At 67.1% G+C, this 230686-nt stretch carries 171 protein-coding genes, 1 tRNA gene and 9 pseudogenes; 107 read left to right on the top strand and 74 right to left on the bottom strand.

Annotated elements, in window-relative coordinates; genetic code table 11:
• The first annotated feature begins 696 nt into the window (after positions 1-696).
• Together ACWPXK_RS28930 and ACWPXK_RS28925 are read left to right on the top strand one after the other, a co-directional pair.
• Complete coding sequence (locus ACWPXK_RS28930) at positions 697-1053, top strand: hypothetical protein (protein ID WP_454199327.1); 357 nt, start codon at positions 697-699, stop codon at positions 1051-1053.
• A gap of 185 nt (positions 1054-1238) precedes the next feature.
• The gene (locus ACWPXK_RS28925; protein WP_454199326.1) at positions 1239-2123 is read left to right on the top strand and encodes a hypothetical protein; all 885 of its coding nucleotides are present in this window, start codon (positions 1239-1241) and stop codon (positions 2121-2123) included.
• Positions 2124-2646: 523 nt separating this feature from the next.
• On the opposite strand, the gene ACWPXK_RS28920 is transcribed toward ACWPXK_RS28925, so the two are convergent.
• Together ACWPXK_RS28920 and ACWPXK_RS28915 are read right to left on the bottom strand one after the other, a co-directional pair.
• Positions 2647-4047 carry a DEAD/DEAH box helicase gene (locus ACWPXK_RS28920; protein ID WP_454199325.1) on the bottom strand — a complete coding sequence of 467 codons (1401 nt, stop codon included), beginning with the start codon at positions 4045-4047 and terminating at the stop codon, positions 2647-2649.
• A gap of 585 nt (positions 4048-4632) precedes the next feature.
• A complete protein-coding gene (locus ACWPXK_RS28915) occupies positions 4633-5274 on the bottom strand; it encodes a TetR/AcrR family transcriptional regulator (protein WP_454199324.1) in 642 nt (213 codons plus the stop codon).
• A gap of 235 nt (positions 5275-5509) precedes the next feature.
• Between ACWPXK_RS28915 and ACWPXK_RS28910 the strand changes: the two genes are divergently transcribed.
• On the top strand, positions 5510-6019 hold the full coding sequence (locus tag ACWPXK_RS28910; RefSeq protein WP_454199323.1) for a hypothetical protein: 510 nt from the start codon (positions 5510-5512) through the stop codon (positions 6017-6019).
• A 152-nt stretch (positions 6020-6171) separates the two neighbouring features.
• On the opposite strand, the gene ACWPXK_RS28905 is transcribed toward ACWPXK_RS28910, so the two are convergent.
• Both ACWPXK_RS28905 and ACWPXK_RS28900 read right to left on the bottom strand, forming a co-directional pair.
• Positions 6172-6384 (bottom strand): hypothetical protein, encoded by a 213-nt coding sequence (locus ACWPXK_RS28905; RefSeq protein ID WP_454199322.1) that lies wholly within the window; start codon positions 6382-6384, stop codon positions 6172-6174.
• A gap of 951 nt (positions 6385-7335) precedes the next feature.
• Positions 7336-7671: a hypothetical protein gene (locus ACWPXK_RS28900; protein ID WP_454199321.1), complete on the bottom strand. Its 336-nt coding sequence runs from the start codon at positions 7669-7671 to the stop codon at positions 7336-7338.
• A 314-nt stretch (positions 7672-7985) separates the two neighbouring features.
• Between ACWPXK_RS28900 and ACWPXK_RS28895 the strand changes: the two genes are divergently transcribed.
• The 8 genes and pseudogenes from ACWPXK_RS28895 to ACWPXK_RS28860 all read left to right on the top strand — a co-directional run bounded on the left by ACWPXK_RS28895 (position 7986) and on the right by ACWPXK_RS28860 (position 13308).
• Complete coding sequence (locus ACWPXK_RS28895; RefSeq protein WP_454199320.1) at positions 7986-8603, top strand: hypothetical protein; 618 nt, start codon at positions 7986-7988, stop codon at positions 8601-8603.
• A gap of 350 nt (positions 8604-8953) precedes the next feature.
• A pseudogene (locus tag ACWPXK_RS28890) lies at positions 8954-9098 on the top strand (translation initiation factor IF-2 N-terminal domain-containing protein); the annotation flags it as partial.
• The gene (locus tag ACWPXK_RS28885) at positions 9092-9625 is read left to right on the top strand and encodes a helix-turn-helix domain-containing protein (protein WP_454199352.1); all 534 of its coding nucleotides are present in this window, start codon (positions 9092-9094) and stop codon (positions 9623-9625) included. The pseudogene ACWPXK_RS28890 and the gene ACWPXK_RS28885, both read left to right, overlap by 7 nt.
• A 264-nt stretch (positions 9626-9889) precedes the next feature.
• Positions 9890-10084 (top strand): hypothetical protein, encoded by a 195-nt coding sequence (locus ACWPXK_RS28880; protein ID WP_454199319.1) that lies wholly within the window; start codon positions 9890-9892, stop codon positions 10082-10084.
• Between the two features lie 893 nt (positions 10085-10977).
• Positions 10978-11322 (top strand): WXG100 family type VII secretion target, encoded by a 345-nt coding sequence (locus ACWPXK_RS28875; protein WP_454199318.1) that lies wholly within the window; start codon positions 10978-10980, stop codon positions 11320-11322.
• Complete coding sequence (locus ACWPXK_RS28870; protein ID WP_454199317.1) at positions 11322-11627, top strand: WXG100 family type VII secretion target; 306 nt, start codon at positions 11322-11324, stop codon at positions 11625-11627. Before ACWPXK_RS28875 ends, ACWPXK_RS28870 begins: the two co-directional genes overlap by 1 nt.
• Positions 11628-11642: 15 nt before the next feature.
• Entirely contained in the window at positions 11643-12914 is a 1272-nt protein-coding gene (locus ACWPXK_RS28865; RefSeq protein WP_454199316.1) for a hypothetical protein, read from the top strand.
• Between the two features lie 25 nt (positions 12915-12939).
• Positions 12940-13308 carry a hypothetical protein gene (locus tag ACWPXK_RS28860; protein ID WP_454199315.1) on the top strand — a complete coding sequence of 123 codons (369 nt, stop codon included), beginning with the start codon at positions 12940-12942 and terminating at the stop codon, positions 13306-13308.
• Here the strand turns inward: ACWPXK_RS28860 and ACWPXK_RS28855 are convergent.
• The gene (locus ACWPXK_RS28855) at positions 13207-13686 is read right to left on the bottom strand and encodes a DUF2510 domain-containing protein (RefSeq protein WP_454199314.1); all 480 of its coding nucleotides are present in this window, start codon (positions 13684-13686) and stop codon (positions 13207-13209) included. The two genes, ACWPXK_RS28860 and ACWPXK_RS28855, sit on opposite strands and share 102 nt — an antisense overlap.
• Positions 13687-13840: 154 nt before the next feature.
• Positions 13841-15835 carry a UvrD-helicase domain-containing protein gene (locus ACWPXK_RS28850; protein WP_454199313.1) on the bottom strand — a complete coding sequence of 665 codons (1995 nt, stop codon included), beginning with the start codon at positions 15833-15835 and terminating at the stop codon, positions 13841-13843.
• An 817-nt stretch (positions 15836-16652) separates the two neighbouring features.
• Between ACWPXK_RS28850 and ACWPXK_RS28845 the strand changes: the two genes are divergently transcribed.
• From ACWPXK_RS28845 to ACWPXK_RS28830, 4 genes and pseudogenes are all read left to right on the top strand, one after another.
• The gene (locus ACWPXK_RS28845) at positions 16653-17579 is read left to right on the top strand and encodes a restriction endonuclease (protein WP_454199312.1); all 927 of its coding nucleotides are present in this window, start codon (positions 16653-16655) and stop codon (positions 17577-17579) included.
• Positions 17580-17723: 144 nt separating this feature from the next.
• A complete protein-coding gene (locus ACWPXK_RS28840) occupies positions 17724-18197 on the top strand; it encodes a hypothetical protein (RefSeq protein WP_454199311.1) in 474 nt (157 codons plus the stop codon).
• 149 nt (positions 18198-18346) lie between these two features.
• Positions 18347-19247, top strand: a pseudogene (locus tag ACWPXK_RS28835) (IS5 family transposase).
• A 36-nt stretch (positions 19248-19283) separates the two neighbouring features.
• Positions 19284-20417, top strand: coding sequence for an IS701 family transposase (locus ACWPXK_RS28830; RefSeq protein WP_454199310.1), 1134 nt, complete (start codon positions 19284-19286; stop codon positions 20415-20417).
• A 1749-nt stretch (positions 20418-22166) separates the two neighbouring features.
• Here the strand turns inward: ACWPXK_RS28830 and ACWPXK_RS28825 are convergent.
• From ACWPXK_RS28825 to ACWPXK_RS28810, 4 genes and pseudogenes are all read right to left on the bottom strand, one after another.
• Entirely contained in the window at positions 22167-22562 is a 396-nt protein-coding gene (locus ACWPXK_RS28825; protein WP_454199309.1) for an integrase core domain-containing protein, read from the bottom strand.
• Positions 22563-22983: 421 nt separating this feature from the next.
• Positions 22984-23181, bottom strand: a complete 198-nt coding sequence (locus ACWPXK_RS28820) for a hypothetical protein (RefSeq protein ID WP_454199308.1) — start codon at positions 23179-23181, stop codon at positions 22984-22986.
• A gap of 126 nt (positions 23182-23307) precedes the next feature.
• A pseudogene (locus ACWPXK_RS28815) lies at positions 23308-24099 on the bottom strand (IS5 family transposase).
• Between the two features lie 99 nt (positions 24100-24198).
• A pseudogene (locus tag ACWPXK_RS28810) lies at positions 24199-24555 on the bottom strand (transposase); the annotation flags it as partial.
• A 43-nt stretch (positions 24556-24598) separates the two neighbouring features.
• Here ACWPXK_RS28810 and ACWPXK_RS28805 point away from each other — a divergent pair.
• The 6 genes and pseudogenes from ACWPXK_RS28805 to ACWPXK_RS28780 all read left to right on the top strand — a co-directional run.
• Positions 24599-24889 (top strand): annotated as a pseudogene (locus ACWPXK_RS28805) (transposase); the annotation flags it as partial.
• Between the two features lie 189 nt (positions 24890-25078).
• Positions 25079-26175, top strand: a pseudogene (locus tag ACWPXK_RS28800) (IS110 family transposase).
• A gap of 35 nt (positions 26176-26210) precedes the next feature.
• Positions 26211-27131: an IS3 family transposase gene (locus tag ACWPXK_RS28795; protein ID WP_454199307.1), complete on the top strand. Its 921-nt coding sequence runs from the start codon at positions 26211-26213 to the stop codon at positions 27129-27131.
• Positions 27132-27591: 460 nt separating this feature from the next.
• A complete protein-coding gene (locus ACWPXK_RS28790) occupies positions 27592-28386 on the top strand; it encodes a class I SAM-dependent methyltransferase (protein ID WP_454199306.1) in 795 nt (264 codons plus the stop codon).
• Positions 28387-29251: 865 nt separating this feature from the next.
• Positions 29252-29779, top strand: coding sequence for a transposase family protein (locus tag ACWPXK_RS28785; RefSeq protein WP_454199305.1), 528 nt, complete (start codon positions 29252-29254; stop codon positions 29777-29779).
• Positions 29780-29877: 98 nt separating this feature from the next.
• Positions 29878-30078 carry a hypothetical protein gene (locus tag ACWPXK_RS28780; protein ID WP_454199304.1) on the top strand — a complete coding sequence of 67 codons (201 nt, stop codon included), beginning with the start codon at positions 29878-29880 and terminating at the stop codon, positions 30076-30078.
• A gap of 381 nt (positions 30079-30459) precedes the next feature.
• Here ACWPXK_RS28780 and ACWPXK_RS28775 read toward each other — a convergent pair.
• A protein-coding gene (locus ACWPXK_RS28775) for an IS5 family transposase (protein ID WP_454199285.1) occupies positions 30460-31283 on the bottom strand; the annotation gives its coding sequence in 2 pieces (ribosomal slippage) (positions 30460-30941 and positions 30941-31283; 825 coding nt in all).
• A 538-nt stretch (positions 31284-31821) separates the two neighbouring features.
• Here ACWPXK_RS28775 and ACWPXK_RS28770 point away from each other — a divergent pair.
• From ACWPXK_RS28770 to ACWPXK_RS28710, 13 genes are all read left to right on the top strand, one after another.
• On the top strand, positions 31822-32271 hold the full coding sequence (locus ACWPXK_RS28770; RefSeq protein WP_454199303.1) for a limonene-1,2-epoxide hydrolase family protein: 450 nt from the start codon (positions 31822-31824) through the stop codon (positions 32269-32271).
• 128 nt (positions 32272-32399) lie between these two features.
• Entirely contained in the window at positions 32400-38789 is a 6390-nt protein-coding gene (locus ACWPXK_RS28765; RefSeq protein ID WP_454199302.1) for a type I polyketide synthase, read from the top strand.
• A gap of 17 nt (positions 38790-38806) precedes the next feature.
• Entirely contained in the window at positions 38807-39037 is a 231-nt protein-coding gene (locus tag ACWPXK_RS28760) for a hypothetical protein (RefSeq protein WP_454199301.1), read from the top strand.
• Positions 39034-39573 carry a hypothetical protein gene (locus ACWPXK_RS28755; RefSeq protein ID WP_454199300.1) on the top strand — a complete coding sequence of 180 codons (540 nt, stop codon included), beginning with the start codon at positions 39034-39036 and terminating at the stop codon, positions 39571-39573. Before ACWPXK_RS28760 ends, ACWPXK_RS28755 begins: the two co-directional genes overlap by 4 nt.
• Entirely contained in the window at positions 39574-40044 is a 471-nt protein-coding gene (locus tag ACWPXK_RS28750) for a hypothetical protein (RefSeq protein ID WP_454199299.1), read from the top strand.
• Positions 40045-40074: 30 nt separating this feature from the next.
• A complete protein-coding gene (locus ACWPXK_RS28745; protein ID WP_454199298.1) occupies positions 40075-40929 on the top strand; it encodes an NRDE family protein in 855 nt (284 codons plus the stop codon).
• Positions 40926-42593, top strand: coding sequence for a long-chain-fatty-acid--CoA ligase (locus tag ACWPXK_RS28740; RefSeq protein ID WP_454199297.1), 1668 nt, complete (start codon positions 40926-40928; stop codon positions 42591-42593). The genes ACWPXK_RS28745 and ACWPXK_RS28740 overlap by 4 nt, the downstream gene beginning before the upstream one ends.
• Positions 42590-43513 carry a metallophosphoesterase family protein gene (locus ACWPXK_RS28735; protein ID WP_454199296.1) on the top strand — a complete coding sequence of 308 codons (924 nt, stop codon included), beginning with the start codon at positions 42590-42592 and terminating at the stop codon, positions 43511-43513. The genes ACWPXK_RS28740 and ACWPXK_RS28735 overlap by 4 nt, the downstream gene beginning before the upstream one ends.
• Positions 43510-46062, top strand: a complete 2553-nt coding sequence (locus ACWPXK_RS28730) for an FtsX-like permease family protein (protein WP_454199295.1) — start codon at positions 43510-43512, stop codon at positions 46060-46062. The genes ACWPXK_RS28735 and ACWPXK_RS28730 overlap by 4 nt, the downstream gene beginning before the upstream one ends.
• Before the next feature lie 14 nt (positions 46063-46076).
• Positions 46077-46745: an ABC transporter ATP-binding protein gene (locus ACWPXK_RS28725; RefSeq protein WP_454199294.1), complete on the top strand. Its 669-nt coding sequence runs from the start codon at positions 46077-46079 to the stop codon at positions 46743-46745.
• A 38-nt stretch (positions 46746-46783) separates the two neighbouring features.
• Positions 46784-48169 (top strand): cytochrome P450, encoded by a 1386-nt coding sequence (locus ACWPXK_RS28720; RefSeq protein ID WP_454199293.1) that lies wholly within the window; start codon positions 46784-46786, stop codon positions 48167-48169.
• Positions 48166-49734: a flavin-containing monooxygenase gene (locus ACWPXK_RS28715; protein WP_454199292.1), complete on the top strand. Its 1569-nt coding sequence runs from the start codon at positions 48166-48168 to the stop codon at positions 49732-49734. Before ACWPXK_RS28720 ends, ACWPXK_RS28715 begins: the two co-directional genes overlap by 4 nt.
• A complete protein-coding gene (locus ACWPXK_RS28710) occupies positions 49731-50771 on the top strand; it encodes a TIGR03617 family F420-dependent LLM class oxidoreductase (protein ID WP_454199291.1) in 1041 nt (346 codons plus the stop codon). The genes ACWPXK_RS28715 and ACWPXK_RS28710 overlap by 4 nt, the downstream gene beginning before the upstream one ends.
• A 151-nt stretch (positions 50772-50922) precedes the next feature.
• On the opposite strand, the gene ACWPXK_RS28705 is transcribed toward ACWPXK_RS28710, so the two are convergent.
• Positions 50923-51126 (bottom strand): hypothetical protein, encoded by a 204-nt coding sequence (locus ACWPXK_RS28705; RefSeq protein WP_454199290.1) that lies wholly within the window; start codon positions 51124-51126, stop codon positions 50923-50925.
• Positions 51127-51177: 51 nt separating this feature from the next.
• Between ACWPXK_RS28705 and ACWPXK_RS28700 the strand changes: the two genes are divergently transcribed.
• Both ACWPXK_RS28700 and ACWPXK_RS28695 read left to right on the top strand, forming a co-directional pair.
• Positions 51178-52008, top strand: a complete 831-nt coding sequence (locus ACWPXK_RS28700) for a hypothetical protein (protein WP_454199289.1) — start codon at positions 51178-51180, stop codon at positions 52006-52008.
• A 451-nt stretch (positions 52009-52459) separates the two neighbouring features.
• The gene (locus tag ACWPXK_RS28695) at positions 52460-53089 is read left to right on the top strand and encodes a maleylpyruvate isomerase family mycothiol-dependent enzyme (protein ID WP_454199288.1); all 630 of its coding nucleotides are present in this window, start codon (positions 52460-52462) and stop codon (positions 53087-53089) included.
• On the opposite strand, the gene ACWPXK_RS28690 is transcribed toward ACWPXK_RS28695, so the two are convergent.
• The 3 genes and pseudogenes from ACWPXK_RS28690 to ACWPXK_RS28680 form a co-directional block, all read right to left on the bottom strand.
• Positions 52985-53323, bottom strand: a complete 339-nt coding sequence (locus ACWPXK_RS28690) for a hypothetical protein (RefSeq protein ID WP_454199287.1) — start codon at positions 53321-53323, stop codon at positions 52985-52987. The two genes, ACWPXK_RS28695 and ACWPXK_RS28690, sit on opposite strands and share 105 nt — an antisense overlap.
• A 155-nt stretch (positions 53324-53478) precedes the next feature.
• Positions 53479-54379 (bottom strand): annotated as a pseudogene (locus ACWPXK_RS28685) (IS5 family transposase).
• Between the two features lie 509 nt (positions 54380-54888).
• Positions 54889-55017 (bottom strand): hypothetical protein, encoded by a 129-nt coding sequence (locus tag ACWPXK_RS28680; RefSeq protein WP_454199286.1) that lies wholly within the window; start codon positions 55015-55017, stop codon positions 54889-54891.
• Between the two features lie 828 nt (positions 55018-55845).
• Between ACWPXK_RS28680 and ACWPXK_RS28675 the strand changes: the two genes are divergently transcribed.
• A protein-coding gene (locus ACWPXK_RS28675; protein ID WP_454199285.1) for an IS5 family transposase occupies positions 55846-56669 on the top strand; the annotation gives its coding sequence in 2 pieces (ribosomal slippage) (positions 55846-56188 and positions 56188-56669; 825 coding nt in all).
• A 700-nt stretch (positions 56670-57369) separates the two neighbouring features.
• Here the strand turns inward: ACWPXK_RS28675 and ACWPXK_RS28670 are convergent.
• Together ACWPXK_RS28670 and ACWPXK_RS28665 are read right to left on the bottom strand one after the other, a co-directional pair.
• Positions 57370-57454: transfer RNA gene (locus tag ACWPXK_RS28670), tRNA-Leu, on the bottom strand.
• Between the two features lie 137 nt (positions 57455-57591).
• The gene (locus ACWPXK_RS28665; protein ID WP_454199284.1) at positions 57592-58464 is read right to left on the bottom strand and encodes an NAD(P)-dependent oxidoreductase; all 873 of its coding nucleotides are present in this window, start codon (positions 58462-58464) and stop codon (positions 57592-57594) included.
• A 143-nt stretch (positions 58465-58607) separates the two neighbouring features.
• On the opposite strand from ACWPXK_RS28665, the gene ACWPXK_RS28660 reads away from it, so the two are divergent.
• The 6 genes from ACWPXK_RS28660 to ACWPXK_RS28635 all read left to right on the top strand — a co-directional run bounded on the left by ACWPXK_RS28660 (position 58608) and on the right by ACWPXK_RS28635 (position 96980).
• Entirely contained in the window at positions 58608-58964 is a 357-nt protein-coding gene (locus tag ACWPXK_RS28660) for a winged helix-turn-helix transcriptional regulator (RefSeq protein ID WP_364336127.1), read from the top strand.
• A 172-nt stretch (positions 58965-59136) separates the two neighbouring features.
• On the top strand, positions 59137-80940 hold the full coding sequence (locus ACWPXK_RS28655; protein WP_454199283.1) for an SDR family NAD(P)-dependent oxidoreductase: 21804 nt from the start codon (positions 59137-59139) through the stop codon (positions 80938-80940).
• Positions 80937-93770 (top strand): thioester reductase domain-containing protein, encoded by a 12834-nt coding sequence (locus ACWPXK_RS28650; protein WP_454199282.1) that lies wholly within the window; start codon positions 80937-80939, stop codon positions 93768-93770. Before ACWPXK_RS28655 ends, ACWPXK_RS28650 begins: the two co-directional genes overlap by 4 nt.
• The gene (locus tag ACWPXK_RS28645; RefSeq protein ID WP_454199281.1) at positions 93767-95716 is read left to right on the top strand and encodes a thioesterase domain-containing protein; all 1950 of its coding nucleotides are present in this window, start codon (positions 93767-93769) and stop codon (positions 95714-95716) included. Before ACWPXK_RS28650 ends, ACWPXK_RS28645 begins: the two co-directional genes overlap by 4 nt.
• A 15-nt stretch (positions 95717-95731) precedes the next feature.
• Positions 95732-96148 (top strand): cupin domain-containing protein, encoded by a 417-nt coding sequence (locus ACWPXK_RS28640; RefSeq protein WP_040786623.1) that lies wholly within the window; start codon positions 95732-95734, stop codon positions 96146-96148.
• A 112-nt stretch (positions 96149-96260) separates the two neighbouring features.
• Positions 96261-96980 carry a hypothetical protein gene (locus tag ACWPXK_RS28635; RefSeq protein ID WP_454199280.1) on the top strand — a complete coding sequence of 240 codons (720 nt, stop codon included), beginning with the start codon at positions 96261-96263 and terminating at the stop codon, positions 96978-96980.
• Here ACWPXK_RS28635 and ACWPXK_RS28630 read toward each other — a convergent pair.
• Positions 96958-97767 carry a polyprenol monophosphomannose synthase gene (locus ACWPXK_RS28630; protein ID WP_454199279.1) on the bottom strand — a complete coding sequence of 270 codons (810 nt, stop codon included), beginning with the start codon at positions 97765-97767 and terminating at the stop codon, positions 96958-96960. The two genes, ACWPXK_RS28635 and ACWPXK_RS28630, sit on opposite strands and share 23 nt — an antisense overlap.
• A gap of 35 nt (positions 97768-97802) precedes the next feature.
• Between ACWPXK_RS28630 and gmd the strand changes: the two genes are divergently transcribed.
• From gmd to ACWPXK_RS28590, 8 genes are read left to right on the top strand one after another with little or no spacing between them, the layout of a single operon-like run.
• Positions 97803-98825, top strand: a complete 1023-nt coding sequence (gene gmd, locus ACWPXK_RS28625) for a GDP-mannose 4,6-dehydratase (RefSeq protein WP_195131699.1) — start codon at positions 97803-97805, stop codon at positions 98823-98825.
• Positions 98822-100075: a class I SAM-dependent methyltransferase gene (locus ACWPXK_RS28620; protein ID WP_454199278.1), complete on the top strand. Its 1254-nt coding sequence runs from the start codon at positions 98822-98824 to the stop codon at positions 100073-100075. Before gmd ends, ACWPXK_RS28620 begins: the two co-directional genes overlap by 4 nt.
• 1 nt (position 100076) lies before the next feature.
• A complete protein-coding gene (locus tag ACWPXK_RS28615) occupies positions 100077-101024 on the top strand; it encodes a GDP-mannose 4,6-dehydratase (RefSeq protein ID WP_454199277.1) in 948 nt (315 codons plus the stop codon).
• A gap of 1 nt (position 101025) precedes the next feature.
• Complete coding sequence (locus tag ACWPXK_RS28610; protein WP_454199276.1) at positions 101026-102210, top strand: class I SAM-dependent methyltransferase; 1185 nt, start codon at positions 101026-101028, stop codon at positions 102208-102210.
• A gap of 5 nt (positions 102211-102215) precedes the next feature.
• On the top strand, positions 102216-103388 hold the full coding sequence (locus ACWPXK_RS28605) for a nucleotide disphospho-sugar-binding domain-containing protein (protein WP_454199275.1): 1173 nt from the start codon (positions 102216-102218) through the stop codon (positions 103386-103388).
• A 57-nt stretch (positions 103389-103445) separates the two neighbouring features.
• Positions 103446-105011: a glycosyltransferase family 87 protein gene (locus tag ACWPXK_RS28600; protein WP_454199274.1), complete on the top strand. Its 1566-nt coding sequence runs from the start codon at positions 103446-103448 to the stop codon at positions 105009-105011.
• Complete coding sequence (locus ACWPXK_RS28595) at positions 105008-106285, top strand: flavin-containing monooxygenase (protein ID WP_454199273.1); 1278 nt, start codon at positions 105008-105010, stop codon at positions 106283-106285. Before ACWPXK_RS28600 ends, ACWPXK_RS28595 begins: the two co-directional genes overlap by 4 nt.
• An 11-nt stretch (positions 106286-106296) precedes the next feature.
• A complete protein-coding gene (locus ACWPXK_RS28590; protein WP_454199272.1) occupies positions 106297-107646 on the top strand; it encodes a cytochrome P450 in 1350 nt (449 codons plus the stop codon).
• A 173-nt stretch (positions 107647-107819) separates the two neighbouring features.
• Here ACWPXK_RS28590 and ACWPXK_RS28585 read toward each other — a convergent pair whose 3' ends face one another.
• Positions 107820-108137 carry an ArsR/SmtB family transcription factor gene (locus tag ACWPXK_RS28585; RefSeq protein WP_454199271.1) on the bottom strand — a complete coding sequence of 106 codons (318 nt, stop codon included), beginning with the start codon at positions 108135-108137 and terminating at the stop codon, positions 107820-107822.
• Between the two features lie 86 nt (positions 108138-108223).
• Between ACWPXK_RS28585 and ACWPXK_RS28580 the strand changes: the two genes are divergently transcribed.
• Positions 108224-109135 carry an NAD(P)-dependent oxidoreductase gene (locus tag ACWPXK_RS28580; RefSeq protein ID WP_454199270.1) on the top strand — a complete coding sequence of 304 codons (912 nt, stop codon included), beginning with the start codon at positions 108224-108226 and terminating at the stop codon, positions 109133-109135.
• Positions 109136-109233: 98 nt separating this feature from the next.
• Here ACWPXK_RS28580 and ACWPXK_RS28575 read toward each other — a convergent pair whose 3' ends face one another.
• Positions 109234-111759, bottom strand: a complete 2526-nt coding sequence (locus tag ACWPXK_RS28575; RefSeq protein ID WP_454199269.1) for a beta-ketoacyl synthase N-terminal-like domain-containing protein — start codon at positions 111757-111759, stop codon at positions 109234-109236.
• A gap of 102 nt (positions 111760-111861) precedes the next feature.
• Here ACWPXK_RS28575 and ACWPXK_RS28570 point away from each other — a divergent pair, with 102 nt between their 5' ends.
• The 5 genes from ACWPXK_RS28570 (at position 111862) to ACWPXK_RS28550 (ending at position 116371) form a co-directional block, all read left to right on the top strand.
• Positions 111862-112362: a GtrA family protein gene (locus ACWPXK_RS28570; protein WP_454199268.1), complete on the top strand. Its 501-nt coding sequence runs from the start codon at positions 111862-111864 to the stop codon at positions 112360-112362.
• Between the two features lie 120 nt (positions 112363-112482).
• A complete protein-coding gene (locus ACWPXK_RS28565; protein ID WP_454199267.1) occupies positions 112483-113844 on the top strand; it encodes a M20/M25/M40 family metallo-hydrolase in 1362 nt (453 codons plus the stop codon).
• Positions 113845-113865: 21 nt separating this feature from the next.
• Positions 113866-114399, top strand: coding sequence for a YbhB/YbcL family Raf kinase inhibitor-like protein (locus ACWPXK_RS28560; protein ID WP_454199266.1), 534 nt, complete (start codon positions 113866-113868; stop codon positions 114397-114399).
• A gap of 302 nt (positions 114400-114701) precedes the next feature.
• Positions 114702-115166: an NUDIX hydrolase gene (locus tag ACWPXK_RS28555; RefSeq protein ID WP_454199265.1), complete on the top strand. Its 465-nt coding sequence runs from the start codon at positions 114702-114704 to the stop codon at positions 115164-115166.
• Between the two features lie 332 nt (positions 115167-115498).
• Positions 115499-116371 carry a DUF7019 family protein gene (locus tag ACWPXK_RS28550; RefSeq protein WP_454199264.1) on the top strand — a complete coding sequence of 291 codons (873 nt, stop codon included), beginning with the start codon at positions 115499-115501 and terminating at the stop codon, positions 116369-116371.
• A 162-nt stretch (positions 116372-116533) separates the two neighbouring features.
• Here the strand turns inward: ACWPXK_RS28550 and ACWPXK_RS28545 are convergent, their stop codons facing one another.
• Positions 116534-117016: a hypothetical protein gene (locus ACWPXK_RS28545; protein ID WP_454199263.1), complete on the bottom strand. Its 483-nt coding sequence runs from the start codon at positions 117014-117016 to the stop codon at positions 116534-116536.
• 590 nt (positions 117017-117606) lie between these two features.
• Between ACWPXK_RS28545 and ACWPXK_RS28540 the strand changes: the two genes are divergently transcribed.
• Positions 117607-119028 (top strand): helix-turn-helix domain-containing protein, encoded by a 1422-nt coding sequence (locus tag ACWPXK_RS28540; RefSeq protein WP_454199262.1) that lies wholly within the window; start codon positions 117607-117609, stop codon positions 119026-119028.
• Here the strand turns inward: ACWPXK_RS28540 and ACWPXK_RS28535 are convergent.
• A complete protein-coding gene (locus ACWPXK_RS28535; RefSeq protein ID WP_454199260.1) occupies positions 119017-119853 on the bottom strand; it encodes an alpha/beta hydrolase in 837 nt (278 codons plus the stop codon). The genes ACWPXK_RS28540 and ACWPXK_RS28535 overlap by 12 nt on opposite strands.
• Before the next feature lie 194 nt (positions 119854-120047).
• Between ACWPXK_RS28535 and ACWPXK_RS28530 the strand changes: the two genes are divergently transcribed.
• A complete protein-coding gene (locus ACWPXK_RS28530) occupies positions 120048-120464 on the top strand; it encodes a hypothetical protein (RefSeq protein WP_454199351.1) in 417 nt (138 codons plus the stop codon).
• Positions 120465-120595: 131 nt separating this feature from the next.
• Here the strand turns inward: ACWPXK_RS28530 and ACWPXK_RS28525 are convergent, their stop codons facing one another.
• Positions 120596-121423: a class I SAM-dependent methyltransferase gene (locus ACWPXK_RS28525; RefSeq protein WP_454199350.1), complete on the bottom strand. Its 828-nt coding sequence runs from the start codon at positions 121421-121423 to the stop codon at positions 120596-120598.
• A 182-nt stretch (positions 121424-121605) separates the two neighbouring features.
• Entirely contained in the window at positions 121606-122025 is a 420-nt protein-coding gene (locus ACWPXK_RS28520; RefSeq protein WP_454199259.1) for a recombinase family protein, read from the bottom strand.
• Between the two features lie 114 nt (positions 122026-122139).
• Between ACWPXK_RS28520 and ACWPXK_RS28515 the strand changes: the two genes are divergently transcribed.
• The 3 genes from ACWPXK_RS28515 to ACWPXK_RS28505 all read left to right on the top strand — a co-directional run bounded on the left by ACWPXK_RS28515 (position 122140) and on the right by ACWPXK_RS28505 (position 125433).
• The gene (locus ACWPXK_RS28515) at positions 122140-123699 is read left to right on the top strand and encodes a serine hydrolase domain-containing protein (protein WP_454199258.1); all 1560 of its coding nucleotides are present in this window, start codon (positions 122140-122142) and stop codon (positions 123697-123699) included.
• A 136-nt stretch (positions 123700-123835) separates the two neighbouring features.
• The gene (locus ACWPXK_RS28510) at positions 123836-124630 is read left to right on the top strand and encodes a CPBP family intramembrane glutamic endopeptidase (RefSeq protein WP_454199257.1); all 795 of its coding nucleotides are present in this window, start codon (positions 123836-123838) and stop codon (positions 124628-124630) included.
• 17 nt (positions 124631-124647) lie between these two features.
• On the top strand, positions 124648-125433 hold the full coding sequence (locus ACWPXK_RS28505; RefSeq protein ID WP_454199256.1) for a MerR family transcriptional regulator: 786 nt from the start codon (positions 124648-124650) through the stop codon (positions 125431-125433).
• Between the two features lie 8 nt (positions 125434-125441).
• On the opposite strand, the pseudogene ACWPXK_RS28500 reads toward ACWPXK_RS28505, so the two are convergent.
• Positions 125442-125630 (bottom strand): annotated as a pseudogene (locus tag ACWPXK_RS28500) (Tn3 family transposase); the annotation flags it as partial.
• Between the two features lie 392 nt (positions 125631-126022).
• Positions 126023-126610 carry a TetR/AcrR family transcriptional regulator gene (locus ACWPXK_RS28495; RefSeq protein ID WP_454199255.1) on the bottom strand — a complete coding sequence of 196 codons (588 nt, stop codon included), beginning with the start codon at positions 126608-126610 and terminating at the stop codon, positions 126023-126025.
• A 163-nt stretch (positions 126611-126773) separates the two neighbouring features.
• Between ACWPXK_RS28495 and ACWPXK_RS28490 the strand changes: the two genes are divergently transcribed.
• Positions 126774-127793, top strand: a complete 1020-nt coding sequence (locus ACWPXK_RS28490) for an aldo/keto reductase (RefSeq protein WP_454199254.1) — start codon at positions 126774-126776, stop codon at positions 127791-127793.
• 42 nt (positions 127794-127835) lie between these two features.
• Here the strand turns inward: ACWPXK_RS28490 and ACWPXK_RS28485 are convergent, their stop codons facing one another.
• The 4 genes from ACWPXK_RS28485 to ACWPXK_RS28470 form a co-directional block, all read right to left on the bottom strand.
• The gene (locus ACWPXK_RS28485; protein ID WP_454199253.1) at positions 127836-128411 is read right to left on the bottom strand and encodes a ferredoxin; all 576 of its coding nucleotides are present in this window, start codon (positions 128409-128411) and stop codon (positions 127836-127838) included.
• 139 nt (positions 128412-128550) lie between these two features.
• A complete protein-coding gene (locus tag ACWPXK_RS28480; protein WP_454199252.1) occupies positions 128551-130383 on the bottom strand; it encodes an AMP-dependent synthetase/ligase in 1833 nt (610 codons plus the stop codon).
• Between the two features lie 190 nt (positions 130384-130573).
• The gene (locus tag ACWPXK_RS28475; RefSeq protein ID WP_454199251.1) at positions 130574-131314 is read right to left on the bottom strand and encodes a GTP cyclohydrolase II; all 741 of its coding nucleotides are present in this window, start codon (positions 131312-131314) and stop codon (positions 130574-130576) included.
• A complete protein-coding gene (locus ACWPXK_RS28470) occupies positions 131311-132795 on the bottom strand; it encodes a PfkB family carbohydrate kinase (protein ID WP_454199250.1) in 1485 nt (494 codons plus the stop codon). The genes ACWPXK_RS28475 and ACWPXK_RS28470 overlap by 4 nt, the downstream gene beginning before the upstream one ends.
• Before the next feature lie 775 nt (positions 132796-133570).
• Here ACWPXK_RS28470 and ACWPXK_RS28465 point away from each other — a divergent pair.
• Positions 133571-133960, top strand: a complete 390-nt coding sequence (locus tag ACWPXK_RS28465; RefSeq protein WP_454199249.1) for a hypothetical protein — start codon at positions 133571-133573, stop codon at positions 133958-133960.
• Positions 133961-133973: 13 nt separating this feature from the next.
• On the opposite strand, the gene ACWPXK_RS28460 is transcribed toward ACWPXK_RS28465, so the two are convergent.
• From ACWPXK_RS28460 to ACWPXK_RS28450, 3 genes are read right to left on the bottom strand one after another with little or no spacing between them, the layout of a single operon-like run.
• Positions 133974-135050 (bottom strand): quinone-dependent dihydroorotate dehydrogenase, encoded by a 1077-nt coding sequence (locus ACWPXK_RS28460; protein WP_454199248.1) that lies wholly within the window; start codon positions 135048-135050, stop codon positions 133974-133976.
• 4 nt (positions 135051-135054) lie between these two features.
• Positions 135055-135354, bottom strand: coding sequence for a DUF5703 family protein (locus ACWPXK_RS28455; RefSeq protein ID WP_454199247.1), 300 nt, complete (start codon positions 135352-135354; stop codon positions 135055-135057).
• Positions 135354-136367 (bottom strand): YncE family protein, encoded by a 1014-nt coding sequence (locus ACWPXK_RS28450; protein ID WP_454199246.1) that lies wholly within the window; start codon positions 136365-136367, stop codon positions 135354-135356. The genes ACWPXK_RS28455 and ACWPXK_RS28450 overlap by 1 nt, the downstream gene beginning before the upstream one ends.
• Before the next feature lie 155 nt (positions 136368-136522).
• Between ACWPXK_RS28450 and ACWPXK_RS28445 the strand changes: the two genes are divergently transcribed.
• Genes ACWPXK_RS28445 through ACWPXK_RS28435 form a run of 3 tightly spaced genes read left to right on the top strand, consistent with a single transcriptional unit; the run spans position 136523 to position 139529 of the window.
• The gene (locus ACWPXK_RS28445) at positions 136523-136879 is read left to right on the top strand and encodes a hypothetical protein (RefSeq protein WP_454199245.1); all 357 of its coding nucleotides are present in this window, start codon (positions 136523-136525) and stop codon (positions 136877-136879) included.
• Positions 136880-136885: 6 nt separating this feature from the next.
• Positions 136886-137419: a hypothetical protein gene (locus tag ACWPXK_RS28440; RefSeq protein ID WP_454199244.1), complete on the top strand. Its 534-nt coding sequence runs from the start codon at positions 136886-136888 to the stop codon at positions 137417-137419.
• A 16-nt stretch (positions 137420-137435) separates the two neighbouring features.
• A complete protein-coding gene (locus ACWPXK_RS28435; protein WP_454199243.1) occupies positions 137436-139529 on the top strand; it encodes an MMPL family transporter in 2094 nt (697 codons plus the stop codon).
• Positions 139530-139553: 24 nt separating this feature from the next.
• Here the strand turns inward: ACWPXK_RS28435 and ACWPXK_RS28430 are convergent, their stop codons facing one another.
• The 4 genes from ACWPXK_RS28430 to ACWPXK_RS28415 all read right to left on the bottom strand — a co-directional run bounded on the left by ACWPXK_RS28430 (position 139554) and on the right by ACWPXK_RS28415 (position 143825).
• Positions 139554-140399, bottom strand: a complete 846-nt coding sequence (locus tag ACWPXK_RS28430; RefSeq protein ID WP_454199242.1) for a heme ABC transporter ATP-binding protein — start codon at positions 140397-140399, stop codon at positions 139554-139556.
• Between the two features lie 55 nt (positions 140400-140454).
• Entirely contained in the window at positions 140455-141540 is a 1086-nt protein-coding gene (locus ACWPXK_RS28425; RefSeq protein ID WP_454199241.1) for a FecCD family ABC transporter permease, read from the bottom strand.
• A gap of 156 nt (positions 141541-141696) precedes the next feature.
• On the bottom strand, positions 141697-142752 hold the full coding sequence (locus tag ACWPXK_RS28420; RefSeq protein WP_454199349.1) for a heme/hemin ABC transporter substrate-binding protein: 1056 nt from the start codon (positions 142750-142752) through the stop codon (positions 141697-141699).
• A 98-nt stretch (positions 142753-142850) separates the two neighbouring features.
• Positions 142851-143825 (bottom strand): aldo/keto reductase, encoded by a 975-nt coding sequence (locus ACWPXK_RS28415; RefSeq protein ID WP_454199240.1) that lies wholly within the window; start codon positions 143823-143825, stop codon positions 142851-142853.
• 358 nt (positions 143826-144183) lie between these two features.
• On the opposite strand from ACWPXK_RS28415, the gene ACWPXK_RS28410 reads away from it, so the two are divergent.
• The 7 genes from ACWPXK_RS28410 to ACWPXK_RS28380 all read left to right on the top strand — a co-directional run bounded on the left by ACWPXK_RS28410 (position 144184) and on the right by ACWPXK_RS28380 (position 150402).
• The gene (locus tag ACWPXK_RS28410) at positions 144184-145113 is read left to right on the top strand and encodes an undecaprenyl-diphosphate phosphatase (protein WP_454199239.1); all 930 of its coding nucleotides are present in this window, start codon (positions 144184-144186) and stop codon (positions 145111-145113) included.
• Between the two features lie 16 nt (positions 145114-145129).
• Positions 145130-145888: a histidine phosphatase family protein gene (locus tag ACWPXK_RS28405; RefSeq protein ID WP_454199238.1), complete on the top strand. Its 759-nt coding sequence runs from the start codon at positions 145130-145132 to the stop codon at positions 145886-145888.
• 73 nt (positions 145889-145961) lie between these two features.
• Positions 145962-146546 carry a DUF3090 domain-containing protein gene (locus ACWPXK_RS28400; RefSeq protein WP_195131737.1) on the top strand — a complete coding sequence of 195 codons (585 nt, stop codon included), beginning with the start codon at positions 145962-145964 and terminating at the stop codon, positions 146544-146546.
• 4 nt (positions 146547-146550) lie between these two features.
• On the top strand, positions 146551-147360 hold the full coding sequence (locus tag ACWPXK_RS28395; RefSeq protein WP_454199237.1) for an SCO1664 family protein: 810 nt from the start codon (positions 146551-146553) through the stop codon (positions 147358-147360).
• Between the two features lie 96 nt (positions 147361-147456).
• On the top strand, positions 147457-147876 hold the full coding sequence (locus ACWPXK_RS28390; protein ID WP_454199236.1) for a hypothetical protein: 420 nt from the start codon (positions 147457-147459) through the stop codon (positions 147874-147876).
• A 136-nt stretch (positions 147877-148012) separates the two neighbouring features.
• Positions 148013-149251, top strand: coding sequence for a cysteine--1-D-myo-inosityl 2-amino-2-deoxy-alpha-D-glucopyranoside ligase (mshC, locus tag ACWPXK_RS28385; protein WP_454199235.1), 1239 nt, complete (start codon positions 148013-148015; stop codon positions 149249-149251).
• Between the two features lie 71 nt (positions 149252-149322).
• Positions 149323-150402, top strand: coding sequence for an MBL fold metallo-hydrolase (locus ACWPXK_RS28380; RefSeq protein WP_454199234.1), 1080 nt, complete (start codon positions 149323-149325; stop codon positions 150400-150402).
• A 34-nt stretch (positions 150403-150436) separates the two neighbouring features.
• Here the strand turns inward: ACWPXK_RS28380 and fadD11 are convergent, their stop codons facing one another.
• From fadD11 to ACWPXK_RS28365, 3 genes are all read right to left on the bottom strand, one after another.
• Positions 150437-152248: a fatty acid--CoA ligase FadD11 gene (gene fadD11 / locus ACWPXK_RS28375; RefSeq protein WP_454199233.1), complete on the bottom strand. Its 1812-nt coding sequence runs from the start codon at positions 152246-152248 to the stop codon at positions 150437-150439.
• A gap of 190 nt (positions 152249-152438) precedes the next feature.
• A complete protein-coding gene (locus tag ACWPXK_RS28370; protein WP_454199232.1) occupies positions 152439-153089 on the bottom strand; it encodes an enoyl-CoA hydratase-related protein in 651 nt (216 codons plus the stop codon).
• A 40-nt stretch (positions 153090-153129) separates the two neighbouring features.
• Positions 153130-153729 carry a TetR family transcriptional regulator gene (locus ACWPXK_RS28365; protein WP_454199231.1) on the bottom strand — a complete coding sequence of 200 codons (600 nt, stop codon included), beginning with the start codon at positions 153727-153729 and terminating at the stop codon, positions 153130-153132.
• 215 nt (positions 153730-153944) lie between these two features.
• Between ACWPXK_RS28365 and ACWPXK_RS28360 the strand changes: the two genes are divergently transcribed.
• The gene (locus ACWPXK_RS28360) at positions 153945-154493 is read left to right on the top strand and encodes a TetR/AcrR family transcriptional regulator (protein ID WP_454199230.1); all 549 of its coding nucleotides are present in this window, start codon (positions 153945-153947) and stop codon (positions 154491-154493) included.
• A gap of 10 nt (positions 154494-154503) precedes the next feature.
• Here the strand turns inward: ACWPXK_RS28360 and ACWPXK_RS28355 are convergent, their stop codons facing one another.
• Entirely contained in the window at positions 154504-156360 is a 1857-nt protein-coding gene (locus tag ACWPXK_RS28355; RefSeq protein WP_454199229.1) for a Na+/H+ antiporter, read from the bottom strand.
• Between the two features lie 127 nt (positions 156361-156487).
• Here ACWPXK_RS28355 and ACWPXK_RS28350 point away from each other — a divergent pair, with 127 nt between their 5' ends.
• The 5 genes from ACWPXK_RS28350 (at position 156488) to ACWPXK_RS28330 (ending at position 161956) form a co-directional block, all read left to right on the top strand.
• Complete coding sequence (locus tag ACWPXK_RS28350) at positions 156488-157390, top strand: alpha/beta fold hydrolase (protein WP_454199228.1); 903 nt, start codon at positions 156488-156490, stop codon at positions 157388-157390.
• A gap of 144 nt (positions 157391-157534) precedes the next feature.
• Complete coding sequence (locus tag ACWPXK_RS28345; RefSeq protein WP_454199227.1) at positions 157535-158077, top strand: TetR/AcrR family transcriptional regulator; 543 nt, start codon at positions 157535-157537, stop codon at positions 158075-158077.
• Between the two features lie 175 nt (positions 158078-158252).
• Positions 158253-159224 carry an enoyl-CoA hydratase/isomerase family protein gene (locus tag ACWPXK_RS28340; protein WP_454199226.1) on the top strand — a complete coding sequence of 324 codons (972 nt, stop codon included), beginning with the start codon at positions 158253-158255 and terminating at the stop codon, positions 159222-159224.
• Entirely contained in the window at positions 159221-161470 is a 2250-nt protein-coding gene (locus ACWPXK_RS28335; RefSeq protein WP_454199225.1) for a molybdopterin-dependent oxidoreductase, read from the top strand. Before ACWPXK_RS28340 ends, ACWPXK_RS28335 begins: the two co-directional genes overlap by 4 nt.
• Before the next feature lie 99 nt (positions 161471-161569).
• Positions 161570-161956, top strand: coding sequence for a hypothetical protein (locus ACWPXK_RS28330; RefSeq protein WP_454199224.1), 387 nt, complete (start codon positions 161570-161572; stop codon positions 161954-161956).
• 17 nt (positions 161957-161973) lie between these two features.
• Here the strand turns inward: ACWPXK_RS28330 and ACWPXK_RS28325 are convergent, their stop codons facing one another.
• The 3 genes from ACWPXK_RS28325 to ACWPXK_RS28315 all read right to left on the bottom strand — a co-directional run bounded on the left by ACWPXK_RS28325 (position 161974) and on the right by ACWPXK_RS28315 (position 165823).
• Positions 161974-164187, bottom strand: coding sequence for a molybdopterin oxidoreductase family protein (locus ACWPXK_RS28325; RefSeq protein ID WP_454199223.1), 2214 nt, complete (start codon positions 164185-164187; stop codon positions 161974-161976).
• A 218-nt stretch (positions 164188-164405) separates the two neighbouring features.
• Positions 164406-165050, bottom strand: a complete 645-nt coding sequence (gene yczE / locus ACWPXK_RS28320) for a membrane protein YczE (protein ID WP_454199222.1) — start codon at positions 165048-165050, stop codon at positions 164406-164408.
• A gap of 245 nt (positions 165051-165295) precedes the next feature.
• A complete protein-coding gene (locus tag ACWPXK_RS28315) occupies positions 165296-165823 on the bottom strand; it encodes a CGNR zinc finger domain-containing protein (RefSeq protein WP_454199221.1) in 528 nt (175 codons plus the stop codon).
• Between ACWPXK_RS28315 and ACWPXK_RS28310 the strand changes: the two genes are divergently transcribed.
• A complete protein-coding gene (locus ACWPXK_RS28310) occupies positions 165822-166001 on the top strand; it encodes a hypothetical protein (RefSeq protein ID WP_454199220.1) in 180 nt (59 codons plus the stop codon). The two genes, ACWPXK_RS28315 and ACWPXK_RS28310, sit on opposite strands and share 2 nt — an antisense overlap.
• Before the next feature lie 340 nt (positions 166002-166341).
• Here the strand turns inward: ACWPXK_RS28310 and ACWPXK_RS28305 are convergent, their stop codons facing one another.
• Positions 166342-167376 (bottom strand): hypothetical protein, encoded by a 1035-nt coding sequence (locus ACWPXK_RS28305; RefSeq protein WP_454199219.1) that lies wholly within the window; start codon positions 167374-167376, stop codon positions 166342-166344.
• A gap of 704 nt (positions 167377-168080) precedes the next feature.
• On the opposite strand from ACWPXK_RS28305, the gene ACWPXK_RS28300 reads away from it, so the two are divergent.
• Both ACWPXK_RS28300 and ACWPXK_RS28295 read left to right on the top strand, forming a co-directional pair.
• Entirely contained in the window at positions 168081-168797 is a 717-nt protein-coding gene (locus ACWPXK_RS28300) for a metal-dependent hydrolase (protein ID WP_454199218.1), read from the top strand.
• A 346-nt stretch (positions 168798-169143) separates the two neighbouring features.
• The gene (locus tag ACWPXK_RS28295) at positions 169144-170142 is read left to right on the top strand and encodes an SMP-30/gluconolactonase/LRE family protein (RefSeq protein ID WP_454199217.1); all 999 of its coding nucleotides are present in this window, start codon (positions 169144-169146) and stop codon (positions 170140-170142) included.
• An 89-nt stretch (positions 170143-170231) separates the two neighbouring features.
• Here the strand turns inward: ACWPXK_RS28295 and ACWPXK_RS28290 are convergent, their stop codons facing one another.
• A complete protein-coding gene (locus ACWPXK_RS28290) occupies positions 170232-171341 on the bottom strand; it encodes a hypothetical protein (protein ID WP_454199216.1) in 1110 nt (369 codons plus the stop codon).
• Between the two features lie 185 nt (positions 171342-171526).
• Between ACWPXK_RS28290 and ACWPXK_RS28285 the strand changes: the two genes are divergently transcribed.
• From ACWPXK_RS28285 to ACWPXK_RS28275, 3 genes are all read left to right on the top strand, one after another.
• Positions 171527-172852 (top strand): family 1 glycosylhydrolase, encoded by a 1326-nt coding sequence (locus tag ACWPXK_RS28285; RefSeq protein WP_454199215.1) that lies wholly within the window; start codon positions 171527-171529, stop codon positions 172850-172852.
• A 138-nt stretch (positions 172853-172990) separates the two neighbouring features.
• On the top strand, positions 172991-173815 hold the full coding sequence (prcB, locus tag ACWPXK_RS28280; protein ID WP_454199214.1) for a proteasome subunit beta: 825 nt from the start codon (positions 172991-172993) through the stop codon (positions 173813-173815).
• 467 nt (positions 173816-174282) lie between these two features.
• Complete coding sequence (locus tag ACWPXK_RS28275; RefSeq protein ID WP_454199213.1) at positions 174283-175200, top strand: hypothetical protein; 918 nt, start codon at positions 174283-174285, stop codon at positions 175198-175200.
• Between the two features lie 69 nt (positions 175201-175269).
• On the opposite strand, the pseudogene ACWPXK_RS28270 reads toward ACWPXK_RS28275, so the two are convergent.
• Positions 175270-175929 (bottom strand): annotated as a pseudogene (locus ACWPXK_RS28270) (LLM class flavin-dependent oxidoreductase); the annotation flags it as partial.
• A 27-nt stretch (positions 175930-175956) separates the two neighbouring features.
• Positions 175957-176139, bottom strand: coding sequence for a hypothetical protein (locus ACWPXK_RS28265; RefSeq protein ID WP_454199212.1), 183 nt, complete (start codon positions 176137-176139; stop codon positions 175957-175959).
• Between the two features lie 500 nt (positions 176140-176639).
• Between ACWPXK_RS28265 and ACWPXK_RS28260 the strand changes: the two genes are divergently transcribed.
• The gene (locus tag ACWPXK_RS28260) at positions 176640-176903 is read left to right on the top strand and encodes a hypothetical protein (RefSeq protein WP_454199211.1); all 264 of its coding nucleotides are present in this window, start codon (positions 176640-176642) and stop codon (positions 176901-176903) included.
• A 130-nt stretch (positions 176904-177033) separates the two neighbouring features.
• Here the strand turns inward: ACWPXK_RS28260 and ACWPXK_RS28255 are convergent, their stop codons facing one another.
• Entirely contained in the window at positions 177034-177672 is a 639-nt protein-coding gene (locus ACWPXK_RS28255; RefSeq protein WP_454199210.1) for a TetR family transcriptional regulator, read from the bottom strand.
• Positions 177673-177733: 61 nt separating this feature from the next.
• Between ACWPXK_RS28255 and ACWPXK_RS28250 the strand changes: the two genes are divergently transcribed.
• The 3 genes from ACWPXK_RS28250 to ACWPXK_RS28240 all read left to right on the top strand — a co-directional run bounded on the left by ACWPXK_RS28250 (position 177734) and on the right by ACWPXK_RS28240 (position 180018).
• Positions 177734-178498: an SDR family NAD(P)-dependent oxidoreductase gene (locus ACWPXK_RS28250; protein WP_454199209.1), complete on the top strand. Its 765-nt coding sequence runs from the start codon at positions 177734-177736 to the stop codon at positions 178496-178498.
• Positions 178495-178998 (top strand): VOC family protein, encoded by a 504-nt coding sequence (locus tag ACWPXK_RS28245; protein WP_454199208.1) that lies wholly within the window; start codon positions 178495-178497, stop codon positions 178996-178998. Before ACWPXK_RS28250 ends, ACWPXK_RS28245 begins: the two co-directional genes overlap by 4 nt.
• Positions 178999-179142: 144 nt before the next feature.
• Complete coding sequence (locus tag ACWPXK_RS28240; protein WP_454199207.1) at positions 179143-180018, top strand: TIGR03619 family F420-dependent LLM class oxidoreductase; 876 nt, start codon at positions 179143-179145, stop codon at positions 180016-180018.
• A 4-nt stretch (positions 180019-180022) separates the two neighbouring features.
• Here the strand turns inward: ACWPXK_RS28240 and ACWPXK_RS28235 are convergent, their stop codons facing one another.
• The 3 genes from ACWPXK_RS28235 to ACWPXK_RS28225 form a co-directional block, all read right to left on the bottom strand.
• Entirely contained in the window at positions 180023-180871 is an 849-nt protein-coding gene (locus ACWPXK_RS28235; protein ID WP_454199206.1) for a fructosamine kinase family protein, read from the bottom strand.
• Complete coding sequence (locus tag ACWPXK_RS28230) at positions 180868-181647, bottom strand: helix-turn-helix domain-containing protein (RefSeq protein WP_454199205.1); 780 nt, start codon at positions 181645-181647, stop codon at positions 180868-180870. The genes ACWPXK_RS28235 and ACWPXK_RS28230 overlap by 4 nt, the downstream gene beginning before the upstream one ends.
• 176 nt (positions 181648-181823) lie before the next feature.
• A complete protein-coding gene (locus ACWPXK_RS28225; protein ID WP_454199204.1) occupies positions 181824-182447 on the bottom strand; it encodes a hypothetical protein in 624 nt (207 codons plus the stop codon).
• Between the two features lie 455 nt (positions 182448-182902).
• Here ACWPXK_RS28225 and ACWPXK_RS28220 point away from each other — a divergent pair, with 455 nt between their 5' ends.
• Positions 182903-183691, top strand: coding sequence for an ABC transporter permease (locus ACWPXK_RS28220; RefSeq protein WP_454199203.1), 789 nt, complete (start codon positions 182903-182905; stop codon positions 183689-183691).
• Between the two features lie 13 nt (positions 183692-183704).
• Here the strand turns inward: ACWPXK_RS28220 and ACWPXK_RS28215 are convergent, their stop codons facing one another.
• On the bottom strand, positions 183705-184160 hold the full coding sequence (locus tag ACWPXK_RS28215; protein ID WP_454199202.1) for a response regulator transcription factor: 456 nt from the start codon (positions 184158-184160) through the stop codon (positions 183705-183707).
• A 372-nt stretch (positions 184161-184532) separates the two neighbouring features.
• On the opposite strand from ACWPXK_RS28215, the gene ACWPXK_RS28210 reads away from it, so the two are divergent.
• From ACWPXK_RS28210 to ACWPXK_RS28175, 8 genes are all read left to right on the top strand, one after another.
• Complete coding sequence (locus tag ACWPXK_RS28210) at positions 184533-185489, top strand: hypothetical protein (RefSeq protein WP_454199201.1); 957 nt, start codon at positions 184533-184535, stop codon at positions 185487-185489.
• A 113-nt stretch (positions 185490-185602) separates the two neighbouring features.
• Positions 185603-186973: a hypothetical protein gene (locus ACWPXK_RS28205; protein ID WP_454199200.1), complete on the top strand. Its 1371-nt coding sequence runs from the start codon at positions 185603-185605 to the stop codon at positions 186971-186973.
• 3 nt (positions 186974-186976) lie between these two features.
• Positions 186977-187894 carry a hypothetical protein gene (locus tag ACWPXK_RS28200; RefSeq protein WP_454199199.1) on the top strand — a complete coding sequence of 306 codons (918 nt, stop codon included), beginning with the start codon at positions 186977-186979 and terminating at the stop codon, positions 187892-187894.
• Positions 187891-189081 carry a hypothetical protein gene (locus ACWPXK_RS28195; protein WP_454199198.1) on the top strand — a complete coding sequence of 397 codons (1191 nt, stop codon included), beginning with the start codon at positions 187891-187893 and terminating at the stop codon, positions 189079-189081. The genes ACWPXK_RS28200 and ACWPXK_RS28195 overlap by 4 nt, the downstream gene beginning before the upstream one ends.
• 31 nt (positions 189082-189112) lie before the next feature.
• Entirely contained in the window at positions 189113-190237 is a 1125-nt protein-coding gene (locus tag ACWPXK_RS28190; RefSeq protein WP_454199197.1) for a hypothetical protein, read from the top strand.
• On the top strand, positions 190234-191106 hold the full coding sequence (locus tag ACWPXK_RS28185) for a trypsin-like serine peptidase (protein ID WP_454199196.1): 873 nt from the start codon (positions 190234-190236) through the stop codon (positions 191104-191106). The genes ACWPXK_RS28190 and ACWPXK_RS28185 overlap by 4 nt, the downstream gene beginning before the upstream one ends.
• Complete coding sequence (locus ACWPXK_RS28180) at positions 191103-192503, top strand: M20/M25/M40 family metallo-hydrolase (RefSeq protein WP_454199195.1); 1401 nt, start codon at positions 191103-191105, stop codon at positions 192501-192503. The genes ACWPXK_RS28185 and ACWPXK_RS28180 overlap by 4 nt, the downstream gene beginning before the upstream one ends.
• A gap of 924 nt (positions 192504-193427) precedes the next feature.
• Entirely contained in the window at positions 193428-193658 is a 231-nt protein-coding gene (locus ACWPXK_RS28175; protein ID WP_454199194.1) for a DUF6480 family protein, read from the top strand.
• Positions 193659-193730: 72 nt separating this feature from the next.
• Here ACWPXK_RS28175 and ACWPXK_RS28170 read toward each other — a convergent pair whose 3' ends face one another.
• From ACWPXK_RS28170 to ACWPXK_RS28150, 5 genes are all read right to left on the bottom strand, one after another.
• The gene (locus ACWPXK_RS28170; RefSeq protein ID WP_454199193.1) at positions 193731-194570 is read right to left on the bottom strand and encodes an SDR family oxidoreductase; all 840 of its coding nucleotides are present in this window, start codon (positions 194568-194570) and stop codon (positions 193731-193733) included.
• A gap of 44 nt (positions 194571-194614) precedes the next feature.
• A complete protein-coding gene (locus tag ACWPXK_RS28165; RefSeq protein ID WP_454199192.1) occupies positions 194615-195175 on the bottom strand; it encodes a hemerythrin domain-containing protein in 561 nt (186 codons plus the stop codon).
• Between the two features lie 20 nt (positions 195176-195195).
• Entirely contained in the window at positions 195196-196977 is a 1782-nt protein-coding gene (locus ACWPXK_RS28160; RefSeq protein ID WP_454199191.1) for a thiamine pyrophosphate-requiring protein, read from the bottom strand.
• Positions 196978-197091: 114 nt separating this feature from the next.
• The gene (locus ACWPXK_RS28155; protein WP_454199190.1) at positions 197092-201699 is read right to left on the bottom strand and encodes an HAD-IC family P-type ATPase; all 4608 of its coding nucleotides are present in this window, start codon (positions 201697-201699) and stop codon (positions 197092-197094) included.
• 90 nt (positions 201700-201789) lie between these two features.
• Complete coding sequence (locus ACWPXK_RS28150) at positions 201790-202983, bottom strand: zinc-dependent alcohol dehydrogenase (protein ID WP_454199189.1); 1194 nt, start codon at positions 202981-202983, stop codon at positions 201790-201792.
• A 230-nt stretch (positions 202984-203213) separates the two neighbouring features.
• Between ACWPXK_RS28150 and ACWPXK_RS28145 the strand changes: the two genes are divergently transcribed.
• Positions 203214-204677: an aminotransferase class I/II-fold pyridoxal phosphate-dependent enzyme gene (locus ACWPXK_RS28145; protein ID WP_454199188.1), complete on the top strand. Its 1464-nt coding sequence runs from the start codon at positions 203214-203216 to the stop codon at positions 204675-204677.
• A 33-nt stretch (positions 204678-204710) separates the two neighbouring features.
• Entirely contained in the window at positions 204711-205322 is a 612-nt protein-coding gene (locus ACWPXK_RS28140; RefSeq protein WP_454199187.1) for a flavodoxin family protein, read from the top strand.
• A 90-nt stretch (positions 205323-205412) separates the two neighbouring features.
• On the opposite strand, the gene ACWPXK_RS28135 is transcribed toward ACWPXK_RS28140, so the two are convergent.
• The gene (locus ACWPXK_RS28135; protein WP_454199186.1) at positions 205413-205907 is read right to left on the bottom strand and encodes a hemerythrin domain-containing protein; all 495 of its coding nucleotides are present in this window, start codon (positions 205905-205907) and stop codon (positions 205413-205415) included.
• A gap of 146 nt (positions 205908-206053) precedes the next feature.
• Between ACWPXK_RS28135 and ACWPXK_RS28130 the strand changes: the two genes are divergently transcribed.
• Positions 206054-206539: a CinA family protein gene (locus ACWPXK_RS28130; RefSeq protein ID WP_454199185.1), complete on the top strand. Its 486-nt coding sequence runs from the start codon at positions 206054-206056 to the stop codon at positions 206537-206539.
• A gap of 7 nt (positions 206540-206546) precedes the next feature.
• On the opposite strand, the gene ACWPXK_RS28125 is transcribed toward ACWPXK_RS28130, so the two are convergent.
• From ACWPXK_RS28125 to ACWPXK_RS28105, 5 genes are all read right to left on the bottom strand, one after another.
• Complete coding sequence (locus ACWPXK_RS28125; RefSeq protein WP_454199184.1) at positions 206547-206753, bottom strand: CDGSH iron-sulfur domain-containing protein; 207 nt, start codon at positions 206751-206753, stop codon at positions 206547-206549.
• Entirely contained in the window at positions 206731-207384 is a 654-nt protein-coding gene (locus ACWPXK_RS28120; protein ID WP_454199348.1) for a HemK2/MTQ2 family protein methyltransferase, read from the bottom strand. The genes ACWPXK_RS28125 and ACWPXK_RS28120 overlap by 23 nt, the downstream gene beginning before the upstream one ends.
• Positions 207385-207415: 31 nt before the next feature.
• Positions 207416-208432, bottom strand: coding sequence for an iron-containing redox enzyme family protein (locus tag ACWPXK_RS28115; RefSeq protein WP_454199183.1), 1017 nt, complete (start codon positions 208430-208432; stop codon positions 207416-207418).
• Positions 208433-208460: 28 nt separating this feature from the next.
• Positions 208461-208796: a histone-like nucleoid-structuring protein Lsr2 gene (locus ACWPXK_RS28110; protein ID WP_454199182.1), complete on the bottom strand. Its 336-nt coding sequence runs from the start codon at positions 208794-208796 to the stop codon at positions 208461-208463.
• Between the two features lie 137 nt (positions 208797-208933).
• A complete protein-coding gene (locus ACWPXK_RS28105; protein ID WP_454199181.1) occupies positions 208934-209515 on the bottom strand; it encodes a hypothetical protein in 582 nt (193 codons plus the stop codon).
• A 244-nt stretch (positions 209516-209759) separates the two neighbouring features.
• Between ACWPXK_RS28105 and ACWPXK_RS28100 the strand changes: the two genes are divergently transcribed.
• From ACWPXK_RS28100 to ACWPXK_RS28090, 3 genes are all read left to right on the top strand, one after another.
• A complete protein-coding gene (locus tag ACWPXK_RS28100; RefSeq protein ID WP_454199180.1) occupies positions 209760-210350 on the top strand; it encodes a hypothetical protein in 591 nt (196 codons plus the stop codon).
• 1018 nt (positions 210351-211368) lie between these two features.
• On the top strand, positions 211369-212520 hold the full coding sequence (locus ACWPXK_RS28095; RefSeq protein WP_454199179.1) for an FIST signal transduction protein: 1152 nt from the start codon (positions 211369-211371) through the stop codon (positions 212518-212520).
• Entirely contained in the window at positions 212517-213266 is a 750-nt protein-coding gene (locus ACWPXK_RS28090; RefSeq protein ID WP_454199178.1) for a Mut7-C RNAse domain-containing protein, read from the top strand. Before ACWPXK_RS28095 ends, ACWPXK_RS28090 begins: the two co-directional genes overlap by 4 nt.
• A gap of 320 nt (positions 213267-213586) precedes the next feature.
• Here ACWPXK_RS28090 and ACWPXK_RS28085 read toward each other — a convergent pair whose 3' ends face one another.
• The 4 genes from ACWPXK_RS28085 to ACWPXK_RS28070 form a co-directional block, all read right to left on the bottom strand.
• The gene (locus ACWPXK_RS28085) at positions 213587-214924 is read right to left on the bottom strand and encodes an alkane 1-monooxygenase (protein ID WP_454199177.1); all 1338 of its coding nucleotides are present in this window, start codon (positions 214922-214924) and stop codon (positions 213587-213589) included.
• A 174-nt stretch (positions 214925-215098) separates the two neighbouring features.
• Positions 215099-215878, bottom strand: coding sequence for an alpha/beta fold hydrolase (locus ACWPXK_RS28080; protein WP_454199176.1), 780 nt, complete (start codon positions 215876-215878; stop codon positions 215099-215101).
• 88 nt (positions 215879-215966) lie between these two features.
• On the bottom strand, positions 215967-216362 hold the full coding sequence (locus ACWPXK_RS28075) for a low affinity iron permease family protein (protein ID WP_454199175.1): 396 nt from the start codon (positions 216360-216362) through the stop codon (positions 215967-215969).
• Between the two features lie 292 nt (positions 216363-216654).
• On the bottom strand, positions 216655-217131 hold the full coding sequence (locus tag ACWPXK_RS28070; protein WP_454199174.1) for a DUF7144 family membrane protein: 477 nt from the start codon (positions 217129-217131) through the stop codon (positions 216655-216657).
• 219 nt (positions 217132-217350) lie between these two features.
• On the opposite strand from ACWPXK_RS28070, the gene ACWPXK_RS28065 reads away from it, so the two are divergent.
• Together ACWPXK_RS28065 and ACWPXK_RS28060 are read left to right on the top strand one after the other, a co-directional pair.
• Positions 217351-219969: a LuxR C-terminal-related transcriptional regulator gene (locus ACWPXK_RS28065; protein WP_454199173.1), complete on the top strand. Its 2619-nt coding sequence runs from the start codon at positions 217351-217353 to the stop codon at positions 219967-219969.
• Between the two features lie 53 nt (positions 219970-220022).
• Complete coding sequence (locus ACWPXK_RS28060) at positions 220023-221678, top strand: alkaline phosphatase D family protein (RefSeq protein WP_454199172.1); 1656 nt, start codon at positions 220023-220025, stop codon at positions 221676-221678.
• 38 nt (positions 221679-221716) lie between these two features.
• Here ACWPXK_RS28060 and ACWPXK_RS28055 read toward each other — a convergent pair whose 3' ends face one another.
• The 6 genes from ACWPXK_RS28055 to ACWPXK_RS28030 form a co-directional block, all read right to left on the bottom strand.
• Positions 221717-222844, bottom strand: a complete 1128-nt coding sequence (locus ACWPXK_RS28055) for a metallophosphoesterase (RefSeq protein ID WP_454199171.1) — start codon at positions 222842-222844, stop codon at positions 221717-221719.
• Between the two features lie 76 nt (positions 222845-222920).
• Entirely contained in the window at positions 222921-224162 is a 1242-nt protein-coding gene (gene trpB / locus ACWPXK_RS28050; RefSeq protein ID WP_454199170.1) for a tryptophan synthase subunit beta, read from the bottom strand.
• Between the two features lie 167 nt (positions 224163-224329).
• A complete protein-coding gene (locus ACWPXK_RS28045; protein ID WP_454199169.1) occupies positions 224330-225553 on the bottom strand; it encodes a serine hydrolase in 1224 nt (407 codons plus the stop codon).
• Between the two features lie 47 nt (positions 225554-225600).
• Entirely contained in the window at positions 225601-227085 is a 1485-nt protein-coding gene (locus ACWPXK_RS28040) for a protein kinase domain-containing protein (protein ID WP_454199168.1), read from the bottom strand.
• A gap of 19 nt (positions 227086-227104) precedes the next feature.
• Positions 227105-228583: a serine/threonine-protein kinase gene (locus ACWPXK_RS28035; RefSeq protein WP_454199167.1), complete on the bottom strand. Its 1479-nt coding sequence runs from the start codon at positions 228581-228583 to the stop codon at positions 227105-227107.
• A 184-nt stretch (positions 228584-228767) separates the two neighbouring features.
• Positions 228768-230006 (bottom strand): hypothetical protein, encoded by a 1239-nt coding sequence (locus ACWPXK_RS28030; RefSeq protein ID WP_454199166.1) that lies wholly within the window; start codon positions 230004-230006, stop codon positions 228768-228770.
• Between the last annotated feature and the right edge of the window lie 680 nt (positions 230007-230686).

Raw genomic sequence — 230686 nt, 5'->3', positions numbered from 1 at the left:
GCCCGCGCGACAGTGCGGACGCAGACAGACGCCAGCCGGTGTTCAACCTGTTGGCGGCCATGCAGGTGACGACACTGTTCCTGGAGTCGTGGCTAGGTGACACCAACCCAGCGGCGACTACCGCCGGGCTGGTGTCACACGTACTGAGCGTGATCCTAGCTGTGCAAGGCTGACCCGGATCACACAGCTCAGATGGGGAATGACCTCCGTCTCGCCCGTTAGGGCGGGCCGGAGCCCCTTCTTGTGAAGGTTCGTATCGACGGCGGGAGCCGTGCGTTGCGAACCTTCGTGTGCTTCGTCGTACGCGAAGCACACCATCATTCTAAGTCTTCACATCCGTCCTGTTGCACTGTGGTGGTTGTGATTTTCGCTTTCTGATGCGTTCTGAGCCGTATCAGTCATTCGATCCGCGTCAGTCTATTGGCGTTGCGCTTCTGTATTCACGCTACTTGTGAACTTCAGAAGCAGTGTACTTCAAGACCCTCATATCGATCTCTATTCGTGTTCTCAATTTTCTAATCGTGAATATGCTGCACATACACGTTGGCGAACCGGTCACTTGTGAAATTTCGTACTAAGCGTCAGCGCACTCTTACTTATCGGAACTGCCCACGACGTCATGGAGCAGCTCGATGCGGGGCATCTATCCAGGTCAAGAACCGGGCAGCGCTCGAGGCGGGCACCGACCCGGCTCTTGTGGCGGGCTGGACCCAACAGGTCCAACGCGAACGCCAGGCCACCGCGGCACAGCTCACCGCGCTGGAAGCCGAGCAACGCGCGGATCACCACATGAACAAGGAGGAGATCCACCAACTTGTGACATCACTGGGCGGGCTGATCCACATACTGAAGGCGGCTGACCCCACCGACAAACTCGAGGTCTACCGGCAACTCGGCCTGAAGCTCACCTACGACCATGAAAAACGGGTGGTCGTGGCAGTAACTGCTCCACAACCACCCGTGTGCGTAGTGTCTGTGTCCGGAGGGGGAGTCGACCACTACGCACACGCGCTTCATCGACGACAGGTACTGGCCGTGGGTGTGAGTGCCTGACTGCCGTGTCCGTCCGGTCGGGTTGGTGCGCCATCGATAGCCGCCCCGGCACCGAAGATATTCAGAGCCGACGACCGGATCGAAGTGTCCTACCCAAAGACTATCCTCGAACGGCTACAGCAGCCCGACGGAGTTGACGCCAGAGACAGAGCTGCCCGACAGGCGTGGCTCACTAGGCTGGCTGGGTGGAGTTCACAACGGATTTCGAGCGTGGTGGGTGGCTGCTGGCGCGCGTCGGCGAACACGGGGTCGGCGGCGTCGCTGGTACCGGCTTCGAGGCTTATGCGCGGATCCTGCACCCGGTCGAGGCGACCCGCCGCGACGTCACGGTCACCGATGAGTGGGGCAATCCCGAGATCGTGGAGGAGGCGATGTGGCCGTGGGCCGAGGTCGCCGTGCGCAACGGCAGAGTGATGCATCCGCTGGTGCAGTGGCGCAACCTCACCGACGGTGAGGACGAAGCGGCGATGTCGTTCGACGACGGCTGGGAAGTCGGCCAGACCGTCGAGGGGTGGTTCGACCCGAGCCTGCTGGCCGCGCTCACTGTCCACCTTCGCGCAGCCACCGAGGCACCGGAAGAGGTGACGGCTGGAGTTTGGAATGGATTCGGCGAGCTGAACACATCCTCGGGTGCGGTGTTCGTCGCGTCCACCGACGGCGATCCGCAGAACCTCGAGCGCGACCGAGCTCGAATCGACGCTGAGCTGGCTGCCTCTGTCGCGCCGCAGGTCAGACGGGCGGTCGAGGCAGGGCCTTTCCTGCGGTGGCCGGGACGCGACTTCATGCTGTTCGACACCAGTCTCTCCGAACTGGCCGACCCCAGCTGGGTGCATGCGGCGGGCCTGGGCTGGACGACCGACTTCCCCGGAGTGATGCCCCAGCTGCTCTGGCCCGCCGACCACGCATGGGTCGTGGCCAGCGAGATCGACTTCGACTCCACGATCGTCGCGGGCTCACGGGCTCTGATCGACGCGGTTGTGGCCGACGATCGTTTCGAGGCCTTCGAGATCGCCGAGGAATCGGATCTGAGCTGGTACGGCGACACAATCAACCCCGCGCCGAAGGACTGAGAGGTCGGCGAGAGCTCGACCAGGGCGTGCAAGCGAGGTCCACGACGATCTCACGAACAGGGCGGCAGTACTCATGGAGTCGGCGGCCGCACGCCCCGAGCCGGCTCAGTAATCCGCGCGAGGAGCAGTGGTCGGACGGCGACCGATGATTGCACCCACGCCGACACCCGCGGTCCGGCCTTGGTCACGTCGAAAACCCCGGCGTACACACTGTGCCGCCATATCCTGTTTTTCCGAGCCGGAGCCAATTCCCCATGCTCCCAGGGCAACGGGCGTCCGTGGTAGATCGCACGAATCCCCTTCTTGGGATCGACCGGATCGACCTTCGGCGGGCTGAAGTACTCTACTGCCCGCCAGTACCGCACGATTCGCGCCTGCCGCTCGCACTCTTCGCTTCTGCGCTCCATCAAGCCCCGCCAGATTAAATCGGCTGTCGCACTTGATAGAAAGGATTCGCCGGCGATGCTCAGCGCCTCGGCGATCTCGGCATAGGCTGGTCTGGGGGAGCGACCGAAAACGGGCCCTATGCGGCCGTTCCGCGCGCGGAGTGAGCGCGCGGCTTGGCGCGCGGCTGCCGTTGCGCCGCACTGCCGTTGCGACGGCCGCTGCCTTGGCGCGGTCCGTCATTGCCCCTGCGCGGTCCGCCATTGCCTTGGCTCGGTCCGCCACTGCTACGGTACGGTCCGCCGCTGCTGCGGCGGTCGTCGTCACGTGCCGCCCGCTCGCTGTAGGAGGGCGCGACGAATGGGGCGATCGTGCCGGCGAGCTCGGCCACCACGGGCGAATCGGCGGTGACCCGTTGCGGGGTCACAGTGATCTTGGCCTTGCGCATGAGGTCGGCCAGGTCGCGTCGTTCGCCGGGCAGCACCAGGGTGATCACTTCACCGGAGTTGCCCGCCCGCGCGGTACGGCCCGAACGGTGCAGGTACGCCTTGTGTTCGGCGGGCGGATCAACGTGCACGACCAGCTCGACACCGTCGACATGCACCCCGCGCGCGGCCACATCGGTCGCCACCAGCACCAGGGCATCGCCGGCGGCGAAGACAGCGAGGTTGCGGTCGCGGGCGCCCTGCGAGAGGTTGCCGTGCAGATCGACGGCCGGGATTCCGGCGAGGGTCAGCTGCTTGGCCAGTTTGCGAGCCTGATGCTTCGTACGCATGAACAGGATTCGCCGACCAGAGCCCGAGGCGAGCCGGTGTACGACCTCACGCTTGGCTTCGACGCTCGCGGTTTCGAAAACGTGATGGGTCATGGCGGCGACCGGAGAGTTCGCCTCATCGACGGAATGCAGCTTGGCATTCGGCAGGAAGCGGCTGACCAGCTTGTTGACGCCGTTATCCAGGGTGGCCGAGAACAGCAGGCGCTGACCGTCATTCGGGGTAGCCGCGAGAATGCGGGTCACGCCTGGCAGGAACCCGAGGTCGGCCATGTGGTCGGCCTCGTCGATAACGGTGACCTCGACGGCATCCAGGCAGATCAGACGTTGGTTCATCAGATCCTCGAGCCGGCCGGGGCAGGCGACGACAATGTCGACACCGCCGCGCAGCGCCCGGACCTGCCTGTTCTGCGGGACCCCACCGAAAATCGTGGTGACGGTCATGCGATAGGCCGCGGCGAGGGGTTCCAGCGCGGCCGCGATCTGGGTGGCCAATTCCCGAGTCGGCGCCAGCACCAGGCCGGTCGGGCGGCTCGGTGCGCGCCTACCGGCCAGACCGCCGCCGAGACGGTTGACCATCGGAATGGCGAAGGCGAGCGTCTTGCCGCTGCCGGTCCGGCCACGGCCCAGCACGTCGCGTCCGGCCAGCGAATCGGGCAGGGTGTCGGTCTGGATCGGAAAAGGTTCGGTGATCCCGGCGCGAGTCAACGCCTTCACCAGCGGTGCGCTCACGCCGAGCGCGGTAAAAGAGATGTCAGCAGAACTCATAGGTGTTGCGGTGCCTTTCGGGCATCAGGTGGTGCCCGAGCAGTCTGCGGACCTTCCGGGTCCGCGCCGGGGCACGAAATGGCGAGATTGCCGATGGGCAAAATCGATCGCCGTAAGAAGAGCGGATGCGGCAAGCGCTGATTTGCGAAGCGAATGCGATCTACGACGCTTGGCGTGACAGGTCACGCACTTGATCGACAATAGCCTGTGATGGGCGGTTCGTACTCATCGGGTGAGATTTCTCGCCTCTGCCAGGGCTGGACCGCCAGGCTCGTGTTCGTCCGCCCTGCGACAGCGGATCCTCGGACACGCCGTCGCCCAGCTGCGTACGGCGCCCGACCTCGCTGCCGTCCCGGTGGCGGTCGAACTCCGCATCGCAGGCCGGGCCCGCACGCAGCGAACAAGACGACGCGATCGACACCTACGTCCGCTGGAGCAACCAGCACGCCGGACCCATCCGCGACTTCGCCGTTGGATCCGAGATACGCACCCGGATTACCTACTGAACGTTGCGTGACGCAGCACTATCGATATCGTAGGCGAAGTCATGGCTGAAGGGGCCGGTCCTCGGTAACGTCCATGAGGTCATGGTGTCTTCGTGTCGGGATACCCGGTGATGCCGCTGAACATCAACTCGACTGCCGCTGTGATCGTGCGATTGCGTGTGTCCTGATCGAACGCCGGGTTCATTCCTGTCAGAGCGGTCCCGAAGATCATGCCGACGACGGCGCGGGCGGTGGCGGCGGTATCCAAATCGGTTCGCAGGTAGCCCTGTTCGCAGCCGTGGTCGAAGTAGGCGGCGGTGAGCGTGGCGGCGAGGTCGAAGATGCCGAAGATTCGCAGTTCGAGTTCCACGTCCACGCTAAGGCTTTCGATGAGCAGCAAGCGCACGACGCGCAGGTCAGCGGTGATATCCCCGAGCGCGGCGGCAATGCGGTCCACCTGAGCTCGGTATTCGACGAGCGTTCGGGCGGCCTCGGGGGCGTTCTTGGCGACCACTACCGCCTTCGATCGCTCGATCACGCTGTCGATGACGGCGTCGAGTATTTGACGTTTGGACTGGAACTGTCGGTAGAAGGTCGAGTGACCGATACCGACCCGTTCGGCGATCTCGGCGACCCCAGCGTCGTGGTAGCCGCGTTCGGCGAACACCTCGAAGGCCGCCTCGAGGATCTCTTCTCTCAGCGCTTGTCTGCGGCGGTCGGCCCACGCTTTGGGTCTGGTCATACCAGAAAGGATACTTGATTCTAAACCGGAATGATGATTCCCTAGTGGGTGTAGGAGTCCAATATTTTGGAAAGGGCAGGTCATGACCACATCGACGATGTCGTCCGCGGTAGCCGAGCGAGTCGCTCGACTGCGCACGCTAGCCGAAACCGATCCTCAGGCCGCTCAGGACGCGGCGTGGGCGTGGTTCACACGCATTGGCGCCCAGTTGCCGGATCATGCGGCCGAGCTGGAATTGGCGCAGCTGTTCGCGGCCGGAGATGTCGCTGACATCGACGGGCAGACCGAGGGCAAGCTGGTCGGTTTTCTGAATCCGACCGATGATCTGCAACGAACCGGCCGGGTGATCATCACGCTGGGCAAGGTCGTCACCGGCACCCTCGGGCTGATGCCGTGGCTGGGTAAAAAGTTCGACAAGTCCGCCCGGCGCGGCACCAACACCCTCTCCGGGCTGGCGTTCATTCTCGCGGCGGTCTTGGCCCCGAAGTACCGGCTGCGCCGCAACGGCAGCCATTGGGAGGGGTTCGAGATGCTCAACCGCGTCGAACCCAGCGTCGTGTCCCCGCAGACTCAGGTGCTGGTCCTCGATTACGAAACCATTGGCACCAACCCATGGCCGATCAACCAGATTCGTGATGAGGCCGTGCAGATCGTTGCCGGTACGTATCTGGGCGCGAAACTGCTGCACCAGGAAAGCGGTTACCGCCAGCTCGCCTACTGGGCTGCCAGAGTTCCGGTCGCCTGACGAGCGCGCACGAGATCGGCCGCCGTCTGCTGCCGGATTACCAGCGCAATAACGATCAACGCCAACCCGAGCACCGACACACCTGTATGTTCGATCGCAGGTGCAGAATTGCCGCCTCGGCGGGTGATTGTCTCCATCCGCCGATGACGCATTCACCAACTTCCCGGTCGTAGTGCACCTCGGCCCGCCAGAATCGCCTCCCGGACCATAGTGGTCACCACGGCCGACGGCTCCAGGCATGTGCCCAGGCGCCAGTCCAGGACGGTGACGATGATCTTGTCCAGGACGCGGCTGCCGTCACCCACGGTGCAGATCCCGTAGACGACATCACCGTCGGCGGGCCGCACCGTCGGGGTGGTCAGCAAGGACCGTGGATGAGTTCCTGCAACCGCGACTGCGGCGGAACCACAGCGGTGATCATCGGCGATCACACCCGCCAGCAAACTTTTCCGAGGGGCGCAACTGTCGTGATTGGCAAGATACGACACGAATCGGCGCAGGTCAGATAGTGTCTCCACTGGTCGGCTCCCGTGTGTGCGAGGGCCCTCGCACACAGTGCGCGGAAAAGTGTCACGTTTGACGGGAATCTGTGCGCGAGAGGGGAGTCGCACACCCGAATTGTGGCAGATTTGCACACTTTTCGTGTCCATGGCGTCACCATACACATCTTTCGTGCCCGTGGCGGTCATCAGACACCTGCGTGAGATAGACATACTCCGCTACGGGTTTGCTGAAATATCCTGCATTGCAATGCCGTTGGTTGGCGCCGCCGGTGTGTACAGATACGTGCAAACCCTTCCGGATCCGAGGTCCGGTGCGGACCACATTCTTCCGATCGGGCGTCGATGTGGGAGAGTCCGCGCCCATCTGCCGGACGCAATCATGTGTAATTGCCACGCATTTGAGCATTCCGCCCTGTCGGTCTGTCGTCAATGGTTGGAAGACACCCATTTTGGGTGCCTTTTGGGTCCTCACAGGCCGAGGCCATGACGCATGGATCCGTTCCAACGACATCGACTGGGACGTTTTCGAATCGTGAGTTCGAACCAGGGGTGCAGGAGCCGGGCCCCAGCACACGTAGCAGGTGATCTCAGTGAGGTAGCTGATTCTGCGCCTCGCCGGCAACGAGTGCCTGCGCCCGGACACCCCGGTTCCATCGAACTGGCGGCGCGCCCAGTCTGATTCGCACGGCTGGTGCGCGCTGGCACTGGGGTGACTCGTATCCGGGATCCCAGCCGCCCCGGTTCCTGCGAGTCGGCGGGTCGACTCGTCGACGTCGTTGCTGGCGCGGCCGAGAGGCGGCTTCGGATCTCGGTTCAGGACGCCTTACGGTTGTCGTCGTTCTCGTGCTGCGCGATCACGGCGAGGAGTTCGCGAACCCACGCTGGGCGCTGCTCACCAGCCCCGGCCGTGGCGATGTCGCGTTCGATCAGTGAGCGGATGTAGGCCGACTGCGACATGCCGAGGTTCGCGGCGCGGCGCTTGCACGCCTGATCGAGGTCACGGGTCAACTTCACCGATCGGGGGATGAGGACCGGTTCGGTGTCCGGACCGGTCTCGATCGGCGGGGTGACCGGCTCATCGGTGAACTCGAGGCGCTCGGTCATCGCCGCCACCTCGGCGAGGCTCATGTTCAAGAACGGATCAGTCATTGCGGGTCGCCTCCCACTTCTCGAAGTCCGCGGCTTGGTCGGCGGTTCTCACCGGCCGCAATCACCAGCAACTCGAATGGAGCCACTTCCCTGACCGCGGACCTGTCACACTGATAGCAGCACGAACCGCGTCGGGCAGCACCCAGATCGGGCCGCCCGTCGACGGACGCGGCCACCGTCGGCGTGCCGTGAGCACCTGGTCGACTTCCTCGCGGATCACACCCCGCAAATGCGATTCTGCCCAGTCAGGCAGCCAGTAGGGCATGGTGGGGCACCATACGCCCAACCCCCGACACGTCGGAAGGATGGTCCGCATGGCCGAATCCTCCAGCAGCACAAGTGGCTACATCACCCGCAGTCGCCAGCACGTTCACGTGCACGAGGTGCCTGAGCGGATCACGATCCGCGACGCAGTACGCGCGATGCAGAAATCGTTGCAACAGGACGAGGACAAGATCACCGCAGCGATCGACAGCGGCCGGTCCTACTACGTCGGCAAGAAGATCCACGCTGCAGACTGCCTGACCTTGAAGGGTGTGCTGTCGCCGACAGCTTCTTCGTTCTGGGTCACCGAGACCGACGACCCAAAGGTGATCGAGGCGAACTACGCAGAGGTCATCGACGGCATTGGTAGCGGCGGGTGGTACCTATCGGGTCGCCTTGTCACGCGCGAGGAAGCCTCCCGAACGGCTCTGAAGCGTTGCCGAACCTGTGCGCCCGACGTGGACCCCCGCGTGGCGGGCCAGCGCCCCAAGAAGGTCGCCGGTCCCGGCGCCAGCGACCTGGGCCGCCTGCTCGACGGGCACCCCATCCAGTCCATCATCTACGAGCCCGGCGTCGTGATCGTCCGCACGAGCGGAACCTCTGCACCGGTTCGACCCGGCCGCGACTGTGCTTCTCGAACCCGCACCCAGCCACCCGGCAAAGGATGAGAGCCGGGCCGATCAAGACCAGCAACCGGCCGATTCAGACCTCCGGTAGGTGTGAAGCGGTCGAGCCTCGATGAGTCGGGCAGTAGCGAGGGGAAGGATCGCCAGGACGAGTTGACAACTCGTCACACGCAATGCACAATAGTCCTTGTGGCATTTTTTTGCGCCCAAAATCAGATTTGCCCCGGACTCTTCCGGGGTTTTTTTATGCCCTGAACAGGGCATATATCGAATCAACCGGGGGTTCAAGCATCGCCCTGCAGTGGTTATTTGACGCACTGTCACACTCGTTTGACGCAGAATGTCACACTTAGAACGCTGGGCGTCATCCGCGCGCGAAGCAAAGGAGAGCAGTGGCAGGCAAGGTCCGCGTCTATGAGTTAGCCAAACAACTCGGTCTCACGACCCAAGACTTGCTCGCAACGCTCAAGGAGCAAGGCGAATTCGTGAAGTCGGCCTCATCGATAGTCGAGGCACCCGTCGCACGCCGCATGCGCGACTTAGTCGCCAGCGGAACCTACACCAGTCGGCGGAATCGGCTGTCGATGCCCGGCTACGCCGCCGCCGCTCCTCGGCCACATCCTGTGCCGGTGGCGGACCTGTCGACGCTGGAGGATGAGCCGCAGTTGGTCACGGCACGGCAGGCCTGGGCCATCATCGGAGTAAGGCCAGCGACTCTCCGCAAGTGGGTCTCTCGCGGCTATCTGCAAAATGTCGGCCATCGCGGCCGAGCAGCGCTCTACGACAGGGACGATCTCGAAAGAGTCCGGCTTCGGACACAGCGGAGGACGAACGCATCACCGTTCTGGCCGCAGCTCAGGGTGCCGACGCATTATTTCAGCCGATTGATCACCACCGCCGAAGCCGCCAAGCTTCTCGACGTTGCTCCATCGACTGTGCGTAGCTGGGTCACGCGGGGTCATCTCGTACCTGTCCGCCGCAGTCGTCGTGGCCACCTTTTTACAACCGGGAGCGTGCTCATGGCTGGGCGACGCACTGCGTCCGCGGACGAACTCACTACCTGATCTTCTCAACCGACCGCGACACATCAGGGCCCGCTCGACGAGCGGGCCCTTGTCAGGTCCGGCCACAAACTCCGCAGCGAACCCGCTGCGGTCCATGGCCCAGCGGCCCGCGAGGGCATCTGTGTTCACTACCCGGTCCGGCAATACCAGATCGGGTTTTTCATGCCTGTAGATCGGGCCCCCGAGCTCCGTGGCGAGTTTTCGCCGCGGTCAACTGCCTGTCCATCGCGTGGCAGGCCTCACCCCCGAAGCGGAGGTGGCGTCTTGGGTGATTCAACCCTGAACGCTATTGCTTCGCTTCTCCACCTTGGCGGCTGGCCAGCCGTTCTCGGAGTTGGGCTCTGGCGCCTGCCAGAGATCACGGACTTCGTTGAGCGGATCGTCCTGCCGTTGCTGCCCGAGTCGGTCTGTGACCGCAAGATTCGGCTGGCCAAGGTGGAGAAGCGGAAGAGCAAATAGCGCTTTAAAAACGCCTCACTTTCTTCGGGGGTCTACCTATAGGACTAAATATGCATAATTGCGCATATATCTATGCCAAAAGGGAATGCATCCTCTGCAAATTTGCAGAGGATGCATGTCAAACGGTGTCCGGAGGGGGAGTTGACCACTACGCACACGTGCTTCGTCGACGAGAGGTACTGGCCCTGGCGTAAGTGCCCTGACTGCCGTGTCCGACCGGTCGAACGGGTGCGGTATCGATAACCACCCCAAACCCGAAGGTGATCCGAGACGACGACCGGGTCGGTCTGCGGCGCCGGCGCGGCGCTCGGCGAGGGGGCCTGACCCGGTGCTGCCGAGTATCCGGCGAACGCCACCTCGGGTCTCGGTGCCCATGATCAACCGGAGGCAGTCGACGACACCAGCTACGACCCAAGGCGTTGAAACTCAAGCTAATACGACACTCCCATTCCGGGTGAGTCTGCCGACCGTGCGTCAAGCGCTGAGCGTTCTCCGCTTAGGAGGGCTGATTGAGTTCTGGCGTGGCATCGGCTCATTCGCCAAGTAGACCGGTCGCATCCAGCGCTCCGGATGGCGGCACTACGACCGAGCCCGAACCGATCAGCAGCTGCTCGCACCGCACCCGCGGGATGAAACCCTCTACGCTGGAATAGGGTTCGCTTCTTCGCATCTCGCCGAACTCTTCCCCGAGGGCACAACCCAGGTCGTGACCCGACGCGAGCACCTATTCGACAAGGAGACAGGGCGGCATGAGAGTATCGCGAACACCGTTGACCGAACCTATGCCGGTCCGCCCCCCAGACTGTGACTGACGGCACAATCTCACCGAGGAACCAGATAGAACCCACCTGCGTACAACCGCGTGATCCGCACCGACGTTCAAGGATTGCTGCATGACTGGCCAACCTGGCTCGACCACCAACGACTTCGCACTGGTGCCCGATGAAGTCACCGATGCAGGTCGGTACGTTCAGCAGGTCGCCAAGTCCCTCATCAACGGCCTGACTTCGCTCGACACGGACATCGCAGCGCTGCTCTCCAATTGGCGTGGCACCTCCGCCGACTCGTTCAGCGCGGGGTGGACCGAAACCAAGCAAGGCGCGGATACCATTCTCGACGCCTTGGCCGACCTGGCCGAACTGCTCGGTGTCACGAGCAAGACCCTCGACGATCAGGACCGGGCGCGGGCGGGTAGCACCGTCACGCTCACCGGTTCGCTGGACCTTCCGGAGTTGTGATGGTCGATAACGCTCAGCCCTATCGCGTCGACCTCGACGAGCTGCAACAGATTGTCGCCCGAATCTCGGGTTTCATCGGATTCCTCAACGACAGCCTCGACGGACTGCAGCAACGCATCTCAGCCGTCCAGCAGAACTGGAACGGTGCCGCCGCAGACGCCCAGGCCCAGGCTTTCCGGGAATGGCACACCGGGGCAACCGATGTCGCCGAAGGCATCGACACCATGCGTCAGGCCGTCCGCGACGCCCACGATCGATACACAGCCGCGATCTCCGCGAACCTTTCGATGCTGGGCAGGTCGTAACACCTGATGACGACCTTGGTAGTCGATCCCGCGGTGTATTCCTCGGCTGGCGCGTCACTGTATTCGTACGCAACCGCGTTCCAGCGGGCATTCTCCGCACAGATCGCCGCGCTGAGCGAGACCGCCAATATGGGCGGAAATGTGGGCGAATCCAAGGCATGGGCCACGTCCTACGATTCGACCGTCACCACGGCGATGAGTATGACCGAGCTGCTCGTCACCGCCATGGGCAACTACGCCGGGATCCTGAACCAGCTCGGCTACAACCACGCGCTCGCGGATTACGTTGCCGGCACCGGCCGACCGGAACCGGGACAACCAGCACAGTTGTCGCCAGCCTGGTCAGTCTGTCTCGTGCCGCCGCCCTCGGCAGGCGGGCCTGGTAGTGGCCTGTTCGACGATGTCGGGTTCGCGGTGTCGGCTCTCGAGGATTTCGGCGTTTCGATGCCCGACGGGGAACCGCACAATCTGCAGACTGCCGCTGAGGCGTGGGACAAGCTCGCCTCCGAATCGGGCGTGGGCAACCTGCCGGCCCTGCTGGACCAGCTGGCGAAGACATTCGAGAACGAGACCGCTCCCGACGCCGCATATGTCGACGAGGACATCCGGGAACTGAAGAAGTCCGCCGAGGGTGTGCTCACCCTCTACAAAGACCTCGCGCAATCCTGTCGCGCCCACCGCTCCGCGATCCTGGAGTTCCGTACGCAACTGGGCCAGCTGCTGGTCGATCTCGCCAAGGACCTCGCTCAGGAGGTCGCCGAGACCGTTGTCATCGGTGTGATCGCCGGCGCGTTGACGGCGGGATTCGGCGCGGCCGCAATCGCCGCTGCCAAAGCGGGCAAGCTCGCGGTGAAGATGAAAAAGTATGTCGACCGCGTGCTGGCCGCCAAACGCGCGGCCAAATTCGTCGACAAAGTCACCGAAACCGGCGACGACCTCGCAGCCAGGCGCGCCGAGCTCCAGCGCATCGCCGACCTCCTCGCACAGCGCACCGCCGATATCGCCAGGATCGCGCGCGACAAGCTGAAGAGCTCGCTGGATTACGCGCTCGACAAAGAGGCAATGGAGCATGTCTTCGTGCGGAAGCACAAACTAGATGGACTGGTGAAGTCACTGGGTGGCGAAGAAGCCACGATGACGAAGATCATCGAGAGCGTTCAAGGCGTTCCGGACGGCGTATATAATGGCTCGAATCCTTTGGTGCGCACAATCAATGGCCAAACCGTCCATATTCGCGGCGCAATGATCGACGGTGTCTTCAAAATCGGCACCGCATACATTCCATGATGTAGCGCGAGAACCGAGGAGATTGATGAGTAGTACACCGATTCCGCCGCGAGCGTTGACCGACCTCGAAACCAGCGTCGTCACCAAGCTGCTATCGTCGAACGCCCCCGGCGCATCCGAGTATCTGGCGCAGGTGCCGTATTCGCAGGTCGTCGCAACGTGGGGTGTCGGTTCACCTAGTGTCGACCTGGAGGTGCGGCCCGGTGCGGTGCAAGCATCCGGTTCGACGGACGGGATCTTCGCCAGCGGAGCGGTCACCGACCGCAACGGATCACCGATCGGCGAGGTCATTTTATGGGTCGAGAACGGCTGGCTCAGTGGAATCGAGTACGCCTGGTATACAGACGAACGCCCACACACGCTGCCCGAGCCTGGTCAGATCGAACTGCTTTAACGCAAGATGATGATTGGGCGAATTGCTAGGTTGGCTGGCATCGAAACCGGGGCAGGTGGATAGTCCCGGGGAGGAGCCCCGAGGGTGCACGCTTGCCGGCCAGCTGGCCCGGCATCGAGACGACGTGAGCGTCGGCCAGCTCCTGCGATTGTCGTTTCGCATAAGCACGGGTGCCGAACAGCGGGACCTTTGGGCCCGCGCGATACGCTGCTGGATCCGTCCGGTGATATCGACGGCAGAGACAGGCTTGCGGTCGCCGGTCCAGTCCGTGCCGTTCCAATACCTCAGAAGGCCCTCGTCCTCAGGGTCGGGATACCAGTTCGGTGGTGCGGTAGTCCCCCTTGCCGCAGTCGCTGTTTCGATGATGTCAGCACGCACCAACGTTCGGAGGGCCAACGCAGGGCTGCGTTCGGGCCGACTGGTGTCGAACCGGGGCGATCCGGAGGGTGCGGGTGCAGCGGCGAGTCAGGGACATCCGGCACTGCTACGACATCTGGATACGGACTCGCGTAGTAGACGCCGATGGTCGGCATCACCGTTCACTGTTGTCGGCTATTACGGGCAGTGCTCCGTCGACGATTCCGAGCCAGAGGTAGTCTCGGGCGCGGGTGACGGCGACCAGTTGACGGCGGGCGGCGAGTTCGTCGGTGTCCTGCTGTGAGGCGGTCCGGCGGCGGGGCCGTTCGCCTGGCAGGACCGGGCGGAAGACCGCCGGAAATTCCAGTCCTTTGGCGCGTTGGACGGTGCCGACCTTGACCGCGTCAATATAGCTGCCGTTGTAGTCTTCGAGCAGTTGGATCGGGATGCCCGCCGCTTTCAGCACCCGCAGGAAGCGATTTGCCTCGGTGTTGGTGCGGGTGATCACGGCGACGTGGCCGTTGGGTGCGCCGAGTGCGCGGATCGCGGTGATGAATGCGGCATCGAGCTGGTTGTCGGGTCCCTCCCATTCATCGACGTGCCCGCCATCGAGGACGCTGCGTGCGTCGCGCAGCGTCACACCGGTGCCGCCATCAAGGTCGTCCACCGTGTTGCGGGCGTCGATTCCCTTGGCGTAAGCGAGAATTGCGGCCCGATTGCGGTAATTGACGGCCAAGAGTTCACTACGGTTGCGAACGTCGAACCCGGCGTGCGACAGCCGCCAGCCACCGGGATATACCTGCTGTTGACCGTCGCCGACGAACAGCAGGGAATTGGGGGTATTGGCGGCAATCTCTCCGACCAGTCGCAAGCCCATCAACGTTACGTCTTGCACCTCATCGACGACTACCATCGAATACGGTGGGTCGAGCGGTCGTTGGCGGAGTTCCGCCAACGCTGCGGCGATCAGGTCGTTGGCGTCGAAGACTTCGCGCTCGCAGCGGATTCGCTCGTACTCCTCGAAGAGATTCCACACCAAGGGGCGCTGATCTTCACGACGCAGTGCCAAGCCCTCACGCCCGGTGCGTACCAGCGCTGCATAATCGTCGTAGTCAGTGATACCACGGCCTTTGATCAAGCGGTCGATCTCGTCTGCCCAGTATTCGAGGTTGGGCTCGATGTCGGCGAGTGGCCCGTTCTCCGCGCCCACATGCGCCCATGCCAGTGAAAGTGCTGTGCGCGCCCGCGCAGGTTCCATGCGCACCGGCTTGCCTCGCAGCCGCAGGAACTGGCTCGCCCACGCGTGCAGTCCGATGAACTCGACGCGATCAACGACTTCGGGGGCGAGCCGGGTGAATGGAGTTCTGTGGCAAGCAGGGAGTGAGCGCACGAAGCTGGTCAACAGCAGTTTGCCGGTGCTCTCTCGTGCGATGCGCGCCAGTCGATGCAGCGCCACCACCGTCTTTCCCGTTCCGGCCGGTCCGATGATGCGTGCGGGGCCGTTGTAGTTGCGCCGCACGAGACTCAGCTGATCCGGATCCAGGAACGACAGCCAGGTCAGCAGCGGTTCAGATAGGGCACGCTCGCGCTGATCGGCGATGGCATCGTTTTCCTCGAACAGTCCCTCCGCTTCGGGTTCGGAATCTGTGCCGGTCTCCGCGATGTGTACGGGACGATATTCGGATCTGTCGGCGACCGCTTTGGCGACCTGTTCGGCGTCACGCTGTTCGAGTACACGTCCGGTGAAGCACGCGCGGCGCAGCGTTCGTTCGTCGGCGACGACCACTCGATTGTCGACATGGCCCAGATCGGTGCCCACCGGCACGACCAATGCCACTCGAACCGTGTTCGCCACGAACACATTCGACCCGACCGTCAGCTTGTCGAACAGCCGTTGCGTGCGGGCACGAACAGCGTCGACCGTCTGGCTGGTCGGTGCGGTGGTCGTGAATATCAGTGCGAACACCCCGCCCCGGCCGACCAGCAGCGCATGCGCTCGGCCGGTCGGAACGTCGACGATGGGATCGCGCACCAGCAGATACGCCCCCCGCTCCATGAGCATGCCCGCGAACACACTCCGGTAACCCGGCGGAAGCCCTGGCACCGCATTGAGCGCGTCGTACACCTGTTGACGAAGAACCTCTTGCGAACGGTCCGAGCTGCGACTCACTTCTCCCACCCTTCCGCCCGCCGACCCCTGACAGGCACATCGCAAGAAGGCTACAGCCGCGCTCCAGGAGACGTTCGCCAATTGCATATGATGGCAACAGCTTTCGAGAAGGACGGCGCGCTATGCTCGCTTATTCCACACGTGTATGCAGGAGAACGATCGTGGTTCGTGAGACTATGTAACCTCGGCCGGTCCGCACTCGAAATACCATCTCACCGACCCACGATCAAGCGTATTGCGCCATACGGCTATGGCGGTGCTGCGAGAGGCTGTGGGTCCGGTGTTGTTGGGTCTGCTGATGCCGGTGCAGCCAACGCCGAGCTGGCACGGATGTACAACCGAGATTCACGGCTAGCTATCGGCCAAGATACGGTCTATCGCGGCGTTCCAGGCATCGCGGAGAAGTCCCCCCGGCTTGAAGTAGGAGGCCTGCTCGTTGGGGAAGGCCACGGCATCGCCCACGAGATCGGGAAAGTAGCCGTATGGGACGGATCAATCCCGGAGGTTACGCATCAGAACCACTTGATTCGTGTTCGGTGCCATGACGTGATCCATCAGCAGTTTGCCGCCTACTATCTGGATCCGCTGGAGAGCGTAGGCACCTTCTTCGCTCGGCGAAGACAACGTCGGGACTGAACATGATCAGTGCAGCGCAGGTGAAGTCGGCGCCGATTGTAGTGCCACCAACAGAAGTCTAGGGTCAGTTCGTGCAAACTGCGGAAAGCGTCATGTCGATGGGTGCGTGTCACCGCACCACCCTCGCTGAACTCGACCCCTTCTTCGCATCCTTCCAATCCCGCGCCTTCCGAGGCGAGCTGTGACCGCGCCGGTGTCGGCGATGCCGGTGTGGTCGGGCTTTCTCACGCCGGTGCTGGAAGTCCTTGCCGACGGCCACATCTGGCGTAAGCGCGACCTGCACACGGCGGTGGAGGACCATGTCGGGCTGACAGCTGAGCAGCGGGCCGAGGTGCTGCCGTCGGGGCAGGGGCGCGCTGACAACCGGATCGGGTGGGCGCTCAGCGGGCTGTACCGCGCGAAGCTCGTCGACAAGCCGGCCCGCGCTACCTTCGTCATCACCGATGCGGGCCGAGCTCTGCTCGCCGCTCACCCTGCAGGGATCACCGAGAAGATTCTGAAAGCGCTACCCGAGTATCAGGACTACACACCGGCGCGGACAGGCTCCTCGAATGGCGACGCCGTAGCCGACGCACATGTCGCCGACGAAGTAGTCGACCCACTCGAGCAGATCGAGCGTGGTGTCGAACGCCTCCATGCCGAGGTCGCCGCCGATCTGCTGGCACGGCTGCGCGGTCAGGATCCGGCGTTCCTCGAACACTCGGTACTCGACGTTCTCGTCGCCATGGGATACGGCGGCACCGAAGGCCGGGCCGCCCGGATCGGCGGGTCCGGTGACGGGGGAGTGGACGGCGTCATCGATCAGGACCCTCTCGGCCTCGAACGCATCTACGTGCAGGCCAAGCGCTACGCCGCGGACAACACCGTCGGTCGGCCGGAGATCCAGGCGTTCGTCGGCGCGTTGCACGGCGTCGGAGCTGCCCGCGGCGTCTTCATTACCACGAGCGCCTTTACGTCGGGTGCACGCGAGTACGCGCAGAACATCGGCACCCGCATCATCCTCATCGACGGCAGGCGCCTCGCTGAGCTGATGATCCGCTACGGCGTCGGCGTCCAGACGCGACAGACCTTCACGGTCGTCGAGGTCGACGAGGACTACTTCGAGTGACCCCAGGACTCCCATGCACACGCCACCCCTCCGCCAGCGACGAGAACTTTCGCCGAGCTACAGCAGGACCCGTTCTTCGACCCCCCAGTCGACCTCATCGCCGACTACCTCGCCGACGCGTTCGACGACCCCGCCGACGGGGAGGTGGACTGGTGGACGCTGAGTGCGCTACCCGCCACGAACAGGACCGCCGCGCGTCAGCGCCTGTTCACGCTGAATGTCGGGCCGATGGAAGTGCTGTATGTCGAGCGGTTCCTGGAGAGCAACGACATCGTGGACTACCGCATCACGATGTACATGTCGGAGTACGCGCCCACCGGAGAGACCCTTCGCACACTGGATCAGTTGGAAAACACCTTTCCACTGTTGCATTTTCAGCGCACCGGACTGGCCTCTGCGGGCGGCGACGGGATCGTCGTCGACTGGTTCGTCTCCGACGAAGGCGCCGCCGAGCAGTTCTTCGGCCTGCCCCTCGCCGCAGCGATCCGACGCCTCGCTGAGCTCCTTGTAACAAGGGGCGTGGACCGTACGCGCCGTATCACAACCGCGCCTTCGCCGCCGACGTCCTCGGGCGCATCAGCGGCGCCTGAGGATCAGTATCTACCGGATTCGACATGATCACTCAGCGGCCGCCCTCATGCCTCCGACCAACTGGTCGAAATCATTGGCTCCCTGCAGCATCGGTCACGAAGTCCTGTTGGAGTACTAGGTTCTGTCTCCCAATGAGGTGGATCGATCGGCCCCGTGGTCGGGGCCGATCGTGCATCATGTCGTCCGTGGCGACCGCGATCGGTGATCGATACCAGGTTCTGACCGACAAGCAGTGGGAACTGCTGGAGTTGCTGCTACCGAAGTCCGAGGGCCACGTGGGCCGTAATTTCGCCAACAATCGCCTGGTGGTGGAGGGGATGCTGTATCGGCTGCGCACCAGTCTGCCGTGGCGGGATCTGCCGGAACATTTCGGGCCGTGGCAGACGGTGTGGAAACGCCACCGCCGCTATGCCGCCGATGGCACCTGGGACCGGGTGCTGACCGCTCTGGTCGCCCTGGCCGACACCACCGGCGACCTGGACTGGGTTGTCTCGGTCGACTCGACAATCGTGCGGGCACATCAACACGCCGCCGGCGCGGCTGCCGACTCGGTGACCGGGCTATGAACCGGCCGACCATGCCATCGGGCGCTCCCGTGGTGGGCTGACCACCAAGATCCATCTCGCCGCCGACGGCGCCGGTCGCGGCCTCGCCGTGCTGCTCACGCCCGGTCAAACCAACGACTCGCCGCTGCTGCCGCCGCTGCTCGACGCGGTGGTGGTGCCGCGACTGGCCGGTGGGGCGCCGCGGCGCAATCCGGAGGTCGTGATCGCCGACCGCGCCTACTCGGCGGCGTCGAACCGAACTCTATTGCGCCGCAATCGTATCCAGACCGTGATTCCCGAACGCCGGGACCAGGTCGCCAACCGCAAACGCAAGGGCCGCGCAGGTGGGCGGGCACCGTGCTTCGATGCCGAGATCTACAAACGCCGCAATGTCATCGAACGTGCTTTCAACAGGGCCAAGCACTGGCGGGCGGTGGCCACTCGCTACGACAAGCTCGCGATCACCTATCGGGCCGGATTCGTCCTGGCCCTCGTCGTCGAATGGCTCAAATTATTGGGAGACACGACCTAGTACTGCAACGGCACTCGGTTGGAGTATTTTGCCTGTGTGGTTGTGGATGTCGTTGCAGCGGAGTTGGATTCGTTGCATGCCCGGATCGGCGGTCGGTTCACCCGGTCGGAGCCGCGGGCCAGGGCTCGGGATTATGTGACCGGTTTGGTAGCGGGGCTGGAGCGTAAGAATGGGTGGACGCTGGCGGAGCGTGCCGGTGAGGTGAGCCCGGACGGGATGCAGCGGTTGCTGCGGCGGGCGGACTGGGACGTCGATGGTGTTCGTGACGATGTGCGCAGCTATGTGGCCGATAGGCTCGCTGACCGGGATGGGGTGCTGATCGCTGATGACACCGGGTTCCTGAAGAAAGGGTTGCGCTCGGCTGGGGTGCAGCGCCAGTACTCCGGCACGGCCGGGCGGACGGAGAACTGCCAGATCGGGGTGTTTCTGGCCTATGCCTCCCGTCATGGCCATGCTCTGGTGGACCGGGAGTTGTATCTGCCGGAGTCCTGGACCGGTGACCGTGAGCGTTGCCGTAGCGCCGGAATTCCCGACGAGGTCGAGTTCGCGACCAAGCCGCGGTTGGTGATGGGCATGCTGGAACGGGCGCTGGCCGCGAGGGTGCCGTTTCGGTGGTTCACCGCCGACGAAGCCTATGGTCAGGTGAAATATCTGCGGTTCTGGCTCGAACAGCGCGACATCGCCCACGTGCTGGCCACCCGCCGCAACGACACCCTGATCACCACCAGGTGGGGCCAAGCCCGCGCCGACGAGCTCGTCGCCGCGCTGCCGGCTCGATCGTGGCAGCGGATATCAGCTGGCGCCGGCGCTCACGGGCCCCGTGACTACGACTGGGCGCGCGTTCCGATCCGGGTGTTGTTGGCACCCGGGCGCGGGCACTGGCTGCTCGCTCGGCGCAGCGTGTCCAACCCGGCCGAGATCGCCTATTACCTCTGCTACGGACCCCGTCGTTGCACCATTGCGGATCTGGCCTGGATCGCGGGCACCCGCTGGCGCATCGAGGAATGCTTCCAACAGGCCAAGAACGAAACCGGCCTGGACCACTACCAGGCGCGCAGCTGGCGGGCCTGGTATGCCCACATCACCCTGTCGATGCTCGCCCTGGCATGGCTCGCTGGATCCAAAGCTGTTGCGGCAAAAGGGGAACCAGCGACCGCGACCACAGCATGATCGCGCTCACATTACCGGAGATCCGCCGCCTGACCGTCGGCCTGGTCCTGAACACCGCCCGCAGCACCCGACAGCTCTGGGCCTGGTCGAACTGGCGCCGCCGACGCCAACACCAAGCCCGCCTATCTCACTACCGGCGACGAGGACATCTCCTCGAATAAGTGCCGTTGCAGTACTAGAGTCCTGCCCTGGGAGACAGAGCGCCCCTAGGCTGTGCAGAAATGCCTCCTGGACCGAGCCGGAAATCCGAAATTGCCACGTAAACGTGCCGGCCGGTGCTCAGCCACCCGTAAGATCCGAGGCTTCCATCAGCAGTGGTGACGTGGAATCCGGGCCAGCTGCTACTGGCACCTCGCGCAGCATCGAAATAATCTCCCGCCCGCTCACGGTACGACGACGTCCGTGTTGATCTGGGAAACGGGTATTCATCACAGTGCCAGACAGGAAGTGACAAAGCCTCTCCGCCCCGTATTTACTCGCTACCTCCGTGAAGTATGTGTCGGTGACACAGAGCTTCCGCGGTCGGCCGCGTGGCGAGAACAACTTGTCGTCCATCAGGCGGTGCAGGTCGACTGCGTCGATAGTCCAGGCCCAGTGGCAGAACCACGGTTGGAGCCTTTGAGTGGCGTGAGCGGTTCTCACATGGTGAAGGTTATTGCTAAAGAATCGCACATCGTAGCAGCACGCTTCACAGTGGCCGCCCCGGCATTCACCCAACGAGCACGGCCTGTTGAAGGGACGCTCGTCGTCATGTGGTTGTGTCAGAAACACGTATACAGCGGGTACTCCCTCGCGAAGATATGCATCCAGTTGCGTGCGATCTACCTCCGTGTACCAGCCATCGCTCGCCTCATCGATGACGGCTTTGCATTCGATAACCCATACCTCGCCTGCGGACGCCGCGATCTCGTGGTCCCAGGAGTCTCTGTACTGGGTAGGTGACCAGATCAAAGCGTGGGGGTGATGCCTGACGGTCTCGACTGCAAACAAGGAGTCGACTGTTCGCTCCGGAACCAAGCGTGATTTCACAACTGCTGGTTTCACCACCGCTTCAATCTCCTGCATATTCAACCATCACGGGTTTGCGGCCGCTTCGGTTCCGAGCCTGTGACAGTTGAACTGTCTTGACGATACCGATCCAGTCAGTCAGCCCTGGGTGGACCACTCCAACACTTAGACTATGTCTCACGTCGCTGATTTCGCCTTCGCGAGTTTCTTGTAGTCGGTCAGTGCTGCGGCGAGGGTGAGGAGCCCAGGAAGTGGGTGGCCTTGCGGTCGTAGCGGATGTTGAGCCGGTGGTAGCCGGTGTCTTGAGTCAAGATCTTGGCAGGATCTGGCCGGTCACATGGTTGATGCCATGGCTGTCGAGGACACCTGACTGCGTCCGGTATAGCCGATTACCGCGTCCTCTACGGCTGCTGGCCGTACCGCCGCCAGACCGTAGCTTCGAAAAGTTATGCCCGGCTCTCACCGCGACGGCGGTAACCACCGTTACGCCGATCAGCCCTGACGGCCCATGCCAGTGCAGCGCAGAGGCCGCCGAACATTATGCCTCCAGCCAGCAAGATTCCCACGCCGACAATGGCGGTAGCGAGCACAGGAGTGCCGAAGCCGAAGTACACGGCGAACGGACTCGACAGCATTGCGCCGATGAAGCCCCCGATCAGGGCCACGACGAGGACAGGTCGGTCTTTCATGAATCCGACTCTAGTCTTCGAGCAGTCATTCACTCCGTCCAAGACACCAGCATCACAGACATCCGCACATGCCGCTTATCGAGTTTTTCCGCTGGTCGCAGCAGGTGAAGGCCGCGCTGGGCACTCGGTCGCCGAGCGCCTGGTGCGGCCTGACCGTGTTGTAGATGATCCGGAATCGGTGGACCTCCATGTCCAGGGCATCACCGTCGGCGATGACGCCGCGGAACAGGTGCTCGTATTTCAAGGTGCCGAAGAACCGCTCGATCACACCGTTGGTCTGTGGTGACCGGACCCGGGTGCGGACGTGCCGCAGCAGCGGGTCCGGCCCGGCGAACGCGGACTTGAACGCCTCCCCGCGGAAACAGGGACCGTTGTCCGATACCACCGCGATCGGTGCCGGTGCCATGCCGAGCAACTCCCCGGCCGGACCGATAACCTCGGCCACCACCGCCAGATGCCACCACCAGTGGTTTCGAATTCGCTGAAGTCGGTCTGCCAGACCCGGTCGCGCCTGGTCGGTGGATCGTGGAACACCTTGCGCCGCAGCATCGCCCACGACTTACGATCCGCACGAAATCCCTGTGGCAACAGCAGTCCGCGCCGCCGCCGCCGCAGGGCTCGCTGCACGGTCGAGGTGTAGACCTCGTAGCCGTCGGCACGCATCAACGCCGCGATCTTGCGATGCCCCCACGCCGGCCATTCCTCGGCGTGCTTGGACGCGATCGGTTCGAACCGCTCCACCTTCGGCGACGGCCACGGGCCATACGGTGGGTCACCAGCACGGAGCCGCGCCAGCCGTCGCCGGTAGGTGCGTTCCGGGGTGCCGGTCAGACGAGCGAACCTCGAAACCGGCAGTCCCTCTGCCGCTCTCAGGGCTTCGAGGTCAGCGAAGGGGCCTGATCCACCAAGGCAGCACCGTGCTGCCACACCCGCAACTGCACCGTCGCCTCCGCCAGGGCCAGCTTCAGCTGCTCGTTCTCCATCCGCAGCCGCCGCTGCTCCGGCGTGCCCTGCGCCCCGGCCGGACCGGACGGCACCTCGTCCAGCGCCTTCGTCCCGGCCTCCAAGGAACGCCTGCTTCCACTTCCCGACCGATGCCGTGCTCACCCCGCGCCGCCGCGCTGCCTCCGCGGCGCTCATTTCTCCGGACAGCACCGACAACACGACTCGCACCTTGTCCTCGAGCGGGATCTTCAACCGCCGTGACCTCGCCACAGACCGGCTCCTTCCTGGCTCGATGTGCTCGGAGCGTAAACCGAGCAACCCTGCCAGAAAGTTTGACGCGCCAGAGCGGCCAGCCAGGAGATCGTGCGTTCGATGACCCACCTGTGGCGTCCGAGTCGGTTGCTGGGTTCGATGCCTTTGCGGGCGATCCGGACGCCGATTCCCCGACCTCGGACCCATCGGCGTAGTTCGGTGTGGTCGTATGCCTTGTCGGCGTGCAGCTTCGCCGGTCGCCGCCTGCGCGGCCCGCGCCGCCGGGATGGCTGCCAATAGCGGGCGCAGCGATTCGGCGTCGTTGGTATTGGCCGCCGAAATGGCTACGGACAAGGGTTATCCCGGCGCGGTCGCAGAGCACGTGCAGTTTCGAGCCTGACTTGCCGCGGTCGACCGGGCTCGGCCCGGTCATAGCGCCCCTTTTTCGCTCGCACCGATGCCGCGTCGATCACCGCCCGCGACCAATCGATGAAGCCTTCGCTGCCCAGTTCGTCGAGTACAGCGCGATGTAGTCACCGCCACAGGCCGGCCTCGGTCCAGACGGTGAACCGGCGATGCGCTGTCGGAACAGTGACCCCGAACGACGGCGGCAGCATCCGCCACGCACAACCGCTGGTCAGCGCGAACACCACCGCGGTGAACACCGCCCGCTCATCGACCGGCGCGGTCCCGCCACCTTGGGCGCGGGGCTCGAACTTCGGCAACGAAGGCTCGACCAGTGCCCACAGCCCGTCCGGCACCAGGCACTGCGACAACACATCGACCACGACCAGACATCATGCAGCACAGCCGGTTCCGGCATACCACCAACGAATGACGACGACGTGGGAGTGTCCGATTAACGGCGGATCCGATCCCGGTGTTGGCTAGTTACCGGTCGGGGTGATCCGGCCTTCGAAGGTGATCGCGAAGGCGTTGAGGGCGGGTTTCCACCTCGCGGCTTGTTCGCTGGGGTAGTGACCTCGAGCGCGGATCGCGCGTCGATAGCGGGCATTGATAGACTCGATCGCATTGGTCGAGCAGATCACCCGCCGAATCTCCACGTCGTAATCGAGGAACGGCACGAACTCGCTCCAGGCGTTGTCCCACAACCGCACGATCGCCGGATACTGCCCGCCCCATTTCGCGGCGAACTCACCGAACCGTTCCTTCGCCGCGGCCTCGGTCGACGCGGTGTACACCGGCCGCAGGTCCTTGCTCATCTGATCCCAATACCTGCGGGTGAATCCTCCCGGCGTGTCCGGAGACTTCATCTGTTGAGGAAGGATGAAGTTCGTGAGATCGAAGAAGTACCCGCTGGAGTTGCGTGAGCGGATGGTCGCGGAGGTCCGTGACCAGTACGAGTCGGAGTGGGCTGCGATCGGGGTGGTCGCCGAGTTGCTGGGTGTCGGGACGGCCGAGACGGTCCGGAAGTGGGTTCGCCAGGAGCAGGTCGATGCTGGCGCGCGGGCCGGGGTGACCAGTGAAGAGTCCTCGGAGTTGAAGCGGCTTCGTCGGGAGAACGCAGAACTGAAGCGCGCCAACGCAATTTTGAAAATCTGCGTCGGCTTTCTTCGCGTCAATGTCAAGATCATGAGTGCCTGGCGGGGTTCGCTCTCTTCTTCGCTGCCCCAGCTGTGAATGCTGGTGGCTTGTCACGATGTGCGGCCTCGCCGGGCCCGACCGGCGAGGTGCGTGGCCTGATAGGAGCGCGCCGCACATGCCCGATTGACGCGTGCCCGTCCTCATCTGGTCGCATGAATCCAGTTGCGCGTCGAGAGGACCAAATCGTTGAGCCGTGTCGTGATCGGTGTTGACGCCCACAAACGCACTCATACCCTGGTCGCCGTCGATCCCGTGGGCCGCCGGTTGGCCGAGAAGACGATCGGAACGACCAGCGAGGATCATTTGAAGGCGGTCGAGTGGGCTGCCCAGTGGCCGGGTGCCCGCTTCGCGGTGGAGGACTGCCGACACGTCACACGCCGACTGGAACGGGACCTGCTGGCCGCAGCGTTCCAGGTGGTGAGGGTGCCGACCCATCTCATGGCTGCCGCCAGGCGCGGTAGCCGGGAGAAGGGCAAATCCGATCCGATCGATGCCCTGGCGGTGGCTCATGCTGCCCTGCGCGAACCCGACCTGCCGACCGCGCGTCTCGACGGCCCGGCGCGGGAGGTGAAACTCTTGTCGGACTATCGCCATACCTTGGTTGTCCAGCGAACCGAGCTGATCAACCGATTGCGTTGGCACCTGCACGAACTCGACCCCAGCCTGGAACTGCCCGCCCGCGGCCTGCGCCGCTACTGCGTGATCGACGACCTCGCCGAGCGATTGACCGCTTTCGACGGCCTGGTCGCGCGGATCGCTCGCGATATGACCGCGCAGTGCCGTGCGCTGACCGAACAGATCAACGATCTCGAACGTCAGCTCCGGGATCGGGTCCGGGTGCTGGCGCCGACTCTGCTCGCAGTCCCCGGCTGCGGGGTTCTCTCGGCCGCGGTGATCGTGGCGAAACCGCTGGAGCGCGACGCTTTCGCTCCAAGGACGCGTATGCGCGGTTCACCGGGACCGCACCCATTCCGGTGTGGTCGGGTCCCACCTCAGGCAAGGTGCGACTCAACCGCGGCGGTAACCGGTGGATCAACTGCGCCTTGCATATGATCGCGCTCACCCAGACCCGTGGCTTCGGGCCCGGCAAGACCTACGTCGACAAGCTCAAATCCAGCGGCAAGACCCGCACCGAAGCGATGCGGCTGCTGCGTCGGCGCTTGTCCGACGTCGTCTACCGAGCCCTGCTCGCCGACGAACAAGCAGCCGTGACGCCGCCCGCCGAATCAACGAAACCGGTTGCGCTGCAGGCGGCTTGACATAGGAGCATCCGGGAACTCGACCCGCGACACCGGTGATCGTCGGGTTCATCGATGAATACCGTCGGGTCTACGGTGTCGAGTCGATCTGTCGTGCGTTGCGCGCGCACGGAGTGCAGATCGCGCCGAGGACCTACCGCAAGGCCCGCCGTCGGCCGCCCTCGGCCCGCGATATCGCCGACGCTCACGTGGAGAACGCGTTACGAGATCTCGAGGGCAGGCCCGAGCAGATGTACGGGCGCCGCAAGATGACCCGCTATCTGCGTCGCCAGGGCCATGACGTGGCGTTCTGCACCGTCGACCGGATCATGCGTGAACTCGGGCTCCACGGTGTCGTGCGGGGCCGCAAGCATCGCACCACCATCCCGGCCAAGGATGGCGTGCGCGCCACCGACAAGCTAAACCGCGACTTCACCGCCGCAGCTCCGAACCTGGTGTGGGTCGCGGACTTCACCTATGTCTCGACGTGGTCCGGATGGGCCTACGTGGCGTTCGTGTTCGATGCCTACTCCCGCGCGATCGTCGGCTGGACCGCCGCGGCCACGAAGACGACCGCGTTGGTGTCCAAAGCGCTCAACATGGCCGTGTGGCGGCGTGAGTGCTACGGGCACCCGGTCGAGCCCGGCCTAATATTTCATACCGACGCAGGCGGTCAATACGTATCGGTGAAGTTCACCGAATCGCTTGCCTTGCATTGCTTGTCGGCTTTGATCGGATCGGTCGGCGATGCCTACGACAACGCTCTGGCAGAGTCGATCATCGGCCTGTTCAAGACCGAGGTGATCAACCGGCACGGCCCGTTCAAGACCCTCACCGAGGTCGAGTTCGCGCTCATGGAATGGTGCGACTGGTACAACAACGCCCGCCTGCATTCCCGCCTGGACTACCTGACGCCAGCCGAATACGAAGCTGCCCACTACTCTCAACAACCACCACGCCGACCGGCGCTGGTCTGAAACCGAAGCCGGTCTCTTACCCGTGACGGTTCACGGTCAGTCACTAGACAACAGTTCGAAGGTCAAAACTTGAGCTCGCTGTATGTCTTCCTAGCCATCGGGTAGATCATCTCGCTTCCCTGGTCTGAGACCAAGATCAAGCGCGTCCACGACCTGGGGTCAAGTCCCGTCAGGGCTGGAAGGGGCACTGACGTGGGGATCGATGGCTGCCGACCACGGGAACCGCTCATCCTGCTCCGGTGGCGGAAGCCTCGGATCGCCGATACCGATATCGGCGCGACGCGGCAGAGGGTCAAACAGCTCCCTGGTTGCAAGTAGTTGCGGGCCGCGTTGCGTGAACCCAGCGTCGACGGTCGCAAGCGGGTGCTGGTGACGTGGTCGTCGTCGCGAGCGAATCGTCAACCTCTGGATTTCGCGATTCTGCGGGAGATGCCGCCACCGTACGTTACGATCTTGGCCCGTGGTAGACAATCGGATTGAATGTGACACGCTGAGTGGGGTTTCCGAAACAACCTTGTGGACCCTGCATAATCGTGCAAGTGAGGCCAAGCGATCCGACGGTGTCATCCATGATCCGATGGCGGTGAAGCTGTTCCAATCGATCGAGTACGATTATCTGAAGTTCGGCCCACCGACGATGTATCACCCCTTACGGGCGGTGGCATTCGACAATCAGGTGCGTTCATATCTGTCCGAGCATCCGCGAGCGGCGGTCGTGGCGATAGCGGAAGGGTTGCAGACCAGTTTCTGGCGGGTGGACAACGGCGAATTGACGTGGTATTCGATAGATTTGCCACCCGTCATCGACTTGCGTGACAACCTGCTTCCCCGGAACGAACGCATCGTTCCGATTGCGATGTCCGGGTTCGATCCAGGTTGGATGGACATGGTCGATGCGACGGACGGTATATTCATCACCGTCGAGGGCCTCTTCATGTATCTGGAGCCCGAGGAAGTGCTCGGATTGATCGCGGCCTGCGCCAAGCGATTTCCCGGCGGGCGAATGATGTTCGACAATCACCCGCCGTGGGTCAGCCGCCGCACAATGCACGGCCTGCGCCTGTCGAACCGATACATAACACCGCCGATGCCGTTCGCGCTGAGTGCCGAGGAATGTGCGGCGTTGACGTCGATCGATGGCGTCGCCGTATCGCGCGATGTCGACATCCCGCCCGGGCGTGGAATCTGGAGTCTATTCGAAACGGGTAGATCCGGCCACACGAGGCCCTCCATTACCCTGCTGGAATTTGAGTAGGCCCGGCGGTCAGTTGCGCGATTTTGAACGCGTCGGAGTGGACGGTCTGCGATGTTGGTGAACGGGACGGCCAGGTCGGTTGCGAATCGCAGGATCATGTCCTCGTAGCGGGGGAACCGGTTGATCAGGATCCGTGCGGAGGTGGCGAGTTCGCCGGTGTGGCCGCGGCTCTCGTCGGTGCCGTGGCTGAGTGCGCCGAGGAAGTCGTTGCGGGGGGTCGCCAAAGTCTTTGGGGGCCAGGGACTGTTCGCCCGCGCTCGCGGGTGATTGTGGTGGCGTGGCGGGCAGCGAGCAGGATCCCGGTCATGGCCAGGGCTCATTGCTGCCCGTCAGTACGGCGTCGCTGATCGCGCGCAGGTCCCGCAAAGAATTGCGCCCCGCACCAGGCGTGGACGCCAGCCAGGTGTGCGTATCCGGCGTAGCCGTCGCGCACGGGGGTGCCGGTGAACGCGGGCAGCACGCCGCCGGCGTCGATGTCGTCGCTCTCACGGCCTCCACGTGCAGGTGGGCGAGATATTCAGTGCACGCCACGCTTTGAGCTCGGCGTTCTCCGTCCGCCACGCCTCGTCCCGGCCCGCAACACCGGGTTCTCAGTGGCCAGCTGCTCACAGGGCAACGGCGTGGAAAGCCCATGCACCTTGCACGCTAACACCGCTCGATCGAACCGAAAGACCGCGCAGTACACCGGCACCACTTGCGGGCCCGGACCGAAAAACGCCGCCGGACAGCTGAATAGCTACGCCGGACCTGCAGGGCAACGGCGTTCTCGGCTGACCCCTGCTGGCCTGCACTGACGATACCCAGCGCCACGCGACCCCAGATCTGGGCAGCCACAGGCCCTTTCAGATACCGATGAAGGTTCTCGTTGCCGTCTCGATCCCGGAGTGCCCGTGCCCGCAGCAACACTGCCGCCCATCTCGGTTCCCGACACCCTCGAACGCCACCACTTGCCCGCGATGCCGGACGCCTCGACCACCCCGATCTCGGTTTGCTGGAGGTTTTCGCCTCGGTTCCCGACCCCTGCGATCCCCGTGGATTGCTCTACCCGATGCCGCTGCTGTTGGCCATCGCGATCCTGGCCGCCGTCGGCATGCGCGGGTTCACCGGCTACGCCAACTGGGCGCGCACCACACCCGCGGATCTGCTCGCCGACCTCGGCCTGACCAAGAAATACCGGCCCAGCGACAAGTCCTACCGGCAGGTACTCGCGTTGATCGACCCCCGCCGACCTCGACCGGCTCCTCGGCGGCTACGTGACCACCATCGCGCTGACCGCCACCGACTCACCGCTGGTCGCGGTCGCCATCGACGGCGAAACCCTGCGCTGGCACGCCGCGTGGGCGCGGCTGCCGCGCACCTGGTGTCCGCGTTCATCCACCACAGCAGCCTTTGATCGCTCAACTCGCCGTCGCGGGCAAAACCAACGAGATACCCACAGTCCGATCACTTCTCACATCGGTGTGAGCAGCTGTCCGCGCGTGCGAAGTGAAGGTGAAACTGCTGATCACCTTCGACGCGATGTACACCCAAACCGGCACCGCCGGCTTGATTCGACGCTACCTCGGCTGGCGCTACCTGCTGGTTTGCAAGGAAAATCAGCCGAAAACCCTGGCACGGCTGCTCGCGCTGCCTGTTCACACACCTGTCGTGGCCGAAGACTCCAGGGACAGACCCCGTCACTGCCCCATCTAGACCCGAACATTTCAAATACTCACCACACCAACCGAAATCGGGTTCCCTACGCCTGCCAAGCCATCCGTGTCGTGCGGGCCCGCCTGGTCGTGGCGACCGGCGAACGGTCCCGCGAGCTCGTCTACGCGATCTGCTTGGCACTGTTCGAACTCGCCAAGCTCCACCAGATGGCTCAGTGGCGAAATCTTCGGGGGATCTAGAGTTTGGGTGCACCATGTCCGTGATGTGACCTTCGACGAGGACCGGTCTGCAGTCAGAAAGGGAACCACCCCGCAGCTCATGGCAACATTGCGCAACTCAGCACTGAACCTGCACCGGCTCGACGGGGCCACCATCGCCGGCTCCAGAAATCCGCAGCTCACAAGCCGCTTAGACCGTGTCTCATGTCGCTGGACTCGCTTTCGCGAGGTTCTTGTAGCAGGTGAGTGCGGCGGCGAGGGTGAGGAAGGCGAGGAAGTGCGTGGCTTTGCGGTCGTATCGCATGTTGAGCCGGTGGTAGCCGGTCAGCCACGAAATCGTCCGCTCGATCACCCACCGGTGGCGGCCGAGGCGGTCGCTGGGCTCGATGCCCTTGCGGGCGATGCGGACGCCGATGTCGCGGTGGCGCACCCATCGGCGCAGTTCGGCGGTGTCGTACGCCTTGTCAGCGTGCAATTTTGCGGACTTGCATCGACGCGGCCCGCGTCGCGACCGCACCGCCGGGACCGCCTTGACCAGCGGTCGCAGCGCCTCGGCGTCGTTGGTGTTGGCAGCCGAAATGGCCACGGCCAGTGGCAGGCAGGCGCGGTCGGAGAGCACGTGCATCTTCGAGCCGGATTTACCCCGGTCGACCGGGCTGGGCCCGGTCATAGATCCCCCTTTTTCGCTCGCACCGACGCCGCGTCGATAACCGCACGCGACCAGTCGATCAAGCCATCGCTGCCCGGCTCGTCGAGCACCGCGCGATGTAGGTGCCGCCACAGACCGGCCTCGGTCCACACGGTGAACCGGCGGTGCGCGGTGGGCACGGTGACCCCGAACGATGGCGGCAACATCCGCCACGCACAGCCGCTGGTCAGCACGAACACCACCGCGGTGAACACCGCACGCTCGTCTGTCGGCGCGGTACCGCCACCCTGCGGACGCGGGGTGAACCTGGGCAGCAACGGCTCGACCAACGCCCACAGCTCATCTGGCACCAGCCGCTGCGACAACTCATCGACCACGGCTGAACATCATGCGGCACAAGCGATTCCGACACACCGCAAACGAACTACAACGACGTGAGACACCGTCTTAACGAGAACGCCGCCACCCTGGCCCGACCTGGATCCCCGCCTGAGTTGACCACAGGCACTTCGGTTGTTATGTTGACCACATACACTACGGAGTGTTTGGGGGATCACATGCAGTTCGATTGTTAGCGTCATAACGACGCCTGCGGGAGATCATCCCAAGACAGATCCACAAGGGGGCACGAGCGTTTGCTGATCGGAAAATCGCAGGGTTATCGGCAACCGGAAACCGGACATCCCGGCGCGCTTTTTGCCAGGATCCACACTGTCAGCGGCACAACGGATTCCATGGATTCCGGCCAAGAACGCGCCGGAACAACGGGGGCGGACCATCACGTCATGACGACATCCTCAGCATTGACTAGTTGAAGAAATAGCGACTCCCTCTAATTCGATCCAGATCTGCGGAGGCGATCGACGCTGGGCTTCTCGCAATGTTTGTTGGTTTTCAGTTCAAGGAGTTATCTGTATGGAGCCGGGCGGGATTGTTTCCGCTATGCTTGAGAACTGGTCCTCTCCGGATCGGAAGTCGACCGCATTAGCCTCTCACTTCGCGGAGGATGCGACGTACAAGCCAGCACCGGGTCTGGCGCCAATTGTAGGACGATTCGCAATTCAGCGGTTCACCGGAGTTGCGCTGGCGAGCTTCGACAAGGTCGAGATCGAGGTTCTTCATCAGACCGTCGATGGCATGACGGTGATGAATGAACGTATGGATACCCTGCGCCGGGGTCATCGTGTAATAAATGTTCCGGCGATGGGTATCTTCGAGATCAAGGGCGGCCTGATAGCCGTCTGGCGAGACTACTCCGACCTGGGTTCGTTCTTCGACGGTATTGATGTCGGCTCACAGCAGTCGAATCCGCGGCCGCGCCGATTCGGCCTGCTGAGGAGGTCGGCGCAGCCCGATATCCGCTGACTCGACGGTGACAACGAGAAGGTGAGCCGGAAAACTTCTCGAACATCTGTATCCGGAGTTGCTCACTGATTTCCGGCGGGGGGCTGCCCTCGGGTGAGATTTGCGCATTTTATGATTGGGGATTGACTATGATGCGACGCGACAGTTGCGATGATATCGCAATCGTAGGTGTAAGCTGCCGACTTCCGGGTGGCATAGATTCTGCGGAAAGCCTATGGGATTTCGTTGCAGCGGGTAGTCATGTATCGAGCGATTTTCCGCCGGACCGGCCACTGCCCGACCTGATCGGATTCGCGGTACCCGAGGGTGCGGAATCGTTCGCCCCGAAGGGCGGATTCATCGAGGATCCGGGGATGTTCGATGCCGAGTTCTTCGGTATCAGTCCGCGTGAGGCCAAGGCCATGGATCCGCAGCAACGGATCGCACTAGAGCTGTGCTGGAACTCACTCGAAAACGCGAGCCTGAATCCGCAACAGTTGCGCGGATCGCGTACCGGTGTGTACATCGGGGCCATGGCGGGCGACTATGCCTACCTGGCTGTCGGGCGGCAGGACCTGGACCCCGGATATATCGCCACGGGATCGGCGCAGAGTGTGCTCTCCGGCCGGGTTTCGTACCTGTTCGGGTTCGAAGGGCCGTCGATGACGATCGACACCGCATGCTCATCCTCTCTCGTCTCGGTCCACGTCGCCTCGCAGGCGCTGCGCTCGGGAGAATGCTCGCTGGCGCTGGCGGGCGGTGTAACCATCATGTCCACCCTCGCCAGCTTCTTCGCCCTCGGCCAGCACGGAGCGGTCTCGCGGGACGGTCGCAGCAAGGCATACTCCTGCGACGCGGACGGATTCTGTGTTGCGGAAGGCGGTGCCGTTCTCGTTCTTGAGCGGCTGTCCGATGCGCTGGAGAACCGCCATCGGATTCTCGGAATCCTGCGTGGATCCGCGGTCAACCAGGACGGTGCGTCGAACGGGCTCACCGCGCCCAGCGCTACCGCCCAGCGCAAGGTCATCGATGCCGCACTCATGAGTGCCGGCCTGACCGCGGCCGAGGTCGATGTCGTCGAAGGGCACGGAACCGGCACTCCGGTGGGAGATCCGCTCGAGCTGGAAGCGTTGTTCGCTTCCTATGGCCAGGAACGGCCCGAGAATTCGCCCCTGCTGCTGGGTTCGCTCAAGTCGAACCTCGGGCACACCCAGGCGGCCGCTGGCGTGGCGGGCATCATCAAGATGATTGAGGCGATGCGGCGCGGCATCGTGCCGGCCAGCCTGCATGTGACCGAGCCGACCTCGAGCGTCGACTGGTCGGCCGGTGCTGTCGAGGTGGTCACCGAATCACGCCAGTGGCCGGGCAATGCGCGGCCGCGGCGGTGCGGTGTTTCCTCGTTTGGTATCGGCGGAACCAATGCGCATGTGATTCTCGAACAAGCACCGCCGGTGGCCACGGACACCGGCGCCGTGCCGCCGAAAACGCCGGACGACGCGATCTGGGTAGTGTCCGGCCGGACGGCGGCCGCACGCTCGCGGCGAGCCGCGAACCTGCTCGCTCATCTGAAAGACCATCCGGAACTCGGTATTCACGAGGTGGCGTACACACTCGCCACCGCACGCGCCACCTTCGACTTCCGGGCCGCGGTGGTCGGTGCCGATCCGGCCGAGATGCTGGACGGTCTGGCGAAGATTGCCGACAACCAGCCGTACCGCTCGATCCGCGGGATTGCCATGGATCACAAGGTGGTCTTTGTATTCCCCGGCCAGGGCAGCCATTATCTCGGGATGGGCGCGCGGCTCATGGCCGAATCGCGCGTTTTCGCCGAACATATTCGCGCCTGCGACGCCGCGCTCGGGGAATTCGTCGACTGGTCGCTGGTCGACACTATATCGGCGGCCCCGGGCGGCGCGGACATCAATCGCTCGGATGTCGTCCAGCCACTGGTGTTCGCCATCATGACCGGACTGGCAACCCTGTGGCAATCGGTTGGGGTGCAACCCGATGCCGTGATCGGACATTCGCAGGGCGAGGTAGCCGCTGCATGCGTTGCCGGTGCGCTGTCACTGCGCGACGCGACGCGCATCATCGCATTGCGGAGCCGCATCGTGAACAAGCTGTCCGGCACGGGCGCGATGGCTTCGGTGAATGCGTCCGCCGACGCCGTCGAGGAGCTGCTTGCCGGACTGGACGATATCGGGATCGCCGCCGTCAACGCGGCACGTACGACAGTGGTGTCGGGTGCTCCCGCCGCCGTAGATGCGCTGTCCGCACGGTGCCAGGACGCCGGCATTCGATTTCGCATGATCGAAGTGGACTACGCCAGCCATTCCAGCCACTTTGATTCTTTTCGGGCGGAGCTGGAAACCGCCGTAGCGGGGATCACGCCCCGAGAAACCGATATCAAGATCTTCTCCACGGTTTCCGGTGACACCATTTCGCCGCTCGACCTCGATGCCGAATACTGGTTCCGTAACGTGCGCGAAACCGTGCTGTTCAGTGACGCGGTGGAGAGCGCCTACCTTTCCGGTTACAGCGCGTTCCTCGAGATGCGCCTGCATCCGGTATTGACCGCAGCGATGCACGAGGCGTTCGAGGATATGGGTGCGGACACTGATCTCGTGTTCGCCACCGGTACCGCGACACGCGAAGACGATGGCATGCACGGGTTCCTGACTGCGGTGGCCAATGCCTACGTCCGGGGTGTCGTGCCTGACTGGGCGAAGTTGTACGGCGATACCGCGATGTCCGCAGTTGAGCTGCCGGGATATGCGTTCGAACGAGAGGTGTACTGGCTCGCCAGCGGGGGCAAGATACACGGCGGAAGTCCTTCCGCGTACGGGCTGGCCGATCCGGATCATCCGCTGCTGAGCGCGATCAGCGAGGTTCCCGGCACCGATCAGCGACTTTTCAGCACCCGTATCGCATTGTCGGATCACCCCTGGCTGGCCGATCACGCATTGCACGGCAATGTGCTGGTGCCCGGAGCGATGCTGCTGGAAATGGCGCTGCATGCCGGTCATCGTGTGGGCAGCGCTGCCGTCGAGAAGCTGACGATGCACACTCCGATCGTTGTTCCCCAGACCGGCGCCGTGCAAATCCAGCTGCTGGTGGGCGAGTCCGTCAAACAGGGTCAGCGGGCGATCTCCGTCTACTCACGTCCAGAGGCGGAGAAGTCGGCGTCCTCGGCGCCGCTCTACACTTTGCATGCCGACGGACTCCTTTCCTCGAAGGCCGACGGCTCGGCTGACAACTCTGCGATGGAATTCTGGCCGCCTGCGGGCGCCGGCCAGGGGCTCGATATAGCGGAGTACTACCAAGTATTTACTGCGTTGGGCTACCAGTACGGTCCCACATTCCAGGGTATGAAGAATGTGTGGCGGCGCGGCGAGGAAATTCTCGCGGAAATCATGCTGCCCGATTCGGTCGGCGATGCGGACAAATATGGACTGCATCCGGCGCTACTGGATGCCGCCATGCAGACGATGATCGCCGCGGTGGAACTGACGGGTGTCAATGGTGGCTTGGCCCTGCCGTACCGCTGGGAGAATGTGTCTCTGTTCGCGGTGGGTGCCCGGGCGCTGCGTGTCCGGATGACCCCGGGCGGTCCGGGTCGTATGCGCTGGCTGCTATGCGACAACAACGGACGCACCGTGGCCACCGGAGCATTGGTGGTCCGCGCGTTCGCCTCCAGGAAGCTCGTCGAGCAGCACATGTCCGATTCGGGCGAGTCGCTGTTCCGGATGGACTGGACGCGTCTTTCAGTGGCGCCGGTGCGGCATACCACTGGAACCTGGGCGGTGATCGGCGGGGAGGCCGCGGCGGATACGCTCGCCAAGCGGCACGCAATTCCCGTCTACACCGATATCGAGGCTCTTCGAACCACGCTGGAACAGGGAGGGCCGGCTCCGTCCGCCGCGATCTGGCCGGTCGGCGCTTGCGTTGCGGCCACCGTCCGCGACCGCCTGGTGGCGGTGTTGCGGCAGCTGCAGGAATGGCTCGCGACGGAAGCGCTCGCGAACACGAAGCTGATCTTGCTGACATCGGGTACACACGCATTCGGAAATACGAGGGTAGAAGTCGACCCGGCCGGTGCCGCGATCTGGGGTCTGGTCCGCAGCGCGCAGTCGGAGAACCCCGGCCGAATTGTCCAGATCGATGCCGACGCTACGCCGTCCCTCGATATGATTGCCGCCGCTGTCCAGTCCGACGAACCGGAACTGGTCATTCGTGATGGACAATTCCACGGCCGCCGGATCCTGGCCGACGTCGCCGACAGCGTGCGGTCCGGACAGCGTTTGATGTCACCGTGGTCGCTGCGGATTCCCTCGACCGGAAACCTAGACGACGCGGCGATCGTGGAGGACCACAGTGAGCGCGACGGGGCGCTGACACCCGGGTCCGTCGTCGTTGACCTGCGCGCAGCCGGAATTACGTTCCCAATGGTGCTGGCCGGACTCGATCGGTCCGAGGGGATGTTCTCTCGGGTACTGCATGAGGCCGCCGGAGTTGTCCGGGCGGTGGCGCCCGATGTCACCAGTCTTGTGGTCGGCGACCATGTTTTCGGCCTGTTCGAAGATATCCGTTCGACCGCGACCACCGACCATAGGCTGTTGGCCAAGAAGCCGGTGTCGTTGTCGTTCGCCGAGGCGGCAACAGCGCCGATATCGTTCCTGACCGCGGCCTACGCCCTGCGTGCCGCCGAACCCACAGTTGGCGAAACGATCCTGGTGCACTGCGCTGCCGGCGGCGTGGGTATGGCCGCCGTCCAACTCGCTCGCCGGCTCGGCCTGACGATATTGGCCACCGCGAGCCCGCAGAAGTGGCAGACCCTGCGCGATATGGGCATCGGCGCGGACCGTATCGCTTCGTCCCGGTCACACGAGTTCGCGCAGCAGCTCGATCGAGGGCACGCAGGTATAGACATCGTCTTGAACATGCTGCCAGCGGAATTCACGCAGGATTCGCTAGAGCTGTTGAGCGCGCAGGGCCGGTTCATCGAGATCGGGCGTGCCCAGGTTCTCGATCCGAGCGCAGTCACCCGGGACGGGCGCACTATCGAGTACACCAGCTTCGAACTCGGCCTGCTCGACCCCGCCGACATCCAGGATTTGCTGTCGGAATTGTCGGCGGCATTCGACGCGGGCGAGCTCGCCGCGCTCCCGCTGAAATGCTTCGACATTCGCCAGGCCGGGACCGCCCTGCGTTACTGCGCCGAACCGTATCGTGTCGGAAAGGTCGCGTTGACATGGCCCAGAGCCTTCGATCCGGAGCAGACTGTCCTGATCACTGGCGGAACTGGTGCGATCGGCAAATTGGTCGCAACGCATCTGGTCAAACGGTACGGCGCACGACACCTCGTGATAACCAGCCGCAGTGGTGCCGCTGCGCCGGATGTGGCCGCGTTCGCCGAGGAAATGACCGCCGTGGGCGTCGAGATCACCATCGAGGCCTGCGATGTCACCGACAGGTCGGCGCTGGAATCGGTACTCGGGAGGATTCCCGATCAGCACCGGCTGGGAGCGGTCATCCATCTCGCGGCGGCGCTCGCGGATGCGACGATTCCCAGTCTGACCCCTGGCCATATCGATGCGGTGCTGCCGCCCAAGGCATTCGGTGCGGACCACCTGCATGAACTGACCACGGGCAGCGATCTGTCCATGTTCGTCCTGTTCTCGTCTGCAGCGGGCAGTTTCGGGGCACCCGGTCAGGCGAACTATGCGGCCGCGAATACCTACGTCGATGCCCTCGCGCAGCGCCGCTATCACCGTGGACTCCCGGCGACATCAATGGCATGGGGGTGGTGGGCCGAAGTATCCGGGAATACCAGTGCACTCGACGAACAAGACCGGTCCCGCCTGACGCGTCTCGGCATCGTGCCGATGACATCGGCGGCCGCGATGCGGATGTTCGACTCGGCGATCGAGACTGGCTTGCCGTATCTGGTCCCCATCGGGATGAACCTGGGCCTGCTGCGCGCCGCCGCAGCGGTTACCGAGCTGCCACCGCTATTCCGGTCACTACTGAATTTGCGGCCCCGCGCCACCCAGCACGTCAACGGGCCCGGGGACCTGGCGAAGCGGCTGGCGGGACTAACTCCCGAACAGCAGCATGTGACGCTGGTCGATCTCCTGATGCCGGCGGTGTCGATGGTTCTCGGGTACTCGTCGGCCAGCGAAATGACGCCCGATCACGAGTTGCTCGAAATGGGCATCGATTCGCTGAGTTCTATCGAATTGGGTACTCATCTGCGGGCGATCACCGGATTGAAGCTGTCGAACTCGGTGATCTTCGAGTATCCGACCGTCAATCTTCTGGCGCGGCACATTCTGGCTCAGTTGGCACCCAGTGATATCGAGCTCGCTGAGCCGCTGGTGGCGCAGATCGAAGCGCTCGTCAGCAGGCTGGCCGCCATACATGGCGAAGCTCCGCTACCGCCCGAGGTGATTGATCGGTTGAGTGTGTCGCTCGGCGCTATTCGTATCGGGGAGTTGGAGGAAATTGCAAGGAACGCGACCGAAACAGTGGGCTCCTGAAAAGAAGGGTGGTTTACGTGTTGGAGACAATCAACAAAAAGACCGAGCTCGAGGGGATTTTGGGTATCGATCTTCCAGCTATCAGAAAGCTCCCGGCGGAGCGCCGAGCGGATTTTGTGGAGTTGTTGAATTCAGCCTTGGATAGAGAGCGCTCCATGGCCCGCGTTGATCTCGATGAAAAGCTCGCGAAGCGTTCTCGGATCATGCGGTACGCTGTCGGCATATTTGTCCTGGGGAGACGGCGATGAACGATGCACATATTCGCCATGAGCTGGAAGAAATCGCTCATGTAATGCAGGTTCCGGTCGAATCTCTGGAATATCTTTCCGGGCTGGATGTCGACGACCTCCACGTCTTCCGTAAGGCAGTCGTCGCATATTTGCACGAGCGGTACTCGGCCGACTATCGGCGCCTCGGAATAGCGGTCCGCTTCCTCCCGAAGCGTATGGCTACGCGCATGGGCATCGAGTACCTGCCACCTCGCATCATGGGGAGATCTGCCGGGGTAGCGTTCAAGCGGCGCCCGGGGCGCATTATGTCCAAGATGAGCAGCCTGCCGCCCGCGACTATCGCCGAGGCGGCCCCGTTCATGGACCCACGGACACTCGGGAATGTTGCGCTGGTGATTCCGACGGAATCTCGCCAGCTGGTGAACGGGATCATGGACGAGCTCATTCGCCGTGACGATCTGGGTACCCTGGACCGCGTGCTGCTCTATATCGGCGCCGAGCAGGAGCGCGCCGATATCGTCGAGGCCTCGGCGGACGGAGAGGGTGGCAAATAGTTGTCGGCGATCGAGGTATCCCGCACGTTCCCGGTATCGGGTGCGCGGTTGTACGCGGCAATCTGTGACATTCGGTCGTGGGGAGAATGGTTCACGCTGCACGGTGAGTTCGTGGGCGAGCCGCCGAGCAAACTATTCACGAATTCGCGCTACTCACAGGTGATAACGGTCATGGGTATGGCCTTCACCCTGGAATTCGTTGTCGCGGAATTTCGGCCGCCACTCGCGGTTGTCGTAGTCGGGCGTGGCCCTGGGGGGTTGACATGCCGATTCGTATTTGACGCCAAGCGTGCCGACGGGGGGCGCAGCACGATCTTGTCCCTCGCTGGCGAATTCGAGACGCCGATGATGAAGGATAATGCCGAGCTGGAGAAGGTCTTGATCGACAGCTGTACACGGCAGCTGACCATTTCACTTGAGCGGTTGCAGGCGGTGGCGGAGTCGCGCGCCGTGAGCAGATCCGCATCGTGAACACCGAAAGGCTAGGAGGTAGATCGCGCAATGTGCTTGGTATTGGTCGGCTGGCAGGCACACGCGGAATACCCTCTGATCGTCGCAGCCAATCGGGATGAGTACTACTGGCGGCGGTCGACCGCGCTGGTGAGCTGGCCCGAGGTGCCTGGACTGATGGCCGGTCGTGATCTGGAGTCGGGTACGGACGCTGCGGGAGTGTGGATCGGAGTGCGACATTGGGGTGCACGTCCGAGGTTCGCGGCAGTGACGAATCTGTTGGGATTCGAGTCTTCCGGCTCGCCCGCTCGGTCTCGCGGCGAACTGCCTCGCAACTTCCTCGCCGACAAGAGTCAGCCACCCGGGGAATATGCGAACCGGGCTCGGTGCGCCGGGCATGGAAGCTATAACGGATTCAGTTTGCTGGTGTCGGACCTGAAGGAACTGTGGTGGTGCAGTTCAGTTGGGGCAGTGGATGCCCAGCCCGTACCACCGGGGTTTCACGGGGTTGCCAACGATGAGCGACTGCATTCGCTGGCGAACACCGCGGGTGATCCGGTTCCCGAAACGCTGATGTCGATAAAGACCAAGCGCGCACTGACGGCATTCCACGAGGTGGTATCGGCCGATGCGACCGATGTCGATCGGTATTTCGAGGTGCTCGCCGACCGTTCCCGGCCAGCGGGAAACCAGGGTACGGCCGGCGCGACGCTCCCCGGACTGCAGCGTATGGCGTCGGCGAATTTCATCGCCACTAGTTTGTACGGCACGCGCAGCAGCACCGTGATCATGGTACATGAAAGCGGTTCGTGCACGGTGACAGAACGCACGTTCGGCCGCAATGGGAAGCCGATCGGTACAACGACATTGGATGGCCGGGTTGGCTCGAACGAGAGAACAAAATGAGTAGATTCACCGAGTCGATCGTGCAGGCCGCGTGCAGCCGAAAAGGTATTCGCGTACGTACACCCGACGGCGGGACATCCAGCTGTGGTTGGGCCGAGATTCGGGATCGTGCCGACGCGCTGGCCGGGGGCCTGGCTGCCGACGGCGTGCGGGCCGGCGATCGGATCGCCGTGCTGGTCGGCGATCCCGCCCAGGTGGCGCCCCTGTTGCAGGCGGTCTGGCTGAGTGGGGCCGCGGTGACCTTGCTGCAGCAACCCACATTCAGGACCGATTCGGACGCCTGGCTGCACGGTACGGATCGCATGCTCCGCATGTTGTCGCCGCGACTATGTGTCGTCGGTGAGCCGTTTCTCGGCGTGGTGCCAGCGCTCAACGACCTCGGTGTGCCGACGGTCGCGATGGGCGAACTGGTGTCCGGCCGCTCGATCCGACCGGCGGAGTGCGCGGAGGACGACCTGGCCGTGCTCCAGCTGAGTTCCGGCTCCACGGGCACTCCGAAAGCGGTGGCGGTGAGCCACGGTGCGGTGTATTCGCATTGGTCCGCACTGACCCGGAGTTGTGCCTTCGATGCGGAGACCGACACATTTGTCAGTTGGCTTCCACTGTTTCACGACCTCGGACTCTTCGGTTTCATGGCCGGTCCGATGCAATCGGGCATCGACGTAGTGTGTACTTCACCCGATCAGTTCGCAGCCGCTCCCGCTATCTGGCCAGAATTGCTCACCGAGGTCGGCGGAACGGTTACTGCGGCACCCAATTTCGCATACTCGATACTGGCGCGGACGCTGGCGGCGGCACCGCCGGGAACCTACGATCTGTCGCGACTTCGCCTCGCCGTCAATGGCGGCGAACCTATCGATCCGCGCACGATACGACACCTGATCGACGCCGGTTCCCGGTCGAGGTTGTCACCGGCAGCGGTCGTCGGCGGATACGGGATGGCCGAGGCAACCCTGGGCGTTGCGGGTATCCAGCCGGGGGCGGCGGTCCAGACGGAGAGCGTCGATGCCGATCAGCTCGAAAAGGGCCGGGCAGCGCTGGCTCCGCCCCTGGGGGACTGCCGCCGCCAGGAACTGGTGGTGCTGGGACGGCCGGTTCCCGGCGTCGGAGTGCGGGTGGTGGACGAACGTGGCGGGCGGATCCCCACCTGTGCGGTCGGGGAAATACAGATACGGGGCAGCTCTGTGACGCGGCAATATCGTACGGTGGATGGCTGGCAAATGGCGTGCGACGAATCTGGGTGGTTGAATACCGGCGACCTCGGATACCTCACCGACAGCGGCGAAGTGGTCCTGTGCGGGCGCAAGAAAGACACCATAATCATCGCGGGCCGCAACCTTTTCCCATCGAATATCGAGTGGTCGGCCGACCGAGTATCCGGCGTGCGCGCGGGCAACTCGGTTGCGGTCGGACTCACGGTCGACGGCCGCGAACAATATTCCATGATCGTCGAATCCAAATTGTTCGAAAATGATGCCGAGGTGGAGAGAATTCGCGCCGAGGTTTCCCGGCGAGTGTTCGACGATGTGGGAATCGGGCCCAGGTGCGTGCTGGTCGTAGCACCTGGACAGCTCCCCAAGACGTCGTCGGGCAAGATCCGGCGGCAGGCCGCAGTGTCAATGTTCCGCGCGGCACTGGTCGAATCCGGAGGCGAGTCACTGTGACAGGCGCATTACTGGCGGTTTCGGACCTCCACCTCGGTCATTCGGGTAACCGCGCCGTCGTCGAGGAGATCGAACCCACATCGCCCGATGACTGGCTGATCGTGGCGGGGGATGTGGGCGAGAAGATCCGGGATATTCGATGGGCGTTGTCGCACTTGCGCAGCCGCTTCGAGCGGGTGATCTGGGTTCCGGGAAACCACGAATTATGGACCGTGGCAAACGATGACGTGCAACTCCGCGGTGAGAGCCGCTACCAGTACCTGGTCGAGATGTGCCGCGATATCGACGTGGTGACACCGGAGGACGAATATCCGATCTGGCCGGGTTGCCTGGAGGATCACGATTGCGAAGCCCGGCCGATGATGGTCGCGCCCTTGTTCACGCTGTACGACTACTCGTTCCTGCCGCGCGGGGCGAAGGATCGTGCCGAAGGTCTGGCGGCCGCCGAACGCGCCAACGCGGTGGCCACGGACGAGCATCTCCTGAAGACCGAGCCGTACCGTGACGCGGCGGATTGGTGCGACGCGCGTATCGACTACACGGGCCGGCGATTGGCGGCAGTCCGGCCAGACATGCCATTGATCCTGGTCAACCATTTTCCGCTGCGGCGCGAGCCCACGCGGGTATTGCTGCGGTCGGAATTCGCCCTGTGGTGCGGTACGGAGCGGACCGCCTGCTGGCACCGCGAGTACAACGTGGCGTGTGTTGTCTATGGTCACCTGCACATCAGGCGAACGGACTACTTCGACGGGGTCCGGTTCGAGGAGGTTTCCCTCGGCTATCCCCGCGAGTGGAAATATGCCGGACCTCCCGATCCGCTGCTCACACAGATAATTCCGCGCCCACACGAAGGCGTGACGCGCGGCGGCCGTGGTCGCGCTGTGCGACTTCGCACTCGCCGGGAAGGATCGAGGCCATGAATCACAGTGAACGAGGAGTTCATGGACGTCGGGGAGTGAACCTGTCGCTGCTGGCTCGTGCCGACCGGCTGAGGGTATTCAGCCTGCGGGAGCTCTGGGTCCGTCCGGGCCGAACCGCTGCACTGGTGACGGTCATGGCGATCGCGACCACGTTCCTCGTCGCGATGATCGGCATCTCGGGGTCGGTTACCGGCACCGTTCGCCAGGTCGCCGAAGCTGTGGCCGGCGATGCCGACCTAGAGATATCGGGAATCACGAATTCCGGATTCGACCAGGACCTCCACAAGACAATCGCCGCGGTGCCGGGGGTCCGCGTCGCCGCACCACTGGTACGTACGCAAGCGAACACCTCGGTCGGCAAGGTGATGGTGGTCGGTGCCGATCTATCCGGGTACAAACTGGAAAGCCCGCTGATGACGGCGGCGCAGGGACAGCTCAGCGCGCTGATCGGTACCCCCGGCGGTGTACTTGTCGGCCCTGCGGTGGCTCGGGACCCGGGATCGAAGATCCAGCTGGGAGACCGTACCGTCACCGTGGCAGGGGTGCTGAACGGTAAGGCTGCGACCCGCGTCAATCAGGGCTATTTCGTTCTGGCGCCACTGGCCGTTGCCCAGCAGGTGTCCGGGCAGGGCGAGCGCCTGGACTCCGTGCTGGTCGCGCTCGAGCCGGGAGCGGACCTGGAATCGATACGCGCCGACCTCACTACCGCGGTGGCCGGGCGCGCAGTGGTCGGAGATTCCCTGCAGCGGGCGGCTCAGCACGGTCCGGGTATCCAAATCCTGCAATACCTGACGCTGATGAGTGCCGCCGTGGCATTCGTGGTCGCGGCATTCCTAATCTACACGGTGATGGCGATTTCCATTAGCCAGCGGCGGCCGACCCTGTCCGTGCTGCGTGCTGTAGGCGGTCAGCCGGAAAGCCTGATCGTCGACCTTCTCGGGGAATCGGCCGCGCTGGGTCTGCTCGGCGGCGCGGTGGGATCGGCGGTGGGCGTGGGTATCGGCCGGGTGGCGGTATCCAGCGTTCCGACGGCGTTCGTGCAGTCAACGAACTTGCGGTTGGAATACGCGCTGCCCTGGTATGCGGTGCCGCTCGCGGTCGCCGTTTCGATCGCGATGACTGTTGCCGCGGCGGCAGTCGCGGCTGTCCAGATCTATCGGGTCTCGCCGCTCGAGGCTCTCGTCCCTGCTGAGGTGGCGCAGAGTGGCGGACATCCGCGCTGGCTGCGGAGCGTGGCATTCGCCGTGTGTATCGGCCTGCTCGGTGCGGTAGCCGGTATCCATATATCGGAATCGTCGCTGCCGTTTCTCTCGGCGTTGACGATCGTCTTGTTCTTCGCCGCTGGCGTAACGCTCTGCGCCGCATTGCAGCCGCAGCTCGTGGCGGTGACGGCGGCATTGTGCCGGACGTGGGGAGGAAGCGGCCGGCTCGCCGCTGCGGCCGTTGAACGTTCGTCGATCCGGGTGTGGGCGACGCTGATGACCGTGGTCATCGCCGTCGGAATGGCAGTGACGATCACGGGTGCGAACCGAGATACAGTCACGGCGGCAACCAAGGCGTTGTCCTCCTACGCCGATACGACGTTGTTCATATCGACGAATCCACCCGACGAACTCCCCGTTGGCGCTGCGCTACCACAGGACTTGGCGGCGCAGGTCGAGCAACTGCCTGGGGTGGTGCGGGTCGTCCAGGTCCAGATCGCGTTCGCGAGTCTGGATGGGACCAAGATTGCCCTGAACGGTGTGTCGGAGGGATCGTCGAATCCGATTTACCGGGCCATCGGCAGCGACGCTGTCCGATCGGACCTGCTGGCGGGTCGCGGTGTGGTGCTGTCGAAGAGTCTCGGTAAATCCCTCGGCGTCGGTGCTGGGGATACGGTGAACCTGCAGACCCCCCATGGTGTGCGGGCCGTTCGGGTACTAGACCTTGTCGCTCACCTGTCGCCGGTCAACGACATTGTCGGAATGAGCCTCGAGCAACTGCACACGCTGTTCGAGCTACCGGGCGCGACCCTGCTGGAGATCTACGCGCATCCGGGTACGGACGTGGATACGCTCCGCCGTTCGGTACGCGAGCTAAAGCCACCCGGCACGTATGATTTCACCGGCCCAGAGGAGATGGAGCTGGGGGTCGAAAGCACCCTACGGCAGATCACCGCCGTCGCCAATGCGATGTGGATAATCGTGGTCCTGATCGCGGCCCTGGCGCTCTTGAACACCTTGACCATGTCGGTGCTGCAGCGCCGCCGCGAACACGGCGTACTGCGCGCGATCGGCGCCACGCCCTACCAGATCGTGCGGATGATCGTCATCGAGACGGTGTCCATCGGAGTGGTGGGCGGACTTGTCGGGTTGCTGCTGGGCCTTGCCGGGCAGTACCTCTACGATTTGGCGTCGCCCTCGATTCTGAATTTCTCCGTCGCGTATCGGCCGGATATCGATTCCTTGGTATTCGCGGTTGTCGCCGCCATATTGTGCGTCGTCGGTTGCATATCTCCTGCGATACGTGCAGGGAACGTCAACATCTTGCAAGCGATCAACACCGATTAGAAGGGAGGGAAACGATGATTGAATTCGAGAACGTCGGCAAGCACTACAAGGTCGGCAACTACCAGGTCAACGCGGTGCAGGACGTTTCATTGAAGATAACCGCCGGTGAGTTCGTCGCTATCGTCGGCCCATCGGGCTCGGGCAAGAGCACCCTACTGCACCTCGCGGGCGCGCTCGAATCCCCCGATCAGGGGACGGTCAGGTTCGAGTCGCGCGATATCGGTGCCCTGAACAGCCGACAGAGGTCCACCTTCCGGCGCCACCAAGTGGGCTTCGTGTTCCAGTTTTTCAACCTGGTTCCGACGATGTCGGCCTGGGAGAACGTCGCCGTTCCCAGGCTGCTCGACGGGCAGAGTCTGCGGTCTGCCAAGGTGAAGGCCCTGGAACTGCTCGAACGCGTCGGACTGGCCGAGCGGGCAAATCATCGACCCGCCGAACTGTCGGGTGGTCAGCGGCAGCGGGTGGCGATCGCGCGGGCACTGGTCATGGATCCCCCCCTCATCCTTGCCGACGAACCGACCGGCAATCTGGATACCGCGACGGGCGCCGCGGTGCTGGAGTTGCTATCGAGTTTCCCGGCCTCGGCCGAACGTCGGCAGGCAGTGGTGATGGTTACTCATGACCTCACCGCGGCGGCGATGGCATACAGGGTGATCACGATGCAGGACGGCACGCTCCTATGACCGATCGCCGGACAGCGGGAACGCCGGCCCAGTGCCCGATGAGGCACGGTGCCCGGAAGATTCCACCCACCGCGCAGGGCGTGCCGTGGCTCGGTGTCGCGCACCGGATCTCGATGAACAAGTTCGAATTCGCTGGGCAATTCGCCGAAAGGTACGGCGATGTGGTGCGCCTGCCGACGCCCCGCAAGCGGCATGTCTACCTCATCAGCAGCCCCGAGCTCGTGGCGGACGTATTCGTCCACAACGCCCGGAGTCGCTGCAAGGGGGTGATGCTGAACGCTGCGCTGCAACCGGTCCCGGGTACCCCGTTCCCGGTGATGGAGGGCGATGAGTGGCGGAAGATGCGCAGGCTGGTCACGCCGTTCTTCAGTGTGCCCGGGCTCAAGGCCATCCTGCCGGCGGTGGACGAGATTCTCGAAACGCATGTCGATCGGCTCGAGCAATACGCGGACCGCCCGGATCCGGTCGACGTGACAGAGCTGCTCGAGTTGACATCGTTCGACGTCATGATGCGCACGGTGCTCAATCTGGACCTGAGCCCCAAACGTTCCCGGCGCATCGTCAGATACTGGCGCTACGCCTCCGAGGGTGCCGCTATCAGGTGGGCATGGTTTTGGTTGCCGATGCCGTTGCGGTTCCTGTGGTCCGCACGCAAAGATATTCCAGCCAGTCCGCTGGTATTCGAGACGTATCGACTGGTCAGGGAGAAGCGGTCATCGTTCGTCGAGGGCAAAGACCTGTTCAGCGCGATGCGCGACGCGGAATTTGACGACGGCACCACGTGGAGCGAACGGCAGTTGTTCGCAGAGATGTTTAATTACGTGTTCGCCGGTTTCGAAACGACAGCCGCCGCAATGGCATGGACCCTGGGCATGCTCACCAAACACCCGGAGGCGATGGCCGCGGTGCAACGCGAGGCGGCGTCGCTCGGCCGTGCACCCACGCATGCGGACCTGGACCGTTTTCCGTATATTCGGGCGTGCTGGGACGAGGCGCAGAGGATTCAGGGCCTGCCGTACTATTCGCGTGATTCCAGGGAGGACCAGGTGCTGGGCGGGTACTTCATCCCGTCGGGCTCCGTGCTGCTGTCCAGTCCCTACGCGATGCAGAACGACTCCCGGTTCTGGTCCGAGCCCGAGCTGTTCCAGCCCGAACGCTGGCTCGACAACACGTACGAGCGCAATGCGTACCTACCCGTCGGGGTCGGTGAACGCAGGTGTATCGGGGCCCATATGGCGAATGTCGAAGGGGTGCTGTATCTCGCGAAGATCCTGCGCCGATTCGACTTCTCCACCGATTCGGAATGGATCCCCCGTCGGCACTTCCGCATGGCGACCGCGCTGCGGGGTGGTCTGCCTATTAGGATCCGCCGCCGTGCGCTGCAAGATCAATCGCCATCGGAGAATATGGGGGGCGAGCTGTGATTTCGAAGGAATGGTCGGCGGCAGGAACACCCGACGTCGAGATCGCGATTGTAGGCGCTGGCCTGGCCGGTGTGGGTATTTCGGTAGCTTTGCAGCGCGCGGGACTGACCGACTTCCAGATACTCGATCGTGAGTCCGACTTCGGCGGTACCTGGCATGTTAATCGATATCCGGATGTCGGCGCCGACATCCCGGGCTTCGTGTATCAGTTCTCGTTCGCAAAGTTCGGGTGGTCGCGGTTCTTCCCCAAAGGGGAGGAGATCAGGACGTATATCGCGACGCTCGTCGAAAGATACGACCTGCGTGCGCACGCGCGACTGAATACCGATGTGCTGACCAGGACGTGGGATGAAGACGTTCACCTGTGGCGCCTGGAACTCGGCGATGGTAGCGTGCTGACCAGTCGCTTCCTGATCTCCGCCGACGGTATGTTCATCGAGCCGAAAACTCCGGATTTCGCGGGAATGGACGGATTCGCGGGAGATGTCATTCACTCGCAGGGCTGGGTGGCCGATTACGATTTCGGTGACAAGCGTGTAGGTGTGATCGGAACCGGTGCGTCCGCGGTGCAACTGGTCCCCGAGGTCGCGGCCGCGGCTGGCCACCTGACCGTATTTCAGCGCCGGGGCGTGTGGGTCTTCCCGAAGCCGGACTTCCGCATTCCGGCAGGAATGCGCTGGCTGCTGCAACGTTCACCACAGCTGTACGGTATGCTATACAGCTTGCTCAATTGGGTGGGGGGAAATTTCCTGGGCTGGCTGGCAGGTCACGGCGTGCGGCTCGAACGGTTCATGTCGATCCCCCAAGCCCTCGTCAGGGCATTCATCTGGACGCAGGTGCGTGACGCCGAGGTCCGGCGAAAGCTTCTACCGGGATACGCCATCATGTGTAAGCGGCCAACGATCTCTAACCGCTACTATGCGACCTTCGCCAAGGACAATGTCAAGCTAGTCACCGAGGCGATCGAGAGCATGGACGCCACAGGCATCGTGACCGCGGACGGCGCCCACCATGCGATCGACACGCTGGTGCTGGCGACGGGATTCGAGATGGCGGCCAGTTCCACGGGACGGCGATCCCGGCCGGTGCGCGGGCGTGGGGGGTTCGACCTCGCCGACCATTATGCGAACGACTCCGCCGGTGCGGAGTTCGAAGGTTTGCTGCTCCCGGAACTGCCGAACAGTTTCATCGTCTGCGGCCGGTACAGTTGGTCGGGGCTGTCGCATATTTCCATTATCGAACGTGCGGCCATACTGATCGTGCGGCTGATCAATGAGGCCGGACAGAACGGTGCCAGTTCATTCAACGTGACACCCGAGGCGGCCGGCCGATTCAGCGCAGAGATGTTTGCGGGGCAGCATGGGTCTTTCGCCCATGTGGAAGGTTGCCGAGGGTCGCAAACCTACTTCCTCGACGAGCATGGCGTGTCCTCGGTCTATCGCCCCACCTCGATGACGAACGCGATGCGGCAGGCTCGAAACCCCTCGATGAGTGACTTCGAATTTCGAACACTGGATACGAACGCGACTCCCACAGCCGGTTCGAGGGCCGAGGCGAACCAGTGAAACTCGATCTGGTACTCAAGGGCGAACCGGGGGATTGGGATCGTGCTGCCGAAGCCGAGGAATCTGGGTACGACGGTATTTGGGTTCCCGAAGTGACGCGCGACCCGTTCCCGATGCTGGCATTGATGGGCGATCGCACCCGTGACATTGCAGTCGGGTCCTCGGTCGCGGTGGCGTTCGCACGCAACCCCATGTCGATGGCGATCTCGGCGAACGACCTGCAGCTCTACACGAATGGCCGCTTTCATCTGGGTATCGGTTCACAGGTCAAGACGCATATCACCGAGCGCTTCGCCATGCCGTGGTCGAAGCCGTCGGCCCGGATGCGGGAGTACATTGCCGCGATCAGGACTATTTGGCGCAGCTGGGAGACGGGCACACCCCTGGAGTTCCACGGGGAGTTTTACACCCATACCGAGTTGCCCTCGTTCTTCAATCCGGGACCCAATCCGTACGGTAACCCGCCGATCCTGCTGGGCGGGGTCGGCCCGAGAATGGTCGAGGTCGCGGGTGAGGTCGCGGACGGACTCGTGGTCCATGGTTTCACCACCGAGCGGTATCTGCGGGAAGTGACGCTGCCGGCCATGCGTAAGGGACGGGCGGCCAGGTCGAAGCCGGGGCTCGACGACTTCCAGATCTGCGGGTTCCCGTTCGTCGTGACCGGTGAGAACGTATTCCAGGAATTTGTGGCCAAGGCGGCGGTCCGCGCGCAGATCGCGTTCTACGCCTCGACGCCCGCGTATCGTCCGGTCCTGGAACTCCATGGCTGGGGGACTGTCGGTGACGAACTCCATAATCTGTCGAAGCAGCTGAAGAAGGGTGAGTACTGGCAGGGTGTGGCCGCGATGTCCACCCTCATCACCGATGAGATGCTCGACGAGTTCGCCGTTGTTGCGCCACCCGATCTAGTCGCAGAAAAATTACTGAAAAGGTATGGCGATATTTTCACGCGAGCGGCAGTGTATGCACCGTACGCCCTGCCGAACGGATTCTGGAGTCCGATCGTTCGCGAATTGCAATGCGCCGACGCCGGTTGAACCGCTAGTGAGATCAGGGGGGCTTTGAACGCCGGTATCCGCGACGACGAGAGTTTTACTGAGCGGGTCCTCCTTGTGGCAACGACTGTCGGAACCGATCCGGTCCGTCGTCGTGCCATCGGAAGATATCGATGCCGATGACATCGACGCCTTAGATCATGTCGGCGACCGCCTCGCGGAGAAACTTCTCGAGTCGGTCGCGGCAGCGGGGCTGAAGGGTGCCGACGATGTCGAGGCGCTCCATATTCTGCGGGCACGGGGTGACGCCGCGGCGGAGAACTTTTGGACGGCGATCAATCATGTTCCGTCGTTCTTCGACTTCGATCGAATGCGGCCGGTGGGCAGATTCGTACACCGGAACTCTTTCGCCGGTCTCTATTTCGCCGCGGTGCTTTACCTTTCGCGTATGCGGATCCCAACGGCGCAGGTCTTCGAATTCGGACGCGCCGCATCCGCCCTGGGGAATCAGGTCAAGCGCTTCGGGGAAACGCTGCGTGCGGTCGAGTCCGTCAACGACACGCAGGAGTTGCGTCCGGGCGGACGTTCCTGGGAGCACTGGGTGCGAGTCCCGCTGATCCATACCCGGGTGCGCAACGGAATCTCCCGGGTGGGTACATGGGACAACAGTTACGGCATCTTGGTCAGTGCCCGGCGAATCGCCGGTGGGTCGTACGTTTTCGCGATGTTCGTGCAGCAGATCTACGTGGGTCTCGGTGCGCCGGCCAGTGCGGATGAGGTCGAGGCGATCACCAGGGCCTGGCAATGGGTCACATATCTGCTGGGTGGGCGGCTGGACCTGATCCCGGCGGATTTCACCAAGCAACAAGTGGTCGATCGGATGCTGATCGATCGGTCGATCGAGTTGCGGGAGTCCGGTCCGGCGGGTGCGCGGCTCACCCATGAATGGTTCGAATCCTGCGCACGGCAAGGCGTCCTCGGCGTACCCGTGCCCGTCTGGTTCGTCCATGCCCTGGGGCGGCGGGCGATTCTGACCGGTCTGACGGAGCACCCGGAGTTCGCCGCCACCATTCTGGAGTGCTCGAATATCCGTCTGCGCGTACTGCCCGATAGTTTTGTCCGACTCGTCGGTTTTCTGAAGTTCATACTCGCGCAATTCACCCGAATAGGTCCGATTGGAAAGAGTTTCGAACGTGTCGGCGCGGCGATCACGGCCAACCTCATCGAACAACTGCAATCGGGCCGACGGATCACACTACGAGTTCGGTCACATTCGTAGTCTCCGGTGAGGTGGAATCGAGCTGCCTTGGGCAGAATCGTGGACCGCCCCGCGTTTGGATGAGACCCAACTTTCAGTTTCCTACGCCGCTGCGGTGTCCCGTGAGCTCCCGCCGCTCCAGACGAGTTCCTCGAACTCCAGCGGTGGGTTGGCGAGCTACCGGTAGTACACTTGACGCGCGATCTTCAGGATTTCGGTGCCAGGCTAGTCCGGATTATATTCCGCACAGCAGCCAGTTGAAACTCCCCACCGGCGGCCATTTAGCGGGGAGCGAACTTGGCCGCCATAGCAACCTGATGTGCGCCTAGCCACAGGAGGTATCCGGCATGTGGGCGCAGTCCGTGATAGGCATCTGTCGCTCAGTTAGAGCGTTTGCTTCCCCGGGAGGGCAACCGGCCGCAACATGGGATGCTCAGGACGGTTCCTAGACGCATCGCAGGAAGGCACACTGATGGTCACCGTCAACACCCACGCCCGCCAGGAACGAATGGAGTTCGCGGAACTGCTGGACGGGCTGGCGCCGGAGCAGTGGGACATGCCCAGTCTGTGCGATCGGTGGACCGTACGAGATGTGGCAGCCCATACGATCGCCTATCTCGGGCAGAGCCGCGCCCGGTTGTCCATCAACATGATCCGGACACGGTTCGACATCGACCGACTCAATGCGAGAGGACTCCGGGACTATGCTGCGTTGGAACCCGAACAGCTCATCGGGCTTATGCGTCAAGGAGTCGAACCCTCCGGCGCGGCTGCGCTCTACGGTGGCCGGGTGGCACTGATCGAGTGCCTTATCCACCAGCAGGACATACGCCGACCACTTGGACAACTCAGGACCATCCCCGAAGAACGGCTACAAGTTTCGCTCAGTTATGCCCGCATCAGCCCGGTCATCGGGGGCGCGCACCGCACACGCGGTGTGCGGTTGCGGGCCACCGACATGAACTGGTCGGCTGGCCATGGCCCCGAGGTGCGCGGATCAGGTGAGGCGCTGCTGCTGGCGATGACAGGAAGGGTCGCAACGGTTATCGGCGAACTCGATGGTGAAGGGGTGGCGCATCTCGACTCGTCGGCGACCGACTGATCGAGTTCTTCGCCGCCCGGCGGCAGCACTCGCTCCACTAACTTGCGTGGCGCGGTGCGGCGTGGAAATGATGGGGCCGCCGATCGAGGCGTCTGACCGCAAAGCCGCTACCAGCTCTTTCTGCTGCCGGACCGTGGCGATGCCCAAATAGATCAGGTACACGGCCCCGACGATCTTCACCAGGGTGAACTGTGTCGCCAAGGCCGTCAGCGCCGCGCCCAGCCCGACAAGCAACCGCGACCAGCGGAACTAGGGAGCCCGCCACCGCTCCGGACGCGGCCACCGGTAAGCGGCGCCTCAGGGTCGCCGCTCGTCTGATCGCGAACAGCACGTTGGGCCGGGAATGACGATGATGATGAACGCGGCAACAGCGAATGCGACAGCATGGGCTAGGTCGTGTCTCCCAATAATTTGAGCCATTCGACGACGAGGGCCAGGACGAATCCGGCCCGATAGGTGATCGCGAGCTTGTCGTAGCGAGTGGCCACCGCCCGCCAGTGCTTGGCCCTGTTGAAAGCACGTTCGATGACATTGCGGCGTTTGTAGATCTCGGCATCGAAGCACGGTGCCCGCCCACCTGCGCGGCCCTTGCGTTTGCGGTTGGCGACCTGGTCCCGGCGTTCGGGAATCACGGTCTGGATACGATTGCGGCGCAATAGAGTTCGGTTCGACGCCGCCGAGTAGGCGCGGTCGGCGATCACGACCTCCGGATTGCGCCGCGGCGCCCCACCGGCCAGTCGCGGCACCACCACCGCGTCGAGCAGCGGCGGCAGCAGCGGCGAGTCGTTGGTTTGACCGGGCGTGAGCAGCACGGCGAGGCCGCGACCGGCGCCGTCGGCGGCGAGATGGATCTTGGTGGTCAGCCCACCACGGGAGCGCCCGATGGCATGGTCGGCCGGTTCATAGCCCGGTCACCGAGTCGGCAGCCGCGCCGGCGGCGTGTTGATGTGCCCGCACGATTGTCGAGTCGACCGAGACAACCCAGTCCAGGTCGCCGGTGGTGTCGGCCAGGGCGACCAGAGCGGTCAGCACCCGGTCCCAGGTGCCATCGGCGGCATAGCGGCGGTGGCGTTTCCACACCGTCTGCCACGGCCCGAAATGTTCCGGCAGATCCCGCCACGGCAGACTGGTGCGCAGCCGATACAGCATCCCCTCCACCACCAGGCGATTGTTGGCGAAATTACGGCCCACGTGGCCCTCGGACTTCGGTAGCAGCAACTCCAGCAGTTCCCACTGCTTGTCGGTCAGAACCTGGTATCGATCACCGATCGCGGTCGCCACGGACGACATGATGCACGATCGGCCCCGACCACGGGGCCGATCGATCCCCCTCATTGGGAGACAGAACCTAGGGGGACCATAGGGCGAGCCAAATCATCGCCGCCCGACCGGAGCACGAGAATCCCTACCGGCGAGCGATGTTGACGTGCTGGTGTTTCATCCGTAGGTCGCGATTCGCTTGGTTCGGCAGTCGCGTCCGTCTCACGGCACTGCGCACCGCCGGAATCGAGCAGCTACACAGGCTCGTCGGACCACCAGTACACGCGCACATTCGCATGAGCGTGCATACACGTGGGGTGCTGACTGTGTGCTGGGTGCCCACAACTGGCCGCCCGTGGGGGAATCGCAACTGGCCGTATGCGGGGGACTTCGAGTCGCCACTGACGGCCCGATTTCATTCGACCGAGCAAGGTCTGCTGCTCCCCGGTCCGCTGGTGGCGCGCTCCGGTGATGGCTGCGTACTACCGACCAGGCTCGAGTCAACATCTCGACGGTGGCTACTACGATCGTGTTGGTCATTACTGTGTGGTGTGGATGCGGTAGTTGCCCCGATCAACCCCGGTGACAAGGTCATTCCAGGCTTCGACGAGTACGGCGAGCTCGGTCCAGGCGTCGTGGACTTCCGGGTCGTCACCTGTGCGGGTCATCAGGAGTCGGTACGCGCGTACCTGCGCAGCAGCGATTCGGTCCACGAGCTCGCCAACGGGTTCGGGGCAGGGCGCGCTGCGGGGTGTGGTACGGGCGCGTGTGCGCGTAGCCAGCGGTTGATCTGGCCGATTGTCTCTACGCGCTCGCTCTGGATGCTTTCGGTACTCGGGTAATCGAGGAGTTGGGCGTGCTTAACGCCGAGTCGGTGCGCCCATCGGGTGATCGGGTGTCGCCCGACGTGATCGCCCCGAATAGCCGACAACAACGACTCATACGCAGGCCACGCCAAGTCTGGGAGCGTAGTGGCAACCACGTCAGCCTCGGGCCGGTTGGATGAACGCCAGGGTGTTGAACACCAACCTTGGCTGCTCGAAGGAGCTGGCCACGGGTCGGGGCGTGTATCCGGTCCGCTGATGTTGCTCGTGCCGGTGGGGGCTACCCAATACCAGCTGTACTGGGAATTCGAGGTCGCCAGCCACAGTCGTGTGCCGGGTTCGAAGATAGTCACTTCCGGCACCTGGGGGAGTGGGGGCTTGATCATTGCTTCCGGGCGAAGCATGAACACCCAGCGGTCTTTGCCGGGCCGGTCATGGCTGATCACCGGGACGGAGTCGACTCCGCGGGTGCAGAGTGTGTCTCGGACCGGCGCGGCGATCTGCTTCGCAATCGCGACAGCGTCTACCCATCCCCAACCACGAGAAATGGTCGGTCTCCGACTATTTCGACCGGAAGTCCGAACCTCCTGCTGTACAGATAAGACGGTGTCTCACGTCGTTGTAGTTCGTTTGCGGTGTGTCGGAATCGCTTGTGCCGCATGATGTTCAGCCGTGGTCGATGAGTTGTCGCAGCGGCTGGTGCCAGATGAGCTGTGGGCGTTGGTCGAGCCGTTGCTGCCCAGGTTCACCCCGCGTCCGCAGGGTGGCGGTACCGCGCCGACAGACGAGCGTGCGGTGTTCACCGCGGTGGTGTTCGTGCTGACCAGCGGCTGTGCGTGGCGGATGTTGCCGCCATCGTTCGGGGTCACCGTGCCCACCGCGCACCGCCGGTTCACCGTGTGGACCGAGGCCGGTCTGTGGCGGCACCTACATCGCGCGGTGCTCGACGAGCCGGGCAGCGATGGCTTGATCGACTGGTCGCGTGCGGTTATCGACGCGGCGTCGGTGCGAGCGAAAAAGGGGGATCTATGACCGGGCCCAGCCCGGTCGACCGGGGTAAATCCGGCTCGAAGATGCACGTGCTCTCCGACCGCGCCTGCCTGCCACTGGCCGTGGCCATTTCGGCTGCCAACACCAACGACGCCGAGGCGCTGCGACCGCTGGTCAAGGCGGTCCCGGCGGTGCGGTCGCGACGCGGGCCGCGTCGATGCAAGTCCGCAAAATTGCACGCTGACAAGGCGTACGACACCGCCGAACTGCGCCGATGGGTGCGCCACCGCGACATCGGCGTCCGCATCGCCCGCAAGGGCATCGAGCCCAGCGACCGCCTCGGCCGCCACCGGTGGGTGATCGAGCGGACGATTTCGTGGCTGACCGGCTACCACCGGCTCAACATGCGATACGACCGCAAAGCCACGCACTTCCTCGCCTTCCTCACCCTCGCCGCCGCACTCACCTGCTACAAGAACCTCGCGAAAGCGAGTCCAGCGACATGAGACACGGTCTTAGTCACCTGCGTCTCCTCTCACGTACCGGCGACGCCCACCTCTGAGGCCCACCCATCCGAGGTTCAAAGCGTCTGCCGCACAACGCCTTACAACGTGCCACGGGGCTGCCGGACAATACTTGCGGTGTACCAATCGATTCGGCGTCGTCGTACTTCAAGCATTCAAAAGGAACACCCACCACGTCAATATCAAAAGGGCACCCACGTTGGGTGACTTTTTCAGCCGAAAAGGTACCTGCGCTGGGATAGCTATTCGGCTTCAGCAGACGACGTCGGCGAGCAGGGCTGCCGAAAGACTGCCACGACGGAAACGAGCAGACGGAACATCGCCCCGCAGCTATACACCGACAGCCCCACCCCGGACCACGCCTCCCGCCGGGACAGCAGCGCCCTCCCGTCGACCATCCAACTCGACCCATGAACGCACACCGACACCTCGCCGGACACCTCGCCCGAAGCGCGCACAGACACCACCGCGAGGCACCCCGCAGCGAAGGGCACTAACTGTCGGCCGGAATGATCCACGCTTCGACTCACGACCACCCAACAACTCACTCACCGGTGTCGCCGTCTACGCCTTTTGACCGGTTGCCTGCGCAAATTTGCAGATCGATGGTGTCCGGACACCATCCGGACCCAAAAAAAAGAACGCATCCTCTGCAAATTTGCAGAGGATGCATGACAAAACGTGTCCGGAGGGGGACTTGAACCCCCACGCCCGATAAAGGGCACTAGCACCTCAAGCTAGCGCGTCTGCCATTCCGCCACCCGGACTGGTGTGCTCAGCAAGATTATCGGATCGCCGGGCGTGGACCAAATCGCGATCTGACCTGGGGATTGTCGAAGGGTTGCCGAGGGGTGGATCGGCGCGGACCGAGCCAGGTTCTGCCTGGCTCGGCCCGCGCGATGGGTCAGTGGAGTTCTTCGAACGTGCGTTCGAAGGCGAGGGAGCCGTGGCCGTCGGCTACCTGGCGGTCGAGGAGGTTCTTGAGGGGGGCGACGAAGTCGAGGGTGACGCCTGCGTCGCGGCTGGCGCGGTTGATCGCGTCGAGTGCCGCCTTGTGGAAGGTGATGGGCTGGATGGACTGGCCGGTGTAGTCGGCGGCATCGATGGCGTGGCCCAGCAGTGGGAGTGGGTGGGTCATCGCGGTGACCCATGCGGCGGCCCGTTGGGCGAATTCGGCGGCGGGCACGCCGACCGAACGCATCATGGCCGCGCCGTGCAGGAAGCCGCCGAACATGGCGTACATGGTGGCGAGCAGGGCGAAGTCGTAGGTCGATGCGAAGCCGGCGTCGTCACCGAAATATTCTGCGGCGGCGAGCAATTCGAGCGTCTCGCGGTGGGTGTCGAAGACGGTCCGCGAGCCGCTGTAGAGGATCGAGGCGCCGGGCTGGCCGATCATGGACGGCACCGCCATGATTCCGCCGTCGAGGTAGGCGATGTCGTGCCCGGCCGCCCAGCCGGCGAGTTCGCGGGACTCGGCCGGTGCGGTGGTGGTCAGGTTGATCAGCTGCCGTCCCGCCAATCGGTCGGCCACCGGGTCGAGGGTGGCGTGCACCGAAGCGTGGTCGAGCAGGACGGTAATGATCGGGCCGCCTGCGCCGATCGCCTCCTCGACGCTCGCGACGCCGACAGCTCCGGCCGCGACGAGTTCGGCGTCCTTGCCGGGGGTGCGGTTCCAGACCGTGGTCGGCAGGCCCGCCTTCAGCAAGGTCGCGGCCAGGGCCTGGCCCATCGCACCCAGTCCCAGGATGGTTACCGGGGTATTCGTGGTTTCCGCCATTGCGGGTTCAACTCCTTGGGGTCGAGAACGTCCTGGTCAGCGCGCCGCAACCAAGACTGCTCGACACCCGGCGAGTGGACAAGTACCTACTATTTTGTCTGGTACTTACTAATTGGTATGCGAACAGGTAGAGAGGATGCAGGATGGGTGCGAAGCGATCGGGACCATACTTCTGCGGCATCGACGCCGCGATGGACGTCATCGGCGGCAAGTGGAAGGCGCTGATCCTGTGGGAGCTGGAGAATTTCGGTGTCCGGCGTTTCGGCGAACTGCGCAAGGGGTTGCCGGGGGTCTCGGAGAAGATGCTGATCCAGCAGCTGCGTGAGCTGGAGGAAGACGGCATCGTCGAAAGGACCGTGTACCGCGAGGTCCCGCCGCGTGTCGAGTACCGGCTGACCGACCGCGGTGTCGCGCTGAACGCCGCGCTCGAGCCGTTGGGCGCGTGGGGCCGCGAGCGGATCGATCGGATCGGCGCGGAAAGGGTGCATCAGCAGGCCTGAAGTGAATCCTTCAAAAGTGAATGTTTCATTCTGGCAACATCATCGAGCGAAAGATCAAGCTACTAGTTGGTAACTTTAGTTAATTTTGTGCATACAGCCCGTAATTGACGCCTAACCGGGGCCGTCGTATGTTCCACGTCACAACTTTGCACGATGTGGGTGGCGTGGCTAGATGGCGGATGATGGGTACGACCTTCGGGTCTTGCTGACACGGGCACTTCGCCGGATTCAGGAGTTGGAGACGCGGCCGCGGCAGGAACCGATCGCCGTCATCGGTATGGGCTGCCGCTTCCCGGGCGGCGCCGAAAGCCCACAGCAGTACTGGGAACTGCTCTCCTCGGGCCGCGGCGCGATCGTCGAGGCGCCGGAAAACCGTTGGCCGGTAGCGGATTCGGCGCCTCGGCGGGCGCGGCGGCGGGCCGGTCTGCTCGCCGGGCCGATCGATGCCATGGACACCGAGTTCCTCGGCATCGCGCCGCGGGAAGCGGCTTCGATGGATCCGCAGCAGCGTCTGGTGCTCGAAGTGGCCTGGGAGGCAATGGAAGACGCCGCGCTGGTGCCGGACGGGCCGGCCGCGGCACGCGCCGGCGTGTTCCTCGGCGTCAGCTGGCAGGAGTACCAGCGCACGATCACGCCGGACTGGGTGAGTTCGGTGGACGCGCATACGCTCACCGGAACGATGTCGAGCATCGTGGCCGGGCGGGTGTCCTACGTGCTCGGATTGCGTGGACCCGCGGTGGCGATCGACACGGCGTGTTCGTCGTCGCTGGTGGCCGTGCACCAGGCGTGTCGCAGTCTGCGCGCGGGGGAGTGCGAGGTGGCGCTGGCGGGTGGGGTGAATCTGCTGCAGTCCGAACTCACTTCCGAGGCGCTGGCCCGGATGGGCGCGCTCTCACCGGACGGACACTGTCGTCCCTTCGACGCGCGGGCGAACGGGTATGTGCGTGGTGAAGGCGCGGGTGTCGTTGTCCTGAAACCGCTGTCCAGGGCCCTCGCCGACGGCGACCCCATCCGGGCGCTCATCCGAGGCTCGAGCGTGAACCACGACGGTCGTTCCATGGGACTGACCGCGCCGAACCCGACCGCGCAACGCGAGCTGCTGCATGACGCGCTGGCCGACGCGGGGGTCGCCGCCGATCAGGTCGGCTACGTCGAAACGCACGGCACCGGTACGCCACTGGGCGATCCGATCGAGATCGAGGCGTTGTCCCAGGTCCTCGGCGCGCCGCGCGCGGACGGGTCGGTCTGCCTGCTGGGTTCGGTCAAATCCCGGATCGGTCACCTCGAAGCGGCGGCGGGCATCGCCGGGCTGATCAAGGTGGTGCTGCAACTGGAGCACGAACGCATCCCGCGGCAGCACGATTTCGCCACGATGAACCCCAAGATCGCGCTCGACGGCACGGCGCTGGCGGTGCCGACCGACGATGTCGCATGGCCACGCACCGACCGGCCACGGCTGGCGGGAGTGAGCTCGTTCGGGTTCGCGGGCACCAATGCGCACGTGCTCCTGGAGCAGGCGCCCGAACCGGCGCCGACCGTGGACCCGCAAGAACCTGCACTGCTCGCTCTTTCGGCGCGGACCGCCTCCGCGCTCGACGCGCTCTCGCGGCGCTACGTCCAGCATTTGGACCGGACGCAGTTGCCGCTCGCCGACATCGCCGCCACCGCGACGCTCGGACGCTCGCAGTTTGTGCACCGGCGCGCAATCGTTGCGCGGACGGCCGCGGAGGCGGCGCGAAAACTCGCAGGTCCTTCTGGTCGGTCGACCGACCTGGAGTCGGGGAAACCGCTGGTCGCGATGCTGTTCACGGGCCAAGGAGCGCAGTACGCGGGGATGGGCGCGGCGCTCGACCGCAGGTATCCGGCTTTCCGCGCGGCGCTGGACCGCTGTGACGACATCCTGGGACCGCTTCCCGGCGGAATGCGTTTGCGGTCGGTGCTGTTCGACGCGAACGACGAGGTGCTGACCCGTACCGAGTACGCGCAACCTGCCCTGTTCGCGATCGAATGGGCGTGTGCCGAACTGTGGGCGGCGTGTGGCGTTCGTCCCGATATCGTGCTCGGACACAGCCTCGGTGAGCTGGTGGCGGCGACCGTGGCGGGAGTTCTCGACCTGGAGGCCGGGCTGCGTCTGGCGGCTGAGCGCGGTCGGCTGATGCAGGCGGTTGCGCAGCAGGGGGCGATGGCGGCGGTTTTCGGCACACCCGACGAGTTCGAAGCGCTGCTGGACGAACTGGCGGCGGAGGTGGCCGTTGCGGCGGTCAACGGCCCGGGACAGTTCGTCGTCTCCGGAACGGCGGAGGCGGTGCGCCGGATCCTGGCGGATGCTGACCAGCGGTCGATTCGCTCGGTGATGTTGCCCGGCAGCACGGCATTCCACTCGCCGCTGCTGGATCCGATGCTGGACGAGTTCGAAGCCCGGGTCGCCGAGCTGGTCCCCGCGCCGCGAGCAGCGGCGATTCCGCTGGTGTCGAACGTGACCGGCGCGCGGATCGAGGACAGGTTGGACGCCGCGTACTGGCGTGCGCATGCCCGCGGCACGGTGCGGTTCGCCGACGGCGTGCGGTCGGTGGCCGACTTCGGCGTGGACGCGTATCTCGAGGTGGGACCGCATCCGGTGCTGCTGGAGTTCGGCCGCCAGGCCGACCCGGACGCTCTGTGGGTGCCGAGTATGCGCCGGAGGTCCACCGACGACGAGGTGCTGCTCACCGGGCTCGGCGAGATGTATTGCGCGGGTGCGGATATCGATTGGACGTCGGTGATTCCGCCACAAGCGCGGCGGCGCAACGGGCTGCCCACCTACCCCTTCGAACGAGAGCGGATCACTGTGCCGATCGCGGGCGCGACCTCGAACACCGGCTATCTCGCCGAGCATCGGTTCCAGGACCGGGCCGTGGTGCCCGCCGCTTACCTCGCGCTGCGGGCGTTGCGGGCGGCCGGGGGCACGAACCGTGAACTCGTCGACTTCGTCGCGGCTCGGCCGGTGCCACTGGAGGAATTGGCCGACCCGGTCGTGTCCGATGCGGATGGTCGCGTCGATGTTCGATTCCAGGTCGACAACGGCGCGCTCACAGCGGCTTCCGGATCGGTGCAAGCCGCCACGTCGAATCGACCGCGTGACTCCAACGCACTGGCCGCGGCACGGCACACGCCGTCCACCGAGTGGGAGGTCGCGGATTTCTATCGCAGCTGCGCGGAGGCGGGGTTGAGCTTCGGTCCGCGGTTCCGCTGGATCACCCGGCTGCAAGTCACCGACAACAGCGTGCTCGCCGAACTGACCAGCCCAGCGGAGCTGGCCGACGAACCGGACGCCGCGCTGGCGTGCCTGCTGGACGCCGCGGTGCAGACCGGTCTCGCGCTGACCGCCCGGCATAGTCATGCGGCGCAGTTGCCGGTCGGCATCGGCCGATTGCGTTTGTCCGGCCAGGAAGCGGCGGCGAAGGCGTGGGCGCTGGCCGAACGCACCGGCCGCACGGTCCGCATCACCGTTTTCGATGCCGCGGGCGCGGTGGTTTGTGAGATCGACGACGTGTGGTTCGCCGAGTCCGGCGCGGCCGGGCGGTCGCAGGATCGAAACCTCACCTCCGGCCTGATACACCGTCCGGTCTGGGAGCCTGCCGCGACCTCGGCGAGCGGCCGCGGCCCCGGTGCGGCGCTGGTGATCGGCGTCGGGCAGCAGGCGGACCGGCTCGCCGCCGCGTTGCGCGCCGCGGGCACCGACGCGGTGGCGGTGGAGCGCACGACTGATCCCGCCGCCTGGCCCGACGGCGACCGGGCGGTGGTCTACCTCGCCGACACCGAGGCCGACGACAGCGCGGACACCGCACGCACGGAGACCGAGTTCGTCCTCGGCGTGGTCCAAGCGATGGCGCGGGCGACCTCCGCCGGGCCGCTGTACCTGGTGACGATGGGGGCCACCGGCGCGCTGCCCGGCGAACGTGTGCGGCCCGCCGCGGCCACGCTGTGGGGGCTGGGCGCGGTGGTGCGCACCGAGCTGCCCGAGCTGCGCTGCCGCCTGATCGATCTGCCGGTCGGCGCACGCTGCGAGGACCGCCGTCTGGTCGACGAACTCTGTTCCGCTGCACCGGATTCCGCGGTCGTGCTGCGCGGACGCCACCGCTACGTGACGCGGACGGAGTCGTTCGACGGCGGCGGGGGAGTGCCGCGGCTCGAGCGCGATGCGGCGTATCTGATCACCGGCGGGCGCGGAGCGCTGGGGTTGACGGCCGCGCGGACGCTGGCCGAGTCCGGTGCGGGCACCGTGGTGCTGGTCGGTCGCAGTGCCCCGGACGCGCGGGCCGAGAGAGAGATGGCGCGGATCGCCGCCCTTGGTACCCGCGTCGAGACCGCGACGGTCGACGTCGCAGACCGAAATGCGCTGTCCGGGTTGCTCGCTCGCTTCGGTGGCGAGCTTCCCCGGCTGGCCGGAGTGGTGCACTGCGCGGGCGTTCTGGACGACGCGATGCTGATCGACCAGTCCGCGGCGCATGTCGACCGCGTGTTCGCTGGAAAAGTCGCGGGGGCCTGGCACTTGCATGAGCTGACCGCGGAACGCTCGCTCGAGCTGTTCGTGTTGTTCTCGTCGGTCAGCGCCACGGTGGGCACGGCCGGACAGGGCAATTACGCCGCGGCGAACGCGTATCTCGATGCCCTCGCGCGCCTGCGGCTCGCCGAGGGGCTGCCTGCCGTCAGTATCGCGTGGGGCCCGTGGGCGGGCACCGGCATGGCCGGGGGACTGAGTGACGCGGCCCGCCGGGCCTGGGCACGCCACGGCGTCGCCGAACTCGCCGCCGAGGATGGCGCTCGGGCGCTGCGCTCGCTGCTGTCTGCCGAGGGGGTCGTCGCGGTATTCCCCGCTGCGGCGGACACTCCTGCGCAGCAGGAGGCGGTTGCCGACGACGACCAGGACATGGAGACCCCGCGCGAGGCGGCGGATCTGCTCGAGCTGGTCCGCGCCCACGCCATGACCGCGCTCGGCCGCAGCGCGGCTGTTTCCGATCGCACGCCGCTGCGTGAGCTCGGGCTGGATTCGATGATGGCCGTCGAGCTGCGCAACGCGCTCTCCGCCGACCTGGGGGTGCGGCTTCCGGCCACCCTGCTGTTCGATCATCCGACCGTGGCCGCGGTGTCCGAGGAAATCGCCCGGCTGAGTGCGCGGTCCGCGCGCGACGGCGCCGTCCCGCGCCGCACGGCACGGGAGCAGGCCGAACAGCGACCGACGCGCACCTCCGAGCAGCTCACGCCCTCCGTATACCCAACTGAACTGCCAGTTACACCTAGTACATCCAACGTGTCGCAGCTCACAGATCCTGAATCCGATGCAGCCGCGGACGATTACGCCGACGCGATCGCGATCATCGGCATGGGCTGCCGTTATCCCGGTGGTGTTCGCGGACCGGCGGACCTGTGGCATCTGCTCACCACCGAGACCGACGCGGTGACGGAGGTGCCCGCGCACCGCTGGGACGTGGACGCCGTTTTCGATCCCGACCCGGACGCCGAAGGCAAGACCTACACGCGCTGGGGTGGTTTCGTCGACGGTGTCGAGGAGTTCGACGCCGGATTCTTCGACATCTCCGTCGGCGAGGCACGCATGCTGGATCCTCAGCAACGGCTGCTGCTGGAAACATCCTGGGAAGCGTTGGAACACGCCGGGTATCCGGCGAGCCGATTGGAGGGCAGCCGGACCGGGGTCTTCGTCGGTTTGATGTCCAATGACTACGCCGAGCGGATGGCGCGGGCGGATGTGGCGCCCAATGCCTGGTTCGGTACGGGCAATCTGGCCAGTGTCGCCTCCGGACGGCTCTCGTACTTCTTCGGGGCCAACGGGCCGAGTCTGACCGTCGATACCGCGTGCTCGTCGTCGCTGGTGACGGTGCATACCGCGGTGCGTAGCCTGCGCAGCGGCGAATGCGACCTCGCACTGGCCGGCGGCGCCACCGTGGTGCTCACTCCATCGCTCGACATCTACTTCGCCCGGGCGCGTGGACTGGCCGCCGACGGGCGATGCAAGAGCTTCGACGCGCGTGCCGATGGTGTGGTCTGGAGCGACGGCGCGGGGGTGCTCGTGCTCAAGCGGCTGGCGGATGCCCGGCGGGACGGCGATCGGGTGCTCGGGCTGGTGCGCGGGTCGGCGGTGAACTCCGACGGTCGCAGCCAGGGGCTGAGCGCGCCGAATGGTCCGGCGCAGGAGCGCGTCATCCGAGCGGCGCTCGCGGACGCGGCGGTCGAGGCCGCGGAGATCGACTACGTCGAGACCCACGGCACCGGCACCGCTCTCGGCGACCCGATCGAGGTGAACGCGCTCGCCTCCGTGCTGGGCGACGGCCGCACCGAGGCCGCTCCGCTGTGGATCGGTTCGGTGAAGTCCAATCTCGGGCACACCCAGGCCGCCGCCGGTATCGCCAACATCATCAAAGTGATCGAGTCGATGCGGCACGAGCGCATCCCCGCCTCGCTGCACTTCCGGTCGGGTAATCCGCATATCGACTGGGATTCCGTCGCCGTCCGCGTGGTTGCCGAGGAGCGGCCGTGGCGGCGTTCACGGCGGCCGCGCCGGGCGGGTGTGAGCGCGTTCGGGATCAGCGGAACCAACGCGCACGTGGTGATCGAGGAGGCGCCGCCCGCGCCGGAAGCGGGTCCGGTCGACGATGCCGGACCGCACCTGCTGGTCCTGTCGGCCAAGAGCGCCGACGCGCTGCGCGAGCTGGCCGGCCGGTACCGGGATTTCCTGGCTGCGCATCCCGAGATGGGGCCGGCGGATGTGTGCGCCTCGGCCGCGCTGGGCCGGTCGCATTTCGGCGAGCGGGTGGCGATCACGTTCGATACGGCGGCACAGCTGCGCGCGGCGCTCGACAATGTCGCCTCCGGGATCGCCGCGAGCGGATCGGTCGCCGATCTGGCCGAGTCGAGCGATGCGGGCGACCTCGCCCGCCGGTATGTGGGTGGAGCCGAGATCGACTGGGGAAAGGTCTATTCCGATCGCCCGTGGCGCCATGTGGACTTGCCGACCTACCCGTTCCAACGCAAGAGGCACTGGCTCGAACTCGCGTCACGGCCGGATGCCACGCCGTCGTCGCGAGCCCTGCCGGTCACTCCGGAGATGTTCGCGGGGCACCGGCTACGCGGCGTGCCCACCGTGCCCGCGGCATGGCTGTGCACCCAGTTGAGCGGCATTGCCGCCCAGCTGCCCGGGGCATGGGTGGTCACGGGGCTGCGGCTGCGGACGCCGTTGGAAGTCACCACCGAAGCAACGGTGCGGGTGACGCTCGAGCCCGGCTCGGACGGATACGACGTGCGAATCGTCCGTGCCGACGGAACTTCGATCGCGGACGCGAAACTCACTCTCGCGGAATCGGATTCGTCCGAGGAAACAGCGGAGGGCGCGGCACCGGCCGAAGCGGATGCGCGGGTATGGCTCGCCTACTACGAGAAGCTGGCGCGGCTGGGGCTGCACTTGGGCGCCGACTACCGCTGCGCCACCGAGTTCCGGCGCATCAGCGACACCGAGGCCGAGGCAGTGTTCCGGTTGCCCGAGCACGAGGCGGCGACGCTCGATCCGATCCTGCTCGACGCCTGCCTGCACACCGTCGTGCTGACCGGCGCGTCGGCGGATGCGCTGTTCTTACCATCCGCTATAAATCGTGCTCAATTGTTCGGCAGGCCGACTGTCGGGGATACGACCGTCAAGTGCCGAGTGCGGGTGACCGAACGCGGCGGGCGGGTCATCGTCGGTGACGCCACACTCCGGAGCGCGTCCGGGCGACTGCTCGCACGCCTGACCGGGGTGTGCCTGCTCGCCGCGCAAACACCGAAAGCCGACGCCGCCGAAGGGGACTCGTCCAGGCTTGCGCGGCTGCTGCATCACGTCGACTGGGTGCCCGCGGAGAACGACGCACCGGTTCGGGGCGAGAGCCCGGCTCGCTGGTTGATCTTCAGTGACGGAGCGGTCGGCGACACCCTCGCCGCCGGACTGGCCGCGCGCGCTGCCCAGACCGTGGTCGTCCGCCCCGAGGACATCGACGACCCGGCAGCTGCGATCGGTTCGGGCACAGTCGACACGAGTTCGGCGCACGGCGTCGTTTTCGCCTGGACCGCCGCCGCCTCGCGGACGCGCGTCGACGCCGCCCTGCGGCTGGCCCGTGCGCTGGACGCGTCCGGGCGTGCGCCCGCGGCACTGTGGCTGGCCACCGTGAACGCCCAGCGGGTCGTCCCCGCCGACCGGCCTGACCCCGATCAGGCTTTGTTGTGGGGGTTCGGGCGCACGCTGGCGACGGAACACCCTGAGTTCGGCTGCCGGTTGCTCGACCTGCCGGAGGAATCCGCGGACGGCGCGCTGATCGCCGACGGGATACTCGGCGGACGCGAGGGCGAGTTCGCGATCCGCGACGGCCGTTGGCTGGTCGCGCGCCTCGCGGAAGGCCCCGCGCCCGCCGACGACTACCGTTTGGTCGCACACCGTTCCGGCGAGTTCGACAAGCTGCGATTGGCTTCCGCCGCCCGACGCGCACCCGGAACCGGCGAGGTCGAGATCGCCGTCGCCGCCACCGGTGTCAACGCGCACGACATCTGGGTCGCCTCCGGCTTGCATCCGGACGCCGCCGCGGCGTTGGGCGCTGAATGCGCGGGACGCGTCGTGGCCGTCGGTGCGGATGTCGTGGACTTCGCGGTCGGCGACCGCGTTGTCGCGCTGGCAGGAGGGAGTTTCGCCCGCCACGTGACGGTGGATCATCGTCTGGTCGCTGCGCTGCCGGATCAGCTGTCCTTCGCCGAAGGCGCGACGGTGCCGTTCGCTTTCACCAGTGCCTGGCACGCGCTGTTCGACGTCGGTGAGCTGCGGGCCGGTGACCGGGTTCTCGTGCACGCGCCCGCCGACGGGATCGGCATGGCCGCGGTTGCGCTGGCCACGCACGCGGGCGCGCAGGTGTTCACGACGGCGGCGCTGCGGCGCTGGGCCGGCGACGCGGGTCTGCCGGTCACCCAGATCGATGTGTGGCGCGACCATGAGCTGGCCGAACGCGTCCGGGCGGCGACCGCAGGGCGGGGGCTGGATGTCGTCGTGCATGCTCTCGCCGGGGAACTCGTCACGCGAGGTGCCGAAATCCTCGGTCCGGGTGGGCGATTCGTGGATGTCATCGATCCGGTGCAGACCCGTGTGAGCGGGCGTCACGATATCGATCACCGCGAATTCGATCCGGCCGCCATCGACCCGCAGCGTCTCGGCGTGATCCTGCGGACCGTGATGGCGCTGTTCGAGCAGGGCGCGTTGCATGCGCTGCCACACGCGGTGCACGGCATCGATGACGCCGCCAAGGCATTTCGTGCCATGTCGCAGCGCGATCACCCTGGTCGCGTCGTGCTGCTCGGCAGGGACGCCACGCCGGTGGCTGCTGGGCGCGGCGACCGGCTCGCCGACGGCACCTACCTGGTGACGGGCGGATTCGGTGGCCTCGGCGCGGCGGCGGCTCGCTGGCTGGCGGACCGCGGGGCAGGTCATCTGGTGCTGGTCGGCAGACGAGCGCCGGATGCGGCCGGTTCGCAGCTGATGGAATCGTTGCGCGCGAGCGGTGTTCGCGTGGCGGCGCGCCAGACGGACGTGAGCGACCGTGCGGCCGTCGCGGCGCTGCTGCGGAGCATCGAGGAGGCCGGGTTCCCGCCGCTGCGCGGTGTGGTCCACTGCGCGGGCGTGCTCGACGACGGCGTGGTGACCGAACAGTCGTGGGCGAGATTCGAGACCGTGCTCGGGCCCAAATATCACGCGGCGCGGCACCTCGACGAGCTCACTCGCGACCAACCGCTCGACCTGTTCATCACCTATTCGTCCGTGGCGGGCGTGCTCGGCACTCCAGGTCAAGCGAACTACGCGGCGGCCAACGCGGCGTTGGACGCGCTGGCTTGGCGGCGGCGTGCCGAGGGACTGCCCGCGTTGAGCATCGCGTGGGGGCCGTTCGCCGACGTGGGCATGGCCGCCGACCGATCGGATATCACCGCCCGGCTCACCCGGCGCGGGCTGCCGCCGCTGCATGCGACCGACGCGGACACGGCGCTGGATCACCTCGTTCGGCTGGACAACGCCACACCCGGCGTCTTCGAGTTCGTGCCGCAGCGGTGGTACGCGAGCTCGAGTCGGCTCGTGGCGGTCCCGACAGCGGTCCCGGCGGCCGCTACAGCGACAGCCATTGCCCGCAAGGTTTCAACGACGCCGACGGCAGTGCCGCAATCACAAGCGCCAAATGATTCCGCCCCGTGGGAGACGATCGTGCAGCGCGTCGCAATGCGAGTCCTCGATCGTGCGAGCGAGCTCGATCCCGATCTGCCGCTGCACGACACGGGCGTCGACTCGCTCACCGGGATGGAGCTGCGGGCCGCGCTATCCGCCGAAATCGGGATGCCCCTGCCCGCCGGACTCGTTTTCGATTATCCGACCGTGCGCGACATCGCTCGTTTCTTGCAGCGCAAAGGTGCACCGGCGCCGACCGGGGGCGACGAGGCGACTGGACCGGGCGATGTTCGGGTGGTCGAGCCGGGCGCGCTGGAACCGGTATCAGCCCTGCTGGAGCCACCGGTATCAGCCCTGCTGGAGCCGCCGGTGTCGGTCACGCCGGAACACAGGCTGTCGGTCACGCTGGAGCCGCCGGTGTCGGCCACGCCGGAATCGCTGATCTCAGCCGCGTCGGAACGACAGGCGTCGGCTGCGGCGGAAGCGCCGATCTCAGCTACGGCACCGCCGATGGCAGCTGGCGCGCAAACCCCGCTGCGGACCACGCCGGAGCCATCGATCGCCGCTGCTCGGGAACGACGAGCGTCGACCGCCATGGAACGACCGATGTCGGCCACCACGGAAAAGCCGATGTCGGCCACGGCGGAAGGATCCGTCTCGGCGATGGCGACACCATCAGCGTGGTACGGAGCGGAAAATTCAGCGCCGCAACGCGACTACGCGTCTGACACGACCGGCCGCGCGGTCCACACCGAGGTCACGTCCGACGATGGCGACCGGCTCGGGACTGACGATGACCCGATCGTGATCGTCGGCATGAGCTGCCGGTTCCCCGGCGGCGTCCGTACACCGGAGGAATTCTGGGATCTGCTGTGGCAAGGCCGCGACGCGATCACCGAAGTGCCGCCGCAGCGCTGGGACATCGACGCTTATTACGATCCGGACCCTGCTGCGCTCGGCACGATGTACACCCGCTGGGGCGGGTTCATCGACGGCGCCGACGAGTTCGATCCGGCTTTCTTCGGTATCGGCGCGGCCGAGGCGCGGGCGATGGATCCGCAGCAACGCCTGCTGCTGGAGACCAGCTGGGAGGCGCTGGAGCGCTCCGGCCGCGCACCGGGCGGCCTGGCGGGCAGCCGCACCGGCGTGTTCGTCGGCCTGTGCTTCAGCGAGTATCCGGGAACACCCACCCAAGCCCCGAATCCGGCCGCGATCGGCGCGTACTCGGTGATCGGTTCGGCGCCGAGCGTCGCGGCCGGGCGGCTGGCCTACGCGCTCGGGCTGCAGGGCCCGGCGGTGACGCTGGATACGGCGTGTTCCTCGTCGCTGGTGGCGCTGCAGTCCGCCTGGGACGGATTGCGCACGGGTCGTTGCGATCTGGCGCTGGTGGGCGGCGTCAACCTGCAATTGGCACCGGAGACCACCATCGGTTTCTGCCGCCTCGCATCGCTGTCGCCCGATGGCCGGTCACGGGCGTTCGACGCCGACGCCAACGGGTACGTTCGCGCCGACGGCTGTGGCGTGCTGGTGGTGACCCGGCTGTCGGAGGCCCGCCGCAATGGTGACCGGGTGCTCGCGGTGGTCCGCGGGGTCGCGGTGAATCACGACGGACGATCCAATGGTTTGACCGCGCCCAACGGTCCGGCCCAGCAACGTGTTATCGCCGACGCGCTGGCCCGGGCGGGCGTCCAGCCGGACGCGGTGGACTACGTCGAGACGCACGGCACCGGCACGCCGCTCGGCGACCCGATCGAGGCGACCGCGTTGGCCGAGGTGTACGGCGCGGGCCGCACGCAGCCGCTGCTGATCGGGTCGGTCAAGACCAACATCGGGCACACCGAAGGGGCCGCGGGTGTCGCGGGCGTCATCAAGGCCGTGCTCATGTTGCAGCACGGCCGGATCCCGCCGAGCCTGCACTTCCACACGCCGAACCCGCTGATCGATTGGGCGGACGTGCCGCTCGAGGTGGTGCGCGAGGCCCGGGAGTGGCCGCACAGCGGAAACGCCCCCACGATAGGTGTCAGCTCGTTCGGCATGAGTGGCACGAACGCGCACGTCATCCTGGAGCAGGGTGATCCGGCGCCCCTGCGGCAACCCGGTACGCCGAATGCGCAGGTGCTCGTGCTCTCCGCCCGCAACGAAGCCGCGCTGACCGCCGCGGCGCGACAGTGGGCGGACGAAATCGAATCGCAGAGCACCGATTTCGGCGACGTCGCCTACACCGCCGCCACCGCACGCACGCATTTCGAAGAGCGGCTGGCGGTGGTCGCCGACACCGGTTCGGACGCGGCGCAGCGTCTGCGGGACGCGAAGACGATCCGCGGGCGGATGGAGCGGGCGGCGACCGCGAAGGTGGGGTTGCTGTTCACCGGGCAGGGGTCGCAGTACCCGGGTATGGCGCGGGAGTTGTTCGAGTCCGAACCGGTCTTCCGTGACGCGCTGCGACAGTGCGACGCGGTGCTGGGACCGATCGAGGACGGCGTCGGCCTCTTGGACGCGTTGTACGGCGACCACGATGCAGACCTGTTGCGGCGCACGGTGTTCACCCAGCCCGCGCTGTTCGCCGTCGAGTGGGCGCTATGGGAACTGTGGCGAGCGTGGGGGGTCACCCCGGCCGCGGTGCTCGGGCACAGCGTCGGTGAGTATGTCGCCGCCTGCGCGGCGGGCGCCATGACGATGGACGACGCGCTGCGGCTGATCGCCGTGCGCGGCAGGCTGATGCAGCGCCTTCCGGACGGTGGCGGAATGCTGGCCGTCGACGCCTCCGCCGACCAGATCGCGCCGCTGGTGGCGCGGTATGAGCCCGCGGTATCGATCGCCGGATACAACGGACCGGCCCAGCTGGTCGTCGCGGGACCGCGTTCCGCGCTCGATCTTCTCCGGGACGACTTGTCCGCTAATGGAATTCGCGCAACACCGCTCACGGTCTCGCATGCGTTCCATTCCTCGGCGATGGACCCGATCCTTGATGACCTCGCCGCGGCGGCGGCGCGTGCGGCTTTCACCGACCCGGCGATCCCACTGGTCTCGAACCTCACCGGTGCGCCGCTCCGGGCGGGCGAGTTGTCTCCGGACTACTGGGCTCGCCACGCGCGCCAGCCGGTGCGTTTCGCCCAGGGCATGCAAGCCATGGCCGAACTGGGGATCGACACGTTCCTCGAAATCGGTCCGCAGCCGACCTTGTCCACGCTCGGTGGTCGTGTGCTGGGCGACTCGGCGCGGTTCGTCGCGTCGCTACGCCGCGGCCGCGGTGACCGCGAGACGATGATGACGGCGCTCGCACATCTGTATGTCGGTGGCGTGCCGGTGAACTGGGAGCAGGTCCACCGGCCGCACGACCGCCGGAGGGTGCCTGCGCCGACGTATCCCTTCCAGCGGCAGCGGTATTGGGTCGAGTCCCGGTCCGATGCCGTGGCGCGTCCGGCGGCGAGCGCTCCCGCACGACCGGGCGTTCCCGTCCGGACCGGTGTGCCGGGCGCGGCAGTAGATTTCGATCTGACGCTCGGACCGGATGCCCCGCGCTACCTGGCCGATCATGTCGTCGATCGGGATGTCGTCGTGCCGGGCGCCTGGTTCGTTTCCACCATCGCCGCCACCGCGCGCGAGGTGGGCGCCGGTGCAGTCGTGGCGATCGACGATCTCGTGATCACCAGCGGCCTCACGCTGACCGGACCCCAACCGGTGCGGGTGCGGTTCGAACCGGGCACCGACGGTTTCGCCGTACTGGTGACGGCCGAGACCGCGGAGGGACCGCGCATCCACGCACGCGCCCGCGTGCTCGCCGGGCAGCACCGGCTTCCGGCCGGTGCGAGCCGGGCGGACATTCTCCGACGCTGTCCGGATCACCTTGCCGGAGCGGACTTCTACGCGCTGCTGGCCACCGCGGGCCTGCCCTACGGCCCGGCGTTCCGCCGCGTCGTGGATGTTCGCGTGGGTGCGCGGGAAGCGCTGGTGACGCTGTCGGATCCCGACACCGACGCCGGTCCCGGCATGGTGCACCCCGTCCTGCTGGACGCGGCGTTCCAAGCCACATACGCGGCGATGTCGCCGCGGGCCGGGGACCACACCTGGGTGCCGTTCGCCGTGGACCGGGTGCTCGTCCCGGCCGGTGCGGGCACCGTTCGATTCGGCCATGTGCGCGTCGTCGAGCAGACGCCACAGCTGTGTGTCGCCGATGTTCGACTGCTCGATGAGGAGGGCTATCCGGTGCTGGTCGCGGAGGGATTGCGAGTGATGCGGACATCCACGCCGGACCCGGCCCGGCGGCCGTCCGGTCACACCGCGCACGATCGGTCCGCCTCGGACACCTATCGAATCGACTGGCGGGACGCCGAATCGACGCTGCCCGGCGCGGCGACCGGACGCTGGTTGGTCATCGGGACGGGTGACTTCGCCGACGGCCTCGCCGAGACGCTGCGGGCGCGCGGCGCGGACTGCGTGCTGGCCCGGCCGGGGCGCGGTTTCGCGTTCCGCGCCGAGGACGAGTTCGAGGTCGATCTCGGTGTGCCCGCGGCGGTGCGTGCGCTGCTCGGCGCCGTGAGCGACGGCCGCACACCGTTGCGCGGGATCGTCTCCGCGGTCGCATTGCCGACTGCTGACGCACCCGCGCCTGCCCATGCGGAAACTCTGGTGGTGGGCGCGCTGCACCTCGTGCAAGCCGCCGCGCTCGCGGGGGAGCCCGCGGTGTGGCTGCTCACGCGTGACGGTCAGCGGGTCGATCCGTCCGATCGGGTGGCGCCGGAGCAGTCCGCGCTGTGGGGCTTCGCTCGCAGCGCGCAGCTCGAGCAACGCGAAATGGGCTGTCGGGTCATTGATCTGGATCGGCAGGCCGCGGCGGACGCGGTGGTCGACGCCTTCGTCGCGCCCTCTGGCCCACGGCAGTTGGCGCTGCGCGGGGGACGCTGGCGTGTGCCGCGACTCGTTCCGCTGGATGCGCTGCCCGGCGGGGTCGCGTCGATGCCGAGCGCCGGTGGGACGGTGCTGATCACCGGCGGTCTGGGTGGTGTGGGGCTACTGGTGGCCCGCTGGTTGGTCGACCGAGGCTGGCGCGAGCTTGTGCTCGCGGGACGTTCGGCACCCGACGAGCAGGCGGAGTCGGTCATCGCCGAACTGCGCGGGTGCGGAGCTCGGATCAGCGTGCGGTCGCTCGACGTTTCCGATCGTGACGCCGTGGCCGCCACGCTGGATTGGATCGACCGCGACCTGCCGCCGCTGGCCGGGGTGGCGCATCTGGCCGGTGTGCTCGATGACGGGGTGATCGCCGAGCAGACGGCGGCGCGCGTCGGGCGGGTGCTCGCGCCGAAGACGTTCGGCGCTTGGCACCTGCACGAGCTGACCGCGTCCCGCTCGTTGCGGTTCTTCCTGCTGTTCTCCTCGGCCGCGGGCGTGGTCGGCTTGCCCGGTCAGTCCAGCTACGGCGCCGCCAACGCCTTCCTCGACGGCCTGGCCGAGCTGCGGCGAGCGGTGGGAGCGCCCGCGCTGTCGATCGCGTGGGGTCCGTGGGCGGGCGCCGGGATGATGGAGCGGCTGACCAGCGGCGCGGTGGAGCGGCTGGCCCAGCGCGGCTATGGCTTGTTGCACCCCGATCAGGCCCTCGAAACGCTGTCTCGCGTCTTCGATGCCGCGGTGGCGGGCGCGGTCACCACCCTCCCGCTCTTACCGCCCGCGGCTGGTGCGGACGCGCCGGACGTGCTGTTGGACACGGTCGCGCTCGCCCCGGCGGCCGCTATCGAAAGCCTTTCGACCGCAGCAGATTTCCCCGGACTCGCGGCCGAGATGGAGGCGCTGGTGCGGCGCTGCCTCGGACTGGGTCCGGACGCCGATCTCGATCGCCCGCTGCACGAACTCGGGTTGGACTCGGTCGCGGCCCTCGAGATCCGCGACGAGCTGTCGCGCTCGAGCGGGCATCGCCTGCCCGCGACGCTGGCCTTCGAGTACCCGACACCGCGGGCGGTCCTCGATCTGCTGGTGCAGTTGGGGACGACACGGGCGTCCGCTCCGCCGTCGACCGAGGTGCATGGCGATTCGCCTCTGCGCACGGCGGCGCGGACGCCCGCTCCCGCGGTGCACGGCGCCGGAACCTCGGCGAACGGCGCCGACCACGCACTCGGTGACCGGACGAATACGACATCCAACGAGTCGACCACACCTGCGCACCAGCCAGCGACGAACGGTGCATCGAACCATCGCGGGAACGAACTCGCGACGAACGGCGGGCCCGATCATCGCCGAGACGCGCCCACGACGAATGGAGCGACCGGTCACCGCGGACTAGTTGACGACGCAAGCCAGCAGCGAATGCCGGAGCCACCGAACCAGCAGCGCCCTGTGGCCGCCGAACGCGCATCGGCCGACTCGCCGACGGCCCACATGGCACCGAGTGCGTTGGCCGGTTCGAGCTCCGGACACCGCGCCGAAGCGGTAGGGGATATCGCGATCGTGGGTGTCAGCGGCCGCTACCCCGGTGCGGACGGACTCGACGAGTACTGGCGAGTGCTGGTCGAAGGACGCGACTGCATCACCGAGATCCCCTTGGAGCGCTGGGATCATTCCCGGTACTTCGTCCCGGATCGGCACAACCCGTTCACCTCCTACACCAAGTGGGGCGGGTTCCTCGACGACGTCGACTGTTTCGATCCGCTGTTCTTCGCCATCTCGCCGCGCGAGGCGGAAGTGCTGGACCCGCAGGAACGGCTGTTCCTGCAAACCGCGTGGGCGGCATTGGAAGACGCCGGGCACACCCGCGCCGACCTGGCCCGCGGCGGTCTGCGGCCCGAGGAAGCCGGTGTGTTCGTCGGCGTCATGTGGGGCACCTACCAGATGTTCGGTGCCGAGGAGTCGCGGCTCGGGCGCGGCACGCTGCCCGGGTCGACGTTCTGGAGCATCCCGAACCGGGTGTCGCACGCGCTCGATTTCCAGGGGCCGAGCATCGCGGTGGACACGGCGTGCTCGTCCTCGCTCACCGCCTTGCATCTGGCCTGCCAGAGCTTGCGCACCGGCGAATGCCGGCTGGCCGTGGTCGGCGGGGTCAACCTGTCGCTGCATCCGTACAAGTTCGTCGCCCTGAGTCAGGGCCAGTTCGCCTCCACCGATGGCCGCTGCCGTTCCTTCGGCGCGGGCGGGGACGGATACGTGGCCGGTGAGGGTGTCGGGGCGATGGTGCTACGGCCGCTGGCCGACGCCGAAGCCGATGGCGACACCATCTACGGCGTCATCAAAGGCACCGCGGTGAACCACGGCGGCCGGGTCAACGGATTCACGGTGCCGAACCCGGCCGTGCAGGCGGCGGTGATCCGCTCCGCGCTGCGCGTCGGCGGCGTCGACCCGGCTTCGGTGTCCTACATCGAGGCGCACGGCACCGGCACGGCGCTGGGTGACCCCATCGAAATCGCGGGTCTGGCCAAGGTTTTCGGCGATGCCGGGGTGGCCGAGTTGCCGATCGGTTCGGTGAAGTCCAATGTCGGCCATCTCGAGGCCGCGGCCGGTGTCGCGGCGTTGACCAAGGTGCTGTTGCAGCTACGCCACGAGACCATCGTGCCGTCGCTGCACGCCACGCCGCCCAATCCGAATATCGACTTCGCGGCCACACCGTTCCTGATCCCGACCAGCCCGCGGCCGTGGCCGTCCGGTGATCCGTCCCGGCCGCGGCGGGCGACGGTCAGCTCGTTCGGCGCGGGCGGCGCCAACGCCAACGTGGTGATCGAAGAGTATGTGGATCGGCGACCGGAGACCCGGTTCAGCGGCGGTCAGGTAATTCCGGTGTCGGCGCGAGACTCCGATCGGCTCGTGGATTACGTTGCCGCACTGGATCGTTTCCTTGCCGGGCAACAGCCGAACCTCGCGGATCTGGCCTACACCATGCAGGTCGGCAGGCAGCCGGGCCGTGCGCGCGCCGCGTTCGTCGCCCGTGACATCGACCAGTTGCGCGCCGCCGTTCGCGCCTGGATCGATGACGCGCCCGGCGCGCGGGATTGCCGGGACGCGGCCGAAGACTCGCGGATCGCGCGCTGGCTCGGCGGCGGCGATATCGACTGGACCACCGTGCGCGATCCCGGGTCGCGCCAGCGCATTCCCGCGCCGACCTACCCGTTCGCCCGTGAGCGGTACTGGATTCCGGATGTCGTGCCCGCGCCGGAATCCACTCCGGCGCAGCTCACGCACGCCGCGCCGACTACGCCAGTGCAGGCGCAACCTGCGCACTCCACACCAGTGCACTGGTCTGCACCCGCGGGGCAGTCCACATCGGTGCGGCAGTCTGCGCAGCCCGCGTCAGTGCACCAGCCTGCGTCGGTGCACCAGCCCACGCCGATCCCACAGCCCACGCCGACCGCGCAGTCCGCTCGGGAACAGCAGCCCACACCCACGGCGCAGCCCACACCCACGGCGCAGCCTGCTCGCACAGGGCAGCCCGCGGCAGTGCAGCAGCCTGTGCCCGCCGAGCGGCCCGGACCTGCGCGGCAGCTCGCTCGGGCGGACCGGCGGCTACTGGTTCCGGTTTGGCGGGAACTCCCGCTGCCTGCCGGTGATCTGCGTTCTCGGCGCACCCTCGTCGTCTACGACGCGAGAACCCCGCACCCGCTGGTCGAGGCGCTGACTGCCGCGGCCGGTGATCCGGGACGCCTGGTCCGGGTCGTTCAGGCGCCGGGTGGGTTGGACCGCGACGACTTCGATGCGGGCGCACGGCTCGGCCGGGAATTGATGGCACGCTACCCCGATACCGATTCCGTGATCGATCTGTGCGACCTCGCCCGAGCCCCGGGCGGCCGACCGACCGGCGACCTCGGACGGATGGGCATCTACCAGGGCATTATCGAGGCACGGACGGGCTCCCTCGCGCTCATTCACCTCGCCGCGGGGCACGCTGGCGCCGACGGTCCGGAATCGGCGCCGCTGGGTGGCCTGGCCGCCGCGCTGGCCGAGGAGATCCGCGGCGTGCGGACGCGCGGCGTCCATCTCGTCGCCGAGCGCGAGGCGGTGTGCGCGGACCCGGCTCGGATACTGGAGATCCTCGGCGCGGAATGCGCGGCCGATGACGGCGCACCGCGCGTGCGGTACCGCGGCGGGGTGCGCGAGGCGGTCGAATTCGCGGACGCGACCCCGCGCGACGGTCTCGTCGTCGATCCCGCGCGCACCTATGTGGTGACCGGCGGCACGCGCGGTTTGGGTGCGGAGTTCGCGGCGGCGCTGGTCGAGCGCGGCGCGCGCCGCCTGGCCATCCTCGGACGGGAACCGCTTCCGCCCGAGACGGAATGGGAGTGGGCAGCAGGCGGTTCTGGTTCGGATGCGGACAAGGTGCGGCGGCTGGTTGCGCTGCGTGATCGCGGCGTCGCGGTGCGGACCTACTTCGGCGGTCTCGCCGACGAGGCGGCCTTGACCGGATTCTTCGACCAGGTGCGGCGCGAGCTGGGTCCGATCGGCGGCGTGCTGCACTGCGCGGGAAGCGTATCGACCGAAAGTCCGGCGTTCGTCCGGAAAACCGGCCCCGCCGTCGCGACGGTGCTCGCGCCCAAGCTGGCGGGCACCGCGGTTCTCGCTGACGTACTCGCCGCCGACCGTCCGGACTTCTTCGTGTTGTTCTCGTCGGTGTCGGCGGTGCTGCCCGGTCTCGCGGTGGGCCTGTCGGACTACGCGATGGCGAACGCGCACCTGGACCGGTTCGCCGAGGCCCAGCATGCCGCGGGACGGACCTGGTTCCGGTCGATCAACTGGCCGTCGTTCCGCGACACCGGGTTCGGTGAGGTGACGAGCGCGGCTTACCGAGCCACCGGCCTTCCAGCGCTGACCGCCGCGGAAGGATTCGACCTGCTCGACGCCGTGCTGGGACTACCGGGGACTCCGGTGGTGCTGCCGTATCACGGTGCGGCGCTGCATCTTTCGACCAGGGCGAGCCAATCCACCGTAGAGGTCCGGCCCGTGGCGCCGACACCTGCTGCCCACCCCGTCCCGAACGGCTCCGGGCAGGCGTATCAGGAACTGCTGCGGATCTTCTCCGACGAGTTGAAGCTCGAACCGGCACGGTTCGAGGGTGACAAGCGGTTCGAGGAGTACGGCGCGGACTCGGTGCTCATCGCCTCGGCCGTGCGGCGGATCGAGCAGGTCGTGGGTCAGCCCTTCGACCCTGCGCTGGTGCTTGAATTCCCGACCTTGGACGCGCTGGCGGGATTGTTGACCGAGCAGTTCCCGGAACGATTCGCCGCTGGCCCGCAACCGGATTCCCCGCAGCCGCCGAGCGCCGCGACCACGCAAGGACACGACCCGGTGGCGCCGCGTGGCGCGACGACCACCTGGTCCGCCGACGCCCGGCGGGGCAGGGCAGCCGAACCCATCGCCGTGGTCGGCATCGGCTGCCGCCTGCCGGGCGGCGACGATCCGGACTCGTTCTGGCGCATGCTCGCCGCGGGACGATCCGGTATTCGCGAGGTCGATCCGGCGCGCTGGGATCCCGCGCGGTTCTATCGCCCGACCGGTGGCCCCGGGCGCACCAACAGCAAGTGGGGCGGGTTCGTCGACGGTGTGGATCTGTTCGACCCGCAGTACTTCGGGGTCAGCGACGAACAGGCGTGGCAGATGGATCCGTTGCAGCGGCTGCTGCTCGAGACGTCCGTGCTGGCCACCTCCGACGCCGGATACCGCCGCGAGGAGTTGGCGGGCAAACGCGTCGGCGTCTACGCGGGCAGCCGCGCGGCCAACTACTTCAACCGGATTCCGGTCGCCGACCGGCACACCATCATCGGCATCGGCCAGAATTTCATCGCGGCCCGGATCTCCGACTACTTCGACTGGCACGCGGGCAATGTCGTGCTCGACAGCGCGTGCTCGTCGTCGCTGCTGTCGGTGCATCTGGCCTGCCAGGCGCTGCGCGCCGGCGAGGTGGACGCCGCGCTGGCTGGTGGCGTGGAGGTGCTGCTCGACGAGATGCCGTTCGTGACGCTCTCGGCGGCGGGTGTGCTCTCGCCGAACGGCAGGTGCGCGACCTTCTCCGAGGACGCCGACGGTTTCGTGCCGGGCGAGGGTGCGGCGCTGCTACTGCTCAAGCGGCTCGACGACGCGCTCGCCGACGGTGATCGGATCTACGCGGTGCTGCGCGGCTCGGCCATCGGCAACGACGGCCACACCATGGGCATCACGACACCCAACATGCGGGCGCAGATCGAGGTGGTCACCGCGGCGCTCGAGGTGGCGGGGATGTCGCCGGACGCACTGTCCTACCTGGAGGCGCACGGCACCGGCACCATGATCGGCGACCCCATCGAATTGAAGGGGCTGGCCACCGTGCTTGGCGACCGGTCGGGCCGCTTGGAGCCGTGCGCGGTCGGCAGCGTGAAAACCAATATCGGCCACCTGCTTTCCGCAGCGGGCATCGCCGGGGCCGTCAAGACGATCCTGGCCGTGCACCATGCGGCGCTGCCGCCGTCGCTGCACTGCGACAACCTCAATCCGCGCTTCCAGTTCGCCGGTTCGCCGCTACAGGTCAACCGGGAACTGCGCCCGTGGCTGCCCGCCGACGGCAGGCCCCGCGCCGCGGGCGTCAGCTCGTTCGGGTTCGGCGGCACCAATGCCCACCTCGTCGTCGAGCAGGCGCCCGATGGGCATCGGCCGGCACGTCGTCCCCTGGATCCACCTGTCTTCCGCAAGAGGAGCTTCATGCTGCCGAAAACGGTTCCGAGCACACCCACGGAGCCCGCGCCACGGTTCGTGGTCCCGATGACGCCGAGCGCCCCGGCGCCGTCGTTCCTGCGCGTGGAGCCGCTGCGATGAGGGGGATCGATCTGGACAGCTTCGCCACCACCCTGCACGCCGACGACCCGGTGGTGCGCGACCATCGCGTGCACGGCGTGCGGATCCTGCCCGGCGTGGTGTATCTCGACATGATCCTGCGCGCGGCGATGGCGGCCGGTTATCGGCCCGCCGACCTGACCATCCGGGAGGCGCTGTTCCAGCGTCCGGTCGCCCTTCCCGACGACGGCGCGGTGCGCATCGCGTTCCGGGTGGATCGCCCGACCGGGCGGATCGCCATCGACGTGCAGCGACTCGACCGAGCGGGCGCGCCGTACGGGCCGGTCGATGCGGTCGCGGAATGTGTTCTGGTGCGGTCCGATTCGCTGGTCGCGCCGCCGGCATCGGATACCGCGGTCGGGTCGGCGCAGGCGCGCGGCATGGCCGATTTGTACGCGCAGAGCGGTAGCCGTGGCATCGAGCATCGCGAGTTCATGCGCGCGACCGGGCATTTCACGCGCACCGGCGACCTCGTCACCGCGACGATGGGACTGAGCCCCGAGGCGGCCGCGTACCTGCCCGGCTTTCTGCTGCATCCCACGTTCCTGGACGCCTCGACGATCGTGCCGTTCGTCGATCCGCAACGGTTGGGTGCCGACGACGACAGCGCGTTCATCCCGATCTACTTCGGCGACGTGCACGCCTGGCGGGCAACGCCGGAGGAGGTCTTCGTGCGGGCGTCGGTTCGCGGCGGCGGGCACGGCGGCGACCTGCTAGAAGCCGACGTGGCACTTTACGCCCCGGATGGGTCGCCGGTGGTGCGCTATCGGCTGACCTCCAAGCGTGTGCGCGGCAGCGCGGATATCCACCGGTTGCTGACACCGACGGAGGTGGCTGCGCCGCAACAGCCGGAATCGCACGGTCCCGCGTCTGCCAGCCCAACGACCGCGCAATACGATCCGAAGGCCACCAACCCGGCACCCGCTGCGCAATACGATCCGGCGGTTACCAGCCCGGCAGCCGCCGCCCAATATGGTCCGTCGGCTACCAGTCCGGCACTGGCCGCGTCGGTGGACGACCCACGGGCACTGATCACCGCCGACCTGGCTGCTCTGGTCGCGGCCGAACTGGGTGCCGATGCTTCCGGTGTCGCCACCGACGTGGGGTTCTATGAACTCGGCCTGGATTCCGGGCGCCTGCTGCGTCTGACCGCCGAACTGGAAGGGCGGGTCGGCGAGCCGCTGTATCCGACGCTGCTGTTCGAGTACCAGACCATCGAGGCGCTCGCCGGTCACCTCGCCGACACGGTCGGCGCGAAGTATCGGCCCTCCGCGGCCACGGCAACGCCCGCGCCCCCATCCGGCCCAGGTACTGCCGCGCCTGAATCAGCCACGGCATCAATGGAACTCGGTTCGACTCCGCAAGCGGCCGTTCGGACGACAGTGTCAACGGAACTCGGTATCACGCCGCAGGCGGCCGCCCCGGCCGCAGGATCGACCGGCCCGGGTCTCGCGCCGCAGGCGGCCGCGCCGACAGCAGGGTCAACCGGCACCGGTCCCGTACCACAGGCAGCCACCCCGACGACCGGATCAGCTGAATTCCGTTCGGCGTCGCGAGCGACCGCGCCGATTGCGAAACCACGCACGCCATTCGCATCGTCGGGAACAGGCGGCCCCGCGGCATCCGCCGCAGCGGCGCAATACCCGACCGCGCCCGGGGACGAACTGGTCACCTTCGGTTTCGACTGGGAAACCGACACCACCGCACATTCTCGCCGCGAACCCACCAGCCTGCTCGTCTTCGACACGCCCGACCACCCCTACCGCCACGCCGGGTCCGCCACCGTGATCAGGGTGCGACCCGGTAGCGAATTCGAGACCGGTGCAAGCGATTTCGTTGTCGATCCGGCAGACGCACGGCATATGGGCCTGCTGGTCGAGCAGCTGACAGCCCGGGGGCTGCGCTTCGACGCCGCGCTGTATCTATGGCCCGAGTCGATCGGCGACGGTGACCCGCGGGGATTGATCGAGCGGGTGTACTTGCCTCTGCGCGATCTCGTGCGTGCGACAGCCGGGGTATCGGAACCGCCGGTGCGGCTGGTGCTCGCTGTCACGCGCGCGACACCCGCGGGTGAGCTGAGCTGTGCTCTTCTGGGTGGTTTCGCGCGCACGCTGCGGCTGGAGCAGCCGCAGCCGATCCTGCGCGCCGTGCAGTGCGAGCCGACGGCGGCGATCGATGACATCGTGGCCGCCGAACTGGGTGTGGCGGAACGCGACCCGGGCACCGAGATCCGCTATCGCGGCGGACGACGCGAGATCCGGCTGCCCAGCCTGCGTGCGGACTCCGCGGGCACTGCTGGCGATGCGGTGCTGCGGGCCGGATCGGTCGTCGTGGTGACCGGCGGGTTCGGCGGCATCGCCCGGCATCTGGCGCGCCGACTCGCCACCGACTACGGCGCGCGTCTGGTGCTCGTGTCGCGGCGCCCGCTCGACGCGGCAGGCGCTGGTCTGCTCGCCGAACTCAACGACCTCGGCGCCGAAGCGGTGCATGTGCGAGCCGACGTGTCGATCGCCGAGGACGCCGAGCGCGTCGCCGCGATCGCCCATGCCACGTTCGGGCCGGTCGACGTGCTCTACCACGGTGCGGGACAGCTGCGCGACGGGCTGGTGTCCGGCACCGGCCGCGACGAAGCGGCTTCGGTCCTGGCGCCGAAGGTGCACGGCGTGCGGCACCTGACCCGCGCGCTGCCGGAGGCCCGGCTGACGGTGTTGTTCTCCTCAGTGTCCGCGGTTCTCGGGAATCCGGGGCAGGCGGACTACGCGGCGGCAAACCGCTATCTCGACGTCTTCGCCGAACAGCGTGACCAGGCCGGAACCAGGACGGTCAGCATCAATTGGCCGCTGTGGGCCGAGGGCGGCATGCATCCGCCCGCCGAGCAGATCGCCGCGCTGCGGCGGGCCGGGATCGGACTGCTGCCCACCACGACCGGGCTCGACCTGCTGCTGTCGTGCGGCGCACTGGACCGCGCCCAACTCGCCGCGGTCTGGGGCGACCCCGAAGTCGTGCGTGCCCGGCTGCGTCCAGCCGGCTCGCAGGCAAGCACCGCCGAGCCGGTGACCGTCGGCGAGCGACTTGCTCCGGCCAGGCCGGTCGGCGTCGAGGAGCCGATCGCGATCGTCGGTGTCAGCGGACGCTACCCGGACGCCGACGACCTCGACGAGTTCTGGCGCAATTTGCGCGACGGCCACGACGCGGTCGGTCCTGTCCCCGCGGAACGCTGGTGGCTCACCGCCGCACGAGACACCCCTGGCGCGCCGCCGATGACCGGCGGCTTCCTGCACGACGTAGGCGGTTTCGACCCCCAGTTCTTCCGCATTCCCCCCGTGCAGGCGCCACTGATGGATCCGCAGGAGCGGTTGTTCCTGCAACAGGCGTATGCCGCGCTGGAGCATGCGGGCTACCACCACACCGATCCCACCGTGCGGGATCGGCGCGTCGGTGTATTCGTCGGCGCCACCTGGAGCGACTACCGACTGCTGGGGGTGGCGGCCACCCGTGACGGCGATCCGGTCGCGGTGGCCTCGATTCCGTCATCGATCGCCAACCGCACCTCCTACACCCTCGGCCTGCGCGGACCGAGTCTCACCGTGGACACCGCCTGCTCGGCCTCGCTGACCGCCCTGCACTTGGCGCGGCGCAGCATGCTGGATGGCGAATGCGACGCCGCGATCGTCGGCGGAGTGAATCTGCTGCTGCACGAGGACAAGTTCCTGCTGCTGAGCAGCCTCGGCATGATGTCCGACAGCGGCCGGTGCAGGCCGTTCGCCGCGAGCGCCGACGGCTACGTCCCGGGTGAAGGCGTCGGCGCGCTGTATCTGAAGCCGCTGTCCGCCGCTCGCGCGGACGGCGACACCATCCACGGACTGATCCTGGGCAGCGCCGTCAATCACGGCGGCCAGACTTCCGGTTACAGCGTGCCGCACCCCGGCGCGCAGGCCGAGGTGATCACCGAGGCGCTGCGTGCGGCGGGAGTCGATCCGGCGGTGATCGACTACCTGGAGGCGCACGGCACCGGAACTCCGCTCGGCGATCCGATCGAAATCGCCGGTCTGGCCGCGGCATTCGGCCGGTCCGATGGAACCGGTCGCTCCCGCGCGCTCGGCTCGACCAAATCGAACATCGGCCACCTGGAAGCGGCCGCTGGGGTCGCGGGGCTGACCCGCGTGCTACTGCAGATGCGGCACGGCCGGATCGCGCCGACACTGCATGCGGCACAAGTCAATCCGGTCATCGCGTTCAACTCTGTGCCGTTCCGTCTGCCGCGCGAGCTGGAGGACTGGCCGCGGCGCACGGTCGACGGCGTGACCGTACCGCGGCATGCCGGCGTCAGCGCGTTCGGTGCGGGCGGCGCCAACGCACATGTGGTGCTCGCCGAATTCGTCGATGACCGAGCACGGTCCAGGGCGCCGGGTGGGCCGGAGATCTTCGTGCTGTCGGCACGCACCGCAGCCCAGCTGCGCCGCTACGCCGAGATCATGGCCCGGCACTTCCGCGCCCTCGACCCCGCCGATTTCGCCGACGCGGTGCGCACTTTGCAGGTGGGCAGGCCCGCGCTCGCGCACCGGATGGCGGTGGTCGCGTCGTCGCCGGTCGCGGTGGCCGACGCGCTCGACCAGTTCCGCACCGATCAGCTGGGTCCGGTGGTGACCGGCACAGTGGACGCGCAGACCCGTCCGCTGTTCGGTCCACCGGCGAGCGATCAGGACGTGGCCCGCCAGTGGGTCGCGGGCGCCGACATCGACTGGCGTGAACGCGGCGGCCCGGAACGGCGAATCCCGTTGCCCGGCTATCCGTTCGACCGCACGGAGTACTGGATCATCACGCCGTCGCGCTCCGGGTTCGACGCCGCGGTGGCACAGTTCGAGACGGCGACCCGGCCCGCGGGCATCGTGGAGCCCGGCAAGCCCGAGCTCGGCCGCTACGCGGCGATGCTGCTGTTCGCCACGCTCGCCGGGATGGGTCTCACGCCAGGGGAGTGGACCGCCGAGGCGCTGGACGCGGCGCTGGGCGTGCGACCCGAATTCGCGCGGTTGCGCACCAGCTGTGTGGACATCCTGGTGCGGCACGGGCTCGTCCGGTCGCAGCAGGGCACCATCGTCGTGCCCGGCCCGCCGCCCGGCACGAGCGGCATGCGCGCCGACCTGCTCGCGCGCTTCCCGGAAACCGAGGCGTATGTGACGCTGCTCGACGCCTGCCTGGCCGCGTATCCCCGCGTGCTGCGCGGGGAGCTGTCCGCCACGGAGGTGTTGTTCCCCGGTGGCGACTTGGAGCTGGTCGGCGCGATCTATCGCGGCAACGCCGCCTACGATTTCACCAACGGCCTGCTCGCCGAGCTGGTGTCGGCCCTCGCGCAGCAGCGCGGGGCCGCGCGTCCCTTGCGGATTGTCGAGATCGGCGCGGGCACAGGTGGATCCACGCACGCGGTGCTCGCCGCGCTGGCCGACCGTGGGATCGCCTACGAGTACCACTACACCGATGTCTCGCACAGTTTCGTCGCGCACGGACGACGCACCTTCGGCACCCACCCGAACCTGCGTTTCGCCGTGGTGGATATCGAGACCGACCCGGTCGCGCAAGGATTCCCCGCGGGCGACGCCGACCTGGTGCTGTGCGCCAACGTCCTGCACGCCACGCGGTCGATCGACGCGGCACTGCGGAACGCGCGACGGCTGCTGGCACCAGGCGGCGTCCTGGCGTTCACCGAGGCGACCACCGATCTGGAGGTACTCGCACTGACCTTCGGCCTGCTGGAAGGCTGGCACGCCTACCGCGATCCCGCAGCGCGAATCCCGCACTCCCCGTTGCTGTCCGAACAGCAGTGGCGCGCCGCCCTGAGCGCCGCGGGATTCTCCGGAGTCCGAGCATGGGGTCCCGGCCTGTCCGAGGACCCGGAACCGAGCTTCCGGCTGCTGGCCGCCGTCAGCGCCACCGCGCCCGCCGACGTTCGGCCCGAACCCGATGTCGTCCCGGAACCGGCGCAAACCTCCTCGGTCAGCGCATCCACGCAGACCCCCCACACCCCGGCACCGGGAGCCCCACGCATCGGCCTGGAATCGGAACGGACCGCCGCGGTCAGCGCGTCCATGCAGTTCGCCGACAACTCGTCGCTCGAGGTAGAGCGCATCGGCTCGGAACCCGCGCGGACGGCGGCAGCGACCGCATCGTCTGCTGCTGTCTCGGCGCTGGAAGCCGAGCTCATCGGCCTCGTCGCCGACGGACTCGGCGTCGCGCGCTCCGAGGTGCGCGCCGAGCTGCCGCTGTCGGAGTACGGCGTCGATTCGATCCTGGCGGTGAAGATCATCGACCGCGTCAACGCCCGATACGGCTTGGCGCTGCGCCCGACAGTGGTGTTCGACCATCCCTCCGTGCGGCTGCTCAGTAGGCGTATGGCCGAAATCGGCGCGACGGCGACCAGCACACCGACGACTCAACCGACCGACAGTGCCCGCAGCCGAATGTCTTCGGCATCCAGCGCCCAGACCGTCGGCGCGCCGACCGAGGGGCCGAGCGAAAGGTCAGCATCCATGGACATTGCCATCATCGGCATGTCCGGCAAGTTCCCGGGCGCAGCGAATCTCGCCGAGTTCTGGCGCAACCTCGCCGCCGGACACGACTCCGTGACCGAAGTACCGGCTTCTCGCTGGCCCGTCGCCGACTACTTCCGGCCGGGACCGGCGACACCGGGCAAGACCTACTCCAAGTGGGGCGGGTTCCTCGACGGCGTCGAGCAGTTCGATCCGGCGTTCTTCGACCTGGTGCCTGCCGAGGCCGACTACATGGACCCGCAGCAGCGATTATTCCTCGAACACAGCTGGCTCGCGCTGGAGGACGCCGCCATCGACCCGAAGTCGTTGCGGCGCAAACGATGCGGCGTGTTCGCCGGGTCGCCCGGATCGGACTACGCGACCCTGCTGCGCAACCGCGGCACGGTCGGCTCGCATCACATGTTCACCGGCAACAGCCCGGCTATCCTGCCTGCCCGGGTGGCCTACCATCTGGATCTCACCGGTCCGTGCCTCGGGCTGGACACCGCGTGCTCCTCGGCGCTGGTCGCGCTGCACCAAGCCTGCCGCAGCCTCGCCTCGGGCGAATCCGAGCTCGCGCTCGCCGGTGGTGTCGCGGTGTTCGTGACACCCGAATACCACCTGCTGGCCTCCTCGATGGGCATGCTGTCGGCGCACGGCCGGTGCGCGAGCTTCGATGCCGACGCCGACGGTTTCGTCATCGCCGAGGGTGCCGGGGTGGTGGTGCTCAAACCGCTGGCCGCCGCCGAACGCGACGGCGACCCGATTCACGGCGTGATCCGCGGCATCGGAGTGAACCACGACGGCCGCACCAACGGCATCACCGCGCCGAGTATGCGCTCGCAGACCGAACTCGAACTCGCGGTCTATCGCGAGGGCGGTATCGACCCCTCCACCATCGGGTATGTCGAAACCCACGGCACGGGAACACGATTGGGCGACCCGATCGAGATCGAAGCGCTCACCGCGGCCTTCCGCCACTACACCGACGCGGTCGCCGCCATACCGGTGGGCTCGGTGAAATCGAACATCGGGCACGCCTCGCACGCGGCCGGGATGGCGAGCCTGTTCAAGGTGCTGCTGGCCATGCGCGCCGGACAGATGCCGCCCTCGCTGCACGTCGCCTCGGTGAACCCGCTGCTCGGCCTGGACGAGTCACCGTTCTTCGTCAACACCGCACTGCGTGAGTGGAGCGGGCCGCGCCGCGCCGCGATCAGTTCCTTCGGTTTCAGCGGCACCAATGCGCACCTGGTGGTCGATGCCGCCCCGATCGCCGACGCAATCCGGCCGCACGTGCCAGGCGGTCCACAGCTGATCGTGCTCTCCGCACGCAGCGCGACGAGCCTGACCCGGATGGCGCGGACACTGCGCAGGCATCTGGCCGCGAATCCGGACCTGGTGCCCGCGGACATCGCGCGGACGCTCGCGCAGGGGCGCACCGGATTCGAGCATCGGCTCGCGATCGTCGCGGACTCCGTGGACGCCATCGCCGCCCGGCTTGCCGCGTTCGCCGAAGGCGACCGTCCCGCAGGCGTTTTCACCGGCGTTACCGACGGCGTGACCGATCGCGGCGGCGCGGCGGTGCTGGATGATCCGGTGGCGGCGGCACGGCAGTGGGTCGAGGGCGCGCACGTCGAATACGCGGGCTGGAGCGACCCGGCGGCGCGTCGTATCCACCTGCCCGGCTACGAGTTCGACCGTGAACGGTGCTGGGTGCCGGACGAGAGCAGTGCGCCTTCGTCCACACAGGCAACCAGCCTCCCGCAAGCGTCTTCAACAGTGCAGGTAGCGCCCCGAACAGTTACGGCAGCAGAGGAAGTCGCAGTGTCCAACACCGCCGACGCGCCGACTGTCCCCGCGCCTGCGACTCCCCCCATAGCAAGCCAGGATGCAGCCGTTCCCGATCGTGCCCCGAACCGAGCAACACTCGCGGCTCGAGTCGTCGCTGCACCTGACGGTGTCGTCACGCCACCAGACGCCCAGTCCGCACCGCCCCTGGCTGCGACGCCACACACGGAGGCCGCACCGCTGTGGCGCAACGCGGAGACCTACCTGAAGGGTCTGCTCGCCGAGTACTGCCGACTGGCCCCGGAGCGGATCCGGACCCGTATTCCGTTGCAGGACTACGGCATCGACTCGGTGCTGATCAGCAAGATGAACGACCGGCTGATAACCGACTTCGGGCCGCTGCCGAGCACCCTGTTCTTCGAGTACCAGACAGTGCGAGACCTCGCGGGCTACCTCGCTGACGAGCACGCGCCACGACTGGCCGCGCTGACCTCCGGCCCCGCCTCCGTGGCGACGTTCACCAGCGCACCGGCCCCAACCCACGTCATGGCGGGCTCAGCACACAGCGCCGTGGCCCACACCGCACCGAACCTGGGCCACGCAGTGCCCGCCGATCCGGCAGCCCCGGCGTTGCACAGCGCACCGGTCCCAGCGCACATGATGGCCGCCGAACCCGCAGGCGGGGGTGCGTCCCACAGCGCACCGCACCTGACGCGTGTGGTGGCCAACGGCCCGGCGGATACTGGCCATTCACACGGGGAGCCGGGTCCGGACCGTTCGGTGGCAGCCCAGCGCATGGGACTCGAACCGGCGCCCGCTTCGGCGACCACGTCCGCCCAGCGGCCCACCACCGACGATTCCGACGACGACATCGCCGTCATCGGTATGGCGGGGCGGTTCCCGATGGCGGGCGACATCGAGGAGTTCTGGGCAAACCTGGTCGCGGGACGCGACTGCATCGTCGAGGTTCCGCCGCAGCGATGGGACCACAGCGAATACCTCTCCGACGATCCCGACGAGCCGGGCACCACCTACGCGCGCTGGGGCGGGTTCCTCGACGACGTCGACAAATTCGACGCCCGTTTCTTCGGCATCACGCCCAAGGACGCCGAGGAGATGGACCCGCAGCAGCGCTTGTTCCTCGAAACATCCTGGGCGGCACTGGAAGACGCGGGCTACACGCCGGATCGCGTGCGCGCCAGCGCCGCGTCCCGGGGGCTGCTCGATGCCGGAGTGTTCGCCGGTGTGGGCTATGCCGAGTACCAGGCCTTCGTCGGCGTGCCGATCTCGGGGTATTTCGCGGTGGCGAACCGGGTTTCGTATCACCTCGGTTTCAGCGGTCCCAGCCTGGCGGTGGATACGGCGTGCTCGGCATCGCTGACCGCGCTGCACCTGGCGTGTGCGAGCCTGCGCCGCGGCGAGTCGGCATATGCGCTGGCGGGCGGGGTCAACGTGTCGATCCATCCCGGGAAGTACCTGTTGCTCGGCTATGGGCGCTGGGCCTCCACCGACGGACGCTGCCGGTCGTTCGGCGCGGGCGGCGACGGCTATGTGCCGGGTGAGGGTGTGGTCACCCTGGTACTCAAACCGTTGCGGCATGCGCGCGCCGACGGCGACCGCGTCTACGGCGTCATCCGGGGTAGCGCGATCAATCACGGCGGACGCACCAACGGCTTCACGGTGCCCAATCCCGCGGCCCAAGCCGACCTGATCGGCCGGGCGCTCACCGCCGCGCGCGTCAACGCGGGCGACATCGGCTACGTAGAGGCGCACGGCACCGGCACCGCGCTGGGAGATCCCATCGAGATCGCGGCGCTGACCAAGGCCTATCGCCGCGCAACGACCGAACGCGGTTACTGCGGCATCGGTTCGGCGAAGTCCAGTGTCGGGCACCTGGAGGCCGCCGCGGGTGCCGCGGGCGTGGTGAAAGCGCTACTGCAATTGCGGCACGACACCATGGCGCCGAACTTGCACAGCGATCCGCCGAACCCGGGGATCGACTTCGCGGCCACACCGTTCCGGATCATCGACCAGCCCACGGCTTGGCCGCGCCCCGACGACGGGCAGCCCCGCATCACCGCCGTCAGCTCATTCGGCGCGGGTGGCTCGAACGCCCACGTCATCCTCGCCGACGCCGAGCCGATCGCATCGACTCCCGAGGACGGGCAGCCCAGACTCGTCGTGCTGTCGGCCCGCGACGCCGACCGGCTGACCGAACTGGCCACCCGCATGGCCCGGCGGCTGCGCGAGCATCCCGTTCCGCTGCCGGACGTGGCGTGGACGCTGGCCGTCGGCCGCACCGCGTTCCAACATCGGCTCGCTGTGGTGGCCGCCTCCACAGCCGAACTCGTGGAATTGCTCTACAGCGCGGCGGCGTCGGGCACGCCCGCGCCTGCCGAAGGCATGCTGATCTTCCGCGGCGTCGCCCGCACCCACCGCGAGCTCGACGAGCTGCCCGGCGAGTCGGACGCCGAGCGCGCGGAAGTCCGCGCGCTGTTGCGTTCGGGGAATCTGCCGCGTGTCGCCGAGCTGTGGGCGGGCGGATGGACCGTGGACTGGGAACAGGCCTACGAGCGGCCGTTCGGCCGGATCGTGAGCGTGCCCGGCTACCCGTTCGCGCGGCGCAGGTACTGGATCGTGCCCGAGGACTACCGCCGACGCAGTCACCCGGCCCCGCAGCTGGTCGCGAAGGCGGTGGTCGCGCACGAGACCGACTCCTCCGATGCCGGGCGACGCAACGGTCACTCCACGAATGGCACTGCGACCCAAGACATCCTGGGTGCCGATCCGACCGCCCCCGAACGTGCCGAACCAGGTACGGCCACCACGCCGAGCATGATCACTGAACCGGCTGGGGTCACTGACCCGGCTGCGGTCACCGCATCGAATGGGCACACCGAACCGGCTGGGATCGTCGAACCGACCGGGATCACCGCGCCGCGTCCGGTCACCGCCGAACCAGCGAGCGACGGTTTCGACACCGCACTGCGCGATGAGCTCAGCGAACAGATCCGCGATATCTTCGCCGATCTCACCAAGACCGATCCCGAAGAACTCGACCTCGACGCGGAGTTCGCCGACTTCGGATTCGACTCCGTGGCCACCGTCCGGATGCTCAACCGGCTGATGAAGCACTACGACGTCAAGATCCCGGCGGAATCGACCGAGCTGTACCCGACCATCGCGTCGCTGTCGGAATACCTTGTGGCCGAGGGCATCATCACCGGAGGTGGGCAGGCCGACGCCCCGCGCGCCACCGAAACCGCTCCCGCCGCCGGAACACAGCAGCACATCCCGCCCGTGACCATGGACGCCCCGATTCCGGTGCGCTCGGTCTTCATCACCGGCGTGACCGGCGTGCTGGGCGGCAAACTGCTGCACGACCTGCTCTCCGATACCGACGTGCGGGTGACCTGCCTGGTGCGCGGCAAAACGGTGGACGCGGCCGAACGCAGGATCAAGCACTTCCTCGGCACCTACGATCCGGACGGCACCCTCGACGAGGCGTTCGCGCAGCGGGTGAGGACGGTGCTCGGCGACGTCTCCAGCGAACGTCTGGGTCTGGACGAGGCAACCTGGCGCCGCCTCGCCGACGACGTCGACCTGACCATCCACGCCGCGGGCCGCACCACGCTGGTCACCTTCTACGACGCGCTCGCCCCGATCAACGTCGAAGGCACCCGGCGCGCGGTGGAATTCGCGCTGCGCTCGCGCGGCAAGTACCTGGTGTACGTGTCGAGCTTCAGCGTGCTCGGCGATCGGCTCAATTTCAACAACCCGCCGTTCACCGAGCGCGATCTGGAACTGGGTCAGGGCTACGACCATCTGCCCTATCAGCAGACGAAGTACGAGTCCGAGAAGCTGATCCGGGCGGCGAGCGAGCGCGGACTGCTCTGGGACATCGTGCGGCCGGGCAACATCATGGGCGACAGCCGCACCGGCCGGTATCCGTTCTCCGAGGTCAGCGTCAAAGGCGCGTACTACGACATCCTCAAGACGATGATCGAGACCGGCGAGACGATGCTGACGCCGGTGCACTGGGACATCAGCCCGGTCGACTACGTCAGCGCCGCGATCGTGCACATCGCCGTGCGCCGGCCCACCTACCGGGAGACCTACCACCTGACCAACCCGGACATCCGCCGCTACTACGACGTGGTCCGCTACGTGCAGCGCGCCGGATACGAGGTGAGTCTGGTGCCGCTGGAGGAATTCCACCGCAGGGCCACCGACCGGCAGATCTACCGGCTCGGCACCGACGAGGTCTACGACAGCCAGACCCTGGAGATGTTCAAGTACGGCATCGAGCTTTTCGGCACCATCCACTACGAGGAGAGCTCCTACGCCGACTGCGCCTACACCCGGCGGGTCCTGGGCGCGGCGGGCATCGACTGCCCGCCGACGGAGGACCTGGTGCGGGTCTACCTGGAGCACTGCGCCGAGATCGGCTACCTCCCCGCGCCCCGCACCGCCGACTCGACCGCGGACGTGCTGCGATGAGCGCTGATCCTTCTTCCGGCATGGGCGGGGCACTCCGTGGTCACGCTCCGCTGCCGCCTCCGGGCCTGACCGCCCATGCTGCGTCTTCTTCCGGCACGGGCGGGGCCCTCCGTGGTCACGCTCCGCTGCCGCCGCCGGGCCTGACCGCCCATGCCGAGTGCACCATCGTTTTCCCCGGGCAGGGCGCCCAGCGGACCGGGATGGGCGCGGACTTCTGCGCCGAGTTCCCGCTCGCGCGAGACACCTTCGCCGAAGCAAGTGCCGCGGTGGGTGAGGATCTGCTGCGGATCTGCGCCGAGCGCGATCCGCGGCTGCACCGCACGGAGTACACCCAGCCGTGCGTGCTGACCATGGAGATCGCCGCTTACCGGGTGCTGGTGGCCGAATACGGTGTGCGGCCGGTCGCCTTCGGTGGGCACAGTCTCGGGGAGTACGCCGCGCTCGTCGCGGCGGGCGTCTTCGAGCTCGCCGACGGGGTGCGGCTGGTGCGTACCCGCGGAGCGCTGATGCAGCGCGCGGTACCGGAGGGCGAGGGCGCGATGGCTGCGCTGATCCTGCCCGACATCGCCGGCTCCGAGGTGGCCGAGCTGGTGGCCACGGCGGGCGCGGAAGTGGCCAACGACAATTCGACCGATCAGCTCGTCATCAGTGGCGGCGGCGCCGCCGTCGCCGCCGCCCGCGCGGTTCTCGCCGAACGTCTTCCGGACCTGCGATTCGTCCCGCTGCGGGTGAGCGCGCCGTTCCATTCCCGGTGGATGCGGGGCATCGAGGCCGAGTTCGCCGAGCATCTCGCCGCCTGCGCCCCCCGCACGCGCGCCGACCGCGCGGTGGCGGTGACCTCGAACTACACCGGAGAGTTCCACCGGCCCGAGACCCTTGCCGAGCATCTGGTCCGTCAGATCTCCGCCCCGGTGCGCTGGACCGACAACATGCGGGCACTGCTGCGCTCCGGCGCCCGCCGGTACGAGATCGGTCCGTCGGCGCCGCTGTCGAAGTTCTTCGCGACGCTGGGCGCGCCGGTGACCCGGATCGCCACGGTGGGCGATCTGCGTGCTCTTCCGATCGAGGCCAACAGCCCGGACGAACAAGCGAAAACTGCTGCGGCGCCCGCGCTTCCAGTAACGGTTACGCAGACGGACACACAACCAGCGCGAGCCACAGCCGAACCAGCGCGAGCGACGCCGCCCTCAGGCAACACGGGTGTGCTGACCATCCACCGCCGGACCGCGGGTACGCCGAGCCTGCGCTTGTTCTGCTGGCCGTTCGCGGGCGGCAAAGCCGCCGCCTACACTCCGTGGCGGCGCCAGCTGCCCGACTGGGTCGAGCTCTGCACCATCGAGCTGCCCGCCCGGCAACGGCATCTGGCGCAGACGCCGATCCGCCGCTTCACCGATCTGGTCGACGCCTCGCTGGCGCAGGTCCTTCCGCTGACCGATCTGCCGTTCGCCTTCTTCGGCCACAGCCTCGGCGCGCTGACCGCCTACGAGGTCGCGCGCGGGCTGCCAGCCGGGGTCGAACCGCGGGCGCTGTTCCTCGGCGGCGTGGCGGCGCCACATCTGCCCCGGCCGGGACGTCTGTCGGGCCTTCCGGATCACGAATTCATCGCCGCGGTCGGCCATTACGGCGGCATTCCGCCGGAAGTGCGCGATACGCCCGAGGTGATGGCGCTGTTCCTGCCCGCGCTGCGCAGCGACTTCGAGATCTTCGACGACTACCGATTCGCGCCCGCCGCCGCGCCATCGTGCCCGGCCCACCTGTTCGGCGGGCGCGACGACCGCCAGGTGGCGACCACCCAGCTCGAGGCCTGGCGCGATGTCCTGCCGGGACTGCGCTCCACCGAGCTGCTGCCCGGTGGCCATTTCTTCCTCGTCGAGCACCGCGAGGCGTTGCTCGGCTCTCTCGCGGACAAGCTCACCGCTGTTCGCCCCGACGTAGTACCCGCTTGATGAAGGGATGCAGTAATGAAGGTCGAAGTTCTCACTCCGTCGTGCAATCTCGACACCGTCCGCGATGGGCGCGGCGGCATATTCACTTGGGTCCCCCCGGAGCCCCTGCTGGAGTTCAACCTGATCTACATGCACCCGGGCAAGGTGCGCGGCTTGCACTACCACCCGCACTTCGTCGAGTACCTGCTGTTCGTCGAGGGCAACGGCGTGCTGGTGACCAAGGACGACCACGAGGATCCGGATTGCCCGGAGGAGTTCATCCACGTGTCCAAGGGCATCTGCACGCGCACACCGATCGGGGTGATGCACACGGTGTACTCCATCACGCCGCTGACCTTCATCGCGATGCTGACCAAGCCGTGGGACGAGTGCGACCCGCCGATCGTCCAGGTAGCGCCGCTGCCGCACACCTTGGAAGGCAACCAGGCATGAGCGGTCGGGCCCGGAGGCGGCAGCGAAGCGCAACCATGCAGGGCGCTGCTCATGCCGGAAGACGACACAGCATGAGCGGTCAGGCCCGGAGACATCCCCGGAAGGGCACGGCATGAGCATGCGCGTGGCCGTGGTCGGCGCCGCGGGCTATGTCGGCGCCGCGCTGACCGAGGCGCTCGGCAAGCGGACCCAGTGGGAGGTGGTCCCGGTGGTGCGCGCCGATCACGAACGCCACCGCACCGCAGGCCGCTACGACGTGCTGATCAACGCCGCCTGCCCGTCGAAACGGTTCTGGGCCGAGCACAATCCGGACGCCGACCACGCCGAGACGGTCGACAAGACGCGTCTGCTGCGCGAGCAGTGGCGCTGGGACCGGTTCGTGCAGATCAGCAGCATTTCCGCGCGCACCCAACTGGACACGGTGTACGGGCGCCATCGTGCCGAGGCGGAGCAATTGTGTTCCGGGGCAGACACTTTCGTGGTCCGGCTGGGGCCGATGTACGGCGGCGACTACCGCAAGGGCGTGCTCGCCGACATGGCTGCCGACCGCCCGGTGTTCGCCAGTGGCGGCTCCCGGCAGAGCTTCGCGCCGGTGGACTGGTGCGCGGGCTGGATCGCCGAGCATCTCGGCGACACCGGCCTGCGTGAGGTGGGTGCGCGCACCACCGTGACGCTGGCCGAGGTGCGCGACGCCGTGGGCTCGCGCTCGGAGTTCGCCAAAGACTATGTCGACGACCAGTTCCCGGTCACCGCCACCGGCTCCGATTGGCCGGAGGCGGCGGCGGTGATCGACTGGCTGGCCGGGAGGGTCACCGGTGCACGAGCGAGCTGATGCGATGACGGCTGGGGCGGAAGTACTTCTCCGCGCACAGCACCAACAGGAAACGCACGCTGGTCGCCACGTCGCGGGTGCGCATCTTCGACGCGCCCGCGGTGCGGTTGAGCACGTGAATGGGCACCTGCTCGATCCGGAAACCGTTGGCGTTGAGGATGTAGAGGCTTTCGAAGAAGAACGAGTACCCGGTCGAGCGGACCTTATCGAAAGCGTCTACCGGAACACTGTCCAGACGGTAGTATCGGAACGCGCCGGTGGCATCGTAGGGCATCCGAAGCAGTGTCACGGTGAGAAAATGCCCGACTCGGGTGAGGATCTTGCGGAAGGGAGTCCAGTCGGCCAGGCTGTCCTCTTTCAGATAGCGCGAGCCGACAACGATGTCGAAACCGTCGGCGGCGGCGCGCAATGCCGGAAGATACGACGGCGGATGCGCGAAATCGGAATCCATCGTGATGATGTGCTGATACCCCTGCGCATAAGCCCAGCGGATACCGGCCTGATGGGCGGAGCCGACGCCTTGACGACCGGCCCTGTGCAGCACGTGGATTCGGGGCGAGCGCTGTCGCGCCAGCTCATCGAGCACGGCACCGGTGCCGTCGGGGGAGTTGTCGTCGACGAACAGGACATCGAAATCAGTGCCCTGTTCCAAGATCTGAGCGAGCAACGGCCCGACGTTGCGACGCTCATTGTATGTCGGAATCATGACCAGAGTTTTTTCGGAGGCCGCGCTCATGCGATCGAATTTTAGTACCGGCGGCGACCGAAAGATAGGTGTTGCCGCCATTTTCGAGACCCGTTAGTCTCAGGGTTGGAGGTTTGATGAGAAAAGCTTTGATAACCGGCATCACCGGCCAGGACGGGTCTTATCTGACGGAATTCCTGCTACAGCAGGGATATGAGGTGCACGGGATAATCCGGCGTGCGTCGAATTTCAATACCGACCGCATCGATCACCTGTATTCCGATACGCATTCGCAGCGCCGGTTATTCCTGCACTACGGGGATCTCATGGACTCCAGCAGCCTCAACCGCATTCTGGAGGACGTGCGCCCGGCGGAGATCTACAACCTGGGTGCGCAATCGCACGTGCACATCTCGTTCCAGATCCCGGAGTTCACCGCCGAGACCAACGCGATCGGCACGCTGCGCATCCTGGACGCGATCCGCAAGACCGGCATCGCGACCAAGTTCTACCAGGCCTCGTCCTCGGAGCTATACGGCGGCTTGCACGATGTCGCGCTGAGTGAGGACACACCGTTCCATCCACGCTCGCCGTATGCCGTGGCGAAGCTGTACGCGTACTGGATCACGGTGAACCACCGCGAGGCCTACGGGATGTACACGGTCAACGGCACGCTGTTCAATCACGAATCACCCAGGCGCGGCGAGGTTTTCGTCACCCGCAAGGTGACCCGCGGCGCGGTGCGCATCGCGCAGGGCAAACAGGACAAGCTCTTCATCGGCAACCTGGACGCCCGCCGTGACTGGGGGTACGCCAAGGAGTATGTCGAGGCGATGTGGCTGATGCTGCAGCAGCCCGAACCCGATGACTACGTGATCGCCACCGGCGAGACGCACAGCGTGCGCGAGCTGTGCGAAACGGCGTTCTCCGCCACGGGCGTCGAATTGGTGTGGGAGGGTACAGGTCTCGACGAGAAGGGGATCGATCGGCGTACCTCCAGGGTGCTGGTGGAGGTCGATCCGACCTACTTCCGGCCCGCCGAGGTGCATCACCTCACTGGTGACCCGACCAAGGCGAAGAAGAAGCTCGGGTGGGAACCCCGCACGAGCTTCACCGAACTTGTCGAGCTGATGGTCGCCCACGATATGGAGAACGCGTGACGCAAGCAGTGGCGGTGGATTGCTGCCGGGTGTGCGGGAACACCCGGCTCGAGACGGTCGTCGATCTCGGCACGATGGCGTTGACCGGGGTGTTCCCGGCCACCGACCCGACCGCCGTGCCGCGCTACCCCTTGGAACTGGTGCGCTGTGTGCCCACCGGCTCCGAGGAATGCGGGCTGGTGCAGCTGCGCCATACCGCCGATTTCGACGAGATGTACTCCCCGGGTTATGGATACCGCTCCGGGCTCAACCGATCGATGATCGATCACCTGGCCCATCGGGTGGCCAGGATCCGGGAGCGCGTGGCGTTGACGCCGCAGGATCTGGTGATCGACGTCGGCAGCAACGACGCGACGCTGCTGCGGTCCTACCCCGAGGGGTCGGCGACCATCGTGGGGATCGACCCGCTGGGGGAGAAGTTCCGCCGGTTCTATCCGCCGCATGTGCGGCTGGTGACCGGATACTTCACCCGCGAGCTGGTCGAATCGGTGCTGGACGGGCGGCGAGCCAAGGTGATCACCTCGATCGCCATGTTCTACGACGTGCCGAGCCCGCTGGAATTCATGCGCGCGGTGTACGACAGCCTCACCGACGACGGCATCTGGGTACTCGAACAGAGCTATCTGCCCGCGATGCTGGCCACCACCTCCTACGACACCATCTGTCACGAGCACCTCGAGTACTACACCCTCGACCAGATCGAGTGGATGGCGCGGCGGTGCGGATTCGTGGTGCTCGAAGTGGAGCGCAACAGCGTCAACGGCGGCAGTTTCGCCCTCACGCTGGGCAAGCGCGGCGTCCCGTCCGCCGCCGACGCCGCCGCGCTGGATCGGATGCGTCAGGAGGAAGCCGCCCTCGGGTTGCACACCCCGCAGCCCTACGCCGACTTCGCCAAACGGGTCGAGGAGCATCGCGAGCAGGTCCGTGACTTCTTCGATCGCTCCCGCAAGGCCGGCCTGCGCACCCTCGGCTACGGCGCCTCCACCAAAGGCAACGTGGTATTGCAGCACTGCGGCATCGGGCCGGAGGACCTGGCCTGCATCGCGGAGGTCAACGACGACAAGTTCGGCAAGTTCACCCCCGGCAGCGCGATCCCGATCGTGTCCGAGGCGCAGGCACGCGAGCTGGCTCCCGACCAGTTCTTCGTGCTGCCCTGGCACTTCCGCACCATGATGCTCGAGCGGGAAAGCGCGTTCCGCGCGGCGGGAGGACGGCTGGTTTTCCCGCTGCCCGAACTGGACGTGGTGTGAGATGACCGTCGTCGTCACGGGCGCGGCGGGGCAGGACGGCACACTGTTGTCGGACCTGCTCGCCGCGCGCGGTGAGCAAGTGCTGCGGATCGGCCGCGGCGGCCCCGTCGACATCACCGACGCGGCGGCCGTCGATCACATGATCGCGACCGAACGCCCCCGGCAGGTGTATCTGCTGGCGGCGGTGCAGCACTCCTCACAGGACGACCACGGCGACCCGCATGAACTCGCGCGCGCCTCGCATCGGGTGAACACGTTGCCGGTGCAGCACTTCGCGGAAGCGATCGAGCGCCACCGCACCGGCACCCGCCTGTTCTACGCGGCCTCCTCGCACGTCTTCGGACCCGACCGGGCGGCGGTGTGCGACGAGAACAGCGGACTGCGACCGGATTCGATCTACGGGGTGACGAAAGCGGCGGGCCTGCTGGCCTGCCGCGCCTACCGTGCCCGTGGCGTGTTCGCGGCCGCGGGAATCATGTTCAACCACGAATCACCCTTGCGCGCGGAGAAGTTCGTCACGCGCAAGATCGTGCGCGCGGTCGCGCGGGTCCAGCGAGGCGACACCGACGTGCTCGAGGTCGGCCGGCTGGACTCCGGCGCCGACTGGGGATACGCGCCGGACTACGTCGAGGCCATGACCCGGATTCTGGCCCTCGACGAGCCGGACGAGTTCGTCGTCGCCACCGGCGAACACCATACGGTCGCCGAGTTCTGCGCGGCCGCGTTCGGCATGGCCGGACTGGACTGGAAAGACCATGTCCGCGAACGCTCCTCGGTGCTCACCCGCAGCAGGCAACCGCTGGTGGGTGACGCGACGAGGCTGCGCCAGCGGACCGGGTGGCGTCCATCGGTGGATTTCCGCGGCATGGTCCGGGCCATGCTCGTCGCCGAGGGCGTGCGCCTGGTGCAGGAATCGAGGCCGGTGCGCACCGGCGGAACGGATGGATGACGTGAACCTGAACGACGAGAATGTCCTCGCCGCACACCTGATCGCGATCGCCGACGGCGTCTACGAGGAGACCGCCGCGCGCATCGGCGAGATCGGCACCGAGGCGGTCGCCGAGGCGGTGCTCGAGGAGATCGCCTGGCGTGCGGGTCACGGCACCCGCCCCGGGCAGCCGGTCACCGCGGTGTTCGAGCTGACCTACGAGGGCAAGCAACTGGACTACCTGGTCACCCTCGGCGCCGACGACCCCGCGATCGGTCCCGGCACCGTGGAGGATCCGTGGCTGGTGGTGCGCCAAGATCTGGTGGAGCTGCTGCGCGCGGTCTACGGCCCGCCCGACGCCGCCATCGGCACCCGCGCCATCGCGATCAAGGACGAGCCGGGGCCGGGCAGCTTCGCCCCCGACGACCCGTGGCGGCTGGCCCGCGACGCCGCCGCCATCGCCGCCGACCGGATCGTCACCGCCTGCCGCCCCACCCACTACGACCTCAACGCGCTGTCGCTGCAGTTCGGTTCGGACAAGTGGGGCGGGCACTGGTACACCCAGCACTACGAGCGGCACTTCGCCCCGCTGCGCGACAGCCGGGTGCGAGTGCTGGAACTTGGCATCGGCGGATACACCGCGCCCGATGTCGGCGGCGCGTCGCTGCGCATGTGGAAGCAGTACTTCCGCCGCGGCCTGGTGTACGGGCTGGACTACTTCGACAAGTCCGGCATCGCCGAGCCCCGGCTGCAACCACTGCAGGGCGACCAGGGCGATGCGGCGTTCCTCGACGAACTCGGCCGCTCCCTCGGCCCGTTCGACATCATCATCGACGACGGCAGCCACATCAGCGGCGACGTGATCGCCTCGTTCCAGGCGCTGTTCGCGCATCTGCGGCCCGGCGGACTGTACGTGGTCGAGGACACCCAGACCTCCTACTGGTCCGGCTGGGGCGGAAGCAGCACCGACACCAACGCCCCGGCGACCACGGTCGGCTACCTGAAAACTCTCGTCGACGCCCTGCACCACCAGGAGTTCGAAAAGGACTCCGGCCGCGCGGCGGGCGAGTTCGACGACTGGATCGGGGCGCTGCACTTCTACCACAACATCGTCGTCATCGAAAAACGCCGCAACGCCGAACAATCGGCTCCATCATGGGTGCCTCGGCACACCAATCCGATGGAGTGGATGAAGCCGAAGGAGTGAATCGGATGAAGTTTCTGGTCGTGCCGGTGCCCTCGTCGGGGCATCTGCTGGCGATGGTGCCGTTCTGCTGGGCGCTGCGGCTGGCCGGTCACGAAGTGCTGGTCGCCTCGCGCAACGACGTGACAGCGACGGCGCTGCGCTCGGGATTGAACGCCGTCGAGATGACCGCGCTGAACGTGCCGATGGACGAGCTGCGCACCAAAGTGAACCCGGGCATGTTCCCCCTTCCGCTGTTCGCCGACCGCGACCAGCCCGGCGGGCAGGGCCTGTGGCAGATCGCCGCCCAGAACTGGCACAACCACGCAGGCCAGTACCTCGAGACGTTCGCCGCGGTGGCCAGGGACTGGGGCGCGGACGTGATCCTCACCGACCCGCTGGCCACCATCGGCCGCGCCCTGGGTGCGGAACTGGATCTCCCGGTGCTGGTGCACCGCTGGGGCATCGACCCCACCGGCGGCCCGTTCACCGAACGCACCGCCGCGCTGGCCGAAGAGGCGGGCACCCGGCTGGCCGACCCGGTCGCCGTACTCGACATCTGCCCGCCACGGTTGCAGGCTCCGGACGCGCTGCCCAGCATCCCGGTGGGTTACGTCCCGTTCAACGGCACCGGCGCGCTGCCGGAGTGGCACCGCAACGAGAACGGCCGCAAGCGGATCGCGGTCTGCATGGGCGGCAGCACGCTGAGCCTGACCGGTCCGCGGCCGCTGGAGTCGGTGCTGGCCGCGCTGGGCGAGGTGGCCGACGCCGAGGTGATCGTGGCGCTGTCGGCACACGACCGCGCCACGGTCGGCGAGTTGCCCGACCACGTGCGGGTCGTCGAAGAGGTGCCGCTGAACCTGTTCCTGCCCGGCTGCGATCTGCTGGTGCACCACGGCGGCTCGACCACCGGCCTGACCGCGGGCTGGTTCGGCCTGCCGCAGCTGGTGCTGCCGCAAATGTTCGACCAGTTCGACTACGCCCGCGGCCTGGTGCGTGTGGGCGCGGGCCTGGCCGCCGAGACCCCGGCCGACCAGGGCGACGCCGAAGCACTGGCCGCCTCGATCAGCACGCTGCTGAACGAACCCCGCTTCGGGGCCGCCGCCGAGCAGATCGGCGCCGACCTGCGCGCCGCGCCCCCGGCACAGGACGTGGTGGCGCAGGTGATTCCGCTGCTGGCCGCCGGAGCAGCGACCAGATGAGACCAGCCGCGCCGCCCCGAGCCGGGCGGCGCGGGAACCGAAAGCCGTAGGTTGCAGATGATATCCAGGACATGGACCCGCTTCCGGGGTTCGCTCGACTACTACGCCGCGATGTACGCGGTGTTCGTGGTCGGCATTCTCGTCCCCGTCGTGATGATCGTGCTCGCGCTCACCGGACTACCAGGGCCGGTCACCGCCTTACTCGGAATCGTCTGCGCGGCAGTTCTTTTCGTGCTGTTCGTGCCGACCGTCCCGGCCGAGTGGCGGGAGGTGGTGCGGAACAAGCCGATCGTGGTGCGTGTGCTGTGGAGCGTGGCCATCCTGCTCGTCGTCGCGGTGCTGGCCCGGCTGACGCAGTTCATCCTCGACGCGGACAACGTCGACGCCTCCCTGTCGGCCGACGACGACTTCCTGGTCAAGAAGACCCATCTGTCCGGCTACATCAGCGGGGCGATGATGGCCGAGCACGAACCCGGCAGCCTGTACGACCGGCACCGGTATGAATCGCCGCAGGCGGATTCGGTGTTGCCCAGCGTGGCCCCGCAGGATCGCGACGCCTACCTGTACCCGCCGCCGTTCCTGCTGCTCCCGCGGTTGCTGCTGCTGTTCAGCCACGATTTCGCCACGCTGCGGGCGCTGTGGTACTCGCTGTACGTCGCGATCGTGCTGGTGGCCATGTTCGCCATCGCCCGCTGGATCGGCGGCAGGCAGGGCGCGGTGCTGGCCGCGCTGACGCCGGTGGTGTGGATCAGCCTGCCGACGCTGGCGACCTTGCAGATCGGCAACATCCACGTGCTGCTGCTCTACGTCGGCGCGGCGGGCGCCATGGTGTTGTTCCAGTTGCGGCGCAATATCTTCGGTGGTGCGGCGTTGGCGTTGGCGATCATCGCCAAGGTGTCTCCGGCGATCCTGCTGGTCTATCTGCTCGTGCAGCGACGCTGGCGGCCCGCGGTGTGGACCGCGGCGTTCTGCGGCGTGTATTCGGCGGCGACGCTGGCGATCTTCGGCTGGGAGCCGTGGCGGATCTTCCTGTCCGACGGCACCTGGCAGCGGCTGGCCAGCGGTGAGTTCCACCAATTCGTGCTGGTGGAACGGGCCAACCAGCTGGTCAACTACTCGCCGTTCGGGCTGCCGTACAAGGCGGAGATCATCGGCTGGGACATCGGCGACCCGACCGGTCCCGCCCGCCTGATCACCAACGTCTACACCCTGCTGCTGCTGATCCTGGTGGCGGTCACCGCGGTCCGCATCCACCGGCGGGTGGCCGCGGGCGCGCAGGGTCCGCGGTTGCGCGCCGAGCAGCTGGCCATCTGGCTGGCGGTGCTGACGCTGGCGTCGTTCCGCGCCCCGTTCGGTCCTTGGGTGTACATCGCCGTCGGCGCGGTGTGGATGCTCGCGGTGTACGCCGGGCTGATGCGCGGCGGCGCACGCACCGTCGCACTGCTCACCGCGGCCTGGCTGGTCGTGGCGTTCTACAACGAGAACGTCTACTTCACGCTGGTGGGACAGACGGTCATCTACGTCGCCTGTTTCGTGGTGGCCTGGCGCGCGAGCGCGGGAACCGAACCGGACCCGGTGCCGCGCACCGGCGAGCCCCAGGCCGAACGGGTGGGTGCGGCATGAGGACCTACTGCGTCATCGGCGCGGGCGCGGCCGGATTGGCGACCGCCCGCGGATTCGCCGCGCGCGGCCTGGATTTCGAGGTCCTGGAGGCCGCCGACGGCATCGGCGGGATCTGGGACGCGCGGCGGGCGGACTCGCCGGTCAGCCACAATACGCATGTCATCGCTTCCAAAGGGGTGCAGGCATTTCCGGGGTTCCCGATGCCCGAGGACTACCCCGACTACCCCGGGCACGAACTCGTGCTGCGGTACCTGCACTCGTACGCCGACGCGTTCGATCTGTGGCCGCGCATCCGGTTGAACACCGCGGTGGAACGGATCGAGCCCACGGACGACGGATGGACGGTGACGCTGGCCGACGGCTCCGAGCGCCCCTACGCGGGAGTGATCATCGCCACCGGGCACGACCGCACCCCGCGCAACATCGACATTCCCGGTACCAGCACCGTGCCCGTGCTGCATTCCAGCGAATACCGGCATCCCGAACAGGTGCTGGGCAAACGCGTGCTGGTGGTCGGCGCCGGGCAGTCGGCCGCCGACATCCTGTCCGACTGCGCCGTGAACGCGGCGCTGACGCTGCACAGCAGCAGACGCGGGTTCTACTGCATGCCCAAGTACATGCTCGGCCGCCCGACCGACAGCATGTTGCAGGGCCGGATGTGGCGGCCGCTGCGCAAGCGGGCCTTCGAGCGGCTGTTCGGGTACCTGCGCGGACGTTCCCGCTCGTTCGGGCTTCCGGTGCCCGATTTCGGCGAGGGCATCGTCATCCCGATGCTGGGCGATCAGCTGCACCACTACTACACCCACGGCGACATCACCCCCAAACCCGATGTCACCGCGATCGATGACGACCGGGTCACCTTCGCCGACGGCACCGAGGAGAAAGTCGATCTGGTCGTGCTGGCGACCGGGTTCGTGCCGAACTATCCCGTCGTCGACCGCGCCCACCTCAACTGGGCCGAGGGCAGTCTGCGACCGGACCTGTACCTCAACATCTTTCCGCCGCACACCCGCGACTTGTTCGTGGTCGGGATGGTGCGGCCGATCGGCTCGCACTGGGACGTGTACGAGAAGCAAGCCGACTTGGTCGCCGAGTATCTGCGTGCGAAGGCAGCCGATCCGCAGCAGGTCGCGCGCTTCGACCGCGCCATTCAGGGCCGCCAACCCGACCTGTATGCCGGGCTGCGGCTCTACCACGCCGACCAGTACCCGCTGGTGGTGGAGAAACAGGACTACGTGAACCAGCTGCGCAAGCACGCCAAGCTGTTGAAGTGAAAGGTCGGACCATGAAAGCACCCGGGCCAGGTCTGGTGGAAACCGGACGCATGCTGCCGAAATTGGCGAAGAACCCGCTCGCCACGGTGGGCGAGCTGCTGGACGGCTACGGCGACGTCGTGCGGGTCAAAGCGGGCCCGATGCTGGTCTACCTCGTCGCGGACCCGGCGATGACCGAGTACGTGCTCAAGGACAACTACACCAACTACCGCAAGAGCCCGATCTACGACGAGTTCAGCATCCTGCTCGGCGAAGGGCAGTTGACCACCAACAACCTGGAGTACTGGCGCAAGCAGCGCAAACTCATCTCACCGGCGTTCTCCCATTCGCACGTCAAGGGTTTCGCCGACGACATCACCGACAGCGCCGCGGCGATGCTCGACAGCTGGGACGCGGCGGCCGGTGAATTCCGCGACATCTACGACGACTACGTCAAGCTGCTGCTCGCGGTGACCGGCCGGATTCTGTTCAGCATCGACCTGTCCACCGGCACCACCCAGGTGACCGACGCGATGCGGGCGGCGTTCGCGTTGATCATGAAGCGGGTGAACGCGCCGGTGAAACTGCCGCAGTCCTTCCCGACCCCCGAGGCGCGGCGGGTCGCGCGCAAGGTCGGCGAACTCGACGACGTGGTACGGCATCTGATCGAGGAGCGCCGCGGCGGCGCCGACACCAGCGACGTGCTCACCGCTCTGGTCCGCGCCCGCGACGAGGGCGGCCAGGGCATGCGGGAGGAGGATCTGCTCAACGAGATCAAGACCCTGCTCGTGGCGGGCCACGAGTCCCCGGCGAACGCGCTGTCGTGGGCGTGTTACCTGCTGGCCACGCACCCGGAGGTCCAGGAGCGGCTGGCCGAGGAGGTGCGCGCGGCGATCGGTGACCGGCCCCCGACCTTCGCCGATCTGGGGCAGCTGAGCTACTGCCGCATGGTCATCGAGGAAACCATGCGCCTGTATCCGCCCGCCTGGATCGTGGAACGCACACCGATCGCCGACGACGAGATCGGCGGCTACCACGTCCCGGCCGGTGCGCGGGTCACCTTGTGCATGTACTACATTCACCGCGACAAGCGGCTGTGGGACGATCCGGAGGAGTTCCGCCCGGAGCGTTTCACCGACCGAGAAGTGGCCGAGCGGCACAAGTACGCGTTCTTCCCGTTCTCCGGCGGTCCACGCATCTGCCTCGGCAAGGACATGTCGATGACGGAGATGGTGCTGATCCTGGCCATGACGGTGCAGCGTTTCCGCCTCGAACTCGACGGCACCCATCCGGTGGTGCCGCTGGCTTCGGTCAACCTGCGACCGGAATTCGGCATCCGTATTCGACCGGTTCGCCGCGTCACCGAGCCACTGACGACCTGACGCGGGACACGACGGTCCCATCGAACCCGATGTCCGCGGGGCCTGGACGGCCAGGGCACGAGCACTGGGCCCCGGATCAGAAGTGGTAGTCGGCCCAGCGCCAGCCGCAGGCGGCGCTGGGCCTGCCCGCAGTCGGGCTACCTTCCGGAGCGCGGTAGTCAGTTCCCTTCAGCTCAGTGATCGCGGTATGCGCTGAGCACCGCGTCGAGCAGTCCAGGAAAGCGGGCCTGCAAATCGTCACGGCGTAGCCGCACCACACGGGTACGGCCTTCGATCGTGGTCGCGGTTACTCCGGCCTCGCGCAGCACGCGATAGTGATGCGACAGAGTCGACTTGTGCAGGTCGATGTCCTCGCCGATGCCCGAGCAGTTCTCGCCCTTGCTGACAGCGAGTCGGGAGACGATCTCGAGCCGCGCCGGATCCGAGAATGCGTGCATCACGCCGACCAGGGTGATGTCGTCGGTCGCTGGCTGAAAAGGCGCACGCGGCATGGTGGTCGCTCTCTGGGTTTGACTGTTGTACGACTATCCAATGATAGTTGTTTGATACTTGCCCAACAATCACGAAAGGTTCCCTAGTGTCAGCGCAATCCGTTGCCGTCGTCGGTCTCGGCCCGATGGGGCAAGCTCTTGCCCGCGCGTTCCTCGATGGCGGCATCCACACCACGGTCTGGAATCGCACACCTGCCCGCGCCGATGCGCTGGTCGACCGTGGTGCCATCCGTGCGGGGACCGTGGCCGACGCGGTGAGCACGTCCGAACTGGCGGTGGTCTGTCTCGTGGACGACGCGGCCGTCGCCGCGGTACTCGAACCGGACGCGGCGGCGTTACACGGCCGGACGCTGGTGAACCTCACCTCCACCGCACCGCACCAATCGCGGACACGCGCGGAATGGGCGGCGCGACATGGCATCAGCTATCTCGACGGAGCGATCCTCACGCCGACCCCGACCATCGGCGGACCGGCGGCGCTGGTGCTGTACTCAGGTGCTGAATCGGTGTATCAGCGGCATGCGGCAGTACTCGCAACACTCGGCGGCCGGGCGGTGTACGTCGGTGCGGACGCCGGCCGAGCCGCCGGGTACGACGCCGCGATGTTGTCGTTGTTCTGGCTGTCAGTGCTCGGTGTCGTCCACAGCCTCGCGCTGGCACGTGCGGAGGGAATTTCCGGAGCCGACCTCGCACCGTATGCGGCCGACATCACCGGACTCCTACCGGAAATGCTGGAGCGGTTCGCGCACCAGGTCGAGGCGGATCACTACCCGGGTGCCCTATCGACTATCGCCTCCGCAGCGGCAGGCCTTACCCACCTCTCCGACAATGCCCGAGCTCTCGGCTTCGACAGCACTGTTTTGCAGGCATCTCTCGATATCGTTCAGCGTGCCGTCGACGCCGGTTACGGGGCCGACGGCCTCGCACGCTTGGTCGACACCGTCGCCGCCCGAACAGCAGCCGAACCGTCTGGGGCGACAGCACCGCCGCAGCGCTAGCCAGTTCAGCCCAGGAGTTCTCGGCTCAGTGCGAGCAGTTCGGCGGTGGAGAGGGCTTCCTCGTCTGGGGCGACAGCACCGCCGCAGCGCTAGCCAGTTCAGCCCAGGAGTTCTCGGCTCAGTGCGAGCAGTTCGGCGGTGGAGAGGGCTTCCTGGTCCAGCGTGGGCTCCGGAACTGCTGGCCGGGGAGCGGACCTGGCGATGGAATCAGCCGCCGGCCTCACCGGCGCGAAGCGTGTGACCAGTTCGGTGGAAAGCAGCTCGACAGTGGGGCACCCCCAGATGATGGCGGCCGGGACGTCGATGCCCAGCCGGGCGCTGAGGCGAGCGCTGAGCTCCACGGCATGCACCGAGCCGATGCCGAGTTGGTCGAAGTTCTGGCGCGCGTCGACGCGATCAGCAGCAATGCCCACGACCTCGGCCAGCTCCTTGGTGACCAACGCGGCAAGCGCCGCGACGTCGGGCTGGACGATATCTGCCAGCTCCCTGGACTCGGTCAGCCGCTCGAGCGATGCCGAATCTCCACCGGTGGGAGCGGATCCGACCGCGACGGAAGCGCTCGACGACTCGTTCGGCGCGATGTCGGACTCGTTGCGCTGCTCGATCGCGGCGCGCCCGCGAGTCGGACTACCGGCGAAGCCATCGGATTCGACCAGCGCGGAATAGTCCGCCGACGACTCGATGCCGGGGCCAACGTGCTCGGCCGCACGCCGCGGTGCCGATCGACCGATGGACGCGGTAGCGTCAGCTGGCGGCGAATAGGTCGCCGAGGACTCGGGCCGGGCAACACCGGGCTCTTCCGCCCGTGGTTCCGGAGTCGCCCAATGCCGTTGCCGCTGAAATGGATAGGTTGGCAACGAGATCGGACGCCCCGGTGGGTTGACGGCCGCCCAGTCGGGCTCGACGCCACGCCGGAACAGCACGCCCGCCGCCGCCAGCAGCTCGCGCCGGTCCACGGTTCCCGGACGCAGAGCCGCGGACAGCACACGGCTCAGCACCTCGTTTTCCCTGTCGTCGGCGCTGTCCGCATTGTCGGCCCCGTCGAGGTAGCTGTCGAGGAACTCGACAACGTGGTCCACATGCTCGGCTACCACCGCCAGCCGGTGACGGAAAGGTGTTCTCGCGGCGAGCGTATGTGCGAGTTCGCCGAGCAGGATGCCGGGTTCGCTCACGAGGTGGTCGCGCAGACGGCTGGCGTGTGCCCGCAACGCGGCCTCGGTGCGCGCCGACAGCACCACCAGCCGTTCTGGGACCTCGGACGCTGTCACCGGCGCGGCTTGCGGCGCCGCTTCGACGATCACATGGGCGTTGGAGCCGCCGAAACCGAACGCGCTCACCGCGGCGCGTGCCGGGCCATCGTGCCGCGGCCACGACAATGCCGTGTCAGCGACCCGCAGTCCAGCCGCTGATAAGTCGAAATCGCCTGGTGCACAGTCGAAATGGAGACTGCGCGGAATGCGGCCATGCGACAGAGCGAGTGCGACCTTCACCAGCCCCGCCATCCCCGCGGCCGCCTCGGTGTGCCCGATATTGGTTTTGATAGAGCCGACCGTCAACGGAGCATCGGGGGCGCGGCCGGTCCCATAAACCTCGGCCAGCGCGGACAGTTCCGCGCGGTCACCGACCGCGGTGCCCGTGCCGTGCGCCTCGACGTAGTCGATCGTCATCGGGTCGACGCCCGCCCGCGCGCACGCGCGCCGCAGCAGCTGCCGCTGCCCCTCGGCGCTACTGGCGGGCATGGAGCGGTGGTTGCCGTTGTTGTTGGTGGCGCTGCCCAGCAGGGTGCAGTAGACACGGTCGCCGTCGCGCAGCGCCTGCGTCAGCGGTTTGAGCACGACCACCGCGCCACCCTCGCCGCGCACGTAGCCGTCCGCGGAGGCGTCGAAGGTGCGGGACCGGCCGCGAGCGGACAGCACGCCCAGCGCGGACAGCCCGATCGCGGTCTCGGGAATCAGGTTCAGCTGCACGCCACCGGCGATCGCCAGCTCACTCTCACCAGCCCGCAGCGCCTGGCAGGCCAAATGCACCGCGACCAGTGATCCGGCGCAGGAAGCGTTCACGGTCATGCTGGGCCCGTCGAAACCCAGGAAGTACGACACCCGGTTGGCGATGACGCCCTCGACGTCACCGGTACTGGTGAACGGCGTGATGGCGGTGGCGCCACGGGCAAGTTTGACGGCGCGATAGTCGTTGAACTTATTGGCGAAGTACACGCCGGTCTCCGGAACGCGGTCGGGCCGGATGCCCGCGTCCTCGAACGCTTCCCAGGCCAATTCCAGCGCCAAGCGTTGCTGCGGGTCCATATCCGCCGCCTCGCGCGGGGTGATCCCGAAGAACTCGGCGTCGAACCCCGCGACGTCCGGCAGATAGCCCCCGGCGACCGAGACCGTCTTGCCTGCGGCGGCCCGGTCGGGATCGGTGTAGTCGCCGGACCACCGGTGCGGCGGCGGCGTGTCGGCGACCGCGTCGATCTCTTCGATCAGCAAGCGCCACAACGCTTCCGGTGAATCCGCACCCCCGGCGAACCGGCAGCTCATGCCGACCACGGCGATGGGCTCCGCGGCCCGCCCCTGCGTGTCGCGCTCTGCCTGCTGGTGACGGGTGCGCCGCTTGGCCTTCTTCACGCTGTCTTCTCACCTGCCCGCGATCCACCTCCCCGGAACATCGGGTGCGATGAATCTGCCGATCTTGTTGTGGGGTCGGGACATGTGCCGGAAACTTTACCTGTGCTATTTTCCGAACGCCCCGTTTTCGCTCGGGTGACGTCCGCGCTGGGGGGCGAGGCACGGCGTCGAGAACTGATCCGATTCGCTTCCGTCGGCGTCGCCGCGTTCACGCTGGACACCGCAATTTTCCTGACTCTGAAGAGCACTGTGCTGGAGTCGCATCCAGTCACGGCCAAAGTCCTCGCCGTGCTCGCGGCGATCACGCTGTCGTATGTGCTGAACAAGCAGTGGTCCTTCAACGAACGCGGCGGACGGCGCGGGCATCACGAGGCCGCGCTATTCTACCTGGTCAGTTTCCTGGCCGTCGCGATCAACACCGCACCGCTGTGGGTCTCGCGGTATGTGCTGCACCTGGAGGTGCCCGAAGTCTCCCGGTTCACCCAGAACCTGGCCGATTTCGTCGCCGCGCAGCTGATCGGCACCGCGTTGGGCATGGTGTTCCGCTTCTGGGCGTTCGTGCGGGTGGTATTCCCCGAGGAAGTGGACCGCGGCAGCGCATGAGTTGCGATCACCCTGATGGCAACCCTGTCCGGCGCGATCACCCACCGTGCGGGCTCGGCGACCCGACGCGACACCCCGGCCGCGGGATCGCACCACCGTCCGGGTGGTAGGAAAGGGAGCGTGTCCGCAACTGGCGAAGGAATCGATCCGAACCGAAACACCCGCGCGGTGTCGGAAGTGGTGGAGCTGGTCAGCACGCTGATCCGCTTCGACACCTCCAACACCGGCGACCTGGCCACCACCAAGGGGGAGCGCGAGTGTGCGCAGTGGGTGGCCGACCAGCTGCACCAAGCGGGATATGTCACCGAGTACGTGGAGTCCGGCGCCCCGGGACGCGGCAATGTCTTCGCGCGGCTGGAAGGCGCGGATCGCAGTCGTGGCGCGCTGATGATCCACGGGCATCTGGACGTGGTGCCCGCCCAGGCCGCCGACTGGAGTGTGCACCCGTTCTCCGGCGCGGTCCGCGACGGCTACGTGTGGGGTCGCGGCGCGATCGACATGAAGGACATGGTCGGGATGACGCTGGCGGTCGCCCGCCAGTTCAAGCTCGAGGGCACGGTACCGCCGCGCGATCTGGTCTTCGCCTTCCTCGCCGACGAGGAGAACGGCGGCAAGTGGGGCTCGCAGTGGCTGGTGGACAACCGGCCGGACCTTTTCCACGGCGTCACCGAGGCGGTGGGGGAGGTCGGCGGGTTCTCGCTGACCGTCCCGCGTCCCGACGGCACCGAACGCAGGTTGTATCTGGTGGAGACCGCCGAGAAGGGTCTCGGCTGGATGCGGTTGCGCGCCAAGGCCCGTGCGGGCCACGGCTCGTTCCTGCACGAGGACAACGCGGTGACCATCCTCGCCGACGCGGTGGCGCGACTGGGCAAACACACCTTCCCCCTCGTGCTTTCGGAGTCGGTGGCCGCGTTCCTGGCCGCCGTCGCCGAAGAGACCGGCCTCCAGTTCGACCCGTCGAGTCCCGATATCGAAGGCCAACTGGCGAAGCTGGGCACCATCTCCCGCATCATCGGCGCGACGCTGCGCGACACCGCGAATCCGACCATGTTGCAGGCCGGGTACAAGGCCAACGTCATCCCGCAGACCGCCGAGGCGGTGGTGGACTGCCGCGTGGTCCCCGGGCGGCAGGCCGCGTTCGAACGCGAGGTGGACGAGCTGATCGGCCCCGACGTCGAACGCGAGTGGATCACCAAACTCGACTCCTACGAGACGACTTTCGACGGCGATCTGGTCGACGCGATGAACAACGCCGTGCTCGCCCATGATCCGCGGGGCCGCACGGTGCCCTACATGCTCTCCGGCGGAACGGACGCGAAAGCGTTCGCCCGCTTGGGAATTCGCTGCTTCGGTTTCGCCCCGCTGCAGCTGCCGCCGGAACTGGACTTCTCCGCCCTGTTCCACGGCGTCGACGAGCGGGTACCGGTCGATGCTCTCGAATTCGGCACCCGCGTACTGGAACACTTCCTCCTGCACAGCTGAACCGATCCGGAAAGAGGTTCCATGACCTACAACCCCTACGACGCACTGCCGCAGGTGCCGTCGTTCACCCTCACCTCCAGCGACGTGACCGACGGCCAGCCGCTCAACAACGATCAGGTCAGCGGCGTCTTCGGCGCGGGAGGCAAAGACATCTCCCCGCAACTGTCCTGGTCGGGCTTCCCCGCGGAGACCAAGAGCTTCGCCGTCACCGTCTACGACCCCGACGCACCCACCGCATCCGGCTTCTGGCACTGGGCCGTCGCCGACATCCCCGGCACCGTGACCTCCCTGCCCAGCGGCGCCGGCAGCGGCGAGGAAGGCGGCGCCCTCCCAACCGGCGCGATCACCCTGCGCAACGACGGCGGCTTCCACGGCTTCGTCGGCGCCGCCCCGCCGCCCGGCCACGGCCCGCACCGCTACTTCATCGTCGTCCACGCCGTAGACGTCGAAAGCCTCGGCATCGACGAAAACGCCACCCCCGCCTACCTCGGCTTCAACCTGTTCTCCCACACCCTGGCCCGCGCGACTCTCATCGGCACCTACGAGCAGAAGTAGGTTCTCCATCGCAGACCTGTGGCCCTGAGCGGAATGCCCAGGGCCACAGCGGTTTTCCGATAAAAACACATGGTCGTGGCCGCCGAAGCCCTCATCCTCGGCTGCATCCACGGAGACACCCCAGTCCGGCTACCCAGGTCCACCCTTGAATGTGTGCGTCGGGGCGGTATACCGGAGTCACCCACACCGCAATGCGTCCGGCGTATACCCCATCCCGTGCCCACGCAGTAGGCTAGGCCGTTCCGCTTTCCGGCAAAACCCCAGGTAAAACGATGTGATTGACGTGAAAGGAACATCGCTGCATGAACGCGACCGTCGAGTCCCATCACAAACCCAAGCCCCAGCGTCACAAAGTGACCGGTGATGTCCACCTGCTCCTGCGTCGCGGCAACCACGTGCTGTTCGGTCTGCGCCGGAACACCGGCTTCGAGGATGGTGCCTGGCACCTGCCCAGCGGGCATCTGGAAGCGGATGAATCCGTTATCGACGCAGTGATCCGCGAGGCTGAGGAAGAAACCGGGGTGACGATCGCGCCTGCCGACGTCGCCTTCAGCCACGTCATGCACAATTCGTCCTCCGGTGGCCGGATGGCGTTCTTCTTCACGGTGCGTGCCTGGCAAGGCGAGCCGACGAATATGGAGCCGGACAAGTGCAGCGCACTGCAGTGGTTCGCGCTGAATGCCCTGCCCGACCACATGATCGGCTACTGCCGGACCGCTATCCAGTACATCACCGACAGCAAGCCCTTCTCGACCTACGGCTGGTAACGACAGTGGCGGCACGCAGCGGCACACCGGTCGTCTGCGTCAGCTATCTCGCGTCGGCCGAATCGTGCCGCAGTCCCCGTTGGCCAACCACGGTACCCATTTCGCAGCCTCGAGCACTCCATCGCTGCCGATGGTCCGATGATCGCTGGAGCAGTGCAAGGTCACCCAGCGTCGGCCTATCCCTTAGTCCGGCGCGCCGTAGGACGTGCTGCCGCAGCGAAGTGCAATCCTGGGCCGCTGGAACCAGTGCATCGCCGCAGGGCATTGGCTGTCCGACTAGACTATGTCGCGAGAGTCGTACTGTGTGCATTAATCTGAGCGCTGGGGGTTCGATGTCGAAACAGTCTGTAGGCAAGTATTTGTACTGGTCCGACCGCGCCATACGAGATATCGCTGAAGAGAACGGCATAGAGCTGGAAGGGCGCCGACAATGGTCCGCTGGACTGAACCTGACAGTGGCAAATGCAAGCACAAAATCTACCGAATACGCCACTAGAAATCGCCTGGAGGAGGCGAAGCGTATAGAAAAATTTTTGCAACCAGCGGAAGTGTCGGATAACCCACCAAAGTCTGCATTCGTAAGAGGCGTAGGTACGGTATCTTTCGCGGAGTTCATCAGTTCTTACACAAATAACGACGCCGTGCTGCTTCACATTGAGATGCGCACCTTGAATGGACGAAGAATTGACGTGTGCCTCTTTGGGAGTATGGACAACCTTAGAGGCTTTGAGACACATGATGGATACTCCGATGGATGGACTTCGTCAAATGCTCCGGTGATAGCCGAGTTCTTGGCGAGCCGCGGAATGAGCGGTCCGCCTCAGTGGATGGACGAGCAAGATCTCGCAATTGAAGCAATGAAGGTTGCCCTCCACCAAGGCTCAACGGGCCCAGACTCGGACCATGCCGGCAGGCCCGAGACACGGGGATTCACAATGGGACACGCGGCCGAGTGTGAGTATGTTGCCGAAATTTATATGGACGTGATGCTCGCACCCGAGGACCGGCAGCACCTCCATGGCGAGCTACGAGAAACTGAGCGGATCATGGTCGGTCGCCCGCTTTGGGTACGCGCTCTGAATCCTCATTCTATCGCGCGTTACGCTGAACGGCGCAGGGCATTGGAGCGAGGTCAGCAATCATGGATAAGTCGCCATTTATTTCGACGCCGGATGAATACGCCGCAGATGGGTTCGGGCGCGTAATTTGTGGATGCCGGGACGCCGTATAGACACGTCCGACGTTTCACGAACCGAATGACCATACGTTTCGTCGAGCATCGACGCCTACGGCACCTCTGGATAACTGGTCTACAACGCAACGGCGCAGGTCCGCTCTCCTTCCAGGTTGAATCACGGCTACCGAGCCTACACATCTGGCGGTAGCCGCCGGCCTTCCGTGAGGTCTGTTATCAGGCAGTTGTACGCATCACTCATCCGCGCTACCCAGAACGCATCCTCATGCCGACTGCTGTCCAGGTATTTCAGCCACAGGCCCGCCATACGGGAGACCACGAGCCCCACGGTCTCGGTGTGCCACACCCCTGACACACGGCGGCGGCCACGAAGAGTATTTGCCACGGCATGGTCGATCTTCGTGGCCAGCGTGGCCAGTTCGATCTCGACGGCGTTGAAGTCACTCACGGCGCAACGCAACTCGCTCGTGGACAGGGCCTCCGGTGTACGCATCAACCGGATCACTTCGCGCCGCTTATGGTGCACCGGAATCATCGCCGAAGCCGCGTCCATCAGTGTTGTCGAGTGCGACATCGCCACCTCACCGCGGAACGCCCGACACAGCTGCTCGGCATTCGGGAAGAGTTGGTCACTTATCGAGCGGTTGCACTTCATCGCGGCTTGGTGGTGGAGGGAACGACACGGCTCGCCTCCGCTAATGTCTCGAGTGCGGCAGCCTTTCTCGGACAGCGCCGTGCCCGGCAGGCCACGTGGTATCGCATAGCGGTGTGGGCCTGCTCGATGGTGAACGGCACGGTCGGTGGCTGGTGAGCAGCTTCATCGGACAGCGCGACCAGCTGGTAGAGAGCAAGGGATTGAGTCGGCATAGGTAGTGGCACTTTCCGTATCAGTCTTGGCGGTAAAGCGGTACCCGGCACCGAGGGCTCTCGCCACCGGCCCGGCGGCGCGTGCGGGCCGATGCGCCCGGAAGCGTGTGGGCGTCACCCCGACACCGGGTACCGACTCTTACGGTCGCGGACGTAGCCGAACGGAGGTATGTCGCCGCAACACTGGCCGGTATGCATGCCAGCGGTACTGGTCACCGCAGAATCGGCTCCAGACTGCGACGACACGGGTGTAAGCCCTGGTAAAAGGCAGTTTTTGTGGATATGCGTGAAACGTATGGCACTCGTCGTCGGGGGGCGCTATGGTCCACCCCGATCAGGGCAATCAGCGATACCCGTGCTACCCCCGGAGCGAACCTCATGAAGCGGGAACCCAAAACGCAGCGCTACTGCGCACGCTGCGGGAACAGGCTGAGCCACTACAACCCGCAGGCGTTCTGCAGCCCGTGTGAATCCACCTTCCGCTCGGAACTAGCCAAGCCGCCGACCGTGCCGAACGCCTTTTGGCAGACAGACCAGATGCGTGATGCCCTCGCCACCTGGCATATGGGCCGAGTTATCTGCGCCTACCGCCGACATCCCCACCACGGTCGCTCGTTGCCGCAAGAGTTGGTGGCGAACTGGTTGGGTCTCACCCAAGCCCAACTCAGCCGGATCGAGACGGGCCCGGCTCCCGAACAATTGTCCAAGCTCATCCAGTGGGCAACGGCGCTTGGTGTTCCGGACGAATTGCTCTGGTTCAAGCTGCCGAATCGGAATAGTGCTCCGACTGACGCGGCTACCGACCGTCATGACGCCGTGGCGTTGGCACGGTGGCTGAGCTCGGATGGCACTGCTCCACTGCCACCGGACTATTCCGAGGACCTGCAGCGTACCGGTCAAGCGCTGGAGGATGCGCACCGCTACTTCGATGGGACGGTAGTTGAGTTCTTCCGCAACCAGCTAGTCCGTTGTAAGGCAGATGACGGTTCGCTTGGCCCCGCGGAGGCGCTTCCACTGACACTCGCTGTCGTTCGGACGATTCGACGCCACTGCCGCGATGTGCACCCGGATGTTCGACGGCAATTGCTGGCTGTTGGTGCCGATGGAGCAGAATTCGCTGGCTGGCTGTACCGCGATCTCCACGATTCGCTGACGGCCACTTTCTTCTACGACCGTGCGATGGAATGGGCGCAGGCTGCGGGCAACTTGCCCATGCAGGGATACGTCCTCATGAAGAAATCCCAGATGGCCTACGAAACCCGTGATACCGGCACGCTATTGACCCTGGCACAGGCCGCCAAGGACGGTCCGTGGCAGCTACCGATCCGCGTTCGAGCCGAGGTGATGCAGCAAGAAGCTTTGGGCCTGGCCATGGTTGGCGAACCCGTCAATGTAGTGACGCAGACGCTGGACGATGCCCAGCACCTGCTGGGCCGGGCAGGCGGTGCCGATGATTTCCTGGTCAGCTACTTCAACGAAAGCACCCTTCTCCTCCGGTCAGCATGCTGCTACACCGAAGCAGGCAAGCCATCGCTGGCCACTCAACTTTTCGGCAAGGTGCTCGCTGGTGGGTCCCTATCGCGGCGGGACGCTGGATTCTTCAGCGCGCGGCAGGCGAAAGCTTTCGCTCTCAGTGGAGAACCTGACGAAGCTGCCAGGGTTGCCGTCCAGTCAGTAGTCATCGCACGCGAGACCCGTTCGGAGCGAACGATGAACGTCATCGCGGACGTCGTTCGCACCCTTGATCCGTGGAGCCACCGTCCACAAGTCCGGCAACTCCACGACGTTCTACTGTCGTGAGACGGTTCCGGTGGTAAGCCAGTCGGTCACGATGCCGATTACCTCGACCTGGTACTCCTGGCTTCTGGGATCGAGATACTGCGGATCGTCATGTACCGCGAAGCCGTGCTGCGATCCCTCGATCTCGATCAGTTCGACCGGCGCAGTGAACTGAGCGACGGCCGCTCTGGAGCCGTCGATGGGCACAAGCGTGTCGGCGTTGCCATGGATGATCAGTGTCGGCGTCTCGATCTCGCCCAGGACTTCGTTCGGCTTCAGCCAGAACACTTCGTTGAGAAGCGGCCTACCGTGCTTGAGTGTCGGCGAGAATTGAACGGCGCCAGTGTCATTCAGTTCTTTGGCCCGTTCGTCACTGATGACGTCATTGGTCCAGTAGTCCCGGTTGTCGATGGTGCGCTTTTTGTAGTCCAGCTGCGGATTCAGGAGCACCAAGCGGGTCAGCTCGTCCGGCCGTTTGGCGGCGTAATAGGCCGTGATGCCACCACCGAAGCTGGCACCCAGGAGGCTGATCTCGTTCGCGCTGGTCGCATCCCGCAGGTGGGCCAGGGCGACGCGGATGTCATTGAGGATTGTCGACAGTGTCAGCTCTTCTTGCCGTCCTTCGCTCTCACCGTGACCACGGAGATCGAACCGGAGCGAGGCAATCCCCGCGTCGGCAAGGCCGGCGGACAGTCGCGTGAAGAAACCGCCCTCCTCTCTGGTCACACCGCCACCGTGCACCATGACGACAGCACGGTGGAGCAGCTGGTCCGGTGTTACGAGTGTGGCAGCGAGGTTGAGACCGTCGAGAGTGTGAAGGCTGGTGATGGTGCTGTTCGAGGGCACGGAAACCAGTCAAGCAGATCGAGGTTGGTGTCGCGAGCGAGTGCGGCACCGTATGTCACCAGGTGATCACGACCGTTCGATAACACAGCGACGGTTGGTTGTTGCCGCACGCTTGCGGGACTGAGCCGGTACGCTACCGCTGGACGGCGGACCAAGAGGGTACGCGCTGGACTGATGAGGGAACGACCGTGGTTATTCACACGGACACGGCCTGGGTGCTGTTCTTTGCTGGGCTGATCTTCCTGTGGGCGCTGGTTCTCGGTGTGTGGAAGTGGCAGGCGATGACTACCTCGCCGGATGGCTCGGCACATCCCTATGTCGATATCGCCCATCGGGCCGCGCTGCTGTACGCGTTCGCGACCGGGTTGATCGCGGTGTTCGTGGAACTGTCGGGCTGGCCGTCCGCGGTGAATTTCGGTGCGGCTTCGGTGATCGTCCTGCTGTTCGTGGTGACGATTGCGAACTACATCCGGCTCGGAGTGCAGCGCCAGACCAACAATCAGATGCGTAATCCGCCGCCCTCGATGCGTTTCGTCCTGGCCGCGTTGATCGTCGGTGAGATCGGTGGCTTCAGCGTGCTCCTCATCGGCTTCGCCACGGCACAGCTGTAGTGGCGTTCGATGGCGGCTGATGACCCGGCCGGTAGAACCCTTTGCGCGAATCGGGGGGCGTCGAGCAGTTGTAGCTCGATCCGATCGAGGACGTCACCGATCAACGTCGGCAGTGCACGAGAGCGGCACGTTCAGAACGCGTAGCGGTGGTACTGGGCGATCATCCGCAGTGCCGGAACCAGCGACATCACCTTTCCCATCAACCGATAGCCGCCGGATACTCCGTGTTCGAACGACTCGGAGTCGAATACCGATATCGCGGCGAGCAGCCGAATCCCGGGCACCGCGGAGACGATGTCGTCGGGACCATTGATCGCCCAGTGCAGCGTCGCACCGGAGCGCCGAACGACGGTGTTGATTTTCTGCGACCTGATCCCCAGAGCGTTGAATGCGTCGAAGTGCAGTTCACCAGAGGGAAAGTGCTCGGCCACCGCACGCAGCAGGGCGATGCCGGCGTCTTCGGTGAGATACATGGTCAGGCCCTCGGCGATCATCAGCACGGGACGGTCGGCGGAAATCCCTTGCAGCCATGCCGGATCCGTCACGGACACGGCGATGCGGTGATGGTGTTCGCGAGCCGGGTAGAGCCGTTCGTGCAGCTTGATGACCTCGGGATAGTCCACGTCGTACCACTCGACTTCAGGGCCGGGGTTCAGCCGGAACGCTCGGCTGTCCAGCCCGCAACCGAGGTGCAACACGGTGGCACGGTCGTGGAGGGCGAGGAACTCGCGCGCCCAGTTGTCGAAGTGGACCGTGCGAAGTGTCACTCCGGATTGGTTGCGTCTGGTGATGCTGGTGCTTCGCCAGTCGTAGTCGATGCGGCGAACCGCATCCCTCGCCCAGGTGTCGCCCAAGAGCGGATTCTCTGCGTCGGCGTCCAGCGCCTTGGCATACAACGTGGCGAGCATCGTCTGCGGTGCTCCGGTGAGGTCGACGCGGATCTTCTCGGCTTCCGGCAGCTCATCATCGTTTGAACGCATGTTCAATATGTTAAACACCCGTTCAATCGGACGTCGAGGAGCTTGCCCGCTAAGGATCTGTAAAGGCGTTGCACCTTGAAGCGGGAGGTTGCACGGATCCGCAGCGAGTCGGGTTCCCGAAAATCGGGCGGATATGGCGTAATCCGCTGTCTTACAAGGTGTTACGGTTCTGTCGGGTGTGGCTCCGCTCGGGGCATGTCCCCACTGATGATGCGGTGAATGGTGGAGCGGCCGACGCTGTATTCCTCCGCGAGGTCGGCCAGGCTCGCGTCGTCCGCGGGGTCGTGGTAGCGGCGGTGGATCCTTTTCCGTGCTGTGAGGAGGAGTTTCGGCTGTTTCCCTTTGAGGCGTCCCTTCGCGCGGGCCTTGGCCATGCCTTCGCGGGTGCGCAGGTGGCCGAGGTTGGCTTCGAATTCGGCGACCATGGCGAGGTTCTGCAGGAGCGGCTTGCCGAACGGGTCGGCCCGGTCGTAGGTCTGGCTGCCGAGGCCGAACAGGGCATCTTTCTCGCGCAACCTGTCCAGGATCTCGCCGGCCTCGGCCATGTTGCGAGCGAACCGGTCGAATTTCGTCGCCCGCAAAGAGTCTTGCTATGAGCTAGATCACGGTTGTAGTTGACCTTAGGTCAGGGTGGACGCTCATCGCAGCGGCATGAAGCCGACCGGGACACAACCGATTTCGAGGAGCAAACCACCATGTCGATCGCCCTTTCCGCCCACGACAAGAGCACCCTGCGTACCGCCGCGTACGGTGCGGTGTCGCTGATGGCCGCCGCCACCGGCTCGCCCCGCAAGGCCGCCACGAACGCCACCATCGCCCTGACATCAGCGACCGGTCTGATCGGGCACGTGCTCGCCACGAACGCCAAGGACATCGAACTGAAGGGCAAGACCGTCGCCGAACTCGCCGACCGGGTACTGCCGGCACTGACCGCAGCCATGAAACTGCTCGGCAAGCAAGATCCGACCGAAGCCGACAATTTCCGCGGCACCATCCTGCGCGTCCTCGAGGCCGTCCAGGTCGAGCTGGACAAGCCCAGCGCCACAACGGCCGAGATGGCCCGCAAGGTCGCCGCCGCCCTTGACGCCGCCGACCTGGTGGCCGGTGCGGACAGCTGGGCCGTCGTGCCGAATACGGTTGCCGGACAGGATCACCCGGAGCTGCAGCAGGTGATCGAGGAGATCGTCGATTCCGGGTTCATCGGGGTGTCGCTGCGCGTGAACGACGAGCGGGGCGAGTGGGTCGGCAGCGCCGGGCTGGCCGAGCTCGGCGGGACCGCGAAGCCGCCGATCGACGGGCACGTCCGCATTGCCAGCAACACCAAGACCTTCACCGCGACCCTGGTACTGCAACTGGTGGCCGAGGGCAAGGTCGGGCTGGACACCCCGGCGGCGGACTACCTGCCCGAGTTCGGGCTGGACGAGCGGATCACGGTGCGGATGCTTCTGCAGCACACCAGCGGGGTGTTCAACTTCACCGGCGAGCTCAACGAGGATGGGACGGTGGTGCTCGGGATCCCCGCGCCGGGTACCCCCTTGGGCAAGGAGTGGGTGGACCACCGGTTCAAGACCTACCGACCGCAGGAACTGGTGGAGCTGGCACTGTCCAAGCCGGCGCGATTCGCGCCGGGGACGGGCTGGAGCTACTCCAACACCAACTACGTGCTGGCGCGGCTGCTCATCGAGAAGGTCACCGGCCGGTCCTTCGCCGAGGAGATGCGGCGACGGATCCTGGGCCCGCTCGGGCTGTCGGGCACCGTGGCGCCGGAGACTTCGCCGGAGCTCCCCGAGCCGCATGCCCACGCCTACTACCGCTACGAGCAGGGCGGCACCGAGAAGATCGTCGACGTCACCCGCCACAACCCCTCCTGGAACCCCTGTGGTGGTGACATGATCTCGACCACCCGAGACCTGCACACATTCATCTCCGCGCTGCTGAGCGGCAAACTGCTGCCGGCCGAGCTGCTGGCCCAGATGTGCACGCCGCATCCGACGGGCATCCCGACCATGGACTACGGCCTCGGGGTGTTCGTGCGGGACCTGGGTCCCGAGGGCGGCATCGTCATCACCCACAACGGCGGCCACGCGGGCTACGCGACGCTGATGTACAGCACCCCAGACGGAACCAAGACCATGACCGCCTCCCTGACCTGCGTTGACGACTCCGCCATGGCTATCGGCGTGCCGTTCCGGAACGCACAGCAGCGGCTCCTCGCCGAGGTGTTCGGCGGCGGACAGACGGATCTCGCTGACTAGCACGCGACCCGGGGGCGACACCGAACTCGACCAGCTCGGTGTGGCCGCCCACATGTTCTGTCCGCCGGGCTGTGCCCCGACGGGTCCGGCACTTTCCAACCCACGTCCAACACGGACCACTCGAGGAATTCTCGTCATGCACACCTTGGAAGACACACAACCGAGCGGACTGGTCGAGCGGCTGCTAGGCGACCGCCACTCCCTGCCGCTGTCGGTTTTGTTGCATCTTGTCCCCGGCGTCCTGATCGTAGCCACCTACCTACTCATCGCTGAACCGTTCGTCGACGCCATCGGTTATCCGGCCTTCCTGGGCTGGGCGATCGCCCTGTGCCTGGTTCTGATACCGGTCCTGTTGGGGCTGCTGTGGCTGGGCCTTCGCCGCAACGGCCGCTTCTCGATGCACGGTGTGCTGTACTACATCGGCAAGCCGGTCCCGCGCGGGAAGCTGGTGGCGATGGTCATCGGGCTGATCGCGTGGATGATGGTGCTCGGGTTCGCGCTGGCACCGCTGAACAACTTCTGCAAAGGCTTCTTCACCTGGCTTCCGTACGCGAACACTGGCGGCAGCGGCAACAACACCTACCTCGACCTGCACGGCTACTCGCACTCGATGCTGCTCACCACAATGGTGATCTGCCTGCCGCTGACCGGAATCTCCCTGCCGCTCATCGAGGAGCTGTACTTTCGCGGTTTCCTGCTTCCCCGGATCTCCCATCTGGGCGGATGGGCGCCGGTATGCAATACGGTCTTGTTCGCGCTCTACCACCTCTGGTCGCCCTGGGTGTTCGTGTCGCGGGTGATCTTCACATTCCCCGGGTACTGGTTCGCTTGGCGGCACAAGGACATCCGGCTCTCGATCGGGATGCACGTCGGCGTCACCTCGATCGTGGCGACGCTCGGCACCATCGCGTTTGCGCTGAACTTCATCTGATGAGGAAGGCTGAGCGAATGAGGAACGGAGTCACGATCGGGCAGGCGGCGGCATTCGTCGGCGTCACGGTGAAGACGGTGCGGCACTACCACAAGCTCGGCCTGGTCGCGGAGCCCGAACGCGACAGCTCCGGTTTCCGGCGATACGGATCAGCCGAGTTGCTGCGGCTGGTGCAGGTCCGGACACTGGCCGCCGCCGGGGTGCCACTGGCCGACATCGGACCCATGCTCTACGCCGACACCACCTCGTTCGCCGCAGCGCTCGCCGACGTCGAGCGGCAGCTCACCGCACGGATCGAGGAGTTGATCGCGCGGCGCGACACACTGCACCGGCTCGCCGACGGCGACCGTGCGCTGCTGGGGGACCGCGCGGTGGCGCTGCTGGAGCGAATGCCCGGCCTCGGCTTTCCCGCCGACGAGGTGGCGGCCACCAGAGAGGGCTGGGTGCTGGCCAGAGCCCTGGTCCCAGAAGGTTTCGACGACTACCTCACCCACCTCGAACAAGCCCTCGACGACCCCCACTATGTCGCCCTGATCCAACGCGCCGCCCAGGCCGCGGCCTGGGAACCGGACGACCCCCGCATCGACGAACTCGCCACCGCCATGGCCGACCACTACCTCGCCAACCCCGCCCAGCTGAAAATCGTGACCGGCCTGCAAGCCCGCACCGACACCGCAACCCGATACCAGCTGATCGCCCACCACGGCCAAGAGCAAGGATCAGCCGCCGCCCAGGCACTCGCACTCGTCGAGACCAAGCTCCGCTCCGCCGGCATCCGTATCCCCAGACCGGACTCCCACTGACCCGCGGATCAGAACAACGTGTTGCGAGCCCGCAGCGGCCGGTACCCGGTCGGGCCGAGCTGCGCCAGCTCGGCGTCGATGTCGACCTCGATCGCGCCGAAGAAGTTGATGTTCTCGCTGTGGGCCGGGGAGATGTGGGCCAGCACGTCGTCATCGATCCGGCGGCCTTCCCGCCGCACCTGCTCCACCGCGAGGCCGCGTCGTGACGCGACTTTAGAACCGACAGCCCGAGGCGATTCCAGACCCGCGCGCCGAGCACCCGAGCCTGTTGGCCGACGCGTCGGCGCACGGAGTTCGCTCCGCGCGTGCAGCGCGACCGGTATCGCCGTGCCGAAACACCAACTGCGCTTGCGCATGGTGTGGAACCGGCTACCGGGAAATCCGTCGCGACCAGGGAGTTCGATCCAATCGTCGGCTCCATGATCGCCATGCTGTCGGACGCGCTCAACGACGAGTCGAGGCAAGCAAATTGTGTTCGGTTGCCGGGGACGGTCACCCTCCATGGAGGCAGCCTCGAACCGATTCGGATCATGGTTCCGGATATGCACAGAGAACGCCTCGCCCCGCGTCCCGCCCAGGCTGACGACTATTACGGTCGGCGCAGTCCTGCGATCAGGAATCCGACCAGGCGGCGTGCGTCGTAGCGGGGATCATCGGCCGCGCCGATGCAGAGATTGCCGACGCCGCGCATCAGTTCATAGGCATCCACGCCCGGGTGGATCTCGCCTGCCTCGGCTGCGGCGTCGAGCAGCTGCGTGCACACCGGCACGAGGCGGTCGAGAAAGTAGGCGTGCAGCGTGTCGAAGCCGGCGTCGCCGGACTGCAGTACGGCAGCGAGTCCGTGCTTGGTGGCCAGGAAATCGACGAAGAGGTTGATCCATCGTCCCAGCGCAGCATGCGGAGTTGCGCTGCTGGCCAGCAGGGCCGGACCCGCCTCGGCGCACGCCTCGACCTGGTGGCGGTAGACGGCGATGATGAGGTCCGCTCGCGTCGGGAAGTGGCGGTAGATCGTGCCCGTCCCGACGCCGGCCCTGGCCGCGATGTCGCGTACCGGCGCCTCGACGCCGGACGTGACGAACACCGCGGCGGCGGCATCGAGCAGCGTCTGCTCGTTGCGCCGGGCGTCGGCCCGCTTACGAGGGGCCGCCTGCCCTGATCGCCCGTCGGTGTCGGTCACCACATCGCTCCCTTCGGTAGTGAGGTTGCCAAGCGGAACGGCGTTCCGTATCGTTCGTAATCGGAACGAGGTTCCGCTTGATCATGGTGCCAGAGCGGATGACCCACAACCAAGCCATACACGGCGATAAGGCACCCAGCCCGCAAAAGAGGGAAACACAGTCATGCAGTACCGCACCTTGGGCCGCACCGGTGTGCAGGTCAGCTCGCTCGTGCTCGGCGCGATGAACTTCGGCCGAATCGGGCGCACGACCCAGGACGAAGCCACCGGCATCGTCGATGCCGCCTTGGATGCCGGGATCAATCTCATCGACACCGCCGACTGGTACAGCGACGGAGAGTCCGAAGAGATGGTCGGCAAGGCCATCGCCGGCCGCCGCGACGACATCGTGCTGGCCACGAAGGCGAGCCTGCCGATGGGCGACGAGCGCAACCATCAGGGCAGCTCGCGCCGCTGGCTGGTCACCGAGCTCGACCACAGCCTGCGCCGTCTCGGTGTCGACCACGTCGATCTCTACCAGATCCACCGGTGGGACCCGAGCACCAGCGACGAGGAGACGCTCTCGGCGTTGACCGACCTGCAGCGCGCGGGAAAGATCCGTTACTTCGGCTCCTCGACCTTTCCCGCGTACCGCATCGTGCAAGCTCAATGGGCCGCCCGAGACAACCAGCTGAGCCGGTACGTCACCGAACAACCCAGCTACTCCATCCTGCAGCGCGGCATCGAGGCCCATGTCCTGCCCGTTACCGAGCAATACGGACTCGGTGTGCTCGTATGGAGCCCATTGGCCTCGGGCTGGCTGTCCGGCGCGATCCGCGAGGGCCAGGAAATCACCACCCACCGTTCGACGGTCCTGCCGGAGCGCTTCGACACCTCGACTGCGTCCAACCGCGCCAGGCTCGACGCGGTCGAGCAGCTGGCCAAGGTCGCCGACGAGGCCGGTCTGACGATGATCCAGCTCGCGCTCGGATTCGTTACCGCACACCGCGGCGTGACCAGCGCGATCATCGGCCCCCGCACGCTGGACCATCTGCATTCACAGCTGGCCGCAGCGGACACCGTGCTGTCCGCCGACGTGCTCGACGCGATCGACGCGATCGTCGCTCCTGGCGTCGACCTTGCGGCACACGAAAAGTTCGACACTCCACCCGCCCTGCTCGACCCGTCACTGCGCCGCCGCTGAATCGACGGTGTCCATCAGCGCAGCTTCCTCTTCGAGCGGGAGTCAGCTGCTCAGATCCGGCAGCGCCTCATGTGGTTGCGCAGGGCGGCGGTTATCGAGCCAGAACGCGTACTCCCGCAGGTAGGTTTCGAGCCCGGTATCCAGGTAGCTCGAGTAGGCGCGTAACCCCTGTGCGGCTTCACGCTCCTGGTCGCGGTCGTGGGCAGACCATTCGCGTTCGAGAGCGCTGAGCCATTCAGCGAGCTTCGCGCGGTCGGCCCACCAGTCACGGACCAGTTCGAGGGTCCAGTGGTCGTCACCGTCGTAGGCGTAGCCGCAGTAGGGGTCGGACCACGCGGCGGACAACAGCAGTTGCGTTTCATGGGCGTTTCGTGGCTGACGGAACACTACTTCGCTGCCGTTGCCGTCCTCGTAGAGGATGTGGTCCGGGGCGATCAATCTGCCTACCCAGCAGTTATCGGTGTCGGCGCCGTAGAAAGGGCCGGGTACGTTGCGCCAGTCGCGTTCCTGCCACAGACCACGCAGGTAGTCGCCGGGATTGCCCAGAGTACGGTGCTGGGAACCGATCACCGGTAGCTCTGCCGAAGCGACGACCGTCGCCACTGGGTTCCAATACATTTCGTGACCATAGCCTGCCCGCGTCGGGAGGTGACGCGGTAGCACGTCGGCGCGACTCCTCCACCGGCCACCCCGCAGCAGCCTCGACGACTGTGGCCCTGAACGGAATGCCCAGGGCCACAGTGCTTTCCGGTGGAATCTACGTGACGTTGACGACCCGGTCGGAGGGCTCCTTGGCATACAGCGACTCGACCTCGGCCCGGTACTTGGTCGCGATCGGGACGCGCTTGAGCGACATCTTCGGCGTCAGCTCGTCCCCGCCGGGCTCCCAGACGGCACCGAGGATGGTGAACCGCTTGATCTGCTCCACCCGCGACAGCTTGGCGTTGCCCGCCTGCACCGCGGCCAGCACCTCGTCGACGATCTCGCGGCGAGTGGCCAGGGTGGCGATGTCCTCGCCGGTGGCGTCGAGTTCCTTGGCGCGCAGGGCGGCGACGTCGGGGTCGAGCACGATCAGGGCGGCGATGTAGGGCTTGGCGTCGCCGATCGCGACGGCTTGGCCGATCAGCGAGGAGGCGGCCTTGACGGCGTTCTCGATATTGGAGGGCGCGATGTTCTTGCCCGCCTCGTTGATGATCAGTTCCTTCTTGCGGTCCACGATGCGCAGGTAGCCGTCGGCGTCGAGGGTGCCGATATCGCCGGTGTGCAGCCAGCCGTCGGAGTCGATGGCTTCGGCGGTCTTGTCCGGCATGTTGCGGTAGCCGCGGGTGACGATCGGACCGCGGACCAGCACCTCGCCGTCGGCGTCCAGCCGCAGTTCCATGCCGTCCACCGGGCGCCCGACCGAACCGGGCCGCGGCTTGTCCAGTTCGGTGAAGGTGCCCACGCCGGTGGTCTCCGACATGCCCCAGACCTCGCTGACGGTGAAGCCGAGCCCGAGGAAGTACTCCAGGGTCTCCGGCGGAATCGGGGCCGCGCCGGAGGAGGCGACCCGCAGCTGATCCAACCCGAGCGCGTGCCGCAGCTTGGACAACACGAGGGCTTCGGCGATCGCGTGCTGCACGCTCAGCAGGGGGCCGCGACCCTTTCCGGCCAGATCCGCACGCGCGGCCGCGATTCCGGTGCTGATCGCCCAGTTGGCCAGCGCCTTCTTCACCGGGCTCGGTTCGGCGGCGAGCCTGCCCTCGACGCCCGCCTTGATCTTCTGCCACACCCGCGGCACGCCGAAGAAGATGGTCGGGCGCGCGTCGGGCAGGGCCGCGGCGACCTCACGCGGGTCGGGCACGGTGGTGATCTGGATGCCGGTGAGCAGGTTGATCGCGTGGCCGGAGATCCGGTCGGCGACGTGCGCGGCGGGCAGGTAGGACACGGCGCGATCGTCCAAGCCGACCTGGAGCGGGCCGTTGACCAGCGCGATGATCTGGGCGAGCACGTTGCGGTGGGTGATCTCCACGCCCTTGGACGGGCCCGTGGTGCCGGAGGTGTAGATCAGGGTGGCCAGGTCGTCGGCTTGGACGGCCTGCCACGCGGCGTCGAAATCGAACTCGGCGGCGGGTGCTGCCTCGACCTGTTCGAGGGTGATGGTGCCTTCGGCAGGGCCGTCGACCATGATGATGTGCTCGATCGGCACACCCGCGGCGGTGATGCGGTCGAGGAAAACCTGTTCGGTGACCACGACTTTGTTGCCCGCGTTGGTGAACAGGTGGGTGATCTGCTCGGGGGAGCTGGTGTTGTAGATCGAGAACGGGGTGGCGCCCAGGTGCAGTGCAGCGGTGTCGACCAGGTTGAACTCGGGGCGGTTGGTGAGCATGATGCCGACGGTGTCGCCGTGGCGCACGCCGAGGCCGGCCAGGCCCGCCGCGATGGAGCGCACCCGTTCGGCGTAGTCACGCCAGGTGTATTGCTGGGTGCCGCCCACCTTGCGCAAGGCGATCTGGTCGGGGCGTAGTCGCGCGGTCTCCTGGAATGCCGCGGGCACGGTGTAGACCGTTTTGCCCGATTGGTGTGCGTATCCGATGTCTGTTGTCGTCATATCCCTGTTCCCGCTATCTCTGGCATGGACCGAACCGCGGTGTTCACCGACGCCCGGTCCGAGACTCGAATAGTGACAGAATGTGGTGAACAACCTGTCAGTCTCTCGCGAGTCGGCGCGCCACATGTGGCGCGGCTCACTCATGGTAGTTGAGACACGAGTATTGTGGTGGCTCTTACACCGAGAACCTCTATGCGCCGATCAGATCCGCCGCCGAGGCGGACCCGGGGCGGGGACGGGCGGTTTCGCCGGGCGTGATGAGGACCGGATCCACCGCCAATGGCTCGTCGGTCCGATCGGCGCCGGAGGGCTCCTCGACCGCCCACGGCACGGAATCGGTCGGGATCCAGTGCTTGCGCCTGGTGCGCTTGGCTTCGAGGTACTCGCGAGCCCGCTCACTGAGCGCCCGCGTCCGCAACGGCACCGCGGTGACCCGCAGACCTCCCTGCCGCAGCGCGTCGACCTTGGCGGGGTTGTTGGTGAGCAGTTGCACCGAGCGTAATCCCAGCTCGGCCAGGGCACGGGCGGTCGCGGAGTAGGTGCGGGCGTCGGCGGGATAACCGAGGTTCTCGTAGCTGGTGAAGGTGTCGGCGCCGGAGCGCTCGCTTTCGCGATACCCCATGGCCTTGGCGATCAGCCCCGCGCCACGCCCTTCCTGCTCCAGATAGACCAGCACCCCTGCGCCCGCGGCCTGGATGAGATCCAGCGCCTTGTCCAGTTCCGGCCCGCAGTCGCAGTCCTGCGACCGCAGCGCCTCGCCGTACAGGCACCGCGAATGCACCCGCACCAGGCATCCATCGGTGAGCCCACCGAACAGCAGCAGGTGTCCCCGCTCGTCGTCCCCGTTCAGCTCCACCACGCGAACACGCAGATCATGCCCCTTGCGACGGAACCGGTGCTCGGTGTCGGCAAGGTCCACAATTCGGGTCAATGCTCCTCCGAAGCGAGTCTGAAAATCCGTTCGATCTCACTCACCAGTGGCATTGCTCCCGGGACGTCCCCGACCGATTGCGTCGCCACCATCGCGGCGGTCGCCCAGACGTAGTCCTTGCGTGCGGCGGGGCGGCGCGTCGAGACGAGACGATATACCAGCGCCGCGGAGAAGGCAGCGTGAGCGCCGACCGAGTCGTCCAGGGCGGTCGGGAAGGGCTGAAACCGGTCGCTGAGCTGGTCCGACCACACCGCGCACCGGAAATCCTTGATCGCGCACACCGCGCGCACACCCAGCGCGCGCAACAACGTGGCGGTCTTTTCTCCGGAGGCTGTGGCACCGTCGGGCACCATGGCGAGTGCCTCGAGGTCCTTGTCGCCGCCGACCAGATAGTCCACCACGCCGAGGTGGTGGTACAGGTACTGCGGGCGATCCAGCGGCGGCGCCGGATGCACGACCACCAGCGGCCGGGACCGCAGCCCGCGCAGATCCGCCATGATCTGCTCGATCACCCCGGTGGGTTGTTCGAAGGTCAGCAGTACCGCATCCGAGGTGGCGATCGCGGAGCGAATCGCGTCGCTGCGTAAATCCTGAGCGCTCAACCGGATTCGCTCGTCTTTGCAGCCGATCGTGCTCGCCGCGCCGGTGCCCGCGACGATCACCGCGGTCACCGGCGTCGGCGCGTAGGGCACCACTTTGACCAGTTCGGTGTCGACCCGCTCGCTGCGCAGGTATTCCAGGATGCGGCCGCCTGCGTCGTCGTCACCGACCGCCGAGATCAGCCGCACCCGCAAACCCAGCCGCGCGGCGGCGACCGCGCGGGTGAGTCCCTTGCCACCGGGATGCTCCGCATAGCCGCCGCGAGTGGTGCCGCCCGGGCCGGGGATCCGATCGACGAGGTACATGTGGTCGATGACCGCGTCGCCGACCACGGTCACCACGCCGCAGGTTCTCGACGAATCCGATTCGTCCGCAGCGTTTTTCGAGGCGGTCGCACCGGTGTCGACGACGTGCGCTCCGTCGAACACCGAGGCCGTGGCCAGCTGCGCGGCCAGTGCGGTGAACGCTCTGCGCTCGGGCGCGCCGCGCAGTGAGCGCACCGTCGGTGCGACGGGAATCGGTTGCGCCCCAACGGCTTCGTGCAGCACTCGCCAGCGATCCGCAAGGTATTCGCGCCGCTCGCCCAGGTCCGAAGCGTAGAGCCGCTCGGGATCTACAGCGGCAGGCGGACTTTCGCGCAGCAGGCCCAACGACAGTTCCGCGTCGACGATGAGCCGGTCGGTGGGCTCCAAGCGCCCGGCCACATCGCGCACCAGCGGCAGCACCGCTTCTTCCCGGTCGATGCCCGCACGCCGCGCGTACTGGCGCACGGCCAGCAGATCCAGCAGCGGCAGGACGTCGATTTCGGTGCTACGCAACCGATCCGAGCTCAGGCCGGACCGTTTGCACAACCGGGTGAGGATATTGCGAACGGCAACCATTCCCGAATCCTGCGGGACCATGGGCGACCCTCCTCGATCGGCGCGACACCGACGCTGTCGGGCGCACATAGGCCACGCAAATCGGGTTTAACCAGCGGGCAAATTGTCAATTACCAAATTACAACGGCAATTGCGCTCGGGGAACGGCAAATGCCACACTGGATGTGGCGATCCCCATCGCTCCACCAGGCACGGGAGGGCTGGTGATGAGAATGATTCACCGCATACGGCAACTTCGGCGACGACGGCACCGCCGCTCCGCCGGACCGGATACCGAGCTGGTGCCGAAGTCGGTGGTGGACTAAACGAGCCGCCGGACATCCCCGCAATACCGCATCCTGGTCATCGCCTGCCACGCGTCAGCGCGAAGGCATTCCCCCAACGGCCGCGCCCCGGACATCGGCCGCGCCCCGCACGGGGCTGGGCTCACCGACGCGCGACACCATCTCCTCGGGCACGACCGGCCTGGCGATACCCGCCGCCGATCACAGCCCCATCAACCACGGCGCACCGAAATGGGTGAGCATGCCACGACCCGGCCGGTATGCCGGTTCACCCGACCGGCGCACCCGAAGCCCCGCACCGCCGGGCGTCCCCCCGGGCCGCCCGGCCCGGCACACGGACCCGTCGGCCGCACCACGCCGACACCCGCAGAAATCACGGTGCAGCGCATCCACCGCGCTGTACCAGCGGATGCACGACTGGAGGCATTCGTGATCATCGAACTCAGCACCCTGGAGCCGGCCTCACTCCACCTGTTGCACCGGAGACAGCGATGACCATTCACGCCACCGAATGGACGATGACCAGCGACATAACCCCGGAAGCCGCCTACCGGGACACCGACACCACCGATGACTGGCGCCTGAGCTGGCTGCCGGACCGGCAGCTGACCCGCGCCCAGGCGCTGGCGGGCATGCGCTTGGACGAACTACTCAGCGACCCGCAGATGGTGCACGACCGGATGACCCAGGCCCGCGTCGACGTCTACGCCGACGAGCTGGGCATCCTGCGCGAACACGCGGTGATCCTGCTGGCCAAGCGGATGGCGGCGCGGCTGGAGAAGGAGTTGCGACCGAAAGGGGACCCGACGCCACCGGGGCACGGCCCCCACAGCCGCCGATCGCTCACCCATACGATCGAACCCCCGTTCGTCCACGGCTGACCCGCGCTGGAGCTCAGGCGTGCGCTGTATGCTCCGCGCCGACGGCTTCGCCGATGCTGCCGTAGCCGCCGGCGCGCAACCGCTGCGCCAGACCGCGATGGATCCTGCGCATCCAGAACGGGCCACCGTAGATGAAGCCGGTGTAGCCCTGCAGCAGCGTCGCGCCGGCGAGGATGCGTTCCCACGCCTGGTCGACCGTTTCGATACCGCCGACCGAGATCAGCACCAGCCGGTCACCGACCCGCCGGTACAACCGGCGCAGCACCTCCAGCGAGCGATCCGCGACCGGCGGGCCCGACAGACCGCCCGCGCCCATGGCGGCGACCTCGTCCCGATCGGTGCGCAGACCGTCGCGGCGAATGGTGGTGTTGGTGGCCACGATACCCGCCAGCCCCAGCTCGACGGCCAGGTCGGCGACCGCGTCGATGTCCTCGTCGGACAGGTCCGGAGCGATCTTCACCAGCACCGGCACCCGCACGCTGTCCAGCACCGCCCGCAACAGCGGACGCAGCGATTCGACCGCCTGCAGATCCCGCAGGCCGGGGGTATTGGGGGAGCTGACGTTGACCACGACGAAATCAGCCAGCGGGCCGAGCAGGGCGGCGCTGGTGGCGTAGTCGGCGGCGGCGGCGTCCGGTTCGACGACCTTCGTCTTGCCGATATTCGCCCCGATCGGCACTGCGCCGCGCCGGGTGCGCAGCCGTTCGGCGGCAGCGGCGGCGCCATGGTTGTTGAAACCCATCCGGTTGATCAGGGCCCGGTCGGCGGGCAGCCGGAACAGTCGCGGTGCGGGATTGCCGGGCTGCGGCTGGGCGGTGACGGTGCCGATCTCGGCGAAGCCGAACCCGAGCGGGGCCCAGGCGTCGACACCGTCGGCGTTCTTGTCGAATCCGGCGGCCAACCCCAGCGGCGCGGGGAATTCGACCCCGAACGCGGTGGTGCGCAGAATCGGGTCGTTGGTGACGAGAATCTTGCTCATCGCCCAGCGCACGGGGGAGCACCAGGCGGCCAATCGCATGACAGCGAAGACGAGGTGGTGGATGCGTTCCGGCGCGACCAGGAACATCAGTCGGAGTAGCAGGGCGTACATCGGCTCACATTCCGGGTTCGGGCTGGGGTAGTAGTGCGGATTTTCGCCGCCGCAGCAGGACCCGCCTGCTGCCGTCGGTGTAGGCCCGCACCCGCGAGAGCTCCCAGCCACCGAACTCGGCCTGGATCGCCAGCCGCATGGACGCGGTCACCCGCGTGACATCCGGCGGCAGGCGCAGCGGCACGTACTCGTAGTCGTCGCTGGTGGTCTCCCAGCCCGCGGGCAGCGCGTGCCCGCGCCGCCGGTGTGCTATCGGATCAGGGGATGTCGCGGAATCGTCACCCGCGCGCGGTGTCCGAGCCATCAGTGCCCTCTCTTCCGATCGTCCGCACCGATCCGTTGCAGACCGTCGCCGGTCGCGGATCCCACGAACAAGTCCCCGGTGTGTTGCTCGATGGTCACCGAGTTCGGTTGCCGGACGGTGGCGTAGCGTCCCACTTCCTTCGGTATACCTGTCGACAGGTCGAACCCGACGACCTCGTTGCGCTGCGTACACGTCACCCACACGGTGTCGGACCGCTGATCGTAGGCAACTGCGTAAGGCGAAGATCCTACCGGGAAACGCTGACGCAGCACGAGCGGTCCCGCAGTGTAGACCAGCAGTTCGCCACCGGCGGTGTCGGTGACCACGAACCGGCCGCGCGGGTCACCGATCATCTGCGTGGCGCCGTCGCCGGCCCGCAACGCCAATCCGAGCCGGTCGCGACCCAGGTCGACCTCGAAGATCGCGGTTTGGTGGCGGTCGAGCACAGTCAGCTTGCCGTCGGCCTCGGCGAGTTCGTCGGCCGCCAGCAGCCCGGACACCGTCCCGGTCACCGCACCGCCGGGCGCCACCTCCAGCACCCGGCCGTCGCCGGTACCGACCAGCAGCCCACCGTCCGGGCGCGGAAGCACCGACAGCACGTCGCCGTCGACGGCGACCTCGCCGATCGTGCCGCCGGCCAGATCCACCCGCAGCACCCGCCCCGGCGCGGTCGCCAGCATTTCACCGGGCCTGCCCGGGGTGAGCCCGCTCGCGCGATCCGGCAGCGTCACGGTGCGCACCAAGGGCCGGGCGGCGTCGGGGTCGATGATCGTGAGGGCGGTGCCGTCGAGCACGGCCAGCAGCCCGGTGCCGGGATCGGATTCCAGCGCGGCGACCGGGCCGGCGGGCAGCACCCGGCCCGCAGGCGGCGTGGTCACCGCGGGCGCGACCGCCGCGGTGGCCGGATCCCTGCTCGGCAGGTCCGCGCCGCCGGTCCGAGAAGAGCATCCGGCCAGCAGCACCAGCACCGCCACACCCGCGAGTGCCGAGAGGATCGAGCCGCGAGGGCGCATGCACCGAGCTCCTAACTACCGACGAATCTTCCGCAACCTCACCATCTGACCATGATGACGCACTGAACCGACCGACCGGGGTGTCGGCTCGAGCACGATGTCGGTCATCGGAGTTACGGTGGAGTCCACACGCTGTCCGATGCAGGGAGATCCGGTTGAAAGCCGACCATCCGTCGGGGTTTGCCGTCGATGACATCACTGTCGGTCCGTACGCGCACGGGTTCGGCACCACCGCCGACGGTCACCCCTTCGCGTTCCGGACCGTCCGCGCGACCCTCACACTGGAGATCTACCGCCACGACCCCAACAGCGCCGTACCCGGCCCGGAAGACGTGCTCGCGGTCGCCGAAGCCACCGTCACCGACATCGACCTCGACGACGAGCGCAGTGTCATCGCCCTGGTGCGGGATATGATCCCCGACGCCGCGACGATCGACGCCACCACCGACCGGGACGTCACGACCGTGCGGGCCCTGCTGGGACGGATCAGCTCCGTCATCGACGGTATGTAGGACGTGATGACCCACACACGACTCGCCCGGACCGCGCTCGCCGCGGCGTGCCTGCTGCTGGCGGCACCGCTCGCCGGCTGCGACAGCGGCCCGGACGACGCCGCCGTCGCGGCCGCCCGCTCGTCGGCGAACGCGTCGCTGTCGTCCTCGGTCGCCGCCTCCTCCAGCGCCGCGCACCCGCCCTTGCCGACGGCCGCCGAACTGGACGCCCAGATCAAACGCGCGCTGGACCCGGCCCTGCCCGACAGCGAACGCACCGCCCTCATCGAGGACGGTGACGCCTTCCGCCAGGCCATCCCCGACATGTACCGGGCGTTGCAGGACAATCCGCGCGCCGTCTACGGCGTGACCGACCCGGTGTTCGACAACCACGACGGCACCCTGACCGCCACCATGCGGCTGGACAAGGACGGCACCGGCACCGCCGTGCGCACCACGGTGGTGCATTTCGTGCTGATCGACGGCAAGTGGCGGATCTCGCGGACCGACCTGTGCGGCATCCTGCGTTCGGCCGACTACCGCACCCCGGCCTGCGGCTGAGGCGGGCCCCGACTCGATGCGCACGCCGGGATCGCTGCGGTGGGGACGGTTCGTCCACCGCAACCGCTTCCTCGTGCTCGCCGCCTTCCTCCTGTTCGTGCTGGTGTCGGGCTGGTACGGCCGTGACCTGTCCGGCCGGTTGACCCAGGAGGGCTGGTTCGACGAGAGCAGCGAATCGGTCGCCGCCGCCGAACTGGCCGACCGCACCTTCGGCCGCGACACCGACAGCGACCTGATCCTGCTCTACACCGCCCCCACCGGCACCACCGTCGACGACCCCGCCGTCCGCGGCCCGGTCACCGCCCAGCTCGCCGCTCTGCTGGCCACCTACCCCGATCGCATCCTGAAGATCGACAGTTATTGGGACAGCCCGTTTTCCGCCCAAGCCACCGACCCCACCCGCACCCACGCGTTCGCCAGCGTCGGATTACGCGGCTCCGGCACCACCACCGTCGAGAATTTCGCGGCCATCAAAGACCATCTCGGCGCCGGACGCGCCGGCGGCGGCCCGGGCGGCACGACAGTGCAGCTGGCCGGGTTGCAGCCGATCGTCGAAGGCATCAACACCGGCATGCAGCGCGACATCAGACGCGCCGAAATGATCGCCCTGCCGATCGTGGCGATCGGACTGTATTTCGTGTTCGGCGGCGTGATCGGAGCGCTGCTGCCGGTGCTGATCGGCGGCATGACGATCCTGGGCACCCAGGGCGGGCTGCGTCTGCTGACCGACCACATCGACGTCAACGTCTTCGCCAGCGCCGTCATGACCCTGGTGAGCCTGGGGCTGGCGATCGACTACGGATTGTTCACCGTCACCCGGTTCCGGGAAGAACTCGCCGCGGGCCGCGACGTGGAAGAAGCCACCGCCCGCACCGTCGCGACCGCCGGACGCACGGTGCTGTTCTCGGCGGCCATCATCGCGATCAGCCTCGGCGCGCTGTTCATCTTCCCGAACGGGGTCCTGCGCTCGGTGCCGCTCGGCGGCATCAGCTCGGTGCTGCTCGCGGCACTGCTGTCGGTGACCGCGCTGCCCGCGGCATTGAGCATCATCGGGCACCGCATCGACTTCCTGGGCTGGAAACGCTTCTCCCGCAGCAAAACCGAAGCGCAGATCGACACCGGATTCTTCTCCCGGCTGGCCGTGTGGGCGATGCGCCGGCCGCTGGCGGTGGCCGTACCGATCGTGCTCGCATTGCTCGCCCTCAGTATCCCGCTGCGGCACATCGAGTTCGGCGGACTCAGCGAACGGTATCTGGCCGAGGACAGTCCGGCGCGGGTGGCGCAGGAACGTTTCGACGAGTTGTTTCCCAGCTTCCGCACCGAACCGCTGAAACTCGTCGTGGTCGGCGCCGACCCGCGGCAACTCGGCGACATCCGCTACGCCGCCAATCAGATCCCCGGCTTGACCGGGCGCTTCGAACCCGCGGCGGCGACCAAGGACGGCATCAACGTGCTCGCCGCCGGGCTGGCCGACAAACGCGACGCCGACCGGGTGATCGCCGCGTTGCGCGCGATCCCCGAGCCGCCCGGGGCGCGGGTGATGGTCGCCGGAGTGCCCGCACTCGAGCGCGACAGCATCAACGGTCTGCTCGACGGCCTGCCGCTGCTGCTGGCGATCCTGGTGGCGGCGGCGCTGGCACTGCTGTACGCCGCGTTCGGTTCGATCGTGCTCGCGGTGAAGGCCGTCGCGATGAGCGCGCTCAGCCTCATCTCCACCCTCGGCGTGCTGACCTGGGTGTTCGTCGAAGGCCACGGCGCGGGCCTGTTCCACTTCACACCGGGGCCATTGATGTTCGCGGTGCTGGCGTTGATCGTGACGGTGGTGTTCGGACTGTCCACCGACTACGAGGTCTTCCTGCTGTCGCGGATATCGGAGGCGCGCGCCGCGGGCGCAGACGCGCCGGAGGCGATCCGCTACGGCATCGCCCACACCGGCGGAGTGATCACCTCCGCCGCCGCCATCCTCATCGTGGTCACCGGCGCGTTCGGGTTCTCCGATCTGGTGCTGATGAAATACATCGCCTACGGCATGATCGCGGCGCTGATCCTGGACGCCACCGTGATCCGCATGCTGCTGACACCCGCGGTCCTGAAACTGATCTGGCGGTAGGGCCGCGGCAGCCGATCCGAGCGGTCAGCGACGCACCGGCAGCACCAGTTGAGCACCCGTCACGGGGTGGTCGAGAACCTCCACCGGGTGCTGGTAGACGCGAGTGAGCAGGTCGGTGGTGAGCACCTCGCGGGGCGGGCCGTCGGCGGCGATGCGGCCGGATTCGATCACCGCGACGCGGTCGGCGTAGGCGGCGGCGATCCCGAGGTCGTGCAGGACCACCACCACGGCCGCACCCGCCGCGGCGCGATCGGTGGCCAATCGCAGCACGGCTTCCTGATGACCGAGATCCAGCGCCGCGGTCGGCTCGTCCAACAGCAGCGTCGCGGTGTCCTGGGCCAGCACGCGGGCCAGCGCGACCCGGGCGCGTTCACCGCCCGACAGCGTCGGAAACGACCGGGCGGCAAGGTGTTCCACGTCGGTGGCGGCCATCGCGGCGGCGATCTGCTCGTCGTCGAGTTCGCGACGCTCGGTGCGCACCCAGGGCGCGCGGCCCATCGCGACCACTTCTCGTGCGGTGAACGGGAAGCCGACGGTGTGGGTCTGCGGCAGCACCGCGCGCCGCCGCGCCATGTCCAGCGTCGTCCAGTGTGTCAACGGCTGCCCGTCGAGTTCCACGACGCCTTCGCTGAGCGCCAACTCCCCGGCCAGCGCGGCCAACAGCGTCGACTTACCCGCGCCATTGGGCCCGACGAGTGCGACGACCTGCCCCGCGACGGCTTCGAAGTCGATCCCGTCGAGCACCCGCCGCGGCTGCCCGCCGCCGCCACGCCGATCCACGCTCACGGCCGCCGCGCGTACCGTGACCGCCCCCGGCTTCGGCGCCTCCGGCAGCTCATGTGGCCGCACCAACACCGACCGCACCCTCACCGATCTCCTCCTGATCCCCGTACAGCCATGTGCCGTTCGGCGAAGCCGGCCGGGATCATGCCCAGCCTCCCGAGCGGGCTCGGGTGCGCCGCAGCAGCCAGAAGAAGACAGGGCCGCCGATGAGGGAGGTGAGCATGCCCAGTGGCAGGTCGGCGTTGTCGACCAGGGAGCGGGCGCAGACATCGGCGGCCAGCAGCACCACCGCGCCGACGATGGTGCTGAGCGGGATCAGGACGCGGTGGGCGGGGCCGACCAGCATGCGGACCAGGTGCGGGACGATGAGCCCGACGAACAGGATGATGCCGGTGAACGCGACACCGGCGGTGGCCAGGACCGCGACGACAACGATCACATTGCGGCGCAGCCGCTCCACGTCGACACCGAGATGACGGGCGGCGGACTCACCGAGGGCCAGCAGATCCAGCCGCGGCGCCAGCAGCACCGCCGCGGCCACGCCCACCGCGGCCAGCGGCGCCACCACGCCCACGGATTCCCAGCTCGCACCGTTGAGCGACCCCAGCTGCCAGAACACGATCTGATCGCGGGCGGCCGGAGACGCCACGAACAGCAGCAGCGCGATCACCCCGCCCGCGAAGGCGTTGATCGCGACACCGGTGAGCACCAGCGTGACGACCTCGGTACGCCCGTTCGCGCGCGCCAGCACATACACCAGCAGCGTGGTCGCCAACCCGGCGACAAACGCGGCCGCCGCCACCGACCACGCCGCCACGAAGGCACCACCCACCACGATCACCGTGCCCGCGCCGACCGCGGCACCCGCCGACACCCCGATCACACCGGGCTCGGCCAGCGGATTGGCGAACACTCCCTGCAACAACGCACCCGCTGTCGCCAGCGCCGCACCGACCAGCATCGCCAGCACCACCCGCGGGAACCGCACCTGCCACAATGTCACCTCGCCGGAGGGATGCGCGGGCATCGGACCGAGGTCCAGCCCGATCCGGTGCAGCACGCTGCCCGCCACCTCGGCCGGGGTGGTCGGCACCTGCCCGATCGCCGCCGACACGACCGCCAGCGCGACCAGCCCGGCCACCGCGACCGCGAATACGACCAGCACCTGCGAGCGGCGCCGTGACTTCGGCGCGGGGGAAACCGGTCGCGCCGCTGTCATAGCGCTCATGCCTGCGCCTCGCTGGCGCTCGGCTCCGCCATGACCGCATCGGCGGCTGTGTTGATGGTTCGCTCGCTTCGCTCGCTCATGCCTGCGCCTCGCTGGCGCTCGGCTCCGCCATGACCGCATCGGCGGCTGTGTTGATGGTTCGCTCGCTTCGCTCGCTCATGCGTGCCCGGTGCCGTACACGGCCTCGCTCAGTGCCGCGATCACCCGGCCGGTGTTGGGCCCGAAACTCAGCAGCACCGCATCGGACATGTCCACCACCCGCCGGTCCCGCCCGGCCGGGGTCTGCGCGATGCCGGGCACCTTCTGCAGTCCCTCGACCCCGCCGACGGACTTCAGCCCGTCCGACATCACCAGCAGCACATCCGGCGCCGTACCGATCATCGCCTCGCTGGTGATCGCGGTGAACGGCTCTTTCAGCCCGGCCACCGTGCCCGCGTCCCGCGCGCCCAGCGCCGCGATCAACGCGTCCGCGCCCGAACCCGGCCCGGCGAGCATCGTGATGGCCGTGGAACGCAGATACAGGAACGCGATGGTCAGCGGCGGGTCCTGGGCGGGTACGGCGGCGCTGGCGGCGGCGATCTCGTCGCGGGTGCGCTGCGCCAGCGCCTGTCCGCGCTCGGGCACGCCCAGCGCGCCCGCGACCGCCTCGATCTGCGGCACCACCCCGTCCATCGTGCGCTGTGGGTCGAAGTAGACGACCGTCACACCGGCCGCGCGCAACTGCTCCCGCACCGCGGGCGCGGCACTGGTGGTGTCGGTCAGGAACACCGAAGGCCGCAGCGCCAGCACCGATTCCACGTTCAGCGACCCATTGCCGCCTGCCACGTTCGGCACGTCCCGCACCGCGGGAAACGCCGCGGAGGTACTGCGCCCCACCAGCTTCGGCCCCAACCCGAGCGCGTAGACGATCTGGGCGAGGGTGCCGTAGCGGTCCACGGCGATGATGCGGCTCGCGTCGGTGACGGTGACGTCGCCGCCGTCGAACGAGCGCACCGTCACCGGCAGCGTCGGCGTCGGCTCCGGCCCGATCGGCACCGGGTCCAGATCGGCGAGGGTCGCCGTCGCCGGCCCGTGCCCACCGTGCGAAGCCGCGCCGTCGGCGCCACACGCTGCCGACCCGGCCAGCAGGATCGCCGCGAGCAGGGCCAAGACGGCACGCCAACCCACTCGGACTCGGTACCCCCGCCCACCCGCGGTCACCGTAGTGCTCATGCCCCCGCCGCGACGGCACTCGGCTCCGGCATGCGCGACGCGCGCTGTGTCGATGATTCGCTCGCTGCGCTCCCTCATGCAGGCAAGGCTAATCTCTGTCACTCCGCGCGTGCACTCACGTCATCCAAGGCGGCCGCGATCGCGCGCGGCAGTTCCAGGGTTTCCGCGGCCAGCACGCCGGTGAGCTGCCCGATGTCGCGTGCGCCGACGATCATGCTCGCGATACCGGGCCGCTCCCGGATCCAGGCCAGCGCGACGGCCAGCGGCGAAGTGGCCAGTCCGTCGGCGGCGGTCACCAGCGCCTCGACTACCCGGGTCGCGCGGTCGTCGAGCCGGTGCCGGATCTCGGCGGCGGTCGCCTCGTCCGCGCCGCGCGAATCGGCGGGCACCCCGTCGCGATACTTGCCGGTGAGGATGCCACCCGCCAGCGGCGCGGTAGCGATCAACCCGACCCCGTGATGCTGGGCCGCCGGAATGAAATCGGTTTCGGTATCCCGGGCCAGCAGCGAGTACGGGGTCTGCGCGACGGTGATGGGCGCGACCGCGGCGATGCTGGCGACCTGCCAGGCGTTGAAACCACGCACCCCGGCGTAGCGGACGCGCCCGGAGCGGACCGCGAAGTCGAGGGTGGCGGCGACCTCGTCGAGTGGAGTCGCCGGATCCCAGGCGGCGACATGCCAGATATCGAGGTAGTCGGTGCCCAGTTCGAGCAGTGTCCGATCGAGTTGGCGCAGCAGCGCGCGGCGCGAGGTGTCCACCGCCGGGCGCACCGGTTCCGGTGCGGGTACCGAAGCTCCCCCGGGTGCGGGCATGGTCCGCGGCACGACACCCGCGCAGCCGCTGAGCACCAGATCGTCGCGGGACACCAGATCGCCGAGCAGTTCGGCCAGGATCCGTTGTGCCGCACCGCCGGCATAAGCGGGGGAGGTGTCGACCAGCGTGCCGCCCGCCTCGGCGAACGCCACCAACTGCACTGCCGCCTCTTCGGTGTCGGTATGCGCACCCCAGGTGTGGGTCGCCAGTCCTATCCGCGACACCCGTAGGCCGCTGCGGCCTACCGTCCGCTGTTCCATCACCGTGTCCGCGCAATCGTCACGGCGCCAAGCCTAGAGTGTGGATACGCAACTCGACGGCCACCAGCACAGTGGGTCGCACTTCGGTGAGCGGGGAAACCGAACAAGGAGCGCTGTCGGACATAGTCGTCCGCATAACGCGCACGGCCGGAGCGCAGGCGGAGGTACGCCACTCGTTGCCGAACATGCGCGGCGGCGGCAGTGCAACAGCCGGGCAGGCAGCCGCGACCTCGACACTGTACTGTCGCTGCGTGATTGCGGCGGTGGTCACAGTGACGCGACCGACCGCCGGACCATTGCCCAGGTGGGAAGACGTATTTCGGGCGGAAGTGGAGGCTGGTTCGTGGTAGGAGAGTCGATGACCTGGGTGCAGGCCTTGGTGCTGGGCCTGGTGCAGGGGCTCACGGAGTTTCTGCCGATCTCCTCCTCGGCGCATCTGCGCATCGTGTCCTCGGTCTTCTTCGGCGACGACGCGGGCGCCTCGTTCACCGCGGTCACCCAACTGGGCACCGAGGCCGCGGTGCTGGTGTTCTTCGCCAAGGACATCTGGCGGATCGTGTTGGCCTGGTTCGCCGGTCTGCGCGAGCGGATGACCGCACGCGGCAGCCAGGAACTCCCACTGCACGATCAGCCCACCACGAAACTTCCGGTCCTCACCGCCGAGCGCGAGCGCGTTCTCGACGAGCAGACCCAGCGCGACCTCGACTACCGCATCGGCTGGTATGTGATCATCGCCACCATCCCGATCGGCGTGCTGGGATTCCTGCTCAAAGACCAGATCCGCACCGGGGCACGCAATTTGTGGCTGGTGTCGTTCATGCTGATCGCGTTCGCCCTGGTCATCGCCGCCGGTGAGCACTTCGGACGCAAGGAGCGGTCCATCGAGCAGCTCACCACCCGCGACGGTCTCGCGATGGGTTTCGCGCAATCCCTCGCGCTGATCCCCGGTGTCTCGCGCTCGGGCGCGACCTCAACAGCCGGTCTGTTCCTCGGGCTGGAGCGCGAAGCAGCCGTACGGTTTTCGTTCCTGCTCGCCATTCCCGCCGTGGCCGCTTCGGGCCTGTTCAGCCTGCCGGACGCGTTCGCGCCCGCCGGTGAGGGGCTCAATGCCAGCGGGCCGCAACTGTTGGCGGCCACGGTGCTGGCGTTCGTCGTCGGCTACGCGTCGGTGGCGTGGCTGCTGCGTTTCGTGGCGCGGCATTCGCTGTACTGGTTCGTCGGCTACCGCATCGTGCTCGGCCTGGTCATCATGGGTCTGCTGGCGGGAGGCGTGGTCTCGGCGACATGATCGCTAGGCTGGCCGCATGACGGTGATCCTGTTGCGGCACGGTGTGTCGACGTCGAACACCGCCCGCACCCTGGCCGGTCGCAGCACCGGCGTCGGGCTCACCGAGCGCGGTGACGAGCAGGCGAGGGCCGTGGCCGAACGACTGGCCGGGCTGCCGATCGAACGCATCGTGCACTCCCCGCTGCTGCGCTGCCAGCGGACGGTGGCGCCGCTGGCGGAAAAGTTCGGGCTGGAGCCGGTATTCGATGACCGGCTCATCGAAGTCGATTACGGCGAGTGGACCGGCCGCCCGATCGCCGAACTGCTGGCCGAACCGCTGTGGAAAGTCGTGCAGCGACATGCCTCCGGCGCGGTGTTTCCCGGCGGGGAGGGGCTGGCCCAAGTGCAGTCCCGCGCGGTGGCCGCGATCCGCGACCACGACCGCGCGCTGGCCCGGCAACACGGCCACGACGCACTGTGGGTGGCGTGCACGCACGGCGACGTGATCAAGGCGGTGCTCGCCGACGCCCTCGGCATCCACCTCGACGGCTTCCAGCGGATCATGGTCGAACCCGCCTCGATCAGCGTCGTCCGCTACACCCCGACCGCACCGTACGTGTGGCGGATGAACGACACCGGCGCCGATCTGTCCGCCCTCGCCGCCACCGGTGGGCAACCCGGCGACGCGGCCTCGGCGGCGCCGAGGACCGCGACCTCCGGTCCTGTCCCCGGTGGCGAGCTCGGTGGCGCCGGAAGTGCGGATAATGGGAATGCGGAGCGCCGAGATTCCTCGTAGACGACCGGACGGTCGTTGTATGGAATCCCCGCGCCGCGGGTAGTCGATCAGGGTCACGTATCAGGAGGTGCATGTGTCACGCGCAATCCATGTATTCCGCACCCCCGATCGTTTCGTCGCCGGGACCGTCGGTGAGCCGGGCGATCGCGCGTTCTATCTGCAGGCCGTGCAGGAACCGCGCGTGGTCAGCGTGCTGCTGGAGAAGCAGCAGGTGAAGGTGCTCGCCGACCGGATGGGCCTGCTCCTGGACGAGGTCGCGCGCCGCTTCGGCGCGGAGGTGCCGCCGCAGGCCGAGGACGTCACCGACAACGCGCCGCTGGTCACCCCGATCGACGCCGAGTTCCGCGTCGGCACCATGGGCCTGGGCTGGGACGCCGACGCGGGCGCGGTGGTGGTGGAACTGCTGGCCATCACCGAAACCGAGGTCGACGAGTCGGTGGTGCTCGACGACACCGAGGAAGGACCCGACGCGGTGCGGGTGTTCCTCACCCCGATCCAGGCCCGCGAATTCGCGTTGCGCTCCACCCGGGTGATCGCGGCGGGACGTCCGCCATGCCCGCTGTGCGGCGAGCCGCTGTCGGCTCGCGGGCACATGTGCGTGCGAACCAACGGCTACAAGCGCGGCGACATCTTCGGCGCGGCCGAACTAGAGGAGTGATTCCGTGGCCGAGGCCGGGGGCCGATTCCACAGCGGCGAGCTGACGGTGATCGGGCGGGTGAACACCGCCAGCAACGTGACCCTGGTCTGCGATGTGCTCGACGGCGACAGCGACCAGCCGCCGCTGCGGGTGGTCTACAAACCGATCCGCGGCGAACGGCCGCTGTGGGACTTCCCCGACGGCACCCTGGCCGGACGCGAAGTGGCGTCATATCTGATCTCCGAGGCGATCGGCTGGGGCGTGATCCCCGAAACCATCCTGCGCGACGGCCCTTTCGGGCCCGGCATGGTGCAACGCTGGGTCGACGGCGTGGACAACCACACCGACCGCGGCAACCGGCTGGACCTGATCGACCTGTGCCCCGCGGGCGCGGTACCCGACGGATTCCGTGAGGTGCTGCGCGCACTGGACCAGGACGGCAACGAGATATCGCTGATCCACGCCGACGACCCCCGGTTGCAGCGCATGGCGGTACTGGACGTGCTGCTGAACAACGCCGACCGCAAGGGCGGGCACGCGCTGGAAGGCGTCGACGGTCAGGTGTACGGCGTCGACCACGGCATCTGCCTGCACACCGAGCACAAACTGCGCACCGTGCTGTGGGGCTGGGCCGGCCAACCCATCAGCGACGACCTGATCGCGGACATCACCGCATTCGCCAAACAATTGCCGGGCGCGTTCGCCGAGGCGCTGAGCGAACACATCACCGACAGCGAGATCGACGCGCTCGCCGAACGCGCCCACCAGGTGATCGACAACCCGGTGATGCCGCTCCCGCGCACCACACGCCCCATCCCGTGGCCCGCCTTCTGAACCGCGACGCCTCCGCCACCGCGGCCGATGCCGTGCCGGACGGATTCCTGGCACAGTTGAAGCTCGAACGCTCGGCGCGATGACGAGGAGGACCCGATGACCCACTCGACCGGAGACCGTGCGGCACCGACCGTACAGATCAGCATCGGGGCGCCGACCTACACGCTCGCGTTGCACTACGTGCATCTCTACGACAAGAAGCCCTACCCCGACACCGACCTGCACCTCTACGACAACGGCGTCTACTGGCTGAGCTCGGCGGGGGAAGACCACTTCGGCGTCTACGTCCTCACCGAGGGCTCGGTGGACTCCGGGCGATTCACCATGCGCTTCATCTCGTTGCCTTCCCCGGACTGGGGCGATACCGTCGCCTATCACGAACTCGAGTTCGACGTGGCGCGAGGCGAATTCACCCAAATCGCCCTCGCCGACACCGATCCCGATATTCCCGACCTGGACGGGACGTTCGCGATCAGCCGCAACACGATCACCGATCCCACCCGCCGCGACAGGTGATTCAGCCGAACCCAAAACCTTGACATCCCACGATTTGCTGAAAGACGCAGGTCGCGACGGGTCTGCGGACCGGCCGGGGCGGGGGCGCTGCCAGGGCGGGGCGGATGATCTCCGCCACACCTCTACCCTCATAAGCATGCAGTCCTGGTCCGACACCGCCGTCCCCGCCGTCCCTGGAGCAGGACCGCCGTTGCGGTTGTACGACACCGCCGACCGGCAAGTGCGGCCGGTCACTCCCGGCGCCACCGCCACCATGTACGTCTGCGGGATCACCCCCTACGACGCCACCCACCTCGGGCACGCCGCGACCTATTTGACCTTCGACCTGGTCAACCGGCTGTGGCGAGACGCAGGCCACGACGTGCACTATGTGCAGAACGTCACCGACGTCGACGACCCGCTGTTCGAACGCGCCGAACGCGACGGGGTGGACTGGCGGGAGCTCGGCGCCGCGGAGACCGACCTGTTCCGCGAGGACATGTCCGCACTGCGGATCGTGCCGCCGCGCGAGTACGTGGGCGCGATCGAATCGGTCGACGAGGTCGTGGAATTCGTGCAGAAACTGCTGGCCTCCGGCGCCGCCTACGTCGTCGACGACCCCGAATACCCGGACATCTACTTCCGGGCCGACGCCACCGAGCAGTTCGGTTACGAATCCGGCTACGACCGCCCCACCATGGAGCGGCTGTTCGCCGAGCGCGGCGGTGACCCGGACCGTCCGGGCAAACGAGACACCATCGACGCGCTGCTGTGGCGCGCGGCCCGCCCCGGCGAGCCGTCCTGGCCCGCCCCGTTCGGCGCGGGCAGGCCCGGCTGGCACATCGAGTGTTCGGCGATCGCGGTCAACCGCATCGGCCCGGAATTCGACATCCAGGGCGGCGGCAGCGACCTGATCTACCCGCACCACGAATACTCCGCCGCGCACGCCGAGTCGCTGATCGCGGGCCGTCGCTTCGCCCGCCACTACGTGCACGCCGGTCTGATCGGGCTGGACGGGGAGAAGATGTCGAAGTCCCGGGGCAACCTGGTGCTGGTGTCGGTGCTGCGCCGCGACGGCGTCGACCCGGCCGCTATCCGCCTCGCGCTGCTGGCCGGCCACTACCGCCAGGACCGGATGTGGACCGGCACGCTGCTCGAGCACGCGCAGCACCGCCTGCGGCTGTGGCGCGAAGCCACCGCGCTCACGGCGGGCCCGCCGGCCACCGACACCCTCGCGCGGCTGCGTCAGCATCTGGCCGACGACCTGGACACCCCCAAAGCGCTCGACGCGGTGGACAACTGGGCCCGGCAGGCCATCGACTACGGCGGCCGGGACAGCGAAGCACCCGCCCTGATCACCGCCGGCGTCGACGCGCTGCTGGGCATCCGCCTGTAAAGCACCTGCGCGGCCACAATTTCCCGGCCGACCACTTGCCCGCACTCGGGAGTCCGTGATGGGCTACCGGCGTGTGCAAGATTCCTGGACTGGGCCTGTTCGGGCACGGCGGCAAACTGGCGACGCTCGCGGCCGGTCAGTTGCAGCCCGCGGCCGGGCCGACCGATCCGCGCACGATCGCGGCACGTATCCGCTTCTTCGGCGCCGACAGCATCGACGGCGAATCGGGCGCGCCGCGGGCGGATCGGGTGGTGCTGTCCTGGATCGGATGCACCACCTACGCCGTGGCCATCGGGGGTTCGGTATTCCTGCTCGACGCGTGGGTGCCGCGGCTGACCAGCACCGGGTATGTTCCGGCGACGCCGCAGGATCTGGTGGATCTGGCGCCCGCGGCGATCTTCATCGGCCACGGGCACTTCGACCACGCCGGTGACGCCGCCCGCATCGCGCAGGCCAGCGGCGCCACCGTGCACGGCACCGCCGAACACTGCGCGACCATCGCCGCGCAGGTCACCGAGCCGGCGTTCGCGACCGCCGTGCACGGCGACGCGGACACACCGATCGGCACCCGCGACGACTTCACCGTCGGCGCGGTGGAGGTGACCGTCGTCCGCCATTTGCACTCCGCGCGCACCCCGCCGGACCCGATCGACGGATCACCGCGCTTCTTTCCCCGCCCGCAACCCGGGATCGTGCTCGCGCATCCGCCGACCCTCAGCGGCGTACTGCAGGGAGTTCCGCGCCTGCGTGACCCGGAGGGCGGGGTGCTGCTGTATCAGTTCCGGGTGCCGGGCTGCACGCTGGTCTGGCACGACTCCACGGGTCCGCTCACCGAGCGCGCCCCGCACGTGCTCGACGTCCTCGCCGCACTGCCCGCCACCGACGTGCAGATCGGCGCGGTGCAGGGCTACAACCAGATCAGCAACGGCCTGCGCGATCCGCGCACCTACATCCAGGCGCTCACCCCGGCGCTGTTTGTGCCGAGCCATCATGACAACTGGCTACCCGGCCTCACCGCGAGCGCCGCGACCTACGACGCACCGTTGCGCGCCGAACTGGCCCGGATTCCCGCCGCGCGCCGACCCGACCTGCGGACGCTGCACGATCCGTCCGACTACGTACGGCCCCAGCGGCTCACTTTCACGCTGTGAGCGCAGCGTCCGCGGTGCCGTCCACACGGATTCGCTACAACCGCGCCTGCTGGCCGTCCGGTTCGTGCACGGTCTCGGCCGGCTCGTCGGCGTAGAGCACCGCGATCTGCTCGGCGTACTTGGCCGCGATCGGCTTGCGCCGCAACTTCATCGTCAAGGTCACCTCGTCACCACCGGGCTCCCAGAACGTCGGCAGCACGGTGAACCGCTTGATCTGCTCGACCCGCGACAGCTTGGCGTTGCCCGCGGCAACACCGCGCGCGATCTCGGCGACCACACCGGCATCAGCTGCCAGCGCCGCGGCGGACGCGTCCGGCAGACCATGCTCGGCGGCATACAGCGCAGCGGTTTCGGCATCGATGACGATCAGCGCCGTGTTGTACGGGCGGGCCTCGCCGATCACGGCGATCGCGCCGACCAACGGGGTCGCGGCTTTGATCGCGTTCTCGATGTTGGCCGGAGACATGTTCTTTCCGGCCGAGTTGATGATCAGCTCTTTCTTGCGGTCGACCACCCACAGGTAGCCGTCGTCGTCGACGGACAAGATGTCGCCGGTGTGCAGCCAGCCGTCGGAATCCAGCGCCTCGGCGGTCTTCTGCGGCTCCTTCCGATAGCCCTTCATCACCAACGGCCCGCGCACCAGGAATTCACCGTCTTCGGCGATGCGCCACTGCATTCCGGGCAGCATCCGGCCGACCGAACCCAACCGCGCCTCCTGCGGTGAACAGGCACTCGCCACGCAGGTGAGCTCGGACATGCCCCAGATCTCCGAGATCGGGATGCCGATCCCGAAGAAGAACCCGAGCGTCTGCGGCGGAATCGGCGCGGCACCCGACATCGCCCACTTCAGCTGGTCCAGACCGAGTTTCGCGCGCAATCCGGACAGCACCCGCTCGTCGGCCTTCGCCCATTCGGCGGCCAGCGGCGCGTCGATCGGTTCCCCGCGCAGCTGCGCGTCGGCCTTGCGCGCCGCCACATCCAGCGCCCACTCCAGCGCGCCGCGGGTGGCGTCGTCGGGTTCGCCGGCCACGGAGAACTCGATGGCCGCCTTCAGCTTCTCCCACACCCGCGGCACCGCGCCCCAGATCGTGGGGTGCACGTCGGCCAGCGCGGCGGGCAGCAGCGACCGGTCGGGCACCACGGTGATCTGCGTGCCGTACACCTGCTGCAAATACAGCGAACAGAACCGGTCGGCTATGTGCGCCGACGGCAGATAGGAGGTCTGCCGGTCGCCGAACTCCACCGGCAGCACCGCATGGAACGCGCGCGCTTCGGCCAGCAGATTGGCATGGGTGATCTCGACACCCTTCGGATTCCCGGTGGTGCCGGAGGTATAGACGAGGGTGAGCACGTCCTCGGGACGCACGGCTCGCCAGGTGGCTTCGAAGTCGAAATCCGGGCGGCTCATGGCCTTCAGCTCGTCCAGGCTCAGCGTGCCGTCGGGGGTGCCGTCGATGCAGACGATGGTTTCGATCGGCGCGCCCGAGCGGCGGATGCGCTCGACATACTGCTGTTCACACACCACCACCTGGTTGCCCGCGTTGCCGAACACGTAGTTCAGCTGCTCGGGCGAGAGGGTGTTGTACACCGAGAACGAGGTCGCGCCGGTGTGCTGCGCGCCGACCTCGATCGGATAGAACTCCACCCGGTTGCCCATCATCAGCGCCACGGTGTCGCCGCGGCCGACGCCGAGGGCGGCCAGACCGCCCGCGACCGCGCGGACCTGCTCGGCGTACTCCCGCCAGGTCAGCGTCCGATCGCCGCCGATGGACCGGACGGCCACCGCGTCCGGATCGATCGCCGCGCTGTGTTGGAAAGCGGCACAAGACGTGTTCGGTTCGGTCATCGCCCACCTCGTTCAGTGACATCCAGCTTCCCAGACAGTAAGCGTCCGACCGCGACGAGTGGCGCGTTTCGACTGTTTTCGAGGCAGCGGCACTTTCCGCCCGCATCCACCGAACCAGCTCTCCCGCAACGGATTCGGCGTAGCGAGCAGGCGCCCGCCGACCGAGGCGTCACCGCTGGACTCCGGCCGTCTAGACGGTCAATGCCGCGACAGCTCTGGCGTACATGGTGTTCTTGATCGCGCCGAGGGTGCCGGGGTCCTTTCCGCCCAGCGGAGCCAGCAGGGCCAACGCGGTCTCGGTGACGGCGCCTTCGGCGGCGGTGGCGTCGACGATGTCGGCGGCCGCGGCGTCGACGCCACCGAAGCGGCGCCCGGTGGTCATCGAGGCCACCGCGGTCTTCGGAGTGAGCTTGGCTTGGATGAGTGCGGCCATGCCAGGAGTGAAGGGGATGCGGATGTCGACCTCGGGGAAGCAGAAATAGCCGCGGTCGGCGCGCATGACGCGGTAGTCGTGAGCGATGGCGAGCATGGCGCCCGCGCCGAACGCGTGGCCGGGCAGCGCCGCCGCGGTGGGCACCGGCAACGTGAGGATCCGCGCGAACAGCGCCTGCACCTGCCCGACGTACCACTCGGCGCGATCGGCGTTCGCGCCCAACCACTCCAGATCCAGTCCGTTGGAGTAGAACTTGCCGCCCGCGGTGGTGACCAGACCCTCGGCGCCGTCGGCGAGCGCGGTGTCCAGGTGGGCGCCCACTTGTTCCAGAAAGGCGGGGGAGAAACGGTTTTCGTCGCCACCCAGATCCAGGACGGCGATCTTGTCGTGGTAGTCGAGTGTAGGCACGGTGAATCCTTCGGTAGGGGGATAGGGGACAGGGGGATCGTCAGGGTGGCGGACCGACCGCGAGGACGGCACGCACGGCACTGCGGAGATATTCCCGCGCACGGGGATCGGCGAGCCGCTCGCGGCGCAGCAGTACGGCGGTGGGCAGGTCGACCAGGCACAGGGTGATCACGTCGACGGCGCGGCGGTCACCGCGCTGCCACAGGTGTCGCGACAGCCGGATCATCAGCTCGACCAGCATTCCGTCGGTCGCGGCGAGTTCGGCGGCGACGCCCTCGGGCAGCGCGCCCAGCAACTCCTCACGCCGCACGGCGAGCAGCAGCCGCGAGGAATCCGGATACCGCTCGGCGAACACCGCGGGCGCCTCGGCGGCCGCGACCACGGCTTCGACCTGGTCACTGCTGGCGAGTGCTGTCTCGACCAGCGCGGTTTGCAGGTCGAGGAATCGGCGCGCGGCGCGTAACCAGGTGCGGCCGAGCAGTTCCGCGCGCGATCCAAAGGTGTGGTAGATCGCGCCGTTGGATACGCCGGTGGCGGCCGCGACCGCGCGCGTGGTGACCGCCGCGGGGCCGCAGCGAACGGCCAGTGATTCCGTGGCGTCCAGCACGGTGTCGGGGTCGTGCGTCCGGGGCCGAGGCATGACGCCACTATAACAGAGCGTTTGCTCTGTTATTTTCCGTCGGCCCCGCCGGCCAGATAGCCCAGTGCCACTAGGTATTTCGGCTGGTAACAGGTACCAAGGGGTACCCAGGGATACGCCGCGGTACTTCGCCCGGCGCCGTCCGGCGGACGCTACGATGGGGTACTGTTCGGTCCCTCACCCCCCCTGCCCGAACGAAGAGAACGGCGCCGCGAATGTCACGTGTGGTCACCAAGGAGCAGTACTTCGCCACCGGCTTGGAGGTGCTCGCCGAATTCGGCTTCAAGGGCCTGAACATCGGCGTGCTGTGTCGGCGGCTCGGCGTCACCAGCGGGTCGTTCTACCACCACTTCGGCAGCTGGCAGGGATTCGTCGACGCCTTACTCGACCACTGGGAGAACCGCCAGGTGCGCATCCTGGGGACGATGCCGTTCAACCAGGGCAACCCCGATGACGACATCCGCGCCATGTCCGACCTCGCCGCCGGACTGCACCACGCCGCCGAAGCCGCGATCCGCGCCTGGGCCGCCAACGACGAATCGGTCAACCTCGCCCTCAAACGCGTCGACGAATCCCGCAGGCGCACCGTGCACAAAGCGGTCAAAGGCGTCGTCGGTGACGACGACACCGCCGCCGTGGTCACCTCACTGGGCATGGCGATGCTCGTCGGCTACCAGCAGATCGCCGCGGGCGGCGAGGACCTCTCACTGGACGGGCTGCTGGCCGAATACGCGCGCCTGATCTACTCCCACGCCCGCCGCTGAACCCCGCGGGCTACCCGAGCAGCTCGTCGACATAACACCACCGCCACGCCTCACCCGGCTCCACGCTGCGCATCACCGGGTGCCCGCTGTCGGCGTAGTGCCTGCTCGCGTGGTTGCCCGGCGAGGAATCGCAGCAGGCGACGTGCCCGCATGACAAGCACATGCGCAGATGTACCCAGTTCAGCCCTTCCTCGCGGCACTCGGCGCATTCGTCGGGCCCAGCGTTGGTCCGCACCAAAGGCGCGGAACGCAAATGTAGGCAGGTGTCGTCGGTCGGTGGCGCCGCCAGCGGTTCGACACGCTCTTCCTCGGTCTCGTCGTAGCGGTCGATCATGGACTCTTCCAAGTCCAACCGCGCCAGCACGTATTGCAGGATCTCATGATCCACCGTGCCCGAATCCCGTACCCGCAACACGGTTTCGCGTTCGGCGCGCAACATTTCCAACCGCAGCCGCCGGTACTCGGCGGTAGGCGTGACCAGTTCCGATTCCGCCCGCCCGAGCCGCTCCCAAGCGGCGTTGGTCTTCCACGTGACGCGATCACGCAACATCTCCACCACGCCAGGCGGCGTATCGGGCGTGACTCGCGCCTCGAGCACGGCCAGACCCGCCGCGGTCGCCTGCTGCATCAGATTGGCTTTCTGCAACGCGTCCTCCGCGCGGCTGGGCCCGCGCAACCGCAGCCACCGCACCAGCCACGGCAGCGACGTACCTTGCAGCAACAGCGTCCCCGCCACCACCACCAGCGCCAGCAGCTTCAGCACCGGCAACTGCGGAGTGTCCTGCGGCAACAACAACACCGCCGCCAACGTCACCACACCGCGCATGCCCGCCCACGACACCACGACCAAATGACTCGGCGGCACCGCGCCACCCATCCCGAGACTGCGGGACAGCAGCGACGAACCGAACACCCACACCGGCCGTGCCAGCACCGTCGCCGCCAGCACCGCCAGCGCCGCGAGCACCAGGGTGCGATGATCGAGCCCGCTGCGCCAAGCCCCCTCCAGGATCGCGCGCACCTGCAACCCGATCAGGACGAACACCGCGCTCTCCAGAATGAACTGGATGGTCCGCCAATTGGTGCGCTCGGCGATCCGCGACGCCGCGCTCTGCCACACCGGCGCGTTGTGCCCGAGAATCATGCCGCAGGTGACCACCGCGATCACGCCAGAAGCGTGGATGCCCTCGGCAGGCAGATACGCCACGAACGGCGCGAGATACGACAACGTCGTATCCAGCACCGGATCGGTGATGCGCCGCCGCAGCATCGCCAGCAGGTAGGCCACGACGATCCCGACCGCCGCGCCGCCACCGGCCGCGAGCACGAAATCCGCACCCGCCTCCCAGATCGACACCACCCCCGCCATCGCCGCCAACGCGGTCCGCAACGCCACCAGCGCGGTGGCGTCGTTGAACAGCGACTCGTCTTCCAGGATCGTGACGATCCGCCGCGGCATCCCGATCCGGCGCGCCACCGTCGTCGCGGCCACCGCGTCCGGCGGAGCCACCACCGCCCCCAGCGCGACAGCGACCGCGAACGGCACCGGCAGCAGCCACCACACCACCACCGCCACGACGAACGTCGTGAACAACACCAGCCCCACCGACAACAACGCGATCGTGCGCACATCGGCCCGGAAATCCACCAGCGACGTGCGAATCGCTGCGGTATACAGCAAAGGAGGCAGGAAACCGAGCAGAATGATCTCCGGCTCCAGGTGGATCTCCGGCACGAACGGCAGATACGAGGCCGCCACCCCGGCCAGCGTCAGAACCAGCGGCTCGGATACCCCGAACCGCCGCGCCAGCGCCGCCAACGCGGCCGCCGACGCAACGAGAACAACCAAGCCGATCGCGACGTCCACAGTGGAATTCTCGCAGAGCGCACGATCGGCAAACGGCCCGCGCGGTACATGACACGTGCGCGGTCGACGGAATTACTGTGCCCGGGCGCTCACACGCGCCATGCTTGTCGGCGACGAGGAGGTAGACATGGAGGAGTTCGCGGCCTGGCGGGCGAACGGACGACGTCTCACACATCGCGGCCACCAGATCTTCTGGCGCGACGGCGGCGGCGGCACGGACGGGACGCTGGTGTGCATCCACGGATTCCCCACCGCGTCCTGGGACTGGCACCGCATCTGGCCCAGCCTGTGCGAACGCTTCGCGCGGGTCATCGCCGTGGACATGATCGGCTTCGGATGGTCGGCGAAACCACGCCACTACGACTACCGCATCGCCGACCAAGCCGACATCCACGAGAACCTGCTGCGCGACCAGGGCATCCAGCGATTCCACGTGCTCGCCCACGACTACGGCGACACCGTCGCCCAGGAACTGCTCGCCCGCGACGCCGAACGCCGCGTGGCCGGTGACGAGTCGCTGGTGCTGGAATCGGTGTGCCTGCTCAACGGCGGCCTGTTCCCCGAAACCCACCGCGCGCGGCTGGTCCAGCGGCTGCTGGCCAGTCCGTTCGGACCGCTGGTCGGGGTGCTCGGCACCGAGAGCACCTTCCACCGCAGCCTGTCCGCGGTATTCGGCCCCGACACCGAACCCACCGACGCCGAACTCCACCAGTTCTGGCTGCTGTGGTGCAGCAAGCACGGCAAACGTAACGGTCACAAGCTGATCCGCTACATGGCCGAGCGCCGCAAGCACCGGCAGCGCTGGGTGGGCGCCCTGCAGCAGGCCCAGGTGCCGATCCGGCTCATCGACGGACTGGCCGACCCGGTCTCCGGCGGTCACATGGTGCGCCGCTACCGCCAACTGATCACCGACCCCGACGTGGTGGAACTGCCACGCATCGGCCACTACCCGCAACTGGAAGCACCCGAGCAGACCCTCGCGGCCCTCCTGGAATTCCACGGCAACCGGGTGAACAAGCCCACCTCCTGAACCTGAACACGGCGGGAAAGGTCGTCGCGGTCGAGACCGCGACGACCTTTATGGCAGACGCCATAGTATGGCGGTATGGCAGCCACACGCCGACCCCGCAGCGACAGTTCCCCGCGCCCCCGGCCGGGGGACGCTCGGCGGCGGATGATCGACGGCGCAATCGACTCACTGCGCGTACACGGCGCCAGCGCCACCAGCGTGGACCGGGTACTCGCGGCCACCGGCGCGCCACGCGGCTCGGTGTACCACCACTTTCCCGGCGGACGCACCGAACTGATCACCGAGGCGGTCAGCACCGCGGGGGAGCTGATGTCGGCATTCATCGAGCGCCTCACCCGCGACAACGACCCCGCCACCGCCCTGGACCGATTCGCGGCGATGTGGCGGCGCACCCTGCTCGACAGCAACTTCCGCGCGGGCTGCCCCATCTTCGCCGTCGCCGTCGAAACCAACGACGACGCACCGGAATTCGCCAGTCTCGCCGGGGAGATCTTCCAGCGCTGGCACCACGCGCTCACCGAGATGCTCCAGCGCCACGACGTGCCCGCCGACCGCGCGTTCCGCCTGGCCACCCTGACCGTTGCCGCGTTCGAGGGCGCTATCGCACTGTGCCGGGTCCGCCGCGACATCACCCCCCTCGACGACGCGGTGCGCGAACTGCGCGAACTGGTATCCGCCGCCCACTGACCGGCGCGAACCGCGGCATCTGCTCGCAGTCCCGCGACGCGCGCCGCCCATCTCTTGACACACCCATTATGGTGTATGCCATAGTCGGTACCCGGGCAGCGCACCCCTCGAAACACCTTCACCCGGGCACACTCTCGCGTTCCGACCGCTGACACGCGCACCGAAGGAGCCGCCGATGTCCGCCGCCGACCTGCACCTGGAGACCATCGAACTCGAACGAGACGGGCGGGTACTCACCGCGCGCGTCGTGGCACCACCGTGGAACTTCGTCACCCCGGCCGTCGTCCGCGACCTCGACACTCTCACCGCCGCGGTCGACACCGACGACACCGTCGGCGCGGTCGTGCTCACCGGCGGACTACCCGGCCGCTTCCTCACCCACGCCGATCCCGCCGCCCTCAGCGGCATGATCGACCTGCCGCACCCGTTCATCCCCGCCCGCGCCGCGGCACCGTTCCTGCGCGCCACCACAGCCGCGCTGCGCCTGCCCGGCGCGGCGGCACTGGTCGAACGCCGCGGCGGCGGACTCGGCGCGGGACTGGTCTGGGGCTACCGCTGGAAACGCACCACTCTGCGGATGAACCGCTCCGGCGTCGCCTACCTCGCCGCCATCAACGGACCCGCGCTCGGCGGCGGCCACGAGATCGCCCTGGCCTGCGACCTGCGCTACGCCGCCGACGCCGACCACGTCCGCCTCGGCCAAATCGAGACACTGGCCAACCTCATCCCCGGCGGCGGAGCCACCCAGCGCCTGACCCGCCTGTTCGGCGCCGCCAAAGCCATCGAAATCACCCTCGAAGGAGCGCCCCTCACCGCGCAGGAAGCCCTGCGCCTCGGGCTGGTGCACCGTGTGGTCGCCGCTGAGGAACTCCTCGCCCAAACCCAGGCGACCGCGGCCCGCCTGGCCGCCCGCAACCCCGTCGTCATCGCCGAACTCAAACGCGCCGTCTACTTCGGCACCGACAAGTCACTGTCCCGCGGCCTGGACAGCGAACAGGCCGGATTCGTCTCCGTCGGCACCACCGCCGCGGCCGCCCGCACCACCAAAGCCTTCTTCGAGGACCTCGACCGCCTCGCCGACACCCCATTCCTCGCCGACCCGAAACCATGGCTGGACGGCACCCGCGTAGACCAGGTGAGCAAATGACCCCATCCACCACACCGCCGGCCGCCGAAACGTGGCACAAGACCGCCTGCATCCTCTGCGAGAACAACTGCGGACTACTCATCCAGCTCGACGAGCGCCGCTTCGCCAAGATCCGCGGCGACAAAGACCACGTCGCCTCCGCCGGCTACACCTGCAACAAAGCACTGCGACTGGACCACTACCAGAACGGCGGAACCAGGCTCACCACCCCACTGCGCCGCGAACCCGACGGCAGCTTCACCGAAATCGACTGGGACACCGCGATTTCCGAAGTCGCCGCACGACTGACCGAGGTCCAGAACAGCTACGGCGGCGACAAGATCTTCTACTACGGCGGCGGGGGACAAGGCAACCACCTCGGCGGCGCCTACAGCACCGCCCTGCGCCGCGCCCTCGGCAGCCGCTACCGCTCCAGCGCCCTGGCCCAGGAGAAAACCGGCGAAGGCTGGGTCGACGCCCACCTCACCGGCGGACACACCACCGGCGACTTCGAACACGCCGAAGTCTCGATCTTCCTCGGCAAGAACCCCTGGCAATCACACGGCGTCCCACGCGCCCGCACCGTCCTGCAACAGATCGCCAAAGACCCCGCCCGCACCATGATCGTCATCGACCCGGTCCGCACCGAAACCGCCGACCTCGCCGACATCCACCTCCAGGTGCGCCCCGGCACCGACGCCTGGTGCCTGGCCGCGCTGCTCGCCGTCCTCGTCGAAGACGACCTCGTCGACCGCACCTTTCTCACCGAACACACCACCGGATCCGACACCGTCCTCACCGACCTCGCACACGTCGACGTCGCCGCCTACGCCGAAATCTGCGGCGTCCCCGAGCACCTGCTGCGCAGCACCGCCCACCGCATCGGCACCGCCGCCGGCGTCGCCACCTACGAAGACCTCGGCGTCCAGCAGAGCCCCAACAGCACCCTCATCTCCTACCTGAACAAACTGCTGTGGCTGCTCACCGGCAACTTCGCCAAACCCGGCGGCATGCAACCCCATTCGTGGATGGCGCCACTGGCCGGATACAGCCGCCAGGTCAAGCGCAGCCCGGTCACCGGCGCACCCCTTTTCGGCGGCATGCTGCCGTGCAACAGCATCGCCGAAGAGATCCGCACAGACCACCCCGACCGGTTCCGCGCCATGATCATCGAGTCCGCCAACCCGGCCCACTCGCTGGCCGACTCGGCCGCCTTCCGCGACGCACTGGACGCACTCGACCTGGTCGTCGTCATCGACGTCGCACTCACCGAAACCGCCCGGCACGCCGACTACGTCCTGCCCGCGGCCAGCCAATTCGAGAAATGGGAAGCCACCTTCTTCAACCTCGAATTCCCGCACAACACCTTCCACCTACGCGCCCCCGTCCTCGACCCACTGCCCGGCACCCTGCCCGAACCGGAGATCTACGCCCGGCTGCTGCGCGAACTCCGCGCCGTCGGCCGCGGCAAACTCCGGCTGCTGCGCGCCGCGGCGAAGCTCGGACGACGCCCCTACGCCTGGACCTTCGCCGCACTACTGGCCATCGACAAGTCCCTCGGCGGCCTGGCCCCCTACGTGCTGTACGAAACCCTCGGCCCCACCCTCCCCGACGGCGCCCGCTCCGCCGCCGTGCTGTGGGCGCTGGCCCAACGCGTCGCCAAGGTCTACCCGGCGGCAATGCGCCGCGCCGGACACCGCGACGCCGACGCCTTGTTCGACGCCATCCTCACCAGCCGATCCGGAGTCACCTTCACCATCGACGACTACACCGACGCCTGGGACTACCTGCCACACCCCGACAAACGCATCCCCCTGGCCATCCCCGAACTCCTGCACACGCTGCGCGAACTCGCCGCCACACCCGCTACCCACACCAGCGCGGAATTCCCGTTCGTCCTCGCCGCGGGGGAGCGGCGCTCCTTCACCGCCAACACCATCTTCCGCGACAACACCTGGCGCCGCCGCGACCCCGAAGGCGCACTGCGCCTCAACCCCGACGACGCCACCCGCCTCGGCCTCACCACCGGCGACCGCGCCCGCATCACCACCCGCCGCGGCAGCGCCGTCGCCGCCGTCGAAATCACCGACCGCATGCAACCCGGCCACGCCTCCCTACCCAACGGACTCGGCCTCGACATCCCCGCTGGCGACCGCACCCAGCGCGTCGGCGTCGCCGCCAACGAACTCACCGACCTCACCTGGCGCGACGCCATCGCGGGCACCCCCTGGCACAAACACGTCCCCGCCCGCATCGAACCCGCCTGACCGCCTGTGCGACCGTTTCCCCGGCGGTAAGACGCGTGCGCCGCCAGCGTGATCAGCATTCGCCGAGCCCGACACCGTGACCGGCCCTACAGTCAACGCATGGCATTCCAGCTCGAACTGCAACCCGCTCCACCGTTGCGGTTGGCCCCGGAGTGCCTGGTGCACACCGGAACCGCGCGTCTGTTCGTCACCGGAATGCTCGTCCAGACCTCTGGCGCGCCACCCGAACCATTCGGCTTCTTCCTCCCCGACGCCGCCGCCCTATCCGACGAGGCACTCGAACCACGCGTCTGGGCCGAAGCATTCCTGATGACCGCGGTCGCCACGTCGGCCTCCGGCGTGTTCCCGTTCGGCGTGGCACACGCCGAAGCGAGCTACCTGCCCGATCCACGCGGCGGCACACACCGCTGGCTGCATCTCGGCGGAGCCGCCCACATCGGCAGGGAACTACGCCTCGGCTACCGGATCACGGTCCAGACGCGCTGACACCGCAGCAGGTCACGTCAGGCGTTCGGCGCGGGCTCCGGCTCGCTCACCCGATCGCGATCAGCCGACTCGACCGGCGCGCGCGTCACCGCCACCCACGTGTTGTTCACCGCCGCGGCCCCCGAGAACGTGTCCGTCAACGCCGGATCGTGCAACAAGTTCACATTCGCTCCCGGCAGCGACGCAGCCACCGTCCAGCCGACACCCGGCTCCTGATGGCCCCACCCATGCGGAATCGCCACCGTGCCCACCCGGATATCGTCACTGACCTCCAACGGCACCACGATCGACCCGGTTCGCGAACGCACCGTCACCCGCTCGCCGTCGCCCAATCCGCGAGCGGCCGCGTCCTGCGGATGCATCAGCGCCGTACACCGATCCCGCCCCTTCACCATCGCAGGCACATTGTGCAGCCACGAATTATTGCTGCGCAGATGGCGGCGACCGATCAACTTCAAATCGAAGCCCTCCGCCGGTGTGGTCAGCGCCTTCCCGTCCCGCGCATCCGCCAGCAGCCCACGCGCGGCAACCACGAAATCCTCCGGCGCCAAACACACCTTTCGATCCTTCGTCCCGATCAACGACCGCAGCCGAGGCCGCAGCGGCCCCAGATCGATCCCCCCAGCCGCCGCACGCGCCTTACCGACCGTCAACCCCTGACGACCACGCCGCAACACCCCATACGGGCCCGTCGCCACCCCGGCCGCGGCCACCCGCACCGGACTGATCCGATCGAACACCCCATTCAGCACCCGGCCGGTGAACCGGCGCGCGGGCAACGGCACCATCTCGGTGATCAACCGCGCCATGATCTGCCAATCCTCCAACCCGTCCGCGGGCGGCTCGAACACCCGCGCGTCGAAACGCAGGTTGTTCCGCACACTGAACAGCGGGAACAGGATGTTGACGTCCTCGCGCTCCAACGGCGAAATCGGCGGCAAGATGATGTCGGCGTGCCGCGTCGTCTCCGTGACGTACATGTCCACCGCCACATAGAAATCCAGCGAATCCAGCGCCGCACCCAACTGACCGCGCTGCGGCGTCGACAACACCGGATTGCCCGCATACGTGATCATCGCCCGGATACGCCCCGGGCCCTCGGTCAGGATCTCCTGCGCCAACGCCGCCACCGGCAACTCCGAACGGAACGACTTGTACGTCCCGGACCGATCCGTCCACGCCCCGTACCCCATCGGCAGATACTTCGCATACCGCGCCGCGTCGACCGGCGGCGTCGCGAACATCTGCCCACCCGGCCGATCAAGATTCCCCGTCACCGCGTTGATCGCGTTCACCAACCAATGCGTCAGCGTGCCCGTCACCTGCTGACACACCCCGATCCGCGCGTACAGCACCGCCGACGGCGCCGCCGCATGCTCCCTGGCCAGCTCGCGAATCGTCTCCGCATCCACACCCGCGTGCGGCGCCATCCGCTCCGGATCCGCCTCGGCCACCAGCGCACGTAACTGCTCCCACCCCGTGCTCGCCGCGCGAATCGTCTTCTCGTCACACAGCTTCTCGACGACCAGCACATGCAACATCGCCAGCAGCAGATACACATCACCACCCGGGCACACCGCGACGTGCTGATCGGCCAACCGCGCCGTCTCGGTCCGCCGCGGGTCGATCACCACCACCTTCCCGCCGCGCCGGCGCACCTCACGAATCCGCTGCTTCGCATTCGGCATGGTGGTGATCGACCCATTGGAGACCGCGGGATTCGCCCCCAGAATCACCAGCCGATCGGTCCGATCGATATCGGTCACCGGCATCAGCACATTCGAGCCGAACATCCGCCAGGCCACGAACTCCTGCGGGAACTGATCGATCGACGACGCCGAGAAGAAGTTCCTCGTCAACAACACCGCACGCAGCATCACCGCATACAGCACCGACGAGCTGTGCGCCGCCGGATTGCCCAGATACATGCCGATCGCGCTGTTCCCATGCGCACGGCGCACCTCCCGCAGCCGCCGCCCGATCTCCCGGAACGCCTCGTCCCAACCGATCGGCTCGAACGAGGAACCCACCCGCCGCACCGGAGTACGCAGCCGATCCGGGTCGTGATGCACCCCGCCCATCGCCGTCGCCTTCGGGCAGATGTACCCGTTCGACAGCACGTCCTCCGGATTACCCTCGATCCGCGTCACCCGGTCACCCTCGACCGTGACCAGGATTCCGCAGTGCGCCTCACACAACGTGCACTGCCGGGCAATGGTGCCAGCACTCATGGATTTCACCTTCTGCCGGGTCGCTCCCCACAGGCTAACCGTGGGCCGCCACTCCCGTACAGCGCTCTATGGTCCGGAAATCCGCCGCAACACGTGCTGAGCACCAGCGGCGAACACATCGGGCAGCAGAGCAGACAGCACCGCATTTCCCGGACGCACCGGAAATCGTCCGCATCCAGCGGCGAATTGATTGCTCGCCAAAGGGGCAGGGGAGCGAGCTACACGCTCGAGGTGCCTGTGGTGGTTCCGCTGGCGACAGCCTCCGCCTTCGCGGGAGCAAATCCCGGCAAGAACCGGTTCGCCGTGGGAATCATCAGGTGAATCAGCGGGCCGATCCCGAAGGCGTACACCAGAGTTCCGATACCGACACTGCCGCCGAGAACCCACCCGATCGCCAACACCGTCACCTCGATCGCCGTGCGCACCACCCACACCGATTCACCGGTCCGCCGAACCAGTCCAGTCATCAACCCATCTCGCGGCCCCGGACCCATACCGGCCCCGATGTACAACACACTCGCCACCGCGTTCAGCACCACCGCGACACCCATCGCAGCCACCCGCACCGCAAGCGAATCCCACGACGGCAGCCACGCCAATCCCGCATCCACCGACAACGCGATCACCACGACATTGCTGACCGTGCCGAGCCCAGGCAACTGCCGCAACGGAATCCACGCCAGCAGCACCACGACACCGGTAATCGCCGTCACCGCACCGAAACTGATCGGCACATGCCGCGCGACTCCCTGATGGAACACATCCCACGGATCCAGCCCCAGCCCAGCCCGCACCATCACCGCCATCGAAAACCCGTACAACCACAACCCGACGTACAACGCGATCAACCGACGAACCAGCACCGCCCCAGCCTGCCCACAACTGGACCTGGCAACCAGAGCCACTCACCAATCACTGGCCCGCAAAACAGAATCCACCGAGCAGCATCACCGCAGTGCCAGTGCCACTCGTTTCATCACTGTGACGTTTCTATGCGATCAGCCGGAGGAGTCAGGGGAGAGGTATCTAGCGAATTCGCAATACTCACCAGTCATCCCAAGACCGCCCCGACCAACCGCTGATCCAGGGTGACGCTCGACGGCTCGTTTCAGGCCGAGCGGCGCGTGCGATGCTCGGCGACGTGCACCCGATTCGAGCAACGCGTCGAGCAGAACCGGCGCCGCCCATTGCGGGAGGTGTCGATGAACACCAGCCCACAACCGTCCCGGGCGCAACGCCCGATCCGGTTCGGATCCTCGCAGAACAGTTCCGCCAGCCCCGCCGCGGTATACGCCTTCACCCGCTCATCCATCGGCGCATCCTCACGCGCGTAGTGCAGGTGCGGCTTGCGCCCGTCGTGCGTGGAGATATACGGCTGACTGGTGGTCTCCGCCAGCAGCGCGTTGAGCAACTCCACGCCGGGGTTACCGAAGACCTCGCCGAGCCTGTCTGTCCACCGCCGCAGTTCGGCGAGCTGGCGGGCATTCAACGACCCGAGCGGCTTGTACCCGGATTCGTCCAGCAACCGGATCAGGTCTTGCTCCGGCTCCGCGTTCACCAGCCGGGCGGCCAACTCGGCCGCCGCTCCACCGTAAGGGTTGAAATGCATAAAGCCATTACACCAGGCTGAGATCATGATCGCCGCCTGCCCCGCCTGCTCCTGGCCCGCACCCGTCCCGATCTCCGCACACGGCCCCGTGCGCTATCTGCGCTGCATTTGCGGCCAATGGCTGATCAGCGAATACGGCACCGTTGTCGCCACTGCGGGACACAGCACGCTCGGCGACGAAACGATGCCATCCGGCGCGGCCTGAACCACTCGGAGTTCGCAACATTCGCACCCGCAAACGGTATCCATTACCGCAAAGATCCTGCCACGGATGTGCGCCCACAACTCGGCAACACCGGATGAGGGCGGCGCGGCACCAGCCAGTCCGGGCAGACCGACACGAACGACCGAGCAATGACCGCAACACACATCGCGCAGCCGCTCACGAGCCACGCCGAATTTTCCGCCGATAATCTACATTATGTCAAGTAGAGGCTGTGTATCGCACCTGCCGGGCTCACACCGGCCGCTTCCCCCGCCCGGCCTGAGCCCGGTCGCGGTGCCGGACCAACCCCGCATGATGGTCCGGCGCCGAGACAATCAGTTCAGGACAGCGTGTCGGCCAGCTCGGCGTGGAGGTCGAACAGGGCCGGAATCTGGTCTGCCGGACGGCGGCCCATGCCGCACTCGGTGGCGATGCCGAAGTCGGTAACGGCGGTGCGGGCGGCTTCGATGCGCTGCAACGCTCCCGCTCGGCCGTCGGTAGCGTGGACCAGCCCGAGATAGAGGTCGGTTTCAGCTGGAAGCGCAAGGTCGGCAAGGGGTTTGAAGTACTCGGCGTCGGTGCGCGAGCGCGGGACCGGCAGGTGGATCCACTGAACGGGTCGGTCCAGCCCGGCCACGATACGGCCTGCGACGGCGGCCAGCCGGCCGGTGTCGACGGGTTCGACGAAGTGACGGTGGCCGAAGTCGCCGTAGCAGAGGTGGTAGCCGAGTTCGACCGGTTCGGGTACCGCGGCGCCCAGCCGGACGAGCCGCTTCCCCACTTCCTCGAGCTGGGTCGGATAGTCGGTTCCGAACCAGGATGGGAACACACCCTCGAAGATCGCGAACTCCACCGCGGTATCCCACTGCACCGCAAGATCCTCACCCGGAATGCCATCGAGGATGACGGCGAGCTCGGCGAGCAGTTGCGCCTCGTACCTGCGCTCCAACTCCCCCTGCGGTCCCGCGACGAACGCCCCGATCACCGCGATCGGCGTCGGCAGGCACACCTGGAATCGGGTGCCCTCCGGGATCGCGCCGTCCTCGCGCAGCTGCCGGAACACTTGCCATGACTCGAGAGCGGCGTCCGCGTACCCCAAAGGACCGAAGTCGATCGATGCCGCATCCACACCCGGCTTGGGTTGCACTCGTTCACTGGGCCCGTATTCCGGACTTGGTGGCGGAACGGTTTCCAAGTCCGGATGCGCTTGCATCTTGGGCAGTTGCCAGACCACCCAGTTGTCGCGCACACCGGTCTCCCCGTCCGGAATGCGCTTCAACCGGGCCCCCATACGCTGCGCCGCTTCCGAGAAAACCGTCCGGGCATCCGCCAACGGCACGCTGCCGCACAGATGGACTCCGCGACCCCTACCCACCGCAACCTCCTACACATGGCTTACCGCTATTCGAGCCGACCTGGCCGAAACCAGCCAGTTGCCACGCACCCTCGCCAGGCTCGGATCGAGAGCGCAGCAATCGATCAGATCGCGCTACGCGATGCAGCGTAGGCGCGGGCATGACCCCTGATTCCCCACCTCTGGGAAACAGTCAGCCACCGGTTCGCTGGAGGAATGCGGCGCTGTTGCGGTCATCGTCAGACTGCACGCGGTCGGCGGCGCACCATGGTTCGACCCGGAGGCGCACCTGCGTGCCCCCCCAGGTCGCGATCGCGTCCACCCCACCCCCTCTTTGCGGTTTTGAAGTGAAATGGTGGTGACTTCCGGACATTTGCGTGGTCGGCGTTATATGCATATATACGCAGATTTACGTATCCAAATGTTCCGCACTCGATACCGCGTCAAGTCGAACTGCCATACTCGCGTGAAACATTCGGGCGACCCGCGAGAGCACCCGCTTCACCACGCCGCTCCCTTGTCACGCCCTTAGCACGACGACAAGCACTCCCCTACCCCACCGTCGAGACTTCTGCTCCCGAATCGGTCGATCGGCAGCCCGCGAAAGGCAAGCGCGCGAGGATGATTGCCGATGAATGGTTCGATTCGCCGCACCACCGACCCGGCTTGCTCTACGGCACAACGATATTCGCGTACGGATCGGCAGTTGAACTAATGTTCGAGCAGTGCTCGGACATTCACATGCGACCAGCGGCGCGTTGGCCTGGTCAGCGGCAGCAGCGGTGCTGCCGGTTACGGTACTGACCTATCCGGCTCTGCAGGATGCGACGGGGCATCTCGGGACCGTCGATCTGCTGCTGGGGATGTTTCTCACCGCGGGGGCCGCGCTGCTCCCGGATGCGGACCATCCCGACGGCACTATCGCGCACGCCTTGGGTCCGATTACGCATATCGCGTGCCAGCTCATTTCGTGGATCTCGGGCGGCCATCGCCACGCCACACATTCTTTCGCGTTCGTCGCGGCTGTCGCATTCGGCACCTGGGCGGGCGAGCATTGGCTGGGTCGCTGGTTCACCCTGAGCCTGGTCTTCTTCCTACTGGCCTTGGCCGTGCGTGCGCTGCATCTGTGCCCATCCGGCAACGGCTTCAAGTCGTGGGGGCCGATCGTGGTTCTCGCCACGGGAGGCACCTTCGCGATGGAACACTGGATCGCCGACAAGCCGGTCTGGCTGCCCTTCGCGGTGGGATTGGGCGCGTTGGCCCACTTGCTCGGCGACTGTCTCACCGACCGCGGTTGCCGCCTGTTCTGGCCGTTCGACATCCGCGTGAGTTTCCCGATCATCGATCGAACCGGCAACAAGGTCGAAATCTGGATCGTGTCACCGCTTTTCACGCTCGGCACGCTCGCCATCCTCTGGTACACCATTACCCACCAGCCCTGACAACGAGCACCTGAAACCGTGTCCGCCGTAGGCGATCGCGATGGCCGCGGGACCAGCCGTGCTGCCACATGCGTTCGCCGAGAAGAACCTGCCCGGATGCCGGGGAACTCCCCCGGCATCCTTCTTGCTACTCGGACGTGATGGTTGTTTGTTTCGGAAGAATTGACAGGAAGAATATATTGTTAGATGCGAATATCTACGTAAGCAAATGTTTCGGTCTTCACGCCGTCGCCCATCGGCGAAGATCCATTCGGCTTCCGGCCTGCTCGCCTCGACCAGAACCGCTATGCCCTACCGGCGTCGTTCCCTCGGGGAATTCCGCACTCCCCCGGCTACCCTGAGCCTCATGCTCGCCTCGACAATGCGGCCGCAGCGCTGGACGCCGCCGCCCGCTCCGGCCCGCGCCCGTAAAACTCGCAGCATCCCACCCCTTCCCGAGGTCAGACGGATCGAACTGCCCGGGACGGGCCCCGAGGACGTGGTCCTCTCCCCCGACGGCAGGATCGTCGCGGGCACCGGCGACGGCGCGATTCTCAGCATCGATCCGGCGACCGGCGACGTGCGCGAGCTCGCGAACACCGGCGGGCGCCCGCTTGGTCTACACGCCGACGCCGATGGTCGCGTGTTGATCTGCGATTTTGAGCGCGGACTGCTGGAGTTGGACGCCGAAGGAACGCTCACGGTGCTGGTCGACGAGGTCGAGGGTGAGCGTCTCCGGTTCGCCAGCAACGTCGTTCGCGATGCCGACGGCACGATCTACTTCTCCTCGTCGTCCCGGCGGTACTCCCTGGCCGAGTACATGGGCGACATCCTGGAACACTCCGGCACGGGCCGCCTGTTCCGGCGCGATCCCTCGGGCTCGGTGCAGACGCTGATCGACGATCTCCAGTTCGCCAACGGCGTCGTCCTGGCACCCGACCGTTCCTGCGTGCTGGTCGCCGAGACCGGTGGCTACCGGGTGACTCGCTACTGGCTGACCGGCCCGAAGGCGGGAACGTGGGACCGGCTGATCGAGAACCTGCCCGGATTCCCGGACAACATGGGTCTCGGCAGCGACGGCTTGGTCTGGATCACGCTTCCTTCACCGCGGAATCCATTGCTGGACCGCCTTCTTCCGTTGCCGGGCATTCTGCGGCGCATCGTGTGGGCGCTGCCGGAGTGGGTGCAGCCGAAGCCGGCGCGAACGGTGTGGGTGATGGCGGTCGATTTCGACGGCAAAGTTGTGCACGATCTACAAGTCGAAGGAACGGACTACTCGATGGTGACCGGTGTGGTCGAGCAGGACGGCGCGCTATATCTGGGTAGCCTCACCGAGTCGGCGGTGGCCGTGTCGCGAGTGCCGTAACGGCGGTGCGCCGGGCGGAGCGAGGCATGGTGTGTTCATGCCCGCGCCTCGCCGGCGCTCGGCTCCGGCATGCGCGACGCGCGCTGTGTTCATGATCGCTCGCTCATGGGTCTAGAGGAGATCTTCCGGGTCGGCGTCGGCTTCGAGACGGACGTCGGCGGTGAACCGGGATTCGGGGTCGTCACCGTCGGTGTGCGCGGCGTAGAGCAGCAGGCAGCCGCGGATGCCGTCGAGGAGGTCTTCCAGGAGGTCGAGGCGGGCGGGCGGGGTCGAGGCGGCTGACGCGAAGCCGTGAGCATCGCCTCTCGGGTGTCGGCGTCGACGCCGAATCGGTGTGCCTGCGCTTCGATTTCGGCGACCCGGGCGACGAGGCCCCACGGGGCCGGGACGCGGCCTTCGTGCACGGCTACGGCTTCGGCGATCAGTTCGAGGACGACCTCGGTGGGGGTATCGCCCGCGGCGAGTCGTTCGAGGACGAGGGTCGGGGTCTCGACTTGGAGTGCTTCGATGTCGTCGGCTTCGGCGACGACATCGGTGGTGGGTATGTTCGCGGCCTCGCCGGCGACCTCGGCCGCGGCGTACAGCCAATGTGCGGCGGCGACCGAAGCGGAAGCCGGATCGAGTTCGGTGAACAGTTCGATGGTGCCGAGCGGGTCGGCGCGCAGAAGTGCGTCGGCGGCGTGGACTTGGGCCGGGGACACGTCGGGGCGGGACAGTTCGACGGCTTGGCGGGCGCGGCCGGAGAGGTCGCCGCGTTCGGCGGATTCGATGGCTTCCTGTTCCGCGCGTACCTCGGCGATGAGGGTGTCGCGCAGGGCGTCGTCGTCGATGTCGTGCAGGGTGCGTCCGATGCGGTGGGCGGATTCGACGACTCCGCTGTAGGAGACGAGGAGGCCTTCGTCGGTGGGCAAGTTGGGGCTGCGCAGCCCTGCTTCGACTTCTTTGAAGTTCCTGCGTTCCTCGGCGCGCCGCCACGCTTCACTGTTGGGGACGTCGGGGTCGCCCGCGGCGCTGGCCGGATGGGTGTAGGTGCGCCACTGGAACCGCGACAGGGTGGTCAGGTTCGACGCCAGATCGGTTGCCTGGTCCGTGGTCACCTGCGGGGGCAGCGTGGCCACCGTTTGGGCGAGGTCGCCTCGTCCGGTCGCCCAGGTGGCGACGAGGGCGGTGCGGTCGGCATCGAATGCGTATCTGGTCACCCCGGCAAGTCTGGTCGATCGGCGGCGGATGCGCGCGGTCAATTGCTGCGCTCCCGGCCGGCCTGCGGCGTTTCGCGAGGACGCGCGGGGAGGATGGGCTTGGTTGTGATGCGTGTCGGTTTCGCGACCGGCGACACGCGGATACTTGCGCGAGAACGTAGCAATCATCCAGTTACGCTACGGCGATGCGTACACGCAGTTCCCGTCGCGGGTTGGCCGCGCTGTCCGCTGCGGCGACGATGCTGATGGTGTCCGGCGTTTCCGCTGCTCAGCCGCCTCGGGAGGTGACGGCGTTCGAGGCGGACTTTTTGTGGGGTGTGGCGTCGTCGGGATTTCAGTCCGAAGGTCATGCGCCTGACAGCAACTGGTCGCGCTACATCGCGTCGGGTGCGACGGCTGATCCGTACCGCGATTCGGTGGACTTCACCGGCCGCTACATGACCGATATCGATCTGGCGGCGCGGTTGGGTGTGCGGGTTTACCGGGTTGGCATCGAGTGGGCGCGGTTGCAGCCCACGCCGGGCACCTGGGATGAGGCGGCGTTCGGTTTCTACGACAATGTGATCGCCCGGATTCTGGCGGCGGGGATGCGGCCGATGCTGACCTTGGATCACTGGGTGTATCCGGGATGGGCGTTGGATCGTGGCGGGTGGCGCAATCCGGGGATGGTCGAGGACTGGCTGGCGAATATGCGCAAGGTGGTGCAGCGGTATGCCTCGCGGGGTCCGTTGTGGGTGACGTTCAATGAGCCTGCCGCGTACGTCGGCACGGAGTTGCGCACGGGCGGGATCAGCGTCGAGGAGGCGCCGGCGATGGTGGATCGGATCGCGCAGGCGCACAACGAGATATACGACGTCATCCATCGGCACCGGCCGGACGCGATGGTGACCAGCAATCTGGGCTATGTCGCGGGCGCGGAGGTGGAGGTCAACCAGCCGATTGTCGATCGGATCTCGGCGAAGCTGGACTTCATCGGGGTCGATTACTATTTCGCTCCGCTGCCGGAGACCGGGGAGTCGGCGCAGGGCGGTGCGGCGGGCGAGGTCCCGATGTGGGAGTTGCCGGTGCATCCGGAGGGCATCTACTACGCGTTGCGGCATTACGCGCGTCAGTTTCCGGATCGTCCGTTGTATGTCGTGGAGAACGGTCTTCCGACGGAGAACGGGCAGGTTCGCCCGGATGGCTATACCCGGGCGGATCATCTGCGGGACACGGTGTATTGGTTGCAACGCGCGAAGGCCGACGGGATGAATGTGATCGGCTACAACTATTGGAGCCTCACCGACAACTACGAGTGGGGTTCGTACGCGCCGCGGTTCGGGCTCTACACGGTGGATGTGCTGACCGATCCGACGTTGGCCCGCCGACCGACCGATGCGGTCGATGCGTATACGCGGCTGATTCGGCAGGGTGGTGTGGCGCCGAACTATCGGCCGACGCGCGCTCCGGTCCCCTGCATCGAGATTGATGCGCCGGACGCCTGCGCCGGGGAGGGACTCGCCGGGGGGTGATGCGGTTCCCAGGGTCTTCGGTCTCGGCGCGGTGGACCATGTTCGATGGGCGGCGTGGGGTGATGCGGTTCCGGTAACGTCGGCGGGAGTACGTGTCGCGTTCGCGGGTGGTGCACGATCCGCCCGGAAAGGTGATCCATGACGTCCGACAGTCACCTGCCGCTCGGTCTGCGGTATCCGGCGTCCTCGTTCTCGGAGTACCTGCGCCGGTACGCGCCACAACTGCTGCCCGACCCGGATGTCGGTGGTGGGGGCGATGCGGATATCGCGCCGCACGGGACGACGATCGTCGCGGTCGGTTATCGCGGTGGTGTGCTGCTGGCCGGTGACCGCAGGGGCACGATGGGGCACATGGTGGCGACGCGCGATATGCAGAAGGTCGTCATCACCGATAGCTATTCGGCGGCCGGTTTCGCGGGCACGGTGGGGATGGCGTTGGAGATGATCCGGTTGTTCGCGGTCGAGCTCGAGCACTACGAGAAGATCGAGGGAGCGTCGCTGACCTTCGACGGCAAGGCTACGAAGTTGTCGGCGATGGTGCGCGCCAATCTGCCTGCGGCCCTCCAGGATATGGCGGTGGTTCCGCTGTTGGTCGGCTTTGACGCGGATGCGGTGGATCCGGAGCGGGTGGGGCGGATCGTGTCGTACGACGCGGTGGGCGGTCGTTATGAGGAGCGTTTCGGCTATACCGCGGTCGGGTCGGGTTCGGTGTTCGCGAAGTCGTCGCTGAAAAAGACCTACCGCGGCGATATCGATGAGCAGGAGGCGCTGCGGATGGCGGTGGAGGCGCTGTTCGACGCTGCCGAGGACGATACCGCGACGGGTGGCCCTGATCTGCTGCGCGATCTCTATCCCACCGCGGTCGTGGTCGATGCGGAGGGGGCGGTCGAGGTTGCGCCCGAGCGTCTCGCGGAGATCGCCCGCACGGTCGTGGACGCCCGTGCGGCGGCGGAAGGGCACTGAGCGGTATGGCCTCTCGGCGGCTGCTGTCGCCGTGAAAAGGGTTGCTCGCGGCTACTTCTCAACACTGGGAATTGTGATCGAAGTCCCAGGCTCGGCTTGTTAAGCCTGTCACAGTAATATCGCTCGGTCGCGCTCGGTCGCGCTCGGCGAAGCTCCGGTGCACCGGAAATACATCGGCCCACAACCGGAATGGGCGGCAAAACTCAAGATCGCGCCGGTGGCGAAATGTTACCGGCGGGTTGGATCACATCCGCTCCCCGCATCGCCAGGAGCTGCGACAACGCGTGGGATATCGATCACGCTTGTCCCCTTTCGGCGGGGCGCTTACGGTGATTTCGTCGATGGCCGATGGCGCCCATTCGAATTCCACCTCATCGAGAAGTTGCGACATTTCCTACCTCGGGGCAATTTGTGCGTTATCGCCCTGGGCGGCAGGGCAATTCACGCAACATGGCGAAACTGGAGCAATGGTTCAACCAACCCCCTGGCAAGTGTCCGAAGCGCGATACCGCCGCCGCCGCGGCGCCGATCACCCGGCACCGGGCGCGACAACACGACGGGGGCCGGCTCTTCGATCGAACTGGGGCTTTCTGTGTGCCGCCGCCGCGAGTGCGGCCGGCTTCGTCCTGCTGTTCCAGCCGTGGATCTCGGCATCCGGAGGCGGTGGAAAGGTCGACTCCGACGCGTTCGGCCGGATCAACGGGTTCACCGATGGCTTCGACGCGTGGTCGACCTCGAAACTTCGTGAGGTGAGCATCGTCGGTGGCTGGGGCTTGGTGGCGAGCGCCGCGATGGTCACGACCGTTTTCGCCGTCGTAGCGCACGCGCGGCTGCGTACCCCGATACTCGCGCGCCTGGTGATGGGTTCCAGTGCGGCCGTGGCGATTCTCGTGCTCGCCACGCTGCTGTACCTCGACGGCAAGGGGGCGGACCTGCGCATCCTGATCGATCAGGGTGATGGCTTCAGTTCGGGGCTGCTGCGGGTCTTCGACACCAGTGGGACGATCGCACCGGCGGCGGAGGGGCGCCGGATCTCCAGTGCCAGTTTGACACCGGTGGCCTTGGCCGTGGGCGTGATGACCTCCGGCGCCGCGGTGGCCGCGATCGCCCAAGGTACCCGCCGCTACGGCATGAGCCCGATGCAGGCGGTGTGGCGGTTCATCACCCCGGAGCCTGCCGCGCAGCCACACCAGGAAGCCGCCGAACAGCCGCGCACCGAGGAGCAGCCCACGGCTACGGACAGCGACCAACTGCTGTGGGACCAACTGGTGTTCGACGATGATCTGGTCGCGAACGTCACCTGGGTCCGGAATCCAGCGAATCCGCTGGAGGGCGACAGCTCTGGGCACCGCCCGGCGACACCGGCGCCCGCACTCACCCGCTAGCGGCATGTGACGCCCGTGTGGCGCTGCCCGCCCCGGTGCCGGTTCCTGCACCGGGGCGTCGTGGGCTGCTCATCGTGCGGGTCGGTCCGGCAGTGGCGGTAGCTCGAGGTTCTCGCGGAAGGTCGCACCGACGTAGTCGGAACCGACGATGCCGCGGCGGCGCAGTTCGGGCAGTAGCCCGTTGACGACGAAGTCGCGGGTGCGCTCGTCGGCGAGCCCGCCGAGGGAGATCACGTCGAGCACCCCTGCGTCGTAGCGTTCTTCGACCGCGTCGGCGAGCTGTTCCGGAGTTCCGGCGGCCGCCCAGTGGCCGGTGTCTTCGGCCGCGATGATCAACTCGCGCAGCGTCTTTCCCGAACGCGCGAAGTTGGCGAAGATCTCCACCCGCCCGCGCCTGCGGTGTACCGAGCGCACGTCGGGCAGCAAGCTCTCCGGTAGCGGCTTGTCCAGGGGAAGGTCGGACAGGTCGATGCCGCCGCCGAGCAGGTCGGCGAGCACGCCGCGACCGGCGTCGAAGTCGGTGGCTTCCGCCTGTTCTCGGGCCAGGCAGCGCGCTTCGGCCTCCGTGGCGCCGTAGGTCGCGTGGAAGGAGCTCATGATCAGCGGCAGGCTCTCGGCGCGGCCGAGTTCGCTCGCGCGGGCGCGGATGCGTTTGGTGTAGGTCGCCGCGTCTTCCAGAGTGGGCAGCGAGGTGAACACGACCTCGGCGAAGCGTGCGCCGAGTCGGACCGGAACCATGGACGTCCAGGCGCGGACTTACGCTTGGGACGGTCCGTCGTCCGGTCGCTTGTCGACGGCTGGATCGGCCGCGCGCGGCACCCGCACCACTCCGGTGTCGAGATCGATGTCGAACCGGGGAGTGTGTGCCTGCCCGTCGCCGGCTTCACTGCCCTCGTCGGTCAGTTTCTTGCCCGGAAACAATTCCCCGATGACGCCCATACGGTCACGATACGCCCCGGTAGGTATCCGGACGCCGGGCATTGTCTCGCCCACGACCCATTACACGCCGACGCCACACGTGGTTGAGCGGCTTTGCCGCTTGGTCATGGTGTTATAGCCACTTGCCCTAGAACTGCGACGAAAGGAGAGTTCGATGAGCGCCGGTATCGTTGGAACCCTGTTGGCGGCGTTGTTCGCCCTCATCGGTAGCTGACCTGAAAACTGCGGCCACCACCAGTTCGCCACTGGCCGAGTTCGCGGCCGCCGCCGGGCCGTTGCCGAGGTCGGCAGCCCGCCGGCGAGCCGAGTCGCTCGATACCGCCACGCGGCAACGAGCTCCGGATTGTCGCCGCCCACGAGCCGAAGGGCCGGTTTTGTTTTCGCCTCCCGTAGGGCGTCCGCTCGGCTAGCATCGTGACCTACTCCCGACAGACCGAGGACCACGGCGCGGGGAGCACCGGGCGACAGAGTATGAACCGAACGACAGATCGGCCTACCGGATGGAAGAAGACGCCAACCTCGCCCAGGCTCGCGTGTTCCTGGAGTTGCTGACCGTGCGAGCCCGAACGCTGACGCGGGAAATCGGAGTCGCGCATCGCGGTGATCCCGCCGTGCGACAGCAACTGCAGACCGAACTGTGCACCGTGCGTCGCTATATCGACCGCCTGCACCGCAGATTCCCGGAAACAACCGGCGCACAAGGCAATCGGCAGCTGACCGCAGCCCATGGGTATGGAATCCCAGCGCGGCGGACAGCGGGCTGAGCAAAGCCGTGACCAGGGAATCGTCGGTGTGACGGAGGTCGGAGCGACGCACGGACGTCGCGCCTCGTCCGCCGCTTGTGCCGCGCTGTCCGCCGCGGGCAGCGGCGGCGGTGTGCTGCTCGCGGCGCTGTCAGCGTCCCGATGCGGACGCCGTGTGGGTGCGGGCGGGCACGGTGAGCACGGCGACGATCATGTCCACGATCTCCGCCGCGTCCTCGGGGCGGGCGGTGCGGACGCCGGATTCGACGGTGCGCTCGTAGTCGGCGATCAAGGCGAACATGACCGTGGCCATGGTCTCCAGGCGCTGTCTGCGCAGGCGGCGCGGCAAGCCCTGCAGTGCGGCGTCGAGCCGGGTGGCGATGATGCGGACCGCCGCGCGGTCGGCTCCGGCGAGGCGGCGCGCGTCCGCCACCACCGGATGGGTTCGCACCACTTCCAGGAACCGGCCCAGATGGGTTACCCGGTCATCGCCGAGCAGCTCCAGGATCGGCGTCGCGAGCATGGCGACGAGCGTGCGCAGGTTGTTGGCGCCACCGTCGGCCTCGTGCGCGGCCAGCAATTGCATGCGCCGCTGTTCCAGCCAGCTCATCCGCCGCTCGACGATCGCTTCGATCAGTCCGTTGCGCGAATCGAAGTAGTAGTGCACGGCCGAGTTGTTGCGCTGGCCCGCCGCCGCGGCGATGTCGCGCAGCGGCACGTCGACGCCACGCTCGGCGATGAGGCGTTCCCCGGCGTCGAGCAAAGCGGTGCGCGAATCGTCGCTCGGCATATCCGCACTGTACTAAACACGAGTATTGACGATGTTAAACACAGATGCTTAATTGTACGTCGTGGATAATGTGGCGGTGGTCACCGGCGCCGCGTCCGGTCTGGGCGCCGCTCTGTGCCGCAGCCTGGCCGCGCAGGGCGTCGCGGTCGTGGCTGCCGACCTCGATGCCGCCGGGCTGGTGGCGCTGGCCGCGGACACCGGGATCCACACGCAGGTCGTCGACGTCTCCGACGACGAGCAGGTGCGCCGCCTGATCCACGGCGCCGCCACCGAGCTGGGACGCATCGACTACTTGTTCAACAACGCGGGCATCCGCCTCGGCGGCGCCGCGGACCAGATCCCGTTGTCGCAGTGGCAGCGGATCGTGGATGTGAACCTCTGGGGCGTGGTGCACGGGACGCGGCACGCCTACCCGCTGATGCGGGCGCAGGGCTTCGGGCACATCGTGAATATGGCGTCGCTCGCGGGAGTGACACCGGTGACGCCGTCGGCCGCGTACGCGATGACCGAGCACGCGGTGGTCGGATTGAGTACCTCACTGCGCGCCGAGGCGGCCGCGGTCGGGGTGAAGGTGAGCGTCGCCGTACCGGGGCGAGTCGCGACCGACATCGTCGATTCCGGGATAAACCTGCCGGGCTATTCGTATCGAGGGTCCTCGCGCCGCATGCCGATCGGGATGATCAGCTCCGAGCGGGCCGCCGAGTACGTGCTGCGCGGCATGCGCAAGAACAAGCAGTACATCGTGTTTCCGCGCTACAACCGGGCGGTCGTCGCCGCCTACCGGTGGTTTCCGAGCCTGATGAGCCGCATCGGGGGCCGTCGATGATCGCCGGTGGCCCGATCTTTCAGCTGTGCTGGGTGGTGGGTGACCTGGCCGCGGCGCGGGATGCGTTCACCGCGCGGTACGGGGTCGCGGATTGGTTCACCGTTCCGGACCTGCACTTCGGCCCCGCCTCGGCCGAATTGCGTGGCGCGCCAGTTGATTACACGATCAGCGTGGCGCTCGGTTACGCGGGCGGGCAACAGGTGGAGCTGATCGAGCCGCGTGGCGGCGTGAGCCTGTACTCCGAGCATCTCGATCGCGTCGGTCCCGGACTGCACCACGCCGCCTGGGTGCCCGAGGATTTCGACGCCGCGCTCGCCGAGGCTCGTGCCGGGGGTATCGGGATCGTCGGGCGCGGCAGGTTCGAGGGAGTCGGGATGGAGTTCGCCTATCTCGACGGCGGGCCGATCGGCTCGTGTTTCGAGTTGCTGCGGCTGTCGGCGGAGATGAAGGCGATGTTCGACCAGTTGATTCCGGAAGGCTTCACCAATCCATGGCGGTAGGCGGCGCTCCCACCCGGCCGTGCTCGGTAGGACCGAGGTGGCCCGGTTCCGTCTGCGGCTGTTCCCCTCTCGTCTCGGCGATGGCTCGGTCCGCGAGCGCCGGGACCCGTGCGGCGCGCTCGACGCGCCAGGAAGGCGACTGACATGCGCTTCACCTATGCCGAGACGATGACGGTTCCGTCGTATTACCTTCCGCTCGCCAAGGCCGCCGAGGAGGCGGGCTACACGTCCATGGCGGTGGCCGACAGCGTGGCGTACCCGAAGGAATCCGATGCGAAGTATCCGTACACGCCGGATGGAAGCCGGGAGTTCTTGGCGGACAAGCCGTTCATCGAGGCGTTCGTGCTGAGCGCGGCGATGGCGGCGGTGACCACCACGCTGCGTTTCACGCCGTTCGTGCTGAAGCTGCCGATCCGGCCGCCGGTGCTGGTGGCCAAACAGGCCGCCTCCGTTGCCGCGCTCAGCGGCAACCGGTTCGGTCTCGGCGTCGGAATCAGTCCGTGGCCGGATGATTTCGAGATCATGGGTGTGCCGTTCGACAAGCGCGGCGCGCGCATGGACGAGTGCATCGACATCGTGCGCGGCCTCTCGGCGGGCGGGTACTTCGAGTACCACGGGCAGTTCTACGACATTCCGCCGATCAAGATCACACCGGTGCCGACCGAACCGGTGCCGATCCTCGTGGGCGGGCACAGCAAGCCCGCACTGCGGCGGGCCGCGCAGCGCGGAGACGGGTGGATGCACGCCGGGGGCGATGGCGCGGAACTGGACCGGCTGCTGGCCGAGCTCGACACCCTGCGCGCCGAGTACGGGACACGCAAGGACTTCGAGGTGCATGTGATCTCGCTGGACGGATTCACCGTCGACGGCGTCAAACGCCTGGAGGACAAAGGGGTCACGGACGTGATCGTCGGATTCCGGCTGCCCTACACCACCGAGCAGGACACCGAGCCGCTGGAGACGAAGATCGTCCATCTGTCCCGTTTCGCGGAGAAGGTCATCGCGCGGGTGAACGGGTGAGGTGTCATGACCCGAGCGCCGCGGTGGCCGCGGCGAGCGTCTGCGCACGATAGCCGGCGCCGAACAACGCGACGTGCACCAGGAGGGGATGCAACTGGTGCAGCGGAGTGCGGGCTTGCCATCCGGCGGCGAGCGGATGGGTCTCGTGATAGGTGGCGCGGATGCGATCCAGGTGCGGGGCGCCGAAGAGGGCCAGCATGGCGAGGTCGGTCTCTCGGTGACCGCCGTGAGCGGCGGGATCGATGAGCATCGCGCGTTCCCGGGTCCACAGGATGTTGCCCGACCACAGGTCGCCGTGGATGCGGGACGGGGGTTCGGCGGGCCCGGCGAGGTCGTCGATACGGTCGATGACCCGCTCCACCACGCGGATTCCGTCGGTGCCGAGGTGCCCGGCCGCGCGCGGCAGGTACGGCGCGAGGCGCTGCTCGGCGTACCACCGCGACCATGGACCGTCCGCCGGGGCGTTGGGCAGCGGGAGGCTCGCGATCCAGCCCGCCCACGCCGCGCCGAAGCGTTCGGGCCGGTCGGCATGCAGTGCGGCCAGTTCGCGGCCGAATCGCTCGGCGGCCGCAGGGGTGGGGCGGGTCTCGTCCAGCCAGGGCAGCACCAGCATCCGGTCATCGGCGGCCAGCACCCGCGGCACCAGCGCGCCGGTGTCCGCCTTGCCCAGCCAGGCCAGTGCCGCCGCTTCGGACGCGAAGACCGGCGTGGGCTGGGCCGAATCCTTGACGAAAACCCGGCGGCCATCGGCCAATTCGGCGCGGTGCAGCGTCCACGCGTGGCTCGCGCCGAGGTCGGTGATCGCGTGGACCGGTGCGCCGAGCAGGGCGCCGAGCCGCTCGGTGCGGGTCATCGGGCGTGCGCGGTGAGGCGTTTCATGGTGTCCTCGTCGGCGGGGAAGAACGACTCGATGGCCAGTTCGGCGACGGTGACGTTCATCGGGGTACCGAACACCGTCGTCACGCTGAGCAGTGACAGCTCGTCGCCCTGGTGCTCGATCCGCAGCGGGACCACCGCCTGATCGGGTTCGGGGAGCGTCAGCTCCACTTCGCCGCCCGGATAGGACCGCAGCTCCTCGAGCAGATCGGCCAAGTCCGTGGAGCCGGTGACCTCGGCCTGTCGCGCCAGACGAGCGAAGATATGGCCGCGCCATTCGGCGAGATTGCGGATTCGGCCGGCCATGCCGTCCGGGTGCAGGCTCAGCCGCAGCGCGTTCACCGGTGGCGTCGCCAGCGCGGGGTCGATGCCCGCGATCAGCACGGCCACCCCGCCGTTGGCGTCGATCATCGTCCAGTTCTGATCGATGGCCAGCGCCGGATACGGCTCGTGACCGGCGAGGATCTGACGCATGGCGCCGCGGACGGCGTCCATGGCGGGCGTGTCGAGAGCCGGTTGAGCGTAGGCGGGGGCGTAGCCCGCGGCGAGCAATAGGCGGTTGCGTTCGCGCAGCGGGATCTCCAGGTGTTCGGATAAGTGCACGATCATCGTCCGGCTCGGCGTGGCGCGTCCGGTCTCGATGAAACTCAGGTGCCGGGCCGAGGTCTCGGCCCGTCCGGCCAGCTCCAGCTGGCTCAGTCGGCGTTCCAGACGCCAATGCCGCAGCAGGTCACCAGCCGTTGGGGTACTCACTCCCCCGATCCTACGAACGCCGACCCGGCCGGGCGATTACCTCTCGGGTTATCGACACCGCTACCGCTGCGCATGCTCCTGGCGGCAGCAGCGTAGTAGTCACCGGTCCATGCGCGAACACCGGAGCACGAAGCATCCGGCCGGGAATCAACGCTCCGGCCGGATGCCGGATGACGTCACGCCATCTCGGGGACGCGCAGGTGCGCAAACGCCAGATCGAACTCCGCTACCTCGAGCACGTTGGCGCCGACCCGCTGGGTCGCCGCCGCCCTGACCCGATTCGTCTGTTCACGGCTGGCGTCCATCGCGTCCCGGCTGGACCAGACGGTCGCGCCCACCGCTCGACCGGTGGATCGGTCGACGAACAGACTGGCGCTGCAGAACCCATCGATCATCTCGGTCTGCGGCAGCACTTCCATCTTGAAGGTGTCGATCAGCCGGTCGAGCCGCTCCGGGTCGAGCTGAACCCACGTGCACCGAGCGCAGGCGCTGTCACCGGCCGGATGGTCGCGGTGCAGGGCCGCGATTTCCCATTCTTCGACCAGATCGACCCGACCGTCGAGCCTGCGGGCCATACCGTCGCGCAGTGGCTGGACCCGGCCGCGGCTGCCGTGCATCGCGGCGTCGGATTCCCACGCCGTCGTGGCGATGCAGCGTCCCGTCGACCGATCGGCCAGCAAGGACAGGCCGACCCACCCGTCGATCTCGGGGAGTTTCGGCATCACTTCATCGCGGAGGTATGCGATCCCGTCGTCGATCGACGACGGCTGGGCCGTAATTGTGCTGGAACGTGCGTACACGGGCCACCTCCTGCCCTGGTCAGGGCGGCGCCCCGGTGGCGCCACCGGACATATTCACCTTCCTCCACCCTGCGCGTGCGCGCAATGCCCGGCTCCTGCGCGCATTCTCCGGCCGCCCGGGGCGGATACCGAAATTCTTTCGAGAATGCGTCCACCATAGAAGGCAGTCCGAATAACTGAAATCAAGCCCGGCGGCTGTCACCGGAGATATTGCACCATGCGCTTATTCAACTCGAGAATTATCGCGGCACGATCACGGGCCGCACCAGCTGTGCGATGACCGACCGGTCGATCATCGCACACCCATGGCGGCCTGCCGGTGCGAAGGGGGTCCGAAGTGGTTGTGGCAGCTGATCGATCGCGGAGAGCAACGTGCGTGCCGCCCACCAGCGCCCTCGGCTATTCACGTGCTCGGCCGAGGTGATCCGCTTCGTCCGTCGTGAGAAAGTGCATGGATGAATACGGCCGTGACGCCCGGCGTGGGATTGGTGGTGTTGTGCACGGTCATGAGCGTGGGGGCGGCGGCGGTGTACCGGATCGCGGGGCTCGGGCCGGTGTCGGTGGCTCCGCGCGCGGCCGTGCGTGGTGCGGCCCAGCTCGCGGCGGTCGCGCTGATCTTGACCGCGGCGCTGGCGCAGCTGTGGTCGTCGGTGCTGGTGCTGGCGGTGATGTTCGGCGCGGCGGCGGCAACCTCGGCGCGGCGCGCCGAGGCGGGCGGCTCGGCGCTGTGGCTGACCGTGGCGCTCGGCGCGGGACTGGGCGTGGTCCTGCCGATCCTGCTGCTCAGCGGCGTCGTCCCGCGCACCGGCGTCGCGCTGGTGCCGATCGGCGGAATCATCCTCGGCGGCACCATGACCGCGACATCCCTCGCGGCGCGCCGCACCTTGGACGCGCTCGACCAGCGCTGGGGTGAAGTCGAAGCCGCGCTCGGTCTCGGCTTCAGCGACCGTGCCGCACGCCTGGAGATCATCCGGCCCACGGCGACCGACGCCTTGCTGCCCGGCGTCGACCAGACCCGCACCGTCGGGCTGGTCACCCTGCCCGGGGCGTTCGTCGGCGTCCTGCTCGCCACCGGCTCCGCCGCGCAGGCCGCCGCGGTCCAGATCATGGTGCTGACCGGCTTACTCCTGGCCCAATCCTGCGCCGTCGCGGTCACCATCGAACTCGTCGCCCGAGGCAGAGTGCACCGTTTCCAGAAACTCTCCACCCGGCAGGGAGGGCGCGCTGCACCAACTCGGGATTGATGCAGCGTGTGGATCAGCACGACTTACGAATCGACGAGGCATCATGAATGACCGGAGATTCGCGGCTTAGCACAGTCAACGGTCCCTCCTCGGCAGATATCTCCGACTCCACGACCCGCGCGACCATCGCTGCCCTCGTCGTCACTCCGAGCTTCGCGAAGATCCGTCGAAGATGCGTTGATACGGTCCACACGCTGATGTCGAGAACGTGCGCAATGTTCTTGTTGGTCAGACCCTTCGCGACCATTCTCGCGATTTCGAGTTCGCGCGGACTGAGGTTTGACCCGGCTGAGTCACCCGGCTCGGGCACGTTGCTGACCAGGGTGCATCGAACGCCACTCAGCTCGACATCGAGAAGCACCGTACGACTGCCGTCCCGGGAGCGCGCGTCTATGGAGCCGTCGGACTGCACGACGGCGATGAGCCGCTCGAGCTGGTCTCGAACAGGTATTGGTAAGAGATTGTCCACGTCCGCTCATTTTCTGAACATGTATGTGGAGCTACGGCGGTGGGCTGACAGGCCTCGACTATCACAGGTGCGGGTTCATCGGCCGAGCTTGCTTCTCTTGTGCCGGTAGGCGTTCAGCACAAACCGCCCCGGTTCGGGTCGAAATACGGCAGAGGTCACAATACACCCCGGGGCGAAATATGTCCGGTATGTACACAAGCGGGCTGGGCTCTCGGACCCGTACGGTTCGGGCCACCCGCGGTTGGTCACCTAGATGAGTGTCACACGATCGTGGAAGCGCAAACCGCCTACTGCGGAATGGTGACTGCCCGAGACGTCCGAACCTCCGTAGAAAGAGTTCATAATCCACGGCGCTCTTCGAAGGAGACACCCATGCAGACACGCGAGAGCGAGCTCGAGGGGGAGCTCGAAGGCGAGCTCGAGGAGGAGTTCGAGCTCGAGGGCGAGTACGAGGAGGAGTTCGAATTCGAAGGCGAATACGAGCAAGAATTCGAATTCGAAGGCGAGTACGAGGGTGAATACGAGCAAGAATTCGAACTCGAGGGCGAGTACGAGGGTGAATACGAGGAGGAGTTCGAGCTCGAAGGCGAATACGAGGGCGAGGAGTTCTTCAGACGACTCCGACGTATCGTACGCAATCCAGTCTTTCGCTCGATCGCGCGCGCCGCTGTTCCGATGATCGCCACCGCCGTCGGCGGTCCAGCGGCCGGGATGGTCGCTCGAACCGTCGCCAGTCGTGTGCTTCGCGAGAGCGAACTGGAGCTGGAGGGCGAGTTCGAACTCGAAGGCGAACAGGAAGGTCGCCCGACCCGAACGCAAGCAGCGGCGGAGGCGATGGCCGCAGCCGCCAGTCGGGCGAGGAGCGAGGCCGAGGCGGAAGCATATATCGGCGCGGCCACGGTGAACGCGCTCTCGGCGCGTGATCAGCGTGCACTGGCGGCGCTGCTACCGCACCTCGTTCACGGCTCGGCTGTCCTGACTCGGATCTTGCGCCGTCGGCGTGCGACTCGGCCGGCAGTGCGTGCGATTCCCAGCATTGTCCGCCGGACCGGGGCTGTCTTGAGGCGCCGTGCGGCGGCCGGCCGACCGGTGACGCCGCGGGTAGCCGGCCGGGTGATGGCGGGACAAACCCGCCGGGTGCTCGGGGATCCGCGGATGGCAGCTCGCAGCCTGCAACAAAACGTGCGACAGGCGCGACAAGTGTCGCGGCCTGCTGGTCCCGTCGGAACGACCGGTCGCGGCTATCCCATGCGCCAGCCGGGCGGGCCTGCGCGACGAATTCCCATGGGGGGCTATGGGGCGAATGCGATGCGACCGGTGGGCCGGTGAGCAGATCAGTGCTCGGGCGGTGAGGAAGGCACATTCCGATGCGAACGTCAGCGGTCACCGATCGGCCTGATAGGCCAGTCGGTGCCGCTGCCAGAGTGCGGGGAGCGCGCGCCATGGGACAAGTGAAGGCTCGGCGGCAGGGTAACGGCTCGGCGCCGGTGAGTTCGGTGCGAGATTCTGGCCGCATCATGGCCGGTCGAGAACCTGCGATCAGCCGAGACGAAGGGGTCCCGCGCGAGCTTCTCACGTGGGTGCGAGTGCAGTCCGACAATGCCGATCGTTACAAGACGGCATTGCGGCCGTTTGTTCGCGAGGAGTTCGGCACCGGTCCTGAGGCGCCTACCGAGGGCCACATCGAGGCGGCGAACGAGTTGCTGGCGGTGCTGCAGGAAGACCTCACCAAACGCGTGCGCGAACTGAGTTCCTCTTGCCGCACTGCCGTCAACGTCCCGATCCCCCGCAATCTGCGGCGGATGGTGATGCACAAGGAGCACACACACCGGGCCGCGCAACGGGTCGAACGGATATGGGATTTCTACTTCGAATTGTTCGGCCAACGCCAATCCCGGTTCGGTATGTGGCTGGTCGGCTGTGATCGAATCGCGCTCGATTGCTACCAGTACGCCTATCTGGGTCTCGGATCCAGCCGCTCGGTCCCTGCGCCGCAAGCGTTTTGTTACATGCGCACAGGATTCTCGCCGGCGACGTTCCGGCGCGGGATTCCTTTACGACGCCTGGGCAGGCGGCTCAATCCGTTTCCGTTGATTCAGCTGCCGTACCACCGGCTGACCAATCCGTGGACGTTGGGCGCGATTCTGCACGAGGTCGCGCACAATCTTCAGAACGATCTCGGCCTCGCCACCGCGATTCCCGTAGAAGTGGGCCGGCGTCTGCTCGAGGCCGGGATTCCGCCCGACGTCGTCGCGGTGTGGGTCCGATGGAATCGCGAGTCGTTCGCGGACATGTGCGGTGTGTTGCTGGGCGGGCCGGCGGTGGTCGCCTCCCTCTTCGACGTTCTGGGTCGTGGGCCGGCCACAGTCACGACGTATTCGAGTACCGGCCCGCACCCCACTCCGTACCTCCGGCCGTTTCTATCCCTCGAATTGCTTCACCGGCTCGGGTTCCACAAGGATGAAAGACAGTTACGGGCGATCTGGACGCGTACCTACCGTTCCGCGCGTGGCGGTGAAATTCCGCGCGCGATGGTCGATACATTCGGTCGAGCACATCGGATCGTCGTCGACGCGATGTGCTTCACCCCGTTCCGGTCTCTCGGTGACAAGACCGTCGCCCAGGTGTTGCGATTCCAGCAGAAGGAGCAGCATATGATCGAGGAAGCCGCGCGCCGGCTCGCGACAGCGACGGATCCGGGCGTCGTTCCGGAACGATTTCTGATCGGCGCTGCCCGATTCGCGATGGATCGCCGACTCGCCTCACCTGATGTTATTACCACCAATTTCTATCGGCATTTGGCACGGAGGTGAGTGATGCCGCTACGAGAGACGACCGCCCACTTGGCGGCGACCGCCGCGGCCTTCGACGAAGCGCTATCCGACGCGGTCGCGATGATGGGCGACCGCCCGGATGAAATGCCGGCGAAGGTGTTCGACGATCTCGCCGAGGTCCTCGACGATGTCGAAGCCACCGCCGCCGTGATCGTCGCCAAGGCGACCGAGGCCGCGGCCGCTGCGGATCGGGAGGACATCGCGGCTTGCCGGCGCGCGGTCGCCGCAGCCGACGAGGCAGTGCTGGCCGGCACCGACATGCTGGTCAACAGGGTGTGGTCCTACGACGTGGGAAACGCGTTCGAAAATGGCACAACCGGGTCGGCGGCCGCCAAAACGTGGATGCGGCTCGCGCGACAGTCCATTACCGACGTGACCGACCCACTACTTGCCCTGAAGCGAGCCGCGATGCTGTGCTTGGTGGATCTTGCCGAGCGGTCGATCGTGTACGCCCCGTCCGCCGTGCGCGCCGAGAGCACAGCGGCATGCACCTCGATCGACCGGATGAACGCGGTTATGGGCATCGACGAACGAGCATCGACAATGTCCGACCTGCTGCGTCGCTGTGGCCAGGAATTCCGTGCGGAGAAGCTCCATGTTGTCGCTTCGGAGGTAGAGCGCCGGGCCGCGGACATCGATGATTTCCGGCGCTTTCTGGGAATCATCCAGCGGACTCCGCTGCGGAACCCGGAATCCACCATCGTCATCGCCGACGGCTTCTGGAGTTGGCTCGCCAGCGGTCTCGAAGGAACCCGCCAGTTCGCGGATCATTGGATGATCGAGCACGAGGTGGATGAAACGACGCGGTGCCAGTTCGACAACAGGCTGTCCACAGTTGTCGAACTGGCAGCTCAGGGCAATGGTGAAACCCGCGATTCGACGTCGGAGGTGGCGAAATGACGCGCGACGGGAAAGGCTACGATTCCAGCGAGTATCTCGCGAACTCACTTACGTTTCCCTTCCTCGTGAAAGATGTAAGTGTGGACGGGGCGCGGCACGGATCGGCTTCGTCGGGCGCAGCAACTATTCAGCGGACGATCGATGCAGCGATGCGCAAAACGCTGGGGCGTCTACCGCAGAACATCGACAGCAAGGCGTTCGTCGCTGCTCTGAACGAGTCGTTCGAGGTACAGCAACTGGAAGGCCGCACCGACGTGACCTGGCGCGCCAGGTCGTATGCCGGACAGACCGAACTCGGCGGCGGTGTGACCGGGTCCCAGGCAAGCTTGTACGCGCGCGCCAGGGTTGCGCTGGCGCAAACGCTGCCTCTTTTGGAAAACCTGCAACCATTGTCAACAAAGGCGGACCCGGAGGAAATGGAGGCCGCGCGGATAATCGTTAAAACGCAGTTCATTTCATTGGTGGACGAGTTGGGTGTCGTGGGCGGCCCACGGCCCGCCAAGGTGGACCTCATGTTCAAGATCCTCCTCGAAGAGAAAGTTGACGAGGATCAGCCGGAAAAAGGGATGATCGGCTATCTCGGATTCGTCGCCGGCATGGAGCGGAAGAACGTCATCACTACCGAGGAAGATTCCATCCTCTCGAGCTTTGTGCTGGCCTGCGACTACCTCAAGTCCATGCGAACGGCATGGACGGAATTCAAAGCCGAGCGCGGTCACGACTTCGGGACACGGCTCGTCCTATTGTCCAACACGCTGCAGGTCGTGGCCGAGTCCGTCGACGAGATCGAGGCAAGCTTGGATTTGGTTTTCGTCGGGACCGCCGAACGCACTGTTATCCAATTCACGATCGAGGGCGATCGGACAATGCTCGTCTCCGAATTGCTCTCATGGATCAGATCGTTCGCGGCCGAAGAGGCGCCGCAGCTCGTCCAGGACGGAGGGCGGCGCGGAGCCGGTGCGATCGTCGACACGGCGAACGAGCTTGCCAACCTGGTGGGCAAGCTGGTCGAAATGCTCGAGGCCGGGCCCACCCTCGGACACACCTCAGAGCTGCCAGCGGGTATGCACGATGAGCGGGTGATCCGGCCGTTCGCCGAGGCGCAGGGCTATCTGAAGAGAGCAGCGAACCTCGCGGAAAAAGTCGCGGCGGAGGACGTGTCAGAGCACTCAGCAGGATCCGTATAACGCCTAGTCGGCTGCGGAACGAGGAGGACCAGTGCCAAAACAGCAGGAATCCCAGGAATTCCACGACCGCATGGCGGCCCTGCGTCGTGAGCTGACCGCACGGCTCGGCACCGAGCTGATCAGCAACCCGCAGCTCGCCGAGGCGTTGACCAAGCAGATCGATGGACTCTTCGACGGTGTCGTCGAGGCCGACCGCGCCGCCGCGCCGCCGCCGGACAAAGGGCTTGCCGAACTCGTCGGTATCGGGCCGCAGGCTGCGGTTCGACTGGGCGACACGCGGATCCCCCATGGCGTCGCGCCGTATGACGAGGCGGTGGCGTCGGAGCGTCTTATCGCCGTCGGCGACCTGTACTACATCTTCCAGCACGAGCGGATCGGAGTCTTTCGGGTCGTCCGGAAGCTGCAGGAACTATTCAAGGCCGGCACCGTGCGATTGTCCGGCGGGCCGGGTGCGTACGGCTTGTACCAGTTCGATCGGCGGGAAGTGTTGCGGTACACCCATCGGGACCGGTTGTCGGCCTACCGGCGTGTGCTCGGCTACGGCACCGCGCCGGTGCCGAGAGGTTCGCGGGTGAATGCCGAATTCCATCCGCAGTTCAGCCATTTCACCAATCAGGTCGCGCTGTTCTGGCGCGACAAGCGGGTCAGCGAAGTTATCCGGGAGCGTGCTCAGGATCCGAGCTATGGCAGTGTCGCCATCGTCCGGCGAGCCGGCCTCGATCTGCGGAACAATCTCAAGTTCAGCTCGTACGGCCATCTCAACGTGCTGCGGGTCGAGGTTATGCAGCTGCTCGACGAGGCCTTCCGGATTCTCGACGCGGACGACATCAAGCGTCTGTTCGGCGCCGAGAACGCGTGGGATGTGGTGGAAGAGGTGCTCATGCGGTACTTCGACGAACGAGTCGTCACGTCGCCGCGTCAGCGTATGGCGGTCGCCGGACGGGAAGTCCTTCGCTGGCTTGCGCAGCCGCACATCCTCAACCGTGGCCGCGCCGAGTTCGAGACACTGCTGCTGGAGATCGCGGAGTACGCCGAGGAATGGCTCACCAGCGCACAGTCGATAGGAGTTGCCGAACGCCGCCCGAGCGGACGAGTCCTACCGTTCGAAGGGCGCGCGCGGCTGCGGATGGCCGCGTCCAACGGGAGCGCCCTGTGACCACGGCATCCGGACGGAAATCCGCACACTGCACCTGCGAATGTGATGAGCGCCGATCATCCTCGGAGCCCGAACTCGAGAACGAGTACCTTGTCCACCGCACGGACGACCGCGTCCTGACGAGGACGACCACTGACGCCCCGTTCCGGTACATCTGCAATTTGGAGGAAAATAGCTGGTCAATAGGTTCGGGCACGCTGGTGGGGCCGCGCACGGTACTCACAGCCGGACACTGCGTTATCGACAAAAACACCGGCCGCCAGAGGAACCCGGCGGAGTTCAGGGTAATCCCGGGGCGCAACGGATCGCACGAGCCGCTGCCGGCGACCCGGGCAGTTCGCTTCGTGATCTACCCCGGATTCGTATCGAAGTCGCCAACCGACATCGCGCTGATTCACCTTGCCGACCCGATCGGAAATACGGTTGGCTTCTGGACACGTACGTACAAGCGTCGTCGGTTCGACCCGATCGGAACATCGATGTCCGCGCAACTGCCGATGCGCACGGGAGTTCTGTCCGTCAACGTTTCCGGATACCCATTGGATCTCCCTGCCGCGGCAGGCTTCCGTTGCCGGGCCGGCGGACCGTGCCTCTTCTCGTCGTTGGAACCGCCGCGGAACCGATTTGTCTGCGGCACATCACAATACAGAGCATTCGATCGCACGGTCGAGTGGGCGACGAAAGGAATGCTTGCCTACCGCACCGATACCTGCACAGGTCACAGCGGCAGTCCAGTGTGGGTTCGACGCCACCCGACGATGGGTGGCCGCGTGCTCGTCGGCGTCCATGTCCGCGGAGACACCACCGCCAATTCCGCAGTGCGCCTCACCGATGGCCATTTGCGGTGGATCGGGGCCAACACGCGATGAGACCCGCCGTCGGCGCTGCGCGCCGATCCGGCTCGGCTTCGGCTTCATTCGCGCACCTGCATCCACTTGTCGGCGACCTGGATGCATGCTGCCGGTTCCCGTCGATCAGTTCGGACCCGCGTCACAGCAGTGACGTCGAGGCATGCGCGAAGTGGTTGGCGCGCCGCTACGCTGTTGCTCCCTTCACCGATGTCGCGGTGGAGCCGACCGGTGGGCACCCGCTGGTCGTAGCCAGAACGCGCCCTCGGCGTGGCTACCGGAAAGTGTTGCTCTACGGGCACTACGACGTGCAGCCCGCGACACCGCTGGCCGCGTGGCGCTCACCGCCGTTCGAGCCCGAGATACAAGGCGGGAATCTCTACGCGCGTGGCGCATCGGATGACAAGGGCCAGTTGCTCGTCCATTTGCACGCACTCGAGGCGCTCTACCAGTCGCGTGACGCCAGCGGTTTGCCGGTCGATGTCATCGTCTTGCTGGACGGGGAAGAGGAGGTCGGCAGCCCGCATCTTCGGAGGTGGTTGGCCCGCAATCGCGATTCCATCGGCTGCGATGTCGTATTGGTGTCGGACACGCGGATCCCCAGCCCTCACCAACCCGCACTCACGACCCGGCTCCGCGGTTCCCTGTCGGCGGAACTCGTCGTTGCCGGACCACCAGCAGATCTACACTCCGGCGCGTTCGGCGGCACGATTCACAATCCGGTTCACGCGCTGTCCGACCTGATCAGCTCGATGCACGACAAGCAGGGACGCATACGCATCAGTGGGTTCTACGACGATGTGACCGAACTGGGTCCGCGCGATCGCATCAGGATGCGTCGTGAGGGTCCCAGTGACGACCCACTGCGGAGAGCGACTGGAGTCGCGCGGCTCTGGGGCGAGCCCGCCTATAGCGCTTACGAGCGGACAACGATCAGACCGGCGCTCAACGTCACCGGTATCAGCGGCGGATACGAGGGTCCCGGACTACGCAACGCGATACCGGCCTTCGCGCGTGCCAGACTCAATGTCCGGCTCGTGCCGGACCAAGATCCGCATCACCTCGCGTGGCTTCTCCGTAGTCATATTGATCGTTTCACACCTGCCACGGTGTCGTCCCGACTCACCGTCACAGCGACCGCGCGGCCCGCAGTGGTACCAGCTGAGCACGATGCGGTGGTGCTCGCGGCCGAAGCGCTGACGAGGACGTTCGGCCGGCGCCCGGTCTCGCTGTTCTCGGGTGGGACAATTCCCGCGGTCTCGATGCTGCAGGAAGAACTCGGTGCCACTCCGATACTCATGGGATTCGCATTGCCCGACGACAATATGCACGCACCGAACGAGAAAGTACACATTCCGACCCTCGTTCGGGGAGTCGATGCCGTCGCGTCGTTTCTTGCCGGCTACGCCGCGCTCTGATCCCGCCGGGTCAGCGGCAGATGCGTCTCCGACCCGGCGGAGTGTGCAGCAGAGTGATGCCGCCTATACCCTCCCGAGTGAACAGATCACTCAGACCGGCTCGCGCTTCAGCGCTGGAGACGTGCCATTTCAGAACCAGTCCAGCCGCTCGCGCCAGAACATGCTGCTCCCGTGCCTGGCCGAGCAAGCGACGGATGTAGGGGACCGCGGTCGATCGCTCCATCCGGCTCGGCTCACCCCTATAGGCAGCCAGTGCGTGGATGAACAGCCCGTTGGCCGGATAGAACTTCGCCTCGAGGAGGCTCCCGTGACAGTAGCCATCAAAGTCTGCGTACGAACTACCGCAGCTGAGGTGATAGTCGAGCGCAGCTGAACAGCCCGTGATCTGCTCTTGGTAGCGCCTGGCGTCCGCGGGCATGTTCCTGCCGAGGTGAAAATTGGGAATCCACTCCCCCGTACAGCGATTGTGCGCCTGTCTTCCGGCGCACCGTGCCGGCCTCGCTGTGACGAGACCCGCCGGCCGGACAACCGGTGGACGGCGCGGTGCAGAGCGGCGTGTCGCTCCACTTCTCGCACTCCGTGAACTCGTCATTCGGCATCGCCTCCCATCGTCACCGCAAATCGTTGCGCACCCGAGGACACAGGTGTAGTCGCATATCTGTTGGGTGATGGTCGGCGACCTACTCGGTTGTGCATCGCCCAGGACGTTCCCAGGGAATATTCCGCATGTCGATTGGGTGCCGGAGTACCGGGTAGGTCCCAGACATGGAATTGTTGGTGATCATAGGACTCGCGGTGCTGGTCGGCGCGGTGATTCTGTCTCGCAAGAGGTCCGGCAAGCGACCTGATGCACCCGAAGTGCCCGGAAACGATGGTGAATAGGGAGCAAGCCATGAGCGAGCGCAGTGGCAGCGAGGCGCGGGCATGAGCGCGATGGATCCCGATCCCGGGAGGACGCCGGATCTGGAACCCGGCGGCGGCGTACCGCCCGGCTCGACACCACCGGAGACTCCGCAGACGTCCGGTCTGTCCGCGCCGGAGCCTACGACCAGGCATCACTTTCCCATCACCGGGGTCGCGGCGATGGTCATCACGGTTGTGGTCGTCTTGGTTTTCCTGGCGACGGCGGTCGCGATCGTCGTGTCGATGCTGTGATTCGCGGCGCCTCGGGTGGCGGCGAGAGATGGTCGGCCGCGCACTGGAACGACCGACCGCGTCTCTTCGTGTTCAGAGGATGGGCCTGCCGCCGGTGACGGCGACGCGGGCGCCGGAAATGTAACTGCCGTCATCGGAGGCCAGCAGCACGTACGTCGCGGCGAGTTCGGCCGGTTGACCGGCGCGGCCCAGCGGTGTGTCGTCACCGAAGTGGGTGACTTTCTCGATCGGCATGGTCGAGGGAATCAGCGGCGTCCAAATCGGTCCCGGCGCGACACTGTTGACCCGGATACCGCGCTCACCCAGCAACTGGGCGAGGCTGGCGGAGAAGTTCGCGATGGCCGCCTTGGTCGCCGCGTAGGGCGCCAAAGTCGGCGAGGGCATATCGGAGTTGACCGATGAGCTTCCGATGATCGAAGACCCCGGCGGCATGTGCGGCAGGGCCGCTTTCACCAGATAGAAATAGGCGTTGATATTCAGTTTGACGGTGTGCTCGAATTCTTCGTCGCTGATCTCCTCGAGATTGTCGTGCGTCATCTGAAAAGCCGCATTGCTCACCAACACGTCGATTTTGCCGAATTCGCGGACCGCCCGTTCGATGACGGCGCGGCAGTGGTCGGCGTCGGCGAGGTCGCCGGGCATGAGCACGGCCTTGCGCCCGGCCCGCGTGACGAGGTCGGCGACCTCTTTCGCGTCCTCGTCCTCGTTCAGGTAGGAGATCAGCACGTCCGCGCCTTCGCGCGCGTAGGCGATCGCCACCGCCCGGCCGATCCCGCTGTCGGCGCCGGTGATCACGGCGGCTTTGCCGGTCAATTTGCCGGACCCGCGGTAGCTGTCCTCACCGCAGTCCGGAACCGGATTCATTCGGGCCTGCGTACCTGGCACTTCTTGCTGCTGCTCGGGAAACCCCATGGTCGATCTCCTCTTCTGCGATTCTCGGCTTGCGCGGCGTGCGGTTACAGGTCTTGCGTGCTCCGCCAGTCCCGCACCGCGTCACGGGCCCGGTCGAACAGCGCCAATGGCGGTCCCGCTATCAGATTGGCGATCGCGGACTCCCCCGCGTTCGGGTGCGGGCGGGTGGGCGCGACGGCCTCGGCGGCTCGCACCGACCCGGCCATGCGCCGCAGCTGCGTGGACGAGTACTGGGCGCGCAGCAGGGTGAACTCCTCGGCCTCCTCGTGCGCGGCGTGCTCGACTACCGCGTCGGCGAACGCGGCCAGCTTGGCATCGAACTCCGGATGATCCACGCCGAGGTCGTAGAGTTCCGACAGCGCCCGTTTGGCCTCGTTCTCCTCCGCCAGCCGGGGTTTCACCACCTCGTCGTCGGCGCCGAAACGAGCACGACCGGCAACCGGGTGCACGACCTCCTCCTCGGCGCTTTCATGCACCGCCAGCAGCCGCACCAGGTCGGTGAACAGGTCTTGTTTCGCGTCGTGGCCCGCTTGCAACTGCTCGAGCAGCGAGGTGATCTCCTCGTGCTGGGCGGTGAGCAGGTCGACGACATCCTGATCGGGCATTACTGCACTCGTTTCTGTCGTTACGGAATGAACTCCTGGGCTTTGGTTTTCGCGCCTTGGGCCAGCATGTGCCAGGCGCCGGGATCGCCGCGCAGCACGGCTTCGGCGGTGTCCTTCATCTCGTCCCAGGTGGCGTGCGGCGGGATGGGCGGCACCTCGGGGTCGCAGTGGACGTCGAGCAGCACCGGGCTGTCGGCGTGCAGGGCGCAGTCCCACGCCGAGGCGAGGTCGTCGGGTGACCGCACGGTGAGTCCGGTCAGGCCCGTGCTGCGGGCGATGTCGGCGTAGGAGACGTCGGGCAGTGTCTGCGATTCCTCGAATTTCGGTGCGCCGCCCATGGCGCGCAACTCCCAGGTGACCTGGTTGAGGTCGTTGTTGTGGAAGACGCAGACGACCAGTCGCGGATCCGCCCAGCGCCGGTGGTAGCGGGCGATGGTGAGCAGTTCGGCCAGGCCGTTCATCTGCATCGCGCCGTCGCCCACCAACGCGATCACCGGGCGGTCGGGGTGGGCGAACTTCGCGCCGATGGCGTAGGGGACGCCGGGGCCCATGGTGGCCAGCGTGCCCGACAGCGAGCCGCGCATCTGTCCGCGGAAGCGCAGGCAGCGGGCATACCAGTTGGTGGAGGACCCGGAATCCGCCGTCACGATGGCGTTGTCGGGGATACGTTCGGACAGCTCCCAGACCACCCGCATCGGATTGACCGGCTTCGCCGCCAGCATGGATTGCCGTTCGACGGTCTGCCACCAGCGGGCCACGTTCTTCTCGATCGTCTCCCGCCACGTCCGGTCGTCTTTGCGTTTGACCAGTGGAAGCAGTTCGGCCAGAGTGGATTTGGCGTCTCCGACGAGATTCACCTCGGTCGGATAGCGCATCCCGATCATGGTGCCGTCGATATCGATCTGTATCGCGCGCGCCTGACCGAGTTCGGGCAGGAACTGGGAGTAAGGGAAGTTCGATCCGACGATCAGCAGCGTGTCGCAGTCGCGCATCAACTCGTAACTGGGCCTGCTGCCGAGCAGTCCGATCGACCCGGTGACGAAGGGCAGGTCGTCGGACAGGACGTCCTTGCCCAGCAGCGCTTTCGCCACGCCCGCGCCGGTGCGCTCGGCGATCTCGACGACCTCCGCCGCGGCCGAGCGGGCGCCCTGGCCGATCAGGATCGCCACCCGCGATCCGGCGTCGAGCACGTCGGCGGCGCGTTGGATGTCCTGGTGCGCGGGAACGACGGCCGTCGTGGGCAGTCCCGGCGGACTGGAGGGCACCTGTTTGAACGCGTGCTGCGGCGGGTGGTACTGCTCCTCCTGCAGATCGGACGGGATGATCACCGCGGTCGGGGCGCGGCGCGCGGACGCGATGCGGAACGCGCGGTCCAGCGCGTTGGGTAACTGGCTCGCCACGTTCACCTCGACCAGGTAATCGGAGGCGACGTCCTTGAACAGGCTCTGCAGATCGACCTCCTGCTGGTAGCTGCCGCCCATCGCGCTGCGCGCGGTCTGCCCGACGATCGCGACCACCGGCACGTGGTCGAGTTTCGCGTCGTACAAACCGTTGAGCAGATGGATCGCCCCCGGCCCGGATGTCGCGGTACACACGCCCACCTTGCCGCTGAACTTGGCGTAGCCGGTCGCTTGGAAGGCCGCCATCTCCTCGTGGCGGGCTTGGATGAACGCCGGGTCGTCATCCGCGCGGCCGAATGCGGCGATCAGGCCGTTGATCCCGTCGCCGGGATAGCCGAAGACCTGCTGCACGCCCCATTCCCGGAGACGCCGCACGACGTAGTCACCGACCTGTTGAGCCATGGGTTCCTCCTCGGTGTGCCGGTGGCGGGGTTCCGTCGCCAGCCGGATACCCGGGCGGTCACCGGCCAATCAGCGGGCGTTCCCGGCGCTGGACACGACGCCGAAGGCACCGGCCTACTCGGTCAACGGTTCGGGGAGCAGCCGGGGCAGGATCGCGGCAGCGGCGGTGGCCGTCGCCGCGCAGGTCGTCGCCAGCCCCCATCCGACCGGGCCCAGCGGACGGCACCCGAAGTAGGTGCACAACCCCGGTGTCATCACCACGGCGCCGAGCACCGCTCCGCTCGCCGCGGTGGTCACCCAGACCAGCGGGCTGCGGTAGCCGGATACCAGCGTCTGCCCGAGCTGGGTGCCGATGAGTGCGACCAAGCCGATAGTGGCGGCGCGGCGTTGCGTGCCGGTCATGCGGCCCAGGGTCCAAGCGACGGACGCGCTGGTGGCCGTCGTGACGCCGCGGACGGCGAGGGTGCGCAGCAGATCCGGGCCCAGATGCGCGACCGGGAGCTCGGCGAGCTGTTCACCCGCCCGCTGCGCCCGAGCCTCCGGATCATCCGCGTCCTCTGGATCGGCGGTGTCTCGATCACGCGACAGCGCCAGCGCCATGGCCGGGAACATATCGGTCAGCATGTTCACCAGCAGGAATTGCCGGGTGCGCAGCGGGGCGTGGCCACTGACAGCGGTGCCGTACAGCGTGAAGGCCACTTCGCCCGCGTTGCCGCCGACCAGCACGCCGACCGCGTCGGTGACGCGCTGCCACATACCGCGCCCCTCGATGAGGGCGTGCAGCAACGCCAGCGGGTCGGGATGGGTGAGCACCATGTCGGCAGCGTTGCGTGCGGCCGTGGAACCCTGTGCCGCCAAGCCGATTCCGACGTCGGCGGTGCGGATCGCGGCGGCGTCGTTGCTGCCGTCGCCGGTCATGCCGACGACGTGGCCCGCCCGGCGCAGCGCGGCGATGATGCGCACCTTCTGTTCCGGGGCGACCCGGGCGAAGACGGTCCCGCGTTCGATCAGCTCGGCCTGCGCGGTGTCGGCCAGGCCGTCCAGGTCGGCGCCGGTGACCACCTCGCCCGGATCGATGCCCAGCTGCCGGGCCACCGCCGCCGCGGTCACCGGGTGGTCGCCGGTGATCATGCGGACGCTGATGTCGTTGCGCCGCAGCGCGGTGACGAGCGGAAGGGTCTGCGGGCGTGGGGTGTCGGCCAGGCCCAGGAAACCGAGCAGGGTGAGTCGTTCGACCGCGGCCTCGACGTCGTCGGGTTCGGTGCGCAGGTCGCGGCGTGCCACGACCAGCACCCGCAGGCCCTGCTGGGCGAGATCCCGCACGGCCTGTTCGGCGCGCTCGCGGAAGCGGTCGTCCAAGGGGCTGTCTGTGCCGCCCAGCCGCACACTGGTGCATCGGGGCAGGACCACCTCGGGCGCGCCCTTCACGATCAGTCGCAGTTTGCGGGTGGTGTGGCCGAGCGCGGCGGCGTAACCACGGTTGGACTCGAACGGAATCTCCTCGATCGGATCCCAGCGGCGGGCGGCGTCGCCGAGCACCTCGTCGGCGGCCTCGACCACCGCGCGGTCGGTGGCATGCACGATCGGGCCTTCGGCGGGATCGGGGCAGGCGCGGGCCGCCGCACGCAGCAACCTGTGTGCGTCATCGGAGTCCGCGTCCGGCGGCCACTGCTCGTCGAGGCCGGCGAGGGTGGTCAGGCGCAGGCGGCCTTCGGTGAGGGTGCCGGTCTTGTCGAAGCACAGCGTGTCCACCCGGCCCAGCGCCTCGACGGTCCGGCTGGCGCGGACCAGCACGCCGTGCCGCGAAAGCCTGCGGGCGGCCGCGAGCTGGGCCACCGTGGCCACCAGCGGCAGTCCCTCGGGCACCGCGGCGACCGCGACGGCCACGCCGTCGGCGATCGCGGTCCGTAGCGACCTGCCGCGCAGCATCCCCAACCCGGTGACGATGCCGCCGCCGGTCAGGGTCAGCGGGAGCGCGCGATCGGTCAACCGGCGCAATTGCGCTTGCACGCCGCCTTTTTCGGGTGGGACGGCACCGGCGGCGGCGCGTCCGGCCTGGGTGTCGTCGCCGACCGCGACGACCACCGCGCGACCCGTTCCGTTCACCACGGTGCTGCCTTCGAAGACCATGCAGGCGCGATCCCCCACCGCCGCGCCGGGGGTTGCGGCGACCTGCTTTTCGACGGTCACCGACTCGCCGGTGAGTCCGGATTCGTCCATCTCCAGGTCGTCGGCGTGTAGCAGCCGTGCGTCGGCGGGGACCACGTCCCCCGCCCGCAGCACGATCACGTCGCCGAGGGTGAGCAGGTTCGCGGGCAGGTGGCGTTCGTGCGGCTCGTCGGCGTCCAGTTCGGCGCGATCGATCACGCGACCGGTGAGCTGCTCGCTCTCGAACAGCTGGTGCAGCGCACCCTCCGCGCGCTGGCGCTGCCACGCCGAGACGAGGGCGTTGACCGCGAGCACCGACGACAGGAGCACCGCGTCCGACGGCGCGCCGAGTACGGCGGTGGCGACCGCGCCGACCCCGAGAATCGGGGTGAGCGGATCGGCCAGCTCGCGGCGCAGCTGCCGCGCGAACGACGCCGCCGACGTGACGGCGGTCATGCCCGGAATGCGGTCCGCTCGGCTCGGCTCGGTCCGCTCCTGGACCGGAACGGGCTCCGGCAACCGGCTCAGCACCTCCCCGGGTTCGAGCGCGTGCCAGGGCAAGAGCGGGGCGAGCGCGGCGGGTGGCTCGCTGCGCGCCGCGCGCCACCCGCTGTAGGCGCCGGTGAAGAATCCCGTGTAGTGCGCGGCGGCCATCGGCGAAGCGGTACCGCGCGCGTCGGGGGCGACGGCGAGCAGCAGGCCACCCAGGGCGGCCGCCGACAGAGCCAGCGAGCGGCCGCGTTCGCTCACCTGACGAGCCGGAGCGACGGTGGCCAATATCCGGTGCACCTGCGCGAGATCGCGGCAGACCACGTCCGCGGTCCACGGCAGTTGCAGCACACCGTCTTCCCGCCCGGCCAGCCCGATCGCCACGTCGGCCGTCGCCAGCGCCTTGTGCGCGCGCGAACTCAGCACGGCGACCACGTGCCCGTCCTGCTGCAGATCACGCACCAGGTTGCTCAGTGAGCGGGCCGGTGCCAGGAAGTCGTCGGACATCGACCGCAACTCGGCGGCGTCGGCGTCGGCGACGAGGATCACGCGCAGCCCGGCGCTGCGCGCTCGGCCGAGTACCGCGTGCGCGCGGCGATCGAGTTCGCGTCCGATCAGGACCCGGCCCACCGTCCTGCCGTTGTCCTGCAGTTCCCGCCACACCGGGCGGCGCGCCACGCCGCGATCCGGCTTGCCCGTTCCGGCGTGCACCAACCGTTGGTTCCCCTTGCCTGACGACCGATGCTTCGTGTCCGCCGACGGCGCGGCGCCGACCGAGCCTTCCTCGGTGTCCTCGGCCCAGAGCAGACGCTGACTCGCGCTCCAGACCTCGGCGATCGACCATCGCTCGTCGGTGGTCTCGGCGTCGAGCACCATGCGGCGCGAGGTCAGCAACGCCTCCCCGTCCACGACCAGCGCCGATAACCGGTCCAGCCGCCGCCACGCGCCAGGGTGCAGGGTGAGCGCGCCCGCCCGGCCGAGAAGCGTCGAAACCATCGCGCCGTATGCCTCGCGGCTGGCCCGCGCCGCCTTGGGCGCACCGAGTTCCAACGCGTCGGCCGCGCCGAGCAGGCCCCGCCCGCCCAGGGCGGCGCTGACCGCACCCGCGAGCGCGCCCGCGGCGGTTTCGTCGGCGACTCGTTCGACCGGTCCCTGCGGCATCTCGACGACCCGGGAGGACGGCGACAGCGGTTCGCACACCTCGGCGGGGCGCCGGTCGACCTCGGGCTCCCAACGCTGCCACTGCGCATACCTGGTCAGCGCCTCGGTCAGGGTGAAGCCGCGGTACACGGCGTCCACTACGAGGTTCGCGATGCCCTCAGCGGCGCGGCTGCCCAGCGCGTTGCCGACGGCGTTGGCCGCGACGAGCACCATATCCGTGCGCGGGCGGCCGAGACGATCCTCCAACAGTCCGCGCACCCGGGGCTGGGTGTCAACGAGCACGGCCGCCGCGCGCAACAGCCGCGCCGGTCCGCGCAGCGGCAGCACCGCACCCGCCGCCGACAGTCCGATCGCGCACACGTCGCCCGCGAACTGGATTCCGGCCGCCAGCAAGGGTTCTCGATCGTCGGGGTATTCACAGTCGCGGCGCCAGTCGATGTCCTCGACCGCGGTGGCGGCCTCGACCGACTCGATGGCCGCGACCAGGGCGGGCAGGTCGGCCGCGCCGTGGGCGAGGGCGGCGACCACGCGGCCGGTCACCGCGTTCACCCGCCACCAGCGCACGTCGCGGCTGCGATCGAGGGTGCGCCGCAGCGCCTGCGTGACGGCCTCGCTCTGGCCGGAGTCCAGGCCGCGAACCTCCACCGTGGCGCGGTCGTCGTGCACCGCCACCCTGCGCCGGGACCGGAGCACGTGCGGGTCGACCAAGGCCGCGAACTCGTCGCGCAGTTCCTCCTCGCGTCCCAGGTTCAGTAGCGACGCGCCCGCCCGCGCGCCCGCGGCGACGGCCTGCACGGGTGCCTGCGCCGCCTTGACGCCCAGATCGACAGCGAACTCCACGCCCGCGCGTGCCGCCTCCGCCGCCACGGCGGTCGGCGCCTCGAACCACCACGACGACACGACTCCGCGTAGTGAAACAGTCATACTCGGCAGCTACCCAAGGGCGGAACCGACAAACGGTCTCGAACGCGGTTGTGGGGACAACCGCGATCGAGACCGGTGCGGGTTGTGCCGTCAGGTGGCAGCGGTCGGATCGAGGACGATCTTCACCGCTCCGTCCGTCTTGTGCTGGAAGATCTCGTACGCCTGCGCGGCATTGGACAGCGGAAGGCGATGGGTGGCAAAGGTTTCCACGCCCAGCGGATCGCCGTCCCGCAGCAGCGGCATGATGTCGTCGACCCACCGTTGGACGTTGGCCTGTCCCATGCGCATCTGAATCTGCTTGTCGAACAGCACACGCATCGGCAGCGGGTCGAGCATGCCGCCGTAGACGCCGCTCACCGAGATCGTGCCGCCGCGGCGGACTATGTCGATCGCGGAGTTGAGCGCCGCGAGCCGGTCGACGCCCGCGGTGTCCATCACCTTCTGCGCCACGATATCCGGCAGGAACGCCGCCGATCGCTGGGCGGCCGACGCGAACGGCGACCCGTGGGCCTCCATACCGACCGCATCGATCACCGAGTCGGTGCCGCGACCGTCGGTCCAGCCTCGGATGATGTCGCCGATCGGCTCGTCGACGGCCTCGAGATCGATGACCTCGATGCCACGCTCGGCCACCCTGGCGAGGCGTTCTGGCACCCGATCGACACCGATCACACGGAATCCGCGCTGTGCGGCGATGCGGCAGGCCATGTCGCCGATCGGGCCGAGGCCGAGTACCGTCACCGAGCCGCCCTCGGGGACCGCGGCGTATTCCACCGCCTGCCAGGCGGTCGGCAGCACGTCGGACAAATAGAGGAACCGCGCGTCGTCGGGGCCCTCCGGCACCGTGATGTGGGTGGCGTCGGCGTAAGGCACGCGCAGATATTCGGCCTGACCGCCGGGTACCTGCCCGTAGAGCTTGGAATAGCCGAAAAGCGCTGCGCCGCAACCGTATTTGCGTACCTGCGTGGTCTCGCACTGACTGGTCAGGCCGGTCCGGCACATGTAGCAGTCACCGCAGCTGATCTGGAACGGGACCACGACGCGGTCGCCGCGCTTCAACTCGGTGACGTCGGAACCGATCTCCACGACCCGCCCCATCGCTTCGTGACCCAGCACGTCGCCGCTGCTCATGTAGGCGCCCATCACCTCGTACAGATGCAGATCGGATCCGCAGATGCCGCTGGAGGTGACCTCGATGATCGCGTCCGTCGGCGCCTCGATCCGCGGATCGGGCACCGTTTCCACGGCGACTTTACGTCGTCCTTGCCATGTCACTGCCTTCATCCGCGCACTCCTCCGGTTGAGGGGTCGGTACCTTCCCGGACCTACCCGCGCGCCCGCGCGCGAAACGAACCCGTCCGGGGGTTTGCCACGCGAACGAACCGACCCGCACCGACGTCGACCCCGCCGCCGAGCAGCCCTGTTCGAAACCGAGGCCGCCCGCATCCGGCGGCTGCCGGAACCGACCGGATGACCGGACGTGTGCCACCGCCGATTCCGGGTAGCCGGTAGCCGTGGACCATTCACGAGCTCCCCTGCTGGAAGCGCTGGCCGACTATCACCGGCTGGGCCGGTACGGGTTCACGCCACCCGGGCACCGGCAAGGACGCGGCACCGACGAACGCGTCCTGGACGTGATCGGACGAGACGCCTTCCAATCCGACGTTCTGGCCACAGCCGGTCTCGACGACCGCTTGTCCCGCCACGGCTACCTCGCGCGGGCCGAGGCGCTCATGGCCGACGCGGTTCGGGCCGAAACGGCGTTCTTCTCCACCTGCGGCAGTTCGCTGTCGGTCAAGGCGGCCATGATGGCGGTCGCGGGCGGCCACGACGGCGGCCTCCTCGTGCCGCGGGACAGTCACAAATCCATCGTCGCGGGACTCATCTTCTCCGGCGTACAACCGCACTGGATCACTCCCCGATGGGATGCCGAGCAGCACTTCTCGCACCCGCCGTCGCCGCGACAGGTGCGCCAGGCGTGGGAAGAGCACCCCGACGCCTCGGGCGCGCTGATCGTGAGTCCGAGCCCGTACGGCACCTGCGCGGATATCGCGGCCATCGCCGACATCTGCCATGAACGCGGCAAGCCATTGATCGTCGACGAGGCATGGGGCGCCCACCTGCCGTTCCACGAGGACCTGCCGACCTGGGCGATGGACGCGGGCGCGGATATCTGCGTGGTCAGCGTGCACAAGATGGGCGCCGGATTCGAACAAGGATCGGTGTTCCATCTGCAAGGCGACCTCGTCGATCCGATCCGGCTCAGCGAATGCGCCGACCTGCTGATGACCACCAGCCCGAACGTGCTGATCTACGCGGCGTTGGACGGCTGGCGCAGACAGATGGTCGAACACGGGCACGAGTTGCTCGGCGAAGCCTTGCGGGTCGCCGAGCATGCCAGGCGGCAGTTGGAGGAGATCCCCGGAATCGCGGTGCTCGACGACGAGCTGCTCGGTGTCGAAGCCTCCCATGATCTCGATCGCCTGCAGGTCCTGATGGATCTGTCCGGCACCGGGGCCAGCGGGTATCAGGCGGCGGACTGGCTGCGGCAACACCGCCGCCTCGACATGGGCCTCGCCGATCACCGCCGGTTGCTCGCCACGCTGTCCCTCGGCGACGACAAAGGCACCATCGACACCTTGGTCGACGGAATCAGGGCTTGGCGAGAGCAATTGACCGAGCCCGAGCCCCCGCGCATCGAGCTGCCCTCCCCCAGCGACCTGCAGTTGGACAGTGTGATGCTGCCTCGCGACGCGTTCTTCGGGCCCGTCGAGTCGGTGCCTGCCTACGACGCGGTCGGCCGGATCGCGGCCGAGCAGCTGACGCCGTACCCACCGGGCATTCCGGTGGTCATTCCCGGGGAGGTGATCGACCGCGCGGTCGTCGACTATCTGCGCACCGGGCTGGACGCGGGCATGAACGTGCCGGACGCCTCGGATTCGCGGGTGCGCACGATCCGTGTCGTCGCGCGCACGTGAACCGAATCATCCCGCCATCCAGGAGGTTTCACCATGGCCGGTCCGGTCGCCGTCGCACTCGTGTGCACCCTGAAGAAATCACCCGCCGAATCCAGCAGCGACCTGATCGCCCGGCAAGTGCTGGACGCGCTGGCCGAGCACGGCGTACGGGGCACGGTGCTGCGCGTGGTGGACCACGACGTGTTTCCCGGGGTCCGGGTCGACGAGGGCACCGGCGACCAATGGCCGCTGATCCGTGAGCGCATCGCGGCGGCCGACATCCTGCTGGTCTCGACACCGACCTGGCTCGGGCACATGTCCTCCGTGGCGCAGCGCGTGCTGGAGCGGTTGGACGCCGAATTGTCCGAGACCGATGACGAGGGCAGGCCCGCGATGACCGGCAAGATCGGCACGGTGGCGGTGGTCGGCAACGAGGACGGCGCGCACAAGATCGTCGCCGACCTGTATCAGGGGCTCAACGACATCGGATTCACCATACCGGCCCAGGGCTGCACCTACTGGAACGACCAAGCGATGGGTGGCACCGACTACCGAGAGCTCGACTCGGTGCCCAAGGCGGTGGCCTCGGCGACCGCGACACTCGCCAGGAACGCCGCCCACCTGGCCAGGGTGCTGAGCGCGCAGCAGTATCCGCCCGCCGACTGAAGCACCCCGGAGGGCAGCGCCCGGACGGAGGGCAGCGCCCGGACGGACGGCAGCACCCGGACGGCGGGTGCCGGCGGGCGATCGACCGGTTCAGGCCAGGACCGCGTCGACGGCCTTCTTCAGCGCCGACGGCTGCGCGGGCGAGGTCGGCGCCTTCTTCCGAAGCTCTTGCATCCGCGCCCCGATTTCCTGAAGTTGCTTACGACCCAGACTCTCTCGCACTTGCGGGAACCACTCGTTCTCTTCGTCGTCGATGTGGTGGTCGACATTCTCGATCAGGACGGTGGCTTTCGCGGTGAAGTGCTCGTCCTCGGGCTTCATCGTCGCGAGTTCCGCCGCGAGCAGGTCGGCGACGTGATGCTCCTCGAAGGACTCGAGGATGTCTTCTTCCAGTTCCGGGACGAGTTTGCGGACCTCGGGGTACATGCACTCGTTCTCCAGATACGTGTGCACGGTGAGTGCCTCGATGATCTTGTCCACCACGCGCCCCTTGGCGGCGTCGGAACCGGCCTTCTCGAACTCACGGAAGAGCTTGCGAATCGCCTTGTGATCGTCGCGCAACAGCACGATCGCGTCGGTGCTCATCGATTTCTCCTTGCGTGGGGATGATTTCAGGGCTGGCACTGCCGACATTCCCGCCGCCGCGGCGCCGAAACCGGCGCGCGCGCCCTACGGTGACCGCCCGGCCGGGTCGTATCGTGAGCTGAACCCGCGGCGCAGAAGGGACGGAAATGGCACACGCCGACGAGCGCGCTCACGAGCTGGCGGAACTGGCGCGACGCACCGGGATCACCGTGGCGGTCGCGGAATCGCTGACCTCGGGCCGGCTGGCCGCCACGCTCGGCGCGGCACCCGATTCGGCCGCCTGGTTCCGTGGCGGCGTCGTGGCCTACAGCGCGGAGGTCAAACGCACCGTGCTGGGTGTGCCCGACGTGCCGGTGGTGTCGCGGACCGCTGCCGAGGTGATGGCCGAAGGGGTGCGCTCATTGTTGAAATCCGTTGCGGCGGTGGCGGTGACCGGGGTTGGGGGGCCGGATCCGCAGGACGGCGAACCGGCCGGTTCGGTCTGGTTCGCGGTGGCCACCGACCACGCAGTGCACGCCTGGCACCGGCAGTTCGACGGCGAGCCGGAGGACGTGCTCGAGCAAACCATCGCCAGCGCCGTCGAGTGGCTGCTCGCGACCGCCCGCGACCTGCCTGCGAACCAGTCCCCGTGAGGTCCGGTCACGACGAACGGCAATGCTTGCGATGGCTGGTGTCGCAGAACGGATAATTCTTCGAACGCCGGCACAGGCACAGCGCGACTACGAACCGGTCGGACCGGATCGTTCGACCGTCCGCGGTGACCACTTCGACCGGCCCCTCGATCAAGGCGGGACCGTCGGCGGTGAGCGTCACCCGCCGCCATTCATGGTCGGATTCGATCGGCACGGATCACCACCAGATCTTCCATTCTCTGGCCGGGCTCGATCAGCCCGGCCGAGGCCAGCCAGTCCGCGCGGCGGCGCAGGACCGGCCCGAACGGCACGGTCGCCCGGGCCACGATGGCGGCCTTCAATTCGTTCTCGCGCAACCGGGCGAGGGTCGCATCCGGGTCACACAACGCCGAATGCACGATCAACGCCATGCCGCGCGGTTTCAGCAGCGCGGGCAACGCCGCGCACAGCTGGTCGAGCACGGCTCGGCCCCGGGTCCCGGCGTTCCACGCCCGCGCCGAACCGTGGTTGGCGGCGCCGTCGGGAGCGGGCACATAGGGCGGGTTGGCCACCACCAGATCGAAACTGCGCCGTCCGAGCACCGCGGCGAAATCACCGCGCAGCACCTCGACGTCGATGCCGCGGACGCGGCAGTTCAACCACGCGGACACGGTCGCGGCACGGGAGACGTCCACCGCCGTCACCGTCGCCGCTCCCGCCCGCGCGGCCGCGACGGCCAAAGCCCCGGTACCGGTGCACACGTCCAACGCCTCCGCACCACGCGGGACGCCCGCCTCGGACAGGGCCCGGACCAGCAGCCAGGTGTCCAGCTGCGGTCGATAAACCCCAGGGGCTCGGAACAACATCACGGTCGACGGATAGCCCGGATCATGCGGGTTAATCGCGGGAGCCGCGCGGTTCACCCTCGACGTCCCGCAACGAACTGCGGCCCGCGCGCCAGGACTCCAGAACGTGGTCGGCGAAGCGATCCTCGAGCAGATTCGTCGCCTGAATACCGAACACCACCGACTCGGTCAGATCGGGTTCGTGCGCGAGCAGGCTGCCGATCACGCCGGTGCGCATCACCTGCTCGTGCACGGCATCGGCTTCCACATGCTCGCGATAGAACAGCACGCACGCCGGGTCGGCGTCCAAGCGCCGCAACGCCTCCACCATGCGCTGCGACCCTGGCGGCGAGGTGATCTCCACGGTGGCGAAGTGACCGACCAGCGCACCACGCAGCGATCGATGCAGACCGAACAGCGACATCATGTTCACCAGCGCGAGCATCGGTGCCGGCACCACGTCCAAGTAATGCAGGTACTGGGCGTTCAGGCCGGCGCCGGCCAGCAGATCGGCGTACAGCTGTGCGTGCACGCGCTCGCCTCGCCCGCCACCGAACTCGTCGAATTCGACCGCCACCAGCGATGCCTTGGCTTGGCCGCGCAATCGCGGAATCACCCACGCGTACGGATCGGCTTCCTTGTGGTGATAGATCGAGCGGTGCACGAAGTATTCGCGCATCTGCCACCATTCGCCATCGTCGCGCAGGAAGCGGATGGGTCCGGCCGGGTCGGCCGGTGTCACGAGCAAGTGGTCGAGTTCCGCATCGAGATCCGCTCCGCCGGGCACGTCGTCATACAACGCGCGCTGGAACCGCTGTTCCATCGCGGCACGCAGACCCAGCAGGCCCGGGTCCCACTCCCATCCTGGATCGACTGGCGCGAAGCCGTGGTAGTGCAGCTCGTAACAGGTGTGCAGGGCCAAGTGCAGGTCCTCGCCGTACGGGTCCGCCGTACCCAGCCGGGGCACCGACCGGCCCGGTGTCCCGCGCAGCAGCTCCACTACCGCGTACGACAACTCGCCGCGCGGCCGGGGCAGCTCCTGCGACGGGGCATCCGTAGTGACCGTCATGGTGGTCGCGTACCCCGGTTCGGCGCCGCTACGCGTTGGCCTTCTTGTACGCCTCGACCACTTCGGCGGCTATCCGACCGCGGGCCGACACGTCGATGCCGTTCTGGCGCGCCCATTCCCGGATGACCGTGGCCTGTTCCCGGTCGGTCGCCGACCGTGGCGTACCGCCGCGGCCCCGCCGCGTACGACCGACCTTGCGCGCGTAGGGAACCCACTGCTCGAAGAATTCGCGCAACTGACCGGCATTGCCGGCCGACAAGTCCATCTCGTAGGCCACGCCATCCAACGCGAAAGACACCGTTTCCTCGGCCTGAGACTTGCCGTCGTAGTCATCGACCAGTGTCACGACGACCTTGCGTGCCATAGAGATAATCCCTTCACGGTTACCGAGCGCGTGTAGTCGAAAACAATCGTAGCCAGTAGATAACAGATAGGTTCCCGCCCTGGAACAGGGGGGTCCCCAAAAGGCGCGGTCGTCTTCGTCGCACCGCACTCGCACGGTCAAGCCGACAGGTCGTCCGACTCGGCTCGGGCCATTTTCACCAGAGCCCCGTGCAGCACCTTCGCCAACTCACCAGCGCGCTCCCCGCGCAACACCACCTCGGCAAAGCCCTCGACCAGCGCCCGGCCGGGGTCAAGCAGACCGTGGCCACCGCCACCGCCGCGCAGCGACTCGGCGACCAGCGCTCGCATAGCCTCTTGACGAGCACGGAAGCCGCCCGCGATATCCAGCGCACCGGCGAATTCACGCACGAGCGCCGCGTATACCGGCCGCTCGGCGGACCCGCGTCTGCGGCCTCTCCACCGCCCTTCCCGCGGCACCGATCCCGCGGGTGGAATCAGCGAGGATCTGTCGAGCACGATCCACAGCGCCGGGTCCCCCGGTGGCTCGGTTTGCGAGGGGCGATCCCGTACCGAGCGAGGTTTCGTGTCGTCGCGCCGTTCGATGATCTCGATGCCGCGTAGCGGAATCGGATACTTCGCGAGCAAGTCGTCCAGCGCGGAGGCGATCTCGCGAACAGCCTGCGCGTCGACATTCGCCGTCTCGAACCCGATGACTTCCAGGCCGTGCCGGGTCGCCATTTCGCGGACAACCTGTGCGGACTCCGACTCGGGATCAGCGCTGGGCCGTGGGACCGGCGCGGACTCCGCAACTGCGCTCGGCGCTGGAATAGGCCCCAACTCCACACCAATATTGGGCCGCGAAACAGGCGCCGACCCGACAACCGTGTCACGGCTCGAAACGGACCCCGACTCGACAACAGCGCTCGGCGGCGAAACAGAGCCCAGTTCGACGGCGATGCCGGGCCGAGAAACAAGTCCGGACATGGTGCTGGGCCTGGAAACAGAAGACCCTGAATCGACAACGGTGCTGGGCGGCGAATCCGCCCCCGACTCGACAACAGCGCTCGGCGGCGAAACAGAGCCCAGTTCGACGGCGATGCCGGGCCGAGAAACAAGTCCGGACATGGTGCTGGGCCTGGAAACAGAAGACCCTGAATCGACAACGGTGCTGGGCGGCGAATCCGCCCCCGATTCGACAACGGCACTCGGCGGCGAAACAGACCCCAGTTCGACGGCGATGCTTGGCCGAGAAGCAGGCCCCGACCCCATGGCGGTGCCAGACATCATGGAATCAGAAGACCTTGAATCGACAACGGTGCTGGGCTTGGGCGGCGAATCCGACCGCGATTCGACAACAGCGCTCGGCGGCGAAACAGAGCCCAGTTCGACGGCGATGCCGGGCCGAGAAACAAGTCCGGACATGGTGCTGGGCCTGGAAACAGAAGACCCTGGATCGACAACGGTGCTGGGCGGCGAATCCGCCCCTGAATCGACAACGGCACTCGGCTGTGGAACGGAGCTCGCCCCCACGACCGTGCTGGGCCGTGAAACAGGTGCTGCGTCCGCGGGCTGAGTCTCTGGATGTCGACGGGCGATCGCCGGCACCTCGGTGGACGGACCGATGTTCCGTATACGAGGCGCGGAGACTCGCGCCGGTGTGCTGGACGGGTACGGCCTAGTGGTGCGCTGCGACCAAGGTGTGTCCGCGGGTCTTCGGGACCATGGGGTGGCCTTAGGGACGGAGGCCGAGTGCTCTCCTGACACGGTGTGCGGATCGTCAGCTGTCTTCTTATCGGTCGAGATAGGCGGCTGCCTCGCCTCCGCTCGGCCCGGCGCGGGACTGAGGACGGACTCCGTCCGACTGCGCCCACTCTGCGGCTGCCTCGCCTCCACCCGGTCCGGCGCGGGACTGACGACGGACTCCGTCCGACTGCGCCCACTCTGCGGCTGCCTCGCCTCCGCGGGCGTCGAGAGAGTGGGGGCGGATGCCGTCCCGCTGCGCGCATGAGGAGATTCGGTGTACCGCTCGCTCGAGTACGCTTCCGCCGATGCGATGGCGGTCTTCAACTCGCCGACTATTCGGGAAGCCTCGGCGATGAGCCCCTCCAGCGTCGACACCATCGCGCGGAGTTCGCCCGTATCGATCCGCGACGGCTCACTCACCGATGTCTCCTGCTTGTCGTTACACCGGTCAGGTCCCGTCGCGGTGCGCTGGCCTGCGCCGACACTCTGATCTCGGACTGCCGTTCAGCGGAGTGCGGTGCGTCTATTTTCACTCGGAGCCGTCGAGCCTCCCTGGATTGGGAAGATCCGATCCGAGCGGGACGACGCACGCGCAAGCTCTGACAGCTACCAGGTAGCTAGCGGCCCGTGCTGCTCGATGGCAGTGCCCGGCCACAGGGGCCCTGCTGGCAGGGTGTGTCCGCGGGGTCGGCAGGCGCTCAATGACACCACTGCCTGCACCAGAAGGGCTGGAACCGCCGCGGTGACCGCCGCGACGATCTCACAACAGCCGACAGATCCGGGCTCGAAATGAAAAACGTTGCGCCGCAACGGAACACACTTTGCCGCAGGTTGGCTACGATGGAAGGGTGCGGATCGGAGTCGGGCTCTCCACCGCGCCCGAGGCGCGGCAGGCGGGCGTGCAGGCCGCGGCGGACGCGCGCGATCAGCTCGCGGGCGAGGCCCCGGCGCTCGCCGTGCTGCTCGCGTCACGGGCGCATGCCGACGACGCCTCGGCCGTGCTGGCCGGTGTCCACCGCACGGTTCGCGTGCCCGCACTGGTCGGATGCGTGGCGCAGGCGGTGGTCGCGGGGCGCCGCGAGATCGAGGACGAGCCCGCGGTGGCGGTGTGGCTGGCCTCCGGTCTGCCCGCCGAGACCTTCCGGTTGGACTTCGTCCGCACCGCGACCGGCGGACTGCTCGCCGGCTATCGCTTCGACAGGGACGCACGCGACTTCCACCTGCTGCTGCCGGACCCGTACTCGTTCCCGGCCGACGCGTTGCTCGAGCACTTGAACGCCGATCTGCCCGGCACCGTCGTGATGGGCGGGCTGGTCAGCGGCGGACAGTTCCCGGCGGGCAGCCGGCTGTTCCTCGACCGTGATGTGGTGACCTCCGGCGCGGTCGGTGTGCGGCTGCCCGGCCTGCGCGGAGTCCCGATCGTGTCGCAGGGCTGCCGGCCCATCGGGTACCCCTACATCGTCACCGCCGCACGCGGGGAGCTGATCACCGAACTCGGCGGCCGGCCGCCGATCGTGCGATTGCGGGAGATCGTCGACGTGCTGCCGCCCGATCAGCAGGAGCTGCTGGCCAACGGCTTGCAGATCGGCATCGTGGTCGACGAGCATCTGGCCGCGCCCGGGCAGGGCGATTTCCTGATCCGCGGCATCCTCGGCGCCGACCCGGCCAGCGGCGCGATCGAGATCGGCGATGCCGTCGAGGTCGGCACGACCGTCCAGTTCCAGGTCCGTGACGCGATCGGAGCGGACAAGGATCTGCGGGCGGCCCTGGCGCGGGCCAGCGCGGACCTGCCCGGGCGTGCGGCCGGTGCGTTGCTGTTCACGTGCAACGGACGCGGCCGGCGGATGTTCGGGGTCGCGGATCACGATGCCACGACGATCGAAGACTTGCTGGGCGGCATTCCGCTCGCGGGCTTCTTCGCCGCGGGCGAGATCGGTCCCATCGCGGGCCGCAACGCGCTGCACGGATTCACGGCATCGCTGGCGCTGTTCGTCGAATGAGCGTCGACATCCGCGTCTACGCCGAGCTGAACGACTTCCTCCGGCCCGACGAGCGATACACGGTGTTGCGCCGGCCGTTCCGGCCCCACCAGACCGTGAAGGACCTCATCGAGGCCGCAGGCATCCCACACACCGAGGTCGACCTGGTCCTGGTCGACGGGCAACCGGTGGACTTCGGCCATCACCCGCGGATCGGTGACCGGATCAGCGCGTATCCGGTCTTCGAAACCCTCGACATCGCCGGGGTGACGAGGGTGCGCCCCCACCCGCTGCGTGAACCGCGTTTCGTCGCCGACGTCAATCTCGGCGGGCTGGCCAAGCTGATGCGGCTGATGGGCCTCGACGTGCACTGCCGATGGAATGCCGCGGATGCCGAGCTCGCCGAGGTGTCCGCCGCCGAGCACCGGATCCTGCTCACCCGCGACCGCGGACTGCTGAAGCGGCGCAACGTCACTCACGGTGTGTACATCCGGTCCGATCAGCCGGTCGATCAGGTCGTCGAGGTGATCCGGCGGCTGGATCTGCTCGGGTGCCTTGCGCCGTTCACCCGCTGCCTGCGCTGCGGCGGACCGGTCGCCGAGGTGGCCAAAGCCGACGTCGAAGATCGGCTGCAACCGCTCACCCGCCGCTATTACGACACTTTCCGCCAGTGCCGCGACTGTGGCCGGATCTACTGGCCGGGCTCACACCACGCCCGCCTCAGCGCGACCGTGGAGACGATCCGCGCCGCGCTGGACCCCGTCTGACCGGGTGCGGCGGGGCGCCTCAGCGGAAGCCCTCAGTTTCGGTGGCGCACCTTCCCAGGTCTGTTCGCGATGTCATCCACGCCGATAGCGTCGCTGGCGGCGGCTCCCCTCACCGCTGGAAAGGAAACTCGATGCATACCCACCTTCGTGCCGGACTGCTCGCCGGCGCAATCCTGCTGGCTCCCTTTGTCACAGCGGCACCGGCGTCAGCCGCCGGCATCCCACTGCAGCCTGCCGAACCCGTCGAACAGTCGGATCCGGTCGCCAGCCCGGGCTGCCCCGGCGGCGCACCGCACTGGGACTGTCTGCTGGCATCGCTGTCAGCGAGCGGTTCCAGCCGCTGAGGATCGCCCGCGGGCGGACTTCGTTTTCCGTGGCCTGACCATCCACCGCCCGCCGGATCTTCGGTCGAATCGGTGGATGGTCAGGAGATCGCCGCGATGCCCGTTGGCTGGACCGGCTGACGCGACTGCCCCTGGGCAAATCGGTGTCGGGTCAGTGGTGGCGAGCCCGGCGCAGCCGCGAAGGACGTGGTGACGTCGGGGTCGGGGTTTGGTGTTGGCGAGGGTGATGTCGCCGCCGTAGTGGGCCAGTACACGGCGGTCCATGACCGCGCGCCAGAGCGGAGGTATGGCGGCCAGCACGATCATGCTTGCGTAGCCGGCCGGCAGCTGGGGTGCTTGCTCCGAACTGCGCAGCGTCTGGTAGCGGCGGCCGGGATTCGCGTGATGGTCGCTGTGGCGTTGCAGATGGAACAGGAACAGGTTCGTGACGAGGCGGTCGCTGTTCCAGCTGTCGCGCGGTGAGCACCGCGCGTAGTGGCCGTTGGCACGGCGCGGGCGCAGCAATCCGTAGTGCTCGATGTAGTTCACCGTCTCCAGCAAACCGGCGCCGATCAGCGCCTGTAGCGCCAGGAACGGGATCACCACCGGTCCGAAGACCACGATCATCGTGCCGAACAGCGCCACGGTCATCGACCAGGCTTGCAGGAGGTGGTTGTCTCGGCTGAACCAGCGTTTCCCTTTGCGGGACAGGCGTTCACGTTCCAGGGACAGCGCCGAGCGGAACCCGCCGACCATGCTGCGCGGCAGGAACAACCACAGCGACTCGCCGAGCCGCGCACTGGCCGGGTCTTCGGGTGTGGCGACACGAACGTGATGGCCGCGGTTGTGCTCGACGAAGAAATGCCCGTACCCGGATTGCGCCAGTGCGATTTTCGCCAGCCAGCGTTCGAGATGCTCGGCGCGATGCCCTAGTTCGTGCGCGGCGTTGATGCCGATGCCGGACACGAATCCCAGGGTCACGGCCAGTCCCAGCTTATCGGCCGGGCTCAACGCGGTACCCGACCACAGGTACCCCGCGACGAACAGGCCGAGGAACTGGATCGGCAGGAAAAGATAGGTGCACCAACGGTAGTAACGGTCGTCGGACAGTGCCGCGTAGTCTTCCTCGCGCGGGTTGCTCCCGTCGTCTCCGACCGCCACGTCCAGCAGCGGAATCAGCACCAGCACGATGACCGGGCCGATCCACCAGAACACTTCCAGTCCCGTGCGCGCCACCAATTGCGAAGGCAGTAGGGCACAGGCCGGGGCGATCAATCCCAGCATCCACAGATAACGCTTGGGGTCGCGCGCCTGCGTATGCTTGAAGATCGTCATAGCCGTCTCGCTGGTCGGAATGGTGCGCTGAAACTTCGCTCAGGCGAATGCCTATTCCTCGCCGTGCGCCCGCGATCCGTTACAGCCACCGGCTTCCGTCGCCGTGCGTACTGCCGCGCCAGCCGTGATCCCTCATCCGGCCGCGGCAGACCTGCCCCGCAAAGGTGAGATGAGCTAGGACGCCTCGGCTGCGGTGGTGTGCGTGGTGGCGAGAATGGTCCGAGCGACCAGCTCGGGGTCATCGATCATCGGCACGTGACCCACCCCGGGCAGCAGGGAGAAGACGGCCTCGGGCAACCGAGCTCGGGCAATCGCTCCATGGATCTGCTCGGGAAGAACCCGATCGTGCTCCGACCAGGCCACCGTGATCGGGCACGGCAGCGGATCGAAGGAGGCAACGTGTTCGTCGGTGCCGAGCAGGTCGGCGGTGACGGTGCATCCCAGCAGATCGTGTAAGACGGTCATGGCTTGCGCCGGTGTGATGCGATCGCCGTGCACCGCGATGTTGCGCAACGCCACTCGCCGGATCAGCGCACTGCGCAGTCCCAACGGTGCGAGAAATCCCAGCAGCCGGCCGGTGGCCGCCTCTCGGGCGATCCGACGGGTCGCGACCGACTGGCTCCTGCTGCCGGAATCCCAGAATCCCGCGGGCGACAGCGCGCAGACGGTCTCCGCGCGGCCGCGGCGAGCCAGTTCGATCGCCATCCAGCCACCCAGCGAATTGCCCGCGATGTGCGCGCGGCGCAAGCCCAGCGCGTCGAACTGCCGCTCGATATCGTCCACCAAGTGCTCGACCCGCGCCGGACGCCGCAGCGCAGGTGGTCCACCCCGATGGCCGACGGCCGTCGGGGTGATCACCTCGTGCCGCGCGGCCAGTAATGGTGTGACGTCATCCCACACCCGCTCGGACATGGTGACACCGTGCAGAAGTACGAGCGGGGGTTTGCCGGCCATTGGCTTCCTTCGATTCGTAGGGATGACGAAGGGTGGATACCACAACCGAGTCAGCGGCGACAGCGGAAACCTCGACTCGGCCGAGGGGTTACGCGGATCTGTCGTTGTGCGCGAAACCGTGTTCCATGCACCGCTGCTCACCGCGACAGCTCACGGCGGCATCGGCGCTCAGTCCGACCTTGACGTCCGACAGCGCCTCGGCGAGAGCGTTGAGTTTGACCTGCATCGCGTAGGTGGCCCGGCTGTGCATGTTGTGCAGCAGCGCGACCAGCACGAACGTGACGATGGTCGTCGCGGTGGTGAGCAGCAGCGGCCAGCCGTCGACGTCGCGGCCGAACAGCAGACTCACCGCCGCGGTCAGCACCAGCCCGACGATCAGCACGAAGAACAATCCCTTCGACACGACCGTGCCCGCCGCCGCGGCGACGTCGTCGAACACCGAGGCCGGTCGCACCACCTCCGTCGGTATCATCACCACTCGCATCGCGGACTGCTTGGTATGGTTGCCCACCGCAGAACCCCTTCCCATCGCCACGCAGCGGTATCTCCGCACTGTTCCGCACCCGCACCGCTGGCCGACCGAGCCGCGGCGATCGCCGCGCACGCGCACCCGATCTCGCCTGCCGGATTCCGGCAAGCGCCACAAGACATTCGGTGCCGCGCGGCGGCAGGCTGGGTCGGAATCGGAGAGGCGGGGCAGACCACGACGCGGCCGACGTCGGACTCGACCTGCGCCGAGCCGACCTCGACCGCGTCCCCGCACCCTGCGTGCCCAGCTATTGGGGCGGTGCCGCGGGTGTTCGCCCGGTCAGGCCTTCGCGCCCGCTCAGGCCTTCCGCCCCGGCCGTGTCCGGCCTCCAGGTGGCGATCGCCCAGATCACCACGATGTTCAGGGCGATAACGAGGATGGACCAAGCCGGGTAGTACGGCAGCCACATGAAGTTTGCGATGATCGACAAGGCGGCCAGGCAGATCGCCGTAACCCGGGCCCAGGTGGCGCCGGTCATCAAACCCAGCGCGGCGATGATCAGCAGGATCCCGAGCACGATATGGATCCAGCCCCATGCCGTGGTGTCGAACTTGTAGACGTATTCCGTGCCCACGATGTACAACTGGTCCTCCGCGACGGCGGAAATGCCCTCGAAGACCGACAGCACACCGACGGTCAGCAGCAGAATCGCGGCCGCTATGGACGTGCCCGCCGCGATGCCACGGCGCACGGGGTGTTGTTCCGGTGCGGTCATATGCGTCATCGATCGCCCCTTTCTGGGAAGTAATGGACGCATGTCGAATCTCCACCACACGCACCGTTCGGCACTTCACCCGTTCCGGGTGGCTCCGATGCCGCACACCCGTCCGGGATGAAATTTCCATAACGACCGCACCCGATCGGATCGAGCGGTCTTTCCGCTGGGTAAGTTCCGGGAGCTAGGCGCGGTAGTGATTTGTCAGCACACGGCCCGGGAGGCACGGTGACCACATCGCACGTCCCCGCTCTACGCCGCATCCCTTCCGCAGCGGAAACAGCTGCCGAGATACCGGCGTTGCCCTTCGCGCCGATTCCGCGAACGGACTTGCTCGCCGCCGTCGACGCGGTCTCGAACGCTGGCAACGGGGGTGTGCTATTGGTTTGCGCGCCCGCGGGGACCGGAAAGACCGTCCTGCTGGCCGACTGGGCGACTCGGCACACCGCGGGGGAACCGGACGTGGCGTGGCTGACCATCACCGATGAACTCGACGACCCGGCGTCGCTCTGGGCCGCGCTGCACACTCGATTCGGCATCGCCACCGCCGAGCGCGGCGGGCCGCCGACCGCGGGCGCGGCGGCGCTCGTCGACGCGCTCGCCACGCGGGCGACGCCGACGGTAGTCGTACTCGACGACGCTCATCTGATCGCCGATCCGCTCGCGCTCGCCGGAGTCGAATACTTCCTGCACCACGCGCCGCCAACCGTCACGACGGTGCTGTGTGGCCGCTTCGCTCCGCCGATCCGGTGGCATGTCCTCGATCTCCAGTCGCGCCTGACCCGCTGGAGCATGAGCGAGCTCGCCTTCACACCGGGTCAGATCGACGCGTTGTGTCGCGACCACGGCTGCGAGCTCACCGACACCGAGCTGGACACGCTCGGCACGCTGACCCATGGCTGGGCGGCGTTGGTGCGCATCGCCGCCGCCCATCTGGCCGCCCGTTCCGACGACCGGGCCGCGGCGCTGGCCATCCTCGCGCGGCCACCACGCGCCGTCGCGGAGTTCTTGGGCGGCGAACTCGTCGAAGGACTGCCGCCCGCACTGCGCCAATTCCTCACCTACACCAGCATTCCCGTGTCGTTCACCGAGCAACTCGCCGACGAACTCGTCGGCGGCGGCGCGGGACACTATCTCCACGAACTCGACCGGATCGATTTCCCGATCAGCGTCGATTCGCGTGGTGACGAGGTGTGGTACGCCTGTCACCCCATGGTGCGCGCCTACTTCCGCGCCGAGGTGCATCGGCTCGGGCCACAACTGTGCGCGGACCTGCACGGCCAGTCTGCGCGGTGGCTGTGTTCCGCGGGCCTGCCCGCGACCGCGCTGCCCCATTTTCTCGCCGGTCCGGACCGGGAAAGCCTGTGCGCGTTCCTGTCCGACTGCGCGCTGCGGATCGTTCTCGACGGAGCCGGCGACACGTTGTTCGACGGGCTCGCCCAGTCGGCGCCCACCTTGCTCGACGACCCGTTCCTGTGGCTGGTGCGGGTTGTCGACGCGCTCGTGCGCGGCAGCACCGCCGCCGCGGTCGCGTGCCTGGACACGGCGATGGCGCGCCGTGCAGGCAAGGTCTCCTTCGCCCCTGCCGAACGAGTCGACACCCTAGCGCTCGCCGCGGCGATCGACGTCGCGGCGACCACCGGGACCGCACTCGGTGAATTCCGGGACGAGATCGCGCCGACCGGGGACCCCGATCTCGACGCGTACACCGCGATTCAGGTCGCCAGCGGGCTGGTCGCCGGCGGCGCGGTCGCGCGCGGCGAACAGTTGCTGCACGCGAGCCTGGCCTTGGCCGAGCATGCCGGGCGGCCGCGGTTGGTGCTGCGGGCGCTCACCCGGCTCGCGCTCGCCGCGAACGCCGTCGACGCTGCCACCGCGATGCGTGACCGCGCGGCCCACGCCCTGACCATCGCCGGCGCGCACGGACTGCTGGAGGCCACCGACGCCGTCCAGGCGACCGCCGTCGCCGCCTACGGCGCCTACCTGCAAGGCGAGACGCCCGATCCGGCCCAGGTGAGCGCCGTCCTCGCCGAACACGTCGAGCACGACGGGTCGTCCGGTCCGGTCGCCGGGTGGCACGGCCACGTGATCGGGCGGCTGCTCGACCTGGAGCGGAGCGAGGAGCCGTCGGCCGCGGTCGAGGCGCTGCGCCGGAGCCTGCTCATGCTGGTGGAGCACCGCACCCTGCCATCGGCGACCGCCAGCCTGATCCTGCCGGTGGTCTGGGCGCTGCTGCGCGTGCACGATCCCAGGACCGCGCAGCTGCTGGTCGAGCGAGCCCGCGGCATCGTCGGCGACCTGTCCGAGGTCCGCATGGCCGACGCTGCCCTGAGCGCCGCGGCCGATCGCCCCAAGGCGACCTGCGCCATCCTCGAACCCTTGCTCGACAACGCGATCGATCTGCGTCCGGTCAGCGCGATCACCGGATGGCTGCTGTACGCCTCGGCCCAGCATGAGGCCGGAGCGCCGGCCAAGGCCTTGACCGCACTGGAGAACGCGCTGAACGCCGCGGCCCCGCAGCGCCTCATCCGGCCGTTCCTCGACATACCTGCCGCTCTGCCCCTGCTGGACAGCTACGCGGGCCGTTTCGGCCGGTCGGAGAGCTTCGCCGCCGGGATACGGCGGCACCCCGCGGTACACCGCAGGTCGGCCTACCCCGCGCTGACGCGCACCGAGATGACCGTGCTCAAGCAGTTGCCGTCCGGCCGCACCGCCCAGCAGATCGCCACCGACCTCGGTGTCTCGGTCAATACGGTGAAAACGCACCTGCGTGGTATCTACGGCAAATTGGGGTCGAATTCCCGGGTCGACGCGCTCGAGCACGCCCGTCGCGGCGGACTGCTCTGACCCGCACCGGGTTCGGGTCCCTCTCCTGATCGGGAGCGGCCGTACGCTGATGTATGGCCCTCTCTCGTCGGGAAGTGTTACGAGCAGGCGCCGCGGGATCGGTCGCGGTGCTGGTGGGAACGGCCGCGGCCAGCAGTGCCCGGTTCCCCGCGCCGCGCTGGCTGGGTGATCCCTTCGCACTGGGCGTCGCGTCCGGGGATCCCGCTCCCGACAGTGTGGTGCTGTGGACGCGACTGGCGCCGGATCCGCTGGCGCCCGACGGGCTCGGCGGCATGCCTCTGGATCCGGTGACCGTCGAGTACGAAGTGGCCCACGACGAACACTTCCGGCAGGTGGCGGCCCGCGGCACAGCACTCGCCACCCGTGCGCTCGCCCACAGTGTGCATCCGGAGGTACACGGGTTGGCGCCGGATCGCTGGTATTTCTACCGGTTTCGGGCCGGCTCGGCCATATCCCCGGTCGGGCGGACTCGCACGGCCCCGCCGCCGGGGCAGCCTTTCGCACGGCTGCGCTTCGCGTTCGCCTCGTGCCAGTCGTGGAGTTCGGGCTACTACACCGCCTACGAACACCTGAGCCGGGAAGACCTGGACCTGGTCGTGCATCTGGGCGACTACATCTACGAGCGCGCCTGGGTGAACGGACGCGCGGGCCTCGCGATCGGTCCGGATTTCCGCGACGAAGCCGTCGATCTTCCGGGCTACCGGCTGCGGTACGCGTTGTACAAGGCCGAGGAACCGTTGCGTGCCGCGCACGCCGCGTTCCCGTGGCTGGTCACCATGGACGATCACGAGGTCGACAACAACTGGGCGGCCGGCACGCCCGGCATCGGGCTCGACATCTGGCGCGTCCCCGCCCTGTTCCGCCGCCGCCGCGCCGCCGCCTTCCAGGCCATGTACGAGCACCAGCCACTGCGCAGCACCGCACTGCCGTCCGGGCAGGGCATGCGCCTGCACCGCCGCTTCCGGTTCGGCGATCTCGCGGAGATCACGATGCTCGACACCCGGCAGTACCGTACCGCGCAGGCGTGCGACGGCGCCGTGGTCGCCGACTGCGCCGACCGGTTCTCCCCCGCCCGCACCATTCTCGGTGCGGAGCAACGGGATTGGTTGATCGAGGGCTTCATCCACTCGCCGGCCCGCTGGCAGATCATCGGCAACCAGGTGGGCATGAGCCAGAACGACATCGACCCGGGCCCTCAGGTCAGAGTGTCCACCGATTCCTGGGACGGCTACGTCGCCGATCGCAATGCCGTGCTCGGCGCCGCCGCGGAGCGCGGTGCGGGCAATCTGGTGGTGATCACCGGCGACCGGCACGAGAACCATGCCGCCGATCTGCGGCGCGACTACACCGATCCGGAATCACCGGTGGTCGCGGCGGAATTCACCGGAACATCGATCACGAGCAACGGCGACGGCGGCGACCTCACCGCCAAGGGCCGCGTGCTGCTCGCGGCGAACCCCGACCTCAAGTTCTTCAACGCGCAGCGCGGGTATGTCCGCGTCGAACTCGATCATCGAGTCTGGCGCAACGATTTCCGCGTGGTGCCCTATGTCCGCCGTCCCGGCGCGCCGATTCACACCCGCGCCAGTTACGTCGTCCAGGATGGGATTCCGGGCGTCACCGAAGCGTGGAGTCCCGGCAGTCCGGTCTCGCCCCCACCCGAGCCCGATGCCACCAGCCGGCCGGAAGGCACCCGCGGCAGCCGCTGACCAGGCGGGCACGCTGCCCGTACGCCCGGCGCGCCCGGCTACTGCGGACGCAGGACGAGCACGGTGATTTCGCTCGGCGCGAAGACCCGCAGCTGCGGCCCCCAGAACCCGGTTCCCCGGCTGGTGTAGAGCTGGGTGCCGCCGTGGCGGCTCAGTCCCGCGACGACGGGCTGGTCGAGCCGAACGAGATAGTGGAACGGCCAGATCTGGCCGCCGTGGGTGTGGCCGGAGATCTGTAGTGCGACACCGGCGGCCGCGGCGTCGGTGATCTGCTTGGGTTGGTGGGCGAGCAGGACGACCGGCGCGCCCGGGTCGGCATCCGCGAGGGCGGCGGGAAGGTCCGGGCCATGACCGGCGAGGCCGACGCCCGTCGGGTCGTCGATGCCCGCGATCACCAGTTGATCGTCGCCGCGGCGCACCGTCACGTGCTGATTGTGCAGCGGTTGCCAGCCCAAGGATCTCATGTGGTCGATCCAGCCTTGCGCGTCGCCGAAGTACTCGTGATTGCCGGTGATGTAGAACCGGCCGAGCTCGGCCTCGACCTTGCCGAGCGGATCGACCTGCGCGTGACGCTTCGCCACCGAGCCGTCCGCGAGATCACCGACGTGACAGGCGATATCGGGACGTTGCGCGTTGACCACGTCGACCACGCGTTCCGACCAGCGCAATCGGTCGAGCGCGGCGAAATGGGTGTCGGTGACGACCACCAAGCGCAGGCCGTCCAGCGCGGGTCCGAGTCCGGGGATGGATACCTCCACGGTGCGGACCCGCGGCACCCGCCGCGCTTCGACCACACCCCACACGACGAGCACGGCCGCCGCGGCCAGCACGCCCGCCGCGACGATCCGGGAGCGGGCCGGATCACCGACCCCGGCGACGGCGAGCCCGAGGCGCGCGAGGTTGCCGAGAACCGACCAGCTGAACACCACCCACATCACGCCGAGCAGCGTGTCGCCGACGATCGAGGCGGCATCCGACTGCACGGGCCCGTGGCCGAGATACATCGACACGGGCAGACCGGCGAACGCCACCGCGAACAGCGCCGAACCGAGCCAGAACAGCGAGCCGGTTCCCTGGGTGGGCGCCGCCACCAAGGTCCACCACGGCAGCAGGAACAGCACGGCGGGAATGGCCAGGAACGGGACCAGGCGGGATACATACTTCAAGAGGGCTCGTCCTCGTGCGCGGGTGAAGCGCGCGGTCCCTCCCCCGCGCCATGAACGCCTCCGACGATAGCAGCGGTTATGCCACGCCGAGGCGATCGGCGGCGACGGCGAGATCCTTGTCACCGCGGCCGGACAGGCACAGCACGATGACCGAGTCGTCGGGAACCTCGCCGCGGTCGGCCATCTCCAGCAGATGCCCGACGGCGTGGGCCGATTCGAGCGCGGCGAGGATGCCTTCGGTGTGACTGAGCGCCTGCATCCCGCGCAGCGCGACGGCGTCGGTGGCCGCGCGATAGCTGACCCGGCCACTGTCTTTCAGATGGCTGAGTTCGGGGCCGACGCCTGGATAGTCGAGTCCGGCCGCGATGCTGTGGGTCCGCGCGATCTGGCCGTCCTCATCTTGCAGCAGGTAGCTGTAGGAGCCGTCGATCTCACCCGGGCTGCCCATGCTCAGCGTCGCCGCGTGCGCGCCGGTGTCGACCCCGAGCCCGGCCGCCTCGACGCCGATCAACCGCACCTGCGGGTCGTCGGTGAACGGGTGGAAGACACCGATGGCGTTGCTGCCGCCACCAACGCAGGCGAGGACGTAATCGGGCAGCCTGCCTTCGACGCGCGCGATCTGGTGTCTGGTCTCCGCGCCGATCACCGTCTGGAAATCCCGCACGATCCGCGGGTACGGCGCGGGCCCGGCCGCGGTGCCGAACAAGTAGTGGGTGGTGTCCAGGTTGGCCACCCAGTCGCGGACCGACTCGCTGATGGCGTCCTTGAGCCGGCGGGATCCGCTGTCGACCGGTCGGACCTCGGCGCCGAGCAGGTTCATCCGAACCACGTTCGACGCCTGGCGCCGCATGTCGTCGGTCCCCATGTAGACCACACAGGTCAGGCCGAGCATCGCGCACACCGTCGCCACGGCCACGCCGTGCTGGCCCGCGCCGGTCTCGGCGACGATCCGTCTCTTGCCCATCCGCCGGGCCAGCAGCGCCTGCCCGAGCGCGTTGTTGATCTTGTGAGCGCCGGTGTGGGCCATGTCCTCGCGCTTGAGATACACCCGCACGCCCGGCACGCCGAGCAACTCGGCGAACCGCCGCACCTGATGCAGCAGCGTGGGCCGTCCGACACGGTCGCGCAACAATTCCCGGTACTCCGCCACGAAGCTCGAATCGGCTTGCGCCAGACGGTAGGCCTCTTCGAGATCCAGCAGCGCGGCCATCAGTCCTTCGGGCACGAATCTGCCGCCGAAAACGCCGAATCGTCCGCGCTCATCGGGAAACACCTCGTGCCGGAACCCGCTCGCCGCCACGTCGTGATCAATCCTCATCAACACCAACGCTTTCACCGCCATAGAGCCGACGGGTCAGTCTGTTCCGCTCGCCCTAGCGCAACCCCACAGGGCGGCAACAAGCGAGTTAACAGACTAGATCTGTCAGATGGCCGAGGTCTTCTCACTGGTGGAGGCGATCGAGACCCCTGTGTGAGTAGCGCGTGCTACTGGTCGGCGGGCACCGTGGCGGAGATCTGCGCGACCAGCTGCCACGGCCGCTTCGTGTCGGTGGTCGACTTGCCGCTGGTGAGGATCGCTCCGGACAGCCCGCGAGCCGGGTCCGCCCAGCCGTACTGGGTGGTCAATCCACTGCGGCCGAAGTGCGCTCCGGTGTCGCGGCCGAACTTCGACCTGCGCCCGCCGAGTTCGAAACCCGCTCGGCTGACCCGTCCGGCCACGCCCGGTATCCAACGGGCCGGCCGCACCGCCTCCTGCAATGTCTCCGGCAAGATGATCCGGCGACCGTCCGGTGCGCCCCGGGTGAGAATCTCGTAGAACCGCGAAAGCTCGGACGCGGTGGTGATCAGATTGCCCGAGGGCAGCTCGGCGGTGTGGAAGGCATCGGTCGCCGACCGCGACGCGCGGTCCATGCGTCCACCGATCGCCTTGCCGGCCAGATAGGTCGCCAGCCGCGACGGGGGTGGACCGATCTTGACGCTCGGCACCACCTTGTCCACGTCCTCGGGACGCACCCCGAAGCTGGTCCAGCGGAATCCGAACGGCTCGAGCACTTGTTCGGACAGATGCTCGCGCAGGCGCTTTCCAGTCGCCCGCCGCACCAGCAGACGCAGGATCAGTCCGCTGGTCAACGCGTGGTACACGCGGAAGCGTCCCGGCTTCCAGCTCGGGACCAGATCGGCCAGCGCTCGCACGGCCAGGTCCTCGTCGAGCACCAGGTCGACACCCTGGTAGGGCGGCGTGACGAAGGGAATCCCAGCGGAGTGCGACAGCACGTCGCCGATCGTGATGGCGGCCTTGCCATTCGCCGCGAACTCGGGGATGTAGTCGGACACCGGATCGTCCAGGCCGAACGCGCCCTGTTCGATGAGCATGAACATCAGCGCACCGGCGACGCCCTTCGCCGTCGAGAAACCGCAGAACGGCGTGTCCGGCGTGGCGAGCACTTCGACCACGTCCGGCCCGTCGCCGGGCGCGTTGCCCCAGCCATGACCGATGGTCCGGTTCAACGCGATCCTGCCGTTGCGGCGCAGGCACACCTGGATGGCCGGGGTCGTGCCCAGGCGGTACCACGCGCGCACCGACTCCCACACCGACTCGACGTCCGCGCGGCTGAGCCCGGCGTCCGCGGGGTCGTCCTCGGGGCCGCGGGTCGTCACGGCGTCCAGGTCCTGGGCGATCGCCACCGATCCGGCCGTTAGTGCGCTCACCCGGCCAGCTTATCGGCCGCGAGCCGGTGCCGCCGGTGCGTGATGGCTCACAGCGGCGCCGATTGCCACCACTGGTCGAACAGGTCCTGGCCGGTGTGGTGATCCCAGGAGACATCGAGGACGATCCAGGCCCGGGCGGGGTCGTCGAATCCGACTGTGAGCAGTCCCGTGTTGCCGCCCGGGTAATAACTCCAGCGCACTCGTCCGGATCCGGATGTCCTGCGCCAGGTGTCCCGGCGCGTGGTGTCGTTGTCGATGTTGGTGTCGAAGGCCGAGTCGCGCCGGGGGTCGCCGCGCCGGAATGACCATACGTACCAATGGATTCCGTTGTCCTGTCGGCATTCGAGCGCTGCGGCGCCACCGTTGTTGACGACGTTGATGTCGGTGCAGCGCGCGCCCTGATAGCCCACGCCTTGCGGAGTTGCCGGGAGCAGTCCGGAGAACAGGGCGACGAGCTCGGCATTGCGGCCCCAGGCGGACGAGGCAGCGGTGGTGCTCGGGGGCGCGGAGGGCTGCCGGGAAGCGGATAGGGTTGCGCTGCTCGGGATGCCTTTCCCCGTCACCGTGCTCCCTCGCACGGTGAGGGCAACGGCGAGTGCGGTGACCAGCAGCAGCACTCCGGCCGCCGCCACCAGCAGGTGAGGAGCCGGACGTGTGGGCGGCGCGGGCTCGGCTATGCCGACAGGTTCCCGGCGCGGCGGGGCGAGTGCCCTGGCCGCGGCGGCGGCCAGTGCCCCGCAACTGTCGTAGCGGTCCGCGGGACGCTTCGCCATCGCGGTGGCGATGACGGCGTCGAGCTCGGCGGGCAGAGCCGGATCGGCCGCCGAGGGCCGCGGCGGTGGTTCGGCCAGGTGCGCCCGCAGCACCGCCGCCGGCGTGCCGCGCACGAAAGGCATGGTGCCGGTGAGCATCTGGTAGAGCGTGGCGCCCAATGCGTACACATCGCAGCGGTGGTCGAGCGGCTCGCCGCTGATCTGTTCGGGCGCGACGTAACCGAGCGTGGCGATCAGCGCTCCGGCTGCGGTCAGTCCGGTGGTGTCCTCGCGGCTGCGCGCGATGCCGAAATCGGTGACGAACACCTGGTCGCGACCGTCGTCGCCGGGGGCGACCAGGAGATTCGCCGGTTTGACGTCCCGGTGCAGCAGGCCGCGCCGGTGGGCGGCGTCGAGCCCGTCCGCGGCCTGGGTGAGAATCTCCACCACCCGGCTCGGCGCCAGGGCGTTCCCCGCGAGCAACCGTGCCACGTCCGAACCCGCCACGTAACGCATCGACATCCACAGCTGCCCGTCCTCGCTGCCGCGGTCGTAGATCTCCACGATGTTCGGATGATCCAGTCGCGCCGCCAGTTCGGCTTCACGCTGGAACCGGGCGCGGAATTCGGGATCCGCGCCCGCGGACACGTCGAGCACCTTCAACGCCACCGAGCGCGGCAGCCGTGGATGGCGCGCCAGGTACACCGTCCCCATGCCGCCGGCGCCGAGCGTGCGCTCGATCCGATATCCGGCGAAGACCGACCCCGCGCGCAACGCCATACCCGTCCCGTTCCTCGGCTCAGATCGGCGCGCCGATCCACCATCTGTCGTACACATCCTGGCCGCCGTTCCCGCCGGACGCGCTGACCGTGCAGAAATTGCGGTGCGGATCGGTGAAGGCCACGTCGAGCAGGCCGAAGCCGGCGAGGTTGTCGGTGGCCCACCGGACCGTGCCGCTGCCCGACGGCCGCGTCCATGGCTGTTCGCGCAGGTCGGTGCGGCCGAGTGTCTCGGACGTATAGGTCACCGGACGACGGGACGGGTCGCAGCGGATGTTGACGTTGATCCCGTCGTCGGTGGCGGCCGGGCAGTGCAGCCACGCGCCGCGGTCGTCGTTGAGTGCGCAGCGCATCCCTTGGTAGCCAAGGCCTTCGGGGTCGGCCGGAAGCAGGTTCGGGAACGCGTCGACGATGTAGGCGGCGGCTCCCCACGCGGACACCGCCGTGGTGGTCACCCCGCCGGTCGTGGACGGCGGCGACACGGTCGACGACGCGGCGGCGACCGGCTGTCCGATTCGTTCGCCGGTACGGACCAGGACCACGGCGAGCGCCGCGATCACGACGAGAGCGACCATCCCCGCGATGAACGCCAGCAGTCCGCTTCGCGCTCGCGGTGGCGGGGCATGCCGAAATACCGTGGGGGCTGGGAGATTCGGTGGTGACTCCAGTGCGCGCAGCGCCGCGGCCGCCATTTCGCCGCAGCTGGCGTATCGTGACGCCGGATTCTTCGCCATCGCCCGGGCGACGACCTCGTCGATCGCCTGCGGCAGCATCGGGTTCGCCTGCGACGGTCGCGGCGGCGGTTCGTAGAGATGCGCCTGCAAGGTCGCCGCGGGCGTGCGACGACCGAAAGGGACGGTTCCGGTGAGCATTTCGTAGAGAGTGCAGCCGAGGGAGTAGATGTCGGCGCGGTGGTCGAGCGGCGCGCCGGTCAGCTGCTCGGGTGCGGCGTAGGCGAAGCTGGCCAGCACCGATCCCGTTGTGGTCAGTGCCGCGGTGGCGTCCAGGGAACGGGCGATCCCGAAGTCGGTGATGCGGACCGCGTCCGAGCCGTCGTCGGTGGTCGAGACCAGAATGTTCGCCGGTTTCACGTCGCGGTGCAGCAGTCCGCTGCGGTGCGCCGCGTCCAGCCCACGGGCCGCCGCGGCGACGATCCGCACCGCCCGCTGAGCGGGCAGCACGGCGGGGCCGCGGCGCACCAATTCGGCCGCGTCGAGCCCGTCGACGTACCGCATCGCGATCCAGAGCAACTCGCCTTCGGCGCCCCGGTCGTAGATGGAGACCACGTTCGGATGCTCGAGCCGGGCAGCGAGTTCGGCCTCCCGCTCGAACCGCGCGCGGAACTCCCCGTCGGCGCCGAGTTCCGGATCGAGGATCTTCACCGCGTCCCTGCGCGGTAATCGCGGATGCTCGGCGAGATACACCGCCCCCATCCCGCCCGCACCGATCCGGCGCACGATGCGATAACCGGCGAAGATGTCGCCAGGCTGCACGGACACGAGGCGCCCTCCTCCCTGAGGGAGCAGGATACCGGGCGCAACTCGTCCGGAGACCGAGGCCATGCGCACCTCGCAGCTGCGCCTGTCCCCTCCTATGGCGCGGGATCGATGCGAAGAGCCGATACCGCGGCCCTCATGAGCACTCTGCGGTGGTCGCTCGGTCAGGATGGGTTTCCGGCTCGGCTCAGCCGCCCTGGATCGCGCGTTCCTTCAGCTTCCAATGGTTGTCCCACCATGCCTGCACGACCGCTGGATCGGCGTCCCAGGACGGGGGCGGGGACTCGCCGGGCAAGAGGAAGGTGTCATCGGGTGCACCGGCGGCAGCCGGAGCATGTTCGGGTGCCGACGTCGTCGGGTGCGGCCGGTGTGTCGGGGGCTGCCCCGGGAAGGGCTGACCCGGCAGTAGGTCGGGAGGCATGGGCGGGGGCGGCTCGATGGGTCGTTGGGCCTCGGCTGTCACAGGAGGCGGCGCGGGCGGCAGAGACGGTTCGGGATACGGAAGCGTCGTCGCCACGGGCATGGGGTCGACCGCGGGAGGCGGGGCCGCCGGGATCGGGATGACCGGCTGGGCCTCCGGCATTGGCTGTTGCGCGGGAGCCGGGGCCGCCGCGGGGCCGCGAATCTCGGTGTTCGCCGGTCGGTCCTCGGGCGCCTGCACGACCGCAACGGCGGCTCCACCGGCCAAGGCGGCGACGGCCGCCGCGACCAGGATCGCCCGCCCCGTATGACGCCGCCCAGCCGGAACCGTTGCCGTTGGAACACTGCGGAAGGGGGCGGCCGCCGCCAAGGCGGCGCCGTACGCGGCCGCGTTGGCGAAGTGGGGTGCGATGATCACGGGTGTGGCGAGCCCGACTCGCACCGCGGACACCACCTCCGGCTTCCCCGCCGACGTGCCGCACAGTAAGACGGCGTCGGGCCGCAATCCGGCCGCTTCCAGCTCCGGCCGGATCCGGCCGATCGCCTCGCCCGCGGTATCCGCGTCGACCACGCCGGACGACCAGGAGTCCCCGGTCAGGATCTCGTCGCGCCGCGGTCCGACCACGAGGTAGGACGTGTGGTAGCCGACGACCTCCAGCACCAGCAGAGTGCCGTACTCGGCCAGGCCCGGTACCTCGTCGAGCAACGCGAGCAGAGCCGTTTTGGCCGATACGAGCGACGACGAATGCCACGCTGCCGTCGACAGGTGCGACACGATCGCCCGACGTTCGGGCACCGTGCGGTACGCGACGGCGACGTCGTCGATCTCGATGTCGGCATCCGCGCCCGTCAACGCCTCGAGGGTGGCGGCGACCGACGCGGCGGCCGAGTGCTCGACCGGGTGTTCGACCTCCCGCAACACGGTCGGCGGCCCACCCTGCTGCACCGAGAGCACGACCCCGCGCACCACGGTCTGCTCCGCTGATATTCCGACTGTGGCGCTCATGAGTTCACCTCGCATCGAATGCCCTTAATAGAGGTTCGTTACGGAGTTAGCCAACGATTGGCCAGTTGCCCTGCGTACTACCAATGAGGCGGTCGCAGAGTGCTCGGCCACCTGGCACACACGCGATACGGCAGCCACGACAGCAGTGGGGGCATACGGCACCGCCAGAGCCGCGTGCCAGGTGACGTCCCCGTATTCCGACACTCGCCGTGGCGCCCGTAATGCTGGACGGCCGCTGGCATGCTTGCCCACCACCGGGCGGCACATGCTGGGATACCGCGAGCGGCGCCGCCAGTGGATAGCCATGCGTCATGAATGATGCGTGGCGAGTGATCCTCCAATGGCCTCCACGGCCGCATCCGTACGCCGCATCCGTGCTGTGTGGAGCGTCGCGCCCTCCGGCATTCGGTCGAGCCTGGCGGTCGCGGTCTTGGTCAGGCAGTCGGTGTAGACGCCGCCCGTGCCGGTGATCGCCGCCGCGGCCTCGGCGACCTGCTGCCAGGTGGCCGTCCCAGTCGGCCAGCGTGCGGGCCTTCGGGGCGAACGGGTGCTCGGCGCCGTCGAAGTTGCGCCGCACCCCTTGCTTGCCGACCGGCGGGCAGGTGTGCGCCTCGGCTCGATCAGCCCGCGGGTGCAGGCGGTGGTCCGGGGAGGGGGATGACGATGCCGAAGGGCAGGGT

The sequence above is a fragment of the Nocardia sp. Marseille-Q1738 genome (assembly GCF_965283145.1).
This window is presented reverse-complemented; position numbering and strand designations above follow the sequence as displayed.

Bases quoted from the DNA above. Each gene is read 5' to 3' on its own strand.
- ACWPXK_RS28150 (WP_454199189.1), bottom strand. From the start codon at position 202,983: ATGAAGGCAGTGACATGGCAAGGACGACGTAAAGTCGCCGTGGAAACG.
- ACWPXK_RS28870 (WP_454199317.1), top strand. From the start codon at position 11,322: ATGGTCGATAACGCTCAGCCCTATCGCGTCGACCTCGACGAGCTGCAA.
- ACWPXK_RS28560 (WP_454199266.1), top strand. From the start codon at position 113,866: ATGACCTACAACCCCTACGACGCACTGCCGCAGGTGCCGTCGTTCACC.
- ACWPXK_RS28070 (WP_454199174.1), bottom strand. From the start codon at position 217,131: ATGACGCATATGACCGCACCGGAACAACACCCCGTGCGCCGTGGCATC.
- ACWPXK_RS28120 (WP_454199348.1), bottom strand. From the start codon at position 207,384: ATGTTGTTCCGAGCCCCTGGGGTTTATCGACCGCAGCTGGACACCTGG.
- ACWPXK_RS28605 (WP_454199275.1), top strand. From the start codon at position 102,216: ATGAAGTTTCTGGTCGTGCCGGTGCCCTCGTCGGGGCATCTGCTGGCG.
- ACWPXK_RS28665 (WP_454199284.1), bottom strand. From the start codon at position 58,464: ATGGCGGAAACCACGAATACCCCGGTAACCATCCTGGGACTGGGTGCG.
- ACWPXK_RS28920 (WP_454199325.1), bottom strand. From the start codon at position 4,047: ATGAGTTCTGCTGACATCTCTTTTACCGCGCTCGGCGTGAGCGCACCG.
- ACWPXK_RS28415 (WP_454199240.1), bottom strand. From the start codon at position 143,825: ATGGAACAGCGGACGGTAGGCCGCAGCGGCCTACGGGTGTCGCGGATA.
- ACWPXK_RS28285 (WP_454199215.1), top strand. From the start codon at position 171,527: ATGCGTACACGCAGTTCCCGTCGCGGGTTGGCCGCGCTGTCCGCTGCG.
- ACWPXK_RS28350 (WP_454199228.1), top strand. From the start codon at position 156,488: ATGGAGGAGTTCGCGGCCTGGCGGGCGAACGGACGACGTCTCACACAT.
- ACWPXK_RS28135 (WP_454199186.1), bottom strand. From the start codon at position 205,907: ATGAGCACCGACGCGATCGTGCTGTTGCGCGACGATCACAAGGCGATT.
- ACWPXK_RS28700 (WP_454199289.1), top strand. From the start codon at position 51,178: ATGCGGATCCCAACGGCGCAGGTCTTCGAATTCGGACGCGCCGCATCC.
- ACWPXK_RS28900 (WP_454199321.1), bottom strand. From the start codon at position 7,671: ATGACTGATCCGTTCTTGAACATGAGCCTCGCCGAGGTGGCGGCGATG.
- ACWPXK_RS28075 (WP_454199175.1), bottom strand. From the start codon at position 216,362: ATGCGAGTGGTGATGATACCGACGGAGGTGGTGCGACCGGCCTCGGTG.
- ACWPXK_RS28485 (WP_454199253.1), bottom strand. From the start codon at position 128,411: ATGTATTGGAACCCAGTGGCGACGGTCGTCGCTTCGGCAGAGCTACCG.
- ACWPXK_RS28165 (WP_454199192.1), bottom strand. From the start codon at position 195,175: ATGCCCGATCAGGATGTCGTCGACCTGCTCACCGCCCAGCACGAGGAG.
- ACWPXK_RS28630 (WP_454199279.1), bottom strand. From the start codon at position 97,767: ATGGCGGCAACACCTATCTTTCGGTCGCCGCCGGTACTAAAATTCGAT.
- ACWPXK_RS28210 (WP_454199201.1), top strand. From the start codon at position 184,533: ATGCAGACACGCGAGAGCGAGCTCGAGGGGGAGCTCGAAGGCGAGCTC.
- ACWPXK_RS28195 (WP_454199198.1), top strand. From the start codon at position 187,891: ATGACGCGCGACGGGAAAGGCTACGATTCCAGCGAGTATCTCGCGAAC.
- ACWPXK_RS28255 (WP_454199210.1), bottom strand. From the start codon at position 177,672: ATGCCGAGCGACGATTCGCGCACCGCTTTGCTCGACGCCGGGGAACGC.
- ACWPXK_RS28540 (WP_454199262.1), top strand. From the start codon at position 117,607: ATGAAGCGGGAACCCAAAACGCAGCGCTACTGCGCACGCTGCGGGAAC.
- ACWPXK_RS28435 (WP_454199243.1), top strand. From the start codon at position 137,436: ATGCGCACGCCGGGATCGCTGCGGTGGGGACGGTTCGTCCACCGCAAC.
- ACWPXK_RS28555 (WP_454199265.1), top strand. From the start codon at position 114,702: ATGAACGCGACCGTCGAGTCCCATCACAAACCCAAGCCCCAGCGTCAC.
- ACWPXK_RS28130 (WP_454199185.1), top strand. From the start codon at position 206,054: ATGGCACACGCCGACGAGCGCGCTCACGAGCTGGCGGAACTGGCGCGA.
- ACWPXK_RS28245 (WP_454199208.1), top strand. From the start codon at position 178,495: ATGATCGCCGGTGGCCCGATCTTTCAGCTGTGCTGGGTGGTGGGTGAC.
- ACWPXK_RS28545 (WP_454199263.1), bottom strand. From the start codon at position 117,016: ATGAAGTGCAACCGCTCGATAAGTGACCAACTCTTCCCGAATGCCGAG.
- ACWPXK_RS28080 (WP_454199176.1), bottom strand. From the start codon at position 215,878: ATGGCCGGCAAACCCCCGCTCGTACTTCTGCACGGTGTCACCATGTCC.
- ACWPXK_RS28645 (WP_454199281.1), top strand. From the start codon at position 93,767: ATGAGCGCTGATCCTTCTTCCGGCATGGGCGGGGCACTCCGTGGTCAC.
- ACWPXK_RS28340 (WP_454199226.1), top strand. From the start codon at position 158,253: ATGTCCGCCGCCGACCTGCACCTGGAGACCATCGAACTCGAACGAGAC.
- ACWPXK_RS28090 (WP_454199178.1), top strand. From the start codon at position 212,517: ATGAGCGTCGACATCCGCGTCTACGCCGAGCTGAACGACTTCCTCCGG.
- ACWPXK_RS28465 (WP_454199249.1), top strand. From the start codon at position 133,571: ATGACCATTCACGCCACCGAATGGACGATGACCAGCGACATAACCCCG.
- ACWPXK_RS28325 (WP_454199223.1), bottom strand. From the start codon at position 164,187: ATGAGTGCTGGCACCATTGCCCGGCAGTGCACGTTGTGTGAGGCGCAC.
- ACWPXK_RS28410 (WP_454199239.1), top strand. From the start codon at position 144,184: ATGACCTGGGTGCAGGCCTTGGTGCTGGGCCTGGTGCAGGGGCTCACG.
- ACWPXK_RS28345 (WP_454199227.1), top strand. From the start codon at position 157,535: ATGATCGACGGCGCAATCGACTCACTGCGCGTACACGGCGCCAGCGCC.
- ACWPXK_RS28060 (WP_454199172.1), top strand. From the start codon at position 220,023: ATGGCCCTCTCTCGTCGGGAAGTGTTACGAGCAGGCGCCGCGGGATCG.
- ACWPXK_RS28315 (WP_454199221.1), bottom strand. From the start codon at position 165,823: ATGATCTCAGCCTGGTGTAATGGCTTTATGCATTTCAACCCTTACGGT.
- ACWPXK_RS28640 (WP_040786623.1), top strand. From the start codon at position 95,732: ATGAAGGTCGAAGTTCTCACTCCGTCGTGCAATCTCGACACCGTCCGC.
- ACWPXK_RS28440 (WP_454199244.1), top strand. From the start codon at position 136,886: ATGACCCACACACGACTCGCCCGGACCGCGCTCGCCGCGGCGTGCCTG.
- ACWPXK_RS28205 (WP_454199200.1), top strand. From the start codon at position 185,603: ATGGGACAAGTGAAGGCTCGGCGGCAGGGTAACGGCTCGGCGCCGGTG.
- ACWPXK_RS28160 (WP_454199191.1), bottom strand. From the start codon at position 196,977: ATGGCTCAACAGGTCGGTGACTACGTCGTGCGGCGTCTCCGGGAATGG.
- ACWPXK_RS28310 (WP_454199220.1), top strand. From the start codon at position 165,822: ATGATCGCCGCCTGCCCCGCCTGCTCCTGGCCCGCACCCGTCCCGATC.
- ACWPXK_RS28860 (WP_454199315.1), top strand. From the start codon at position 12,940: ATGAGTAGTACACCGATTCCGCCGCGAGCGTTGACCGACCTCGAAACC.
- ACWPXK_RS28490 (WP_454199254.1), top strand. From the start codon at position 126,774: ATGCAGTACCGCACCTTGGGCCGCACCGGTGTGCAGGTCAGCTCGCTC.
- ACWPXK_RS28615 (WP_454199277.1), top strand. From the start codon at position 100,077: ATGACCGTCGTCGTCACGGGCGCGGCGGGGCAGGACGGCACACTGTTG.
- ACWPXK_RS28635 (WP_454199280.1), top strand. From the start codon at position 96,261: ATGAGCATGCGCGTGGCCGTGGTCGGCGCCGCGGGCTATGTCGGCGCC.
- ACWPXK_RS28765 (WP_454199302.1), top strand. From the start codon at position 32,400: ATGATGCGACGCGACAGTTGCGATGATATCGCAATCGTAGGTGTAAGC.
- ACWPXK_RS28505 (WP_454199256.1), top strand. From the start codon at position 124,648: ATGAGGAACGGAGTCACGATCGGGCAGGCGGCGGCATTCGTCGGCGTC.
- ACWPXK_RS28895 (WP_454199320.1), top strand. From the start codon at position 7,986: ATGGCCGAATCCTCCAGCAGCACAAGTGGCTACATCACCCGCAGTCGC.
- ACWPXK_RS28515 (WP_454199258.1), top strand. From the start codon at position 122,140: ATGTCGATCGCCCTTTCCGCCCACGACAAGAGCACCCTGCGTACCGCC.
- ACWPXK_RS28460 (WP_454199248.1), bottom strand. From the start codon at position 135,050: ATGTACGCCCTGCTACTCCGACTGATGTTCCTGGTCGCGCCGGAACGC.
- ACWPXK_RS28725 (WP_454199294.1), top strand. From the start codon at position 46,077: ATGATTGAATTCGAGAACGTCGGCAAGCACTACAAGGTCGGCAACTAC.
- ACWPXK_RS28240 (WP_454199207.1), top strand. From the start codon at position 179,143: ATGCGCTTCACCTATGCCGAGACGATGACGGTTCCGTCGTATTACCTT.
- ACWPXK_RS28875 (WP_454199318.1), top strand. From the start codon at position 10,978: ATGACTGGCCAACCTGGCTCGACCACCAACGACTTCGCACTGGTGCCC.
- ACWPXK_RS28100 (WP_454199180.1), top strand. From the start codon at position 209,760: ATGGTGCTGGGCCTGGAAACAGAAGACCCTGAATCGACAACGGTGCTG.
- ACWPXK_RS28655 (WP_454199283.1), top strand. From the start codon at position 59,137: ATGGCGGATGATGGGTACGACCTTCGGGTCTTGCTGACACGGGCACTT.
- ACWPXK_RS28265 (WP_454199212.1), bottom strand. From the start codon at position 176,139: ATGGGCGTCATCGGGGAATTGTTTCCGGGCAAGAAACTGACCGACGAG.
- ACWPXK_RS28590 (WP_454199272.1), top strand. From the start codon at position 106,297: ATGAAAGCACCCGGGCCAGGTCTGGTGGAAACCGGACGCATGCTGCCG.
- ACWPXK_RS28295 (WP_454199217.1), top strand. From the start codon at position 169,144: ATGCTCGCCTCGACAATGCGGCCGCAGCGCTGGACGCCGCCGCCCGCT.
- ACWPXK_RS28405 (WP_454199238.1), top strand. From the start codon at position 145,130: ATGACGGTGATCCTGTTGCGGCACGGTGTGTCGACGTCGAACACCGCC.
- ACWPXK_RS28455 (WP_454199247.1), bottom strand. From the start codon at position 135,354: ATGGCTCGGACACCGCGCGCGGGTGACGATTCCGCGACATCCCCTGAT.
- ACWPXK_RS28885 (WP_454199352.1), top strand. From the start codon at position 9,092: ATGCGCGACTTAGTCGCCAGCGGAACCTACACCAGTCGGCGGAATCGG.
- ACWPXK_RS28695 (WP_454199288.1), top strand. From the start codon at position 52,460: ATGGTCACCGTCAACACCCACGCCCGCCAGGAACGAATGGAGTTCGCG.
- ACWPXK_RS28680 (WP_454199286.1), bottom strand. From the start codon at position 55,017: ATGACCCGCACAGGTGACGACCCGGAAGTCCACGACGCCTGGACCGAG.
- ACWPXK_RS28040 (WP_454199168.1), bottom strand. From the start codon at position 227,085: ATGGCGTTGCGCGCGGGGTCGGTCTTCGCCGGATATCGGATCGAGCGC.
- ACWPXK_RS28260 (WP_454199211.1), top strand. From the start codon at position 176,640: ATGGAAGAAGACGCCAACCTCGCCCAGGCTCGCGTGTTCCTGGAGTTG.
- ACWPXK_RS28720 (WP_454199293.1), top strand. From the start codon at position 46,784: ATGAGGCACGGTGCCCGGAAGATTCCACCCACCGCGCAGGGCGTGCCG.
- ACWPXK_RS28745 (WP_454199298.1), top strand. From the start codon at position 40,075: ATGTGCTTGGTATTGGTCGGCTGGCAGGCACACGCGGAATACCCTCTG.
- ACWPXK_RS28755 (WP_454199300.1), top strand. From the start codon at position 39,034: ATGAACGATGCACATATTCGCCATGAGCTGGAAGAAATCGCTCATGTA.
- ACWPXK_RS28730 (WP_454199295.1), top strand. From the start codon at position 43,510: ATGAATCACAGTGAACGAGGAGTTCATGGACGTCGGGGAGTGAACCTG.
- ACWPXK_RS28335 (WP_454199225.1), top strand. From the start codon at position 159,221: ATGACCCCATCCACCACACCGCCGGCCGCCGAAACGTGGCACAAGACC.
- ACWPXK_RS28175 (WP_454199194.1), top strand. From the start codon at position 193,428: ATGAGCGCGATGGATCCCGATCCCGGGAGGACGCCGGATCTGGAACCC.
- ACWPXK_RS28480 (WP_454199252.1), bottom strand. From the start codon at position 130,383: ATGACGACAACAGACATCGGATACGCACACCAATCGGGCAAAACGGTC.
- ACWPXK_RS28365 (WP_454199231.1), bottom strand. From the start codon at position 153,729: ATGCCTCGGCCCCGGACGCACGACCCCGACACCGTGCTGGACGCCACG.
- ACWPXK_RS28740 (WP_454199297.1), top strand. From the start codon at position 40,926: ATGAGTAGATTCACCGAGTCGATCGTGCAGGCCGCGTGCAGCCGAAAA.
- ACWPXK_RS28140 (WP_454199187.1), top strand. From the start codon at position 204,711: ATGGCCGGTCCGGTCGCCGTCGCACTCGTGTGCACCCTGAAGAAATCA.
- ACWPXK_RS28450 (WP_454199246.1), bottom strand. From the start codon at position 136,367: ATGCGCCCTCGCGGCTCGATCCTCTCGGCACTCGCGGGTGTGGCGGTG.
- ACWPXK_RS28220 (WP_454199203.1), top strand. From the start codon at position 182,903: ATGAATACGGCCGTGACGCCCGGCGTGGGATTGGTGGTGTTGTGCACG.
- ACWPXK_RS28155 (WP_454199190.1), bottom strand. From the start codon at position 201,699: ATGACTGTTTCACTACGCGGAGTCGTGTCGTCGTGGTGGTTCGAGGCG.
- ACWPXK_RS28470 (WP_454199250.1), bottom strand. From the start codon at position 132,795: ATGGTTGCCGTTCGCAATATCCTCACCCGGTTGTGCAAACGGTCCGGC.
- ACWPXK_RS28180 (WP_454199195.1), top strand. From the start codon at position 191,103: ATGAGACCCGCCGTCGGCGCTGCGCGCCGATCCGGCTCGGCTTCGGCT.
- ACWPXK_RS28115 (WP_454199183.1), bottom strand. From the start codon at position 208,432: ATGACGGTCACTACGGATGCCCCGTCGCAGGAGCTGCCCCGGCCGCGC.
- ACWPXK_RS28110 (WP_454199182.1), bottom strand. From the start codon at position 208,796: ATGGCACGCAAGGTCGTCGTGACACTGGTCGATGACTACGACGGCAAG.
- ACWPXK_RS28330 (WP_454199224.1), top strand. From the start codon at position 161,570: ATGGCATTCCAGCTCGAACTGCAACCCGCTCCACCGTTGCGGTTGGCC.
- gmd (WP_195131699.1), top strand. From the start codon at position 97,803: ATGAGAAAAGCTTTGATAACCGGCATCACCGGCCAGGACGGGTCTTAT.
- ACWPXK_RS28085 (WP_454199177.1), bottom strand. From the start codon at position 214,924: ATGACGATCTTCAAGCATACGCAGGCGCGCGACCCCAAGCGTTATCTG.
- ACWPXK_RS28660 (WP_364336127.1), top strand. From the start codon at position 58,608: ATGGGTGCGAAGCGATCGGGACCATACTTCTGCGGCATCGACGCCGCG.
- ACWPXK_RS28275 (WP_454199213.1), top strand. From the start codon at position 174,283: ATGGTTCAACCAACCCCCTGGCAAGTGTCCGAAGCGCGATACCGCCGC.
- ACWPXK_RS28510 (WP_454199257.1), top strand. From the start codon at position 123,836: ATGCACACCTTGGAAGACACACAACCGAGCGGACTGGTCGAGCGGCTG.
- ACWPXK_RS28650 (WP_454199282.1), top strand. From the start codon at position 80,937: ATGAGGGGGATCGATCTGGACAGCTTCGCCACCACCCTGCACGCCGAC.
- ACWPXK_RS28425 (WP_454199241.1), bottom strand. From the start codon at position 141,540: ATGAGCGCTATGACAGCGGCGCGACCGGTTTCCCCCGCGCCGAAGTCA.
- ACWPXK_RS28105 (WP_454199181.1), bottom strand. From the start codon at position 209,515: ATGGCGACCCGGCACGGCCTGGAAGTCATCGGGTTCGAGACGGCGAAT.
- ACWPXK_RS28390 (WP_454199236.1), top strand. From the start codon at position 147,457: ATGACCCACTCGACCGGAGACCGTGCGGCACCGACCGTACAGATCAGC.
- ACWPXK_RS28170 (WP_454199193.1), bottom strand. From the start codon at position 194,570: ATGGGGTTTCCCGAGCAGCAGCAAGAAGTGCCAGGTACGCAGGCCCGA.
- ACWPXK_RS28200 (WP_454199199.1), top strand. From the start codon at position 186,977: ATGCCGCTACGAGAGACGACCGCCCACTTGGCGGCGACCGCCGCGGCC.
- ACWPXK_RS28360 (WP_454199230.1), top strand. From the start codon at position 153,945: ATGTCACGTGTGGTCACCAAGGAGCAGTACTTCGCCACCGGCTTGGAG.
- ACWPXK_RS28420 (WP_454199349.1), bottom strand. From the start codon at position 142,752: ATGAGCACTACGGTGACCGCGGGTGGGCGGGGGTACCGAGTCCGAGTG.
- ACWPXK_RS28235 (WP_454199206.1), bottom strand. From the start codon at position 180,871: ATGACCCGCACCGAGCGGCTCGGCGCCCTGCTCGGCGCACCGGTCCAC.
- ACWPXK_RS28030 (WP_454199166.1), bottom strand. From the start codon at position 230,006: ATGAGCGCCACAGTCGGAATATCAGCGGAGCAGACCGTGGTGCGCGGG.
- ACWPXK_RS28915 (WP_454199324.1), bottom strand. From the start codon at position 5,274: ATGACCAGACCCAAAGCGTGGGCCGACCGCCGCAGACAAGCGCTGAGA.
- ACWPXK_RS28770 (WP_454199303.1), top strand. From the start codon at position 31,822: ATGGAGCCGGGCGGGATTGTTTCCGCTATGCTTGAGAACTGGTCCTCT.
- fadD11 (WP_454199233.1), bottom strand. From the start codon at position 152,248: ATGACCGAACCGAACACGTCTTGTGCCGCTTTCCAACACAGCGCGGCG.
- prcB (WP_454199214.1), top strand. From the start codon at position 172,991: ATGACGTCCGACAGTCACCTGCCGCTCGGTCTGCGGTATCCGGCGTCC.
- mshC (WP_454199235.1), top strand. From the start codon at position 148,013: ATGCAGTCCTGGTCCGACACCGCCGTCCCCGCCGTCCCTGGAGCAGGA.
- trpB (WP_454199170.1), bottom strand. From the start codon at position 224,162: ATGAGGATTGATCACGACGTGGCGGCGAGCGGGTTCCGGCACGAGGTG.
- ACWPXK_RS28550 (WP_454199264.1), top strand. From the start codon at position 115,499: ATGTCGAAACAGTCTGTAGGCAAGTATTTGTACTGGTCCGACCGCGCC.
- ACWPXK_RS28595 (WP_454199273.1), top strand. From the start codon at position 105,008: ATGAGGACCTACTGCGTCATCGGCGCGGGCGCGGCCGGATTGGCGACC.
- ACWPXK_RS28585 (WP_454199271.1), bottom strand. From the start codon at position 108,137: ATGCCGCGTGCGCCTTTTCAGCCAGCGACCGACGACATCACCCTGGTC.
- ACWPXK_RS28600 (WP_454199274.1), top strand. From the start codon at position 103,446: ATGATATCCAGGACATGGACCCGCTTCCGGGGTTCGCTCGACTACTAC.